192 protein-coding genes, 1 tRNA gene and 1 riboswitch (1 of these 194 only partly in view) are annotated in these 220004 nt (G+C 60.4%); of the genes, 79 read left to right on the forward strand and 114 right to left on the reverse strand.

Annotation, left to right across the window (positions count from 1 at the left end):
• The 4 genes in view from nagA to OOZ53_RS04360 are tightly spaced (at most 47 nt apart) and all read right to left on the reverse strand, a layout consistent with a single transcriptional unit that may run on beyond the window.
• A protein-coding gene (gene nagA / locus OOZ53_RS04345) for an N-acetylglucosamine-6-phosphate deacetylase (RefSeq protein WP_271088095.1) crosses the window boundary here: on the reverse strand, window positions 1-993 show its 5' portion. Its footprint begins 171 nt before the window's first position; only the first 993 of its 1164 coding nucleotides appear in the window; it begins with the start codon at window positions 991-993; its stop codon lies off the left edge, out of view.
• Entirely contained in the window at window positions 990-2000 is a 1011-nt protein-coding gene (locus OOZ53_RS04350; RefSeq protein WP_271088289.1) for an SIS domain-containing protein, read from the reverse strand. Before OOZ53_RS04350 ends, nagA begins: the two co-directional genes overlap by 4 nt.
• A 47-nt stretch (window positions 2001-2047) precedes the next feature.
• Entirely contained in the window at window positions 2048-2812 is a 765-nt protein-coding gene (locus tag OOZ53_RS04355) for a GntR family transcriptional regulator (RefSeq protein ID WP_271088096.1), read from the reverse strand.
• Complete coding sequence (locus OOZ53_RS04360; RefSeq protein ID WP_271088097.1) at window positions 2805-3689, reverse strand: glucosamine kinase nucleotide-binding domain-containing protein; 885 nt, start codon at window positions 3687-3689, stop codon at window positions 2805-2807. The genes OOZ53_RS04355 and OOZ53_RS04360 overlap by 8 nt, the downstream gene beginning before the upstream one ends.
• A gap of 193 nt (window positions 3690-3882) precedes the next feature.
• Here OOZ53_RS04360 and OOZ53_RS04365 point away from each other — a divergent pair, with 193 nt between their 5' ends.
• The 8 genes from OOZ53_RS04365 to OOZ53_RS04400 all read left to right on the forward strand — a co-directional run bounded on the left by OOZ53_RS04365 (window position 3883) and on the right by OOZ53_RS04400 (window position 10897).
• Entirely contained in the window at window positions 3883-4806 is a 924-nt protein-coding gene (locus tag OOZ53_RS04365) for an N-acetylmuramic acid 6-phosphate etherase (protein ID WP_271088098.1), read from the forward strand.
• 25 nt (window positions 4807-4831) lie between these two features.
• Window positions 4832-6091, forward strand: coding sequence for an ABC transporter substrate-binding protein (locus OOZ53_RS04370; RefSeq protein ID WP_271088099.1), 1260 nt, complete (start codon window positions 4832-4834; stop codon window positions 6089-6091).
• 60 nt (window positions 6092-6151) lie between these two features.
• Complete coding sequence (locus tag OOZ53_RS04375) at window positions 6152-7081, forward strand: carbohydrate ABC transporter permease (protein ID WP_271088100.1); 930 nt, start codon at window positions 6152-6154, stop codon at window positions 7079-7081.
• A gap of 7 nt (window positions 7082-7088) precedes the next feature.
• Window positions 7089-7928: a carbohydrate ABC transporter permease gene (locus OOZ53_RS04380; RefSeq protein WP_271088101.1), complete on the forward strand. Its 840-nt coding sequence runs from the start codon at window positions 7089-7091 to the stop codon at window positions 7926-7928.
• Entirely contained in the window at window positions 7925-8989 is a 1065-nt protein-coding gene (locus OOZ53_RS04385; RefSeq protein WP_271088102.1) for a Gfo/Idh/MocA family protein, read from the forward strand. Before OOZ53_RS04380 ends, OOZ53_RS04385 begins: the two co-directional genes overlap by 4 nt.
• 18 nt (window positions 8990-9007) lie before the next feature.
• Window positions 9008-10012 carry an ABC transporter ATP-binding protein gene (locus tag OOZ53_RS04390; RefSeq protein ID WP_271088103.1) on the forward strand — a complete coding sequence of 335 codons (1005 nt, stop codon included), beginning with the start codon at window positions 9008-9010 and terminating at the stop codon, window positions 10010-10012.
• A 76-nt stretch (window positions 10013-10088) separates the two neighbouring features.
• A complete protein-coding gene (locus OOZ53_RS04395) occupies window positions 10089-10676 on the forward strand; it encodes a hypothetical protein (protein ID WP_271088104.1) in 588 nt (195 codons plus the stop codon).
• A gap of 8 nt (window positions 10677-10684) precedes the next feature.
• Window positions 10685-10897 carry a helix-turn-helix domain-containing protein gene (locus OOZ53_RS04400; RefSeq protein WP_271088105.1) on the forward strand — a complete coding sequence of 71 codons (213 nt, stop codon included), beginning with the start codon at window positions 10685-10687 and terminating at the stop codon, window positions 10895-10897.
• Between the two features lie 23 nt (window positions 10898-10920).
• On the opposite strand, the gene iolG is transcribed toward OOZ53_RS04400, so the two are convergent.
• The 5 genes from iolG to OOZ53_RS04425 form a co-directional block, all read right to left on the reverse strand.
• Entirely contained in the window at window positions 10921-11913 is a 993-nt protein-coding gene (gene iolG, locus OOZ53_RS04405; protein ID WP_271088106.1) for an inositol 2-dehydrogenase, read from the reverse strand.
• A 108-nt stretch (window positions 11914-12021) separates the two neighbouring features.
• The gene (locus OOZ53_RS04410; RefSeq protein WP_271088107.1) at window positions 12022-12801 is read right to left on the reverse strand and encodes an ATP-binding cassette domain-containing protein; all 780 of its coding nucleotides are present in this window, start codon (window positions 12799-12801) and stop codon (window positions 12022-12024) included.
• Between the two features lies 1 nt (window position 12802).
• Window positions 12803-13942 (reverse strand): ABC transporter permease, encoded by a 1140-nt coding sequence (locus OOZ53_RS04415; RefSeq protein ID WP_271088108.1) that lies wholly within the window; start codon window positions 13940-13942, stop codon window positions 12803-12805.
• Window positions 13943-14111: 169 nt separating this feature from the next.
• On the reverse strand, window positions 14112-15062 hold the full coding sequence (locus tag OOZ53_RS04420; RefSeq protein ID WP_271088109.1) for a sugar ABC transporter substrate-binding protein: 951 nt from the start codon (window positions 15060-15062) through the stop codon (window positions 14112-14114).
• A gap of 200 nt (window positions 15063-15262) precedes the next feature.
• On the reverse strand, window positions 15263-16381 hold the full coding sequence (locus OOZ53_RS04425) for a Gfo/Idh/MocA family protein (RefSeq protein WP_271088110.1): 1119 nt from the start codon (window positions 16379-16381) through the stop codon (window positions 15263-15265).
• Between the two features lie 123 nt (window positions 16382-16504).
• On the opposite strand from OOZ53_RS04425, the gene OOZ53_RS04430 reads away from it, so the two are divergent.
• The 5 genes from OOZ53_RS04430 (at window position 16505) to iolB (ending at window position 22994) form a co-directional block, all read left to right on the forward strand.
• Window positions 16505-17350, forward strand: coding sequence for a MurR/RpiR family transcriptional regulator (locus OOZ53_RS04430; RefSeq protein WP_271088112.1), 846 nt, complete (start codon window positions 16505-16507; stop codon window positions 17348-17350).
• A gap of 111 nt (window positions 17351-17461) precedes the next feature.
• Window positions 17462-19414: a bifunctional 5-dehydro-2-deoxygluconokinase/5-dehydro-2-deoxyphosphogluconate aldolase gene (locus OOZ53_RS04435; protein ID WP_271088113.1), complete on the forward strand. Its 1953-nt coding sequence runs from the start codon at window positions 17462-17464 to the stop codon at window positions 19412-19414.
• Window positions 19415-19416: 2 nt separating this feature from the next.
• Window positions 19417-21258, forward strand: a complete 1842-nt coding sequence (gene iolD, locus OOZ53_RS04440; RefSeq protein WP_271088114.1) for a 3D-(3,5/4)-trihydroxycyclohexane-1,2-dione acylhydrolase (decyclizing) — start codon at window positions 19417-19419, stop codon at window positions 21256-21258.
• A 22-nt stretch (window positions 21259-21280) separates the two neighbouring features.
• A complete protein-coding gene (iolE, locus tag OOZ53_RS04445; protein ID WP_271088115.1) occupies window positions 21281-22177 on the forward strand; it encodes a myo-inosose-2 dehydratase in 897 nt (298 codons plus the stop codon).
• 16 nt (window positions 22178-22193) lie between these two features.
• Window positions 22194-22994, forward strand: a complete 801-nt coding sequence (gene iolB, locus OOZ53_RS04450; RefSeq protein WP_271088116.1) for a 5-deoxy-glucuronate isomerase — start codon at window positions 22194-22196, stop codon at window positions 22992-22994.
• Between the two features lies 1 nt (window position 22995).
• Here the strand turns inward: iolB and OOZ53_RS04455 are convergent, their stop codons facing one another.
• The 14 genes from OOZ53_RS04455 to OOZ53_RS04520 form a co-directional block, all read right to left on the reverse strand.
• The gene (locus OOZ53_RS04455) at window positions 22996-23391 is read right to left on the reverse strand and encodes a RidA family protein (protein WP_271088117.1); all 396 of its coding nucleotides are present in this window, start codon (window positions 23389-23391) and stop codon (window positions 22996-22998) included.
• A 50-nt stretch (window positions 23392-23441) separates the two neighbouring features.
• Window positions 23442-24128 (reverse strand): ABC transporter ATP-binding protein, encoded by a 687-nt coding sequence (locus OOZ53_RS04460; protein ID WP_271088290.1) that lies wholly within the window; start codon window positions 24126-24128, stop codon window positions 23442-23444.
• Complete coding sequence (locus tag OOZ53_RS04465) at window positions 24125-24880, reverse strand: ABC transporter ATP-binding protein (RefSeq protein ID WP_271088118.1); 756 nt, start codon at window positions 24878-24880, stop codon at window positions 24125-24127. Before OOZ53_RS04465 ends, OOZ53_RS04460 begins: the two co-directional genes overlap by 4 nt.
• Entirely contained in the window at window positions 24873-25853 is a 981-nt protein-coding gene (locus OOZ53_RS04470; protein WP_271088119.1) for a branched-chain amino acid ABC transporter permease, read from the reverse strand. The genes OOZ53_RS04465 and OOZ53_RS04470 overlap by 8 nt, the downstream gene beginning before the upstream one ends.
• Window positions 25850-26773, reverse strand: coding sequence for a branched-chain amino acid ABC transporter permease (locus OOZ53_RS04475; RefSeq protein ID WP_271088120.1), 924 nt, complete (start codon window positions 26771-26773; stop codon window positions 25850-25852). The genes OOZ53_RS04470 and OOZ53_RS04475 overlap by 4 nt, the downstream gene beginning before the upstream one ends.
• 72 nt (window positions 26774-26845) lie before the next feature.
• The gene (locus OOZ53_RS04480) at window positions 26846-27985 is read right to left on the reverse strand and encodes an ABC transporter substrate-binding protein (protein WP_271088121.1); all 1140 of its coding nucleotides are present in this window, start codon (window positions 27983-27985) and stop codon (window positions 26846-26848) included.
• A gap of 21 nt (window positions 27986-28006) precedes the next feature.
• On the reverse strand, window positions 28007-29632 hold the full coding sequence (locus OOZ53_RS04485; RefSeq protein ID WP_271088123.1) for an AMP-binding protein: 1626 nt from the start codon (window positions 29630-29632) through the stop codon (window positions 28007-28009).
• 2 nt (window positions 29633-29634) lie between these two features.
• Window positions 29635-30801 (reverse strand): acyl-CoA dehydrogenase family protein, encoded by a 1167-nt coding sequence (locus OOZ53_RS04490; RefSeq protein WP_271088125.1) that lies wholly within the window; start codon window positions 30799-30801, stop codon window positions 29635-29637.
• A gap of 2 nt (window positions 30802-30803) precedes the next feature.
• Entirely contained in the window at window positions 30804-31619 is an 816-nt protein-coding gene (locus tag OOZ53_RS04495) for an enoyl-CoA hydratase family protein (protein WP_271088126.1), read from the reverse strand.
• On the reverse strand, window positions 31616-32089 hold the full coding sequence (locus OOZ53_RS04500; protein WP_271088127.1) for a MarR family winged helix-turn-helix transcriptional regulator: 474 nt from the start codon (window positions 32087-32089) through the stop codon (window positions 31616-31618). Before OOZ53_RS04500 ends, OOZ53_RS04495 begins: the two co-directional genes overlap by 4 nt.
• A complete protein-coding gene (locus OOZ53_RS04505) occupies window positions 32086-32847 on the reverse strand; it encodes an SDR family NAD(P)-dependent oxidoreductase (RefSeq protein WP_271088128.1) in 762 nt (253 codons plus the stop codon). Before OOZ53_RS04505 ends, OOZ53_RS04500 begins: the two co-directional genes overlap by 4 nt.
• Before the next feature lie 4 nt (window positions 32848-32851).
• On the reverse strand, window positions 32852-35137 hold the full coding sequence (locus OOZ53_RS04510; RefSeq protein ID WP_271088129.1) for a bifunctional salicylyl-CoA 5-hydroxylase/oxidoreductase: 2286 nt from the start codon (window positions 35135-35137) through the stop codon (window positions 32852-32854).
• Between the two features lie 174 nt (window positions 35138-35311).
• Window positions 35312-36472, reverse strand: coding sequence for an NAD(P)/FAD-dependent oxidoreductase (locus OOZ53_RS04515; RefSeq protein WP_271088130.1), 1161 nt, complete (start codon window positions 36470-36472; stop codon window positions 35312-35314).
• 138 nt (window positions 36473-36610) lie between these two features.
• Window positions 36611-39082, reverse strand: coding sequence for a GcvT family protein (locus tag OOZ53_RS04520; protein ID WP_271088131.1), 2472 nt, complete (start codon window positions 39080-39082; stop codon window positions 36611-36613).
• Between the two features lie 329 nt (window positions 39083-39411).
• Here OOZ53_RS04520 and pdxR point away from each other — a divergent pair, with 329 nt between their 5' ends.
• Entirely contained in the window at window positions 39412-40890 is a 1479-nt protein-coding gene (pdxR, locus tag OOZ53_RS04525) for a MocR-like pyridoxine biosynthesis transcription factor PdxR (protein WP_271088132.1), read from the forward strand.
• 120 nt (window positions 40891-41010) lie between these two features.
• Window positions 41011-42786, forward strand: a complete 1776-nt coding sequence (gene xsc / locus OOZ53_RS04530) for a sulfoacetaldehyde acetyltransferase (RefSeq protein WP_271088133.1) — start codon at window positions 41011-41013, stop codon at window positions 42784-42786.
• A 77-nt stretch (window positions 42787-42863) separates the two neighbouring features.
• Here the strand turns inward: xsc and OOZ53_RS04535 are convergent, their stop codons facing one another.
• The 5 genes from OOZ53_RS04535 to OOZ53_RS04555 form a co-directional block, all read right to left on the reverse strand.
• The gene (locus tag OOZ53_RS04535) at window positions 42864-44438 is read right to left on the reverse strand and encodes a trimethylamine methyltransferase family protein (protein WP_271088134.1); all 1575 of its coding nucleotides are present in this window, start codon (window positions 44436-44438) and stop codon (window positions 42864-42866) included.
• Window positions 44439-44481: 43 nt separating this feature from the next.
• Window positions 44482-46917 carry a GcvT family protein gene (locus tag OOZ53_RS04540; RefSeq protein ID WP_271088135.1) on the reverse strand — a complete coding sequence of 812 codons (2436 nt, stop codon included), beginning with the start codon at window positions 46915-46917 and terminating at the stop codon, window positions 44482-44484.
• A gap of 17 nt (window positions 46918-46934) precedes the next feature.
• A complete protein-coding gene (locus OOZ53_RS04545; protein ID WP_271088136.1) occupies window positions 46935-47531 on the reverse strand; it encodes a helix-turn-helix domain-containing protein in 597 nt (198 codons plus the stop codon).
• A 120-nt stretch (window positions 47532-47651) separates the two neighbouring features.
• On the reverse strand, window positions 47652-48815 hold the full coding sequence (locus OOZ53_RS04550; RefSeq protein WP_271088137.1) for an NAD(P)/FAD-dependent oxidoreductase: 1164 nt from the start codon (window positions 48813-48815) through the stop codon (window positions 47652-47654).
• 21 nt (window positions 48816-48836) lie between these two features.
• Window positions 48837-49073, reverse strand: coding sequence for an Lrp/AsnC ligand binding domain-containing protein (locus OOZ53_RS04555; RefSeq protein ID WP_271088138.1), 237 nt, complete (start codon window positions 49071-49073; stop codon window positions 48837-48839).
• A 234-nt stretch (window positions 49074-49307) separates the two neighbouring features.
• On the opposite strand from OOZ53_RS04555, the gene speB reads away from it, so the two are divergent.
• Both speB and OOZ53_RS04565 read left to right on the forward strand, forming a co-directional pair.
• Window positions 49308-50288: an agmatinase gene (gene speB, locus OOZ53_RS04560; RefSeq protein WP_271088139.1), complete on the forward strand. Its 981-nt coding sequence runs from the start codon at window positions 49308-49310 to the stop codon at window positions 50286-50288.
• Window positions 50289-50384: 96 nt separating this feature from the next.
• On the forward strand, window positions 50385-51212 hold the full coding sequence (locus OOZ53_RS04565) for an alpha/beta hydrolase (RefSeq protein ID WP_271088140.1): 828 nt from the start codon (window positions 50385-50387) through the stop codon (window positions 51210-51212).
• On the opposite strand, the gene ccoS is transcribed toward OOZ53_RS04565, so the two are convergent.
• The 8 genes from ccoS to ccoN all read right to left on the reverse strand — a co-directional run bounded on the left by ccoS (window position 51151) and on the right by ccoN (window position 59360).
• Window positions 51151-51372 (reverse strand): cbb3-type cytochrome oxidase assembly protein CcoS, encoded by a 222-nt coding sequence (gene ccoS, locus OOZ53_RS04570; RefSeq protein WP_271088141.1) that lies wholly within the window; start codon window positions 51370-51372, stop codon window positions 51151-51153. The genes OOZ53_RS04565 and ccoS overlap by 62 nt on opposite strands.
• Window positions 51369-53669, reverse strand: coding sequence for a cation-translocating P-type ATPase (locus OOZ53_RS04575; RefSeq protein WP_271088142.1), 2301 nt, complete (start codon window positions 53667-53669; stop codon window positions 51369-51371). The genes ccoS and OOZ53_RS04575 overlap by 4 nt, the downstream gene beginning before the upstream one ends.
• Entirely contained in the window at window positions 53669-54172 is a 504-nt protein-coding gene (locus OOZ53_RS04580; protein ID WP_271088143.1) for a FixH family protein, read from the reverse strand. The genes OOZ53_RS04575 and OOZ53_RS04580 overlap by 1 nt, the downstream gene beginning before the upstream one ends.
• Window positions 54169-55737: a cytochrome c oxidase accessory protein CcoG gene (ccoG, locus tag OOZ53_RS04585; RefSeq protein ID WP_271088144.1), complete on the reverse strand. Its 1569-nt coding sequence runs from the start codon at window positions 55735-55737 to the stop codon at window positions 54169-54171. Before ccoG ends, OOZ53_RS04580 begins: the two co-directional genes overlap by 4 nt.
• Before the next feature lie 201 nt (window positions 55738-55938).
• Window positions 55939-56802 (reverse strand): cytochrome-c oxidase, cbb3-type subunit III, encoded by an 864-nt coding sequence (gene ccoP, locus OOZ53_RS04590; RefSeq protein ID WP_271088145.1) that lies wholly within the window; start codon window positions 56800-56802, stop codon window positions 55939-55941.
• Between the two features lie 3 nt (window positions 56803-56805).
• A complete protein-coding gene (locus OOZ53_RS04595) occupies window positions 56806-56982 on the reverse strand; it encodes a cbb3-type cytochrome oxidase subunit 3 (protein ID WP_271088146.1) in 177 nt (58 codons plus the stop codon).
• 11 nt (window positions 56983-56993) lie between these two features.
• A complete protein-coding gene (ccoO, locus tag OOZ53_RS04600; RefSeq protein WP_271088147.1) occupies window positions 56994-57725 on the reverse strand; it encodes a cytochrome-c oxidase, cbb3-type subunit II in 732 nt (243 codons plus the stop codon).
• Between the two features lie 12 nt (window positions 57726-57737).
• A complete protein-coding gene (gene ccoN, locus OOZ53_RS04605) occupies window positions 57738-59360 on the reverse strand; it encodes a cytochrome-c oxidase, cbb3-type subunit I (protein ID WP_271088148.1) in 1623 nt (540 codons plus the stop codon).
• Window positions 59361-59581: 221 nt separating this feature from the next.
• Between ccoN and OOZ53_RS04610 the strand changes: the two genes are divergently transcribed.
• The gene (locus OOZ53_RS04610; RefSeq protein WP_271088149.1) at window positions 59582-60106 is read left to right on the forward strand and encodes a hemerythrin domain-containing protein; all 525 of its coding nucleotides are present in this window, start codon (window positions 59582-59584) and stop codon (window positions 60104-60106) included.
• A gap of 40 nt (window positions 60107-60146) precedes the next feature.
• Here the strand turns inward: OOZ53_RS04610 and OOZ53_RS04615 are convergent, their stop codons facing one another.
• Together OOZ53_RS04615 and OOZ53_RS04620 are read right to left on the reverse strand one after the other, a co-directional pair.
• A complete protein-coding gene (locus OOZ53_RS04615; protein ID WP_333780583.1) occupies window positions 60147-61943 on the reverse strand; it encodes a DUF4153 domain-containing protein in 1797 nt (598 codons plus the stop codon).
• Window positions 61944-62077: 134 nt separating this feature from the next.
• On the reverse strand, window positions 62078-62806 hold the full coding sequence (locus OOZ53_RS04620) for a Crp/Fnr family transcriptional regulator (protein WP_271088151.1): 729 nt from the start codon (window positions 62804-62806) through the stop codon (window positions 62078-62080).
• Between the two features lie 290 nt (window positions 62807-63096).
• Between OOZ53_RS04620 and hemN the strand changes: the two genes are divergently transcribed.
• From hemN to OOZ53_RS04635, 3 genes are all read left to right on the forward strand, one after another.
• Window positions 63097-64449: an oxygen-independent coproporphyrinogen III oxidase gene (gene hemN / locus OOZ53_RS04625; RefSeq protein ID WP_271088152.1), complete on the forward strand. Its 1353-nt coding sequence runs from the start codon at window positions 63097-63099 to the stop codon at window positions 64447-64449.
• 210 nt (window positions 64450-64659) lie between these two features.
• On the forward strand, window positions 64660-66273 hold the full coding sequence (locus OOZ53_RS04630; protein WP_271088153.1) for a GMC family oxidoreductase: 1614 nt from the start codon (window positions 64660-64662) through the stop codon (window positions 66271-66273).
• Between the two features lie 367 nt (window positions 66274-66640).
• A complete protein-coding gene (locus OOZ53_RS04635; RefSeq protein WP_271088154.1) occupies window positions 66641-68839 on the forward strand; it encodes a HAMP domain-containing methyl-accepting chemotaxis protein in 2199 nt (732 codons plus the stop codon).
• An 88-nt stretch (window positions 68840-68927) separates the two neighbouring features.
• Here the strand turns inward: OOZ53_RS04635 and OOZ53_RS04640 are convergent, their stop codons facing one another.
• From OOZ53_RS04640 to aptA, 7 genes are read right to left on the reverse strand one after another with little or no spacing between them, the layout of a single operon-like run.
• Window positions 68928-69911, reverse strand: a complete 984-nt coding sequence (locus tag OOZ53_RS04640) for an ABC transporter substrate-binding protein (protein WP_425499107.1) — start codon at window positions 69909-69911, stop codon at window positions 68928-68930.
• 41 nt (window positions 69912-69952) lie between these two features.
• The gene (locus tag OOZ53_RS04645) at window positions 69953-70813 is read right to left on the reverse strand and encodes an ABC transporter permease (RefSeq protein WP_271088155.1); all 861 of its coding nucleotides are present in this window, start codon (window positions 70811-70813) and stop codon (window positions 69953-69955) included.
• A complete protein-coding gene (locus tag OOZ53_RS04650; RefSeq protein ID WP_271088156.1) occupies window positions 70810-71757 on the reverse strand; it encodes an ABC transporter permease in 948 nt (315 codons plus the stop codon). The genes OOZ53_RS04645 and OOZ53_RS04650 overlap by 4 nt, the downstream gene beginning before the upstream one ends.
• Window positions 71758-71793: 36 nt before the next feature.
• Complete coding sequence (locus tag OOZ53_RS04655; protein ID WP_271088157.1) at window positions 71794-72573, reverse strand: ABC transporter ATP-binding protein; 780 nt, start codon at window positions 72571-72573, stop codon at window positions 71794-71796.
• Between the two features lie 53 nt (window positions 72574-72626).
• Window positions 72627-74084 (reverse strand): dihydropyrimidinase, encoded by a 1458-nt coding sequence (hydA, locus tag OOZ53_RS04660; RefSeq protein WP_271088158.1) that lies wholly within the window; start codon window positions 74082-74084, stop codon window positions 72627-72629.
• A 14-nt stretch (window positions 74085-74098) separates the two neighbouring features.
• Window positions 74099-75346, reverse strand: a complete 1248-nt coding sequence (locus tag OOZ53_RS04665) for a Zn-dependent hydrolase (protein ID WP_271088159.1) — start codon at window positions 75344-75346, stop codon at window positions 74099-74101.
• A gap of 30 nt (window positions 75347-75376) precedes the next feature.
• Entirely contained in the window at window positions 75377-76699 is a 1323-nt protein-coding gene (gene aptA / locus OOZ53_RS04670; protein ID WP_271088160.1) for an omega-aminotransferase AptA, read from the reverse strand.
• A gap of 244 nt (window positions 76700-76943) precedes the next feature.
• Between aptA and OOZ53_RS04675 the strand changes: the two genes are divergently transcribed.
• The 7 genes from OOZ53_RS04675 to OOZ53_RS04705 all read left to right on the forward strand — a co-directional run bounded on the left by OOZ53_RS04675 (window position 76944) and on the right by OOZ53_RS04705 (window position 84119).
• Window positions 76944-77570 carry a TetR family transcriptional regulator C-terminal domain-containing protein gene (locus OOZ53_RS04675; RefSeq protein WP_271088161.1) on the forward strand — a complete coding sequence of 209 codons (627 nt, stop codon included), beginning with the start codon at window positions 76944-76946 and terminating at the stop codon, window positions 77568-77570.
• 236 nt (window positions 77571-77806) lie between these two features.
• The gene (locus OOZ53_RS04680) at window positions 77807-78817 is read left to right on the forward strand and encodes an ABC transporter substrate-binding protein (RefSeq protein WP_271088162.1); all 1011 of its coding nucleotides are present in this window, start codon (window positions 77807-77809) and stop codon (window positions 78815-78817) included.
• 37 nt (window positions 78818-78854) lie between these two features.
• A complete protein-coding gene (locus OOZ53_RS04685) occupies window positions 78855-79679 on the forward strand; it encodes an ABC transporter ATP-binding protein (protein WP_271088163.1) in 825 nt (274 codons plus the stop codon).
• Window positions 79680-79694: 15 nt separating this feature from the next.
• Entirely contained in the window at window positions 79695-80456 is a 762-nt protein-coding gene (locus tag OOZ53_RS04690; protein ID WP_271088164.1) for an ABC transporter permease, read from the forward strand.
• A gap of 186 nt (window positions 80457-80642) precedes the next feature.
• Window positions 80643-81569 (forward strand): TAXI family TRAP transporter solute-binding subunit, encoded by a 927-nt coding sequence (locus tag OOZ53_RS04695; RefSeq protein WP_271088165.1) that lies wholly within the window; start codon window positions 80643-80645, stop codon window positions 81567-81569.
• Window positions 81570-81638: 69 nt separating this feature from the next.
• Complete coding sequence (locus OOZ53_RS04700; protein ID WP_271088166.1) at window positions 81639-83534, forward strand: TRAP transporter permease; 1896 nt, start codon at window positions 81639-81641, stop codon at window positions 83532-83534.
• A gap of 9 nt (window positions 83535-83543) precedes the next feature.
• Window positions 83544-84119: a cupin domain-containing protein gene (locus OOZ53_RS04705; RefSeq protein WP_271088167.1), complete on the forward strand. Its 576-nt coding sequence runs from the start codon at window positions 83544-83546 to the stop codon at window positions 84117-84119.
• On the opposite strand, the gene OOZ53_RS04710 is transcribed toward OOZ53_RS04705, so the two are convergent.
• The 6 genes from OOZ53_RS04710 to OOZ53_RS04735 form a co-directional block, all read right to left on the reverse strand.
• Window positions 84116-85090 (reverse strand): DMT family transporter, encoded by a 975-nt coding sequence (locus tag OOZ53_RS04710; RefSeq protein WP_271088168.1) that lies wholly within the window; start codon window positions 85088-85090, stop codon window positions 84116-84118. The two genes, OOZ53_RS04705 and OOZ53_RS04710, sit on opposite strands and share 4 nt — an antisense overlap.
• A 77-nt stretch (window positions 85091-85167) precedes the next feature.
• Complete coding sequence (locus OOZ53_RS04715; protein ID WP_271088169.1) at window positions 85168-86754, reverse strand: FAD-dependent monooxygenase; 1587 nt, start codon at window positions 86752-86754, stop codon at window positions 85168-85170.
• Between the two features lie 56 nt (window positions 86755-86810).
• On the reverse strand, window positions 86811-88115 hold the full coding sequence (locus OOZ53_RS04720) for a TRAP transporter large permease (RefSeq protein ID WP_271088170.1): 1305 nt from the start codon (window positions 88113-88115) through the stop codon (window positions 86811-86813).
• Window positions 88115-88645 carry a TRAP transporter small permease gene (locus OOZ53_RS04725; RefSeq protein WP_271088171.1) on the reverse strand — a complete coding sequence of 177 codons (531 nt, stop codon included), beginning with the start codon at window positions 88643-88645 and terminating at the stop codon, window positions 88115-88117. The genes OOZ53_RS04720 and OOZ53_RS04725 overlap by 1 nt, the downstream gene beginning before the upstream one ends.
• Before the next feature lie 3 nt (window positions 88646-88648).
• Window positions 88649-89629, reverse strand: a complete 981-nt coding sequence (locus OOZ53_RS04730; RefSeq protein WP_271088172.1) for a TRAP transporter substrate-binding protein — start codon at window positions 89627-89629, stop codon at window positions 88649-88651.
• A 20-nt stretch (window positions 89630-89649) separates the two neighbouring features.
• Entirely contained in the window at window positions 89650-91140 is a 1491-nt protein-coding gene (locus OOZ53_RS04735) for an aldehyde dehydrogenase family protein (protein ID WP_271088173.1), read from the reverse strand.
• A 194-nt stretch (window positions 91141-91334) separates the two neighbouring features.
• Between OOZ53_RS04735 and OOZ53_RS04740 the strand changes: the two genes are divergently transcribed.
• From OOZ53_RS04740 to OOZ53_RS04750, 3 genes are read left to right on the forward strand one after another with little or no spacing between them, the layout of a single operon-like run.
• The gene (locus OOZ53_RS04740) at window positions 91335-92054 is read left to right on the forward strand and encodes a GntR family transcriptional regulator (RefSeq protein WP_271088174.1); all 720 of its coding nucleotides are present in this window, start codon (window positions 91335-91337) and stop codon (window positions 92052-92054) included.
• Between the two features lie 6 nt (window positions 92055-92060).
• A complete protein-coding gene (locus OOZ53_RS04745) occupies window positions 92061-93506 on the forward strand; it encodes an aldehyde dehydrogenase family protein (RefSeq protein WP_271088175.1) in 1446 nt (481 codons plus the stop codon).
• A gap of 3 nt (window positions 93507-93509) precedes the next feature.
• A complete protein-coding gene (locus tag OOZ53_RS04750; RefSeq protein ID WP_271088176.1) occupies window positions 93510-94253 on the forward strand; it encodes an SDR family NAD(P)-dependent oxidoreductase in 744 nt (247 codons plus the stop codon).
• 22 nt (window positions 94254-94275) lie between these two features.
• On the opposite strand, the gene preA is transcribed toward OOZ53_RS04750, so the two are convergent.
• The 3 genes from preA to OOZ53_RS04765 all read right to left on the reverse strand — a co-directional run bounded on the left by preA (window position 94276) and on the right by OOZ53_RS04765 (window position 98302).
• The gene (gene preA / locus OOZ53_RS04755; RefSeq protein WP_271088177.1) at window positions 94276-95586 is read right to left on the reverse strand and encodes an NAD-dependent dihydropyrimidine dehydrogenase subunit PreA; all 1311 of its coding nucleotides are present in this window, start codon (window positions 95584-95586) and stop codon (window positions 94276-94278) included.
• A gap of 14 nt (window positions 95587-95600) precedes the next feature.
• Window positions 95601-96950 (reverse strand): NAD(P)-dependent oxidoreductase, encoded by a 1350-nt coding sequence (locus tag OOZ53_RS04760; protein ID WP_271088178.1) that lies wholly within the window; start codon window positions 96948-96950, stop codon window positions 95601-95603.
• Window positions 96951-97177: 227 nt separating this feature from the next.
• Complete coding sequence (locus tag OOZ53_RS04765) at window positions 97178-98302, reverse strand: Mrp/NBP35 family ATP-binding protein (protein ID WP_271088179.1); 1125 nt, start codon at window positions 98300-98302, stop codon at window positions 97178-97180.
• A gap of 205 nt (window positions 98303-98507) precedes the next feature.
• Here OOZ53_RS04765 and OOZ53_RS04770 point away from each other — a divergent pair, with 205 nt between their 5' ends.
• From OOZ53_RS04770 to OOZ53_RS04795, 6 genes are read left to right on the forward strand one after another with little or no spacing between them, the layout of a single operon-like run.
• A complete protein-coding gene (locus OOZ53_RS04770; protein WP_271088180.1) occupies window positions 98508-98792 on the forward strand; it encodes an acyl carrier protein in 285 nt (94 codons plus the stop codon).
• A gap of 44 nt (window positions 98793-98836) precedes the next feature.
• Window positions 98837-99334, forward strand: coding sequence for a 3-hydroxyacyl-ACP dehydratase FabZ family protein (locus OOZ53_RS04775; RefSeq protein ID WP_271088181.1), 498 nt, complete (start codon window positions 98837-98839; stop codon window positions 99332-99334).
• 10 nt (window positions 99335-99344) lie between these two features.
• On the forward strand, window positions 99345-100544 hold the full coding sequence (locus OOZ53_RS04780) for a beta-ketoacyl-ACP synthase (RefSeq protein ID WP_271088182.1): 1200 nt from the start codon (window positions 99345-99347) through the stop codon (window positions 100542-100544).
• Between the two features lie 22 nt (window positions 100545-100566).
• Window positions 100567-101850: a beta-ketoacyl-ACP synthase gene (locus OOZ53_RS04785; protein ID WP_271088183.1), complete on the forward strand. Its 1284-nt coding sequence runs from the start codon at window positions 100567-100569 to the stop codon at window positions 101848-101850.
• A 57-nt stretch (window positions 101851-101907) separates the two neighbouring features.
• On the forward strand, window positions 101908-102936 hold the full coding sequence (locus tag OOZ53_RS04790) for a zinc-binding dehydrogenase (RefSeq protein ID WP_271088184.1): 1029 nt from the start codon (window positions 101908-101910) through the stop codon (window positions 102934-102936).
• Window positions 102933-103877 (forward strand): lipid A biosynthesis lauroyl acyltransferase, encoded by a 945-nt coding sequence (locus tag OOZ53_RS04795; RefSeq protein WP_425499111.1) that lies wholly within the window; start codon window positions 102933-102935, stop codon window positions 103875-103877. Before OOZ53_RS04790 ends, OOZ53_RS04795 begins: the two co-directional genes overlap by 4 nt.
• Window positions 103878-103880: 3 nt before the next feature.
• On the opposite strand, the gene OOZ53_RS04800 is transcribed toward OOZ53_RS04795, so the two are convergent.
• The 5 genes from OOZ53_RS04800 to cobA form a co-directional block, all read right to left on the reverse strand.
• Window positions 103881-104312, reverse strand: coding sequence for a L,D-transpeptidase (locus tag OOZ53_RS04800; protein ID WP_271088186.1), 432 nt, complete (start codon window positions 104310-104312; stop codon window positions 103881-103883).
• Window positions 104313-104497: 185 nt separating this feature from the next.
• Entirely contained in the window at window positions 104498-105463 is a 966-nt protein-coding gene (gene cbiB / locus OOZ53_RS04805; RefSeq protein WP_271088187.1) for an adenosylcobinamide-phosphate synthase CbiB, read from the reverse strand.
• A 15-nt stretch (window positions 105464-105478) separates the two neighbouring features.
• The gene (cobD, locus tag OOZ53_RS04810; protein WP_271088188.1) at window positions 105479-106495 is read right to left on the reverse strand and encodes a threonine-phosphate decarboxylase CobD; all 1017 of its coding nucleotides are present in this window, start codon (window positions 106493-106495) and stop codon (window positions 105479-105481) included.
• Window positions 106492-107799, reverse strand: a complete 1308-nt coding sequence (locus OOZ53_RS04815; RefSeq protein WP_271088189.1) for a cobyrinic acid a,c-diamide synthase CobB — start codon at window positions 107797-107799, stop codon at window positions 106492-106494. Before OOZ53_RS04815 ends, cobD begins: the two co-directional genes overlap by 4 nt.
• A complete protein-coding gene (gene cobA, locus OOZ53_RS04820; RefSeq protein WP_271088190.1) occupies window positions 107796-108590 on the reverse strand; it encodes a uroporphyrinogen-III C-methyltransferase in 795 nt (264 codons plus the stop codon). The genes OOZ53_RS04815 and cobA overlap by 4 nt, the downstream gene beginning before the upstream one ends.
• An 83-nt stretch (window positions 108591-108673) precedes the next feature.
• Between cobA and OOZ53_RS04825 the strand changes: the two genes are divergently transcribed.
• Both OOZ53_RS04825 and OOZ53_RS04830 read left to right on the forward strand, forming a co-directional pair.
• Window positions 108674-109777, forward strand: a complete 1104-nt coding sequence (locus OOZ53_RS04825) for a cobalt-precorrin-5B (C(1))-methyltransferase (RefSeq protein WP_271088191.1) — start codon at window positions 108674-108676, stop codon at window positions 109775-109777.
• Window positions 109761-110501, forward strand: a complete 741-nt coding sequence (locus OOZ53_RS04830; RefSeq protein WP_271088192.1) for a cobalt-precorrin-6A reductase — start codon at window positions 109761-109763, stop codon at window positions 110499-110501. Before OOZ53_RS04825 ends, OOZ53_RS04830 begins: the two co-directional genes overlap by 17 nt.
• On the opposite strand, the gene cobM is transcribed toward OOZ53_RS04830, so the two are convergent.
• The 9 genes from cobM to OOZ53_RS04875 form a co-directional block, all read right to left on the reverse strand.
• Window positions 110498-111280 (reverse strand): precorrin-4 C(11)-methyltransferase, encoded by a 783-nt coding sequence (gene cobM, locus OOZ53_RS04835; protein ID WP_271088193.1) that lies wholly within the window; start codon window positions 111278-111280, stop codon window positions 110498-110500. The genes OOZ53_RS04830 and cobM overlap by 4 nt on opposite strands.
• Window positions 111277-113118, reverse strand: a complete 1842-nt coding sequence (cobJ, locus tag OOZ53_RS04840; RefSeq protein WP_271088194.1) for a precorrin-3B C(17)-methyltransferase — start codon at window positions 113116-113118, stop codon at window positions 111277-111279. The genes cobM and cobJ overlap by 4 nt, the downstream gene beginning before the upstream one ends.
• Window positions 113115-113873 carry a precorrin-2 C(20)-methyltransferase gene (gene cobI, locus OOZ53_RS04845; RefSeq protein WP_271088195.1) on the reverse strand — a complete coding sequence of 253 codons (759 nt, stop codon included), beginning with the start codon at window positions 113871-113873 and terminating at the stop codon, window positions 113115-113117. Before cobI ends, cobJ begins: the two co-directional genes overlap by 4 nt.
• Window positions 113870-115132, reverse strand: a complete 1263-nt coding sequence (gene cbiE / locus OOZ53_RS04850) for a precorrin-6y C5,15-methyltransferase (decarboxylating) subunit CbiE (protein WP_271088196.1) — start codon at window positions 115130-115132, stop codon at window positions 113870-113872. Before cbiE ends, cobI begins: the two co-directional genes overlap by 4 nt.
• Window positions 115129-115764, reverse strand: coding sequence for a precorrin-8X methylmutase (locus OOZ53_RS04855; protein ID WP_271088197.1), 636 nt, complete (start codon window positions 115762-115764; stop codon window positions 115129-115131). Before OOZ53_RS04855 ends, cbiE begins: the two co-directional genes overlap by 4 nt.
• A 1-nt stretch (window position 115765) precedes the next feature.
• Entirely contained in the window at window positions 115766-116884 is a 1119-nt protein-coding gene (locus OOZ53_RS04860) for a sirohydrochlorin chelatase (protein WP_271088198.1), read from the reverse strand.
• A complete protein-coding gene (locus tag OOZ53_RS04865) occupies window positions 116881-117117 on the reverse strand; it encodes a DUF6732 family protein (RefSeq protein WP_271088199.1) in 237 nt (78 codons plus the stop codon). Before OOZ53_RS04865 ends, OOZ53_RS04860 begins: the two co-directional genes overlap by 4 nt.
• Window positions 117118-117494: 377 nt before the next feature.
• Window positions 117495-118145 (reverse strand): pyridoxamine 5'-phosphate oxidase family protein, encoded by a 651-nt coding sequence (locus tag OOZ53_RS04870; RefSeq protein ID WP_271088200.1) that lies wholly within the window; start codon window positions 118143-118145, stop codon window positions 117495-117497.
• A 199-nt stretch (window positions 118146-118344) separates the two neighbouring features.
• The gene (locus OOZ53_RS04875; protein ID WP_271088201.1) at window positions 118345-119076 is read right to left on the reverse strand and encodes a hypothetical protein; all 732 of its coding nucleotides are present in this window, start codon (window positions 119074-119076) and stop codon (window positions 118345-118347) included.
• A 200-nt stretch (window positions 119077-119276) separates the two neighbouring features.
• On the opposite strand from OOZ53_RS04875, the gene OOZ53_RS04880 reads away from it, so the two are divergent.
• From OOZ53_RS04880 to OOZ53_RS04890, 3 genes are all read left to right on the forward strand, one after another.
• Complete coding sequence (locus tag OOZ53_RS04880) at window positions 119277-120116, forward strand: SDR family NAD(P)-dependent oxidoreductase (RefSeq protein WP_271088202.1); 840 nt, start codon at window positions 119277-119279, stop codon at window positions 120114-120116.
• Between the two features lie 107 nt (window positions 120117-120223).
• On the forward strand, window positions 120224-121198 hold the full coding sequence (locus OOZ53_RS04885) for an NADPH:quinone reductase (RefSeq protein ID WP_271088203.1): 975 nt from the start codon (window positions 120224-120226) through the stop codon (window positions 121196-121198).
• Window positions 121199-121422: 224 nt separating this feature from the next.
• Window positions 121423-122103, forward strand: coding sequence for a hypothetical protein (locus OOZ53_RS04890; RefSeq protein WP_271088204.1), 681 nt, complete (start codon window positions 121423-121425; stop codon window positions 122101-122103).
• An 87-nt stretch (window positions 122104-122190) separates the two neighbouring features.
• On the opposite strand, the gene cobO is transcribed toward OOZ53_RS04890, so the two are convergent.
• The 6 genes from cobO to OOZ53_RS04920 form a co-directional block, all read right to left on the reverse strand.
• Complete coding sequence (gene cobO, locus OOZ53_RS04895) at window positions 122191-122829, reverse strand: cob(I)yrinic acid a,c-diamide adenosyltransferase (RefSeq protein ID WP_271088205.1); 639 nt, start codon at window positions 122827-122829, stop codon at window positions 122191-122193.
• Window positions 122822-126580: a cobaltochelatase subunit CobN gene (cobN, locus tag OOZ53_RS04900; protein ID WP_271088206.1), complete on the reverse strand. Its 3759-nt coding sequence runs from the start codon at window positions 126578-126580 to the stop codon at window positions 122822-122824. The genes cobO and cobN overlap by 8 nt, the downstream gene beginning before the upstream one ends.
• A gap of 8 nt (window positions 126581-126588) precedes the next feature.
• Window positions 126589-127668: a cobalamin biosynthesis protein CobW gene (gene cobW, locus OOZ53_RS04905; protein WP_271088207.1), complete on the reverse strand. Its 1080-nt coding sequence runs from the start codon at window positions 127666-127668 to the stop codon at window positions 126589-126591.
• 7 nt (window positions 127669-127675) lie between these two features.
• Window positions 127676-128203 (reverse strand): bifunctional adenosylcobinamide kinase/adenosylcobinamide-phosphate guanylyltransferase, encoded by a 528-nt coding sequence (gene cobU / locus OOZ53_RS04910; protein ID WP_271088208.1) that lies wholly within the window; start codon window positions 128201-128203, stop codon window positions 127676-127678.
• Window positions 128204-128439: 236 nt separating this feature from the next.
• Window positions 128440-128783, reverse strand: a riboswitch (cobalamin riboswitch).
• 80 nt (window positions 128784-128863) lie between these two features.
• Entirely contained in the window at window positions 128864-129649 is a 786-nt protein-coding gene (locus OOZ53_RS04915; RefSeq protein WP_271088209.1) for a GGDEF domain-containing protein, read from the reverse strand.
• A gap of 273 nt (window positions 129650-129922) precedes the next feature.
• On the reverse strand, window positions 129923-131380 hold the full coding sequence (locus tag OOZ53_RS04920; protein ID WP_271088210.1) for a cobyric acid synthase: 1458 nt from the start codon (window positions 131378-131380) through the stop codon (window positions 129923-129925).
• A gap of 209 nt (window positions 131381-131589) precedes the next feature.
• Between OOZ53_RS04920 and OOZ53_RS04925 the strand changes: the two genes are divergently transcribed.
• Window positions 131590-131730, forward strand: a complete 141-nt coding sequence (locus OOZ53_RS04925; RefSeq protein ID WP_271088211.1) for a hypothetical protein — start codon at window positions 131590-131592, stop codon at window positions 131728-131730.
• A 59-nt stretch (window positions 131731-131789) separates the two neighbouring features.
• Here the strand turns inward: OOZ53_RS04925 and OOZ53_RS04930 are convergent, their stop codons facing one another.
• The 3 genes from OOZ53_RS04930 to OOZ53_RS04940 all read right to left on the reverse strand — a co-directional run bounded on the left by OOZ53_RS04930 (window position 131790) and on the right by OOZ53_RS04940 (window position 135450).
• Complete coding sequence (locus OOZ53_RS04930; protein ID WP_271088212.1) at window positions 131790-132818, reverse strand: alpha/beta hydrolase; 1029 nt, start codon at window positions 132816-132818, stop codon at window positions 131790-131792.
• A 549-nt stretch (window positions 132819-133367) separates the two neighbouring features.
• Entirely contained in the window at window positions 133368-134255 is an 888-nt protein-coding gene (mmsB, locus tag OOZ53_RS04935) for a 3-hydroxyisobutyrate dehydrogenase (protein WP_271088213.1), read from the reverse strand.
• Window positions 134256-134286: 31 nt separating this feature from the next.
• Window positions 134287-135450, reverse strand: coding sequence for an isobutyryl-CoA dehydrogenase (locus OOZ53_RS04940; protein WP_271088214.1), 1164 nt, complete (start codon window positions 135448-135450; stop codon window positions 134287-134289).
• Window positions 135451-135722: 272 nt separating this feature from the next.
• Between OOZ53_RS04940 and OOZ53_RS04945 the strand changes: the two genes are divergently transcribed.
• Window positions 135723-136334 (forward strand): DUF922 domain-containing protein, encoded by a 612-nt coding sequence (locus OOZ53_RS04945; protein WP_271088215.1) that lies wholly within the window; start codon window positions 135723-135725, stop codon window positions 136332-136334.
• A 21-nt stretch (window positions 136335-136355) separates the two neighbouring features.
• Here the strand turns inward: OOZ53_RS04945 and fdhF are convergent, their stop codons facing one another.
• Complete coding sequence (fdhF, locus tag OOZ53_RS04950) at window positions 136356-139145, reverse strand: formate dehydrogenase subunit alpha (RefSeq protein ID WP_271088216.1); 2790 nt, start codon at window positions 139143-139145, stop codon at window positions 136356-136358.
• Window positions 139146-139254: 109 nt separating this feature from the next.
• Entirely contained in the window at window positions 139255-140931 is a 1677-nt protein-coding gene (locus tag OOZ53_RS04955) for an NAD(P)H-dependent oxidoreductase subunit E (protein ID WP_271088217.1), read from the reverse strand.
• A 486-nt stretch (window positions 140932-141417) separates the two neighbouring features.
• Here OOZ53_RS04955 and OOZ53_RS04960 point away from each other — a divergent pair, with 486 nt between their 5' ends.
• The 4 genes from OOZ53_RS04960 to bmt all read left to right on the forward strand — a co-directional run bounded on the left by OOZ53_RS04960 (window position 141418) and on the right by bmt (window position 145653).
• Window positions 141418-142425, forward strand: coding sequence for an ABC transporter substrate-binding protein (locus OOZ53_RS04960; RefSeq protein ID WP_271088218.1), 1008 nt, complete (start codon window positions 141418-141420; stop codon window positions 142423-142425).
• Between the two features lie 95 nt (window positions 142426-142520).
• On the forward strand, window positions 142521-143408 hold the full coding sequence (locus OOZ53_RS04965; RefSeq protein ID WP_271088219.1) for an ABC transporter permease: 888 nt from the start codon (window positions 142521-142523) through the stop codon (window positions 143406-143408).
• The gene (locus OOZ53_RS04970; protein WP_271088220.1) at window positions 143401-144462 is read left to right on the forward strand and encodes a quaternary amine ABC transporter ATP-binding protein; all 1062 of its coding nucleotides are present in this window, start codon (window positions 143401-143403) and stop codon (window positions 144460-144462) included. The genes OOZ53_RS04965 and OOZ53_RS04970 overlap by 8 nt, the downstream gene beginning before the upstream one ends.
• A gap of 162 nt (window positions 144463-144624) precedes the next feature.
• Window positions 144625-145653, forward strand: coding sequence for a betaine--homocysteine S-methyltransferase (bmt, locus tag OOZ53_RS04975; RefSeq protein WP_271088221.1), 1029 nt, complete (start codon window positions 144625-144627; stop codon window positions 145651-145653).
• A 6-nt stretch (window positions 145654-145659) separates the two neighbouring features.
• On the opposite strand, the gene OOZ53_RS04980 is transcribed toward bmt, so the two are convergent.
• Both OOZ53_RS04980 and OOZ53_RS04985 read right to left on the reverse strand, forming a co-directional pair.
• Entirely contained in the window at window positions 145660-146346 is a 687-nt protein-coding gene (locus OOZ53_RS04980) for a 4Fe-4S dicluster domain-containing protein (protein WP_271088222.1), read from the reverse strand.
• 80 nt (window positions 146347-146426) lie between these two features.
• Window positions 146427-147998, reverse strand: a complete 1572-nt coding sequence (locus OOZ53_RS04985; protein ID WP_271088223.1) for a trimethylamine methyltransferase family protein — start codon at window positions 147996-147998, stop codon at window positions 146427-146429.
• Between the two features lie 356 nt (window positions 147999-148354).
• Here OOZ53_RS04985 and OOZ53_RS04990 point away from each other — a divergent pair, with 356 nt between their 5' ends.
• The 7 genes from OOZ53_RS04990 (at window position 148355) to OOZ53_RS05020 (ending at window position 155326) form a co-directional block, all read left to right on the forward strand.
• Entirely contained in the window at window positions 148355-149056 is a 702-nt protein-coding gene (locus OOZ53_RS04990; protein ID WP_271088224.1) for a corrinoid protein, read from the forward strand.
• 76 nt (window positions 149057-149132) lie between these two features.
• A complete protein-coding gene (locus OOZ53_RS04995; protein WP_271088225.1) occupies window positions 149133-149744 on the forward strand; it encodes a DUF1638 domain-containing protein in 612 nt (203 codons plus the stop codon).
• 163 nt (window positions 149745-149907) lie between these two features.
• Complete coding sequence (locus OOZ53_RS05000; RefSeq protein ID WP_271088226.1) at window positions 149908-150552, forward strand: exopolysaccharide biosynthesis protein; 645 nt, start codon at window positions 149908-149910, stop codon at window positions 150550-150552.
• Window positions 150553-151016: 464 nt separating this feature from the next.
• Window positions 151017-151355, forward strand: a complete 339-nt coding sequence (locus OOZ53_RS05005) for a virulence factor (protein WP_271088227.1) — start codon at window positions 151017-151019, stop codon at window positions 151353-151355.
• Window positions 151318-152223 carry a methylenetetrahydrofolate reductase gene (locus OOZ53_RS05010; RefSeq protein ID WP_271088228.1) on the forward strand — a complete coding sequence of 302 codons (906 nt, stop codon included), beginning with the start codon at window positions 151318-151320 and terminating at the stop codon, window positions 152221-152223. Before OOZ53_RS05005 ends, OOZ53_RS05010 begins: the two co-directional genes overlap by 38 nt.
• A 10-nt stretch (window positions 152224-152233) precedes the next feature.
• The gene (locus tag OOZ53_RS05015) at window positions 152234-153184 is read left to right on the forward strand and encodes a methyltetrahydrofolate cobalamin methyltransferase (protein ID WP_271088229.1); all 951 of its coding nucleotides are present in this window, start codon (window positions 152234-152236) and stop codon (window positions 153182-153184) included.
• Window positions 153185-153274: 90 nt separating this feature from the next.
• On the forward strand, window positions 153275-155326 hold the full coding sequence (locus tag OOZ53_RS05020) for an ASKHA domain-containing protein (RefSeq protein ID WP_271088230.1): 2052 nt from the start codon (window positions 153275-153277) through the stop codon (window positions 155324-155326).
• Between the two features lie 47 nt (window positions 155327-155373).
• Here OOZ53_RS05020 and OOZ53_RS05025 read toward each other — a convergent pair whose 3' ends face one another.
• The 3 genes from OOZ53_RS05025 to OOZ53_RS05035 form a co-directional block, all read right to left on the reverse strand.
• Window positions 155374-156018 carry a hypothetical protein gene (locus OOZ53_RS05025; RefSeq protein ID WP_271088231.1) on the reverse strand — a complete coding sequence of 215 codons (645 nt, stop codon included), beginning with the start codon at window positions 156016-156018 and terminating at the stop codon, window positions 155374-155376.
• 3 nt (window positions 156019-156021) lie between these two features.
• Window positions 156022-156267, reverse strand: a complete 246-nt coding sequence (locus OOZ53_RS05030) for a DUF2188 domain-containing protein (protein ID WP_425499108.1) — start codon at window positions 156265-156267, stop codon at window positions 156022-156024.
• A gap of 62 nt (window positions 156268-156329) precedes the next feature.
• Entirely contained in the window at window positions 156330-157235 is a 906-nt protein-coding gene (locus OOZ53_RS05035) for a LysR substrate-binding domain-containing protein (protein WP_271088233.1), read from the reverse strand.
• A gap of 155 nt (window positions 157236-157390) precedes the next feature.
• Between OOZ53_RS05035 and OOZ53_RS05040 the strand changes: the two genes are divergently transcribed.
• The 3 genes from OOZ53_RS05040 to OOZ53_RS05050 all read left to right on the forward strand — a co-directional run bounded on the left by OOZ53_RS05040 (window position 157391) and on the right by OOZ53_RS05050 (window position 159551).
• Window positions 157391-157645 carry a YjiS-like domain-containing protein gene (locus OOZ53_RS05040; protein ID WP_271088234.1) on the forward strand — a complete coding sequence of 85 codons (255 nt, stop codon included), beginning with the start codon at window positions 157391-157393 and terminating at the stop codon, window positions 157643-157645.
• A 306-nt stretch (window positions 157646-157951) separates the two neighbouring features.
• Window positions 157952-158959, forward strand: coding sequence for a GlxA family transcriptional regulator (locus tag OOZ53_RS05045; RefSeq protein WP_271088235.1), 1008 nt, complete (start codon window positions 157952-157954; stop codon window positions 158957-158959).
• 208 nt (window positions 158960-159167) lie between these two features.
• The gene (locus OOZ53_RS05050) at window positions 159168-159551 is read left to right on the forward strand and encodes a hypothetical protein (protein WP_271088236.1); all 384 of its coding nucleotides are present in this window, start codon (window positions 159168-159170) and stop codon (window positions 159549-159551) included.
• A gap of 72 nt (window positions 159552-159623) precedes the next feature.
• On the opposite strand, the gene OOZ53_RS05055 is transcribed toward OOZ53_RS05050, so the two are convergent.
• The 8 genes from OOZ53_RS05055 to OOZ53_RS05090 form a co-directional block, all read right to left on the reverse strand.
• Window positions 159624-162134, reverse strand: a complete 2511-nt coding sequence (locus tag OOZ53_RS05055) for a GcvT family protein (RefSeq protein WP_271088237.1) — start codon at window positions 162132-162134, stop codon at window positions 159624-159626.
• A 310-nt stretch (window positions 162135-162444) separates the two neighbouring features.
• The gene (locus OOZ53_RS05060) at window positions 162445-163860 is read right to left on the reverse strand and encodes an aspartate aminotransferase family protein (RefSeq protein ID WP_271088238.1); all 1416 of its coding nucleotides are present in this window, start codon (window positions 163858-163860) and stop codon (window positions 162445-162447) included.
• Window positions 163861-163869: 9 nt separating this feature from the next.
• Window positions 163870-164889, reverse strand: coding sequence for an NAD-dependent epimerase/dehydratase family protein (locus tag OOZ53_RS05065; RefSeq protein WP_271088239.1), 1020 nt, complete (start codon window positions 164887-164889; stop codon window positions 163870-163872).
• On the reverse strand, window positions 164886-165323 hold the full coding sequence (locus tag OOZ53_RS05070) for an EamA family transporter (RefSeq protein WP_271088240.1): 438 nt from the start codon (window positions 165321-165323) through the stop codon (window positions 164886-164888). The genes OOZ53_RS05065 and OOZ53_RS05070 overlap by 4 nt, the downstream gene beginning before the upstream one ends.
• 97 nt (window positions 165324-165420) lie before the next feature.
• Complete coding sequence (locus tag OOZ53_RS05075) at window positions 165421-166764, reverse strand: FAD-binding oxidoreductase (RefSeq protein WP_271088241.1); 1344 nt, start codon at window positions 166762-166764, stop codon at window positions 165421-165423.
• Window positions 166761-168212 (reverse strand): UbiA family prenyltransferase, encoded by a 1452-nt coding sequence (locus tag OOZ53_RS05080; protein WP_333780584.1) that lies wholly within the window; start codon window positions 168210-168212, stop codon window positions 166761-166763. The genes OOZ53_RS05075 and OOZ53_RS05080 overlap by 4 nt, the downstream gene beginning before the upstream one ends.
• Window positions 168213-168350: 138 nt before the next feature.
• A complete protein-coding gene (locus OOZ53_RS05085; protein WP_271088243.1) occupies window positions 168351-170831 on the reverse strand; it encodes a mechanosensitive ion channel domain-containing protein in 2481 nt (826 codons plus the stop codon).
• Window positions 170832-170975: 144 nt separating this feature from the next.
• Entirely contained in the window at window positions 170976-171533 is a 558-nt protein-coding gene (locus OOZ53_RS05090) for a DUF924 family protein (RefSeq protein WP_271088244.1), read from the reverse strand.
• A gap of 598 nt (window positions 171534-172131) precedes the next feature.
• On the opposite strand from OOZ53_RS05090, the gene OOZ53_RS05095 reads away from it, so the two are divergent.
• Window positions 172132-173004, forward strand: a complete 873-nt coding sequence (locus OOZ53_RS05095; protein ID WP_271088245.1) for a lysophospholipid acyltransferase family protein — start codon at window positions 172132-172134, stop codon at window positions 173002-173004.
• Between the two features lie 3 nt (window positions 173005-173007).
• On the opposite strand, the gene OOZ53_RS05100 is transcribed toward OOZ53_RS05095, so the two are convergent.
• The 10 genes from OOZ53_RS05100 to OOZ53_RS05145 all read right to left on the reverse strand — a co-directional run bounded on the left by OOZ53_RS05100 (window position 173008) and on the right by OOZ53_RS05145 (window position 185796).
• Complete coding sequence (locus OOZ53_RS05100; RefSeq protein ID WP_271088246.1) at window positions 173008-175008, reverse strand: acetyl/propionyl/methylcrotonyl-CoA carboxylase subunit alpha; 2001 nt, start codon at window positions 175006-175008, stop codon at window positions 173008-173010.
• 8 nt (window positions 175009-175016) lie between these two features.
• Complete coding sequence (locus OOZ53_RS05105) at window positions 175017-176624, reverse strand: carboxyl transferase domain-containing protein (RefSeq protein WP_271088247.1); 1608 nt, start codon at window positions 176622-176624, stop codon at window positions 175017-175019.
• 12 nt (window positions 176625-176636) lie between these two features.
• Window positions 176637-177785, reverse strand: coding sequence for an isovaleryl-CoA dehydrogenase (locus tag OOZ53_RS05110; protein WP_271088292.1), 1149 nt, complete (start codon window positions 177783-177785; stop codon window positions 176637-176639).
• 17 nt (window positions 177786-177802) lie between these two features.
• A complete protein-coding gene (locus OOZ53_RS05115) occupies window positions 177803-178402 on the reverse strand; it encodes a TetR/AcrR family transcriptional regulator (protein WP_271088248.1) in 600 nt (199 codons plus the stop codon).
• A 202-nt stretch (window positions 178403-178604) separates the two neighbouring features.
• Window positions 178605-179447 carry an ABC transporter ATP-binding protein gene (locus OOZ53_RS05120; protein WP_271088249.1) on the reverse strand — a complete coding sequence of 281 codons (843 nt, stop codon included), beginning with the start codon at window positions 179445-179447 and terminating at the stop codon, window positions 178605-178607.
• A gap of 64 nt (window positions 179448-179511) precedes the next feature.
• A complete protein-coding gene (locus OOZ53_RS05125) occupies window positions 179512-180801 on the reverse strand; it encodes an ABC transporter substrate-binding protein (RefSeq protein WP_271088250.1) in 1290 nt (429 codons plus the stop codon).
• 69 nt (window positions 180802-180870) lie between these two features.
• A complete protein-coding gene (locus tag OOZ53_RS05130) occupies window positions 180871-181947 on the reverse strand; it encodes a branched-chain amino acid ABC transporter permease (protein WP_271088251.1) in 1077 nt (358 codons plus the stop codon).
• A 5-nt stretch (window positions 181948-181952) separates the two neighbouring features.
• Complete coding sequence (locus tag OOZ53_RS05135; protein ID WP_271088252.1) at window positions 181953-182981, reverse strand: branched-chain amino acid ABC transporter permease; 1029 nt, start codon at window positions 182979-182981, stop codon at window positions 181953-181955.
• A gap of 8 nt (window positions 182982-182989) precedes the next feature.
• Window positions 182990-183814, reverse strand: a complete 825-nt coding sequence (locus OOZ53_RS05140; protein ID WP_271088253.1) for an ABC transporter ATP-binding protein — start codon at window positions 183812-183814, stop codon at window positions 182990-182992.
• Window positions 183811-185796, reverse strand: a complete 1986-nt coding sequence (locus OOZ53_RS05145) for an AMP-binding protein (RefSeq protein ID WP_271088254.1) — start codon at window positions 185794-185796, stop codon at window positions 183811-183813. Before OOZ53_RS05145 ends, OOZ53_RS05140 begins: the two co-directional genes overlap by 4 nt.
• 396 nt (window positions 185797-186192) lie before the next feature.
• Between OOZ53_RS05145 and OOZ53_RS05150 the strand changes: the two genes are divergently transcribed.
• Window positions 186193-187323, forward strand: coding sequence for an enolase C-terminal domain-like protein (locus OOZ53_RS05150; RefSeq protein WP_271088255.1), 1131 nt, complete (start codon window positions 186193-186195; stop codon window positions 187321-187323).
• A gap of 34 nt (window positions 187324-187357) precedes the next feature.
• Entirely contained in the window at window positions 187358-188197 is an 840-nt protein-coding gene (locus OOZ53_RS05155; protein ID WP_271088256.1) for a dienelactone hydrolase family protein, read from the forward strand.
• Here the strand turns inward: OOZ53_RS05155 and OOZ53_RS05160 are convergent.
• From OOZ53_RS05160 to OOZ53_RS05170, 3 genes are all read right to left on the reverse strand, one after another.
• Window positions 188194-188928 carry a creatininase family protein gene (locus OOZ53_RS05160; protein ID WP_271088257.1) on the reverse strand — a complete coding sequence of 245 codons (735 nt, stop codon included), beginning with the start codon at window positions 188926-188928 and terminating at the stop codon, window positions 188194-188196. The genes OOZ53_RS05155 and OOZ53_RS05160 overlap by 4 nt on opposite strands.
• A complete protein-coding gene (locus OOZ53_RS05165; RefSeq protein WP_271088258.1) occupies window positions 188925-189581 on the reverse strand; it encodes a glutathione S-transferase family protein in 657 nt (218 codons plus the stop codon). The genes OOZ53_RS05160 and OOZ53_RS05165 overlap by 4 nt, the downstream gene beginning before the upstream one ends.
• Before the next feature lie 66 nt (window positions 189582-189647).
• Complete coding sequence (locus OOZ53_RS05170) at window positions 189648-190424, reverse strand: transporter substrate-binding domain-containing protein (protein WP_271088259.1); 777 nt, start codon at window positions 190422-190424, stop codon at window positions 189648-189650.
• A gap of 233 nt (window positions 190425-190657) precedes the next feature.
• On the opposite strand from OOZ53_RS05170, the gene OOZ53_RS05175 reads away from it, so the two are divergent.
• The 12 genes from OOZ53_RS05175 (at window position 190658) to OOZ53_RS05230 (ending at window position 199183) form a co-directional block, all read left to right on the forward strand.
• Window positions 190658-191440, forward strand: coding sequence for an amino acid ABC transporter ATP-binding protein (locus OOZ53_RS05175; RefSeq protein ID WP_425499109.1), 783 nt, complete (start codon window positions 190658-190660; stop codon window positions 191438-191440).
• Window positions 191441-191475: 35 nt separating this feature from the next.
• Window positions 191476-192237 carry an amino acid ABC transporter permease gene (locus OOZ53_RS05180; RefSeq protein WP_271088260.1) on the forward strand — a complete coding sequence of 254 codons (762 nt, stop codon included), beginning with the start codon at window positions 191476-191478 and terminating at the stop codon, window positions 192235-192237.
• A 27-nt stretch (window positions 192238-192264) separates the two neighbouring features.
• Window positions 192265-192852 carry a carboxymuconolactone decarboxylase family protein gene (locus OOZ53_RS05185; protein ID WP_271088261.1) on the forward strand — a complete coding sequence of 196 codons (588 nt, stop codon included), beginning with the start codon at window positions 192265-192267 and terminating at the stop codon, window positions 192850-192852.
• A gap of 61 nt (window positions 192853-192913) precedes the next feature.
• A complete protein-coding gene (locus OOZ53_RS05190; protein WP_271088262.1) occupies window positions 192914-193885 on the forward strand; it encodes an isopenicillin N synthase family dioxygenase in 972 nt (323 codons plus the stop codon).
• Between the two features lie 34 nt (window positions 193886-193919).
• On the forward strand, window positions 193920-194528 hold the full coding sequence (locus tag OOZ53_RS05195; protein ID WP_271088263.1) for a helix-turn-helix domain-containing protein: 609 nt from the start codon (window positions 193920-193922) through the stop codon (window positions 194526-194528).
• A gap of 12 nt (window positions 194529-194540) precedes the next feature.
• Window positions 194541-195626, forward strand: a complete 1086-nt coding sequence (locus OOZ53_RS05200; RefSeq protein ID WP_271088264.1) for a hypothetical protein — start codon at window positions 194541-194543, stop codon at window positions 195624-195626.
• Window positions 195627-195664: 38 nt separating this feature from the next.
• Window positions 195665-195964: an ArsR/SmtB family transcription factor gene (locus OOZ53_RS05205; RefSeq protein ID WP_333780585.1), complete on the forward strand. Its 300-nt coding sequence runs from the start codon at window positions 195665-195667 to the stop codon at window positions 195962-195964.
• The gene (locus tag OOZ53_RS05210; RefSeq protein ID WP_271088266.1) at window positions 195957-196424 is read left to right on the forward strand and encodes an SRPBCC family protein; all 468 of its coding nucleotides are present in this window, start codon (window positions 195957-195959) and stop codon (window positions 196422-196424) included. Before OOZ53_RS05205 ends, OOZ53_RS05210 begins: the two co-directional genes overlap by 8 nt.
• 267 nt (window positions 196425-196691) lie before the next feature.
• A complete protein-coding gene (locus OOZ53_RS05215) occupies window positions 196692-197417 on the forward strand; it encodes an outer membrane protein (RefSeq protein ID WP_271088267.1) in 726 nt (241 codons plus the stop codon).
• 200 nt (window positions 197418-197617) lie between these two features.
• Window positions 197618-198289 carry an invasion associated locus B family protein gene (locus tag OOZ53_RS05220; protein ID WP_271088268.1) on the forward strand — a complete coding sequence of 224 codons (672 nt, stop codon included), beginning with the start codon at window positions 197618-197620 and terminating at the stop codon, window positions 198287-198289.
• Between the two features lie 235 nt (window positions 198290-198524).
• Entirely contained in the window at window positions 198525-198773 is a 249-nt protein-coding gene (locus OOZ53_RS05225) for a hypothetical protein (RefSeq protein WP_271088269.1), read from the forward strand.
• A gap of 161 nt (window positions 198774-198934) precedes the next feature.
• The gene (locus OOZ53_RS05230) at window positions 198935-199183 is read left to right on the forward strand and encodes a hypothetical protein (RefSeq protein ID WP_271088270.1); all 249 of its coding nucleotides are present in this window, start codon (window positions 198935-198937) and stop codon (window positions 199181-199183) included.
• A gap of 67 nt (window positions 199184-199250) precedes the next feature.
• Here the strand turns inward: OOZ53_RS05230 and ppk2 are convergent, their stop codons facing one another.
• Window positions 199251-200168, reverse strand: coding sequence for a polyphosphate kinase 2 (ppk2, locus tag OOZ53_RS05235; RefSeq protein ID WP_271088271.1), 918 nt, complete (start codon window positions 200166-200168; stop codon window positions 199251-199253).
• A gap of 319 nt (window positions 200169-200487) precedes the next feature.
• Between ppk2 and OOZ53_RS05240 the strand changes: the two genes are divergently transcribed.
• Complete coding sequence (locus OOZ53_RS05240) at window positions 200488-202674, forward strand: hypothetical protein (protein ID WP_271088272.1); 2187 nt, start codon at window positions 200488-200490, stop codon at window positions 202672-202674.
• A gap of 74 nt (window positions 202675-202748) precedes the next feature.
• Entirely contained in the window at window positions 202749-208907 is a 6159-nt protein-coding gene (locus OOZ53_RS05245; protein WP_271088273.1) for an SIR2 family protein, read from the forward strand.
• Between the two features lie 125 nt (window positions 208908-209032).
• Here the strand turns inward: OOZ53_RS05245 and OOZ53_RS05250 are convergent, their stop codons facing one another.
• Window positions 209033-210475, reverse strand: coding sequence for a uracil-xanthine permease family protein (locus OOZ53_RS05250; protein ID WP_271088274.1), 1443 nt, complete (start codon window positions 210473-210475; stop codon window positions 209033-209035).
• A 432-nt stretch (window positions 210476-210907) separates the two neighbouring features.
• On the opposite strand from OOZ53_RS05250, the gene OOZ53_RS05255 reads away from it, so the two are divergent.
• Complete coding sequence (locus tag OOZ53_RS05255; protein ID WP_271088275.1) at window positions 210908-212683, forward strand: SLC13 family permease; 1776 nt, start codon at window positions 210908-210910, stop codon at window positions 212681-212683.
• A 78-nt stretch (window positions 212684-212761) separates the two neighbouring features.
• On the opposite strand, the gene OOZ53_RS05260 is transcribed toward OOZ53_RS05255, so the two are convergent.
• The 7 genes from OOZ53_RS05260 to OOZ53_RS05285 all read right to left on the reverse strand — a co-directional run bounded on the left by OOZ53_RS05260 (window position 212762) and on the right by OOZ53_RS05285 (window position 216601).
• Window positions 212762-213637, reverse strand: a complete 876-nt coding sequence (locus OOZ53_RS05260; RefSeq protein WP_271088276.1) for an amidohydrolase family protein — start codon at window positions 213635-213637, stop codon at window positions 212762-212764.
• 111 nt (window positions 213638-213748) lie between these two features.
• Window positions 213749-213824 (reverse strand) — tRNA-Lys (locus OOZ53_RS05265).
• A 175-nt stretch (window positions 213825-213999) separates the two neighbouring features.
• On the reverse strand, window positions 214000-214224 hold the full coding sequence (locus tag OOZ53_RS26490) for a tyrosine-type recombinase/integrase (protein WP_425499112.1): 225 nt from the start codon (window positions 214222-214224) through the stop codon (window positions 214000-214002).
• Window positions 214225-214370: 146 nt separating this feature from the next.
• Window positions 214371-214514 (reverse strand): hypothetical protein, encoded by a 144-nt coding sequence (locus OOZ53_RS05270; protein WP_271088277.1) that lies wholly within the window; start codon window positions 214512-214514, stop codon window positions 214371-214373.
• Between the two features lie 109 nt (window positions 214515-214623).
• Window positions 214624-215121 (reverse strand): hypothetical protein, encoded by a 498-nt coding sequence (locus OOZ53_RS05275; RefSeq protein ID WP_271088278.1) that lies wholly within the window; start codon window positions 215119-215121, stop codon window positions 214624-214626.
• 24 nt (window positions 215122-215145) lie between these two features.
• Window positions 215146-215817 (reverse strand): hypothetical protein, encoded by a 672-nt coding sequence (locus tag OOZ53_RS05280; RefSeq protein ID WP_271088279.1) that lies wholly within the window; start codon window positions 215815-215817, stop codon window positions 215146-215148.
• 151 nt (window positions 215818-215968) lie between these two features.
• Complete coding sequence (locus OOZ53_RS05285; RefSeq protein ID WP_271088280.1) at window positions 215969-216601, reverse strand: tyrosine-type recombinase/integrase; 633 nt, start codon at window positions 216599-216601, stop codon at window positions 215969-215971.
• A 272-nt stretch (window positions 216602-216873) separates the two neighbouring features.
• Here OOZ53_RS05285 and OOZ53_RS05290 point away from each other — a divergent pair, with 272 nt between their 5' ends.
• The 3 genes from OOZ53_RS05290 (at window position 216874) to OOZ53_RS26515 (ending at window position 219301) form a co-directional block, all read left to right on the forward strand.
• Entirely contained in the window at window positions 216874-218064 is a 1191-nt protein-coding gene (locus OOZ53_RS05290; RefSeq protein ID WP_271088281.1) for a porin, read from the forward strand.
• A gap of 302 nt (window positions 218065-218366) precedes the next feature.
• Window positions 218367-218693: a hypothetical protein gene (locus OOZ53_RS05295; protein WP_271088282.1), complete on the forward strand. Its 327-nt coding sequence runs from the start codon at window positions 218367-218369 to the stop codon at window positions 218691-218693.
• 389 nt (window positions 218694-219082) lie between these two features.
• Complete coding sequence (locus OOZ53_RS26515) at window positions 219083-219301, forward strand: AlpA family phage regulatory protein (RefSeq protein ID WP_425499110.1); 219 nt, start codon at window positions 219083-219085, stop codon at window positions 219299-219301.
• Window positions 219302-220004 lie beyond the last annotated feature (703 nt).

The following is a 220004-nucleotide window of genomic DNA, read 5'->3' on the forward strand; positions in this document are numbered from 1 at the left end:
GTCGATGCCAACCTGTTCGACGAGCACCCGCACCGATGCGATCATATCGATATCGGCCCCGGCCAGCGTTCCGTCCTTGAGGGTGAGGCGTCCATCGGACCGATAGACCGTTCGTCCGTTGAGGGTGAATTCGGTGCGCTCGCTGCCGATTGTCGACATGGCGTCGGTGACGAGGAAAATCCTGCCTGGCCCCTCCTTGCCGCGAATGGCGATACCCATCGAGGCCGGGTCGACATGGATACCGTCGGCAATCATCCCCGCCGATACACCCGGTTCCGACAAGGCCGCCCCGACCATGCCGGGCTCGCGGTGACCCAGCGGGCTCATGGCGTTGAAGAGGTGGGTAAAGAGTGACGCGCCGGCCGAAACCATGTCGGACGCCGTGCCTCTGTCCGCATCGCTGTGCCCGAGACTGACCTTGATGCCGGCATCTGACAACGCACGGACCTGCGCTGTCGTGACCGCCTCCGGCGCTGCGGTGACCAACAGATTGCCGATCGCCTTCCCGGCCGCAAGCAGACGTTCGATATCCGCGTCCCGCGCCGGGCGCACCAGTTCGGGATCATGCGCGCCGCGCCGCGCCTGCGACAAATGCGGGCCCTCGAGATGAAGCCCGAGACAACCGGGCACGGTACGCTGTAGCGCGGCAGTTGCGGCATCGATCGCCTGCGCCGTGCGCTCCGCGGTATCCGTAATCAGCGTCGGCAACAGCGCGGTCGTGCCGAAACGGCTGTGGGCCCGGCAGATCGTTTCGATGGTCTCGACGCTCGGATCGTCATTCATCAGGACACCGCCGCCGCCATTGACCTGCAGGTCGACAAAGCCCGGAACGAGCATGCCGGCTTGCAGGCGCGTTACCGGCAGGCTGTCCGGCAGGCGCGACGTCGGGACTATTCCGGTCACCCTGCCCGCGCCGAACAGCACGGCTGCATCCGAATGCCATTCGGAACCGTCGAAGATCGAAGGTGCGCAGATCGCGGACTGAGACGTCATGTGGTCTCCGTCACCTTTTTGAGCTTCTCGGGCCGATCCGGATCAAGGCCCATCCGGCGCGCCAGCGCTTCGACAAAACCGTAGAATGGAACGATGAGCGCCAGGGCGTCGGTCAGCGGATGGCCCGTATCGACGAACGGCAACACCTGCGCCTTGTCGGCCCGCACCGAGGTTATATGAACGGCGGCGCCATCGCCCGCCATCGCTTCGGCGGTCGAGACCATGGCCTCCTCCGCCTTGTCACGCGCGGCCAGCGCCAGCACCGGGAAACCGCGTCCGACCAGCGAAACCGGCCCATGCAGCACTTCTGCCGCGCTATACGCTTCGGCATGTAGGTTGCAGTTTTCCTTGAATTTCAGTGCCGCCTCATGGGCGATGGCAAGTGACGGACCGCGACCGAGTATAAACAGCGAACGTCCGTTTTCGATATCCGGACGGATGGACGACCAGTCGAGCGAAACAGCCTTCTCAAGCTGGCCCGGCAGCTTCTCCAGCGCCTTCATGAGTTCTTCGTCCCCCGTCCAGGCGGCCAGGAGCAGAAGGCCGGACAGCACCGAATTGACATAGGTCTTTGTCGCGGCAACGCCTTTTTCGGTTCCGGCGCGTATGTCCACGGCAAGGTCGCTCTGCACGGCAAGCGGCGCTTTCTCGTCATTGGTCAGCGAAACCGTGAGCGCGCCGCCCGCCGAGGCGGCCTTTTGCAGGGCAACGATGTCGGGGCTTTGCCCGGATTGCGATATCGAGATGCACAGCGCGTTGTCCAGCGACAAGCGTGCGCCATAGATCGATGCGACCGACGGGCCGACGGAGGCGACGGCAAGACCCGCCTTCAGTTCGATGGCATATTTCAGAAACGCGGCGGCATGATCGGACGAGCCGCGCGCAATCGTGGTGACAAAGGCCGGATTGCGCGCCCGCAAGGTGCTGCCGATGGCGGGCAACATCGGTGAGAGCCAGTCGACCAGCCGCTGCGCGGCAACCGGTATCTCTTCGATCTCCTTGCGCATGTTTGTCACGATTTGATGTCCTTTCCGAACCGTTTGCGTGTCGTTTTCTAGTTCTTGCCGATGGTCAGCTCGGCTACAAAATCATAGGCATCGCCGCGATAGAGCGAGCGCGTGAACTCTACCACCCGTCCAGATTCCAGATAGGATATCCGCTCGATCCTCAAGCCGGCGTCGCCCGCCTCGAGACCGAGCAGCCCGGCATCCTCGGCGCGCAGATTTGTCGCCGAGATACGCTGCAGCGCGCGAACCGGCCGAAAGCCGTAGACATCGAGCGCCGCGTAAAGTGATGTGTCGACCTTTTGAGGGTCGGGAAGCATCTGCGTTGAAATCGAGGCCCGCTCGATCGCCAGGGGCATTTCATCGGCAATGCGCAACCGGTCGATGCGCACCACCTCGTCTCCCGGCGCAAGACCGAGTGCCACCATCTCTTCCGGCGACGGTGCGAAAATACCCCTTTGCAGCCACTGCGAGCGGGCATTCCAGCCGCGGCGCGACATGTCCTCGGTAAAGGAGGTCAGGCGGGACAAAGGCTGCTCAACCCGGGCAACCGGTTTGGAAACGAAGGTGCCGGAGCCATGGCGCTGCACGAGCACGCCGTCGCGCACGAGATCCTGTACGGCCTTGCGGACGGTCACGCGCGACACATCGGCCAATTCGGCGATATCGCGTTCCGACGGAAGCGCATCGCCGTCACCGAGAAGTCCGTCGCTGATCGCCCGCTCGACCCGGTTTCGCAACCTGATGTAAAGCGGACCGCTTCCGGCAGCCAGCCCGTTCTCACCGGCGAAGATCCGTTCGAACCGATCAGGCATGTGCCCTGTCCTTCAAAGAGAACCGCTCTATCGCCAGCGAAACCGCACCATCCAGCGCATCGCCTTTCGCCGTCGTCACGCAAGCCCGGTGCTCCGGCCTCAGCCACGGCTCGAATGGAGCCGCGAGACCGCCGAGCAGGCACAGTCTCGGTTCGCTCATGGCCAGAACGACGCTGATCGCCTCGTCGACCTGCGCCGCCGCCTCGCACACGAGTTTCTCGGCAACAGGATCGCCTTTGTGGGCAAATTCGAAGACGATCGGCGCGTAGCGCGCAAAATCGCCGGGCGCGGCATCATGGGCAAACGCCACCAGCTTTCGCGGATCTTTATCAAACGCGTCCAGGAGCTTGCCGGTTACGGGTGACGCGGCCCGCACGCCGTCATGGGCAAGCAGGGCTTCCTGCATCAGTCGCCTTCCGAGCACCGCCCCGCTTCCCTGATCGCCGACAAGGAAACCCCAGCCGCCGATCGTACGCACGCGGTGGCCTTTCTTGGCACCGAAGACCGATCCGGTCCCGAGGATCGCAGCCGCGCCGTCCTGTGTTCCGAGCGCCCCGTGCACGGCGATCAGCGCATCGGATTCGACCGCGCAGTTACCGAAAGGAAGCCTCTTCCGCACCGTGGCAACCGTCTTTTCGACATTGGCGCCGGCAAGGCCGAGAACGACATGACAGGACCCGAACACAGTCGTTTCGAGACCCGCTTCCTCACAGGCCTTTTCCGCCGCCTCGATAATGTGCCGAAGGCCGCCTTCGGGATCGGTCAGGATATTGGCCGCACCGCTCTTTCCCCTTCCAAGAACGGTTCCGTCGCCCGCCGCCAACGCGGCCCGGCAACTGGTTCCACCACCATCGATCCCGATAAAATACGCGGTCATCAAAACCTCCCGCAGGCTATAATACCAATAAAATACCATTAACCAAGGGGTGGCCGCAAAAAAATTCAGTTTCAGCATATATCCATGTTTAAAAAGCCAAAAATACAAGGTGCGCATGAATATGGTTAATTTTTCTGAGTGCGTATCTGGACAATTGGTATTTTTTTGGCATTATTGCCCATGGGAGGACCATATGCGCAAAACCGTCACGGAGACGTCACACGAGCAAGCGGCCGGGCTGGATCTCAAACAGCCCGAGGCCATTCTCGCCTTGCTCATGGACGGCCAGACGGAAGCTGCGGCCAGCGTGCGCCCGGCAGCCGATGCCATCGCCTCCGCATCCCGAATAACAGCAAGGACGATCCGCTCTGGTGGCACCCTCGCCTATGCCGCGGCAGGCAGTTCCGGACTGATGGCCATGTCCGATGCATTGGAACTACCGGGAACCTTCGGCATCGACCGCAAGCAGATCAGCATCCTGTTTGCCGGCGGTCCGCCATGGCTGGATACATTTCGCGGCGGCCCCGAAGACGACTACGAGCTTGGCGTGCGCGATGTCGACAAGAGCAATCTCGGCGACAATGATTGCATGATCGCCGTTTCCGCCAGCGGATCGACGCCCTATGCGCTCGGCGCCATGACCCACGCGCATGAGCGCGGAACGGCAACCATCGGCATCGCCAACAATGCCGGCTCTCCCCTTCTGGAAATGGCCGGCACACCGATATTGCTTCCGACACCGCCGGAATTGATCGCAGGTTCGACACGCATGGGCGCAGGAACCGCGCAGAAGATCGCGCTCAATCTGATGTCCACCTTGATGGCGATCGAACTCGGCCACGTCGTCGACGGCCACATGGTCAATCTGAGCATCGAGAACGCCAAGCTTCGCTCGCGCGCCCTCAACATGATTTCCGACATCGCGGGCTGTACCGACGACACGGCGTCGCACTGTCTGGAACAGTCTGACGGCTCGGTTAAGATCGCTATCCTGCTTGCCTGCGGCGCCGCCAACATGGATGCCGCACGACACCTGCTCAACACACATAACGGTAATGTACGGTCCGCCCGGGCCGCACTGGATCAGGGCCAAGGTCCTGAAAAGCAACGCGCCTGAGCGGCGCAACATCAGGGAGAAAACCATGAAGAGCACATCACTCAAAGGGCTGCTTCTCGCATCGACGCTTCTGTGCAGCATCGGCTACGCGCAGGCGCAGGATGCCGAGCTGACCATCGAAAGCTGGCGCAATGACGACCTGGAAATCTGGCAGTCCAAGCTGATTCCGGCATTTGAGGCCAAGCACCCCGGCATCAAAGTCAAGTTCACCCCCTCGGCGCCTGCCGAATACAATGCGGTCCTGAACTCGAAGCTGGAAGCAGGTTCGGCCGGCGATCTGATCACCTGCCGCCCCTTCGACGCCTCGCTGGCGCTTTACGAGGACGGCCATCTGGCAGCCGTAACCGATCTGGAAGGCATGAAGAATTTCTCCGATGTCGCCAAATCCGGCTGGTCCACCGATGACGGATCGGTGCAGTTCTGCGTGCCCATGGCATCGGTGATCCACGGCTTCATCTACAACAAGGACGCCTTCGACGAGCTCGGACTTTCCGTGCCGCAGACCGAGGCGGAACTCTTTGCCGCGCTCGACAAGATCAAGGAAGACGGCAATTACGTGCCCATGGCCATGGGCACGAATGACCAGTGGGAAGCCGCGACGATGGGTTACCAGAACATCGGCCCGAACTACTGGAAGGGCGAGGAAGGACGGCTCGCGCTGATCAAGGGTGACCAGAAGCTCACGGACGACGTCTGGGTGCAGCCCTATGAGACCCTGGCCAAGTGGAAGGACTATCTGGGCGACGGCTTCGAAGCACAGACCTATCCGGACAGCCAGAACATGTTCACCCTCGGCCGCGCCGCCATCTATCCGGCCGGCTCCTGGGAAATCTCGGGCTTCAACAACCTGGCCGATTTCAAGATGGGCGCCTTCCCGCCGCCCGTCCGCAATGCCGGCGACGATTGCTACATCTCCGACCACACGGATATCGCGATCGGCATGAACCCGAAGACCGCCAATCCGGAAGCCGCCAAGGCGTTCCTCAACTGGGTGGGCTCGGAAGAATTTGCCACGCTCTACGCCAATTCGCTGCCGGGCTTCTTCTCGCTGTCGAATCATGACGTGAAAATGGACGATGCGCTGGCCCAGGAATTCGTCTCCTGGCGCGGCAAGTGCAACTCGACCATCCGCTCGACCTACCAGATTCTGTCGCGCGGCACGCCAAACCTCGAGAACGAGACCTGGAACGCATCGGCCAACGTCATCCGTGGAACGGAAGCGCCGCAGGATGCAGCCAAGCGACTGCAGGACGGCCTTGCAAGCTGGTACGAAAACCACAAGTAAGCGAGTTGTCCGGGCCGGTGGGATGCCGGCCCGGATCTTTGATTGCATCCGGGGACATCCATGAGCGCTTCAGAGCAAAAGAAAAAACCGGTGCGCTGGCACATCGCGGTTTTTCTCGCGCCGGCCGTGCTCATCTATACGGCGATCATGATCCTGCCGCTCTTCGGCACGTTGCAATTGTCGCTGTTCCGGGAAGTCGACCAGAGCCAGGTCTTTGTTGGCTTTGACAATTTCCGCATCCTGTTCGGCGATCCGCGCTGGTCGGAATCCTTCTGGAACGCGCTCTTCAACAACACCTGGTTCTTCATCATCCACATGCTGGTGCAGAACCCGCTCGGCATCCTCTTCGCGGCGCTTCTTTCCAGCCCGAAACTGCGTTTCTCGGTGTTCTATCGCACCGCCATTTTCGTGCCCACGATCTTGTCCTTCGTCATCGTCGGCTTCGCCTGGAAGCTGATCCTGAGCCCGCTCTGGGGCATTGCGCCGGACATGCTGGACGCCGTCGGCCTGAAAAGCCTTTTCGCGCCCTGGCTCGGCAAGACCGAATATGCGCTCACAACGCTCAGCCTGATTTCCGTGTGGCAGTTCATCGGAATTCCGATGATGCTGATTTACGCGGCGCTTCTGTCCATCCCGGACGAAGTGCTCGAAGCCGCCGAATGCGACGGCATAACCGGCATGAGCCAGTTCTGGAAGATCAAGCTGCCGCTGGTGCTGCCCTCGATCGGCATCATCTCGATCCTGACCTTCGTCGGAAACTTCAACGCCTTCGACCTGATCTACACGACGCAAGGGGCGCTCGCCGGGCCCGACTACGCGACGGACATCCTCGGCACGTTCCTCTACCGCACCTTCTTCGGCTTCCAGCTTCAGATCGGCGATCCGAATATGGGTTCGACCATCGCTTCCGTCATGTTCCTCATCATCCTTGCCGGCGTTTCGCTTTACCTCTTCGGCATCCAGACGCGGCTACGCCGCTATCAGTTCTGAGGCTGGCATGGCGAAGGCAACCCATTCCGTCACCCGGTCATTCGCAGCGCACGCCATTCTGGCGACCTACACGATCATTGCGCTGTTTCCGGTCGTCGTGATCATCATCAACTCCTTCAAGTCCCGCAAGGCGATCTTCCGCTCGCCGCTGTCCCTGCCCGACCAGGAAACGTTCAGCCTGATCGGCTACGAGACGGTGCTCGCGCAGGGCGATTTCTTCCTCTATTTCCAGAACAGCCTGATCGTCACCGTGGTGTCGCTGTTTTTCGTGCTGCTGTTCGGCGCCATGGCAGCCTTCGCGCTGTCGGAATACCGTTTCCGCGGCAATTCCCTGATGGGCCTTTACCTGGCCCTCGGCATCATGATCCCGATCCGGCTGGGCACGGTCGCAATCCTCAAGCTGATGGTGGCCAGCGGCCTGGTCAATACACTGACGGCGCTGATCCTCGTCTACACCGCGCAAGGCCTTCCGCTGGCGATCTTCATCCTGTCGGAATTCATGCGGCAGCTTTCAGCCGACCTGAAGGATGCCGGCCGCATCGACGGCCTGTCGGAGTACCGCATCTTCCTGCGGCTGGTATTGCCCCTGGTGCGTCCCGCCATGGCGACCGTCGCTGTCTTCACGATGATCCCGATCTGGAACGACCTCTGGTTCCCGCTGATCCTGGCGCCGGCCGAAGAAACCAAGACCATCACGCTGGGCGCCCAGGTCTTTATCGGCCAGTTCGTCACCAACTGGAACGCGGTCCTTTCGGCCCTTTCCCTGGCAATCCTGCCGGTCCTTGTCCTCTATGTCATCTTCTCGCGCCAGCTCATCCGCGGCATCACAGCAGGAGCAGTCAAATGACCGAAAAACCCTTGCGTGTCATGGTCGCCGGGCTCGGCAATATGGGCCGCAGCCACGCCCTCGCCTATCACCACAACCCCGGTTTCGAGATCGCCGGTCTCGTCAACCGGTCGATCGTCGAGCTGCCGGAAGCGCTTGCCGGCTACGGCATTCATCCCGCCTTCGAGGAGGCGCTCGACGAATTGAAACCAGATGCGGTTTCCATCAACACCTATTCAGACAGCCATGCGGATTTTGCCGTGCGTGCGCTTGAGGCAGGCTGCCATGTCTTCGTCGAAAAACCGCTGGCCACAACGGTGGCCGACGCGCGCCGGGTGGTCGACTGCGCCACGGCAAACGGCAGAAAGCTGGTCATCGGCTATATTCTTCGCCATCACCCGTCCTGGATCCGGCTGATCGAGGAAGCACGCAATCTGGGCGGTCCCTACGTTTTCCGGATGAACCTCAATCAGCAGTCAAGCGGAGCAACCTGGCGGACCCACAAGCAGCTGATGCAGACCACCTCGCCGATCGTCGATTGCGGCGTGCACTATGTCGACGTCATGTGCCAGATCGTCGATGCCAAACCGGTCGAGGTACGCGGCATGGGGCTGCGGCTCTCCGAGGAGGTCGAGGAGTGGATGTACAATTACGGCCACTTGCAGGTCCTGTTCGAAGACGGTTCCGTCGGCTGGTACGAGGCCGGCTGGGGGCCGATGATGTCGGAGACGGCCTTTTTCGTCAAAGACGTGATTTCCCCGAAAGGCTGCGTATCGATCGTCATGGACGAGAACGCCAAGTCGGATGACATCGACACCCATACGCAGACCCAGCGTATCCGCATCCACCGCGCGGAAACCGGCATCGACGGGGAATTTTCGACACCGGACGAACTCGTCTCCATGGAAGGCGAACCGGATCACCAGGCCCTGTGCGACCGCGAACAGGCGTTCTTCCTCAAGGCGATCCGCGAGGATCTGGATCTGTCGCGCCACATGGAAGATGCCGTCCAGTCCCTCAGCGTGTGCCTTGCGGCGGATGAGAGCGTGCGGACCGGACAGCCGGTACGGCTGGCGCAGTAGAAAAGGCAGGAGCAGACCTTGGGCTCGCTTGTATTAAAGAACATCCGCAAATCATTCGGCCAGGTCGAAGTGCTCAAGGGCATCGACCTTGAAGTCAGCGATGGCGAATTCGTTATCTTCGTCGGCCCGTCCGGTTGCGGCAAATCCACCCTGCTGCGGGTTATCGCCGGCCTCGAAGACGCAACATCCGGATCGGTCGGCATCGACGGCGAGGTCGTCGGTCATCTGCCGCCGTCCAAGCGCGGCATTGCCATGGTCTTCCAGACCTATGCGCTGTATCCGCATCTGACGGTCCGCAACAATATGGCGCTCGGCCTGAAACAGGCCGGCCAGCCGGCCGACCAGGTGGAGCAACGGGTCACCGCGGCCTCGACAATGCTGTCGCTGGACGAATATCTCGAGCGCTATCCGGCGGAACTGTCCGGCGGTCAGCGTCAGCGCGTTGCGATCGGCCGCGCCGTCGTGCGCGATCCGCAGCTGTTCCTGTTCGACGAGCCGCTGTCGAACCTCGACGCCGCGTTGCGCGTCAACACGCGCCTGGAGATCGCCCGCCTGCACCGCGAACTCGGCGCGACGATGATTTACGTCACCCACGACCAGGTCGAGGCCATGACGCTCGCCGACAAGATCGTCGTTCTCAACAGCGGCGTTGTCGAGCAGATCGGCTCGCCGATGGAACTCTACAACAATCCGGCGAACATGTTCGTTGCCGGCTTTATCGGCTCGCCGCAGATGAATTTCATAGACGCCGGACGCGTCGGCCGCGGCGATGCCGACAAGATCGGCATCAGGCCGGAGCATATCTCGGTGGACCCGGAAACTGGCACCTGGGCTGGCAATGTCCTGCATGCGGAACACCTCGGCGCAGACACGATCCTCTATATGGAGACGGAAGCTGCCGGCCTTCTGACCGTGCGCCTGTTCGGCGAGCACAAGTTCAACGCCGATGACAAGCTCTTCGCAACCCCGGACGAGAACCGCATGTTCGCCTTTGACAAGGACGGCAGGTCGATTGCCGCATAGCGGCTGCGCAAAACAATTGACATTCAGAATTTCATGTTTTACATGAATTTTCCATCTAAAAACATGGAAAACGGAAATGTCATTTTCACCACAATCCGGCAGCCCTGAGAGCCTGCCCGCCAAACGTATCTATACGCTCGCCCGGGTTCTCGCCGTCGCAACGACGGTCGGCATGGTTCTGCTGCCGCTATTGACCGCCCTCGTCTGGGGCGCGGCGCTGGTCGGCACCCTGCCGCAATGGCTGGCAATGGAGCACCTCGGCGATCCGGCCGGTACTGTCGATCTGACGACAACCAGCCCCTTCGCCAAACTCCTCGCGCTATCCGTCGAGATGATCGGCGTTCTTATCTTTGTCTACGGGCTTGCAGGGCTTCGGCGCACCTTCGTTGAGAGTGCGCGGGGACGCTGGTTTTCCTCAGTTTCGATCAGCGGCTTTCGCCGGTTCGCCTGGGTCAGCCTCGCCATGGTTTTCGTCGAGATCGTCCAGCAATCCGCCATGAGCGTCATCATGTCCGTCGGCACGCCCGGCCTGCAAAACCAGTTGAGCATTACGTTCGGCTCGCTTGAACTCGCGAAACTCTTTACCGCGCTGCTGTTCGTCTTCGTCGCGCAGGTCTTCGTGGCCGGCAAGGCCGTTGACGACGAAAACGCCGCCTTTATCTGAGCCGCGCCATGAAGATCATCGTCAATCTGGACGTCATGCTCGCCCGGCGAAAGATGAAGCTGAAAGACCTCGCCGCCGCGATATCCATCAGCGAGCAGAACGTGTCGCTTATCAAGACTGGCAAGGTGAAGGGCATCCGCTTCGAGACGCTTGCAAAAATCTGCGAGGTCCTGGATTGCCAGCCGGGCGACATTCTCGAATTTTCCAACGCGGCGGAGTAAGCGGCCCGGCCGCTTCGGCTTTGTCAGTCCAATTCGACGAAACGTCCCTCGGTTACGGATTTCAATGCCGCATCCGCCAGAATCAGCGACTTGAGGCCGTCATCGCCGTTCGGAGAAATCTCCGCACCGTCGCGCAGCGCGGCGATGAAGGCCGTGATCTCCGCCGCATAGGCGTCCACGTAACGCGTCATGAAGAAATCGTGCAATGGCGGGCGCCGGTGCCCCTGCTCCGTCGCAACCTCGATCATCACCGGCCGTTGGTTTTCCGCCGCGACCATGCCTTTCGAACCGTGCACCTCGATACGCTGGTCATAGCCGTAGCTGGCGCGGCGGGAATTGGTGATCACGCATTGCCGGCCGCTGGGTGTCTGAAGCAGAACGCTTGCGGTATCGAAATCGCCGAGCCGGCCGATCTCCTCGTCGACGAGAACAGACGCCACCGCGCTGACGCGGGCAATTTCCTCGCCGAGGAGAAATCGTGCCATGTCGAAATCATGGATGGTCATATCGCGGAAAATACCGCCCGATTTGGCGATATAGTCTGCCGGCGGCGGGCCCGGATCCCTTGAGGTGAGCTCGACCAGTTCCACATCACCGATCTGGCCCGCATCGATTGCCGCGCGCACCGCCTGGAAGGATGGATCGAAACGGCGGTTGAAACCGACCATCAGCCTGGCGCCGGTCTGCTGCACCGTGGCAAGGCAGTCGCGCACGCGCTCGACGCTCAGATCAATGGGCTTTTCGCAGAAGATCGCCTTTCCGGCGCGGGCAAAGCGCTCGATGAGATCCGCATGGGTGTCGGTCGGCGTGCAGATGACCACGGCATCGATGTCACCGGCAGCTTCGATCTCCTCCAGCGAGCGGACGTCGCAACCGAACGTGTCTGCAAGGCTCTGCGCCGCTTCGGGAACGGCGTCCATGACCGCGATCAGCCGGGCATCGCTGTTTCCGGTAACGGCGCGGGCATGCACCTTTCCAATGCGCCCTGCCCCGAGCAACGCGAAACGAACACTCATCTGTCTTGATCCTGTGATCGAAGTTTATCTGTCGAAACGGCTTACAGGCCACCGCCGCGCCGTTCAATAGGGATGTCGCCGGCCGGAGATTGCCGGCCGGCGATCAAGTCAGACGGTCCCGCCGAGCGATCCCTCAAGCTGCGCCAGTTCCTTGCCGCCAGCCATCATGTCCTGCAGCTCCTCGGCCTCGATTTCCCCGCGTTTGGCGGTGCCGAGCGTCTGGCCGCGATTGAGAACGGTGAACCGGTCACCCACGGCAAGCGCGTGGCGCACATTGTGGGAGATGAAGACAACACCGATTCCCTTCTTGCGCACCTTGTCGATGGTCGCCAGAACGTTGGACGTCTGGCGCACGCCGAGCGCCGAGGTGGGCTCGTCGAGGATCAGGATCTTGGCCCCGAAATAGACGGAACGGGCGATCGCCACCGTCTGCCGCTCGCCGCCGGACAACGTGCCGACGGCCTGGCTCGGCTCGCGCAGATGAATGCCCATGCGGTCCATCTCCTCCATCGTCACCCGGTTGGCCATTTCGAAATCGATGAATTTCAACGGCCCGACACTCCGCAGCGGCTCGCGCCCCATCCAGAAATTACGCGTCACCGACATCAGCGGAATCATCGCAAGATCCTGGTACACGGTGGCGATGCCGGCCTCGATGGCATCGCGTGCCGTGTTGAACACGACCTGCTGACCGTCCATGAAGATCTCGCCCCTGGTCGGCTGGTGCACGCCCGCCATCGTCTTGATGAAGGTCGACTTGCCGGCACCGTTGTCGCCGAGCAGGCAGTGGCACTCCCCCGGATAGACCGAAATGGAAACGCCGTTGAGCGCAATGACGGAGCCGAAATGCTTCTCGATGTTTTTCAGTTCGATCAGTGGCGTGCTCATATCAGCGCTCCCCTGTGATGCTGCGGCGGATATAGGTGTTGAGAATCACGGCAAGCAGCAGAATGACACCGAGGAACACGCGGAACAGCGAACTTTCGACGCCGGCGAAGAACAGGCCCTGCTGGACAACGCCGAAAATCAGCGCACCGAGTGCGGCGCCGATCACCGAACCGTAGCCGCCGGTCAGCAGCGCACCGCCGATGACCACCGAAATGATCGCCTCGAACTCCTTCAGCAGACCGCGGTCCGCTGCGGCCGAGCCGAATTCCATCACCTGGCAGGTTGCAAAGACCGTCGCGCAGAAGGCGGTGAACATGAACATCAGGATCTTCACGCGATTGACCGGAACACCCGAATAACGGGCCGCCTGCGCGTCCCCGCCCGAAGCGAAGATCCAGTTGCCGAAGCGGGTGCGGGTGAGCAGCACATGGCCGAAAATGATCAGCGCGACCGCCCATACGATCAGCATCGGAATACCGTCGACCACCGGATCGCCCGCACGGTTGCCGGCGACGAATGTCTGTATCCAGCCATTGTCGCCCATCCACTTGAAGAAACCGGTGAGGATCTTGCCGCCGAACAGCGATGCCAGCCAGTCGCCCTCCGCTGCATCGCGCACGCCGCCGATAATGGTCTTGTTGGTCGTCAGGATCGCCAGGAAGATGGTCAGTCCGCGCAGGATGTACAAAAACGCCAGCGTCACGATAAAGGACGGCAGCCCGGTGCGGATAACGAGAAAACCGTTGAGCCAGCCGATGCCCATGGCGATCAGGAAAGCGGCGATGATCGCAACCCACATGGGAAGGCCGTAGGTCACGGACAACAATGCGATAACGATGCCGGAAAACCCGATCATCGAGCCTACGGAAAGGTCGAATTCGCCGGCGATCATAAGCAGGCAGGCGCCGACGGCGATGATCGCGAACTGGGCGGAAACCACCGTCCAGTTGATAACGCCTTCCGGCGAGAACATGCCTGAATCGCGGGCGATCAGAAAGAAAAACACAAAGACGAGGATCACGCCGCAGATCGAACCGAGTTCGGGGCGAATGAGCGCCTTTCGCAGCGGGGAAATCTCTCGGATGCGCTCGTCATGCGCCTCCTCTTGCGGCGGTTCCGCCTTGGTTTCGGCTTCCGACATATCTGCCTCCAATCCGCACCTGGCATGCCAGGCGGGCCCATGCATTGAATTGTGTGTACGGCCTCGGCTGTTATTCAGCCCGGCAAAACAATCGGACCCTCAGGCGCAACGCTACGGGCGCGGTCCGTTACGAAAAACGGCCGCAGCATTGCCGCGACCGTCATCTTGACTAGCGGTATTCGCCCGCGTGCTCTTCAACCTTGGAAAGGGCGTCCTTGGTGACGAAACCCGGTCCGGAGTTGATGTTGTTGCCCGGCAGAACGCCGAAACGGTTGTAGTTGGCCAGGACGACCACCGGCAGATAGGCCTGCAGGAAGGGCTGCTGGTCAATCCCCCACTGGATGGTGCCGTCCTTGATGCCCTTGACGATTTCGGTGCCGAGGTCGAACGTGCCGAAATAGATCTGGCCGGCCATGCCGTTTTCCTTCAGCGCCTCGATCGTCGGATCGGCCGATGTCGGTCCCAGCGTCAGCACCGCTTCGGTATTGGGATTGGCTGAAAGGTAAGCCTTCACGCGGTTCTTGATTTCAGCCGGGTCCTGACCGGAATCGATCATCGAATCGCCGAGTTCCACGCCAAGACCATCGGCAAAGCCGCGGCAGCGCTCACCGACGACCGGGTTCGATACCACATGGTTCACGCACAGGAACGAACCGATGCCATCACGCTTTGCGCGCATTCCTGCGGCAAGGCCGGCATCGTATTCGGGCTGGCCGACATACATCAGCGCGCCGACTTCGGCAGCCTGCTCGGGCGTGCCCGAATTGATGATGATGACCGGGATGCCCTTGGCGACGGCGTTCTGGATCGGGCCGTTCAGGACGTCCGGGTCGGCCAGCGTCGTGATGATGCCGTCCGGATTGGACGCCGCTGCCTGCTCGATAATGCGCGCCATGTCGGCAATGTCACCGGTCGGCGGGTTGCGATATTCGACGTCGGCATTCACATGCTCGCCGGCCAGTGCCAGGCCGTTCTTGATCGTATTCCACCAGGAATCGGAATCAGGCGCATGGCTGATCAGGATGATCCGCTCGCCTTCGGCATTGGCCGATGTGGCGATGCCAAACATCGTGCCCACGGCGAACACACTCGCGACAAGACCGCGTATCAGTTTTTTCATTTCATAATCCTCCACCAGGGTGTCCGGCGGCACCCCCATTTTCCGGAAAGCCCCTTTTTGCAAAATGAGGCGAAAAACCGCTGCAAATCGAATTCGATGACGAACCGAAAAACGGAATGTATTCACCGAAAAACCGACCTAGCGGAATATTTATTCCATTGTTTACCCTCAAGGTCAAGTGCCAAGTGCAACCGATTGCACTATTCCTTGACCGAAACCCAGCGCCCTTCCTCGAAAGATCGCGCCATCGCGTGAACGGTGCGCTCGATGGCAAGCCCCTCGTTGAAATCGATCACATGCGCATCGTCACCGGACATCGCCGCAAGCAGCTGGCGGCATTCGATGATCTTCTGGTCGTTGAAGCCGAGCCCGTGCCCCGGTGCGGGCAGGAAGCGGTCATAGGGCGGATGATCGGGAGAGGCGAGAACCGTACAGAATCCCTGGTTGGCCGCGTGACCGGTGTTTCGGTAGATCTGGAACTCGTTCATCCGCTCCTGGTCGAACAGGATCGAGCCTTGCGAGCCGAATATCTGCATGGCGACCCGCCCCTTTCGGCCCCATGCCGAGCGGCTGACGCACAGTGTTCCAGCCGCGCCGCTTTCCAGCCGGATCAGGACGCTCGCGACATCGAAAGTCTCCACGGAACGGTGCCCGCCTTGCCTGAGCGGCCGCTGCTCGAAAGGCTTTGCCATGTCGGCCATGACCTGCGACACCGGTCCCAGCAATGAATGGATTAGCGACAGGGGGTGAACGGCAAAATCGTCCAGTGCGCCGTAGCCTGAGGACGCTTCGCTTTTCCAGAAGAAATGGGCTCCAGGATCGGCCATGAAATCCTCGTCCATCTCGAAACGGACGTGATGCACGGTTCCGATCTCTCCGGATTCCAACAGCGCCCCGATATGCCGCATGACGGGGTTCTGTATGTAATTGTAGCCGAGGATCGCCACCTTCCCGCTGGCATGCGCCGCCTCGCGCATGCGCTCGGCATCCTCGACGGCCGGCGCCATCGGCTTCTCGCACCACACATGTTTGCCGGCTTGCAGAGCGGCGATCGCCATCTCGGCGTGAAAGGCGTTCGGCGTCGTGATCGAAACCACGTCGACCTGCGGATCCTCGATGACGGCCCGCCATTGAGCGGTGCATTTGGCAAATCCAAGCTCCCGCGCTTTGGCCGCCGCCTGCTCATCCGTCAGGTCGGCAAGATGGACCAGATGGACGTCCGGACAATCGCCAAAAACCGGATTTACGGCGTTCCAGGCCAAGGCGTGACACTTGCCCATATAGCCTGTACCAATCAGGCCAACGCCAACAGATTCCATCGGATTCTCCAGAAAGACGAGTGGGGCGAATGATCGATTCTCAACGAAATGATCATTTCCATTGTGGAATATTTATTTCATTTGTGCCAAATTAGGTCAAGAACGTTTCAAAGGGGAAGCACATTGTCCGCAGACGAAGACACCCTTGCGCCACGCGATTTCGAGTCGCTCCGCAGCCTGATCATCGACCGCCGGAGCGTCCTGCCGAGGCGCCTGGCACAGGTCGCGAAATACGCGCTTGACCATCCCGATGAAGTCGCCTTCGGCACCGCCGCCAGCATTGCCGGTGCTGCCGATGTTCAGCCTTCGACGCTTGTGCGCTTTGCCCACCAGCTCGGCTATGACGGCTTCTCCGATCTGCAAAAGGTCTTCCAGGAGCGGCTTCGCGGGCGCAACTCGAGTTACGAGGAACGCATGGAGGCGTTGAAGACAGCCAAGGAAGATGAAAAGGGCGAAGCGGCGCTGGTGCGCGGCTTCCTCGCGGCTGCCCAGCGCTCCCTTGAGGATTTTTCGAGCCTGGTGGACCCGGCACTGCTGTCACGCGCCGTCAATATCCTTGCGGGCGCCGACACCATCTACCTGCTGGCGCGCCGCCGTTCCTATCCGCTTGTCGCACACATGGCCTACGCTTTCGGCAAGCTGCGCGTGAAAAACAACCTGATCGCGTCGCCCAACGGGATCGATCCGGAAATCGCCGCGATGGCCGGCCGCAATGATGCGGCGCTGGCGATCAGTTTCTCTCCCTATGCGGCCGACAGCATCAGCCAGGCGCGGGCGATGTCGGATGCCGGTGTCCCGGTGGTCGCCATCACCGACTCCGCCTTTTCGCCGCTTGCCGATTGCGCGACCGAGTGGCTGGAGGTTGCCGAGTCCGACTATGCCGGCTTCCGCTCGCTGTCCGCCAGCATGGCCCTGTGCATGGCGCTGCCGGTCGCCATCGCGGAGGCCCGCCTGCAAAAACAGCGATAAAACCAAAACAGAATTTTTATTCTGAATTGACATGTTTTTGGAATTAATGTTTCATTGACGTCAGTCCCAAAGCGCGCGCTTGCGGGACCTTATTCCATGCGGAGTTGAAAGATGGCGTCAGCGGCATCAAATGGCGGCGGTTCGCGGCCACTGGACGTGATCACGATAGGACGGTCATCGGTCGATCTTTACGGCCAGCAGATCGGTTCGCGGCTGGAGGATGTGACGAGTTTCGCCAAGTCCGTCGGCGGCTGCCCCTCCAACATTGCCATCGGTTCCGCGCGCCTCGGTCTGAAATCCGCTGTCGTCACCCGTGTCGGCGACGAACAGATGGGACGCTTCATCCGCGAACAGATGCTTCGCGAAGGCGTCGACGATCGGGGCATCGTCACCGATGCGGAGCGGCTGACGGCGCTGGTTCTGCTTTCGGTTCAGGATGACGCCACCTTCCCGTTGATCTTCTACCGCGAAAACTGCGCCGATATGGCGCTTTGCGAAGACGATATCGATCCAGCGTTCATCGCCTCCTCGCAGTCGGTACTGGTCTCCGGCACGCATTTTTCCAAACCCGGCCCCTATGTGGCGCAGAAGAAGGCGATGCAAATTGCCCGGCAGAACGGCGGCAAGGTGATCCTCGACATCGACTACCGCCCCAATCTGTGGGGACTTGCCGGTCATGCGGCGGGGGAAGAACGCTACATCGCCTCCAGCGCGGTTTCGGAAAAGATGAAAACCGTGCTGCCCGAATGCGACCTCATCGTCGGCACCGAGGAAGAGGTGCTGATCGCCTCCGGCGAAAGCACCCTGCCCGACGCCCTTCGCACGATCCGCAGCTGCAGCGACGCCACCATCGTCCTCAAGCGCGGTCCCATGGGCTGCATCGTCTATGACGGCGCCATCCCGGATGATCTCGAAGACGGCATCGTCGGTGATGGGTTTCCCATCGAGGTCTACAATGTGCTCGGCGCCGGCGACGCCTTCATGTCCGGTTTCCTGCGCGGCTGGCTGCGCGGTGAGGATCACCGAACCAGCGCCACCTGGGCAAATGCCTGCGGCGCATTCGCCGTATCGCGGCTGTTGTGCTCGCCGGAAATCCCGACCTGGCCGGAACTCAACAGCTTCCTTGAAAACGGGTCGCCGCACCGGGCACTGCGCAAGGACGAGCATATCAATCATGTTCACTGGGCCACGACGCGCGACAAGGACATTCCGCTGCTGATGGCACTCGCCATCGATCATCGCTCGCAGCTCACCGAAATCGCCGATGCCCTCAATGTGCCGCATGAGCGCATATCGCAGTTCAAACGCCTTGCCGTCGCCGCTGCGGCACAGGTGGCAAACGGGCGCGAGGGATACGGAATGCTCATCGACGAGCGCTTCGGCCGCGACGCCTTCTTCGATGCGGCGAAACAGAATTTCTCCTGGATCGGCAGGCCCGTCGAACGCCCGGGATCCCGGCCGCTGCGCTTCGAGTTCAGCCAGGATATCGGCTCGCAGTTGCCGGAATGGCCCAAGGATCACTGCATCAAGGCGCTGTGCTTCTATCACCCGGACGATGAAGCGGATCTCAAGTGGGAGCAGCAGGAGAAGCTGCTGGCGCTCTATCAGGCGGCCCGCAAGGTCGGCCGTGAACTGCTGATCGAGATTGTCGCCGGCAAGCACGGCCCCCTTGACGACAACACAATCGCGCGGGCGCTGGACGAAATTTACGCGCTTGGCATCAAGCCCGACTGGTGGAAACTCGAACCGCAGGGCTCCGAGGTCGCCTGGGCCAATACCGAATCCGTTATTCAACGCCACGATCCGCTTTGCCGCGGCATCGTAGTGCTGGGCCTCGAGGCCCCCATCGCGGAACTGGAAGAGACATTCCGCGCTTGTGCGAAGGTCGGTGCGGTGCGCGGCTTCGCCGTGGGGCGCACGATTTTCGCCGGTGCCGCCCGGAGCTGGCTTGCGGGCGAGATGACCGATGAACAGGCAATCAACGATATGGCGAGCCGTTTTGAGGTGCTGTGCGACCTTTGGCTCGAATGCAGAAACACAATGAACGCGGCGATCGGAGAATGAATATGAGTGCGACCGTCAGACTGACCATGGCCCAGGCCGTTGCGAAATTCCTGGCCAACCAGATGACCGAAATCGAAGGGGAAACACTTCCGCTTTTTGCCGGCGTATGGGCGATTTTCGGCCATGGAAACGTTGCCGGCCTCGGTGAAGCGCTTTACCAGCACCGGGAAGATCTTCCAACCTACCGCGCCCACAATGAGCAGGCCATGGTTCACTCGGCTGTCGCCTTTGCCAAGGCATCCGCCCGCCGCCGCATGATGGCCTGCACCACGTCCATTGGGCCTGGCGCCCTCAACCTTGTGACCGGCGCCGGCGTTGCCCATGTCAACCGCCTGCCGGTGCTGCTCCTGCCCGGCGACATCTTCGCCAACCGCAGACCGGAACCGGTCCTGCAGCAGGTCGAGGATTTCGGCGACGGCACCGTTTCGGCCAATGACTGCCTGAAACCCGTGTCACGCTACTATGACCGCATCAGCCGGCCCGAACAGATCATTCCGGCTCTGCGCCGCACGATGCAGGTCCTGACCGACCCGGCCGAGTGCGGACCGGTGACGCTGAGCATGTGCCAGGACGTGCAGGCCGAGGCCTATGACTATCCGGTCAGCTTTTTCGAGCGGACACTGTGGACGCCGAGGCGCATCCAGCCCGATCGGCGGGAGCTGGATATGGCCGCCGAGGCGCTGCGCAATGCCCGCAAGCCGGCCATCATTGCAGGAGGCGGCGTCTATTATTCCGAAGCGACATCGGATCTGCGCAAATTTGCCGAAGACCACGGAATTCCGGTCGCCATGACCCAGGCCGGAAAGTCGGTGATCCCGGACGATCATCCGATGGCCCTGGGTTCCATCGGCGTTACCGGAACCGCCGCCGCCAATGCGGTGGTCGAGGATGCCGACATCGTGCTCGCGGTCGGCACGCGGCTGCAGGATTTCACCACCGGTTCCTGGTCGCTCTTCAAGAATCCGGATGTCCGTATTGTCGGTCTGAACGTTCAGCCCTTCGACGCCGGCAAGCATGGTGCGCTGCCGCTCGTGTGCGATGCACGCGTCGGGCTGGAGGCGCTGTCCGCGAAGCTGGGCGACCGGAAAACGGATGCCGGATACGCTGAGGTCATCAGCGCCGCCAAAGCCGACTGGCAAAAGGACGTCACAGCGGTCACCGCATCCTCCAACGTGGCGCTTCCCTCGGATTCGCAGGTCATCGGAGCTGTGCAGCGCGCGGCTGCGCCGAACACAACGATCGTCGGCGCCGCAGGCAGCCTTCCGGGCGAGTTGCACAAGCTGTGGCAGGCGGAAAAACCAGGCTCCTTCCACCTCGAATACGGGTTTTCCTGCATGGGTTACGAGATCGCAGGCGGTATCGGCGTCAAGATGGCCCGGCCGCAAGACGATGTCGTGGTGATGCTTGGCGACGGGTCCTACCTGATGATGAATTCGGAGATCGCGACCTCGGTGATGCTCGGTCAGAAAATGACAATCGTCGTGCTCGACAATCGCGGCTTTGGCTGCATCAACCGCCTGCAGATGGGCACTGGCGGCGCAAACTTCAACAACCTGCTGAAGGACGCGAAACACGACGTGCTGCCGGACATCGATTTCCGCGCACACGCGGAAAGTCTGGGAGCAGAAGCACATCAGGTCGCTTCGCTTGCCGATCTCGAAAGCGCAGTCGCCGCGGCGCGCAACAGCGACCGGACCACCGTGATCGTCATCGACACCGATCCGCTGCCCTCGACCGAAGCCGGCGGTCACTGGTGGGACGTTGCCGTGCCGGAGGTCAGCGTGCGCGAGGAGGTGCGCGAAGCCCGCTCGGCCTACGAGGAAGGCCGGAAAGGACAGCGCTGACAACGATCCGAGGGCAAGAACAATGATAAGATACGGCACGAACCCCATTGCGTGGACCAATGATGACGACCGTACGATCGGCGCTCATATCAGCCTGGAACAATGCCTGAGCGATGCTGAAAAGATCGGCTTTGACGGCATTGAGAAAGGGCACCGGATGCCCGACGAAGCCGAGGCGCTGCGCCGTGTGTTGCAGCCGCACGGCCTTGCCTTCGTCTCGGGCTGGTATTCCCTCAACATGCTGGTCAACGATCTGGAAACCGAACGCGTGGCGCTGCGAAAACAGCTCGACCTGCTGAAGGCCCATGATTGCAAGGTATGCATCGCCTGCGAGACGTCCAACGCCATTCACGGACGCGACGATGTGCCCCTGTCACGGCGGCCGGTGATGGACGACACGCAATGGGAACGCTTTACCGAAATGCTCGAAAGCCTGGCGCAGACATGCGCCGATGACGGTATCGATCTCGTATACCACCACCACATGGGTACGGTTATTCAAAGCCGCGATGAAGTCGACCGGCTTATGCGGGACACCGGTCCCGCGACAAAGCTTCTCTTTGATACCGGCCATGCCTGTTTCGCCGGTATCGATCCGCTGGACCTCGCGCGCAGCCATTTCGGCCGCGTCCGCCATTTCCATGCAAAGAATGTGCGCGGCGCGGTGCTCAAGGAGGTCGAGGCTGAGGATACGAGCTTTCTTGAGGCGGTCAGGCGCGGTATCTTCACGGTGCCGGGCGACCCGGAAGGCGCGATTGCATTCGAGCCGATCCTGAAGGTCGCTGCCGAGAACAACTATAATGGGTGGCTTGTGATCGAGGCCGAACAGGATTCGGCCGTCCGCGATCCGTTCCACTATCAGAAGATGGGTCTCGAAGCCCTGAAATCGACGGCACGCACCGTCGGTCTTGACGCATAGGAGCGCAACAACCGCCATGTCGAAACTGCTGGTAAAACCCACAGACGGCCAAGGCCGGGTAACCCACATAACGCCGCAGAATGCGGGCTGGCAGTATGTCGGCTTCGATCTGCATCGCCTGCGGCCCGGAGACCGCGTCAGCGAGGAAACCGGGCACCGGGAAGTCTGCCTGGTCCTTGTGAGCGGCAAGGCGAGAATTGCCGCCGGCGGTGAGGAGTTCGGCCTGCTTGGCGAGCGCATGTCGCCTTTCGACGGCGTTCCGTCGGCGGTCTATGTGCCTGGCGGTTCGGACTGGACGGTGAGCGCCGAAACCGAAGTCGAACTCGCCGTGTGCTCGGCGCCCGATCCCGAAGGCAATCTGCCAGCCCGGGTGATCGCGCCATCGGATCTCAGCAAGGAAACGCGCGGAAGCGGAACCAATACGCGCTACGTGACAAACATCCTTCCCGAGGACCAGCCGGCACAGTCACTGCTTGTTGTGGAAGTAATCACGCCGGGCGGCCACACCTCGTCCTACCCGCCGCACAAGCACGATCAGGACAACCTGCCGCACGAATCGCTGCTCGAGGAAACCTACTATCACCGCCTCAACCCGCCGCAGGGCTTCGCTTTCCAGCGCGTCTACACCGACGACCGCTCGCTCGATGAGTCGATGGCCGTCGAAGACGGCGACGTCACGCTGGTGCCGAAGGGCTATCACCCCTGCGCCGCCTGCCACGGCTATGACCTGTATTACCTGAATGTCATGGCAGGTCCGCGACGCACGTGGAAATTCCACAACGCCGCCGAACATGAGTGGCTGTTGAACGCCGGTTAGATTACTTGTCGGGCAATACCGCCGTCGCCTCGATCTCCACCTTGGCGCGGTCTTCCATCAGTGCCGTCACCTGGACGACCGCCATGGCGGGGAAGTGGCGCCCGATCACGTTGCGGTAGGCGGCCCCCAGTTCCCGCTGGTTCGCGAGATATTCGGCCTTGTCCGTGACATACCAGGTCAGACGCACGAGATGTTCCGGCCCGGCTCCGGCTTCCCGCAGCACCGCCACGATGTTCCTGAAAGTCTGTTCGCACTGGCCGACGAAATCGTCTGTCTCGAAGACCTGGTCACCGTTCCAGCCGACCAGCCCGCCGGTCACGACGAGCTCGCCTTTCGCCTGAATGCCGTTCGCATAGCCCTTTGCCGGCTTCCAGCCTTCCGGTTGCAGAAATTTCATGACATCTCTTTCTTCGTTGTCCTGGCTCTTGTTTGCTTCATCGCGGCGGTTCAGACGCCCAGGAACCGGTCTTGAATGTCGCCATCAAGATCGGCCGGCGCACCGTCCCATACATTCGCTCCGCGCTCCAGAATGGTGCATCGGTCGGCGACCCGCATGAGTTCCTTCAGCGTCTTGTCGACGATCAGGATCGATTGCCCCTCGCCCTTCAATTCCCGCACCGCCGCCCAGATCTCCTGACGGATAACCGGCGCCAGCCCTTCCGTGGCCTCATCCAGGATCAGCAGTTTCGGATTGGTCATCAGCGCCCGTCCGATGGCCAGCATCTGCTGCTCACCGCCCGACAATGTGCGCGCCATCTGGTTCTGGCGCTCCCTGAGCCGCGGGAAAAGCAGACCCACACGCTCAAGCGACCAGGCGCCTGGCCGCGCCGCGACGACGAGGTTTTCGTGCACCGAAAGGTTGGGGAAGCACCGCCGGCCCTCCGGCACAAGGCCGATACCCAGCCGCGCCACCCTGTGGGGCCGCATGGCTGCGAGATCCCGGTCCAAGAAGCGGACGTTTCCATGGCGGTACGGCATGATGCGGCAGAGCGAGCGGATGGTCGTCGTCTTGCCCATCCCGTTGCGGCCCATCAGCGCCACGACTTGGCCTTCCTCCATGGAAAGATTGACATTGAACAAAGCCTGGGAACGGCCGTAGAACGATTGCAGGCCCTCGATCTGCAGGAGCATCAGTCCTCCTCCCCCAGATAGGCTTCGCGCACATCCCGGTTCGTGCGGATTTCATCGACACTGCCGCTGGCGATCACGCTGCCATAGACCAGGACGGAAATGCGGTCGGCGAGCGAGAAAACGGCCTCCATATCGTGTTCGACCAGCAGGATCGGCACCTCATGGCGCAGCGTGTCCAAAAAGCCGGTCAGGTTTTTCGAGCCCTCCGGTCCCATGCCGGCCATCGGCTCGTCCAGCAGCAGCAATTTCGGGTTCAAAGCCAGCGCCATGGCCATCTCGAGCTGCCGACGCTCGCCATGGGAGAGTTCGGCGGCGACCACATCGGCACGTTCCGCAAGGTCGACCAGAGACAGTTTTTCCATCGCGGCATCGACCAGCGACGCATCGTGCATGACCGGTTTGAAGAAACGGAAGCTGGAGCCCTGTGTGCTCTGCACGCTCAGCATGACATTGCGCAGCGCCGAGAATTCGGGCGCGACGGAGGACACCTGGAATGTACGCCCGAGCCCGAGGCGGACCCGCTGCGCCACGGTCAGACCGCTGATATCCTCGCCATTGAACCGGATCTCACCGCCATCCGGCGTCAGCGAGCCGGCCACCTGGTGGATCAGGGTCGACTTGCCGGCCCCGTTCGGCCCGATCAGCGCATGGATCTCGCCTGGCCGCACATCCAGCGACACGTCGTCCGTGGCCTTCAACGCACCGAAGCTCTTGCGCAGTTCGCGCAGTTCCAGGATGGGTGCGGTCTCAGCCATGAACCCGCCTCCCCGCCAGAATGCCGAGAATACCACCGCGCACAAAAAGCACGACGCAGAGCAGTATAATCCCGAGAAAGAACTGCCAGTGCTCGGTTATGCCGCCGAGATAGAACTCCATGACGATGAAAAGCGCCGCGCCCGCGAGCGGGCCGAACAGACGGCCGACGCCGCCGAGAATGACGAAGATCATGATTTCGCCGGACACGTGCCAGGACAGCATGGACGGGCTGACGAAGCGGTTGAGATCGGCGAAAAGCGCGCCGGCCAGCCCGGTCATCGCCGCCGAGATCACGAAAGCCACAAGCCGGATGTTGAAGGGCGCAATACCCGTCGCGGCCAGCCTTTCGGGATTCTGCCGCGCCACCTGCAGCGCCGCGCCGAAGCGCGAATCGCGCAGCCGCGCCGAAATGAACAGGCATGCCATCAACACCACGTAGCAGATGAGGAAGAACTGGATCGGATCGAGCGTATTGAGTTCAGGAAAGCCGTTGCGCACATAGATCGAAAGGCCGTCCTCACCGCCATAGGCGGGCCAGGAAATGGCGAAATAGTAGATCATCTGCGCGAAGGCGAGCGTGATCATGATGAAATAGACACCGGATGTGCGCAGCGCAATGAGACCGATCAGAAACGCGACGACAGCCGACAGCACGATCGCCACGAGCCAGATCAACAGCATGTCGTTGCTGCCTGAAACCATGAATGGCCAGGCAAAGAGCGGCTCCTGGTTGAAGGCGTGGGTTGCCAGGATACCGGCGGCATAACCGCCGAGACCGAAGAACGCCGCGTGGCCAAAGGATACCATGCCGCCAAGGCCCAGCGCCAGATTGAGACCGACGCCGGCCAGTGCCAGGATCGCGACCCGCGTAGCCAGCGTGATGTAGAAGGGCTCGCCCTGCATCAGCGCAAGAAACGGCACGGCCAGCAGGCCAAGTGCAAGCGCCCAGTTGATGACGGTTTCACGGCTCATTGCGAACCCGCCGCGAAGAGGCCCTGCGGTTTGACCGCAAGGATGATGGCCATGAGGATATAGATGGCCATGGAAGCCAGCGCCGATCCGACGGACGTCGCCTGCGAGGGACCCATGAAGAGTTCGAAGAAATTGGGCAAGAGAATGCGCCCGAGCGTGTCGACCACGCCGACCAGGATAGCGCCGATCAGTGCGCCCTTGATCGAGCCGATCCCGCCAATGACGATGACGACGAAAGCCAGGATCAGCACCGGTTCACCCATGCCCACCTGCACCGACTGGATGGCGCCGACAAGCGCGCCGGCAAGGCCGGCCAGCGCCGCCCCGAGCGCAAAGACAACCGTGTAGAGCGTGCGGATATCGACGCCCAGCGCACCGATCATCTCCCGGTCCGATTCACCGGCCCGGATGCGCATGCCGAGCCGGGTGCGCGAGATCAGCAGGTAGAGGCCGAATGCGATCAACACGCCGACGACGATGATCGAAAGCCGGTAGAGCGGATATTGCGCTCCGCCTGGCAGCGATACCGCCCCTTGCAGGGCGGCGGGAATATCGAGATAGAGCGGAAAGGAGCCGAAGACCCAGCGCGTGCCTTCCGAAAAGATCAGGATGAGGGCAAAGGTTGCCAGCACCTGGTCGAGATGGTCGCGGTCGTAAAGGCGTCGTATCACGACAATCTCCACGATCGCCCCCGCAGCCGCCGCGCCCGCGAGGCTGGCGACAAGCCCGAGCCAGAATGAGCCCGTCGCCAGCGCGACCGTCGCGCACAGGAACGCGCCGATCATGTAGAGCGACCCGTGCGCCAGGTTGATCAGCCCCATGACGCCGAAGACAAGCGTCAGCCCGGCAGCCATCAGAAACAGCATGACGCCGAACTGGATGCCGTTGAGCAATTGTTCGATAAAGAGGGCGAGTGTCATCCTGCGCTCGGCCTGTCGCTCGCGTTAGACGGAAAGGGCGCGCGGGAGCAACGGCCCCCGCGCGCGCATTCGTTACAGCTTGCAATCGCCGACATAGGCGCTGGAGCGGTCCTCCAGACCGACACCGATGATCTTGTTCGTCAGCACATCGCCTTCCTTGATCACTTCACGGACATAGATATCCTGGATCGGATGCTGGTTGCTGTCGAATTTGAAATCACCGCGCACGCTGTCGAAATCTGCCTCTTTCAGGGCCGCGCGGAAGGCGTCGGCATCCTTGACGTCGGCCTTCTGCATCGCTGACAGGATAAGGTTCGCCGTATCGAAACCCTGGCTGGCGTAAAGCGACGGCAGGCGGCCATACTCGGCCTGGAATGCCTCGACGAATGCCTTGTTGGCGGGATTGTCGATATCCTTCGACCACTGCGAGGAGTTCTTCACGCCCAGCGCCGCCTCACCGACGGCCCCGAGAATGCCCTGATCGAAGGAGAAAGCCGGTCCCATGACCGGAATGTCCACGCCGGACTGTGCGTATTGCTTCATGAAGGCAATACCCATGCCGCCCGGCAGAAAGAAAAACACGCTGTCCGCGCCCGAAGCCCTGATCTGCGCGATCTCTGCGGCATAGTCCGTCTGGCCGAGCTTGGTGTAGAGCTCGTCGGCGACATCGCCCTCATAGAAGCGCTTGAAACCGGTCAGCGCATCCTTGCCGGCCGGATAGTTCGGCGCCAGGATGAAGGTCTTCTTGAAACCGGCGCTGTTGGCGTGGCCGCCCATCGCCTCGTGCAGATTATCGTTCTGCCAGGCGACGTTAAAATAGTTCTCATGACAGCCCTTGCCGGCCAGCATGGACGGTCCGGCGTTGGGCGAAAGGTAGAACACGCCCTGCCCGACGGCGCTTGGCACCACGGCCATGGCGAGGTTCGACCAGATGATGCCGGTCAGCACATCGACCTTTTCCTTCTGGATCATCTTATCGGCGATCTGAACGGCAAGGTCCGGCTTGCGCGCATCGTCCTCCACGATGACTTCAAGATCCTTGTTGCCGGCCATCTTGGCGGCCAGCATGAACCCGTCGCGCACATCGACCCCGAGGCCGGAGCCGCCGCCCGAGAGCGTGGTGATCATGCCGACCTTGACCGGTTCGGCAAGCGCGCCGGCGCTGACCGTGAGGCCCAGGCCTAAAAGGCTTGCGGCAATAAGCTTCTTCATTTTGTTTCCTCCCTTGGTGTTTTAGTTTTTCAGTCGAAAGCGCTGAACCTTGCCCGTCTGCGTCTTGGGCAGGCTTTCGATAAATTTGATGGATCTTGGATATTTGTAGGGCGCGATCGTCGCCTTGACGTGATCCTGCAACCGCTTGATCGTGACCTCATCCGGTGAAACGCCCTCACTCAGTACGACATGCGCTTCCACGATCTGACCGCGCTCCTCATCCGGTGCCCCGACGACGCCGCACTCGGCGACATCCGCATGCGCCAGAAGCGCTGCCTCGACCTCAGGGCCGGCGATATTGTAGCCGGCTGATATTATCATGTCATCCGCGCGGGCGACGAAGTGGAAGACACCGTCTTCATCCTGCATGAAGGCATCGCCGGTCACGTTCCAGCCATCGCGCACATAATCGCCCTGGCGCGCATCGTTGAGATAGCGGCATCCGGTGGGGCCGCGTACCGCCAGTTTGCCGGTTTCGCCGCGCGGCACCTCGTTCATCTGATCGTCGACGACCTTCGCTTCATAGCCGGTCACCGGCGTTCCGGTCGCACCGGGCTGCGAGTGGCCGAGCCGGTTGGAAATGAAGATATGCAGAAGCTCCGTCGCGCCGATGCCGTCCAGGATCGGTTTGCCGGTCTTCTCCCGCCACATCTCGTAAACCGGAGGCGGCAATGTCTCGCCAGCCGAAACGGCGACCCTCAGGGACGAAAGATCGGCCCCTTCTTCCATGGCGGCGAGCATCGCCCGATAGGCCGTCGGTGCCGTAAAACAGATGGTCGCCTTAAAGGTGTGGATGATATCGATCATGTTCGGCGGGGTGGCGCTTTCCAGCAGCGTCGCGGCCGCGCCGAAACGCAACGGAAAGATCGCAAGCCCGCCAAGACCGAAGGTGAAGGCCAGCGGCGGCGAGCCGACGAAGACATCGTCGGGCGTGACACCGAGCACTTCCCTGGCATATCCGTCGGCGATCACCAGCAGGTCGCGGTGGAAATGCATTGTCGCCTTGGGTTCGCCCGTCGTGCCGGAGGTAAAGCCGAGCAGCGCGACATCGTCGCGGCCTGTTTCGACGGCATCGAAAAGTACCGGCTTGTTCAGTGCAACGCGGTCGAGCTCGGCATCATGATTGGCCGTGCCGTCAAAGCCGATCACCTTTTCAAGGAATTGGCTGTCCTTGGCGCAATGGGTCAGTTCATCCATCAGCCGCGTGTCGCACAGGGCCAGCGAGATTTCCGCCTTGTCGACGATCTTTGCAAGCTCGGCGGCGCGCAGCATCGGCATGGTGTTGACGACCACCGCGCCGGCTTTGGTGGCGGCGAGCCAGCAGGCAACCATCGCCGGGTTGTTTGCCGAACGTATGAGGATGCGATTGCCCGGCTTGACGCCGTAATCCTCGACCAACGCATTGGCAATGCGGTTTGTCCAGTCGGCGAGTTCCTTGTAGGTCCTGCGCCGTCCGTTGCCGATCAGCGCCGTGTGGTCGGCGAAACCCTTGTCCACCATGGCATCGGTCAGTTCCACCCCGGCATTGAGCCGCTCCGGATAGTTGAAACCGCCGAGGTCGAGAACCGGCCAGCTTTCATGCGGCGGAAGATTGTCGCGTGTAAACGTATCGGTATGGGCCGTCGGGCCGAGCGGTGCCCCAGTCATGACTAAGCTCCGGTCTGGGCGGTGGCTAGCGCCTGCCGCGCAATGACGATTTTCTGAACATCGGACGCACCCTCATAGATGCGCAGGGCGCGGATATCGCGGTAAAGGCTCTCGATGATGTGGCCCGAGCGCACGCCGTCGCCGCCATGGATCTGAACCGCCTTGTCAATCACCTCCTGCGCCTTGTCGGTGGCGTAGAGTTTTGCCATCGCCGCCTCACGCGTGACGCGCACAGCGCCCATGTCCTTGGTCCAGGCGGCGCGGTAGATAAGCAGAGCCGCAGCATCGACGTCGAGCGCCATGTCGGCGATATGGCCCTGCACCATCTGCAGGTCGAACAGCGGCGCGCCGAAGAGTTCGCGATTGGCGGCGCGGTTGACTGTCTCGTCCAGCGCCCGGCGCGCAAAACCGAGCGCCGCCGCCCCGACCGTGGAGCGGAAGACGTCCAGCACCGACATGGCGATGCGGAACCCGCTGCCCGCTTCGCCGATCAGGGCGCTTTCCGGAATTCGACAATTTTCAAAAGAAAGCCGCGCAAGTGGATGCGGTGCAATAACATTTATGCGTTCGGCAATTTCAAGTCCGGGCGTATCGGCGGGCACGACAAAGGCGCTGATGCCCTTCGCGCCCGGTGCCTCTCCCGTCCGGGCGAAGACCGTGTAGACATCGGCGATCCCGCCATTGGAAATCCAGGTCTTTTCGCCGTTCAGCACATAGTCGCCGCCCTCGCGCGCGGCGGTCATCTCCATATTGGCCACATCCGAACCCGAACGCGGTTCCGAAAGCGCAAATGCCGAAAGCGCCGCCCCCTTGCGGGTTTTCGCAAGCCATTGCCGTTGCTCGGGCGTTCCGAAGAAAGACAGCGCGCCGGTGCCGAGGCCCTGCATGGCAAAGGCGAAATCGGCTAGTCCGTCGTGACGCGCCAGGATCTCCCGCGAAAGGCAGAGTGTGCGCACATCCATGGTTGAACCGGCTTCGTCCGGATCGACGGCGCTGGCTTCCAGCCAGCCGGCCTCACCCAGCTTCCCGGCGATCCGCCGGCAGCTCTCATCGACATCGCCGTGGTCGATATCCGTCAGGTTCGCGCCGACCCAGGCGTCGAACCGCTCATAGTAATCGCGATGCGTGTCGTCGAAGAAGGGCCAGTTCAGGAAACTGCGGTCGGCCATGCTCAGTTGCCCTCGAAAACGGGTTTTTCCTTGGCGACGAAGGCATCATAGGCGCGCTTGAAGTCGCGCGTCTGCATGCAAATCGCCTGTGCCTGCGCCTCCGCCTCGATCGCCTCGTCGATCGACATTGCCCATTCCTGCTTGAGCATTGTTTTTGTCATCATGTGGCCGAAATTCGGACCTTTTGCGAGTTTCGTCGCGAAATCAACGGCCTCGCTTTCCAGCGCTTCGGCATCCACCAGGCGGTTGAAGAAGCCCCAGCGTTCGCCTTCCTCGGCCGACATGGTCCGGCCGGTGAAGAGAAGCTCGGATGCCCGACCCTGGCCGATGATGCGCGGCAGGATCGCGCATGCGCCCATGTCGCAAGCTGCCAGACCGACGCGGGTGAACAGAAACGCCGTTTTCGCCCCGGGCGTTCCGAAGCGGATGTCCGAGGCCATGGCGACAATCGCGCCGGCGCCGACGCACACGCCGTCCACCGCCGCGATAATGGGCTTGCCGCAGCCGACCATCGCCTTGACGAGATCGCCGGTCATGCGCGTGAACTCGAGAAGACCCTTCATGTCGCGGTCGAGCAGCGGGCCGATGATGTCATGCACATCGCCGCCCGAGCAGAAATTCCCGCCATTGGAACCGAAGACGACGGCATCGACATCATCCGCATAGACCATGTCGCGAAACGTGTCGCGCAGCTCCGCATAGCTGTCGAAGGTCAGCGGGTTCTTGCGATCCGGCCGGTCCAGCGTGATGACAGCGACCGTGCCTTCCATGCGCCAGTTAAAATGCTGAGGCACAAGGCCCGCCAGTTGTCTGCTCATCGCGGACGCACTCCCTTGATCTGCACATTGTCGAGAAGTTCGACGAGGACATCGGCATCCTCGTCACTGAGCATGTTGAGCATGCTCGCGATCCAGCCTTCGTGAACCCCGGCCATATGGGCGAATTCATCTCGGCCCTTGTCGGTGAGTTGCACGATCATGGCCCGCCGGTCGCCGCTGACCGGCACCCGCACGACCAGCCCGTCGGAGACCAGGCGTTCGACAATACCTGTCACATTGCCGTTCGAGACCATCAGCGCCGCCGAAAGCGCGCTCATCTTCATGCCCTCGCGCTCGCGATAGAGCGCCGCCAGCACGTCGAAACGCGGCAGTGTCGTCGCGAACTCGACCCGCAGACGCTCGCGTATCTCGGCCTCCATCTGCCGCGATATCTTCAGCAGCCGAAGCCAGATGCGCAGGCGCTGCTTGTCGCGTTCCTCATTGTCGGCGGTCTCGGCAATGTTGCTCATACCTCGCCTCCCGATACGGATACGGCCTGTCCGGTAATCGCACCGGAATTCGGACCGCACAGCCAAAGGACCGTCTGCGCGACTTCATCCGGCTGGATGAAACGCCCCATCGGGTTGGTCCGCAGAAGCGCCTTGGTCGCCTCGTCTCGATTCATACCCGTTTTGTCCATGACATTGTCCAGCGCCTCGGTCAGCATCGGCGTTTCCGTATAGCCGGGGCAGATCGCATTGACGGTGATTCCGCTGGTCGCAAGCTCCATCGCGACCGAACGGGTCAGGCCTATGGCGCCGTGCTTGGCGGCACAGTAATGGGCGACATAGGGATAGCCGCGCAGCCCGGCCACGGAGGCAATGGTGACGATGCGGCCCCAGTCCTTGTTCTCCATGGCGGCGACACCCGCATGGATCGTCAGGTAAACGCCGGTCAGGTTGACGTCGATCGTCTTGCGCCAGCTTGCAACGTCAAGCTTTGCAAAGGGAGACGCCTGCGCCGCGCCGGCATTGGCAACAACGATATCGGCGCCGCCGTGATCGTCGCTGACGGTCGCAAACAAAGAGGCAACGCTATCCGGATCGGTGACATCGCAGGTCCTGGCCGTGATGCCATCCTGCGATTTGGCCACCTCGTCCAGGGCCTCCCGCCGACGCCCGGATACGGTCACTGTCGCACCGGCCTTGGCGAGCTTGCGCGCGATCGCCGCGCCGACGCCCGAGCCGCCGCCGGTCACCACCGCATGTTTTCCGCTCAGTTTGCCCAATTGTTCACACCTTTATGGTTTGCGCCTCGGCACGCTCGGCAAGCCGCACGAGTTGATCGCGGCCGGCGAGATATGGCAGCGGCCATTCGGTCTGCGTATCGCCGAGACCCGCCGCAGTGTGCAGTGTCCAGTAGGGATTGGCCAGATGCGGCCGGGCAAGACACACAAGATCGGCACGACCGGCCATCAGTATCGAATTGGCGTGATCGGGCTCGTAGATATTGCCGACGGCCATGGTCGCCATGTCGGCCTCGTTGCGGATGCGGTCCGAGAACGGCGTCTGGAACATGCGCCCGTAGACCGGCTCGGCCCGGATCGAGGTCTGCCCGGCGGAAACGTCGCAGATGTCGACGCCAGCATCCTTCAACATGGCGGCAATCGCCACCGCATCGTCCGGCGTCACGCCCTCATCGCCGACCCAGTCACAGGCGGAAATGCGCACCGAGATCGGCTTCCCGTCGGGCCATGCGGCGCGGACCGCACGGTAGACTTCGAGCGGAAACCGCATCCGGTTCTCGAGCGAACCACCGTAATCGTCGTCGCGCCTGTTGGTCAGCGGCGTGATGAAGGACGACAGCAGGTAACCGTGGGCGGCGTGAATCTCCAGCATGTCGAAACCGCAGCGATCCGCCATCTGCGCCGAGGCGACGAACTGCTCGATGACGCGCTCCATATCCGCCCGGTCCATGGGTTTCGGCGCCTGGTTGTTCGGCGACCAGGCAATGTCCGAGGGCGCCAGAAGCGGCCAGTTGCCATCCTTGAGCGGCGCATCCATCTCCTCCCAGCCGAGCTGTGTGGAGCCCTTGGCGCCGGAATGGCCGATCTGCATGCAGATCTTTGCCGGCGTTTGGCTGTGCACGAAGTCGACGATGCGGCTCCAGGCCGCCTCATGCTCCGGTGCGTAGGTTCCGGGACATCCCGGCGTGATGCGCCCCTCCGGGCTGACACAGGTCATTTCCGTATAGACCAGTCCCGCGCCGCCCTTCGCCCGTTCGCCGTAGTGGACAAGATGCCAGTCGGTCGGACAACCATCGACGGCCTTGTACTGCGCCATCGGCGAGACCACGACACGGTTTGCCAGCGTCATGTCGCGCAACCGGTAGGGTGCGAACATCGGCGCACGATGGCCGTTGACGCCGGCACGCGCCTGGAACCAGCCCTCGGCGCGCTTCATCCAGTCCGGATCGCGCATGCGCAGGTTCTCATGGCTGATGCGCTGCGAACGCGTCAGCAGCGAATAGTTGAACTGCACCGGATCGAGATGCAGGTAGCGTTCGACATTCTCGAACCACTCCGTGGAATTGCGCGCGGCCGATTGCAGCCGCAATACCTCGACCCGCCGCTCCTCCTCGTAGCGGTCGAAAGCCGCCTGCATCGAAGGTTCGCTGTGCAGGTAGTCGGCCAGCGCGATGGCGCTTTCCATGGCAAGCTTGGAGCCCGAGCCGATGGAGAAATGCGCCGTCGCCGCGGCATCGCCCAGCAGGACGACATTTTCGTGCGACCAGCGCTCGCAAAGCACCCGCGGGAAATTCAGCCATGCCGAACCGCGAATATGCCTGGCATTCGACATCAGCGAATGGCCGCCGAGATATTTGGCGAAGATCTTCTCGCAGACGGCGATGGACTCTTCCTGGCTCATGTCGCCAAAGCCGAATTTTTCCCACGTCTCCTCGCGGCACTCGACGATGAACGTCGCCGTATCGTCGTCGAACTGGTAGGCATGCGCCCAGATCCAGCCGTGTTCCGTCTCCTCGAAGATGAATGTAAAGGCGTCGTCGAATTTCTGATGCGTGCCGAGCCACACGAACTTGCACTGGCGCACATCGATCTCCGGCCGGAAGGATTCCGAAAACTCGTTGCGCGTCTTCGAGTTCAGCCCGTCCGAAGCCACAACGAGATCGTAGTCGCGCGCATAGGCCGCGGCGCTTTCCATCTCCGTTTCGAAGCGCAATTCGACGCCCAGCGAACGGGCCCGTTCCTGCAGGAGCAGCAGAAGCTGCTTGCGTCCGATACCGCAAAAACCATGCCCGGTGGAAACTTCGGTGGTTCCGCGATAGTGAACGGCAATGTCGTCCCAATAGGCGAAGTGCTTGCGAATGGCCTCGGCACTGACCGGATCGTTTTCCTGGAGATTGTCCAGCGTCTCGTCGGACAAGACCACGCCCCAGCCGAAAGTATCGTCCGGTTTGTTGCGCTCGATCACCACGACCTCGTGGTTCGGATCGCGCAGCTTCATGGTGATGGCGAAATAGAGCCCGGCCGGCCCTCCTCCAAGGCATGCAATGCGCATCGGTACATCCCCGTTGGTCTGCAGCGGAACCGTTTATCTCAGGGTCCGCAATCCGTTTCATGGAGAAAGGTTGCCACTCTTCCAGAGATATTTCAAGCTTAAAATTTTTAGGTAGAAATGTTTTTAAACTTCAACAGAATGGCGTTGAACGGAAGCGGATTTTCCGGATGCCAGTCAACTTTCGCCGGCCTGCGATCGCCGCCGCAGACGAAGCGGCGAGACGTCTGTTGCCCTGAAACCGCGCTGTTCAAGGCCTTCGGGTACCGGTCTTCCGGTCACCAGCCGGGCCGCGAGCTGCGAGAGGCCGGGGGCGGTCTGGATGCCGTAGCCGCCCTGACCGGCCAGCCAGAACAATCCTTCGACGGACGGATCGTACCCGCAGACCGGCGCATGATCGCCGACGAATGTCCGCAAGCCCGCCCAACAGTTCTCCACGCGCTTTACATCAACGCTGAAGGCGCGCTGGATTCGGTCGATACAGATCGCGATATCCATCTCTTCCGGCTGCGCGTCGCATGGCGCGGACGGTGTTTCGTCGGCCGGCGAGATCAGCAGCCGGCCTGCATCCGGTTTGAGATAGAACTGTTCGTCCACGTCAACGGTAATCGCCCATCTGGACGGATCGGCGCCCTCCGGCGCGGCGATGACAAGCGCCGTGCGGCGTTTTGGAACAAGGCCCGCCGGATCTGCACCCATGATGGCCGCCAGCTCATCGGCCCAGGCGCCCGCCGCATTGACGACAACCGGCGTGACGATCGTGTCGTGACGCGTCGAAAGGACCCACGACCCGTTCTTGCGCTCGGCGGCCTTGACTTCCGATCCGACAACCACCTCGCCGCCACGCTGCCTCAGACCGCGCAGATAGCCATGGTGAAGCGCATTCACATCGATATCGCTTGCCTGTTCCTCGTAGAGCCCGCCGGCGACGTAGCCCGGCCGCAACAGTGGAGACAGGGCGCGGATTTCGTCTTCATCGAGCATCCGCAGGCCCGTGCTGCCCGACAGCCTGCACCGAAGCGCCTCGAGACTGTCCATCTGGTCGTCTCGTGCCGCGTAAAGAACGCCGCGCGGCGTAAGCAGTGGATGTTCGCCGAAGACCTCCGGCGGGTTTTCGTAGAACACCCGCGACTGGCTGGTCAGCACCCGGATCGGCGCCGGCCCGTAAAATTCGGAAAAGACGGCGGCGGAGCGCCCGGTTGTATGGTAGCCCGGGTGGCTTTCCATTTCGATGACGACGACACGCGCGTCGGCGGCCAGCTCATAGGCGACCGATGCGCCCGCGATGCCCGCGCCGACAATGGCGATATCAAACTTTCGATGGGAATTCTGACTCAATACCGGCTCCACTATCCCGAATGAGGGCCATCACGATTCGGCCCGCCGGGGGACAACCGGCAGTTTATTCAGCCGCGCACAAATTCAAATAAAAAAATTTACTCTCCGGTCAAACCATGTGGCGAGCGCATCAAACGATTATTGCCGGATCCGCTCGCTTTTCGGATCGTAAAGCGGTTTCAGGCTGGCGATCGCCTCAAACCGCTCACCGGCAACTTCGATCTCGAATTTCGACGCGAGCATGTCCTTGCCGCTCTCGCCGTCGCGCACCGGCACGTAGCCGAGCCCCACCGCGCCGCCGAGATGATGCCCGTAATTGCCGGATGTAAGGTAGCCCGCAATCTCGCCGTCGCGGACGATCGGCTCGGCATGGAAAAGCAACGGTTGCGGGTCGACAAGCTGGAACTGCACCAGCCGCTTGGTCAGCCCGTCGCGCTTGCGGTCGAGCACCGCCTCACGACCGATGAAAGGTCCGAAACGGCCGTCGGGCTTGTCCGTCTTCACCGCAAAACCGAGGCCGGCTTCCAGAACATGATCCTCATCGGTGATGTCGTGGCCGAAATGACGATAGGCCTTTTCCATGCGGCAACTGTCCAGCACATGCATGCCCGCCAGGCGCAGCCCCTCGCCCTCGCCGGCGGCCATCATCGTGTCGAAGACGTGCCGTGCCATGTCAGCTGACACATAGAGCTCCCAGCCGAGTTCGCCGACATAGGTAATGCGGTGCGCGCGCACCGTCGCCATGCCGAGCTCGATGGTCTGAAACGTTCCGAACGGGAAGGCTTCGCTAGAAAGGTCGGCCGGCGTTGCCTGCTGCAGGATCTTGCGGGCATTCGGGCCCATCACGCCAAGCACCGCCTCGCTGCTGGTGACATTGACGGCAATGCAGCGCGCCTCTTCGGGAATGTGACGCCTGAGCCAGGTGAAATCGCGATTGGCGACGGCCGCGCCGGTCACGACCATGAAGCGGTTCGCCGCAAGCCGCGATACCGTCAGATCGGCTTCGATGCCGCCGCGTGCGTTGAGCCACTGCGTGTAGACGATCCGCCCCGGCGCGACGTCGATATCATTGGCGCAGATACGCTGCAGCACGTCCATCGCGTCGGGGCCTTCGACGAGGAACTTGCCAAAGGCCGACAGGTCAAACGCCGCCGCGCTTTCGCGGACGGCCCTGTGTTCTCCGGCCGCATAGGCGAACCAGTTCTGCCGCTTCCAGCTATATTCATATTCGGGTTTGACGCCCTTTGCGCGATCCTCGGCCGGCACGAACCAGTGCGGTCGCTCCCAACCCGCCGTCTCGCCGAAGCAGGCGCCGCGCTCGGCCATCTTTTCGTGAAAGGGCGTGTGCCGGACATTGCGGGCCGTCTCGTATTGCCGGTACGGGAAGTGGTCGGCGTAGAGAAGGCCTAGGGTCTCCGTCACCCGGTTTTTCAGATAGGTGCGGTTGCCCTGGAAGGGCTCCATGCGGCGTATATCCACATCCCACAGATCGAAGGGCGGCTCGCCCTCGACAATCCACTCGGCAAGCGCCTTGCCAGCCCCGCCGGCCGACTGGATACCGACCGAGTTGAAGCCGGCAGCAACAAAGAAATTCTCGACCTCCGGCGATGGGCCGAGCAGATAGCGGTCGTCCGGCGTAAAGCTTTCCGGCCCATTGAAGAACGTATGGATCCCGGCGCTTTCAAGCAGCGGCAGGCGCTCGACGGCCTTTTCGAGAACCGGCTGGAAATGGTCGAAATCCTCCGGCAATTCATCGAAGCAGAAATCCTCCGGTATGCCGTCCATGCCCCAGGGTTTGGACACCGGCTCAAACGCGCCGAGGAGGATTTTCCCGGCATCCTCCTTGTAATAGGCGCACTCGTCCGGCACCCGCAGCACCGGCAGGTTGCCGGGAAGGCCGGTGACGGCTTCCGTCAGGATGTAGAAATGCTCGCATGCATGCAGCGGCACGTTGACGCCGGCCATCCGCCCGACTTCGTGGCCCCACATGCCGGCACAGTTGACGACGATATCGGCGGTGATTTCTCCCTTGTCGGTGCGCGCGCCCGTCGCCCGGCCGTCCTTGGTATGTATGGCTTCGACCTTCGTGTTCTCGAAGACCTTCACGCCCTTGTTGCGCGCACCCCGCACCAGCGCCATGGCGATGTTGGCAGGATCGCCCTGCCCGTCGAGCGGAATGTGCAACCCGCCGACGACGCCATCCGTGTTGAGATAGGGGTACATGTCGCCGCAATCCTTCGCGGTGACGACATTCACCTCCACCCCATGGGTCTTGGCCATCGAGGCATTGCGCAGGAATTCCTCCATCCGCTCATCGCTCAGCGCCACGGCAAGCGATCCATTGCGCTTGAAACCCGTCGCAATGCCGGTTTCCGCCTCCAGCCCGCCGTAAAGCTCCTGGCTGTATTTAGCGAGCCGTGTCATGTTCATCGTCGCCCGCAGTTGCGCGATCAGTCCGGCCGCATGCCAGGTGGTGCCGCAGGTCAGTTGTCTGCGCTCGACGAGCACGACATCGCTCCAGCCGAGATGGGCGAGATGATAGGCGACGGAGCAGCCGACGACGCCGCCGCCGATGATGAGAACGCGGGTATGCCGGGGAAATTCGGCCATGATGGACTCCCTGCGGTACAGGCGGAAAGCGCCGCTGGTGAAATTTTTCCTGATATTTTCACGAAACGTGTGAAAGGTCCAGCCCGTTCTGCGAGATACGCCTGCGACCGGCAAGGGCGCGACATGGCAGGCCGCTTCTGGCCCATTGTGGCACCACCGCACACCCCGATGGCAAGACCATTCTGGCAGCAAATATCCCACCACCAAACGGCCAGTTGAACAGAATCCGGAGCCAGGACTTGATTTACGTGATCAGTTTGGCCTCATAATAGGGCCAGTTAATCGGGACAGAAAGGCGATCCGAACGCCAAAGGGAGCGCGACCGGACCATGCGCAATTCACTTTTTCATGTCGAACGCATGGAGATGACCACCCTCCAGACGCAGATTCGCGAGATGCTGGTCTCGGCGATGCTTTCCGGCCAGTTGCCGGTCGGCGCGCCGATCCCTTCCACGCGGGCCATGGCCAAGCGTCTGAAAGTGTCGCGCAACACGGTCATGCTGGCCTATCAGGCGCTGGCATCCGACGGTTATCTCGTCGCGCGCGAGCGCTCGGGCTTCTATGTCTCCCCCGATATCCATGACGGGACTGTCGCGGAGATGGCCGCGCTGCCGGAAGCAACGGGAGACCGGCCGGAACCCGATTGGCACGGCCGTTTCCGGGTTCAGCCGAGCAGCCAGACGAATGTCGAAAAACCCGACAACTGGCACGACTATCCCTATCCCTTCATCTACGGGCAGGCCGATGCGGCACTGTTCCCGATCGCCGCCTGGCGCGACTGCATGCGCCAGTCCATGGGCCGCAAATGGCTCGAGGCCTGGACCAACGACCATTTTGCCGAAGACGACAGGATCCTGATCGAACAGATACGCCAGCGCATCCTGACACGCCGCGGCATTCTTGCCGGCCCCGACGAGGTCCTGATCACCCTCGGCGCGCAGAACGCGCTCTATCTGCTCTCCAGCCTGCTCGTGAAGCGCGACACGACGGTTGCGATCGAGGACCCCGGCTACCGCGATATTCGCAACATCTTCCAATTGCGGACAGACCACATTCGCAATGTTCCCGTGGATTCGGAAGGCATCACGCTAAGCGACGAACTAAAGGGCTCGGAACTGGTCTTTGTCACGCCCAGCCACCAGTATCCGACCAACGTCACGATGAGCCTGGAACGCCGCAAGGCGCTCCTTGAATGGGCAAACGAGAACAACGGCCTGATCATCGAGGACGATTACGAGTTCGAGACGAATTACGAGGGCGAGCCGACGCCGGCGCTCAAATCGCTCGATCAGGGCCAGCGCGTCCTTTATGTCGGCAGCCTGTCGAAATCGCTGATGCCGGGCCTGCGCATGGGTTTCATGGTCGCGCCCGCGGCGCTGATCCGCGAGGCGCGCGCGTTGCGCCGGCTGATGCTGCGCCACCCGCCGGGCAACAATCAGGGCGTCGTCGCTTTGTTTTTGGCGCTCGGGCATCACGACACGCTGATCGGGCGCCTGCACCGCAGCTACCGCGATCGCTGGATCACCATGGGCAAGGCGCTTGACGCACACTTCCCCGGCTGGGCCGAAACGCCCGGCTTCGGCGGAACGTCCTATTGGGTCAAGGGGCCGAAATGGCTCGATTGCAATGAACTTGCCAGCCGGGCGCTCGAAGAGGGAATCGTCATCGAACCGGGCGATATCTATTTCTCGGATCCCGAAAACCACCGCAATTATTTCCGGCTCGGCTTCTCCTCCATCGCCGAGGAGCGTATCGAGCCGGGGATCGAGCGTCTGGCGGGCATCGTCCGCACCATGGCGCCCGGCTGAGACTGGTTCAAACTACCGGCTGATCTGGCTCTACGACATGGTGCCAGTTTGCCCCTATCAAGCAGAAAACATCCGCCGTGCAAGGCGTGATCCATCCGCATCCTGAGAGGAATAGCCGTTATGAAAATGACCACCGAGGAAGCCTTCGTAAAGGTTCTGCAGATGCACGGCATCGAGCATGCTTTCGGCATCATCGGATCGGCCATGATGCCGATCTCGGACCTTTTCCCGAAGGCCGGCATAACGTTCTGGGACTGCGCCCACGAAACCAATGCCGGCATTATCTGCGACGGCTATACGCGTTCCACCGGCAAGATCGCCATGGCGGTCGCCCAGAACGGGCCGGGCATCACCAATTTCGTCACTCCGATCAAGACCGCCTACTGGAACCACACGCCCATGCTTCTGGTCACGCCGCAGGCGGCCAACAAGACCATCGGCCAGGGCGGTTTCCAGGAAGTGGAACAGATGGCGCTGTTCCGCGACATGGTCTGCTACCAGGAGGAAGTGCGCGATCCCTCGCGCATGGCGGAAGTCCTCAACCGGGTTATTGAAAAGGCCATCCGCGGCTCCGCGCCCGCGCAGATCAACGTGCCGCGCGATTTCTGGACCCAGGTCGTCGATATCGAACTGCCGCAGATCGTCCGGCTGGAACGCCCGGCCGGCGGTGCGGATGCGATCGACCGCGCGGCCGAGCTTCTGTCGAATGCACGCTTCCCGGTCATCTTGTCCGGCGCCGGCGTCGTCATCGGCGGTGCCATCGACGATTGCCGCAAGCTCGCCGAGCGCCTCGATGCGCCGGTGGCCAGCGGTTATCAGCACAATGACAGTTTCCCGGGAAGCCATCCGCTCGCCTGCGGCCCGCTCGGCTACAACGGCTCCAAGGCGGCGATGGAACTGATTGCCCAGGCCGACGTCGTGCTGGCGCTTGGCACCCGGCTCAACCCGTTCTCCACCCTGCCCGGCTACGGCATCGACTACTGGCCGAAGGATGCCAGCATCATCCAGGTCGACATCAATGCCGACCGCATCGGCCTGACCAAGAAGGTCACCGTCGGCATTTGCGGCGATGCCAGGCTCGTCGCGCAGCAGATCCTCGAAAAGCTCTCGCCGTCGGCCGGCGACACGGACCGCGACGAGCGCAAGGCACTGATCCACCGCACCAAGTCGGCCTGGCTGCAGACCCTTTCGAGCATGGACCATGAGGATGACGATCCGGGCACCACCTGGAACCAGGACGCCCGCACAGACCAGCCGAACCGCATGTCGCCGCGCAAGGCCTGGCGCGCCATCCAGGCGGGCCTGCCGAAGGAGGCGATCATATCCTCCGATATCGGCAACAACTGCGCGATCGGCAATGCCTACCCGACCTTCGAGCAGGGCCGCAAATATCTGGCGCCCGGCCTGTTCGGGCCGTGCGGCTACGGATTCCCCGCCATTCTCGGCGCCAAGATCGGTTGCCCGGATACGCCGGTCGTCGGCTTTGCCGGAGACGGCGCTTTCGGCATTTCGATGAACGAGATGACCTCGTGCGGCCGCGACGAATGGCCGGCCATCACCATGGTGGTCTTCCGCAACTACCAGTGGGGCGCGGAAAAGCGCAACACGACGCTCTGGTTCGACAACAATTTCGTCGGCACAGAGCTCGATCCGCATCTGAGCTACGCGAAGGTCGCCGAGGGCTGCGGGCTGAAGGGCGTGACGGTTACCAATCAGGACGATTTGACAACAGCGCTGCACGAGGCCTGCAATGCCCAGAAAGACGGCGTCACCACCTTTATCGAGGTCATCCTCAACCAGGAACTCGGCGAGCCGTTCCGCCGCGACGCCATGAAAAAACCGGTCGAGGTGGCGGGCATCAATCCGGACGATATGCGTCCGCAACAAGGCGCGTAGGGCAAAGCAAGGGGCCGGCGCGACCGGCCCTTCGACCAGCGTCGGCTTTACCTGCCGACGCTGGAGAGTTCATGGAATTACTCCGCTTCCAACTCGATATTGAACCGCTCGCGAATGCGCCTGTCGAGATCTGCGGAGATATGTTTCGGAAAGACCGTTGAAAGAATCCGGTTCTTCTCCGCGATCGCCGTCTCCACGATATCCGGCCTGCCTTTTTCAACCCACTCCTTGGGGCTCGTCCGGTCGCCGATCACCGGATAGATATATTCGGTCTGCATCAGCGCCAGTGTCTGCTCGTGGCCGAGATAATGTCCCGGCCCGTTGATGGACACATCCTCGATCGAGGCGAGCGAAAGCGATTCGTCATTGACCTCGATACCGCGAACGCAGCGCATGCACTGACCCAGCATGTCGTTGTCGATGATCAGGCTTTCCAGCGAGAAGCCGAGCAGAGAGGCATGCATGCCGGCCGATTCATAGACCATGTTGAGACCGGAAAGTCCGGCCATCACATTGGTGATGCCTTTCTCGTATCCGGCCTGAACGTCCGGCACTTTGGAATCGGCGATGCCGGCCGCCGCGCCGCCCGGAAGGTCATAGAAATGGGCCATCTGCGCGCAGGCCGCCGAAAGCAGCGCCTGCTCGCCCGATCCGCCCGACATGGCGCCGGTGCGCAGATCGGACACGAAGGGCCAGGTGCCGAATATCGCCGGATGTCCCTTTGAGATGGCATTCACATAGACCAGGCCGGCAAGCACCTCGGCAACCGCCTGCACCACCGCCCCGGCAATCGCCGCCGGCGCGGTCGCACCCGCCTGCCCCGCCGAAAGCAGCAGAACCGGCATGCCCGCGCGCACGCATTGCTCGAGCACATGACAGGCATCCTCGGCAAACCGCAGCGGCGGCACAACGAAACAGTTCGAGTTGGAAACGAAGGGGCGCGCCCTGAAAGCCGCTTCGCCACCGGCGATCATATGCAGCATTTCCAGCGATGGCTTCACGCTCTCGCCGACCGAAAAACTCGTTCCGATATGCTTGGTTGTTCCCAGAAGGCAGGCATAGAGCGTGTTGATGTCGAGTTGGACAGGATCGGGAATATCGCGTGCGACCACGGGCCGTTGGAAGAAATGCACATTGTCCAGTGTTTCGACGATACGGGCCGCGTCATAAAGATCGCGTAACTCGGATTCGCGGTATTCGCGCCTTTCCACGTCGACGATATGCACCGCCGCGCCGGCTGTCCCGAAATGCACCTTCTTGCCGGACAAAATCATATCGTGCGCGGGATCCTGGCCGCAAATCGTCAAGTTGCGGGCCGCGTTTCGCACCGTGTCCATGACCAGTTCGCGCGGAAACCGCAATCGTCCGTCCTCGCCATAGGTCGCGCCGGCGGCTGTGCACACATCTATGCAGCTCTCGATCGGCTGTCCCATCCCGACATCCTCAAGGACGGTGAGCGCCGCCTCGTGAATGCGTTCCAGATCGTTTTCCGAAAGCGGGCGATAACTGCCCGACGACATGCCCGGCCGGACCGGGCGCACCGATTTGTCCAGCGGCGCGGCGCGCATGGCCCGCCTTGCTTCGCGTCCTCCCGAACGGCGTCTTTCCCGTTCCACGCCCGGCACCTCCACCTCGTCAACAAGCTTCGACATCGGCGTCAATCCTCCAATATGCGGCCGCTCAACTCCTCCGGCACTATGCCCGCAAACGCTCGTTTTCCGGATCGTAGATGACTTCCGGAACGACCGTTGCGGGTCGTTTTTCGCCATAGATATCGACCAGGAGCCGCGTTCCTTCCGCTGTCTGCGCGGCATCCACATAGCCGAGCGCGATGGACTTTCCGGTACGGTGTCCGAAACCGCCCGACGTGATCAGTCCGACGCGCTGGTCGCCCGAGAAAACCGGGCTTCCGTAAGGCGCTTCGGTGCCGTCTCCCGGCTCGAGCTCCATGGCGACGAACCGCTCGGCGACGCCCTCCTGGCTTTGCTTCAACAGCGCCTCGCGACCGATAAACTGCGTCTTGTTCAGCTTGACGAAACGGTCGACGGCGGATGTCAGTGGCGTATATTCGGAAGACAGATCCTGTTTCCAGCCTCGATAGCCCTTTTCAAGGCGCATCGAATCCATCGCATACATGCCGAAATGGCCGATACCGTGCGCTTCGCCGGCTTCCAGCAATTGCTTGTGCACCGCCGCCATGGTCTCCATCGGCATGTGCAGCTCATAGCCGAGTTCGCCGACGAAATTGACCCGCAATACGAGCCCGTGCGCCATGCCGATCGTGATCGGCGCGGCACACAGCCAAGGCAAGGCCGCGTTCGAGGGGTCTTCATCGGCAATCGCTGAGAGGATTTCACGCGATTTCGGCCCTGCCAGCACCAGCGTGCCGTAGCGGGCGGTGATATCCTCCAGCGACACCGAACCATCATCCGGCATGTGCTGCTTGAGCCAGTCGCGGTCGTGCCAGTAGCCCGCCGCCGGCCCGATCAGCCAGAACCGATCATCGGCGAGCCGCGTGATCGTCAGCTCGGTCATCACCCGGCCGCTTTCGGCGCAGAAATAGGCCAGCGACACACGCCCCTGCCGCGGAAGCGATCCCGTGATCATGCCGTCGAGCCAGTCGGCTGCGCCCGGTCCTGAAAGCTCGAACCGTGTGAAGCCGGTCAGGTCGAGAATGCCGGCACGCTCGGTGACGGTCTTGACCTCGGCGGCGATCGCATCGTCGAAATGCGGCCGTCCATGGGTCAGGTCCGGCTCCGGCCGGTCGCCCTCGCGGGCAAACCAGAGCGGCCGCTCCCAGCCGCCGAAACTGCCGAACTGCGCACCGTGTTCCGCCATGGCATCGTAGAGCGGCGAGGCCTTTGCCGGACGTCCTGCCGGCCACGGCCGGTGCGGCAGATGCATCGCATATTCGTTCTGATAGACCTCGATGGCCTTGACCGTCGCGTATGTTTTCGTCGCGTAGTCGGTGAAACGCCGCGGATCGACCATCCAAAGATCGAGTTCCGTTTCGCCTTCGGTAATGAACTCGGCGATCACCTTGCCGGCCCCGCCTGCCTGGCATATGCCGAATGTGAAAACGCAGGCTTCGAAGAAGTTGGTCAGCCCGGGCGCCGGACCGATCAGCGGCAAGCCGTCCGGCGCGTAAGGGATCGGCCCGTTGATGACCTTCTGCACGCCGCCGGTCGCCAGCATCGGCACCCGCTCGCAGGCGGCGTTGATATACCATTCGAGCCGCTCCAGATCGTCCGGATAGAGCTGGAAGGCGAAATCCTCGGGTGTGCCTTCTTTCAGCCAGTGCGGCGTCGCCTGCCACTCATAGGGCCCGAGGATGAGCCCGTTGCCCTCCTGGCGCAGATAGTAGCTGTCGTCCGGATCGCGCAGCAGCGGCACTTTCTTGTCCAGCGCCTCCAATTCGCCGATCGCCTCGGTCACCAGGTACTGGTGCGACATGGTCACCATCGGAATGTCCCGCCCGACCATGCGGCCGATTTCATCGGCGTAGTAGCCAGCCGCATTGATGACGATCTCGGCATGGACGCTGCCCTTGTCCGTCGTCACGTCCCAGGTGCCGTCGGCCCGCTGGGACAGCCCCGTCACCTTGGTAAAGCGCGCCACCTTGGCACCCTTGTCGCGCGCGCCCTTGGCAAAAGCCTGGGTAAGCTGCGCCGGATCGATGTCGCCGTCTTCGGAGTCCCAGGCGCCACCCATGAGGTCGTGCGTCTCCAGCCAGGGATAGTATTTGCCCTTCAGTTCCTGTGCGGAGAGCACGTCCATGTCCATGCCGGCGGCATTGGCCATGGAAGCGACATGCTCGAACTCCTGCATGCGCTCTTTCGAGTGCGCCAGGCGCACGGCACCCGTCATGTGGCGGTTGATGGGATAGCCGACCTCGTCGCCGAGCCTGTTGTAGAGCCGCGAGCCGTAGTTCTGCAGCTTCATCAGGTTGAGATTGCCGGAGAAATTCGGCGTATTGCCGGCCGCGTGCCAGGTCGAACCGGATGTCAGCTCGTTCTTCTCGATCAGCAACACATCGGTCTCGCCGGCCATCGCCAGATGATAAAGACAGCTTGCGCCGACGGCGCCGCCACCGATGATGACAACACGGGCGTGGGAAGCGAGCTCGGCCATATGAACCTCACTATTGTTCAGTAGATGGGTGGGGAGACGACCCAGATCGCGACAGCCGGTTCGTCCGAGTTGTTCTCCCAGTCGAACTCTTCTTCCTTGAAGCGGAAACTGTCACCGGCATGGACCGTGAATTTCTTGTCGCCAATGCGGATATCGAGCATGCCGGACACCATATAGGCGGTCTCCTCCGTCATGCGCAGCGCTGGCCTGGAGCGCTTCGAACGGGGCGCGAAAATGCTGCGGATCACTTCGAAGGAACCGGACAGGTCCGGTGAAAGCAGTTCTTCGGCCAGCCCGCCTTCAGTATCGCCGCTCGTGCGCCTCAAGCCGGCCCGCGTGATATAACCGCGTTCCGCCTCCGACACGTCCGACAACACCAGAAACCAGCCCAGCGGCACACCGAACAGGTCGGCGACCTGCCGCAGTTCTTCGGTCGAAAGCTCCGATATGCCGCGCTCGACCTGGCTGAGATAGCCGATCGAGCGGCCGAGCTTGACCGCCATTTCGGTCAGCGTCATGCCCTTTGATTGCCGGATCGCCCTGATGTCCCGGCCGATATCAGCCGACACGTTACCCGGGTCGTATTTTTCCGCCTGCGCGCCGTCGCTTGCCATTGTGCCGTCCAAACCGTTTGCGTCACGCGCCAGCCCGCTGGCGAGACATGCCGGCGAGCTTCCATCAACGCTGATGAAAAATCAACAGTTATTTTCACGGGCGGCAAATGCGCCGGATTGCTAGTCCTGGCTCGCCAGTTCCCGGCGCGCCATCATGTGGGCACGCGGCATGTTGACGGCATCGACGCAAAGCAGCCGATCGCCGGCAAAGTAGCGCACGGCAAAGGCGTTCTCCGCCTCGTCTCCCTCGACTTCGGTGCGGTCGTAGCCCTGTGAGAGACCGGCAATCTGCAGCTTGATGTCATACTGGTCCGACCAGAACCAGGGCACAGGATCGTACAACTCGTCCGAACCGAGCATGGCCCCGGCCGCGTGCTTGCCCTGGTCGATGGCGTTCTGGACGCTTTCAAGCCGGATATGTCGCTGGTAGCGCCCCGAATAGAAGCTCGAGCAGTCGCCGGCCGCGTAGATATCCGGATCGGACGTGCGACACGTCCCGTCGGTCGAAACGCCATTCTCGATCGTCAGGCCCGCCTGCACGGCAAGTTCGCAGACCGGCTCGGCACCGACCGCCATGAGGATCATGTCGGCCTCGATTTCCTGCCCGTCGCGCAACCGGATCCGCTCGACCCGTCCAGCGCCCTCGATCGACTCCAGCACGGCATTGAGATGGATGGCCACGCCGTTCCTGCTGTGCGCACGGTGGAAATAGTCCGACATCTGCGGACAAACGACGCGCTGCAGGACCCGCTCCATGCCCTCGATCACCGTGACATCGTGCTTGAAGGAACGCAGCGCCGAAGCCACCTCCAGGCCGATATAGCCGCCGCCGATGATCGCTATTCGCGTCTCCGGCTTAAGCTCATTCGTGATCGCCTCGACATCGGCGATCGTGCGCATGTAGTGAACCCCTTCCAGGTCGAGGCCCGGCACCGGGATCTTGCGCGAACGCGTGCCGGTCGCCAGCAGCAGTTTCGAATAGGCAAGCGCATCGCCGCCCTGAAGCATCACCTTCCGGCTCCCCGGATCGATGCTTTCGACCCAAACGGAAAGCCGCGCATCGATATTGAACCGGTCGAAATAATCCGGCCCCTTGAGCATCAGGCGTTCCAGGCTCATCTCACCTTTCAGGAATGCCTTGGAAAGCGGCGGCCTCTGATAGGGCGCATGCGGCTCGTCGCCGATCAGGACAAGATCGCCATCATAACCCTGTTGGCGCAACGTTTCGGTCGCCTTCTGGCCGCACTGGCCGGCACCGATGATGATAATCGGATCATTCGCCATCGGATCGCTCCTGCAATGCCACTAAAATGCGGTGAAGGTCATCGTTGTCAGCGACCGGGCAATGCCGGGAATGTTCAACACATTGTCGTGGACATATTTACCGATATCCTCGCCCTTCGGAACGTAGATCTTCATCAGAAGATCGAACTCGCCGGACGTCGAATAGAGTTCCGACACGATCTCGCGGTCATAGAGCTTGTCGGCAACGGCATAGGCCTTGCCGGGCTGACACTGGAGTTGAACGAAAACGCAGGTCATGGCCTCCTCCAATCGCTGTTCACGCGCCCTGAACGCGGGTGCTGAAAGTCGCTGTACGTTACGCCGCCGAAAAGCCTTCATCCGGCCGGCAACCGGCGCATCTATTGCATCGATCGCGATCGCAGGCAATCATTATGCATACCGGTCCGGTTGCTATCGAAATCACGGCGCTGACAATGCGTGCCCGTCGCGTCAATGGCGTCGAAACCCAACGCTCCTTTACAGGAAAAATCAATGCCCGATCCCTTCTTCCAGCCCGTTTCGGGCATCGACTCGCCCCGCTTCGCCGGTGTCCCCACCTTCATGCGGCTTCCCCATGTCGAACTGGACGACAGCCGCATCGCCGATGTAGATGTCGGCCTTGTCGGCATTCCGTTCGACAGCGGAACGACCAACCGGCCGGGCGCGCGGCACGGCCCCCGTCAATTGCGCGATCAGTCAACCATGATCCGCATGAGCCACCCGGTGACACGCACCAATCCGTTTGAACTGGTCAATTGCGCCGATCTGGGTGACGTCAACCCGAACCCCGTCAGCATCGAGGACACATTCGAGCGCATCACGGCTTTCTACCGACGCCTGGCAAGCCAGGGCATCCGACCGCTTTCCTTTGGCGGCGATCATTCGCTGTCCTTTCCCGTGCTTCAGGGCATTGTCGACAAGGGCAACCCGGTCGGCATGATCCATTTCGACGCCCATACGGATCTCTTCGACGGCTATTTCGGCGATTTCAAGCTGACCCATGGCACACCGTTCCGTCGCGCCGTGGAGGCCGGGGTGCTCGACCCTGAACGCGTCGTGCAGATCGGCATCCGCGGCACGGCCTATGGCTTCGACGATATCGAATGGGCCGAAGAGCATGGGGTGCGTATCATTCGCATCGAGGAGTTCATGGACCGCGGCATCGAAGACGTCATGACCGAGGCGCGGCGGATCGTTGGGTCGGCCGAGACCTATATCAGCTTCGACATTGATTTCATCGACCCGGCCTTTGCCCCCGGCACCGGAACGCCCGAGATCGGCGGCCCCGACACCTACACGGCGCAGCGATGCGTGCGCCTTCTCGATGGCGTGAACATCATCGGCGCGGATGTGGTAGAGGTCTCGCCGCCGCTCGATCCGTCCGGCGCGACGGCCTGGGTCGGTGTCTCGATTGCCTTTGAAATCCTGTGCGTTCTCGCCCGCAGCCTGGAGGCCCGAAAGTCCGGCGCCTGAACCGGCATCGCATCCGGCTCATTCGCTGCCCACTTGCGCCAACGGTTTCTTTCAGGCCACAGTGTCGTACGGGATTGGAGAACTTGGAATTTCAGCATGCTGATGCACCAGATATCGGACTGGGACGACGCCTACGCCAACATGGCAAACATTCCCGGCGGCGAGGACTATCCGGCAAAATGGGCCGCTCAGGCAAAGCGGTTCCGGCAGGAATACCGCGCGACCGGGCGGGCCGAATTCGATGTCGAATATGGCGCCGGCGAGCGCAACACCTTCGATCTTTTTCATCCAGACGGTACGCCGAAAGGGCTGATCGTCTTCGTGCATGGCGGCTTCTGGCGGGCATTCGACAAATCGTCCTGGTCGCACCTTGCGGCCGGCCCGCTGGCTCACGGCTACAGCATCGCCCTGCCCTCCTACACACTTTGTCCCGATATCCGCATCGCCGGCATTACCGAGGAAGTCGGCGAGGCGGTGACGGCCGCTGCAGGCCGTGTGGGCGGCGCGATCCACCTGGCAGGCCATTCGGCCGGCGGCCATCTGGTGACGCGAATGGTTTGCCGCAATACGCCCCTGCCCCCGGATGTCATCGAGCGCATCCGGCTGACGGTCTCGATCAGCGGCGTTCACGATCTGCGTCCGCTGATGCGCACGGAGATGAACGACACGCTCAACATCGACCGCATGGAAGCGCTGACCGAAAGCCCGGCCTTGCTTGAGCCGGTCGGCGATACACGCCTGATCTGCTGGGTCGGCGGCGGGGAGCGTGCCGAGTTTCTTCGCCAGAATGCGCTGCTGGCCAGTATCTGGAAGGGTCTGGGTGCGGCGACGGTCGACGTCGAGGAGCCCGACCGTCACCATTTCAATGTGGTGGAGGGGCTCCAGGAGGCGGACCATCCGCTGACCTGCGCTTTGTGCGGCTAGCACCGTTGTCCGGAAGCGGCTCCTCGCTGTCATCCAATATGCGATGCGCCGCGCCTTCAAGATCCTCATATTGACCGGAACGGATGGACCACAGGAATGCGACCAGTCCGAGCGCGCCGAGAAACAGGGCCACCGGTATAAGGTAGAGCAGATTGTTCACTGCGCCGGTTCCGGTGCCTTCGCGCCAAGCCGATCATCCGGCTGAGACGCCGTCGCAAATTGCGCTGCCTTGCGCTTCCGGATCCTGAGGCGAAGCGCGTTCAATACAACGACGAGCGAGGAAGACGACATGGCCAGGGCCGCTACCAGCGGCGTGGCGTAGCCGAGGATGGCCGACGGAATGGCGATCATGTTGTAGACGATCGCAAGGCCGAAATTCTGGCGGATCAGGCTTCCGGCCTTCTTTGAGACGGCGATGGCATTGCTGACGGCTGAAAAGTTCTCGTGGAGGAACACGAAATCTGCGGCGTTGCGGCCGACATCGGCGGCGCTTGCCGGCGCCATCGATACATAGGCGCTGACCAGAGCCGGTGCGTCGTTGAGGCCGTCGCCGACCATCAGCACCTTCCTGCCCTCCTTGACCAGCCCCGATACATAGGCGGCCTTTTCGCCGGGCAGCACGCCGCTTCGATAGCGCGAGATGCCGAGTGTCTCCGCCAGCCGCGCGACAACGCCCGCCCTGTCGCCGGAGATAATTTCGACCGGATATCCCTCGGCCTTCAGTTCGGCGACGGTTGCCGCCGCGCCGCTGCGCAGGCGGTCTTCAAAAACGAAAGCCGCGAGGAACCGGCCGTCGGCACTGAGCACCGCCTGCCCCTTGTCCTCATTGTCGCCGCTTCCGCCGCCCGTAACGGCAAGAGCCCAGTCGGCGCGGCCGAGCCGGTAGGTCACCCCGTCGCGCCGTGCCTCGAGGCCTGCGCCCGGTACTTCCTCAATGGCTTCAAAATCAGCCGTTTGTGCACTGCCGGCCGCCTGGGCAAGCGCCCGCGACAGCGGATGCCGCGAATGGGTGCCGAGCTGCGCCGCCAGCTCCAGATATTCCGGCCGGATCGCATCGGCATTCAACAGGCGTGGCCGACCGAGAGTCAGCGTGCCGGTCTTGTCAAAGACGATCGTGTCGGCCTGTGCCAGGCGCTCCATTGCCACCCCGTCCTTGGCCATGATGCCGTCTTCGAAGAGACGCCCGGCAGCAACGACCTGAACGACCGGAACCGCCAGTGCCAGCGCGCAGGGGCAGGTTATGATCAGCACCGCGATCGCGATGTAGAGCGAATGGTGCCAGTCGCCGGATACGATCATCCAGCCGATGAAGGAAAACAGCGCCACCAGATGAACGACGGGCGCATAAAGCTCTGCCGCCCGGTCGGCGATACGCCGGTAACCGGCCTTACCGCTTTCGGCGCGTTCCATGAGCTGCATCATCTCGGCCAGGAAGGACTGGCTCGCGGGCGCCAGCGCTTCGATCGTCAATGGTCCGGTCAGGTTGAGCGTTCCGGCCCGCAGCACACTGCCTTGCGAGACGGTCTGCGGCGCGCTCTCGCCATTGACCAGCGAACAATCCAGGTCACTCGAGCCGGAAATGACCCGCGCATCGACCGGCACGCGGTCGCCGGCCGCCAGCAGGATTGTCATGCCCGCGCTGATATCGTCCACCGGCAGGAACACCTTGGAACCGTCGGATTTCAGGGTCATCGCCCCGCGTGGCGACAGTCGTGCCAGCCCCTTCACGGCCGAGCGCGCCTTTTCACGCATCATGTGATCGAGCGTGCGGCCGATCAAAAGGAAGAACAGCAGCGTGACCGAGGCGTCGAAATAGGCGTGTTCACCGGAATTGATCGTTTCATAAAGGCTCATGGCGAAGGCCAGGACCACCGCCAGCGATATCGGCACATCCATGTTGAGCCGCCCGTTCCGCAAGGCCGAAAAGGCGGAGCGGAAGAAGATCCGTCCGGAATAGGCTAATGCCGGAATGGCGATCAGCGCCGAGATCCAGTGAAACAGGTCGCGTGTCGCGGCCTCCGCCCCCGACCAGACCGAAACCGACAGGAGCATGATATTGGCGGCGGCGAAACCGGCCACCGCCAGCGAGCGCAGCATCATCGAAAGGGTCTTGTCTTCCGCTTCGCCGGCAAAGTCGAACAGATGCGCCTCATAGCCGAGCCGGTGCAGCGTCTGGATGATCGCGCCCGGATCGCCGGCGCCGTCCGACCAGGCGACACTGACCCGCTTTGTTGACATGTTGACGCGCGCATTATCAATGAATTCCAGCCGGTTAAGACCGTTTTCTATATTCCTGATGCAAGCGCCGCAATGAATACCCGGAACGCTGAGATCTGTCTGCCGCAGCCCGCTGCCGATATCGCGGCTGGCAAGCCGCATTTCCTCGCTGGACGGCCCGTCATGCAGCGCCTTCTCAAGCGCGACGGCCGATTCGGTTCCGGGCGCGCAGCAGCTCATTACTGGTTCCTGTCCGCTGAAATGATGACCCGCTGCACATCCGTATAGACGACGGCATCATCCTTTGAGGCGGTTGCCTTGACCAGCCACTGCCCGCTCGCAAGGCCGTGGCCAGCGGCGTAGCTGCCGTCTTCCCGTGCCTGCAACTCGATCAGCCGGTCCTGGTCCTCACGGACGGGGCGGCTGAAAGCGACGGTTACCCGATCCGCGGCGATGGGCGTGCCGAGCGCATTGGCCAGCGTGTAGCGCACGGTCTGCGTGTCCACCTCGATCGCGGACGTCCACCCCCGCGCCTTCATCGCCTCGACGCGCGCCACATCGGTGTCAAACTGCTGGCTCGCCACATACGTGTTCTTGACGATGAGACCGCTCCAGCTCGAACCGGCGAAATACGCCATCGTGGCGTTGACCGTTATGATCGTGCCGAAAAACAGAACCATCACGCCAAGCATGTGCCAGCCCGTGAAGGGACCGTGGAGTATGGAGCGGAATGTCTGCATCATTTATCCTCCGGGGCATCGAACGCCGCGTTGTAGACGTCCATTTCCGTGCTGGCCTTGTCTTCGGCAACGAGATTGAACTGGGTCTTGCCGGGCTGCACCAGATCGGATGGCTGTTTGATATAGACCTTGATCGTGCGCAGCCTATCAGGGTCGACCGGAATGGCAAAAGACCGGCCATCGGGTTGATCGATCCCGGTCACCGACATTGTGGCGCCGGGAAGTCCCTCGAGCGACAGGAAAATCACCCGCGGTTCGGGGATCATGTTGAGCAGCTTGACCGTGTATCCGTTGCGGATCGATCCGTCCGAAAGGGTGACGAATTGCGGATTGCGGTCATGCAGGACATTGAGTTCCAGCCGGTCGCGCGACAACAGCGCGAAGAGCAGGGCCAGGCCGACAAGTGCCCAGACGCCGAAATAGAGCATCGTCCGGAAACGGAAGATGATGCGCCAGTCGAAGTGCTGAATCTTGTCGATGAACGAGCCGTCCTTGTTGCGGATCAGGTCCGGACTGATCGGGCTCGTTCCGCCGGCCGTCGCCAGCTTCATGTTTTCCGTATATTCGTTGAGCGTCGCATAGGCGATCAGCCCGCGCGGCTTTCCGAGCTTGTCCATCACGCTGTCGCAGGCGTCGATGCAAAGCGCGCAGGTAATGCATTCGAGCTGCTGGCCATCGCGAATGTCGATACCCATCGGGCAGACCACCACACAGGCATTGCAATCGACACAGTCGCCGACGGCCTTGCCCTCGGCCTTCGCCCGCTTGGCGTGACGTGAGCGCGGCTCGCCCCGCCAGTCATTATAGGTGACCACCAGCGAGTTCTCGTCCAGCATCGCCGCCTGGATACGCGGCCACGGGCACATATAGGTGCAGACCTGCTCCCGCATCAGCCCGCCGAACACATAGGTCGTCGCCGTCAGCACCGCCACGGTGATATAGGCGACCGGTTCCGCCTGCCCCGTTACGGCGTTGACAAGCAGCGTCGGCGCATCGGCGAAATAGAAGATCCAGGCGCCGCCCGTCGCGACGGCAATCAGCAGCCATATCGCGTGTTTGGAGACCCGCTTGGCGAGCTTGTCGACCGACCATGACGCCTTGTCCAGCTTCATGCGCTGATTGCGTTCGCCCTCGATCGCCCGCTCAACGACCAGGAACAGATCGACCCAGACTGTCTGCGGACAGGTATAGCCGCACCAGGCCCGCCCGACGGCCGACGTGACCAGAAACAGGCCGAACCCGGCCATGACCAGAAGACCGGCAACGAAGAAGAATTCCTGCGGCCAGATTTCGATGAAGAAGAAATAGAAACGCCGGTTGGCGAGATCCACCAGCACCGCCTGATCCGGCGCGAACGGGCCGCGATCCCACCGGATCCACGGGGTCAGGTAATAGATACCCAGTGTGATGAACATGATCAGCCACTTGAAGCGGCGGAACTGGCCGCTGGCGCGCTTCGGGAAGATCTTCTTGCGCGCCTCGTAAAGCGGCTTGCGGGCCCAGGCGGCGTTGACGGCCTGGGCGTCGAACTGCTCGACATCGGTTGTTTGCGAACGAGTATCCGTCATTGGTGTCATCTTCGGTTGCGGTTGGTTGTACACGCTGCCTTGGTCTGCGGGACGATCGACGCCCTCCCCGATGGCCAAGTACGGCCTACACCAATCCGCCCCTTTATTGATCCGGCCGTCCTGCGACCGAACGATGCACTGCGGCGATTTGCCTGCCCCTCACGTGGGCGGCCCTTGGCCGCCGCAGTGCCATTTTAATGCCTACTGGCCGCCGCCCAAAGAGTGAACGAACACGGCGAGTTGCTTGATGACAGGCTCGCCGAGCCGGTCGACCCATGCGGGCATCACGCCGTGCTTGGGATTGGCGATCTGGCCGGCAATCTCGTCCTCGGTTTCACCGTAGAACCAGATCGCATCGGCAAGGTTCGGCGCGCCGAACTCGATATCGCCCGTGCCGTCATCACCGTGACATACCGCGCATTGCTCGGCATAGATCACGGAACCCGGCTCCACCAGCGACGCATCCGACGGATCGCCCGTCAGGCTGACCACATAGGCAGCCACCTGGCGAATTTCCTCCGGCTCCAGCAGGTCGGCAAATGCCGGCATGTCGGAGAAGCGCGAATCGTCCTCGGCTTCGTAGCGAACGCCATGCGCAATCGTCTGGTAGATGTTGTTGATGTCTCCGCCCCACAGCCAGCTGTCGTCATTGAGGTTCGGATAGCCGGGTGCGCCCTGCGCGCCGGAACCGTGACACTGAACGCAATTGACCTTGTAGGCGGCCGAACCGCCGGCGATCGCGAACTGCAGCAGGTCCGGATGCGAGGAAATCTCCTCGACCGGCATCTGCGCGATCCGGTCGACGAATTGTGACTGCACTTCCTCGGCCGCCGCCATTTCCTGTGCGACGCTGGCACGGCTTGAATAGCCGAGCAAACCCTTTGTCGCATCATTGATCAGCGGGATGGACGGATAGGCGATCATGTAACCGATACTCCACACGATGGTCGCGTAGAAGGTCCAGACCCACCAGCGCGGCATCGGCGTATTCAGCTCCTTGATGCCGTCCCACTCATGGCCGGTGGTCTCGGTACCGCTGATTTCGTCAATTTCTCTTTCAGACATCGTCTATTCCTTGTCATCCTTGTTCGGACCGTCTTCGTCCTTCAGCGGAATCCGGGCAATCTCGTCAGCTTCTTTCTTGCTGCCGGGCCGGAAGGTGTAGATCACCACCGCGACAAAGACGATCACCATGAACAGCAGGCCCCAGCTATCGGCAAAGGTCCGCATTGTCTGGTAATCCATGACCCGGTCTCCTAGCGGTAGCCCGAGGTCGGATCGTAGCTGGAGAAATCGACCAGCGTTCCGAGCATCTGGAGATATGCGACCAGCGCATCCATTTCGGTGAGCCTTGACGGATCGCCGTCGAAATCACCGAGAACGGCTTTCGGATAGCGCTCCTCGACCCCTGACCAGTCCGCGTCGGGATCGGCCTGGGCCTCGAGATCGGCTTTCGCATTCTCGATCATGGCCTCGTCATAGGGCACGCCCACGGTGACATTGGCTTTCAATTCAAGCGCGATGTTCTCGTAGTCCAGTTCCCGGTCGAGCAGGAATGCGTAGCTCGGCATAATCGATTCCGGGACCACCGAACGCGGCTCGACCAGATGCTGGACGTGCCATTCGTTGGAATAGCGGGCCCCGACCCGGGCCAGATCGGGCCCGGTGCGTTTCGAGCCCCACTGGAACGGATGATCGTACATCGATTCCGCGGCCAGCGAATACGGTCCGTAACGCTCCACTTCGTCGCGGAACGGCCGGATCATCTGGCTGTGGCAGACATAACAGCCTTCGCGGATATAGATGTTGCGCCCGGACAGCTCCAGCGGCGAGTACGGCCGCATGCCCTTCACCTTCTCGATGGTGTTCTCGAGATAAAAGAGCGGTGCGATCTCGACGATACCGCCGATACTGACGACCACCAGGGAGGTAACCAGCAGCAGGGTCGCGTTTTTTTCGAGTATTTTGTGCCTGTCAATCATTGCCATTTTGGTTATCTCCTATTCGGCCGGCTGCACGGCAGGCTGGCTGCCCGGTATGGGAGCTTCCTCCCGTTCCCGACCGAGGATGGTCATGATGATGTTGTAGCCCATGACGAGTCCGCCAACGAAGTACAGAGCACCACCGACGGTCCGCAGGATGTAGTAGGGCTTCATCGCGGCAACGCTCTCGGCGAATGAGTAGACCAGGAAGCCCTGATCATCATATTCGCGCCACATCAGGCCCTGCTGGATACCGGCCACCCACATCACCGCCGCATAGATGACGATGCCGAGCGTGGCGAGCCAGAAATGCCAGTTGACAAGCCGCAGCGAATAGAGCCGCTGGCGGTGCCAAAGCTTGGGCACCAGATAGTAGATGGCTCCGAAGGAGATCATTCCGACCCAGCCCAGCGCACCGGAGTGCACATGACCGATGGTCCAGTCGGTATAGTGGCTCAGGCTGTTCACCGCCTTGATCGACATGACCGGGCCTTCGAAGGTCGACATGCCGTAGAATGCGACGGCGATCACCATCATGCGCACGATCGGATCGGTCCGGATCTTGTCCCAGGCGCCCGACAGCGTCATCAGGCCGTTGATCATGCCGCCCCAGCTGGGCATCCACAGCATGACGGAAAAGACCATGCCGAGCGTCTGCGCCCAATCCGGCAGCGCCGTATAGTGCAGATGGTGCGGTCCGGCCCAGATGTAGAGGAAGATCAGCGACCAGAAGTGGATGATCGACAGGCGGTAGGAGTAAACCGGCCGGCCGACCTGCTTCGGGATGAAGTAGTACATCATGCCGAGGAAGCCTGCGGTCAGGAAGAAGCCGACCGCGTTATGGCCGTACCACCACTGCGTCAGCGCGTCCTGCACGCCGGCAAAAGCCGAAAAGCTCTTGGCGCCGAGGAAGGAAACCGGCACCGCCAGATTGTTGACGACATGCAGCATGGCGATCGTCACGATGAAGGCGAGGTAGAACCAGTTGGCCACATAGATATGCGGCTCCTTGCGCTTCATGAGCGTGCCGAGGAAGACCAGCAGATAGACGACCCAGACGACCGTCAGCCACAGATCGACATACCATTCCGGCTCGGCATATTCCCGGCCCTGGGTGATGCCCAGAAGATAACCGGTCGCCGCCATCACGATAAACAGCTGATAGCCCCAGAACACGAACCAGGCCGCATTGCCGCCCCACAGCCGCGCCCGCGTGGTGCGCTGCACGACATAAAAGGACGTCGCCAGAAGGGCGTTGCCGCCGAAGGCGAAGATCACCGCCGAGGTATGCAGCGGCCGCATGCGGCCGAAATTGAACCAGGGTTCTATGTTGAGATCCGGAAAGGCAAGCTGTGCGGCAACCACCACACCGACAAGAAAACCGACAATCCCCCAGAAGAGCGTCGCAACCGCCCCGTATTTGACCACTTCGTCACTGTAGCCGGATGTATCGGCCGGTGCGGAAGCGGCTTGCGCCGTGCTGAACTTGGCGTTGCGCAGCAGCACGACGACGGAGATCAGCAACACGAAAAACAGCACCCACATATGGGCTGCGAACATGTTGTCCCGTGCAAAGGCTGCACCAAGCAGAGCCAGAAAGGCTCCGATGCCGACAGCGACGGTCTCGACAGCGAATTTCATTGATTACCCCCAAATAGGCAGCATAACTAAGGTGGCGGGTCCCTTTCCCACCAAACAGGCCGCTTTATTTCAAAATATGCAAAGATCTTCATTGATCTCGATCAATGCAGCAATTGACCTTTTGACGCATATGTCACGGCTATGCTCAATGCCCTTGAATTGATACCGGATAGGATGGAACTTCGCCAGCGGTGCATAACGGCGAAGTCACGGAGGTTCTGATGCACCAGCCCGCGGCGTTGGAACTGATCGACGAATCGGCGCGGTTTTTCAGCGCACCGGACGGCGATCCGCTGGAGGCCCTTGAAAAAGCCCACCTGACGCAACTGGCGCTGTGCGACATGCTTGAGCAGATCGCCGATTCGATACCTGGCCAGATCAACAGGCAGACCTGCAGCCGTCTCGCCGACAAGCTGCTGCCGTTGATTCGCGACATCCACAGTTACGAGGAAGAGACCCTCTACCCGCGGGCCATGAAAAGCCTCGGCGGTGCGCCGGAGCTGGAAACGACAATCACGCGTCTGAAATTCGAACATTGTGAGGACGAGTGCTTCGCCGAGGAACTCGCGGACGCACTGCATGAGCTGGCAACAGCCAACGCACCGAAAAATCCCGAGGCGACCGGCTACATGCTCCGCGGCTTTTTCGAAGCCCTGCGCCGCCACATCGCCTTCGAGCACGAGCACCTTGTGCGCATGCTGCGCCACGCGGCAATGGAAGAACGAATCGGACTGGTGACCGGGTAGCCTTTCCGGCTTGCCTCAAACCGAATACCGATACGCACTGCTATTCGGACCACAGGACGATCGCATCCGCCATCTCGATCTCATACCACGCATCGGTGATCCGACCCCGAAACTCGAAAACGATGAGCTGGACATTGCCCCGCTCGCTCCGCAGATTGAAGACCAGCGGTCCGGATTCGGCCGGCGCGGCATCCGCCGCCCGTGCTCGCTCAAACATATCCTCCACGGCAACCTGCCATATATCGTCGCCCCTGGAGATAATGACCTTTGAGCCGCTGACAGCGATTGTCAGGCCTGAACTGTCGGTGTTGCTCCCGCTTGTCAAAGATTCTCCGAATCGGTGACCGCCGTAGAAAACCGCCCCTTCGGGCACGGCGAACTCCAAGGTCTCAGTCCAACCGGAATAGTAGACGTATTCGGAGCGGTCGCTGGAAGGCGAATCCATATTCAATTGGCGGATTATGTCCTGCGCATCCGCTTGCATGCCGTCTTTTTCGAAGGGATCGTCTGCCCGTCCCGCAAACAGGGGCGCCAGCAATTCGAGGTGTCCGGCCTCCGCAAGCAAATTCACAATCGAACGGCCGTCCTCGGACTGCCTGGAGCTGAGTTGACCTACGTCTCCAACCCCGCCGTCACGCAGAAGTCCCGCCTCCTGCAAGAGCACAATCAAACGCGCATACTGACTTCGGACGCTTACGGAATTGGCGCCCCACGGCCCGAAACTGGAAAGGAGGAGGAATACCGAAAGCAGGCCAATGATCAGGCGCGGGCCGATCTTGGACGACCGGGCCGCGCACCAGACGACCAGAACGATCGCCCACAATCCGACAACCGCCAGACCGTACCGCTCCGGTGTGACACCATATTCCGAGACCCGCCGGAAGAGGCCGACGAAGAGGAGGCCAAGCGGTACGATCAACAGCCAGAACCAGCTTTTTTGAAAGGTCCGTATCAGGACTGAACCATCCCGTTGCCACGGCTTTGCGATCAGCCATATGCCCGTCCCGCCAATGGCGAACAGCAGGACCATGAAGCCGATCTGTCCTCGCGGCAATTCCCAGTTCAGCAGTATTCGGCCGGCATAAAGATAGAGTATTGCGACATAGACAAGCGCGATCGGAATCAACAGATAGTTGAGAAGCAGAGACGAACCGGATATCAGCAATCCCGAATGCGCTCGCGGCTCGAAAGGCTCGGAAAGGTCGCGAGACACCATGGAAAGGCCGAATATCGGGCCGACAAGCATCGTTGCCGTGCACAATATATGTTCGGCACTGTCGGAACCCAATCGTATCGAGAACAGGTACTCGACACTCTCGACAATCGCCACCAGACCAAGGAAGAATATCAGCCCGACAACGCTTGCCAGAACGATCGCCAGCGCCAGCCGGGCATTGAAGATCCAGATCGCGTTGTCGTCACTGCCAGGGCGCAGATAGCCTGCCACCATGACAAGCAGCACCAGTCCCGGAAGCCAGAACATCGTCAAGACCTGGAACTCAAGCGCGGTGACGAACCAGAATGGCATCGTGGCGACGATCCCGGCGACAAGCGCAAGAACCACGCCTGTTATCCAATTGACTTGCCGCGTCTCGGCGAACAGATGAGCCGCGCCGGATGCCAGGAAAGCGGCACCAAGAGCGCCATACAATGATTCCGTTTTCAGCCAGATGCCCGCGTAAGGAGGATTGTAAATACTCGATAAGGTTATGATTTCAGCTATTTGCAGATTGCAAATGACCGCTGCCATCACGCTGACCGCAACAGGAATTGGAAACCTGATTACGGTCAGTGACAGATCGGGAAGCAAGAGCCCCAGGCGATTGGTTGTTGGCATTCAAAAACTCACCGATCGGTTATTTGAAGCTTGGTTCCGCTGCATATCAGACCAAAGCAATCACTGGTTGTAAAGCAGCGATCATGGCCAAATTGGGATCCGGACCGGAGTTTTCGAATTCGCCGCTCTTTGCGTCAGACGGCCGCCCGGTGCGCCAGCCGTTCCATGTCGGGCACTGTCACGTGGCGGTTGTTTTCGATCTGGATAACCCCGTCCTTGCGCAGTTTCGTCATCTGCCGGCTGACGGTTTCTATGGTCAGACCGAGGAAATCGGCGATATCGGCCCGCGTCAAAGGCAGTTCGAATACGATTCCGTCGGCGCCTTCCGACTCGGGATCGATATGGGTGGCGATCAGATAAAGGAAGCTGGCAACCTTCTCCGCCGCCGTCTTGCGACCCAGCGTGACCATCCAGCCGCGTGCCTCGTCAAGCTCATTGAGCGTCTGCTGCAGAAGCCTGTGTTCGAGATTCGGGCTCTCCTCGATCATGCGGTCGACCGCCTTGCGCGGAAAGGTGCAGATCCGGACGGTTGTCGCCGATTCCGCGTTGGTATCGCTGGAGGTCTTGAACGGACGGCCAAGGAAATCCGGCGCAAACTGCAGGCCGACGATCTGCTGCCGCCCGTCGGCCAGGATCTTCGTCAGCTTGACGACCCCCGACAGGATGTTCGAATAGTGTGTGACCGGCTCGCTGTCGGCCACCAGGGCTGTTCCTGCCTTGATCTCCCGCCGGCTGGCCACCTTGTTCAGATGCGTCAGCTCCTCAGGCGTCAAGGAGCCGCACATTCCGTGATGGCGCGCTTCGCAGGCCTGGCACAGGACCGGCATATCGGAGTTGTGAATATCCCTACGGTGTTCTGTCATTTTTTATCCGGTTATCTGCCGGTATCTTCCTTGTATTCATACACTTTCGATATGTGTGCGATCAATGGCCATTGACGCGCGAAAATCAACTTCAAGAACGGCCTGGCTGCCCGCAACATGTTGTAAATCCGTCCGTCTTGCCCTTTCCGGTATCGCATGCAGCCAATTGTCTCACCCTTTGACAAGGATCAATGAGCCCGGCCGGAGGCCACGCTAGGAATTCCCGCAACTTTGTTACGCCATTTGCGCGCACCGGCGGACAGCCGGAAAATTTGTATCGGAGCAGGTTGATGCACGAGATCCTGGTCGAGAAACTCAAGAAGCCGACGCCCCGCTATACCAGCTATCCCACCGCGCCGCATTTCAGTGAAGCGATCGGCGCCGCGCAATACGGGCAATGGCTGCGCGCCTTGCCCGCCGGCAGTTCGGTCTCGCTCTACGTCCATATCCCCTTTTGCGACCGCCTTTGCTGGTTCTGCGGCTGCACCACCAAACAAACCCGTCAATACAAGCCGATAGAGCGCTATCTTGAATCACTTTACAAGGAAATCGCGACGATCGGCGCGCTGACGAGCGATACGGCTGTGGTGACCGATCTGCATCTTGGCGGCGGATCGCCAACCATGCTCGCCCCTGCGGATTTCGCGGCTCTGCGGTCAGCCATCGAGACGCATTTCGTTCTTTCCGCCGATGCGGAAATCAGCACCGAAATGGATCCGAACGATCTCGACGAGGATAAATACGACGCCATGGCGGCATTCGGGGTCACCCGCGCCAGCCTCGGCGTCCAGGATTTCGATCCGAAGGTCCAGGCGGCGATCAACCGTCCGCAGACCTTCGCGCAGACCCGCGCCGTCGTGGACGCCATGCGCGCGCGCGGCGTTGCGTCCGTCAATCTGGACATGCTCTACGGCCTCCCGCACCAGAGCCTGGAAACGGTCGACGACACGGTCGCCAAGATCCTGTCGCTCGATCCGGACCGGATCGCCCTGTTCGGCTATGCACATGTCCCGTGGATGAAAAAGCACCAGACCATGATCAACGAAACCGTGCTGCCGGGCGTCGAAGAGCGATTTGCGCAGGCCGACCGGGCCGCAGCGCTGCTGACGGAAAACGGCTATCGCCGCATCGGCATGGATCACTTTGCACGCGAGCACGACACGCTCAGCCAGGCAGAGAGCGAAGGCGCGCTCAACCGCAACTTCCAGGGCTACACGACCGACAATGCCGACGCGCTGATCGGGCTCGGCGCCTCATCCATCGGCCGGCTGCCCCAGGGCTATGTTCAGAACACACCATCGACGCATGATTACCAGCGGCGCGTCGACGCCGAAGGCGGGCTGGCGACAGTGCGCGGTATCCAGCTGTCGCAGGACGACGCGATGCGCGGCTGGCTGATCGAGCGGCTGATGTGCGATTTCGCCTTCTCCTGCGATGAACTGAGAACTAGGTTCGGCGCGGCAGCCGATGCACTTTTGAAGGAGGCGGATGCGCTTGCGGAATTCGACGAACATGACCTGTTCGTCAAGGATGCCGCAACCTACCGGGTCACGGAATCCGGACGCCCCTATGTGCGCACCATCGCCGCAGAGTTCGACAGTTACCTGCGCAAGGGCAAGGCCCGGCACTCCGTTTCGGTTTGAATGAAATCGGTCTGACCTGCCTTCGCCTCAGGGCCTCCGGAGCGTAGGCGACCGTATTCGGCAGTCGTAGCCCATTCCGGGAACACGTTCGACAATTTTGTCAAATACCCACCATTCTTTTTTCAGCGATCGGGGTTGTGCTACACCTAGGCGCCCGCGCCAAGGCAACGCGTGCGCTGGGATTGTGAAGCGTTCAGGGAGGTGTTCACGATGTTTGACTATGTGATTGTCGGCGGTGGCTCGGCCGGTTCCGTTCTTGCGGCACGCCTGAGCGAAGATCCGGACATCTCGGTCTGTCTTCTTGAAGCCGGCGGTGACGGCAAGGGGCTGTTGGTCCGCATGCCGGTCGGAACCGCCGCGACCCTTTCCGGCTGGCCGCTCAAGATCAACAACTGGGCCTTTGAAACCGTTCCGCAGCCGGGTCTGAACGGGCGCCGGGGATATCAGCCGCGCGGCAAGGCGCTGGGCGGATCGAGCGCCATCAACGCCATGATCTATATACGCGGTCACCGTGCCGACTATGACGACTGGGCCGATCTTGGCTGCGACGGCTGGTCGTTCGACGAGGTCCTGCCCTATTTCCGGAAGGCGGAAAACAACGAACGGGGCAGCAACGAATTGCACGGTGCGGGCGGTCCGCTGCAGGTCTCCAACCAGCGCTCGCCGCGCCCCATCAGCCACGCCTTCATCGAGGCGTCCAGGCAATGCCAGCATGTCCACAACGAAAACTTCAACGGTCCGGACCAGGAAGGCGTCGGCCTTTATCAGGTCACCCAGTTTCACAGCGCCGAAAAGAATGGCGAACGCTGCTCGGCAGCGGCCGCCTATGTGCATCCGAACGAGAAGCGGCCCAACCTCACGATCATCACCAATGCCCATGCGACACGCATCGTCTTCGACGGAAAACGGGCCGTGGGTGTCGCTTACCGCGTCGGCCGCGAGGAAAAGCAGATACAGGCCGGGCGCGAAATCATTCTCAGCGGCGGTGCGTTCAATTCGCCGCAACTGCTTCAACTTTCGGGCGTCGGCCCGGCGGACGAATTGTCCGCGCACGGCATCGATACAGTCCATGAACTGCCGGGTGTCGGCAAGAATCTCCAAGATCATCTCGACTATGTCTTCGCCAGCAAGACGGGCACCTGGGACGTCCTTGGCATTACGCCGAAACGGTTTGACCGCCAGATCGCCGCGGCCTTGGAGTGGAGGCGCACCGGCACCGGAATGCTCGCCTCGCCCATCGCCGAGGCCGGCGCTTTCCTGAAAACGAACCCCTCCCTGGAACGCCCGGACGTCCAGTTGCACTTCGTCATCGGGATCGTCGACGATCACAACCGCAAAATGCACGTCGGTCATGGCTATTCGTGCCACGTCTGCATATTACGGCCCCATTCGCGCGGCGAAGTCGGGCTGATCGATTCCGATCCGCTGAAGCAACCGCGCATCGATCCGCAGTTTCTGGCTGATGCGCGCGACGAGGACACGCTCCTGGCCGGCGTCAAGATGACCCGCCAGATCCTGGAGGCCCCTGCCCTGCAGCCGTTCCGCAAGAAGGATGTTTATCCTTATTCCGGCCTCAGCGATGACGATTTGCGCGACGATATCCGCCAGCGCGCTGACACGGTCTATCACCCGGTCGGGACCTGCAAGATGGGCACCGACGATATGGCCGTCGTTGATCCTCGCCTCAAGGTCAGGGGGCTGGATGGGCTGCGGGTTGTCGACGCATCGGTGATGCCGAAACTGGTCGGCGGCAACACGAACGCGCCCACCATCATGATCGCCGAGAAAGCGGCTGACATGATCCGTCAGGACCGGGCAGCCTAGAGCGAGTTGCGATTAGCTTGAGGTCTTTCGGTTTCGCCGGCAAATTCCAGCGCCCTTGCGGGCGTTGAATACAGAACCCGACAAGCCGAATTTAATATTCACGTATTGCAACTATAAACATGCATCAATAACCAAAAATACATAAAGTTAGCCACCTAAAGTAGAGATCATTTACAAATTATTCGCCGTTCTTGTTTACCAATATAGGTCGCGGCCTCTACCAGTCCGAGTGAATTAGTCGCTTGTGTTCGCCGCCAGTGCCGACGTAGCGCGCCTCAACTCAATTGCTCATTCCATTTCGCTGTTTCCAGCATGTTTTACCCGTGCCGGATCGGACCGACTGGAATCGACTTCACAGGGTATCAAGATGGGAACCACCAGCACAAATTCACCCACGGGTCTGTTTGGGATCTTCAACAATCTCACCATTGCGAAGAAAATCGGCATCGGCACCGGTTTGATCCTCGTATTTCTTGTTGCCGTCTCGCTGATCGCCTATCTCGGCCTGACCGGCGCAGACCGGAATTTCAAGCAATACAGGTCATATGCCATACAGACCAACCAGTTGGGGCGCATTCAGGCCAACCTTCTTCTGGCCCGGCTCTACGCCAAAGACTACATCCTGAAAAACACCGATGAAGCGGCCGAGAAGGTCAGCGGCCGGATCGTGGCGACCTCGAACTTGATCGAAGAGGCGCAGGATATGTTCACGCGCCCCGAAGCGCTGGAACTCATGGCGACGGCAAAGAGGGACATTGCGCTGTACCAGTCCTCGTTCGACCGTGTGACGGAACTCGTCAAACAGCGCAACGAAATCGTCGACACGCTCAACACGCTCGGCCCGTCAGCCGAACGCAACCTCACCGAGATCATGCAAAGCGCCTTTGCGGACAACGATGCGACAGCCAGCTTCTATGCGGGTAAAGACCTCAGGAGCCTTCTGCTCGCACGCCTCTATGCCAACCGGTTTCTGATCGACAACGAACCGGCAAGCGCGGAACGGGCCAACAGCGAACTTGCGGACTTCAAGTCGTTGGCAGGCAGGATGCTCAGCGAGCTGCAGAACCCGAAGCGTCGCGAACTGGCCTCAAGCGTTCTGAAAGAAGCCGGAGAGTACGAGGCGGCGTTCAACAACGTTGTCGAAATCATCAACGAACGCAACGGCATTATTCGCGGCACGCTGGATGTAATCGGACCGAGGCTTGCCGAGCAGACGGAGCAGCTGAAGCTGGCCAACAAGGGACTGCAGGACACATTAGGCCCGCAGGCGACTCAGGAAGTCAGCGACGCCGTACTGGAGACGGAGATTGTTTCCCTCGTCGCTATCCTGGTCGGGATCCTGCTGATCTATGCGATCTCGCGCGCCATCTCACGCCCTGTCATCAACATGTCGAGCGCCATGCGCAACATAGCCTCGGGCAAACTCGACGAAACCATCCCGGCGCTTGGCCAGAAAGACGAGATCGGCCTGATTGCGGAAGCGCTGTCCAGCTTCAAGGATGCTGCGATAGAGAAGCAGGAAATTGAAAGAAGCGCGGAAGAGGAACGACAGGCCACGGAAAAGGAGCGGTCGGACCGGGAAGCCCAGAAGGCCGTGGAGAACGAACAGGTTCAGTTCGCGGTTTCTTCGATGGCCCAAGGGTTGAGCAAGTTTGCCGATGGCGACCTTGCATTCCGGCTGGAGGATCCTTTCGAGGGAAGCCTTGATGGCCTGCGCAACGATTTCAACAACTCGATCAGCAAGATCAACGAAACGTTGAGCCAGATTTCCTCCGACGCCCATTCGATCGACTCCAAGTCGGCCAGCATCAGAGACGCAGCCGACAACCTTTCCGGCAGGACGGAAAGGCAGGCTGCATCTCTGGAAGAGTCGTCGGCTGCGCTCGAGGAGATCACCAAGACGGTGGAACACTCCACGCAACAGGCCTCGGACGCCGCCAAGGCAGCCGATTCCGCCAAGAGCGACGCCGAACAGTCCAGAGAGGTCGTTGTCAACGCAATGTCCGCGATGGAACGCATCGAAAAGGCTTCCAACGAGATCTCCACAATCATCAACGTGATCGACGAAATCGCATTTCAGACAAACCTGCTCGCCCTCAATGCGGGCGTGGAAGCGGCACGGGCCGGCGAGGTCGGCAAGGGCTTCGCCGTCGTCGCGCAGGAGGTGCGTGATCTCGCCCAAAGGGCAACGACCGCAGCCGACGAGATCAAGGAGCTGATCACGAAATCGGGACAGGAAGTCACCAATGGCGGCGAAATGGTGAGAGCGGCCGGCCAGTCTCTCTCCCAGATCTCCGAGCACGTCACGAATATCAGCGAGCAGATCAAGTCCATCGCCGTGTCGGCCACCGAGCAGTTGTCCGGCATCCGGGAAGTCAGCCAGGCGGTTGCCCAGATGGATCAGACGACGCAGGAAAACGCCGCGATGGTCGAGGAATCAAATGCTGTAACGGCTGAGATGGCCGAGGAGATTCGCAGCCTGACCGGCAAGATCAACACGTTCAAACTGGAGCGTGACCGCGGCCTGGCACATATGCAGGAACCGCAACTGGCCGCTGCCGGATAAAAAACAAGCCCCTCGATGGACTGTCGAGGGGCCTGGACTGAATTTGAAGGGGGCCCAAGGGCCCCCTTTCTGTTTCGGGAATTCAGCGTCACATGCCGCTGGTGATCTTGTCCGTGTGGGAACCTTCCGGCTCCTTGGTGATCACCGGATCGGAACCGCCGGCCAGAAGCGACTGAACCGTGCGGTCGTGGTCGGCAGGATCGAGCGTTCCGTCGGAGCCGGCGACGAGCTTGTTGATCTCGCGCATCATCCGCTTCTGGTGCTTTTCGGTCTGGGCGCCGGTCGCATCGTTTTCAAGCACGATTTCAGCAGCCTCGTCCGGGTTTTCCTCGGCGAATTTCCAGCCCTTCATCGAGGCCGCGACGAAACGCTGGAACATGTCGACCTTCTTCGGATCGTCGAGATCGGCTTCCAGCACATAAATGCCGTCTTCAAGCGTCGCAACGCCCTGGTCCTCATACTGGAAGGTGATCAGGTCCTCTGCGGCGATGCCGGCATCGATGACCTGCCAATATTCGTTGTAGGTCATGGTCGAGATGCAGTCGGCCTGCTTCTGCAGCAGCGGATCCACATTGAAGCCCTGCTTGAGAACGGTCACGCCATTGTCCGATCCGTCGGTCGGAATGCCGAGCTGGCTCATCCAGGACAGGAACGGATATTCGTTGCCGAAGAACCAGACACCGAGCGTGCGGCCGCGGAAATCCTCGGGTTTGGTGATGCCGCTTTCCTTCAGACAGGTCAGCATCATGCCGGAACGCTTGAACGGCTGGGCGATGTTGACGAGCGGCACGCCTTTTTCGCGCGAGGCCAGTGCCGCCGGCATCCATTCGATGATCACATCGGCGCCTCCGCCGGCGATCACCTGCGGCGGCGCGATGTCCGGACCGCCGGGTTTGATTTCAACGTCGAGATCGACCTCGTCGTAAAAGCCCTTGTCCTTGGCAACGTAGTAGCCGGCGAACTGCGCCTGTGTCACCCATTTGAGCTGCAGGGTCAGCTTGTCCGCCGCCAGGGCGGTACTTGTCGCAAGGCCCATGGCAAGGCCGAGGCTGAGAGCCAGTAATTTCTTCATTTCAGTCACTCCTCTGGTTAGGGCTCCGTCTTTTTGTTTTGTCAGCTCCTGTAGGACGGATGCCAGAATGTAACGGCGCGTTCGATGAGGGCCAGCAATCCGTAGGACAACGAACCCGCAAGCGCCGCGACAAAGATTTCAGCCCAGACCATGTCGATATTCATGCGACCGACCTCGGTTGAAATGCGAAAGCCCATGCCGACGATCGGCGTGCCGAAAAACTCGGCGACGATCGCCCCGATCAGGGCCAAGGTGGAATTGATCTTAAGCGCGTTGAAGATGAACGGCATTGCGGCCGGAAGCCGCAGCTTGACCAGCGTCTGCCAGTATCCCGAAGCGTAGGTCCGCATCAGGTCCCGCTCCATTGCGCCGCTGGCGGCAAGCCCGGCCACCGTGTTCACCAGCATCGGGAAGAAGGTCATGACAACGACGACCGCCGCCTTTGAATGCCAGTCGAAACCGAACCACATCACCATGATGGGCGCGATACCGATGACCGGCAGCGCCGCGACAAGATTGCCGACCGGCAAGAGCCCCTTGCGCAGGAACGGCACGCGATCGACCACGACCGCCGCAATGAAGCCGGACGCGCAGCCGATGGCGTAACCCGCCAGCACAGCCTTCAGGAAGGTCTGGTAAAAGTCCGCCCACAGAATATCGACGGACGATGTGATCCGCGCCCAGATCATGCTCGGCGGCGGCAAAAGCACGCTCGGAATATTAAAGCCGACGGTGATGCCCTCCCACAGCGCGATCAGCGCCGCGCCGAAAAGCGCCGGTATGAGCAGATTGATGGACTGCGTCAGCGGCTGATGGGCCGGGCGCAACCGCACCAGCCACATATTGGCGAGCCAGGCCGCGACCCAGAAGAGCAACGCGGCTATCAGCACGCCGCTGTTCATCGCGCCATGCCCATGCGGTTCATCACGATGCGCGAGGAAAGATCGACCAGCATGACCAGCATGGCGGCAAGCACCGCCGCTGAAACAAGCGCCGACCAGATCTGGATCGTCTGCCCGTAATAGGAACCGGTCAGCAACCGCGCGCCCAGACCGGCAACCGCGCCGGTCGGCAGTTCGCCGACAATGGCGCCGACAAGGCTGATGGCCACGGCGACCTTCATGGAGGTGAAGAGAAACGGCACCGCCGACGGCCAGCGCAGCTTCCAGAAAACCTGCGAACGGCTGGAATTGTAGGTGCGCATGAGGTCCAGATGCATGACATCCGGCGAGCGCAATCCCTTCACCATGCCCACGGCGACCGGGAAGAACGACAGATAGGCCGAGATCAGAGCCTTGGGTAGTACATCCTTGACGATATACTCTACATGCGTACCCGCTAGCGCATCGGGCAGGAAGCGCGACAGATCGATCGCGTTCAAGACAACGATGAGCATCGGGGCGATCGCCAGGATGGGAATTGTCTGGCTGGTGATGATCCACGGCATCAGGCTCTTGTCGAGAATGTTGGAATGCACGATCAGCACAGCGAGCAGGATGCCAAGACCTGTCCCAAGGACAAATCCCATCAGGGTCGAATAGAGGGTGATCCAGCCATGATAGACGAGGCTGCGCTTGGACGTGATCTTCTTCAGCGCCGTCGTTTCCCAGATCTCGCTCGCCACCTGGTGCGGCGCCGGCAAAACCGGACGATCCTGCGCCATCGTGTTGCTGACGAGCTGCGATGTTGAAATCTCGGTTCCGGCCCGAGCCGCCTGATCGCGCTCGAACGGCGCATTCAAAAGCACGGCAAATGCGTACCAGGCAACGACAATGACGGCGACAACCGTCCCGACCGGAAGAACGCGGTCATAAAAGATGCCGGACAAACCGGTTCTCTCTCTCATCGACCTGCCTTCCCTGTTAGCGGTGTCGCCCCGCATTTAATCGTCATAGGAATGCCCCTGCCGCAGACCTTCGCGCACCTGATGCGCAATCGCAAGAAACTCCGGTGACTCGCGGATATCGAGCGACCGGTCGTCACCGAGATCGCAATCGATGATCTCGTGGATGCGCCCCGGACGCGGGCTCATGACCACAATACGCGTTGAAAGGAAAACCGCTTCGGGAATGGAGTGCGTGACGAACACAACGGTCTTTTTGGTCTGCGCCCATAATTTGAGGAGCTGCTCGTTGAGATGGTCCCGGACAATCTCGTCGAGCGCGCCGAACGGCTCGTCCATCAACAGCATATCCGGATCGAACGACAGCGCGCGCGCAATCGAGGCCCGCTGCTGCATGCCGCCGGAAAGCTGCCAGGGGAATTTCTTGTCGAAGCCGGTCAGGTTGACGAGTTCGAGGTTCTTGCGGATCAGCTCCGTCCGCTCGGCCTTGGCGATCCCCATCACCTCAAGCGGCAGCGAGATATTGCCGCCGATGGTGCGCCACGGATAAAGCGCAGCAGCCTGGAAGACATAGCCATAAGCCCGGGCGAGCCGCGCCTGTTCGGGCGTCACGCCATTGACCGAGATCGACCCGCCCGTCGGCTTTTCGAGATCGGCGATTACCCGCAGGAGGGTGGTCTTGCCGCAGCCCGACGGGCCGATGAACGACACGAACTCGCCGGTCTGGACCTGCAGGTTGATGTTGGACAGCGCATGCACCGGACCGTCATTGGTCTGGAAGGTCAGGTCCAGATCCTTGGCGTCAATGACCACGCTCATGCGGCGGTTCCGGTGCTGTCTTGCATTTCAGAGGCGCAGGCAAATGCCATTCATCAAACCCCGCTGGCCGGAATTCCGGTGCGCTGGACTTTCCGTGGAGCTGTGACTTCTTTCCATTTCGACAGCGCCTTGTTGACCGCGTGGAACGGCTCGCGCGCAACGAATTCGCCATGGCCTTCCCTGGTCTTGATTTCGCCGTCCTCGACCGAAACCAGCCCGCGCGTCAGGGTGAAACGCGGCAGACCCTTGATCTCCTTGCCTTCGAACACATTGTAGTCGATGGCCGATTGCTGGCTCTCGGCGGTGATCGTCTTTTCAAGCTTGGGATCCCAGACGACGATGTCGGCATCGGCGCCGACAAGGATCGCGCCTTTCTTCGGATAGACATTCAGGATCTTGGCGATATTGGTCGACGTCACGGCGACGAATTCGTTCATCGTCAGCCGGCCGGTGACGACGCCATAGGTCCACAGCATCGGCATGCGGTCCTCCAGACCACCCGTGCCGTTGGGAATCTTGGTGAAATCGCCGACGCCATAGCGCTTCTGTTCCGTGGTGAAGGCGCAGTGGTCCGTCGCCACCACCTGGAGCGAGCCGGCCGCAAGGCCGTGCCACAGCGAATCCTGGTGCTTCTTGTTGCGGAACGGCGGCGACATGACGCGCCGCGCCGCATGATCCCAGTCGTGATGCCCGTACTCGCTGTCATCCAGCGTCAGATGCTGGATCAGCGGTTCGCCATAGACACGCATGCCGTTCTGGCGCGCCCGGCGGATCGCCTCGTGCGCCTGTTCGGACGAAGTGTGCACCACATAGAGTGGAACGCCCGCCATGTCGGCGATCATGATCGCCCGGTTGGTCGCTTCGCCTTCAACCTTGGCCGGGCGCGAATAGGCATGGGCCTCGGGCCCGTTATTGCCTTCGGCCAGCAGCTGCGCCTGCAACTGCGCGACCACATCGCCATTCTCCGCATGGACCAACGGCAGGGCGCCGAGTTCCGCGCAGCGCTTGAACGACGAATACATCTCGTCATCGTCGACCATCAGCGCGCCCTTATAGGCCATGAAATGCTTGAACGTGTTGATGCCCTTGTCGCGCACAACCGTTTCCATCTCATTGAAGACCTGCTCGCCCCACCAGGTGATCGCCATGTGGAAGGAATAGTCGCAATTGGCCCGGGTCGACTTGTTGTCCCACATCTGGATCGCCTCGAGCAGCGACTGGCCAGGCGACGGCAGGGCGAAATCGACCACCATGGTCGTGCCGCCGGAAAGCGCCGCGCGCGTCCCGCTCTCAAAATCGTCGGTGGAGTAAGTGCCCATGAAGGGCATTTCCAGATGGGTATGCGGATCGATGCCGCCCGGCATCACGTAGCAGCCGGTCGCATCCAGCAGCGTGTCGCCGGTCAGGTTCGGCCCGATTTCCGTAATCACGCCGCCTTCCACCTTGACGTCCGCCGCGTAGGTCAGATCGGCGGTGACGACCGTTCCGCCCTTGATAACCGTGCTTGCCATGTCAGTCTCCCAACTTATTCAACAATCTCCGCCGTCTCGACGACGGCGTGAAACAATACATCCGCGCCGGCGCGCGCCCACTCGGGAGAAATCTCTTCATCCTCATTGTGGCTCAGCCCGTCGACGCAGGGGCACATCACCATCGCGGTCGGCGCGACGCGGTTGATCCAGCATGCATCATGCCCGGCGCCCGATACAAGGTTGCGGTGCGAATAGCCGAGCCGCTCGGCGGCGTTGCGCACGGCCGCAACACAGTTCTCGTCGAACGCGACCGGATCGAAGTGACCGGCCTCTTCGATCTCGATTTCCAGCCCGAGATCATGGGCGATCTTCGGCGCTTCCGCCTCGATGCGCGCCTTCATTCCGTCGAGCACATCCCTGTGCGGCGAGCGGATATCGATGGTGAACACCACCTTGCCCGGAATGACGTTGCGGGAATTGGGATGGAAATCGCAATGGCCGATGGCGCCGACTGCCTCGGGCTGATGGCTCATGGCGATGTCGTGTACGAGATCGGCGATGCGCGCCATGCCGAGCCCCGCATTGCGGCGCATGGGCATCGGGGTCGAGCCCGTATGCGCGTCCTTGCCGGTGAGCGTCACCTGCAGCCACCATAGCCCCTGCCCGTGCGTGACCACGCCGATGTCCTTTTCCTCAGCCTCCAGAATCGGGCCCTGTTCGATGTGCAGCTCGTAGAAGGCATGCATTTTGCGGTCGCCGACCTCTTCCTCGCCGCGCCAGCCGATGCGCTTCAGCTCGTCGCCGAATGTCTTGCCTTCCGCATCGACCCGGTCATAGGCCCAGTCCTGTGTGTGCATGCCGGCAAAAACGCCGGAAGCGAGCATGGCCGGCGCGAACCGCGTGCCTTCCTCGTTCGTCCAGTTGACGACGACGATCGGATGTTTGGTCTTGATGTTGAGATCGTTGAGCGTGCGGACGATTTCGAGACCGCCCAGAACACCGAGCACCCCGTCATATTTGCCGCCCGTCGGTTGGGTATCGAGATGGCTTCCCACATAGACCGGCAACGCGTCCGGATCGGTACCCTCGCGCCGAAAGAACATATTGCCCATCTGGTCGACGCCCATGCTCATGCCGGCGTCTTCGCACCATTTCTGGAACAGCGCCCTGCCCTCGGCGTCTTCGTCGGTCAGTGTCTGCCGGTTGTTGCCGCCGCGCACGCCGGGGCCGATCTTGGCCATTTCCATCAGGGCATCCCAAAGCCGGTCACCGTTGATCCTCATATTTCCGGTCAGTGTCATCGGTGTCCTCCTTGAGTATGCTTGTTTTTCTCAGTCCAGCGATTTAAGCACGCCGCCCAGCGTATCGACCAGGACATCGATGTCGCTCTTCTCAATGATCAGCGGCGGCGACAGGGCGATGATATCGCCCGTGGTGCGGATGAGGAGGCCCTTGTTGTAGGCATCCAGGAACGCCGAGAAAGCGCGCCGCGTCGGCTCGCCGGCAATCGGCTCAAGCTCGATCGCACCGATCAGGCCGATATTGCGGATGTCGATCACATGCGGCAGGCCCTTCAGCGAGTGCAGCGCCTCTTCCCAATACGGCGCCATCTCGGCGCCGCGCGTCAGCAGGCCCTCCTCCTGATAGGTCTCCAGGGTGCCGAGCGCCGCCGCCGATGCCATCGGATTGCCCGAATAGGTGTAGCCGTGGAAGAACTCGATCATGTGCTCCGGGCCGTTCATGAAGGCATCGTGGATCTCGTTCTTCACAAACACCGCGCCCATCGGCACGACGCCGTTGGTCAGGCCCTTGGCCGTCACCATGATGTCCGGGGTAACGTCGAAGTAATCGGCCGCGAATGGCGTTCCGAGACGGCCGAACCCGGTAATCACCTCATCAAAGATAAGCAGGATGCCGTGCTTGTCGCAGATCTCGCGCAGCCGCCTGAGATAGCCCTTGGGCGGCAGCAGCACGCCGGTCGAACCGGCCACAGGCTCGACGATGACGGCCGCAATGGTCGAGGCGTCATGCAGAGCGATAATGCGCTCCAGATCCTCCGCCAGTTCCACTCCGTGCTCTGGCTCCAGCCGCGTGAAAGCGTTGCGTTCCAGATCGTGGGTGTGGCGCAGATGATCGACGCCGGTCAGCAGCGTTCCGAACATCTTGCGGTTGGGCACGATGCCGCCGACGGAGATGCCGCCGAAATTGACGCCGTGGTAGCCGCGCTCGCGCCCGACCAGCCGGAACCGCGAGCCGTCGCCCTTGACCCGGTGATAGGCCAGCGCTGTCTTCAGCGCCGTTTCCACCGATTCCGATCCGGAATTGGTGTACATGACATGGTCGATCCCGGGCGGCGTCAACTGAACCAGTTTGGAAGCCAGTTCAAAGGCCTTGGGATGCCCCATCTGGAAAGCAGGCGCATAGTCCAGTTCGCCGGCCTGCTGGCGGATCGCCTCGACGATCTTCGGCCTGTTGTGGCCCGCATTGACGCACCAGAGCCCCGCCGTGCCGTCGAGCACCTTGTTGCCTTCCGCGGTGACGTAATGCATGCGGTCGGCGGAGACGAACATGCGCGGATTCTTCTTGAACTGGCGGTTGGCCGTAAACGGCATCCAGAAGGCATCAAGATTGTTCGTTGTGACCGGAGCATTCATGACCCTGACCTCCCAATTCGGCGGGCGTGGCCGCCCGGGCGCCCTTTAGCTTCCATTAACGGCAAGTCGAAAAACTTGACTGAATGGTCAAAATGTAGGCTAGAAGAGCACAGAGAGACGGTCAAGAGCTATTGTTATTCAAGACGAAAATAACAAGGGACTTGCACACCGGACAAAGCTGTTGCAAGCCTAAGAGCCCAATATAAAGGCAAACTGCCTAAGGAAAGAACGAAACCAGTCATTCATGGCAAGCTCCAGCAACAAGCGGACGCGCATACAAGGCATCAATCGCGGCATCATCCTGGAGGCCGCCCTCGAGGTCTTTTCCACCTACGGATTTCGCGGCTCAACGATTGATCAGATTGCCGAAAAAGCCGGCATGTCGAAGCCCAACCTGCTCTACTATTTTCCGCGCAAGGAAGACATCTACGTCACCGTTCTGGAAGACACGCTGGAGGACTGGCTGACGCCGTTCCGTCACATCGACCCGGAGGGCGACCCGGTCGAGGAGCTTCGCAAATATATCGCCCTGAAGATGGAGCTGTCGGCAAGCAAGCCGGAGAGCTCGCGGCTTTTCGCCAATGAGATCCTCCATGGCGCCCCGGCGATCCAGGATTTCCTGAAAACCAATCTCAAGCGGCTGGTGGACGAGAAGGCCGGCGTGATTCTCCGCTGGATCGATGAGGGCCGGCTGGCGCCGGTCGATCCATACCACCTGATCTTCATGATCTGGGCGACCACGCAGCACTATGCGGATTTCGACGTCCAGATCCGCGCCATCCTCCCGGAGCAGACGGTCCGACCGGCATTTTTCGACGACGCCACCGATTCCATCCTCTCCATCCTGCTGAACGGCATCAAGCCGCGCTAGACCTACCGGCGAGGCTACTGGAGCGCCCTGTCGGGCGGCAATGCAGACGCCTGATTGCATGGCGAACTTATTGCGCGCGCCGGTACGTGATAGCCGATGACAGGGCTGTGGAGGATGCGCGGTCGAACCGCGGTCCAATCATGACATCCACTTGACACGTGCCATGAGGCATGTCCCTATTTTGCGATGCACAAAATCAGAACAACAAGCATGAGTGACAACAGGGAACACCAAACATGATCAAAAGAACAGCGATCGCATTGCTGGCGATGTTTGCGCTTGCAGGCCACGGCAATGCACAGTCCACCAAGGTGCCGTTTGCCCTCGACTGGAAATTTGAAGGGCCGAGCGCGGCCTACTTCGCGGCGATCGACAACGGGCATTTCAATGCCGAGGGTCTCGACGTCGAGATAAGCCCCGGCAAGGGATCTCTGGACGCGATACCGAAAGTGGCGACCGGAGCGTTCCCGGTCGGTTTTGCGGACATCAACAGCCTGATCAAGTTTCTCGACCAGAACCCCGGCGCGCCGGTCAAGGCGGTTATGATGATCTACGACAAGCCGCCCTTCGCGGTGGTCGGCCGCAAATCGCAGGGTGTGAGCGCGCCGAAGGATCTTGAAGGCAAGACGCTGGGCGCACCGCCGCCCGATGGCGCATGGGCGCAATTCCCGGCTTTTGCCACCGCAAATGAGATCGATCCTGGCAAGGTGACGGTGGAGCCGGTCGGCTTCCCGACTCGCGAGCCGATGCTGGCCGAGGGCAAGGTCGACGCGATTACCGGATTTTCCTTCTCCAGCTTCCTGAATCTGGTTCGCCTTGGCGTGCCGGAGGAAGACATTTCCGTGATACTGATGGCAGACCACGGCCTGTCCCTCTATGGCAATGCGGTGATCGTCAACACGGACTTCGCGGCTGCCAATCCGGAACTGGTCAAAGGCTTTCTGCGTGCCGTCGCCAATGGCTGGCGCGATGCGATCGCTGACCCGAAAGGCAGCGTGGAAATGATTGCCAAGCGCAACCCGGCGCTCGATGTGGATCTGGAAACACGACGTCTGCAGCTTGCCATCAATGCCAATGTCGTCACCGACTATACCGAAAGCAACGGCATCGGCGACATCGATGCGGACCGGTTCGCGAAGGCACTCACGCAGCTTTCGCAAACCTACGCGTTCAAGAATGCGCCGGATGCGACGCTGTACTTTACAGACGAATATCTTCCGGACGCCTCGGATCGAACCGTAAAGTAAGGCAGGTTGCCGGCGGTGAAAGCCGCCGGCATGATCGATGAACGAACAGGTCACCCTCCCCGCCGACACGATTTCAGGCCCGCGCATCGAACTGCGTGCGGTCACGCATACCTATCAGACGGAATCCGGACCGCTTCCGGTTCTCGACGATCTGAGCTTCGCATGTGCGGACCGGAGTTTCACGGCGGTTGTCGGGCCTTCCGGATGCGGCAAGTCCACCCTGACCCGCCTGGTCGCGGGGCTGTTGAAACCGGACGAAGGCCAGGTGTTTCTCCACGGTGAAGAGGTCAGCGGCCCGCGCGCCACCGTCGGCATGGCGTTTCAGAATCCGGTGCTTCTGGAATGGCGCACGATCATCGAAAATGTCGTTCTTCCGCTGGAGATCGTGCCGAACAATCTCTCCAAGTCCGATAGGACCGCCCGCGCCCACGAGCTCCTGTCACTGGTTGGATTGGCGGGATTTGAAAACAAGCGCCCCTCGGAGCTTTCCGGCGGCATGCGCCAGCGCGCCTCGCTTTGCCGGGCCATCGTCCACCGTCCCGAGGTCCTGATACTGGACGAACCCTTCGGCGCTCTCGACGCCTTCACCCGCGAGGATTTGTGGCAGATCATGCAGGCGCTGCGCAAGGAAGAGAACGTTACGTGCATTCTGATCACGCACGATCTGCGGGAGTCGGTTTTTCTGGCCGAACGCGTCGTCGTCCTGTCCGGACGGCCGGCTCATGTCCAGTTCACGCTGGATGTGGATTTGCCCGAAAACCGCACGCTGGAGGATCTGTATTCGCCCGGCGCCACGGAGATGCTGCATGAGTTGCGCCACCAGATCGAAATCGCGCAGGGACGCGTCGATGCCAATGTCTGACGGGTTTCAGGGCCGATGAGCAAGATGCATCGTATAGGCGTGCCCGTGGCCGCCGTCCTGATTTTCCTGCTGTTGTGGGAGTGGCTCGTCTGGTTCAACGGCTGGCCCAATTACAAGATGGCCTCGCCCACCGATATCGGACCTGCCATGTGGCAGTATCGGTGGCTGTTCCTGGAATATGGCTGGGACACGCTGTGGAGGACGGTCGTCGGCCTCGCACTCTCGGTGATCGTCGGCACCTTGCTCGGCATGGTCATGGGCTTTTCGAAGCTGATGCGCGACGCGCTCTATCCGTTGCTTGTCGGCTTCAACGCCGTGCCCAAAGCAACCGTCGTTCCGGTGATTGCGCTGATCTTTGTCGGCATGCACGATACGAACACGATCCTGATCGCCTTCATGATCTCGTTCTTTCCGATCGCCGTTTCGATTTCCATCGGCCTTTCGACACTGGAGCCGGAATACAGGGACATTCTGCGGGCGCTGGGCGCCAGCCGTTTCACGATCTTCCGGAAGATAGCGCTGCCCAAAACGCTTCCCGAATTCTTCGGCGCGCTGAAGGTCTCGGTGACGCTCGCCTTCATCGGCACCAACCTCATGGAAATCGTCGAACCGCACGGCAAAGGTCTCGGACACCTCTTCGACAGCGGCAAGATCAATGCCGACTATCCCTTGATGTTCGCCGTCCTCATTGCTCTTGCGGCACTCGGCATATTGCTGTTCTACGTCGTCGTCATGCTGGAACGCATATTCGCGGGCTGGTCCGAGCGCGGGACCTAGCGCACCGACGCAAGTCTCGTCGCTGACAATCGGCTGCCGCATCCCTTGGCAGACACATCAGAACAAGTCGGTTGGACAATCACATTAGTTGATAACGTATATGTGAATTTTTTATCGATTTTTTCTCGCATATTACGATAAAATATATATATTGAGCCCGATCAGGAGATTTCGGGAGGAATAATCATGCGAAAATCCTTGCTTTCCATCTGCATGGCCGCGGCTTTTTTTGCCGGCACCGCCGCCGTTGCGGCTGAGGAACTGCGCATCGGCACGGCCAGCCTCGGCGGCGCCTTCTATCCGATCGGACAGGGCATTTCGAACCTGGTGAACAAATATGCCGGTGGCGATATGACCATGGTCCCGGTCGTCACGGGCGGCTCGGTACAGAACCCGCGCCTCGTCGGCGACGGCGAGGTCGACATCGCCATCACCAACAACAACCTGGCCGTTCTGGCCACAAAGGGCATCGGGCCCTACAAGAGCGGTGCCATCGACATCAAGGCCGTCGCCGCGCTGCATCCCAGCGTCCTGCACATGATCGTGCTCGACGGCTCGGACATCAAATCCTTCGAGGACATCAAGGGCAAACGCGTTGCGGTCGGGCCGGCCGGCGGCGGAACGCTCGGCTTCATGAATTTCCTGCTGCCGCTGCACGGCATGACGATGGATGACATTACGCCCAGCTTCCTGTCCTATTCGGACGGTTTCAGCCAGCTTTCCGACGGCAATGTCGATGCCGCCTTCGCGCTGTCCGGCTATCCTGCTTCGGCGGTGATGCAGGCCGGTGCCAGCAACAAGCTGCGCTTCATCGAATTCGCACCAGGCAAGCTCGACGAGGCGCTCGGCAAGAACGGCGCGTTCAAATCGGTGGAGATCCCGGCGGATGTCTACAGCACGGATGCACCCGGCACCGTCATCGGGGTCAACAATATGCTGATCGTCCCGTCCGACACGGATGCCGACAAGGTCTTCGCAATCACATCCGCCGTCTTCGAAAATCTCGACGAGTTCAAGGCCGAAAACGCCAATGCCCGTCAGATCGATCCGGACGATTCGAAGAACCTTGCCATTCCGCTGCACGAGGGTGCGGCGCGCTATTTCAACAAATAGACCGGCTGGAACACCGACGGCGGCACGGTCGTTCGCCGTGCCGCCTCTTTCCGGGGAAAGCGCCGCACCATGCCGTCTGTATCGGACCTTCGACGAGCGATAACCATTGAATCGGTGACCGGCGCGCTGGCGCTCGCCCTCGGCCTCTATCACCTCGCGATCGTCTCAGGGCTTTTCGCCATCTCCACCATGGAGATGCGCCTCACCCATCTGATGCTCGCCTTCTGCCTGCTGTTTCTGACGCGGCCGATACTGAACGCAACCAGGGGCACCACAGCCGACCGCATCGTCTCGTTGCTGCTGGTCGCCGCCACCGCCGGCGCCAGCCTTTGGCTGCTTTCGCGCTGGAAGGACATCGCCTTCAGCGGCGGCCTGACGGAACCGGGCGATTTCTATGCCGGCGCCGTTATCGTCATCCTCGTTTTCGAGGCGGCGCGCCGCGGAGTCGGCGCGATCCTTGCGGCGATCACGCTGGTCTTTTTCCTATACCCCTTCGTCAGCCCCTACCTGCCGGGCCTGCTCAACAGCCGCGGCTACAGTTTCGAGCGCATCGTCATCTTCCTGACGACGGATACGCAAGGCGTATACGGCATCCCCATCGGCGTTGCGGCAACCTACATCATCATCTTCACGATCTTCGGATCGCTCTTGTCGAAATTCGGCGCCGGCGACTTCTTTTTCGAACTGTCGCGCCGCCTCACCTACGGCATGCGCGCGGCCGGCGCCAAGACGGCGGTTCTGTTCTCGACGCTGATCGGTATGATTTCCGGCTCCGCCGCCGGCAACGTTGCCGTTACGGGCACCCTGACAATCCCGATGATGAAACGCGAAGGCTATGCGCCGCATCAGGCCGGCGCAATCGAGGCCGTCGTCTCGACGGGCGGCCAGATGATGCCGCCGGTCATGGGCGCCGCCGCTTTCCTCATGGCCGAGATCGTCGGCGTGCCTTACGTCACGATCATGGGTGTCGGCCTCCTGCCTGCCCTGCTCTTCTTTGGCTCCATCTTTTTCATCGTGCATCTGCAGGCGGTCAAAAGCGACATCAAGCCAAAGACGGAAGGCACGCAGGACGACCGCTCCACGTGGCAGGTCGTGCTCGACGGCTCGCGCTTCATCGCCACATTCGCACTGCTGCTTGGCCTGATGCTGACCGGCTATTCGCCCTTCAAGGCCTCGTTCTGGTCGATTATCTTCCTGGTCGTCAGCGAACTCCTGTGGACGCGGGACTTCAATTTTTCTTTCGTGCGCCGGCTCGCGGCGGGCATTGCCGATGGCGCCCGCAATGTCGCGCCGATCTCCGCCGCCTGTGCCGCCGCCGGCGTCATTTCCGGAACCCTGGCGATCAGCGGTCTCGGGCCGAAGATCGCTATCCTCATCGATCTTGCCTCGGGCGGCACGCTGTGGCTTGCCCTGCTCCTGACCATGGTGGCGGCCATCATCCTCGGCATGGGCCTGCCCACAACGGCCGCCTATCTCATCCTGGCAACGGTCGTCGCCCCCGCCCTTGTCAAGCTCGGCATGCCGACCCTGACAGCACATTTCTTTGTCTTCTATTACGGTTGCATTTCGACGATCACACCGCCCGTTGCGCTGGCCGCCTATGTGGCGGCGGGCATCGCCGGATCGGACATCAACAAGGTCGGCTGGACGGCAGCGAGCTATGGCCTCACCAGCTATCTGCTGCCCTTCGCCTTCTGCTTCGGCCCCGGCCTGCTGTTGCAGGGAACGTCGCTGGAGAACCTTGTCGCCGTGATCACAGCAACGGCCGGAACATTCGCCATCGCCATCGCGGTCGTCGGATGTTTCAACCGGCCTCTGACCTGGGCAATGCGGGCGCTTGCCCTTGCAGCCGGCGCGCTGCTGCTCTTCCAGGGCTTGGCAACCGCCGCGGCCGGCGCCGTTCTTCTCATCGCCCTGCTTGCCGCAGACCGCATGCGCTTGCGGCCCGGCACCAACCAGATCTGAGGATAATCCATGGCACAGACATTCAGGCGGGTCGTGACCGGCCACGATACGGACGGCAGGGCCGTCATCGTCTCCGATGAGGCCGCGACGCATATCCTTCAGCGTCCCAGCCGTCCCGGCGTCACGCTCACCAATTTCTGGATATCGGACGGAACACCGGCCGAATATGACGGCGCGGAAGAAACATGCACCGGCGATTTCGTGCTGCATCCGCCGCAGAACGGTTCCGTCTTCCGATGCGTCGAATTCGGCCCTGAGGATCCCGAGGTTATGGCCAAAATCGACGGCAAGACGGCCTTTGCCGAAATGGGCGCCGCGCACAATGTCGTCGAGGGCGCCCGCCACCCCTATATGCACCGCACCGATTCCGTCGACTACGCCGTTGTTCTGAAGGGCGAGATCGACATGCTGATGGATGAGACCGAAGTGCATCTGAAGGCCGGCGACATCGTCGTCCAGCGCGGCACCAACCACGCCTGGGCCAATCGCGGCACCGAGTCCTGCATTATCGCCTTCATCCTCGTCGACGGCGTGACGCAGCGTGATGCGGACCCGCAGGACGCGAAAGGTATTCCGAAGCGCTAAAGATCCGGCGCGAAGGCAACGACCACCAGACCCAGCACGATAACGACCGCCCCTGCCATCACGGCCAGGCTCGCCCAGCCATTGCCGAGCGCGCCCTCGTAAAGGATGACGAAGACCGGGATCAGATAGCCATAGGAAAAGACTTTCGAGGCCGGCAGGCGCATCGAGGCATATTGCACGAGGAAGAAGGTTCCGGCGGATATGAAAACGGCAAGATAGGCAATCGCGATCCAGACCACGGAGGGATGAGCGGTCCAGTCGGTCGAAGCGACCTCCCCGGCCCCATAGATCGCGACCGCGATGAACGTTCCGATGGTCGTCCAGAAGCTGGTCATCACCACCGGTTCGTTGCGGTTGAACTTCTTGACCAGCGGCGCCATCAGGGCGTGACACACGCAACCGAAGAAAAACAGTGTTTCGCCCGCACCGATATCGAAAGCGAGGATGGCATTGAGATCGCCCCGGAAGATGACCCAGATCGCACCGCAGCCGGCGATGAAGAGGCTGAGCAGCACGATCGGCCGCACCGTCTGCCCCAGGATCACGAATCCGAACCCGGCGCTCATCAACGGAATGAGCGTAAAGACGGCGCTCGTCGAAACGGGATGGGTGATCTTCAGCGCCATGAACATGGTGATGAAATAAACGCCCATCAGCAGGCCGAGCAGCCCGTAGCGCCATGGGGCCGTTTCCGGCCATGGTATGCGCCGGTACATCGCGAAGGTCACGGCACCCATTGCGAGCGTCGCGAGAAAGAACCGCATGGTGTTGAGCGCCGCCGGGCCGATATGCGGCATTGCCAGCGCGCCAAGCGAGAACGAGCCGGAAATGAGCGCCGCGAACAGCACCATCGCAAGATGGCCCTGCAGCTTTTCCCGCCCGCTGGCGAGTTCACCCGTCGTCAAAATCGACGTTTCCGTCCGTTCGCTCATTACACGTCCCGTATTGCCGGTCAGCTTGCCCGGTGGCATGGATCGGCTCCGGCCGGCACCCATACAGGAACGCGGATGCGCCCGCCAGACCTGTCATGGTCCTTGGAGAGCGGCGCTCACGAAACGTCTTTCCCGCTGACCATTGCCAACAGCTGCTCGGCGTCCCCAATCGTATCACCCGTCCACGCCACATAGCCGTCCGGCCGCACAAGGACGAGGCGACATCCGTAATCGCCATCAATGTCTGTGTTCGTGAATTCGACAACCGTTAGCGGCACGCCGGCGTGTTCAGCAGCGCCTTTCAGCGCTTGCGCCGCTTCGCCGGAACCGCCGAAATCCAGCAATGTGAAACCGTCGGAAAGACGATTGATCGTGGTGGAGCCATCCTTCATCGCGAGCGGCGGAAGATGGTGGCCGGGCCGGGCCGTAAGATCATGGATGCCGATGGCCGAGGTTTCAGCCCCCTCTTCACCGTCGACAATTGCGGAGCCGCCATATTGTGGGGCGAACGTCGAGATGCCGATATTCGCACCGGCACCGGCGCGCTCCGCCCACGCCTTCTCGAAGCCGGCGCGATGGCGCTGCGGGTCGAACGCGCGCACAAAGGCCCGGTCCTCGGTGATGAAGCGCGCGATGAAGTCCTTTGCCGTCGACTGGAACACCGGCCGCCTCTCATCGTCGTAGCTGTCGAGCAGTCGCGCCCCTCCCCAGCCCCGAACATCCGCCGCCAGCTTCCAGCCGAGATTGCGTGCATCCTCGAAGCCGGTATTGATGCCATAACCGCCATAGGGCGGATGGCTGTGCGCCGCGTCCCCGGCCAGGAAAATCCGCCCCTGCCGATAGGTCTCGGCCACGGAGATACGCAGATCCCAGAACCCGACATATTCGAGTTCCAGGTCGAAATCCGTGCCGACCGCCTGCCGGATCAGCGCGGCGAAATCGAAATTGTCCCGGTCGGTGTCGGCCAGAACCGGCGCATGGAAAAAGAACGACTGTTTCCATTCCACCATGCCGAAGAACATCCAGTAGCCGTCATTGTCCGGATGCAGGACGTTGTAAAACTGCTTGTCGCGGAAACCCTCGATCAGCTTGAAGAATGCCGGCGAACGGAACACCACAAGCGCCATCAGCCGGTCATGATCATCCAGGGCTTCGCCTATCCCCGCGGCTTGCCGGACCCCTGACCGGCTGCCGTCGCAGCCGACGAGATATTGGCCGCGCAATTCGCGGGTCTCGTTGCCCCTGCGCGCCGCCAGGGTCACGCCGTCCGGCCCGTCCGCGACCGTTTCGCACGCCCAGCCATAGAGCACGTCGACACTCTCCAGCGCCTCCAGACGCTCGCGCAGCACCCGCTCCGTCTCATATTGAGGCAACCGTTCATTGTCGGCGTTGTAATAGGGCCGCACGGCGGCGCGTTTGAACCAGTCATAATGGTAGCCGCTCAGAAGCGTCCCATAGGCCGTCAGCCCGCCGAGGCCGACATTGCTGGGGATCGTCTTGGCCGCGCGCATCGCATCCTCGACCCCCCAGGCCCGCATATGCTCCATCGTCCGCTGCGTCAGGTTCTGGCCCTTGGGGATACGCGGCGGCTCCAGGTTCCGCTCGACAACCCCGACCCGTATGCCGCGCTGCCCCAGCTCGATGGCAAGGCCGGCGCCGACAGGCCCGCATCCGGAGATCAAAACCTCATATTCGCCGGACATGGGCTACTCCTCTTCAGACAACGGTCTCGCCGCTACATCTGCTTCCGATCGTAATGCTATCCGAACATCGTATTCGGCAACAGCAGAGCCAGTTGCGGGAATGCGAGCACCAGGATGATGGCCGCGAGCATCGCGAACCAGAACGGCCATATGCCGCGGAAGATCGTGTTGAGCGAAACGTTCGGCGCAATGCCCTTGACGACAAACACATTGACGCCGACCGGCGGCGAGATCAGCCCCATCTCCAGCGCAATGACCATAAGGACCCCGAACCAGACCATGTTGATGCCGAGCGGTTCGATAATCGGCTGCACCAGCGGCACGGTCAGGACGAGGATCGCAAACCCGTCCATGAACATGCCAAGCACGATGAAAATGGCGAGGAACGCGATGACCACCTGAAAGCCGGTGAAGCCCTGTGCATCGACCCAGAGGGACAACGCATAGGTGATACCGGTAAAGCCGATGAAAGTCTTGAAGACAAAGGCCCCGAACAGGATCATGAAGACGGTGCCGGACGATTTGAGCGTGCTGGAGAACACTTCGACGATGTTTGCCCAGGTCAGCTTTCGGCGGATGGCCGTGACGATCAGCGCCAGGAACGCGCCGATGCCAGCCGCTTCGACGGCAGAGAACACGCCGGTGTAGATACCGCCGATCGTCAGCACGATGATGCCAACGATCCAGCCGGCGCGGCCCGCCGCGCGCAGCCGATCGCGAAGCGGTTCGGCAGCCGCACCGCCCGGCGCCTTTTCCGGATTGCGCGACACCACGATCCAGATCGCCAGGATGAACAGGGCGGTCAGCAAGAGGCCGGGAATGACGCCGGCCATGAACAGCCGGCCGATGCTTTCTTCGGTCAGGATAGCATAGATCACGAAGCCTGCGGACGGCGGAATGAGAATCCCGAGCGTGCCGCCGGCGGCAATCGAACCGGTCGCCAGCCCGTCATGATATTTGTAGCGCTGCATCTCCGGCAGCGATACGCGCCCCATGGTCAGTGCCGCGGCCAGCGAAGACCCCGACAGGGCCGAGAAACCCGCACAGCCAACCACGGTTGCGGACGCCAGACCGCCCTTCAAATGGCCCAGCCAGGAATGAGCGGCATCGTAGAGGTCGCGGCTCATCCCCGATACGCCGGCCAGATTGCCCATCAGCACGAAAAGCGGGATGATCGTCAGCGGATAATTCGATGCCTCATTGTAGATCTCGCCCGCCAGCTTGGGGATCGCCGCCTGCGGGCGGATAAAATAGATCCCGACCGTCCCGACGAGCATCATGGTGACCCCGACCGGCATGCGAATGAATAGAAGAATAAAGAGCGCCAGAAAGCCGAGAAAGGCGATCGCGGTATTGTCCATTAGTCACCGATCTCGTTGGGGTCTTCTCCTGAGAAATGCGAGAGGCCTATGGCAAGCCTAAGCAGGAGATGCAGCGTGTAGACGCCGAGCGTAACGCCAAGGAAGTAATAGAACGGGCGGTGCTCGATGCTGAAATTGTTGGTAATGCAGGCCTTTTCGATACCGCAGGCGGCGCCGAACAGCGCATAGGTGGAAAGGCCGGCGATCGCCGCCGCCAGGATCCGCATCACCGTGTCGGTGTAACGCGTTACGCGCCGGCCGAAGAAGTAGGAGATCACATCGACGCTGACATGGGCGTTGTGGCGCGCGCCATAGGCGACCGCCGCCCCGGCGACGAGCGTCAGGGTGACCACCGACAGGTCCTCGATCCCGAATATCGGATCATTCAGACCGTAGCGCCAGGTGACCGCCGCGATGGTGATCAGCATGAGGCCGACGATGGATACCGCCCCGATAATCGCCAGCAGCCCGGCCACGCGGCCGAGCTGCCTGTCCAACCAGACGAGCGTACTGGGTGTTTCGTCGGACAAGGACTATTCGCCCTTCATGATGGCCATGACTTCGCCGACGGTCTTTGACCCGGCCTTCTGCTGCATGATCTCGGCCAAAACCGGCTCGATCCTGGCGTTGAAGCGCGCCTTTTCCTCGTCGCTGAGATCGATCATCTCCAGCCCCGCATCGGTCGCCACCTTGATGCCGAACTGGGTTGCCTTCTGATACCCCTCGCCGCCGGATTTCGAAAGCCATTCGGCCGAGGCTTCGTCGACCCAGCCGCGTTCTTCCTCGCTCAAGCCGTTATAGACATCCTTGTTCATCAGCAGCACGAAGGCGGAGCCGGAACCCGGCATCCATGTCGTCACATAATTCCCCGGCTCATGAAGCTTGAAGGCGGCGATCGCCGAACTGTCGATGGCAATACCGTCAATGACGCCATTGGCCAGATTCTGGTTGATCACGGTCACCGGCTGGGCCACCGCGGAGGCACCCAATGCCTCCATGAACGGAACATCCTGTTTCGCGGTGACGCGGATCTTCATGCCTTCAAGGTCCTCCAGCTTACGGACCGGCTTGTCTTTTGTGATCAGCACGGGCGGCGCATTCGTCCAGACCGCCAGCAGCTTGGCGTCATATTCTTCTTCCAGCGTGCTGCGGGCCCGCAGGATCGCTTCCGTGCAGGCATTCGGGCTGTCGCAAACCCCCGGCAGCGTGACGACATTGGTCATCGGGAAGACATCGCCCGTATAGCCAGGCAGCGTGAAGACGATATCGGCGACACCGTCCAGCAAGATGGCGTATTGCTTCGGCGGCACGGAATTGAGCGCCCCGCCGGGAAACTGCTGCACGGTCAGCTTGCCGCCGGAAACCTCGGCCAGCTTCTCCGCGAACGGCGTGAAGACCGCCGCATTCATCGGATGTTTCGGCCCCATGAAATAGGCAAGGCTCAATTCCTTCGCCTCGGCGATCGATACCGACACGGCAAGTGCGGCGGCGGCAAGCATGGACACATGTTTCATTGTTTTCCTCCCTGTATTTCTCAAAACAACCAGCCGGCCGGCCCGCTGATCGAGTGGTATCCCTGAAACTGGATTATGCCCTCGTAACCGAGATTGCGTCCAATTCCGGATTTTTTGAAGCCCCCGAACGGACCGCGCCCATCCTGGGCGGCCGGCCCATGGGCATTGAGATAGGTAAAGCCGGCTTCGATCTGCCGGGCGATTGTCACGGCGCGATCGCGATCCTCCGTCCAGACCGATGAACACAGGCCGAACTCGCTGTCATTGGCCTTGGCCACGGCCTCGTCTTCCGTATCGAAAGGCATGATCGGGAGCGCCGGGCCGAACTGCTCTTCGCGCACGATATCCAGCGACGGATCCGGATCGTAGACAAGCGTCGGCTTCTGGAAATAGCCTTTCGCATAGAGATCCTCGTCCGGGACCTGTCCTAGCTCCTTCAGATCCGCCCCGGCAGCGCGCGCCTGATCGATCATGCCGGTGACGACGCCGAGCTGCTTGCGGTTGTTGACCGGCCCCATATTCGTCTCTTCCAGCAGACCGTCGCCGATGACCATGCGGTCGCACACCGCTGTCAGGCCGTCGACGACTTCATCGTAGCGGGACCTGTGCACGTAAAGGCGCTTGAGGGCCATGCAGATCTGCCCCGAGGACATGAAGGCGCCCATATACATGCGCATCAGCGCCGCATCGTCGATCTTGGCATCCGCGCACACGATCGCGGCATCATTGCCGCCGAGTTCCAGCGTCACCGGCGTGATGTTCCGTGCCGCGACCTGCATCACATGCCGGCCGACATCCACCGAGCCGGTAAAGTTCACGAACCGGACCAGCGGGTGCGACACCAGCGGATCACCGATCTCCGAAGCGCCGCCCGTCAGGATATTGACGACGCCCGGCGGCAGCATCTCCGCGATCTTTTTCAGCGTGAGCGACGGTGCCAGAGCCGAGTTGTGACTGGGTTTGACGACGACCGTATTGCCGGCCACCAGCGCCTGGGGCAGCTTGGCTCCGAGGATCGAAAGCGGCCAGTTCCACGGAACGATCAGAGCCGCGACCCCGCGCGGCTGGCGCGTGATGATCGTATCGAAGGGCGGTCCGTTGATTTGCTCGTCCGCAGCCAGGCGCTCCGCATAGGCGGCCGACTGGCGGAAACGGTCGCCGAGCCGCGAAAGCTCCAGCATCGTTTCCTTGATGATCTTCCCGTGCTCACGGCAGAAAAGGCGCGACCTATAAGCCACATCCGACTCGTCCGAAACCAGTGCATCGGCGACTTTGAGCAGCAGATCGGCGCGCTCGCCATAAGACAGTGCCGACCATGCGGGGAAAGCCGCGTGCGCCGCCTGCACGGCGGCATCCACGTCCGATGCATCCGCTGCCGCAGCATGGCCGACAAGCTCGTCCGGACGCGCGGGATTGAAGATCTCGTAGGTTCGTCCATGTGCCGCGCTGCGCGGCTCGCCATTGATGAACAGATCCGTCGTGACGGGTGCGTGCGCTGCAGCGGCGCTCATGGCTTGTTCCTCCCTGGACCGACAGGATTTCTTCTCACATCGACCGCCTGCATGCGCCGGAACGGTTTCCGATTCCTGTTCTTGCTAAAGAGATTTCAAACAGATTTTGTATCCAAAGTTAAGATCATTTTCCGGATTTCGCTGGAAATTTGCGAAAAAAATGCTCTTATGTATCCAATATGGAAGAAGAAACGATGTCATCCAGCTCGCAACGCGTTCTCGCGGTCGTCCGCCGACAGATCCTGAACGGCGAGCGCATGCCCGGTGAGAAGATCACCGAGGTCGGCATCGCCGCCGAGATGGATGTCTCGCGCACACCGACCCGAACGGCCCTGGCCACCCTGGCAGCGGAAGGCCTGATCGAGAAACGCAGCGGCCGCGGCTTTACCGTGCGGTCCATATCGAGCGCCGATGTTGAAAAATCGATTGCCGTACGCGCAGCGCTGGAGGCGCTCGCCGCTCGCACGATGGCGGAAAACGGCATGCCGAAATCGGCCGAGGACGCCTTGCTCCAGTCGATCGCGTACACGGAAAAGGTTCTCGATGCCGACGAGCCGGACCCCGATTACATGGACGGCTATCAGGAAGCCAATATCCTGTTTCACGAGACGATCATGTACCAGTGCGGCAATGACCTGATCGCCCATGCCTATGAACGCATCGCCATGCTTCCGCTCGCCGCGCTCGGCTCCCTCGCCTTCGACCGGACCAATCCGCGACGCGAACTGCAACGGCTCACCGTCGGCCACTCGCAGCACATCATCATCTTCGATGCGATCAAGAAGCGCGACGCGGCGCGGGCCGAGGCGATGATGCGCGAGCACAGCCATGCGACGCTCAACTACGCCGATCTGTTCGTCAAACGCATTTATGAAACCGGTGGCGCTGCCGCCGAAACAGCAGCCCTGAAGTAGGTCTTCATGACAGAACCCGCACGCCACTGGATCAACGGCACCTGGATCGAGGAGGGTCCGACTGAGACCACGGTCGATGTCTACCGGGGCACGGACAACGCCGCGTATCATATGGGCGGATCCGGCACAGCCGAGCAGGCGATCGATACCGCCCGGACCGCATTCGAACGCACGCAATGGCCGCATGCCCCGCGGCTGCGGGCGAAGGCCTTGCTGGAACTCGCCGACGCGATTGCGGCGCGCCGTGAAGAAATCGCGCATCAGATCGCCGTCGAGAACGGCAAGGTGCTGGCGCACTGCCTGCATGAGACCGACGCGGCCATCAGCGAGGCGCGTTACTATGCCGGCTTGGCAAGGGCGATTTTCGGCCGCGTGAGCGAAATCGACGAAGGCAAACAATCGATCTTCGCGCGCGAGCCGATCGGTGTGGCGGCAATCATCGTGCCCTGGAACGCGCCCTCGACGCTGCTCCTGCGCTCGCTCGGCCCGGCCCTGGCCGCCGGCTGCACCGTGGTGGTCAAGGGCGCGCACCAGACGAGCGGCGTCAACCGCATCTTCGCCGAGTGCCTGGCCGCCTGTGCCTCCCTGCCGGCCGGCGTGGTCAATATCGTTCACGGCGATCTGGAGGTTTCGACCCAGCTTTGCACCCATCCGCATGTGGATGCGGTCAGCTTCACCGGCTCGAGCGCCACGGGAAAGAAAATCATGGCCGGCGCGGCGCCGACACTGAAACGTCTTTCGCTCGAACTGGGCGGCAAGGCCCCTGCTCTGGTCTTTGCGGATGCCGATATGGACGTCGCAACCGCCGAGATCGTGCGCGGCGCAATCCCCCATGCCGGGCAGATGTGCACGGCCATTACCCGCGTCCTTGTCGAGGACCGCGCCTGGGACAGTTTCGCCGGCCGGCTTGCGGACGCGCTGGGTGCCGTGACGGTGGGGGACCCGATGGAAAGCGCCGTTCAGATGGGTCCGCTATTCGATCTGCAAAGCGCCGATCGCTATCGCGCAACGATCGAATCGGCGCGCCAGGCAGGCAGCACCCTGCTGGAAGGCGAGGTTCGCGACGGTCACCCGCGCGGCAACGTCGTAACGCCCGCACTCTACGAAATTTCCGACCCAGGCCACAGGCTGGTCCAGGACGAACTGTTCTGCCCCGTCGTTCTCGCCGAAAGGTTCTCGGACGAGGCGGGCGCGGTCGCCAGCGCCAACGCGACGCGCTATGGCCTCGCCGCAAGCGTGCACACATCCGATCACGGCCGGGCGCGACGCGTCGCCCGGGCGCTGAAAGCCGGCACAGTATGGATCAACTGCCACAACCGGCTGTTCGCGGAAGCCGAGACCGGTGGCTTCCGCGAAAGCGGCCTCGGCCGCCTGCACGGCCTGGAGGGGCTCGACGATTTCCTCGAGACCAAGCACATCTACGCCGAGTTCGGCCGTCTTTCCGGTGCGTAGCGCATGGGCCGGCTGAAGGGAAAGTCCTGCATCGTCACCGGCGGCGCCAAGGGTCTCGGGCTTGCCTTTTCAAAGGCGCTGTTGGGGGAAGGCGCCAACGTCCTCATCGCCGATGTCGCGGACGGATCGGAAGCGGCGGCACAAATCGGCGCCAGGTACAAGCGAACGGATGTATCGGACCCCACTGACGCTTCGGACGCCGCAGACGCCTGCATCGACGCGTTCGGCGGCATCGACATCCTCGTCAACAATGCGGCGGTCTACGCCACGCTTCCGCTCGCCCGCTACGACGAAATCGACCCGGAACTCTGGGACAAGGTCATGGCGGTCAATGTGCGCGGCGCCTTCAACATGGTTCGTGCCGCCGGACCGCATATGGAAAGGCAGAAATCGGGCAAGATCATCAATGTGACCTCAGGCACCGTCTACAAGGGCATGCCCGGCATGCTGCACTACATCGCATCGAAAGGCGCGCTCACCGCCATGACGCGGGCCCTGTCGCGGGAACTGGGACCGGCCGGGATCTGCGTCAACTCGCTGGCGCCAGGGCTGACACTCTCGAGCAGCATTCTTGAAAACGAGGAACATGTGGACGTCGCCCGCCCGAAAGTCATCGCCTCACGCGCCCTTGCACGCGATGCCTATCCCGACGACCTGCTCGGAGCGCTGATTTTCCTTGCCTCGTCCGACAGCGATTTCGTGACCGGTCAGACCGTCGCGGTGGACGGCGGCTCGATCAACACCTGACCGTCCGCCCGCTGCGCAATTCCTATTCGGCCGCTTCCTTCGCCGCCATCGGATTGTTCGGATGCGTCGTCCAGTTCGCGTAATCGGGATCGATCGGCTCCTGGGTGCGCGGATCGACACCGGCGATCTGCTCCATGGTGATGCAGCCATCGACCGGGCAGACATTGACGCAGAGATTGCAGCCGACGCATTCCTCGTCGATCACCTCGAACATGCGCTCGCCATTGACGATGCTGGTGATCGCCTGGTGGGACGTATCCTCGCAGGCAATGTGGCAGCGCCCGCATTTGATGCAGGAATCCTGGTCGATACGCGCCTTGGTGACGTAGTTGAGGTTGAGATACTGCCAGTCCGAGACGTTCGGAACGGCCATGCCCTGAAACTCGCCGATCGTGCGATAGCCCTTTTCGTCCATCCAGTCCGAAAGACCGTCGATCATTTCCTCGACGATCTTGAAGCCATAGGTCATTGCCGCCGTGCAGACCTGGACGGTGCCGCAGCCGAGCGCGATGAATTCAGCGGCGTCACGCCATGTGCTAATGCCGCCAATTCCGGAGATCGGCAGGCCTTTGGTCTCCGCGTCCCGCGCAATCTCGGCGACCATGTTCATGGCAATCGGCTTGACGGCCGGGCCGCAATAGCCGCCATGCGAGCCCTTGCCGTCGATGGTCGGCTCAGGAGCAAAATTGTCCAAGTCGACGGAAACGATGGAGTTGATCGTATTGATCAGGGAAACGGCATCCGCACCCCCGGCCTTGGCGGCCCGCGCCGGATAGCGCACATCGGTGATGTTGGGTGTCAGCTTCACGATCACCGGCAGGTTGGAATACTGCTTGCACCATTCGGTGACCATCTGAATATATTCCGGCACCTGGCCGACGGCCGAGCCCATACCGCGCTCGCTCATGCCGTGCGGACAGCCGAAATTCAGCTCGATACCGTCAGCGCCGGTATCGTTGACACGCTCGAGGATATTCTTCCAGCAATGCTCCTCGCACGGCACCATCAGCGATACGATCATCGCCCGGTCCGGCCAGCGCTTCTTGACCTCGATGATCTCCTTCAGGTTGACCTCGAGGTCACGGTCGGTGATCAGCTCGATATTGTTCAGGCCGAGCAACCTGCGGTCGGGACCGTGAATGGCGCCATAGCGCGGTCCATTCACATTGACGACGGGCGGTCCGGCCTCGCCGAGCGTCTTCCACACGACCCCGCCCCAGCCGGCTTCGAAGGCACGTTCGACATTGTAGGCCTTGTCGGTGGGCGGCGCCGAGGCGAGCCAGAAGGGATTGGGTGACTGGATGCCGAGAAAATTGCTTGAGATGTCTGCCATGTTTTCCTCCCGAGCTACGCCGTCAGCGTTGCATGAATGGATTCGGCGGCGATCTTGCCGTCCTCGACCGACACGACCGTCAGGTCCTCGCCGCTTCTGACGCAGTCTCCGCCAGCCCAGACATTCGCCAGATTGGTCTTGCGGTCGTCACCGGTGCGGATGCGTCCGCGGTCCATGTCGAGACCGCTGCCAGCCAGCGGATGGTCGTCGAAGCTCTGTCCGATCGCCTTGAAGATCTGATCGGCTGCTATCGTGGTTGTCTCGCCGGTACCGGAGAGCGTGCCGTTCGCCTGGCTGGTATATTCCAGCTCGATACCGGCCACCGCGCCGGCGTCGTCCTGCACAACCGCCTTGGGCTGCAGCCAGTGGCGGATCGTCACGCCGCTGGTCTGGGCGACCTCCTGTTCGTATGCGCTGGCATTCATGCCGTCCTGACCGCGACGATAGGCAATCGTCACCTCCTCGGCACCGAGCCGCTTGGCCTGCGTGGCGATGTCGATCGCGGTCATGCCGCCGCCGATCACGACCACGCGGCGACCGATCGGAAGTGTCGACAGGTCCGCGGCCTGGCGAAGCCCGGCAATATAGTCGACCGCATCCTCGCAACCGTCGGCATCCTCGCCCGCAACGCCGAGCGCATTGACATTGGCGAGACCGATTCCGAGGAAAACGGCATCATATTTCCCGGTCAGGTCTGCCAGGTTGAAATCTGCGCCCAGCTTCTTGCCGGTCTCGATCGTAATGCCGCCGATATCGAGGATGAACTGCAGTTCCTCCTGGGCGAAGTCGTTGACCGACTTGTAGGCCGCAATGCCGTATTCGCTGAGCCCCCCGCCCTTTTCGCGGGCTTCGAGCACGGTCACGTCATGGCCGTGCATGGCAAGCCGGTGCGCGCAGGAAAGGCCTGCCGGCCCCGCCCCGACAACCGCAATGCGCTTTCCGGTCGAGGGCGCGCGTTCGAACGGATGTTCACTCGCTTCCCGCATCAGTACATCGGTGGCATAACGCTGGAGCTGGCCGATCTTGACCGGCTTGCCTTCCGCCACCTCGCGCACGCAGGCCTCTTCGCACAGCGTTTCGGTCGGGCAGACCCTGGCGCACATGCCGCCGAGTATATTCTGCTCGAAGATGGTTTTCGCGGCGCCCTTGGCATTGTCGGCCGCGATCTGCCGGATGAACATCGGAACATCGATGCTGGTCGGGCAGGCCGTCATGCACGGCGCGTCGTAGCAGAAATAGCAACGGTCGGCTTCCACCGCAGCCTCATGGGCATTCAGCGGCGGATGAATATCGGAAAAATTCTCGGCATATTCGGATTGCTCGAGCCGACCGGCCTTGACGTCACGCATAACCTCGCTCGCCATGCACGCCTCCTTCCTCGATTTGCCGCTGCACCGCTTGTCGGTTTCAGGTGCGGCAGTGCTCCCTATCACTGAGGACAGAATGACCTGATTTTCTCACAAGGTCAAATTTTTTATCATATGGTCAATTTTGTAGGCAATTGAAGCGGTCGTCAGCGAATAGGCGCCCGCATACCAATCAGGCCAAATTTTCTTTTATTTTCAGCTTCTTGAAAGGGCGTTTCACATCGTCATTCGAAGACGATACGCGGCGCCGCAACCTCGGCCTGCGCACTTCCGTGAAGCTGATCGCGCACTTTTTCTGCGATCTCGCGGAATATCAGGGCATGCGGCCCGTCGGGCTGCGCCACTACAACGGGCGTCCCCGCGTCGGAATTTTCCCGGATACCCATATGCAGCGGCACCTCGCCCAGGAACGGAACGCCAATGCGCTCTGCCTCATCGCGGGCCCCGCCATGGCCGAAAATATTGGACCGCTCGCCGCAGGACGGACACTGGAAATAACTCATATTCTCGATGAGGCCGAGCAGCGGCACGTCGACCTTTTTGAACATGTTGAGTCCCTTGCGGGCATCGATCAGAGCAAGATCCTGCGGTGTCGAAACGATAACGGCCCCGGCAAGCGGCACTTTCTGCGCCATGGTCAGTTGCGCGTCGCCGGTACCCGGCGGCATATCGACGACGATGACATCGAGTTCACCCCAGTCTACCTCGCGCAACATCTGGGTCAGGGCGGATACGACCATCGGCCCGCGCCAGATCATCGGCGTTTCCTCGGCAACGAGAAAGCCCATGGACATAACCTTGAGGCCGTAAGCCTCCTTGGGCCTGAGCATACGCTCGCCGGTCTGCTCGGGCTGCCCGCCGACATTGAGCAGGCGCGGCATGGACGGCCCGTAAATGTCGGCGTCGAGAATGCCGACCCTCAGACCGATCGCCTGCAGGCCAAGCGCCAGGTTGACCGCCGTTGTCGATTTGCCGACCCCGCCTTTACCGGAAGCCACGGCGATAATCGCGCCAACGCCCGGCACGCCGGCCTTTTGCGGCGGCTGTTGCTGCTGTGCGGGCGATGGTCCTTTCGCAGGCGCGGGTGCGGCACCGGGCTTCTTCTCCGCCGTCAGGGCCACCATGGCGGCATCGACGCCATCCATGGACTTGACCGCGTTCTCCGCCGCAATGCGCAACGGCTCCAGTTTTTCTGCCAGATTGGCCGCCACCGTGATGGAAAAATAGACTTTGCCGTCAGCTATGAAGATGTCCGAAACCAGATTCTTTTCGACAATGCTGCCGCCGATCGCCGGGTGGCTCACGCCCTCCAGCGTTCTGAGAACATCTTCCTTGCTCACCTGTGACATCGGGAACCCGCTACCGAATAAAATTTCACCCGCAAATAGTGCACCACGCCGCCCCTTACAATGGAGGATGTGTCGCACTATCTCCACACCGATCCGGATGTTTGCAACACCGTGATGGTATTCGTTTACGAAACCGTATACACACCATTGGCTTTTGCAGCGGATTTTTCTATAGCTCACCGCGAAACGGACAAACCATAAGGATATGAGCGTGTCAGCCACATTCGACAAAGTTGCCGACATCATCGCCGAAACAAGCGAAATCGACCGCGACACGATTACACCCGACAGTCATACGATCGACGATCTTGGAATCGACAGCCTCGATTTTCTCGATATCGTCTTCGCCATTGACAAGGAGTTCGGGATCAAGATTCCGCTCGAGCAGTGGACGCAGGAAGTCAATGACGGCAAGGTCGCCACGGAAGAGTACTTCGTTCTGAAGAATCTGTGCGTGAAGATCGACGAATTGCGGGCCGCCAAATCCTGACGCGTTTGCCGCTATAACAGCCGCGAGCAGCACATGGGTGGCTGATGCTTCTTGAATATTTTCAGATGATCGACAGTGTCCGGGACATTGATCTTGAGGCCGGTCGAATCATGGCCGAGTCCACCGTGCCGAACAAAAGCCCGGTTTTCGAAGGCCATTTTCCGGGCCATCCCCTCGTTCCCGGCGTACTGCTGATCGAGACCATGGCGCAGGCCAGCGGTTTTCTGCTGCTTGCCGCCAACAGCTTCACTGCCATGCCTTTCCTGATGTCGGTGGACGGCGCCAAGCTGAGGACCTTCGTCGAGCCGGAAACGCGGATGGAAATCGAAGCCGATCTGGAGCATGAAGGCTCCGGCTTCGCCGTGACGAAAGCGCGCATTCGCAGCGACGGCAAAAAAGTCTGCGATGCGCAGCTCAAATTCCGCACAGTCGTGTTTGACGCAAATGTCGATCAAAAAACCGCCCAATTGGCGGACTTGATCAAGGCACGGGCGAAAGAGGTCGGATTGATGGCGGCCATGTCGCAAAACGCCGAGGCCTGAGGACCGAAGGATGGCTAAGAAACCGAATGATGTGGTGATCACCGGGATCGGCATCGTCAGTTGTCACGGTGTCGGCCGGCAGTCGCACGAAGCCCTGTTGAGCGGGCCGGAATCCCCGCAGCCGGTCATCGACAACGAGCGCTTCGCGCCCTACCCGGTTCATCCGGCGCCGGAGATCGACTGGTCCGAGCAGATTCCGCGCCGCGGCGATCAGCGCCAGATGGAGGCCTGGCAGCGCCTTGGCGTCTTCACCGCCGGTCTCGCCCTTGACGATGCCGGTCTGAAGGAAGATGCCGAGCTTTGCGGCTCCATGGACATGATCGTTGCCGCAGGCGGCGGTGAACGCGACGTCGCCGTCGATACGATGATCGTCAACAAGGCGATGAGCCGCAATGACCGCGACCATGTCCTCAACGAGGTCCTGACCACGGAACTGCGCCCGACGCTGTTCCTGGCCCAGCTTTCCAATCTGCTGGCAGGCAATATCTCCATCGTCCACAAGGTCACCGGCTCCTCCAAGACCTTCATGGGTGAAGAGACCGCCGGCGTTTCGGCTCTTGCGACCGCCTTCGAGCGCATAAGGGCGGGTCAGTCCACGCACGCGCTTGTCGGAGGCGCCTATAATGCGGAACGTCAGGACATGCTGCTGCTGCAGGAAGGTGTTCAGTCCCTTGCCCAAGGTGCCTGGCAACCGCTGTGGTCGCGCTCCAACCCGGGTGGCGGCATCGTCTCCGGTTCCGCGTCGGCATTTCTCGTGCTGGAATCGCGCGACCATGCCGAAGCGCGCGGGGCGCAGATCTACGCAGCGGTCGGCTTTGTCGACGGAGACAGGGGCAAACGCGCCGAAGGCGGACTGGAAAAACGGCTTGAGGGGCTGGCGGACCGGTCAAATGTCGCGGACAGTTCGGAAATACTGGTTCTCTCCGGCGCATCGGGCCTTTACGAGTTGCGCGACCGGGAAAAGCAATTCATCGCGGACCGCTGGCCAAGCGCGGCATTGCGGGGTTACACCGGGCTCACCGGCCACACATTGGAGGCGCAGTTCCCGATCGGCGTCGCGCTTGGCGCCCTGGCGTTGAAATCAGGCGCCGCCTTGCCTTGCTTTGACGCGGCGGCGGAAGCGGATATGGCCGGGCCGGCGAAATCGGCAATTGTAACGGCAGTTGGCTTCATGCACGGTGAGGGCCTGGCCGTGCTTGACGCCGAGTAACAACCCGGAGCACTGGACTGACATGACCAAGAGCGCCTATTCGGATCATCTCGGACGCCCGCTGATCGCGGTAACGGGCATGGGCATCATCACCTCGCTTGGCCAGGGCAAGGATGACAATTGGAACGCTCTGACCAGCGGTGTTTCCGGCATTCACGCCATTACGCGCTTTCCGACCGATGAGCTTTCGACCCGCATTTGCGGCACGGTCGATTTCATGGATACACCCGACATTGCAAGCGAATTGTCCTTTGCGCTGGCCGACGCGGCGACGCGCGAAGCCGTATCGCAAGCCGGAATCAATGGCGATTTCCAAGGCCCCCTCTTCGTCGCGGCCCCGCCCGTCGAGTGCGAATGGGTCGACCGTTTCGCCATTGCGGATGAAGCGGGCTTTGCCGGCGACCAGGACAATGCCTATGACGGATTGCTCGAGGTCATGCGAAAACGCCCGCATCCGGACTTTACCCGCCGGGCGCTGTTCGGCGGTGTCGCCGAACGCCTGTCGGACCGCTACGGCACACGGGGACTTCCGGTGACTCTGTCCACCGCCTGCGCGTCCGGCGCAACGGCGATCCAGCTCGGTGTCGATGCCATCCGCCAGGGCCGCACGGAACGCGCCCTGACCGTCGCGACGGATGGTTCCGTGAATGCCGAGGCGCTGATCCGCTTTTCTCTTTTGTCGGCCCTTTCGACCCAAAACGACCCGCCGGAAAAGGCCTCCAAACCGTTCAACAAGGACCGGGACGGCTTCGTCATCGCCGAGGGCGGCGCGGCTTTGGTGCTGGAATCGCTTGAAAGCGCGGTTGCCCGCGGCGCGACGGTATTGGGAATCCTGAAGGGTTACGGCGAAAAGGCAGACCATTTCCACCGCACCCGGTCTTCGCCCGATGGCGCGCCGGCGATTGCCACAGTCCAAGCGGCTCTGGACGATGCCGGGCTCGATGCTTCGGGCATCGGCTACATCAACGCACACGGCACCTCGACGCCCGAAAACGACAAGATGGAGTATCTGTCCCTGTCCACGGTTTTCGGCGAACACCTGCCGGCGATACCGGTCTCGTCGAACAAGTCGATGATCGGCCATACGCTGACGGCCGCCGGCGCGGTCGAAGCTGTTTTTTCGCTGCTGACGATCCGGACCGGAACCCTGCCGCCGACCATCAATTACGAGAATCCCGACCCGGCGATCGAGCTGGATGTCGTTCCCAACGTCAAGCGCGACCAGGCGGTCACCTCCGTGCTTTCCAACTCTTTCGGCTTCGGCGGACAGAACGCATGTCTTGTCATGACGGCTGAACCGGCCTAAACGGCTGCTTACAAGAATAACGGCAACGCCCGTAAAGACCGAGGACACCGCACGACGATGCGCGCATTGCAGCTCGTAGAAGACCGCAAGCTTGAGCTGGCGGACATTTCCCCGCCGCCCTCTCCCGAAGCCGGAGAAGTGACCCTGCGCATCAACGCCGTGGCGCTCAACCACATCGATGTCTGGGGTTGGCGCGGCATGGCGTTCGCCAAACGCAAGCTGCCGCTGGTCATCGGCGCGGAGGCCTCGGGCACGGTCGAGGAAATCGGACCCGGCGTGTCGAATGTTCTTCCCGGGCAACTCGTCTCCATCTACGGCGCCAGGACCTGCGGTCTTTGCCGCCACTGCCGCGAGGGCCGCGACAATCTGTGCGAAAATGTCAGCGGCGTGCATGGCTTTCACCTTGACGGTTTCGCCCAGGAGAAAATCAACCTGCCGGCGCGGCTGCTGGTGCCCGCCCCGCCCGGGGTCGATGCTGTCGGCGCGGCGCTCGCACCCGTTACCTTCGGTACGGTCGAGCACATGCTCTTCGACAATGCCCGTCTCGAACCCGGCGAGACAATTCTTGTCCAGGCCGGCGGCTCCGGCATCGGCACGGCGGCGATCCAGCTTGCCAGGAAACACGGCTGCACGGTGATCACGACCGTCGGATCCGATGACAAGATTGAAAAGGCCAAGGCGCTTGGCGCCGATCACGTCATCAACTACCGCGAGGACCGTTTTGAGGGCGTCGTGCGCAAGCTGACGAAGAAAAAGGGCGTCGATGTCGTCTTCGAGCATGTCGGCGCCGATACCTGGGCGGGCTCCATGCTGTGCATGAAGCGCGGCGGGCGTCTCGTCACCTGCGGCTCCACATCGGGTGTTTCGACCCAGATGAACCTGATGCAGCTGTTCCAGCAGCAATTGCGGCTGATCGGTTCCTTCGGGTGCCGCATGGAAAACATGGCCAACGCCATGCAGAAAATAGCCCGTGGTCTCGTCCATCCGGTGATCGACACGGAAGTTGGCCTCGATGATATCGACACCGCCCTCGCCCGCATGGAAGGCCGTCAGGTTTTCGGGAAGATCATCCTGAGAATGGACTGATCGGCGTGAAGCGTTTCCTTTCGAGATATGCCTTCAAACTGCGCAAGGCCAAGAACTGGCTGGTCGCGCAGATCATCTTCGTGATCCTGAGAATCCTGCGGCGGATACCGGCGCGCAAGGCAATCCGTTTCACCGAGAAAATGGCCTATCTGATCGGCCCCTGGACGGCGCGGCACAAGCTGGTGCTCTATAATCTCGAGCGCGCTTTTCCCGAAAAATCCGAGAAGGAACGCGAAGCGATCGCGCGCGACATGTGGGGCAACATGGCCCGCCTTGCCGCCGAATATGTCTTCGTCGAAGAACTCATCGACCACGATCTTGCCAATGGCGATGGCGGCAGGATCGAGGTCGAGGGTATCGAGCGCTTCCTTGACCTGCGCGACAATCCCCGCCCGTTCATCGTCTTTACCGCCCATACCGGCAATTTCGAACTGCTGCCCATCATCGCCGCGAAATACGGTCTTGATGTCACGGCGCTGTTCCGCCCGCCGAACAACCCGTATGTCGCCCAGAAACTGATGTCGGCGCGGCGCACCCATATGGGTCACCTCGTTCCCTCGCAGGTCGGCGCCGCCTGGAGCCTCGCAGGCGTGTTGGAAACCGGCAAGGGCGTCGGGCTTCTTGTGGATCAGAAGTTCCACAAGGGCGCCTTGACGAAATTCTTCGGCCTGAAGGTCCGGACCAATCCGCTGCTGGTAAAGCTGGCGCGCAATTACGACTGCGAGGTCTACCCCGCGCGCTCAATCCGCCTGCCCAACGGGCGCTTCCGTCTGGAGATCGAACCCGCCGTGGAACTGCCGCGCAACGAAAACGGCCAGATCGATGTCGCCGCGACGGCTCAGCTCCTGAATGACAAGGTCGAAAGCTGGGTGCGCGAATATCCCGGCCAGTGGCAATGGTTCCACGACCGCTGGAACATCAAGCACAAGCTCTACAAATAGACATCAGCGCCGGATGATGATCCGCGTGTTCTTGAAGCCCTCGCGCTGGACCAGCGAAAACAGCTTGGCGGCATTGTTCGGATCGAGCCGGACGCAGCCATGCGAAGCCGGACGGCCCAGCCGGCTGATTTCATTGGTGCCGTGCACCGCATAGCCGCCGCGGAAGAAGATCGCATAGGGCATCGGCGCATTGTTGTATTTGCGCGACCGGTGGTGCTTCGAGAGCCATTTCGGGCTGTAGCTGCCGGTCGGCGTGTAGTAACCGCGGCGCCCGGTGGAAACCTTCCAGCGATATTTGACCTTGCCGCGATGGGTCACCACCATCGTCTGGCTCGAAAGGTCGATGCGCGCGGTCAGCGTGACGGCACCTGCGGCCACCGGCTGAAACACGAGCATTGCAAACTCGAGTACAAGAACTGACAAGAACAAACGCATGATATCTCCCCCATCGGTGCAGTGCTTCGACCGGCAAGCGCACGCTTCTTCCCCATGCATCGGACAGATCGGTAAAATCTGGTCCGTGCACAAGTATTGGCATCAAGAGCCAAATGAAGAACCGCCCCGTGCGGAGCCGTTGTTTCAGTTTGGGAAAAATATGCGGGAAGCGGATGTAAGAAATATCACAATAACAGGAACAATACTGCGGAAAGGCCGGTCAAGACGGCACAGGCTGTATAAAACACCTTCACCGCCGTATCGATGTCAGCTGCTTCGGCCTGCCGCCGACCGGCGGCATTCAAAAACGGTTCGCGAACAATCTCGCCGCCATAGACGCGTGCACCGGCAAGCGCGAGATCGAGCGCCCCGGCCATGGCGCATTCCGGCCATCCCGCATTCGGCGAACGGTGCAGTGCCGCATCGCGCAAGGCAACGTCAACGGCCCGCTTCGCCGCACGCCAGCCCTTGACCGAAAAAGCCCCGCCAGCGATCAGCAAAGCCGACAGGCGCGCCGCGGGCCAGTTCGCCAGATCATCGAGCCGCGCGGATGCCCGCCCGAAATCCCGATACCGTTCGTTCTTGTGACCGATCATGGAATCGGCCGTATTGAGCATTTTGTAAAGAAGAATGCCCGGCAAGCCGAAGACCGCGTACCACAGAGCCGGCGCGACAACGCCATCGGAGAAGTTCTCCGCCAGGCTTTCGATCGCCGCGCGGCAGATTGCGTCCTCATCCAGACTGTCCGGATCACGGCCGACAATGCGAGAAACGGCATCGCGCCCGCCGGCAAGCCCTTCATTGCGCAGTGCTTCGGCAACACGAACGACGTGGTCGCCAAGGCTTTTCTGCGCCAGCAGGACGGTCACCACAGCGACTTCAAGAACGAATCCGACGGCACCGATATGCTCGAATATTCGCGAAAGAACCCATCCGATCGCGATAGCAAGCAGCAACAAAATCAGTATTGCAATCAGGCCATTGCGGCGCCGTATTGATTCGCTTTCGGAAGACCGGTTGCCAAGACGGTCGGCCAGGTCGATGGCGCTTCCGAACAGCACGACAGGGTGTCTGAACCGCTCCCACAGCCATTGCGGATCGCCCATGAAACGGTCCGCCAGCAGCGCCACGGTGAGTATGGCAAGATGCATCTCCACAGAGCCGCCTCATTCCCCGCCGGGGCCGTTGAATGCGGCGAGCGCCTCACGCAACCGCGCCTCTTCATCCCTGTCCCGGCACAGGCCGATCCGCAGCCAGTGCGGTTCGTAGTGGAATTTTCGTGTCAGGATCCGGTACCGGCAGAGATGGCTGTGAAGCGCTGTGGCGCGATCATCGTCGACCAGCATGAAAAGCGGCGTTCCGCCGGCGATCGTGAGATCGGCTTCTTCCAAAACCCCGTGAAGGGCCGCATGTCGCCTGCGAATTCGATCCTCGATGCGGTTTCGCAATTGTCTGTCCGGCAAGACGGACCCGGCGATGCCCAGTGCCGGCCCGGAAACCGCCCACGGCCCCTGCCCGTCGCGAATTGCGCCGCAGATGGAAGGTGCCGCCAGCACGAAACCCAGCCGCAGCCCGGCCAGTCCGAAGAATTTGCCAAATGAGCGGAACACAATGAGGTTGGATTGCCGGCCGGCATCGCCCGCAACGCTGCATTCGGGGCAAAGATCCGCAAAGGCTTCGTCCACCACAAGAAAGCCGCCCTGCTCCGCAAGCCGGTCGGCCAGTCGCAGAACCTCATCGCGCGGCACAATGCGCCCATCCGGATTGTTCGGATTGACCAAGATGACCAGCCGGTGGCTGTCATTGATGTCTTCAACGCGCGCGACCAGATCGACCGCACGTCCGGCCCGCTGGAACCGCGACCGGTATTCCTCATAGGTCGGTCCGAATATCGCGATATCGCCGTCAAAAAGCTGCGGCAGCAACTGGATCACGCTTTGCGTGCCGGCAACGGGAAGCGGGCGGATGTTTTCCGCGCTTCCATAGCCGATGGCCGCCGCACGGCTGGCCTGCTCGAACAGATCTTCATCCGGAAGACGCGACCAGAACTGCACCGGCAGGTCCGGCAAAGGCACCGGATTGGGGTTGATGCCGGTGGAGAGATCGATCCAGTCGCCGGGCTCGCCGCCATATTCAGCGATCGCCCGCGCAAGGGCGCCGCCATGTTCCACGGTGCCCGTCACTTTGTCGCCCCGGCAAGATCGATGAGATGAAGGAACGAGCCGGACACGGAACCGCACCGCAGGCCCGCATGGCCAAGATCGTTGCCACTGGCATCGCTGACGGCAAAAAGCGGCTCGGCGGCACCTTCATCGACGATTGTGGCATAGTGGAATTCATGGGCCGTCAGCGGCATGTTCCAGATGAATGGTTGCAGCGCCTTTGCGCGCCGATAGCCCAGATGCAGCTTCTTTTTCGCGAAGCTGGTCGTCAAAGGCAACAGGCCCAACACGGCGTGATTTTCGCCATCGGCATCGATCAGCGCATCGCCGAGAACCATATAGCCGCCACATTCCCCGTAAACCGGTTTGCCCTCTTCAGCGGCCTTGGCCATCGTTTCTCTGAAGTGGTTCGCAGCGGCAAGCTTGCCGGCATGAAGTTCCGGATATCCGCCAGGCAGACAGATCGCATCGCAATCGGCCCTGGGACCCTCATCGGCGAGCGGTGAAAAGAAGGAGATTTCCGCGCCGCGCCGCCGCCATCCGGCCAGGAGATGCTCATAGGAAAAGGCAAACGCGATGTCGCGCGCCACCGCCACATGTTGGCCGGGTGGAGCCAGCCTCTCGATATTCGAGACCGTATCCGCATCGCCAAGGGCCGTCGAAGCCGCCAGAATGGCGTCCAGATCGCATCCGGTTTCGATGCGCTCCGCCGCTTTTTCGATAAACGCCTCGAGCGCGCCATGTTCACCGGCCTGGACAAGGCCGAGATGCCGTTCCGGCAATGACAGGGCATCATCGCGGCGGATGATGCCGAACACATCCATGCCGATGCCGTCAAGCGCCGCGCGCAACATGGCCTCGTGCCGGTCGCTGGCGACATTGTTGAGGATAACGCCGGCGATCATGACATTCGGCCGGAACCGGCCGTAGCCCTGCACAAGCGCGGCGACCGAATGGGACATCTTCTCACAATTGACCACGAAGATGACGGGCAGCTTCAGAAGTTCGGCAAGATCGGCCGCGGCACCGGTACCGTCGGAGGCGGCATCGAAAAGTCCCATCATTGCTTCAACGACCAGGACACGTTCGCCGCGCGCGGCAAGGCTCGCATTTGCGAGCAGAAGATCGTTTCGCATCGCCCAGGGATCGAAATTCAGGCAAGCGCTTCCGCTGGCTGCCGCGTGGAAGGCCGGATCGATATAGTCCGGACCTGCCTTCGCCGGCGCTGTTGCCACCCCACGTCGGGAAAGCGCACGCAGCAGGCCGAGCGTGACCGTCGTCTTGCCCGATCCCGACATCGGCGATGCGATCAGCAGGCCGCTCATTCCTTGCCGTCCCGTCCGAGCCAGTCGAGCGTCCGGCGCATCGGGACCACGCCGCCCACGACAACGATTGCCGGCGGCGAGAGCCCGGCGACCGCCATATCTTCCTCGGCCTGTTCGAGCGTCGTTTCGAGAACCTGCTGCTGATCGGTGGTCGCGTTGCAGACAATGGCCACCGGCTCCAGCGGATCTCGGCCTGCCTCGACAAGGCGGGTGGTGATCGTCGCAATGTGCCGCATCGCCATATACATGACGATCACCGGCGATCCCTTCGCAACGCTGTTCCAGTCGATACGATCGGGCACGATGCCGCTGGAATCGTGACCGGTCAGGAAGGTAACGCTGTGATTGACGTCGCGATGGGTAACCGGAATGCCGGCATAGGCAAGCCCGCCGATCCCGGCGGTCACCCCAGGGACAACGCGGAACGGAACATTGTGATCGATCAATGTCAGCGCTTCCTCGCCGCCGCGACCGAAGACGAACGGATCGCCTCCCTTCAAGCGCAACACCCTTTTTCCCTCGCGCGCCAGCTCGACCAGCCGCAAGGAAATATCGCGTTGCTTGGCGGAGGGTTTGCCGCCGCGCTTGCCTGCATATTCGAGCACGGCATCGTCCCGCGCCAGATCGAGGCATGCCGCATTGACCAGCGCGTCATAGACGATCACATCAGCCGAACGGATGGCATTGGCGGCGTGCAGCGTCAGCAGTCCCGGATCGCCCGGCCCCGCCCCGACCAGCCAGACGCATCCGGGCTCCATGGCCGGAAATCCTTCCAGAAGCGCATCGGTCATGGCTGCACTCCTTCGCATGTGTGCCGCCCAAAGTCGGCGTTCAAATGATTCACCACGGCGGGCAAACCGTTTATAAAAGCTGCATGAGTGAAACACCCGCCGAATCTGTGCCCGAACCGACGCCGCTGCGCCGCGGCTGGACAACGGGCGCCTGCGCGACGGCCGCGACGAAGGCGGCGCTCTCGGCCCTGATAACGGGCGAATTTCCCGATCCCGTCTCCATCATCCTTCCGAAGGGCCAGGAACCGGCCTTTCCGCTGGCCTTCGAGACCCTTGGCGACGGCTATGCGTCCGCCGGCATCGTCAAGGATGCCGGTGACGATCCGGATGTGACCCATGGCGCAACCATCATTGCCAGCGTCCGCCCGCTGCCGCCCGGGTCCGGCATTCGCTTTTCGGCCGGCGACGGCGTCGGAACGGTTACCCTGCCCGGCCTTCCCTTGGATGTCGGCGAGCCGGCGATCAATCCGGTGCCGCGCCAGATGATGACGGACATCGTCGATGAAACCTGCGCCGACCACGGGCTGCCCGCCGATGTCGGCATCACCATCTCCGTACCGGGTGGCGAAGCCCTTGCTCAGAAAACCTGGAACCCGCGGCTCGGCATCGTCGGCGGCCTCTCCATTCTTGGAACGACGGGCATCGTCCAGCCCTTTTCCTGTTCCGCCTGGATCCACTCGATTCACCGCGGCATCGACGTGGCGCGCGCCGCCGGACTGACCCATGTTCTGGGCGCCACCGGTTCGACATCCGAGGCGGCCGCGCAGAAAATCTACGACCTGCCGGAAATCGCCCTCCTCGACATGGGCGACTTTGCCGGCGGTCTTCTGAAATATCTGCGCCGCCATCCGGTGGAGCGTCTGACCATAGCCGGCGGCTTCGCCAAACTGACCAAGCTCGCGCAAGGCGCCATGGACCTTCATTCCAGCCGCAGCCAAGTCGACATGGAATTCCTTGCCGGCCTTGTTCCCGACGATCGAACCGATGCGCGGCTCAAAGAGCGGATTCTTAATGCCAACACCGCACTTGAAGCTCTTGAAATAACGAGAGAAAGAGAAATCGACCTTGCGCATCCGGTCGCCCGCCTGGCATGCGAAAAAGCCACCGAAGTGCTGCGCGGAGCCGAGATTGCAGTCGATGTTGTCTTGACGGACAGGAAGGGAAATATTCTTGCCCGTTACCCCTGAATCAATCCTGATCCTCGGCGGGACAAAGGAGGCGGCGGAACTCGCCGGTCGGCTGACCGAACTCGGCGTATCGCGTGTCGTGACGTCCCTCGCCGGGCGCACGGCGGCGCCCGAAATGCCGGCGGGAGAAACGCGCATCGGCGGTTTCGGTGGTGCCCAGGGGCTGGCCGACTTCCTGCGCAGCGAAGCTTTCGAACTGCTCGTCGACGCAACCCACCCCTTTGCCGACACGATCTCGCACAACGCGGTCGAGGCAGCGGTCATATCCGGAATTCCGCTCATGACGCTGCGCCGCCCCGCATGGACCGCCGTCGATGGCGACCACTGGTTTCCGGTCGCGTCCGTTGACGAAGCATGCACGGCCATTCCCCCATCGGCCCGCGTGTTCCTTGCGCTCGGGCGCCAACACATCGATGGATTTGCGCAGCGCACCGATGTCCATTTCATCGCAAGAATGGTCGATCCGCCTGAAAGGCCCTTGCCCTTCCGGTCCTGCGATCTGGTGATCGGCAAGCCGTCCGCCGATCCTGGCACCGAGGCCGAATTGCTGCGCACATATGGTGTGACGCATATCGTCTGCCGAAACTCCGGCGGGCAAGGCGCATACGCCAAGCTGATCGCCGCCCGGGACCTTGGCCTGCCGGTCATCATGATCGAACGGCCCGATACGCCGGATGACCGGTCATATCCCACCGTCGATGCGCTACTGGCCGACATCACCTAAGCGTCCGCGCGGTTCTTCTTCTTTCCGGCATTGCGCAGCACATGCGCAAAACCGGCGTCGTAAAGGGCCGAATCGCGGAACTGCACCTCGCCGAGAACCGGCCCGACCATGATCAGCGCGGTGCGGGTCAGCTTGGCCTTGCGGGCCTCCGATTTCATCTCTCCAAGCGTCGTGCGCAGATAAAGTTCGTCCGGCCAGGTCGCGCGATAGGCAATCACAACCGGGCAGTCCTCGCCATAGTGCGGGGCCAGCGCTTCGCGGACATAATCGAGATTGCGGATCGAAAGATGGATCGCCAGCGTCGCCCCGGACTGCCCGAGGATTTCGAGCTGTTCGCCTTCCGGCATCGAGGACGCCTTCATGCCGGTTCGGGTCAGGATCACCGTCTGGGCGATTTCCGGCAGTGTCAGCTCCGTTTTCAGTTTCGCGGCAACGCCCGCAAATGCAGGAACGCCAGGCACCACCTCGTAATCGATCCCGAGCGCATCAAGGCGGCGCATCTGCTCGGCAATAGCGCCATAGATCGACGGATCGCCCGAATGCACCCGCGCAACGTCCTTGCCTTTGCCATGGGCTTTCCTGATCTCCTCGACAATCATGTCGAGATGCATCGGGGCCGTGTCCATGACCAGCGCGTCGGCGGGCGCGGAAGCGACGATCTCGGGCGGCACAAGCGATCCCGCATAAAGACAGACCGGACAACGCTCCACCAGCCTCTGGCCGCGCACCGTGATAAGATCGGACGCACCGGGGCCCGCACCGATGAAATAGACCGTCATTCGGCCGCCTCCTTGTCGCCCATGACACTGCCTTCCTTGGCTGCATAACCGCGGGGCGTATAGACCCAGGTCCGGCCGTCTCCGGTCTTGACCGTGCGGCTCTGGGACGAGCCGACAATGACCACCGTCAGCATGTCGACATCGTCGACCCGCAGTTCGCCAAGCGGAACGATCCGCACCGTCTCGCCCTCACGGCCAAGATTGGTCGCCAGGATCACGGGCGTATCCGGCGGACGGTGTTCGAGGAGCACGTCGCGCGCATGGGCAAGCTGGGTGCGCCGTCGTTTCGAGACAGGATTGTAGAAGGCAATGACGAAATCGCCCTCGCTCGCCGCCTTCACGCGTCGCTGGATATCCGGCCAGGGTGTCAGCAGGTCCGACAGCGAAATCGTGCAGAAATCATGCCCCAGCGGCGCACCGGCGCGCGCGGCGGCGGCCTGCAATGCCGAGATGCCGGGTGAGACGGCGATGTTGATGCGACGCGCCGCATCGCTCAGGCCCGGCGCATCACCATCCGCACCGCCCTTGTCGAGCAATTCGAAAGCCAGCGTCGCCATGGCGTAGATACCCGCATCGCCCGAACACACAAGGCAGACTGTCCGGCCCTCGCCGGCCAGTTCCATGGCATGGCGCACGCGCGCCTCTTCCTTGCCGAGATCGAAATCGTGGCGTGCCTTGCCTTCCGCCAGAGCACCGAGCAAATCGAGATAGAGCGAATAGCCGACGAGGTCGGTCGACCTCGCGACGAGATCGGTGACTTCCGGCGAACGCCATGCTTCGCTGCCCGGCCCGATGCCGACGATAAAGAGTGTGCCGCGCGCCCGGCCCGTGCTGCTCACTTCGACAGGTTCCGTGGCGCGGGCAACGGCACAGGTGGCGCGGCGCGATTTGCGTTTGGCGACGACGAGCTGGCCGGACTGACCAGCGGCCGCCAGCGCCGCGCCCTCGGCCACCCCGTGACATCCGACCTCGGCAAAGACCACATCGGACGGATTTTCAAGCCGGCCGGCCTCGGCTTCGAGCATTGCAGCATCGAAGAACAGAGCCGGCACGCCGAAATGATCGGCGACAGCGTGAATGGCCGCCTCGTCAGCCTTCAGATCGATCGAGAACACGCCGGCAACGGCCTGCGGTGCAAGACCGGCCTCGCGAAGAGCGCTTGCGGCAAGGGCAACCGCTTCTTCCGGCTCCGTTCCGCGCTCGCACCCCATGCCAAGACACAGGGTTCCGGGCGCATAGACCAGTTCCTTGTCCCCGGGCTGCTGGACCTGATCGGTCACGGTAAGCGTAACCGGACCGTTTTCGTCCAGCGGAATGCCGGATTGTTCGATCCACGCGGCGGAACCTTTCAGCCTGGCGGTTTCGCCTGCGACAAGATCGGCCATCACCGGTTTGGCAGCCTGCGGATTCAGGAGCACATAGCCCTCCGGCGGTGCATCCAGCGCCACGCCGAAGCGCAGGTCGCCGGCGGTGGTGATAGCCGCATGCGCGCCAAGCGCTTCGGCGATCGTCTGAGCAAGTGCATTGGCGCCGTGATGACCGCCAAGCAACGGCACGACGCTCTGCCCGTCTTCGGAAACCGCAAGCACCGGCGGCTCCGCATGCTTGTCGGATAGATGCGGCGCCAGCAGGCGGATCAACGCACCGCTTGCCATCAGGCCGACGATGGGACGACCGGCCTTGAACAGGGCGGCGATATGGGCGGAGGCGCTTTCAAACGGAACCGCGACGCCTTCCGCCCGCGCACGCGCGCCGTGGATCTCGCCATCGACCGCAGCGGCCACTTTTCGTGCGACGGGCAACGCGGATTTGCTCAATATGACGACGGCCGGTTTCATGATGCGCGCTCCGACACATTTGCGGCGATTTGGCTGCTTTCGACCGGCAGGTTGGTAATCCAGTTTTCCGCGCCCTTGTAGACCAGGATCATCGAAAAATAAGGAGCCGAACCCTCGGCCTCCGCGAGCGGCAGGATGCGTTCCTGCGCCAGCGAGATGCGCTCCAGATATCCAGCGCTCCCGGTCAGACCCTCGCGCTCCAGCAAGGTTCTGATACGCTTGAAGTGCCGGCCGATCTTGATGATGGCAACGGCATCCGCCGCCGCTAGCCGGTCGGAGATCTCCGAATCGGGCAAGGGACCGGGGATCACTGTCAGGACATCATTGCGCGCCGCCAGGGGCCGCCCCAGCGCCGCCGCGCCCGCCATGACCGAGGACACGCCGGGAACGATCTCGCAGGGGAACCGCCCGGCAAGCCGCTCATAAAGATACATGAACGAGCCGTAGAAGAACGGATCGCCCTCGCAAAGCACGGCAACGTCCTGCCCATCCTGAAGGACACGGGAAAGGTCCCGCGCCGCGACATCATAGATGTCCTGCGCCGGAAAACGCTCGATGCGCATCGGCACGACGATCGGATACTCCGTCTGTTCGGCGCTGAGATATCCGGACGCGATCGAGCGGGCGAAACTCTGCCCGGTGTCCGGGGCCGGATAGGCAACCACCGGGCAGGCCCGCAGAAGACGCAGTGCCTTCAGCGTCAGAAGTTCGGGATCGCCCGGTCCCACGCCAAGCCCGTAAAGCGTGCCCGTCATGGCTCCCCCCAGGCTTTCTGCACCGCCCATTGGGTGACCGGCATGAACGGCTTCCAGCCGCGATACCGGCCGATATCCTTTGCCCGAGAGACGGCGACGCGGGTCAGGCTCCCGCCATATTCGGCATGGAGCTGCGCCAGGCGCGCCTCGTTTTCCAGCGTCACCGTGTTGGCGACCAGACGTCCGCCCGGCTTGAGCGCCTGCCAGCAGGCTTCGAACACACCTTGTTCGGCCAGCCCGCCTCCGATGAAAACGGCATCGGGCGCGTCGAGATCTGCAAGTTCGTCCGGCGCGCGTCCCCAGACGATGTTGAGACGCGGCGTTCCAAGCCGGGTGGCGTTTTCGCCGATCATGGCACGGCGCTCGGACTCGGCCTCGATGGCCACCGCCTTTGCCCCGAGCGCGGCGCGCATCCATTCGATCGACACAGAACCGCAGCCGGCGCCGACATCCCATAGAACCCCATGCGGACAGGGTTGCAGGGCCGACAGCGTAATCGCGCGCACTTCCCGTTTGGTGAGTTGCCCATCATGGACGAACGCGTCGTCCGGCAAGCCGGGCACACACGGCAGGATCGAAACGCCCTCACCCGCCACGCATTCGATGGCCAAAACGTTGAAATCGGCAAATCGCGGATTGTCGGCATCGAAGGCGCCGGCCTCGTCCGCGGTCAGCGCGACGGTCCGTTCGGCTTTTCCGCCCATATGCTCAAGCACGGTCAGCCGCGAACCGCCATAGCCGCGCGAGACCAGCAATTGCGCGGCTTCGTGAATTGTCCGTCCGACAGAGGTCAGGGACAGGATGCGGTTTGCCGGCAGGATATGCGGCTGCAGGCCCGCCGCCGCGCGCCCGTGCAGGGAGATGCAGGCGACATCGGAAAGGCTCCAGCCCATGCGCGCCGCCGCCAGGGAAAAACCCGAGGGCGAGGGAATGACCAGCATCTCATCGGCATCGATGGTCCGCCGCATGGTGGCGCCGATGCCGAAATGCATGGGATCGCCCGTCGCAAGGATCGTCACCGGCGTGCCGCGCCGCGCCGCCAGGAATTCGAGCGTCGGCCCAACGCCCATCGTCCAGGGCACGATCTCGCTGTTCTCCAGGCCGAGCGACGACGGGTCCAAACTGTCCAGCACACGCTGCGGCGCAACGAGGGTTCTTGCTGACTTCATCAGGGCCAAGGCCGGTGGCGTAAGGGAATTCATCCCGTCATCGCCGATGCCCAGAATGGTCAGCCAGGCCCGTTCCGCGCCTTCACTCATGCGTCAAGTCCTCCGCCAATCGCATTGACCACAGCCGCCGCCATGGCACTGCCGCCGCGGCGCCCGCGCACCGTGACATAAGGAATTTTGGCATTTGCGATCAGCGCATCTTTCGATTCGGCGGCTCCGACAAAACCGACAGGGATGCCGACAATCAGCGCCGGCGGCTCGGCGCCACGCTCGATCATCTCAAGCAGGTGAAACAGCGCCGTCGGCGCATTGCCAACCGCGACGATCCCGCCCGCAATCTCTTCCGACAGCAGTTCGAAAGCAGCGGCAGAGCGCGTGGTCCCCAATTGCCGCGCAAGGTCCGGCGTCCGCGCGTCTGACAGGCCGCACAAAACCGGCAACCCTTCCGGAAGCAGGCGCCGCATGATGCCGTTGCGCACCATCTCGACATCGCAGACAATCGGCCGGCCCCTCCGCAACGCCGCCTTTCCGGCTTCGGCTGCATCGCTGCTCATGACGAGATCATCGACGATGTCGACCATCCCGCAGGCATGAATCAACCTTACAGCAACATCTTCCAATCCATTGGAAAAAGGCGACAAATCGGCCTCGCGGCGGATTGTCTCGAAGCTCAGGCGATAGATCTCCGCCGGATCGCGGATATGGTCCGGAACCGCCGCCATGTCATTTCGGCTTCTTCATCGACACCGGTCCGTGCGGATGATCCGCATGCGGATACGGGTGGTGATGATGATCGTGGCCATGGTGATGGTGGTGATGATCATGCTCGTGATGGTCATGATCGTGGCTGTGGTCGTGCAGCGGCGTCCACGGCAGGCCGTGCTCCCGGCAGAAGGCCTCGTCACGGCAGGAGGCGTCGCAATCGCCCTCGCAAGGGCAGTTTTCCAGCCCGCCGCCGATCCCTTCGACATGATGATGGTGGCTTTCCTGGGCAAGCCCGACCTCGGCTTCGAAGCCGAGCACCTGTTCGCGGTATTTGCACATCTGGCAGTTCATCAGCGCCTGGCCGACGCGTGTCTCCTCAACGCGGTCCTGGAACGTGTCGAGCACCAATTCATGATCGTTGAGGTAGCCCGCCTTGACGAATTCGATGTCCGGGAAATCCGCCGCAACCTGGTCGGTATAGCTGTAGATGCGCTTCACCAGAACGCCGGTGAACAGGAAATAGGGAAAGACGATAATACGGCGATAGCCGAGCTTTGCGGCGTGCCGCAGCCCGGGTTCGACCAGAGGAAAGGTAACACCCGAATAGCAGGTTTCCGCCCACCCGAAGCCCATGCCCTCCCAGAGCATGCGCATGACCTTGGAAACGTTGGAGTTGGCGTCCGGATCGGACGCACCGCGGCCGACGACCATGAGCAGCGTCTCCTGCAGCGCGACCTCGCCATTTGCCGCATTGGCGGCATCCACGGCCTCCTGAATGCGCGCGCCGGCAGCGCGGATCATCTTCAGATCGACACCAAGTTCACGGCCATATTCGATGCTCATGCCCGGATTTTGCGCCTGGTAGGTGTTGAGCACCGACGGAATATCGTTCTTCGCATGACCTGCGGCAAACAGCATGCCCGGAACCGCCAGAACGCGCGTCACACCCCGGTCGCGCAGCTTGTCGAGACCGGAATGAATCACCGGATTGCAGAATTCCAGATAACCGTATTCGACCGGAGTCTGCGGATAACGTTTCTTGAGCCCTTCGGCGACCTTGGCGAATTCACGCGCCGCGTTCTGGTTGCGGCTGCCGTGACCGCAGACCATGATGCCGAGTTTGTCCTGCACGCTCATGCCTGCACGCCTTCGGCCTGATCATCGGCCTCTTCGGCATCGGGCTCTTCTTCATCGGCCGGCTTCCTCTTTCCGGCCTTGGCCACCAGCGCCGCAAGCGCGGCCGCGCCCAGCACGGCTGCCAGCCCAACCCAGTGGGCGTGTCCGGCAAGTTCACCGACATGGCCGGCATGGGCATGGGCCGTGCCCGACGAAAAAATGAATGCTGCAAGAACACTGAATATGCGTGTCATCCCGATCACCCCGCTGGCATTTGTCGTGCACGAAACGCCGCGGAGGGCAAAGCCCGCCGGCCCGGTCTGGACAGCTCCGGAATGAGCCCCCTGTTTGGGTCGGCCGCACCGGAATTTCTCTCAGCCCGCATTTAATCGGGCGCCGTCACACGCTTAAATCTTTGTAGGCAAAGCACCAATCGGCGTCAAACATATTCGCGGCGGATTACGAGACGAAAGCGACACGATATCGCGAGCCTGGGTCGTTTGTTTGCCCACGGAAATCGAGTTACAGATCAAAAAGGAAAGCTATGCTGCGTTCCTTACCAAGGACCCAATGCCCGGACGTCATTCACAATCCGTGTCATCGCCACGCGCGCCGATGCTTTCACTGATTGTCAGTAAAGGGTCTTCTTGTACTGATCTTCCAGTTGGTCATCCAATTTTCGCATCTCATCGTCATCGCTTGGCGCACCCGTCGTTTGATCCAGAATGATTTTCACAAGCGACGGCATTTCGTCGCGATTTTGAAAATGATCCGGGTTCCACAATTGAGAGCGCCGAAATGCCTTGGCACAATGCATGAAAACGGTATCAACTTTTACCACGATTGCGATTTTGGGAATGCGGTCATTAACACGCATGCCTTCGAGGATTTCGGGATCGTTCACCAGGCTGGCCTGCCCGTTCACACGCAGCGTATCGTCAAATCCGGGAACGATGAACAATAGTCCAACGCTTGGGTTGGAAAGGATATTGACCATTGTATCGAGACGGTTATTGCCGGGCCGATCAGGGATCGCCAACGTGTGTTGATCAAGGACTTTGACAAAGCCAACCGGGTCTCCGCGAGGGCTGACATCCGCTTTCCCATCCGAATTCTGCGTGCCGATACATATAAATGGCGAGCGCCTGATAAAGGCCTGCGCATATTTGGCGAGCGCGCTCTGACACTTCTGAATGGCCAGGGTATGTTGCGCCTGAAACAGACTTCGAAGCCTTTGTTCATCTGTTATGGCAAATTCTGGATTGACCTTGAATTCCTTCATCGAATTGCCTTTCGAAGCTCGCTTGTCGGTTCGAGCAGCCTTTTCTGAATGGCCGGCTCCAAAATATCATCGCGTTCATTCGGTCGCGACAAATCAACGCCATAGGGAAATAGTCGCTGTTCAGCCTCGAGAAACAGACGGAACACGGAACCGGCATGCAACCGATAATCCACCCGCTCAGACCGTGCATCTCTTCGCTTCAACCGTATTTGTTCAGAGCGTCGGCGACCGACATTCGAGGCACCCGCATTGTGCCGTCGGTCCGCACCTCGGCCGCCTCCATGTCCAGGTTGAAAATCTCGTAGGAATGTTCTGTCCGATCGTCGAGGCCGGTCACGATGATGTCGAAAGTATGTGACGGCTCTTCGGCAATGAACCAATGCACATTGTCCTCGTCCTCGCCGATTGACGACAGGTCGCCCGCCGTGATCCTCCGCTCCACCGTCGGTCGCACGACAAGCGACTGCGTGTCGCGAGAGACCTGATCATATTGACGAAGCCTGAAAGCACCGGTCAACGGCAGGTGGGCCGAGACCATGTTCGCGTGTCCGTGCGGAATAATCGATCTGCCCGTGTCGACCGCAAACAGCTTCGGCACAAAGCTGAGGGTCCTGCCCTGACCGGCGCCGAACCTTATGCGCGCGGTTGAAACGCCAAGATCGGCAAATCCAATCCGCGATGCAAGCCGGTCAAAATCGATGGCTTGCATCAGCTCTGTCTCGGAAACCCTGGACGTCAGGTCATCGATGCCCGCGCGCCAGTCGGCCACGGAGATAAGCTCGCCACGCAGCGCTCCGGAAATCTCGTCGATCTTAACGACTAGACGCTCGATCTCGCGGCCGGCGGGGCCTGCAAGGACAGAGGTGCCATTGCACAGTCCGAGCAACGATGTAACCGCGCCCAAATAGGCAACAACAGAGCGTCTCGTCATCGGTGATGTCATGGCGACAGACTACGCGAGTCGGATAGTCGCCACAACGCAGACGATAGCGTCAGACGCATTCAAAGCTCCGTCGTCGAGAAATGGCCGGGCCGCTGCAATCCTGCGACCAAGCCCGGTGCTTTCAATCAGTTCCCTGTTGCCCTCCCCGCACCGGCCACTAGTTTAACTGCGAAAAAGGAGAAAGCGCGATGACCCACCCCGCATTCAACTCAGATTCCGTCGCCGTCATTACCGGAGGCGCATCGGGGATCGGCCTGGCTTCGGCAACGAAGTTCGCGGGCATGGGCATGTGCCTGGCGATCGTCGATCGTGCCGAAGACAAGCTGGCCGATGCCGAAAGCGCCCTGCGTGCAGCCGGTGCATCGGACGTGATGACGGCGGCAACCGACATCTCCGACCGCGCACAGGTCGAGGCGCTGGAAGCCGAGGTGACAAACCGCTTTGGCGGCACGGACATTCTTATGAACAATGCCGGGATCGGCATGCGCTCATCCTGCCTCGGCCCGCTTGAAGCCTGGCAGTCGACGCTCGACGTCAATCTCTGGGGCGCGGTCCACGGCACACAGGTCTTCGCGCCCGGCATGATCGCGCGCGGACGGCCCGGCGCGATCATCAACACCGGTTCCAAACAGGGCATCACCACGCCTCCCGGCAATCCGGCCTACAATGTCTCCAAGGCGGCGCTCAAGGCCTTCACCGAAGCGCTTGCCTATGAGTTTCGCAACACCGAGAACTGCCAGATCACCGCGCACCTTCTCATCCCGGGCTTCGTTCATACGGGAATGATCGGGCTTGCCGAAAAACCGCCCGCCGCATGGACGGCCGAGCAGACGGCGGATTTCTTCATCGACAGTGTGAACCGCGGCGATTTCTACATCCTTTGCCCCGACAATGACGTTCCGCGACCGCTCGATGAAAAACGCATTGCCTGGGCGATCGGCGACATCATCGAGAACCGCCCGCCGCTCAGCCGCTGGCATCCGGACTATGCCGACGCTTTCGCGGCCTACATTGAAGGCGATGAGTAGTGCGAACAGCATTTCGCCTTGACTTTCCCGCGCACGGCGTCAGCATCCGCTGCGCCAACTGACGACAGGACAAGCTCCACCGATCCCGCTCCAGAGGAGAAAACACAATGAAAGCCGTTCGATTCCATGAGTTTGGCGGGCCGGAAGTCCTTCGGTTGGAAGAGGTGGAGGATCCGGTGCCGGGTCCCGATGACGTGGTCTTTCGCGTCAGGGCCATCGGCATCAATCCGGCCGATACATATATGCGCACCGGCACCTATCGCATTCCGCCGGACCTGCCCTGCATCCCCGGAGGCGATGCGGCCGGCGACATCGTTGCGGTCGGCGACAATGTCACGGATTTCAAGCCGGGCGACCGGGTTTTCACCGGTGTCTCGGTTGGCCTTGATTTCACCGGATGCTATGCGGAACTGGCAAGACGCCCGTCCGCTCATGTGACGCGCATTCCCGATTCGGTCAGCTATGCGGCGGCGGCGACCTTCGGGGTCTCGTACCCGACGGCGCACTACGCCCTCTTCGAACGCGGCGGAGCGAAAGCCGGCGAGACCGTTTTCATACACGGGGCCAGCGGATCGGTGGGCACGTCCGCGATCCAGCTTGCAAAGCGCGCGGGCCTCAAAGTCATCGGCAGCGCCGGATCGAGCGCGGGCATGGACCTGGTCATGAGCCAGGGCGCGGACCACGCCGTCAATCATACGGACGACAATTATCTCGATGCCGTCATTGCGGCGAATGGCGGCAACGGGCCGGATCTCATTCTGGAAATGCTTGCCAATGTGAACCTCGCGGCGGACATGGAGATCGCCGCTCTGCACGGACGCATTATCGTCATCGGCAACCGGGGCGAGATCGAGATCAACCCGCGCATGGCGATGGCCAAGGAACTGGATATTCGCGGCATCATGCTCTGGAACGTGACGCAAGAGCAGTTGGCAGCGATCATGAAGGATATTCTGGCCGATGCTGCCGACGGCTCAATTCACCCCGTCGTGGGTCGCGAGCTGCCGCTGGCCGATGCCGCCAAGGCGCATGAACTGGTGCTTCAAAACGGCAATGCCGGTAAAATCGTCCTGATACCCTGATTTGGTGGGGCGCGTTGCAAATTGCAAATTTTATAAGCTGCCTGAACGACCGCGTGGTAAATTTCCGGTTCAGTCTGGGCAGTTCAATACGCATCTTTCATTTCACGCCCGCTTGTCCGATTAACAACACCAGAAAAATCTAATTCACTTCTTAGAAAAATCTAAACTTGAAAAATTCAGATTTTAGATTAATCTTAACTCTGAAGAAACTCACGGAGTGAATGATGGAACTAAGTGGACGCGTCCGGATACTCGATAATGCTGGATTTGGCGTATGGAAAGTTGAGGCCACCCCCAAAGACCTACAGTTTTTGGGAAAACCGCTTGCGCGTGCGCATGGGAGGTCCGTCATCTCATTGCAGAACTGGAAGCTTTCTGAAGACAAAAACTTCCTAACGTTCCCAATAGACAAAGCAAGTGTGCTTTTGCTTGGTGACAATGAAGACTGCATCGCCATTGATCGGGAAGCTTCAACTGACAAATTATCAAGTTCAAAAAAGAAGCCTGATAGCTTTGCGACTCAAAGAAGTGCTATGATCTCACAACAAAATCCCACTTTTGGAGATCAAGCATTTATAGCAGCCTGCGAAGCGGAGGCTCTGCCACCTAAAATCGTCGAACTTGGCAAGAAATTTCTTTCGCGCGTACGAGATTTTTCAAATGATAGACTTCGAGAAGGAAAGCACAGGAAGTGGGTAACTTACCCCAAAAACTTCCTTGCTCTAACGATTCAAAACCGTAACCAACAGTTTTGTGTTCATGTCAGAAAAACTAGCGTACTGGATTCTCTGACTGGCAGTTTGGATATTCGCGACGACAGACCTGGCTATGTTAGGTTCTGGTTACAGGACGAATCTCAACTGGAGGCGGCAGTGACCGCATCAAAAGGTTCTTTTGACGTGTAGCAACCAATTTTGATGAGCCGTCGATCAAGGCAAGTAAAGCATTCATCACATTTGCTTTTCTCGCTGCCCCGCTCAATGAGATCCAGCCTAAAACTCGATCCCGACCTGTGCTTTCACGCCCGACCGGAACGGGTGCTTGACCATTTCCATCTCGGTCACGAGGTCGGCGAAATCGATCAGTTCGTCCTTGGCGTTGCGGCCGGTGATGATGACATGCTTCATCTCCGGTTTCTGTTTCAGGGTCTCGATGATCTCGTCGACCGGCAGGTAGTCGTAGCGCAGCACGATGTTGAGCTCGTCGCACAGCACCATGTCGTGCACGTCGTCGAGGATCATTTCCCTGGCCTTTTCCCAGGCCTGGCGCGCCGCCTCGATGTCGCGCTGGCGGTCCTGGGTCTCCCAGGTGAAGCCCTCGCCCATTGTCGCCAGCGTCACCTGGTCCGGAAAGGCTTCCAGCACCTTGCGCTCGCCAGTGCCCCATTTGCCCTTCACGAACTGCACGACCCCGACTTTCATGTCGTTGCCGATCGCCCGGAAGATCATACCGAAGGCGGCGGTGGATTTGCCCTTGCCCTTGCCGGTATGGACGATCGTCAGGCCCTTCTCGATGGTCTTGGTGGCGATGATCTTGTCGCGTGCCGCCTTCTTCTTCTTCATCTTCTCGGCGTGGCGCGCATTGAGTTCCTCTTCCGATAGGTTTTTCAGTTTTTCCGATTTTTCAGCCATGTCCCGAAAGCCTTTCCTCCGTTTTGCCGGCCAGCGCCTGCAGTCCGAACCGCGCCGAATTCGAGCGCGGCGTCCACAGGCCACGCTCGATCGCCTCCTTGAGGCGCCCCGCCATTTCGCACAATGCCGGCGGATTGTGTTCCTCGATGAATTCGCGCACGGCATCGTCCATGATGAAGGCCTGATAGACAGCCTCGAAATGATGATCGCGCACCGCGCCCGTCGTTGCCGCGAAGGCAAAGAGATAATCGACCGTGGCGGCGATCTCGAAAGCGCCTTTGTAGCCGTGCCGCATGACGCCGGCAATCCATTTGGGATTGACAACCCGGCCGCGCACCACCCGGGCGATTTCCTCGTCCAGCGTCCGGATGACCGGCCTTTCGGGCCTTGAATGGTCATTGTGGTAGATGGATGGGCGCGCGCCGGAGAGCGTTTCGACCGCCGCCGTCATGCCGCCCTCGAACTGGTAGTAATCGTCGCTGTCGAGCAGGTCGTGCTCGCGGTTGTCCTGGTTCTGCACGACAGCTTCGACGGAGCGCAGCCGCGTTTCGAATTGCTGTCGTTCGGCCCTGCCCTCCGCATGGGCGCCATAGGCATAGCCGCCCCAGACCAGATAGGCCTCGGCGAGATCCGACTGCGTTTCCCAGCCCTTCTCGTCGATCAGCGCCTGCAGGCCGGCGCCATAGGCGCCGGGCTTCGATCCGAAGACGCGATAGCCGGCCCGTTCAATGGCGGCGGACTCGTTGGCGCCGGATGCAACAAGCGCATCCCTGTCGGATCGCATGCGCGCCGCGATCGGATTGTCCCCATCGTCTTCATCCAAAGCGCCGACCGCCCGCACGGCCTTGTCGAAAAGCGCGATCTGATCCGGAAACGCGTCACGGAAAAAACCCGATATGCGCAGCGTCACATCGACGCGCGGCCGCCCCAGAACCGCATTCGGAATGACCTCGTAGCCGGTCACGCGCCGCGATGCATGGTCCCAGACGGGCTTGACGCCGATCAGCGCCAGCGCCTGGGCGATATCGTCGCCGCCGGTGCGCATGTTCGATGTGCCCCAGGCGGTCAGCCCGAAGGAGGTCGGCCATTCGCCATTGTCCTGCGTATAACGGGCGATCAGCATCTCGGCGGACTTCCTGCCAAGTTCCCAGGCAGCCGGCGTCGGTACACTGCGGCTGTCGACCGAATAGAAATTGCGCCCTGTCGGCAGCACATCCGGGCGACCGCGCGTCGGCGCGCCCGAAGGGCCAGGCTCGACGAAACGGCCGGAAAGCCCCTCCATCAAGCCGTCGATCTCGGCCCTTCCGGAGCGCTCGACAGCGGGGCGCAGACGATCATCGATTTCGGCGAGCACGGCGGCTGTCGCCTTCCAGCTCTCGGGGCATGCAACCTCACCCGGTACGAGGCGCTGGGCGGCAAGCTCCACACGCTCGACCGTGTCGCCGGCCGTCCGCCACGGGTCCCCACTGAGATCGGCAAGTATGTCCGGTCGCGGCCCGGTCCATGGTTGTGCCATTTCGCAGTCGAGTGGATCGAAACCGAGACCGAGATCATCGGCTATGGCGCGCTGAAGGCTGGCATCGCCCCTTCCCCCAAGACCGCGCGGAACGCGCGCAAGGGCACAGACCAGATCGTCGAGCAGCCTTCCCTCGGGGGCTTTGCCGAAGATATGCAGGCCGTCGCGGATCTGCATTTCCTTCAGGTCGCACAGATAGGCATCGAGCTTTTCCAGCGCTGCCTCGTCACCGTCCTTTTCGGAGATGCCGGCATCCGTGTCGAGGCCGATATCCCTGACAAGATCGAGGATCTGCCCCTTCAGCAGGCGCAAGCGCCTGGGGTCTCCACCTGCCGCCTCGTAATATTCGTCGACCAGCGCCTCAAGGTCCTTGAGCGGCCCGTAGCTTTCGGCGCGCGTCAATGGCGGCGTCAGATGATCGATAATGACGGCCGCGCTGCGCCGTTTGGCCTGCGTGCCCTCGCCCGGATCATTGACGATAAACGGGTAGAGATGTGGCACGGCGCCGAGCAGCGCCTCCGGATAACAGGCGTCGGAGAGTGCCAGCGCCTTTCCGGGCAGCCATTCGAGATTGCCGTGCTTGCCCATGTGAACGAGCGCATCGGCGCCGAATTCTTCGCGCAGAAACGCGTAGAATGCGAAGTAGCCATGCGGCGGCACCAGATCCGGGCAGTGATAGCTCTCCTTCGGATCGATATTGTAGCCGCGCGCCGGCTGAATACCGACCATGACATTGCCGAAGCGGGAAAGCGGCAGCGCAAAAGCCGAGCGCCGGGCGAGGAAATAGGGATCGTCCTCCGGCTCGCCCCACCGCGCATGCACGGCTTCGCGAACGGCCTGCGGCAGGCCGGAAAAGAAAAGACGGTAAGCCTCGAGATTGAGCGTTTCCCGGATATCCCGTGCGTCGACCGCCGCATTGGTCGGGCCGGCCATCAGATGACGCATCAGCGCATCACCGTCACCGGGCACATTTTCGACAGCGTATCCCGCCCCGGCCATCGCGCGCAGCACTTCCACCGTTCCGGCCGGCGTATCGAGCCCGACACCGTTGCCGAGCCGCCCGTCGCGGTTGGGATAGTTCGCCATGATCAGCGCGACACGGCGCTCCTTGTCCGGCCGACGCCGCAGCCGGGCCCAGCCGGAGGCAAGCCGCGCGACAAAGGCGACACGGTCGGCGAGCGGTTCGTGAGTCACGATATTGGCCTGGACCGCTTCGTCGAAAAAGGCGGCCGACTTGAACGACACGGCACGGCTGAGCACGCGTCCGTCCACTTCCGGAAGCGCCACGTTCATGGCGAGATCGCGTGCCGTCAGCCCTTGTGCCGATGCCCGCCAGGTTTCATGCGTGGAGCCTGAAAAGATTGCCTGGAGCACCACCGCGCCCGTCGATTCCAGAACCGTTGGCTTGCGCGCGCCACCGGGGGACGACACGGCGAAACCGGTCGCATTGATAACGACATCCGGCGCATGCCGGGCAAAAAGCGTTTCGACCGTCGCGACCGACACCGGGTCCTTGAGGCTGGAAACGAAGATCGGCAAGGGCTGCATGCCCTGATCCTGCAAGGCCTTGATCAGCGCTTCGACAGGCTGGGTCTGCCCGCTCTGCACCAGCGCGCGATAGAAGCAGATCGGCACAACCGGCCGTCCATCGTCCTGCGGTACCACATCGTCGAATGACGGGTTTTCGCTGCCCGGCCACCACAATCCGGATTTCAAGAGCGGCACCGCCGCCGTGGGCCGTTCAGAGCCGTGTAGCAATGCCGCGCAATATTCGAGAAAGGAAACCGCATTGTGCGCGCCGCCTTCGACGAGATAGTGCCACAGCGCGTCGACATCCTTAGCCGGCAGCGTGTTGAAATTCGCCAGTCCAGGGTCCGGCTTGTCGTCACCCGGCAGAGCGGCGAACATTGCGCCCTGCCCGACGGCTGCCGCGTTCAGAGCTTCCAGCGCGTAGGAAAAATAGCTGGCCCCGCCAAGCGCCCGAACGATGATCAGCCTGGCGTGGCGGGCTGTCCGCTCGATATAGGTGTCGACGGACATGGGATGGCGCAATTCCATGAGATTTGCCAGCCGCACGGCTGGCGCCGCCTCGCCCAGTGTTGCGCGCGCCTTGGCAAGGCCGGCGAGTTCCGTGTCCGCCGCCGTCAGGAAGACGATGTCACCCGGCGTCTGGCCGAGGTCGACCGCCTCGTCGCCATCGGATATCGAACCTTTCTGGGCAAGCAGCAGGTGCATCGCTCACATCAGCCTTTTGCTGCGCGGCGGATCGCATCGGCGATCGCGGCCTGGTCGATATCGTGGAGTCCGATGACGACGAGGCGCGTCGCCCGGTCCTCCGCCGATCCCCAGGGCCGGTCGAAATAGCTGTCTATACGCGCACCCACCGCCTGGATCACCAGACGCATCGGCTTGCCAGGCAGATGCGCGAAGCCTTTCAGGCGAAGAATGTCGTGTTCGGCGATGACGCTCTTGAGCGCATCGACAAAGGCAACCTGATCGGCGATTGACCCGGCCTCCACAACGAAACTCTCGAATTCATCATGATCGTGATCATGGTGGTGATCCTCGCCCGCCTCGTGTGCGGCCTCATGCTCAAGCTCATGGTGCGATTTGCGGTTGCCGATATCGGCTTCGCTTTCCATGCCAAGACCGAGCAGGACATCGGAAGGCACCTGGCCCTGGCGCGCGGTCACCATTGACGGGCTGCGGCGCGAGCGGCCGGCAATATCCTCCCGCACCGCCTCCAGGCCGGTCGCATCCAGAAGGTCGGCCTTGTTGAGGATGATCAGATCGGCCGCCGTCAACTGATCCTCGAAGAGCTCCTCGAGCGGGCTTTCGTGGTCGAGCGCGTCGTCGGCCTGTCGCTGCGCGTCGAGGCGGTCATGGTCCTCGGCGAACCGGCCGTCTGCCACGGCAGCGCTGTCAACGACGGTGATGACCCCATCGACCGTCACACGCGTCTTGATATCCGGCCAGTTGAAGGCCGCGACCAGCGGCTGCGGCAATGCCAGACCGGATGTCTCGATGACGATATGATCGGGCCTCTCGTCGCGCTCCAGCAGCTTTTCCATGGTCGGAATGAAATCATCGGCGACCGTGCAGCAGATGCAGCCGTTGGTCAGTTCGACAATGTCGTCTTCCGTGCAGTTTTCGGCGCCGCAGCCCTTCAGCACCTCCCCGTCGACGCCAAGATCGCCGAATTCGTTGACGATGAGCGCGATTTTCCGCCCTCCGGCATTGCTTAGAAGATTGCGGATCATGGTGGTCTTGCCGGCTCCGAGGAAACCGGTGATCACGGTCGCGGGGATTTTCTGGCCCTGCATGATGGTTTCATCCCTTCATTTTCAGCGGCAGCCCGGCCGCCAGCAGATAGACTTCGTCGCTTTGCGCGGCGATCAATTGGTGCAAGCGCCCGGCGTGGTCGCGAAAAGCCCGCGCCATGGCGTTTTCCGGCACGATGCCAAGACCGACCTCGTTCGAAACCAGAACCACAGGGCCGGCACATTGCGTCAGGCATTCGGCGAGCGCCGCCGATTCAACATCGACGTCCCGTTCTTCCATCATCAGGTTCGTCACCCACAGTGTCAGGCAATCGATCAGGACGGCACGGTCCCGTGCACAGTGCTCGGTCAGTGTTTCGACAAGCGCCAATGGTTCCTCGACAGTGCGCCAATCGCTGCCGCGCCGCGCCTGATGATGGCGAATGCGCGCATCCATCTCGGCATCGAAAGACCGGCCTGTTGCGATATAGACCGCTTTCAGGCCGCTATTTTCGATATATGTCTCGGCAAAGGCGGACTTGCCCGACCGCGCGCCGCCGAGCACGAAGACCTTTTTCGCGTTCAGCTGTCCGGTCACGGCAGCGATCCACGAGGAACGGGCAGGAAATCCGCGCACATGCCCGGCATCGAGCCCGCCATCGCGTTGGCGGGTAGCATTCGGCTCGTCATTCGATCGTGTTCTCTAGGGACAGGATCGATTGCCGCGAATCGGCGTCGGAAAAGCCCCGCCTGAAATCGGTGCGCGCGGTAAATTCATTGAAGCCATAGCAACCTCCGTGTCTGGCCCGGGATCATCCCATTATGTGCGGGCATGTCTGCCCGTCGCGAATGGCAGGTCTCCTGGCTCGCGGATCGACCGGCCAAAGGCCGGTCCGGCGCACCCTCGCCTTCCCAAAGTGTCGCGGCGCAAAGGCGGACGATTCGCAGATTTCTAGAGGCGTCCAACCCGGTTCATTGCGCCGCCACTTCAGTGGCTTACCGCCGGACCATGATTCAATTCATCAACGAATTGTCACATGGGCCGCGGTCGGGATTGCCAATCCGCTCTACAGTCGCGGGGTCGGCTGCGATTAAGGCGCCCGGCTTGGGTCCGCCCGTCACATTCCCTTTTGATCCCTCTGGCTTGGCCATGCGGGACCATTCGCAAGTCTGAGTGATAGGATTGTTTGACGCGCACTGTCAATCGCGATTGCGTCATGCATCGTGCCGACAACGAAGCGCTCGCGGCGCCGGTGCCTCACGCGGCGGTGGGAAGCCCGAACTGCCCCTTTCCGCAACTGATGCGGTTGCGTCCGTCCTTCTTTGACTTGTAGGTCAGAAGATCGGCCTGGCGCAGGGCCGTCTCGAAATAGGCGCCGCCTTCGTAACGCACCAGCCCGATGCTCACCGTGAGGCGGATTTCGTGGCAGTCATAGAGAAAGACATTGCGTTCGACGGCATGGCGAAGCCGTTGCGCCACCTGCAGCGCCTCGTGCTCCGTTCCTCGGCTGAGCGCGACGGCAAATTCCTCGCCGCCCATGCGCGCGACCGCATCGTCGCTTCTAAGAGTGATGCGGAAAAGATCGGCAAGCTGAACGAGGATGGCATCGCCTGCATCGTGTCCGAACCGGTCATTGACCTGCTTGAAGTGATCGAGATCGATGACAAGCAGCGCCCTGCTGCCGGCCGCGTCGTCCGTATCGTCGATTTCCACCGACTTGTGCAGATCGACGAACGCGCGACGGTTGAGCAGCCCCGTGAGCGCATCGGTTCGCGAAAGCAGGCGGAAAAACTCCGCGGCAAGGTCCGCGCGGGCCTGCAACAAAACCACGTAAATGACGAACGGAACGGCGACGATCACCGTGATCTTCAGGCACAAGAGCACATTGGCCAAACGTTCGGCGCCCGTGAGATCAGGGTAGAAATATCCGTTAACAGCCTGGGCAAATACGATAATCGCGGCCATCAGCAGCAGCGACCGGACGACGATCGGGCGTGTCCGGTTTCTGAAGACGCAAAAAAATGACAAGTCCGGGTATGTCACCCCGCTCTCCCACACAAGCGTTACACATCCCGCCGGCGCAGATGCACCGACCCGGCCCCTGGACTGGTCCAAGCGTCACAACACTTGTGTAGCGGCGAGTGCCGGCCCAAGGGCAGTGCAACTGTCATTCGCCGGCCGGAGGCGCCAAGGCTCCCGGCATTCGCGTATCGCGCAAGCATACGCACCTGACCAAATTCATACTGGCCAGGCCCACATCCAGCACATTAGTGCCAATTCGCAAATATGCCTTTAGGAAACGCGGTTAGCGGGTGGTTAAAGAATATCTTCAAAGCCCGGAAATTGCGGGCTTAAAAGCTCCGACAGCCTGGCGGCAATCCCGTCCAGTGCACGGTCCACCTCGGCGCGATAGTTCATGCCGTTGCCCTCGATTCCAAGGTCCGCAAGGTACTGGCGGCGAAATGCATCACCCGAAAACAGACCGTGAAGATAGGTTCCGGCAACGCGCCCGTCCGCCGAAACCGCGCCATCGTCGCGCCCGTCGATGATGCTGAAAGGCCGCTGGCAATCCGGCCCCTCGGTCCTGCCGAGATGGATCTCGTATCCGGAAAGCGGAACATCGAAGACGGCGCTAACGGCGCTGACGTTCCGAACCGTCTTCTCCGGTTCCATTTCCGTGACCACATCGAGGAGCCCGAGCCCGTCCGCCTCGGTTTTGTCGCCCTCTATGCCCTGCGGATCGAAGACCTTGCGGCCGAGCATCTGGAAGCCGCCGCATATGCCAAGCACATGACCGCCGCGCCGCACATGCTGCTCGAGCTGCACGTCCCAACCGTTCCGCCGAAAGGCGGCCAGGTCCGAAATCGTCGACTTGGAGCCGGGAATGACGACCAGCCCGGCATCGCAGGGCAATTCGTCTCCCGGCCGTACCATCACGACCTCCACCTCTGTTTCTGCCGAGAGCGGATCGAAATCGTCGAAATTGGCGATGCGCTCCAGCATCGGCACAGCGATCTTGAGCGCGCCACCGGTGGCGCGTGTCATGCGCTCGAGCACGACCGAATCTTCAGCCGGCAACCGGCGGGCCTCTTCAAGCCACGGGATCACGCCGAAACACGGCCAGCCGGTGAATGCGCCAATCTGGTCAATGCCCTCGTCGAACAACGAAACGTCGCCGCGAAACTTGTTGATGAGATAGCCGCATATCTGCCGCCTGTCGTCCTCCGGCAATATCCGGTGCGTGCCAGCCAGCGAGGCGATCACACCGCCCCGATCGATATCGCCGACCAGAACCACCGGCACGTCGGCCCGCGTCGCAAAGCCCATATTGGCAATATCGTTGGCGCGCAGATTGATCTCGGCCGGCGAACCGGCGCCTTCCACGACAACAATATCGGCGCCGTCGCGCACCGCCTCCCAGCTTTCAAGGACCGCGCCGAGCAAGCCGCCCTTGAGCGCCTGGTAGTCGCGCCCTCCCGCCGTGCCCCAAACCTTGCCGCGCACGACGACCTGGGATCCGGTTGTCGTTTGCGGCTTCAACAGAACCGGGTTCATATGCACCGATGCCGGCACCCGGCAGGCTAACGCCTGCAGCCATTGCGCCCGCCCGATCTCACCGCCATCATCGGCCACCGCGGCATTGTTGGACATGTTCTGCGGTTTGAACGGGCGAACCTTCAAGCCCCGATTGGCGGCAAGGCGGCACAGCCCCGCAACGAGCACGGTCTTGCCGACATCGGAGCCGGTTCCCTGAAGCATGATGGCTTTGGTCATAGGTGATGATCTATCACCGCCGCGCATCTGTGAAAAGCAGCCAAACCTCTGACCCGTTTAGACGAATCCGCAAATGCGGCCGATCGCGCCGGCTTGTGCGCAATAAAGATAGCCGACGACGTTTTCAGGTCTTTTGCGGATCGATCCGCGCGACTATATCGGCGCCGGAAACAACGGGGCGTGTCACGCCCAATTCGAGGAACGAAGCGATGTTGTATATCTTTAACAAGAATGACGGCGTGCACATTGCATGGAACGGCGAGGCAGGAAACGGCGAAAAGAAAGAAACGCCGAACCGTGGGCCCGTTGCAAGAGCCGCAGCCTGGATCCGGACCTATTCCGCCGGCTGATCGACACAATCCGAAGACTGCAAGAGAGCCGCGGCATCGTTAACGTGCCGCGGCTCTCTTTATTCGTTTGTAGGAAAGTGAACAACGTTCTCCGCGAACCTGGCGCCGCTATCCGCCGCCTGCGCCTGCGGGTAGTCGCTACGATCCTGCCCGAGCATCGCGAGATTGAGCCCCTCATCCTGAATGATCCGGATCAGCGTCGGCGAGCTCGCATAGACGCCGTGCTTCGTCAGGCCGCCATCCGGTACATTCGACAAATCGACAACGGTTATTCCGAGCGATTGCCATGTCGCGATCTCCTCGCCTTCGCCGACTCTCGGGGTTCCGCGCCGCACCAGCTGCGAGGCCCTCAGTGCCTGGTCTTTTGAGGAGACGAACATGACGAAGGGATCGGGCAGCGGATCGATCTTGCCGACCTGCTCCTTGAACACATCGTTGTCGATGTCGGGTGCCGCCAGGACCAGCGCGCCGACCGATCGAAGCAGCTGTTTGTCTCCGCTGATGCTCGCTTGCCGCAGGGTTTCCATCGTAAGCAGCGTGCCCATGGAGTGTGCGACGATAAAAGTGCTGCGCGCCTTTGAACGCTGCAATAGTTTCAGGGTCCGGATGAGGCCGTCCCTGGCGTATTGGGCACTGTCCCGGTCGTAGAGATAACCTTGGAGTTTTCCGGCCGACGGCCAGGAATAAGTGACCGGCACCGCCCGGACATTGTAATCCTTCCGCAATTGAGCGTGACGATAGACCGATTCGCCGAACTTGGTGTTGTATCCGTGCACAAAAACGAAGGCGACACGTTCCTTCGGCGGGCGCTTGAGCATTTCCCTGTTGATGGCTTCTACAAAGGCGGTCTCGTCATCGAAGCTGTCCACGCGAACGGCACCGAACTCCCTCGACGGATCGGGTACATCCGTCGGCCCGATGAGTTTCCCGACCTTGCGTTGCTTCGGCACCGAGACATCGATATCTGCGAAATGCAGCCGGTCGGCCCGTTCGCTGGAGAAACGCATCTCGTTCCGGTTTGTCGGCGCGCGCATAGTCGCGACAAAGACACGTTCGATATCGGCTATCTGCGTGTTTGCGGCCACCACCGGAACGTTCCATTCCGAGGTCGTGCAGGCCGAGCCGCCAAGTGGAACAATGATGATGCAAATCAGGCGAAATACATAAAATTCACAAAAGCAATTTTTGACTGAGAACAGCGCTGGCACGTGATCCCCCCGCGTCAGAATATTCTCGCCCCCGGCCCGGCACGCTACGGCAAGGCTCCGGCCTCTGACAAATAAATTTTGTTTTCAGAAAGTGATGAAGTTGGCCGGCCGATTGGACCGCACTGAATCCGTTGGCGCAGTGGACGCGCGTGGCAGCATACCGGCAAATGGTCGCAAACCACGATGCAAATCGGAAATTGAACCCTGCGGTTTGATACGCGATGACCGCGCTACGGGACTTCCCGGGCGCGGTTTGACCACTTGGTTCGTGGCCCTTCGCAATTGGTCTGCGAAGATCGCTGGCACCCCGGTACGCAGTACCTGATCCGGAGCGGTCGACGGGTGACCCGCCGCAGATCTGTTCTAGGGGAATAACGTTACCGGACGGTTATTGAGACCTTAATCAAACCTAAATTCGGTGCTTTTGCGTCATTTTTTTTCCTGCCCGCGCAGGAAATTGATGATACCGGAAAAATCGGTGCCGCCCTCGCCGGCGGCGTTGAAGAGCGCATAGAGCTGCGCTGCGCTGGCACCGAGCGGCGTGACGGCCCCGGAACTTTGAGCCGCATCCTGGGCAAGTTTCAGGTCCTTGAGCATCAGCGCCGCCGCAAAGCCCGGCCTGTAGTCGTTGTTCGCCGGAGACGTCGGCACCGGCCCCGGCACCGGGCAATAGGTATTGATCGACCAGCACTGGCCCGACGATGTCGATGCGACGTCGAACAAGGCCTGATGCGACAGGCCGAGTTTCTCCGCCAAAACGAAGGCCTCTCCGGCGGCGATCATCGAAATGCCCAGGATCATGTTGTTGCAGATCTTGGCGGCCTGGCCGGCGCCGCCATCACCGCAGTGCACGATCCGCCCGGCCATGGGATCGAGGATGGGTTCGGCCAGTTTGAATGCCTCATCCGAGCCGCCGGCCATGAAGGTCAGTGTTCCGGCCTCCGCACCGCCGACACCGCCGGACACCGGCGCGTCGATGGAAAGCATGCCCTTCTCGGCGGCAAGCCCGTGCGCAAATCTCGCGCTGTCGACATCGATGGTCGAGCAGTCAATGAACAATGTCTGGGCCCGCGCCTTTTCAAGCACCTCGCCATAGACGGAAAGCACATGCTGGCCGGCGGGCAGCATCGTAATCACCACATCGGCATCCTCGACGGCAGCCAGCGCCGAATCGGCAATGGCAAGCCCGTTGGCGCTTGCTGTCTTGAGATTTTCAGCAACAAGATCGAAGCCGGTCACGTGCAGCCCCGCCCTGACCAGATTCGCGGCCATGGGATTTCCCATATTGCCGAGGCCGATAAACGCAATATTCGTCATGTCCGCTCCTGCCCTTTGCTTTCAGTCGGTCCTACCGCGTCAAATGCCGCGCGATGATGACCCGCATGATTTCGTTGGTGCCTTCCAGGATCTGGTGGACGCGCAGGTCGCGCACCAGCTTCTCGACACCATAATCGGCCAGATAGCCGTATCCGCCAAAGAGTTGCAATGCGTCGTTGGCAATCTTGAAGCCGGTATCGGTGACATAGCGCTTGGCCATGGCCGACCAGGTTCCGGCATCGAACGCCTTTTGATCCAGCCGGTCGGCCGCCGCGTAGAGCAGCAGACGCGATGCCTCCAGTTCCGTCGCCATATCGGCCATCTTGAATTGCAGACCCTGGAACTGGTTGATCGTCTTGCCGAAGGCCTTGCGTTCCGACGTATAGTCCAGCGCCTTGTCGAGCGCCGACTGGGCACCGCCAAGCGAGCAAGCGGCAATGTTCAGCCGTCCGCCATCGAGCCCCGCCATAGCGATCTTGAAACCCATGCCCTCGTGATTGATGCAGTTTTCCGCCGGTACGCGGCAATTGTCGAAATTCACCTGGGCGGTCGGCTGGATGTGCCAGCCCATTTTCGATTCCGGCGCGCCGAAGGAAAGACCGGGCGCATCTTTCGGAATGACGAGGGCCGAAACCCCGGAGGCACCCTCGTCGCCCGTCCTGACCATGGCGACATAGATGTCGTTGACGCCGGCGCCGGAAATAAACTGCTTCGATCCGTTGATCACATAGCTGTCGCCGTCCCTGACGGCACGTGTCTTGAGCGCCGCCGCATCCGAACCCGAACCGGGTTCCGTCAGACAGTAGCTGGCGATCTGCTCCATCGAGGTGAGCCCCGGAAGAAACCGCTCGCGCAACTCTTGCGAGCCGAACTCGTCGATCATCCAGGCCGCCATGTTGTGGATCGAAATGAAACTGGAGAAGGCCGGACAGGCCTTGGCCAGCGCCTCGAAGATCACGACCGCGTCGAGGCGTCCGAGGCCGGAGCCGCCGACATCGTCGCCCACATAGATCCCGCCGAGGCCAAGCGGCGCGGTCTCGCGGATCACATCGATCGGAAAATGCCTCGCCTGATCCCATTCCACCGCATTGGGCGCCACGCGGTCCGCCGCAAAAGCGGCGACCATTTCCTGGATGGCGCGTTGCTCGTCCGTCAGACCGAAACGGTCCTCGCGCGTTTCCACCGCTGCGTCCATCGTCTGCCTCCCGAATCTATGCCGCGAAGGGTTTCAAGGCACCCTGCGGCTCACGATTTGTCAGTGTAAACCGGTCGGCCACACAAAAACAAACAAACGACCGTTCATTTCCATCAAGCATTTTTGTTCAGCACGGTAAAGCCCGCACCGTGCTTTTTTGATCACACAAACCTCTGGACCGGTTTTATTGTTTGATCATATTGTACCCGACACTATTTGTCCGCAAACTTGACGCAGAGCTCGGTTGTACACAGTTGGAGAGCGAACGGTCCATGCGACGGAACCCGATGCACAATCGCGACAGGCGCCCTCTTGGAGCGGGACGAGCAATATTTCTTGTTCTCGCGCTTGTCGGCCTGTCGGCCTGCACGAGCACGAGTTCGGGTCTGACGACCGTCTACTACAAGGTTCCAGGCACCACGGCCAGCCAGATCAACGAGCAGATCGCCCGGCGCGGCCCGCAGAACGGCCACGCGATCGGCACGACGGAAACGCGCATGACGCCGCGCGTCAAGACGGTACGGGAGGGCGATACCTGCCGCATCGAAACCGCCGAGATTGACCTTGATCTGCTTGTCACATTGCCGGAATGGTCGGAACTCAACAGGGCCGACGGACGGACCCGTTCCGCTTTCGAGGCACTCAGCAAGCATGTCGAATGGCACGAACAGCAGCATGTCGACATATCGAAGAAGCACAAAAGCCTGATCGAGAACTCACTCGTCGCCATTCCGCCGCAGAAATCCTGCCGCCAGTTGATGACGAAGGCACGTGCCCTCTTCCGGGCGATGTTCGAGGAGCACAACCGCGAACAGCGCGCATTCGATGCATCCGAGCGCGAAGCCATCGAACGGCGCCTGCGTTCACTTGGCTATCTCAGCTGACCGGCCGCGACCGGAAAAAACTCACTCCGCGGCATCCGCCGCCGAGATCGCCTCGATTTTCGCAGCACAGTATTTGAACTCGGGAATTTTTCCGAAAGGGTCCAGCTTCGGATTGGTCAGCCGGTTGGCCGGGCTTTCATTGAAGCAGAACGGCATGAAGATCATGCCGTCGGCGACCTCCCGGTCCGACCGCAAGACCGCCTCGACGATACCCCGCCGCGTTTCGACGGCGACCATCTGCCCGGCCTCAAGCCCCTGGCGTTCGATCTCGTAAGGGTTCATCACGGCAATCCCCTGCGGCTCGATCTCGTCGAGGACGCCCGAGCGGCGGGTCATGGCGCCGGTATGCCAGTGCTCCAGCAGACGTCCGGTCGTCAGAACCAGCGGAAACTGCTCGTCCGGCACTTCGTCAGGCGGCAGCAAGTCGGCCGGAACGATCTTGCCCCGCCCGTCAGCAGTCGGGAAGCCTTCGCGGAAGATCACTTCATTGCCGGGCCGGTCGACGGCATCGGCCGGATAGGTGACCGAATCTTCCTGTTCGAGCCGCTCCCAGGGAATGTTGTTGAGGGACGGCATGACGGACGCCATTTCCGTGTAGACGTCGGAAATATGCCCGTAGTCCCAGCCCAGACCGATGCCCTTCGCCAGGGCCGCGATCAGTTCCCAGTCCTGACGCGCTTCGCCCGGCGGATCGAGCGCTGGCCGGCCGATCTGCACCTGTCGGTTCGTGTTCGTATAGGTTCCGAGCTTTTCGGCATGCGCCGACGCCGGCAGCACCACATCGGCGTGCCACGCCGTCTCCGTCAGGAAGATATCCTGCACCACGAGATGATCGAGCGCCGCCAGCGCCGCACGCGCGTGCTGTTGGTCCGGATCCGACATCGCCGGATTCTCGCCCATGATGTACATGCCCTTGATCTTGCCATCGAGGATCGCGTCGACGATCTCGACAACCGTCAGGCCCTTCACCGGATCGAGCGAACGTCCCCACAGATCCTCGTATCCGCTGCGTATGTCGACATTCTCGACAGATCTGTAATCCGGGAAGAACATCGGGATGAGCCCCGCATCCGATGCGCCCTGGACATTGTTCTGGCCGCGCAGCGGATGCAGACCTGTGCCGGGGCGCCCGACATGACCCGTGGTCAGCGCCAGCGCGATCAGGCAACGCGAATTATCGGTCCCGTGGGTGTGCTGGGAGATACCCATGCCCCAGAAGATGATCGAGCGCTCCGAGGTCGCGTAGGTGCGCGCCACGTCCCGCAGCGTTTCGGCGTCGATACCGCAGACCTCGGCCATGGCTTCGGGCGTGAAGTCCTTGACCTTCTCCTTCAACGCCTCGAAGCCCGAGACATTGGCCTGGATATACTGCTCGTCATAGAGCTGTTCGGTGACGATCACGTTGAGCATGGCGTTCAGCATCGCCACATCGCTGCCGGGCTTGAACTGCAGCGCATGCGTTGCATGGCGCATCAGCCCCTGGCGGCGCGGGTCCATGACGATGAGCTGCTTGCCCTGCTTGACCGCCTGTTTGAAATAGGTCGCCGCGACTGGATGGTTGGTTGCCGGCCGCGCGCCGATCACGACGATGCAGTCGGATTTCATGGCATCCGTGAACGGCGCGGAGACAGCGCCGGAGCCGACGCCTTCCAGCAATGCGGCAACCGAGGATGCGTGGCAGAGCCGCGTACAGTGGTCGACATTGTTGGTCCCGAAACCCTCGCGGATGAGCTTCTGGAAAAGATAGGCTTCCTCATTGGAGCCCTTGGCCGATCCGAAACCGGCCAGCGCGCTTCCGCCGTCGCGATCAAGGATGGTCTTCAGCCCGCTCGCGGCTTTTTCGAGGGCCTCTTCCCAGCTCGCCTCGCGGAAGATCGTCAGCGGATCGACCCCGCGCAGGTCCATGTCACCGGCCTTCGGTGCATCGTCACGGCGGATGAGCGGCTTGGTCAGCCGGTCGGGCGAATGCACATAATCGAAACCGAAACGTCCCTTGACGCACAGGCGATTCTCGTTCGCCGGACCGTCACGACCGTCGACCTGGACGATGCGGTTGTCCTTCACGGCAACGCTCGTCTGGCAGCCCACACCGCAGAACGGGCACACGCTATCGACCACCTTGTCGAAGGCCTGGACGTCCCTCCTGGTGTTGCTTTCATCCATCAGCGTTTTTTCATAGAGCGCACCGGTCGGACAGGCCTGCACGCATTCGCCGCAACTCACGCAGGTCGACAGTCCCATCGGGTCGTGGATGTCGAACACCGGCACGGAATGATTTCCGCGCCCGGCCATGCCGATCACGTCATTGACCTGAACTTCCCGGCAGGCGCGCACGCAGGCGCCGCAGGTGATGCAGGCATCCAGATTGACGGCGATCGCCGGGTTGGAGACATCGAAGCCGCGATCCATGCCGCCATCGGCAAATTTCGACGGAAACCGGTCCGATCCGTTGATGCCCATGGACGACGCCCAATCCCAGAACGCCGACTGGTTGTCCGGGCTTTCCTCCTGCGGCCGCATATCGCTGGCAAGCAGTTCGAACACCATGTGACGGGATTTTTCCGCCCGCTCCGTATCGGTGCGCACGACCATCCCGTCGGTCGGTTTGCGGATGCAGGAGGCGGCAAGCGTGCGCTCCCCCTCAATATCGACCATGCAGGCGCGGCAGTTCCCGTCGGGCCTGTATCCGGGCTGATCAAGGTGGCACAGATGCGGGATTCGGGTGCCTTCCCGCTTCGCCACGTCCCAGATACTCTCGTCCTCGGCCGCCGTTACGGTCTTGCCGTCAAGGCTGAACGTTACATCCGTCATCTGCACGCTTCCTCAGAAAACACCAAACCGTTTGGGCTCTTCTTAACATAGTGCTCGCCAGCACCGGTGACCGCTCCAGATACGAACAAACAGCTGGCCAACCCGGGCACTACAACTCATCCCTGAAATGGACCAGCAAATGGTTGACCGGGTTGGGCGCGGCCTGCCCGAGCCCGCAAATCGACGCATCCCGCATCACGGCCTCGAGGTCGCGGATCGCGGCTTCGTCGAGCGCCCCGTCACGTTCCAGGAGCGTCACCATCTTTTCCGTGCCGCCACGACAGGGCGTGCACTGTCCGCAGCTTTCATGCTTGAAGAACTTCAGAAGGTTCAGCGTTGCTTCCTTCACGCTGTCCTTGTCCGACAGGACGACCACCGCATGCGAGCCCACGAATGCGTCCGCATCGGCCAGTTCGCCGCCGAAATCGAGGGGAATCTTGTCCATGTTGGCCGGAAGAATGCCGCCTGACGCACCGCCCGGAAGGTAGGCTTTGAACGCGTGGCCCTCCGCCATTCCGCCGCAATAGTCGTCGATCAGTTCCCGGATGGTGATCCCGGCCGGAGCGAGTTTCACGCCCGGCTCCTTGACCCGGCCGGAAACCGACCAGGATCGCGGTCCGGGATGGCCGGGCTTGCCCTGATCGGCAAACCACTTTGCGCCGTTTTCGACAATGTCGCGGATCCACCAGAGCGTCTCGACATTGTGGTTCAGCGTCGGGCGGCCGAACAGTCCGACCTCGGCAATATAAGGCGGACGGTGACGCGGCAGGCCGCGCTTGCCCTCGATGCTTTCGATCATCGCGCTCTCTTCGCCGCAGATATAGGCGCCCGCACCCCGGCGAAGCTCGATGAAACCGGGCGCGATGATCCCCGCCTCCTCCAAGGCCGCAATTTCGGTCCGCAGGATTTCGAGCACCGCCGGATATTCGTCGCGCATATAGAAATAGATGCGTTCTGCCTCGACCGCATGGGCGGCGATGAGCGCACCTTCCAGTGTGCGGTGCGGATCGCTCTCAAGCAGGTAACGATCCTTGAAGGTTCCCGGCTCGCCCTCGTCGCCATTGACGGTCATCAGCCGGGGTCCGTCGTAGGAGCGTACAAAGCCCCATTTCTTTCCTGCCGGAAATCCCGCGCCGCCGAGGCCGCGCAGGCCGGCATCGGAGAGCGCGTCGATCAGCGCCTGCGCCCCGATCTCGCCCGATCTGACTTTCCCGTAGAGCGCGTAGCCGCCATATTCCTGATAGGCGAACAGATTGATGTATTCCGGCACCTCGGTGTCGAAACCGCCTTCACTGGCGAGCTGCAGCAGGCCGTCCGGCGTCGCATGATCCACTTCCCGATCACCGAGGCGGGCCGCGGGCGCCGTGTCGCAACGCCCCATGCAGGGCGCGCGCGCTATCCGGATCAGGGACGGATCGACACCCGTTTCGAGCGCCGCGATCAGCGTCTCGGAGCCAGCCATCATGCAGGACAGGGAATCGCAAACGCGAATGGTCAGCGGCGCGGGCGCATCCTCCCCTTCCCTGACCACATCGAAATGGTCGTAAAAGGATGCCACCTCGTAAATCTCCGCCTGTGGCAGCCCCATGAGTTCGGCCAGCGCTCTTATGTGCGCTGCGGAGAGACAACCATAGGTATCCTGGATCTTGTGGAGAAACTCGATAAGCAGATCGCGGCGCAGTTCCTGACCTTCGAAAAGGCCACGCATATCCTCAAGCGCCGCATCATCCAGCGGGCGCCCCTTGGGCCCGCGATCGCGTCGCTTGACACTGACATGCTTGTTCATTTCGCCATCCCTTTCCGGCTTCGAAACCTGACCGGTCCCGCAATTTGGAATGGGTATAGACTGCCCGTTGCCGAAAAGGCCAGCCCGAATGCGTCAGTCCGGCGTCGCATCATCGGCTGCATTCCCAGGCCGCCGAACTCCGGCATGTCGTTTTCAAGATACCGAAATATTTATGTCTGGATTAAATCGTGTAGAGCCTTTGGAGAAAAAATTTGCAATTTCGGGCGGAACATGGCCATTCGATTAAATTCAGCTGGTACTTTTCTCACACAGTGAAACGCCAGATGGTCAATTTATGTCGCAAAATGACCATTGTGTTACACTCTGTTACCGTTTTATGGATCGCAAGCGGCCGGGAAGCCGACAAAGGGGAATGGCAAGTCGGAACCATCATCCGCGCTGCGCCACGGAATACGACTTGTTGCTTTGCAGTGAAGCAGTAAGGCGTTTGAATCAAGTCACTGCAAAACTGGGAGAATTTACGTCATGAAGAAGCTTATCGCTTCATCGTTGCTCGCCACAGGTCTCGTGTTCTTCGCCAATTCCGCATCCGCGGAAGACTGCGGCAAGGTTACCGTTGCCCAGATGAACTGGCAGTCGGCCGAAGTGCTGGCCAATATTGATCAGATCATCCTTTCCGAAGGCTATGGTTGCGATGTCGAGCTGGTCGCCGGCGACACGATGCCGACTTTCGCCTCCATGAACGAAAAGGGACAGCCGGACGTCGCGCCGGAATTGTGGATCAACGCGTTCCGCGACGCGGTTGACGCCGCCGTTGCCGAAGGCCGCCTTCATATTGCAGCCGAGTCCCTCGCCGATGGCGGCGTTGAGGGCTGGTGGATTCCGAATTACATCGCCGAGGCCTATCCGGACATCAAGACGATCGACGATGCGCTCAAGCATCCGGAGCTTTTCCCGGATCCCGAAGACTCCTCCAAGGGCGGTGTCTACAACTGTCCGTCGGGCTGGAACTGCCAGATTTCCACCGGCAATCTTTTCAAGGCCTATGGCGGCGAAGAAGCCGGCTTCAGCCTGATCGACACGGGCTCCGCGGCTGGCCTCGACGGATCCATCGCCAAGGCGTTTGAACGCAACCAGGGCTGGCTCGGCTACTACTGGGCGCCGACCGCCATCCTCGGCAAATATGAAATGGTCCGCCTGGGCTTCGGCGTGCCGCACGACAAGAAGCAGTGGGACGAGTGCACATCTCAGTCCGAGTGCGAGAACCCGCAGAAAAACGCCTGGCCGAAATCCGAGGTCTACACGGTCGTGACCGACGAGTTCCAGAAGCGCGGCGGCGTCGCCTATGACTATCTTGCCACCCGCAAATGGGGCAACAAGACCGTCAACAGCCTGCTTGCCTGGATGGTCGACAACCAGGCCACCGGTGAAGACGGCGCCCGTTACTTCCTGGAGAACAATGAAGATCTCTGGACAACCTGGGTGAGCCCGGAAGTTGCCGACAAGGTCAAGAATTACCTGGCAAACTCCTAAAATCTTGAAACCCGGCGGGTCGCCCCCGCCGGGTTTTTGCCGGACACAACAAGCATAAAAATAAGTCCAGATACGGGGCCGGAAGGGGCAATACAATGGAATGGCTGTACGAGTTTCCGAGCATGAACGGAGCGAGCCTGCGCGCGCTGAAGAAAGCGATCGACGAGGGTTTCCGCTCGTTCACGCGGGCTTACGGGGAATATTTCGAACTGTTTTTTGAACCGCTGAAGCATTTTCTGATCTACTCGGAGGACTTCATGACGGACACGCCGTGGCCGATCATTCTGATCATCATCGCCGCCATCGCGTGGTTGGCCAGCCGCGATATCCGCATCGTCATCGGCTCGATCGTCACATTGCTGCTGATCGGCTATTTCGACATGTGGGAAGACACGATGAAGACCATCTCGATGATCTTCGTCTGCACGGTGCTTGCCATCGTGATCGGCATTCCTATCGGCATCATCATGTCACGCTCGGATCGAGTACAGGCGGTCATCAACCCGATCCTCGATGTCATGCAGACCATGCCGAGCTTCGTCTACCTGATCCCGGTGGTGATGCTTCTGGGCATCGGCAAGGTTCCTGGCCTGATCGCCGTCGTGATCTATGCCATTCCGCCCATCATCCGGCTGACCAATCTCGGCATCCGCCTTGTCGACAAGGATGTGCTCGAAGCGGCCGACGCCTTTGGATCGTCCAACTGGCAGCGGCTCAAGAATGTCCAGATGCCGCTGGCGCTACCGACCATCATGGCCGGCATCAACCAGACCATCATGATGGCGCTGGCCATGGTTGTGGTCGCATCCATGATCGGGGTCCAGGGCCTCGGACAACCGGTGCTGCGGGCTATCACCAACCAGTATTTCACGCTGGGCGTTTTCAACGGCCTTGCCATCGTCGGCATCGCCATCATCTTCGACCGGACGAGCCAGGCCTTCGGCAAGCGTCTGCAGAAGCATCAGGAGGTGGTCCATGGCTGATGCGAAGACGAGTCCGGGCATATCGGTCCGAAATCTCTACAAGATCTTCGGAAAGAATCCCGAGCAATATGTGGACATGGTCAAGGGGGGCATGACCAAGGCCGAATTGAACGAGCAATACGGTCATGTCCTGGGCCTGAAAGACATCAATATCGAAATGCCGGCAGGCGGCATTCAGGTGGTGATGGGCCTTTCGGGGTCCGGAAAATCGACGCTGATCCGCCACATCAACCGGCTGATCGACCCCACCGCCGGCGAGGTTGTCGTCGGCGGCGACGATGTGTGCAAGATGAGTCCCGGCCAGTTGCGGGAATTCCGCCGCCACGAAACGGCGATGGTGTTCCAGAAATTCGCCCTGCTGCCGCACCGCACCGTCATGGACAACACCGTTTACGGTCTTGAGGTGCAGGGAATCTCGCGCGCCGAGCAGGTCGAGCGTGCTCAGCGCTGGATCGACCGTGTCGGCCTGACGGGCTTCGAAAAGAGCTATCCCAATCAGCTTTCCGGTGGCATGCAGCAGCGCGTCGGCCTCGCCCGGGCGCTGACCAACGATGCGCCCATCCTGCTGATGGACGAGGCCTTCTCGGCGCTCGATCCGCTGATCCGAATGGATATGCAATCCGTGCTGCTGGATCTTCAGAAGGAGATCCGCAAGACCGTCGTCTTCATCACCCATGATCTCGACGAGGCTTTGCGCCTCGGCGACAAGATCGCCATCCTGCGCGACGGCAAGATCGTGCAGCAGGGCACCGGCCAGGAGATCGTGCTCAATCCGGCGGACGATTACATCTCCAACTTCGTCAAGGAGGTCAATCGGGGACGCGTGATCCTGGTGGAAACGATCATGAAGCCGCTGTCGGGAGATCCGGAGGGAATGGGCATCGCCACCGGCACGACCCTGGAAGAGGCGGCCAAGACCATGACCGACGGCAATGTGGCGATGGCCCATGTCATCGACGCCGCCGGCAAGCCGGTCGGTTCGCTCGACATCCACGACGTCATTGCGGCAATGGTGACGCCAGTCGCCCATGAGAAAGCGATGGCCGCTGAATAGCACGCGACCGGACAAAACATCGGAACAGGCGGCCGTTTCGGCCGCCTTTTTCGTTCCGCTCATGCAATTGAGCAAATTCCGGCCGATTAACGATTTTCACATTGCCACGATATAAAGACATGTTTATATCGTTACGCAATTCAGTCACACTTGGAATATGCAATGTCCTCTCCCGATATTTCGACCAACCCGCTTTCCGAACTGCTCGCCAAAAAAGGCGTTCTCCTCGCCGACGGCGCGACCGGAACCAACCTCTTCGCCATGGGACTGGAATCGGGTGAAGCCCCGGAGCTGTGGAACGAGGACGCGCCGGAAAAAATCGTCAAACTGCATCAGGATTTCGTCGATGCGGGGTCCGACATCATCCTGACCAACAGTTTCGGCGGCACGCGTCATCGGTTGAAGCTGCACCATGCGCAGGACCGTGCCTTCGCGCTGAACAAGCGGGCGGCCGAAATTGCCAGACAGGTCGCCGACAATGCCGGTCGACCGGTCATTGTCGCCGGCTCCGTCGGCCCGACCGGCGAATTGCTCGTGCCGTTGGGCGCCCTCACCTACGAAGACGCGGTCGATGCTTTCGTTGAGCAGATCGAAGGTCTGAAGGCAGGCGGCGCCGATGTCGCCTGGATCGAGACCATGTCGGCGCCGGACGAGATTCGCGCCGCGGCCGAGGCCGCCGCGAAGTGCGGCATGCCCTATACATACACCGGTTCGTTCGACACCGCCGGCAAGACAATGATGGGGCTGCATCCGAAGGACATTCACAACGTCACAAACGAGATGGAGCAAGCTCCGCTGGCGGTCGGCGCCAATTGCGGCGTGGGCGCCTCCGATATTCTGGCGTCCTTGCTTGACATGAAAGAAGCCAATCCGGACGGAACCATTATCGTCAAGGGCAATTGCGGAATCCCGGAGTTCCGGGGCTCCGAGATCCACTACTCCGGCACGCCGCCGTTAATGGCCGAATATGTGCGCCTGGCCATGGACGCCGGCGCGACAATCATCGGCGGCTGTTGCGGAACGTCCTGCGATCACCTGCGCGCCATGCGGGAAGCGATCGACACGCACCAGAAAACCGAAAAGCCGAGCCTGGATGACATCCGGGAAAAGATCGGACCTTTGCGCAACAAGACGGCCGGCGACGGTACGGAAGCACCCAAGCGCGAACGCCGTGGCCGCCGGCGCGCATAACGCCACTCAGGTCGGGACCGGCTCCAGCGCATCCATGTGGAAACGAAGCTGCGCCTGCGTATAGCGGTATTTCGGTCCGACCGGGCAGGCATTGCGCGCAAAACACCCTGAAACCATGCAGCCGGAACGGCCCCGATCGCTGGCAAGATGCGACCGGCAAGCGGGTATATCGAATGCATCCTCTGCCACCGCCCCAACCGGACAATCCGAAACGCACGGCTTGTCCTGGCAGGTGTCGCAAGCATGGTCGAGCGCCACCGGCGCCGGCAGCGCGAGTGCTTCCTTGAATCCGAACGCCGCCCGGTATCCGTGCCAGAGCCCGAACTCCGGATGGATCAGGATACCCAGCGGGGACGGTTTCAACCCTTCCGTACGCTTGATCCAGCTCTGGAACGGCCACCAGGGTTTATCGAACGGATACAGGGCCTTGCAACCGAATTCCGATTCAATTTCTTCACCGATGGATCGCGACCAGGCATCCAGCGGATGCGCACCGTCATGGGCCTTGCGAAATGGCTCGAATTGCCGCCAGAACGAAGAACCGGCATGGCCGGCAAGCACAATGCTGCGATATCCGTATTCGCGCACGGCCAGATCCGCGTCTTCTGTCATGTGCAGCCCGCCACGCGCCATCAGGCCATGGCCTTTCAGCGCCGCGTCCAGCCGGCCATAGACATCATCCACGCCCGTCATTCGTCATCCCTGAACGCTGAGCGCCAGACGTCCTTGTGAATGAGATTGGCCACTTTAGCCCGGCCGTCCTCGGGCTTCTTTCACGTGAAGGCGTCGGGCATCGCCTCTTTCTTGTGGCGGATGAAATCCCTGAGCCCGTCATTGATGCCCTCGTCGAGCGGCGGTGCCTGATAGGATTCCAGCCAGTTCCGGCACAGTTCGTTGGCCCGCGCTTCGATCCGTTTTTCACCCTCAAGCTGCCATTGCTCGAAGGAATTGTTGTCGGCAAGGGGCGAGCGGTAGAAGGCCGTCTGGAAATGCGCCTGCGTATGGGCGCAACCGAGATAATGGCTTCCGGGACCCACTTCGCGAATTGCGTCCATGGCCTGCGCGTCCTCGGACAGATCGACGCCTTCGGCGAATTTCTGCATCATGCCGAGCTGGTCCACGTCGATCATGAACTTCTCGTAGGACGACACCAGCCCGCCCTCCAGCCAGCCGGCCGAATGCAGCGCGAAATTGGTGCCGGCGAGCAGCGTCATGTTCAACGTGGCGCCGCTTTCATGCGCGGCCTGGGCATCGGGAACCTTGGAGCCGCAGAGCGAGCCGCCCGTGCGGAACGGAAGTCCCAGCCGCCGTGCGAGTTGCGCCGCCCCGTAGGAGACCAGCGACGGCTCCGGCGTTCCGAAGGTCGGGGCACCGGACTGCATTGAAATCGACGCTGCGAAGGTGCCGAACAGTACCGGCGCACCGGGACGCACAAGCTGTGTAAAGGAAGCACCGGCAAGCACTTCCGCCAGGATCTGCGTCAGCGTGCCGACCACCGTCACCGGGCTCATCGCACCGGACAGGATGAATGGCGAAACAATGCAGGCCTGATTGTTGCGCGCATAGACTTTTGCGGCGCCGAGCATGGTGTCATCGAACACCATGGGCGAATTGGCGTTTATCAGGTTGATGACGACGCAGTTCTGATCGACATAGTCCTCACCGAAGAGGATCTTGCACATGTCCACCGTGTCCTGCGCCCGTTCCGGCGCGGTGACGGAGCCCATGAACGGCTTGTCGGAAAGCCGCATATGGGCATAGACCATGTCGAGGTGCCGCTTGTTGACCGGAATATCCACCGGCTCGCACACGGTTCCGCCCGAATGGTGCATCGAGGGCGCCATATAGGCCAGTTTCACGAAGTTCTCGAAGTCCTGGATCGTCGCATAGCGCCGCTCGCCATTGAGGTCGCGCACGAAGGGCGGCCCATAGACCGGTGCGAACACGGTCGCCTTGCCGCCGATCTGGACGGAGCGTTCCGGATTGCGCGCGTTCTGGGTAAAGACCTGCGGCGCGCTCTTCAGGAGCGACCGGCAAAGGCCTTTCGGAAAATGCACGCGCTCGCCCTTCACCTCGGCACCGGCTTCACGCCACAGAGCCAGCGCTTCCGCGTCATCGCGGAATTCGATACCGATTTCCTCGAGCACCGTATCGGCATTGGCCTCGATCAGCGCCAGCGCTTCTTCGTCGAGTACTTCGTATTCGCGGACCTTGCGCCGGATATAAAACTGCTGCTCACCCGGACCGCCGCCGCTCCGTGATGCGCGCCTTGCGGCCGCACCGCCTGCACCGCCGCGTCCCCGTCGGCCCCCGCCACGGCCGGAACTCGTTTTTTCAGCTTCCATTTCGGTCACCTTTCCTGCCGCCTTTCGCGCTGTCTGCGATACCACCTATTTGCGGCATCAGTGCGCCGGCCGGCGGCCCATCCTGTTTCTGCGTTGGCCTGCAAGCCTTTCGTTGCCGTTTAGCCTAGTGTCCAGCCCGGCCACCGCCTTTCTCTATGCGCCAAGCCGTGACGCTTAGGCGACAGGCCACCGCCCCCTGCGTTGGCAAAGCAACGCCTTGAAACAACGGGTCGCTTTTCAGATTGAAGCGCGTCGTTTTTGAGAACTCCATATTCACTTCTTTCCCGCATAAGACTTTCAGGATAAAGACTTTACTGATTCATAAGGCGACAGTCGCCAGCATCGAGGGAACGCCGATGTCCGAAGACGAAATCATTCTGTCCGAACTGTCTGACGATGAACTCGTGCAGCAGATGCATGACGACCTTTATGACGGCCTGAAGGAAGAGATCGAGGAAGGCACGACCATCCTGCTCGACCGTGGCTGGGCGCCCTACGATGTGCTGACGAAGGCGCTCGTGGAAGGCATGCGTATCGTCGGCGAGGATTTCCGCGACGGCATCCTGTTCGTGCCCGAGGTGCTTTTGTCGGCCAATGCCATGAAGGCGGGCATGGCCATCCTTAGGCCGCTGCTTGCCGAAACCGGCGCTCCGAAGCTCGGAAAGATGGTCATCGGCACGGTCAAGGGCGACATTCACGACATCGGCAAGAATCTCGTCGGCATGATGATGGAAGGCGCCGGTTTCGACGTCGTCGACATCGGCATCAACAACCCGGTCGAGAACTATCTCGAGGCGATCGATGAGCACGAGCCCGATATCATCGGCATGTCGGCGCTGCTGACCACGACGATGCCCTATATGAAAGTCGTGATCGACACGATGAAGGAAAAGGGCATCCGCGACGACTATGTCGTACTGGTCGGCGGAGCGCCGCTCAATGAGGAGTTCGGAATGGCTGTCGGCGCCGATGCCTATTGCCGCGATGCCGCCGTCGCCGTGGAAACCGCCAAGGAATTCATGAAGCGCAAGCACAATTCGATGGCCAGCGCCGGATAAAGCCGCATGAACGTTTTGACTTGACGAATGGCGGCCCGATTGGCCGCCATTTTGTTTTGACGCTATATAGGCCGCCATGAGCGAACGGGACAACAATGCGTCGCAGACAAAGCCGGTACGCGTGATCGGCTGCGGCGCCATTGCGCGCGAAATCCTCGCCATATGCGAAGCCAACGGCCTTTCGCATATCGATCTGGCCTGCCTTCCCGCACAATGGCATCTTTATCCCGATCGCATCGCACCGGGCGTAAAGGAAGCGATCGAAAAGGCGCGCGAAGAGGGATTTGAGCGCATCTACGTCGCCTATGCCGATTGCGGCACCGGCGGCATGCTCGACCGGGTCTGCGAGGAAGAAGGTGTCGAACGCATCGCCGGGCCGCACTGCTATTCGTTTTTCGCCGGAAACGATCTGTTCGACGAATGGGATGACGATATCGATGCGTTCTTCCTGACGGATTTTCTGGCCCGCCAGTTCGAGAGCTTCATCATCGAGCCGCTCGGTCTCGACCGGCACCCGGAACTGCGCGACATGTATTTCGGCAACTACCGAAAGCTTGTCTACCTGTCCCAGAAACAGGACCCGGAACTACAGGAAAAAGCCCGGCTCGCGGCGCAACGCCTCGGGCTTGAATATGAGTACCGGTTTACCGGTTATGGCGACCTGACATCATCGCTCCTGTCCGCCTGAGCGTGCGGTTGGCGCGCTAACCTCTTGCCTATCGGCGCAAAAAGTCCCACATGTGGTGCCCGCAATCCGGGAGAGCACTGATTGACGTATTGCCTTGATGATCGGCTGATACGCGTTGGGCAAAGTGAACACAGATTTGTACTGAGGCCGAAGAGAGACTGTATTGAGCGACACCTCCGCAGATGGTTCTGTTCCCGGCATTTCGGCAGAGCAGCAAAACCAGCCGCAGAGCCTTTCGGACCTGCTGAAGCAGATCTCGGAAACCATGGGGCCGAGCATCACCCTGCGTGAGATCGCGGAGGCCATGGACGAACGCTCCTTCGGCGCCTTCCTGCTGGTTTTCTCGATTCCCAACCTCATACCCCTCCCGCCGGGCGCGACGCTGATACTGGGCCTGCCTTTGATCTTTATTTCATGGCAGATCGTGGCCGGCCGCGACAAAATCTGGCTCCCGCAACGCCTTGCCAACTATACGCTCGACAAGAAGACGCTTCAGAAGATCGTCCGGCGCTCAGAGCCGTGGCTGAAATGGATGGAAGCATGGGTGCGCCCGCGCAACTGGCCGCTGACGAGCCCGATGTCGGAACGGGTTTTCGGCATCTACACCCTGTTCATGTCCATTATCGTCGTTATTCCGATCCCGTTCGGAAACTGGCTGCCGGCCTTTGCGATTGCGACGATCGGCCTCGCCCATACCGAACATGACGGCAACTGCCTGGCCGTCGGCTCGATTATCGGCCTGGTTGCGGCGCTGATATTCGCCTTCGTCCTGTTCCTGACGACGGCGCTGTTCAGTTCGGTCGTTTAGAGCAATTCTGAGCTAGATTGGATCATTTGACCGTGGCGATTTTGGTCACTGGCCAGGCGGATTGCGCGCCGTGGTGCCAACCCACCACAAGCGCGAGCCAACGACGCCAGGGGCCAAAATCGCCCGGCCCATTCATCTTTGAGTTTCAATACAATAATCCTTTCGAGGGTGGCGAAAATCGGCCCATCGGCGTTGTTGCGCCGCTTGCCCGATGCACCACATCGCGCTGCGCGACGCGCCTTGCCGAGTGAACCGATTTTCCTCCATCAAATGTTCCAATCTAGCTCAGAATTGCTCTAGTCGAACACCGCCGTTTACCAATGGTATCCGCAAGGCTTTCTTCCCGGTTTGCCGGGCCTTATATTATGTTGCGGTGCACGCGTCGTTTTTAAGCGCATTGCACGTCGTCGCGCAGCAAGCCAGTCCGGCGGTTTTTACATATTTACGCGCCAAGGAGACCACTCATGGCTGATCTGATTACCGTTTTCTGGCGGGATATTCCGGCACAGGTTATTGTCAAGAAAGGCCGCAAGAGTGCCAAACGCGAATTGTCGCTGCGCTTTACCGAAGCCATCGACATGTGTGCCATGCGTTCCGGCGCTCATGAAACCGATGAGTACCTCGCCGAATGGAGGCGCGGCACCCCGGAACCGGTTTCCGACGATCTGGAGGCGGAGGCCGACAAGGCCGCCGCCCGTCTGGAAGAGGAATTCACCAAGGAACGCCTGATTGAACTGGTCAAATCAGGAGGGAGAGCCGGCAACAATGACGACAGTGGTGGAAATGAAGCCGCAACGGCCTGAAAAGATCGCGGCCTCGATTGAAGTCGCCCCGCGCCAGGCGGTCGAATCGGCCGACCTGCCAGACCTTTTTCCCAAAGGCACGCATGTCTATGTCACCGATATAGGCACCGACACCACCGATACGCTGGTGAGTGCCGTGCGCCGCCTGCGTGACCTCGGTTTCGAGCCGGTGCCGCACTTTGCTTCGCGGCGGCTTTCCACCCGCAGTGCGTTTGAAGAGCGGATCAGGCGCATGAGCGAGGAAGCCGGCGTCAGCAATGTGCTCGTCATCGGCGGCGGCCTCGAAAAACAGGCCGGCGATTTTTCCTCCACCATGGAAGTCCTGGAAACCGGCTATTTCGACAAATACGGAGTCAAGGCCATCGGTGTGGCGGGCCACCCGGAAGGCAGCCCGGATTTCTCCGAAGAGGTCGCCGTCCAGGCATTGCGGCTGAAGAAGTCCTTCGCGGAACGCAGCGACGCCAAGCTGCGCATTGTCACCCAGTTCGGTTTCGATGCCCGCAAATTCATTGGCTGGGCCGACGGGCTGAAGGAACACGGCATCGACCTGCCGGTTCATCTCGGCGTTGCCGGTCCGGCAAAGATCACCACGCTGATCAAATTCGCGGCCATGTGCGGCGTCGGCAATTCCATCTCGTTTTTGAAGAAGAACGCCCTGTCCCTGACAACCCTGGCCACATCCCATTCGCCGGAAACGGTCGTCGGACCGATCGAGCAGCATGCTCTGAACAGTGCCGACACGCCAATCCGGCAGATTCACGTATTCGCATTCGGCGGGCTGAAAAAAACGTCCGAGTGGCTTGAAGAACGCGGCTCATGGGATATAAAGACATCTTTATATCCTTCTACGACCGCAGCACAGAATTGAGGACTGCCTAATGGCCCGCACAATCGTTGCTTCAGCAACCAAGGAAATCGTCATCGGTTTCGACCAGCCCTTCTGCGTGATCGGCGAGCGCATCAACCCGACGGGGCGCAAGAGGCTGGCCGCCGAGATGCAGGAAGGCAATTTCGAGACGGTCAAGTCCGACGCCCTGGCCCAGGTTGCCGCAGGCGCCACCATGCTTGACGTCAATGCCGGCGTCACGGCCGTCGATCCCAACGCCACCGAGCCGGCGCTGCTGGTCAAGACCCTCGAAATCGTCCAGGGCCTGGTCGACGTGCCGCTCTCGATCGATTCTTCCGTCACCGGCGCCATCGAGGCCGGCCTGGAAGTTGCCAAGGGCCGTCCGCTGGTCAATTCCGTGACCGGCGAAGCCGAAAAGCTCGAAGCCATCCTGCCGCTGATCAAGAAATACGATGTTCCGGTCGTCGCGATCTCCAATGACGAGACCGGCATCTCGGAAGACCCTGATGTGCGTTTCGCCGTCGCCAAGAAGATCGTCGAACACGCCGCCGATTATGGCATCAAGGCCGAAGACATTGTTGTCGATCCGCTGGTCATGCCCATCGGCGCCATGGGAACTGCCGGGCAGCAGGTGTTCAAGCTGGTGCGTCGCCTGCGCGATGAACTCGGCGTCAACACCACATGCGGCCTGTCCAACATCTCCTTCGGCCTGCCGCACCGTCACGCCATCAATGCCGCCTTCATCCCCATGGTGATTGCATCGGGCATGACGTCGGCAATCATGAATCCCTGCCGTCCGCAGGAGATGGAGATGGTTCACGGCGCCAATGTGCTGAATTCCACCGACCCGAACTGCCAGAACTGGATCATGACCTATCGCGATCATGCACCGGCCAATGGCGCAGCGCCGGTCGCCGATGGAGCCGTTGCCGCGGCAGCTTCCGGTGGACGCCGGCGGGGCGGACGCCGCGCCCGCGCCTAGGTTCGGGCTGCCATCTCCGGGCTTGCCCCGGCGGGCGTCCTGCCGCAACGTTTGAAGCGTTGATTCGCGCAGACCGGAAAGGACAGTTTCATGGACCAGAAGGCGAGCGAAAAAGACCCGCTGGTCCTGTTCATGCCCTCCGGTCGCCGCGGCCGTTTCGAAAAAGGCACCAATATCCTGGAGGCCGCGCGGCAGCTCGGCGTTTATGTCGAGAGCGTCTGCGGCGGGCGCGGCATCTGCGGCCGTTGCCAGATCGAGATCCAGGAAGGCAGCTTCGCCAAGCATGGCATCACATCGGCCAACGAGCACGTTTCCGCCTTCGGGGCCAAGGAGAAACGCTACGCTGAAAAACGCGAGTTGAAGGATGGGCGACGTCTGTCCTGCTCGGCGACGATCGAGGGCGACCTCGTCGTCGATGTGCCGCAGGATGTCCAGGTCAATGCCCAGATCGTCCGCAAGGCCGCCGACACGAGACTCATCGAGCGCAATCCCGCCATCCAGATGTGTTATGTCGAGGTCGACGAACCCGACATGCACAAGCCGCTCGGCGATCTCGACCGGTTGAAACTGGCGCTGGAGCGCGATTGGGGTTTTTCCGACATTATCGTCGACCAGCATCTGCTGCCCCGCGTCCAGAAGATCCTGCGCGAGGGCGAATGGGCGGTTACAGCTGCCATTCACCAGGATATGGAAACGGCCCGCCCTGCCCTGATCGCGCTCTATCCGGGCCTCAAGAACGAGGCTTACGGGATCGCCTGCGATATCGGCTCGACCACGATTGCCATGCATCTTTCATCGCTGTTGTCCGGTCTGACGATCGCCTCGGCAGGCGTGTCCAACCCGCAGATCCGTTTCGGCGAAGACCTGATGAGCCGGGTTTCCTACGTGATGATGCATCCCGACGGTCAGGAGGCGATGACCAATGCGGTCCACAATGCGTTGAACGGGCTGATCGAGGAGGTGTGCGCCGAATCCGGTGTTGATCCCACCGACATTCTCGACGCCGTCTTCGTCGGCAATCCCATCATGCATCACCTTTTCCTCGGCATCGATCCGACCGAGCTCGGCGGTGCGCCCTTCGCGCTCGCCGTATCCGGCGCCGTCCATAGCTGGGCGTCGGACCTCAATCTCGCCTTGAACCACGGAACGCGTGTCTACATGCTGCCGTGCATCGCCGGCCATGTCGGCGCAGATGCCGCGGCCGCGACCTTGTGCGAGGGCCCGCACCGGCAGGACGAAATCATGCTGCTGGTCGATGTCGGCACGAATGCGGAAATCGTGCTCGGCAACCGGGAGCGCGTCGTCGCCGCTTCCTCACCCACCGGCCCGGCCTTCGAGGGCGCGGAAATTTCCTGCGGCCAGCGCGCGGCGAGCGGTGCCATCGAACGGGTGCGCATCGATCCGCAGACCCTTGAGCCGCGCATGCGCGTCATCGGCGTCGATGCCTGGTCGGACGAACCCGGCTTTGCGGCACAGGCCGAGAAAACAGGCGTCACGGGTGTTTGCGGTTCCGGCATCATCGAGGTCATCGCCGAGATGTTCCTGGCGGGCATCATTTCCGAGGACGGTGTTATCGACGGATCGCTTGCCGACCGCTCCGGGCGCATCATCAAAGACGGACGCACCTTCTCCTACGTCCTGTGGGACGGTGATACCCGGCTGACCATCACGCAGAACGACGTGCGTGCCATCCAGCTTGCCAAGGCGGCTCTCTATGCCGGCATCAAGCTGCTCATGGACAAGCAGGACATCGCCCATGTCGACCGGATCGGCCTTGCCGGCGCATTCGGCTCCTTCATCGATCCGAAATACGCCATGGTCCTGGGGCTCGTGCCGGATTGTGACCTCGACAAGGTCAAATCCGTCGGCAACGCCGCCGGAACCGGCGCGCGTATGGCGCTGCTCAATCGCGGCTATCGCCGTGAGATCGAAGAGACAGTGACGGCGATCGAGAAGATCGAAACGGCACTGGAACCGAAGTTCCAGGAGCATTTCGTCAACGCCATGGCCCTGCCCAACAAGGTCGACGCCTTTCCGGAACTTGCCAGGGCCGTCAAGCTGCCGGCCAAAGCCGAACCCGCTGCGGCCGATGCGGCCGCCGGCGGACGCCGCCGCCGCGAAGGCCGCAGAAGAAGAACTTAAACTAGGCAGTTAGTTTTGAGTTTGAAATCTACAATTCAAGCTTGGTCTCAGTTACCTTGAAATTCAGCGGGTTTACCTCTGTCAAGCCATTCTATCATTTCGTCCAGCCGTTCCCGTGTGGGTAAATTGAAGGCCTGTTGATTGGAGTGTCCTTCAGAGATTTTCTTCTCCGTCATCCAGCCCAAAAAGGTTGTATATTCGGCTTCTAGTTTCGCAGGGCCTGGCGCTGCCACATTTGCTTCAACGCGGAAGAAATCCCTGACCCTGCTTATAACAATTTCATGATTGTCTCGGTGGAATTCCACATCTTGACCAGCTGTGTCTGACAAGGCTCGTTTCAGGTCATACGGATTCTTCTCAAACACAAGAAACTTCTTCTCACCAAACGGCTCCACTCCGCTCCGGCGCAACCCAACGTCCATGCCGAATTCAAACGGCATATTCATTCTTAGAAATTCACCTTCTTTTTGGGCTTGACTGCGAGATAGATCGTGGATGGAGTATTTTGAACTTCGGATCATGTCAAAAATCTTATCAAGGCGGTTTTCACCGGCCTCTAAACGTTCATTCGCCAATCTCGGCATAAAGCCCAAATAAGCCACACAAAATAATGCAGCCTCCAGTAAGGGCGCAAAGGCATCATCAAAAGGGCAGTTTATGAATACCGACTTCTCAAAGTCATCTGCTGTCAATCGCTACCCCTTAGGAGGGTGAGGGTCTCTTCCGTAGGAATCGCGTGCACGAATTCTTCCATCACGACCGTGGATATACAACTCTGTGCCCTGATTACGCGCCTTTTTGCGAGCGTCATCAATGGCCTCTTGCTGAGTATTATATGTGCGGCTTGCGCGTTGCGAACCCGCACTTCGTACACTCCATTTCCCTCCGTTGGGTACAACGTGCTGACCCCTCTTTGACATCAAGTGCCTCCGTGTATCCATGACGTAACCAAATATATAGCACCTCTGAAATGCTCTCGCTATGGCGTAAATAGCAAGTTGCTTCAGCCATTAAACTCCCCGGTTTCCGTCAGCATCGCAAAAGTCGCCCGGATATGATCGGCGGCGGCGCAGACCGGCGGTTCAACATCGGACCGGACAATCATGCCGATCGAGTAGGTGCCGATGGGCGGCAATCCGTCTTCCTCGCCCAGCACGACCAGATCGTCACCGACAAAGGATTCAGGAAGCGGCGCCACTGCGAGATCCGACAGGATGGCCGCTCTCTGACCGGCCGTGTGGGCGCTCATATAGGCGATGCGGTACGAGATACCGCGTTCGTTCAGGCCCTCGACAGCACCGGCGCGCCAGGCGCAGCCCTCCTCCCACATGGATACCGGTATCGGAGAACAGAGATGGGCGCAGCCGCCCTTGGCGCCGGCCCAGACCAGGCGTTCCGTCAGCAGAACCTCTCCACCCTCGGGCACGGAGCCGCTCTGGCAGGTCAGCAGCGTGATGTCCAGCCGGCGCTCCTCGACACGCTTGATCAGGTTGGAACTCATGTCGATCACCACATCGACGGCGATGGACGGATGCGTCTTGGCGAAACGCTTGAGCACGGTCGGCAAAAGCCGCTCGCCGACATCGTCGGGTGCGCCGAGCCGTACGACGCCGGAGATATCCGGTGAAACGAATTGCGAGACCGCCTCCCGATTGAGCGACAGCAGGCGCCGCGCATAGCCGAGAAGCACGACGCCGTCATTGGTCAGCGTCACGGACCGCGCATCGCGTGCGAAGACCGGCCTGCCGAGCATCTCCTCGAGCTTCTTGATCTGCATGGAAACCGCCGAGGGCGTGCGGAAGACGATAGAACCGGCCGCTGTGAAACTGCCCGTGTCGGCAATGGCGACAAAGGTGCGCAAGATATCGAGTTCAAGCAGCGGTGCCGGATGATTGATCGGTGCGTTCATGACCTTCGTTCAATTTTTTTGAATGAAAAGATAATATTTATTCGTTTGATTGAAGCAAATGGAAGCGCCATAGTCAAGATCAAGGGTCGCGACCTTCTTTGAATTCACCGGTCTCTTGAAATCCCAAGCACCGGCAATCAGGAAGGAGCCTGAACATGTTGAACAATGCACGAATGGAATTCCGAAACACATCCGGACTCACCGTTGTGCCGGCGAAGCATGCCGTCAGAACGCCACTTGTTTCCCGTCTCGTGGAAGAAATCCGCACGCGCTGGAAGCGCTACCAGTGTGCCCGGCTGCATAGGCAGACGGAAAAGGAAATCGCCAAGCTCAGCGATCACATGCTGCACGATATCGGCTGGCCGGCGCGCTATGACAAGCGCGAATCCTGCCGCCGCGTGGGCCTTTGACAACAGCGGGCGCGCCCATTGGCGCGCCCGTGCTTTACTGCCTCTTGGTACCCTCTCCCAGCACCGCAAATCTCCCCGCTTTCTCACGAAAAATTTCGCTTCACAGAAATGGCCGACTGTGTAAAGGTCGCAGCCGCTAAGGCGTTATTGCTCAGCGGGTGGAGAGACTTTTCTGAAAACATTCCGGAATCTCAGCGCCGCGGCGGCAAGGACGCCAGGGAGTAATTTTGCAATGCGGCCGCCCTGCGACCCGCCGGAGATCCGGCAAGGAAAGCTGCAAGGCGCTATGTTCAGGGATTGATGGCGATGGATAACAACACGCCGACGGTAAAACGATCCTTCGTTTTCTATCTGGTTCCGGATTTTTCTCTGATTGCGTTTGCAACGGCAATCGAGCCACTGCGGCTCGCCAACCGCATGCTCGGCTACAAGGCCTATAGCTGGCGTATTGCATCCTTCGACGGATCGCCTGTCATGGCGTCAAACGGCATCGAGGTATCGGCGACCACGACGCTGGAAGAAGAACGGCGCAACCTCGCCGGCGAGAAGCGCCCGTCCATGGTGTTTGTCTGCTCCGGCGTCAATGTCGAAACCCATGCGCAGAAATCCGTTCATGCCTGGCTTCGTGAAGTGCACAACCGCAATATTTCCGTCGGCGGCCTGTGCACCGGCGCTTATGTGCTCGCCGCGGCCGGCCTTCTTTCCGGTCGACGCTGCGCCATCCACTGGGAGGACCTGCCGGGCTTTTCGGAGAAATTTCCGCTCGCCGAGGTCTATGCCGACCTCTACGAGACCGACGACAATATCTACACCTGCGCCGGCGGCACCGCTTCACTCGACATGATGCTGAACCTGATCGGCGAGGATCATGACGACAATCTGGTCAACCGCGTGTGCGAACAGGCGCTGACCGACCGGGTCCGCAATCCGCACGACCGGCAGCGGCTGCCGCTGCGGGCGCGTCTCGGCGTGCAGAACTCCAAGGTGCTTTCGATCATCGAACTGATGGAAAGCAACCTGTCGGAGCCGCTGTCCCTGCTGGAAATCGCCGATTATGCCGGCCTGTCGCGGCGCCAGATCGAGCGCCTCTTCCGTCAGGAAATGGGGCGCTCCCCTGCCCGCTACTATCTGGAGATCCGGCTCGACCGGGCCCGCCACCTGCTGATCCAGTCTTCCATGCCGGTGGTCGAAGTGGCTGTGGCCTGCGGTTTCGTTTCCGCCTCGCACTTCTCCAAGTGCTATCGCGAACTCTACGGCCGCTCGCCCCAGCAAGAGCGCGCCGACCGCAAACAGCTCCTCACATCGGCGGCGTGAGAATTCAAGCCGAATTGTAGCAACCGCCTGCTGTAAACACCTGTTGCAACCATGCAACGGGTGCCGCGGCAGCGAAGGTTCCGTTCAAAACGGTCTAGACCGCAAAAACAACTTTGAGTAGATCATGTTTGGCTGTACCGGGCGATATCTTCTCGCATCGATTGCAGGCGCATATCTTGTATCTGAATGTTACATAATTGGGGGATTTATGTCTCGAACCACCACTGCACTCATCGCCTGTATAGGCCTGGTACTGACCGCATGCACGACCTCAACGCCACCACCTCCCGGTGAATCGCTTTCCGGATGGGCCGGCAAGGTTCGCCGTGCATTGCCGCTTTCCAACACCGTAGCCAAAGGCGACTGCCCGAGCGCCGCCAGAGCTTACATCAATGCCAGTGGTCATTCCGCCTATGCCTCCACTGACATCACGGCGGCAGCTTACCAGGGATTGGGTGGCGTATGCGGGGTCGCCCTCAACAAGAAGAGTGTCGAAGAAGCCGAAGCGCTGGCGATCAGACACTGCCAGGCAGGAACACAAAAATGGTCGCGTTCATTTGCCGGAAAATGTGAAATCCACGCGTCAAAGTAAGGCGCCCGCACCGCTGAATGGATGGCGCGTGACGCTATCCATTCAGTTTCTCTGCCCGGAAAACCAATTAATCTAGGCCCTCAGCGCCTCGTTGTCGGCATCGAACGGGCTTTCCTCGATCACCGTCGCGCGGTGCATTTTGCCGAGGATCTTGATCTCAAGTTCCGTGCCCGTCTCGCTGAGGTCCGGCCGCACCATGGCGAGCGCCAGAGACTTGCCAAGCCGCCAGCCATAGCTTCCGTGCGTTGCCCGGCCGATGAGATCGCCGTTCCGGTAGATTGCCTCGCTGCCGCGCGCATCGGCATCGGTCACGTCATGCACCTCGAGGGTGACGAAATTCCATTTCAGCCCCTCTTCGCGGGCGCGCACAACGGCATCGCGGCCGATGAAATCGCCCTTGTTCGGTTTGACGAACCGGTCGAGGCCCGATTCATAGGCGTTGTATTCGATCGACAGTTCGCGGGGAATCAGGCGATAGGATTTCTCCACCGCCATGGCGGTCATGGCGCGAATGCCGAACGGCTTGATGCCGAATTCTTCACCGGCTTCCATCAGCAGATCGAAGATCGTGTTCTGTTGCTCCATCGGATGGTGCAGTTCCCAGCCGAGCTCGCCGACAAAGTTCACCCGCAGCGCGTGGGCGCTTGCCGGGCCGACATTGATCTGCTTGCCGGAAAGCCAGGAAAAATCGGCATTGTCGAGGCTGGCGCGGGTGAGCTTCTGCAAGACCTCCCGCGACCGCGGGCCGGCCAGGACGAGCACGCCGAGCCGTTCGGTGATCGCGTTGAGGCGAACCGAGCCGTCGGTCGGCGCGAGTTTGCGCAAATAGTCATGGTCGTGCGCCTCGAAAGCCCCCGCTGAAACCAGATAAAACCGGTCGGGCGCCCATTCGTAGACGGTGAATTCGGACCGGACGCCGCCATTCTTGGTCAAAAGATGCGCAAGGGCGATACGGCCACGTTTCTTCGGAATTGAATTGGCCAGGATCGAATCCAGCCATGCCCGGGCGCCCGGCCCGCTTACTTCCATCTTGGCAAAGGCCGACATGTCGAGCAGGCCGACATTCTCATGCACGTTTTTGACCTCGTTGCCGACATGCTCGAAATAATTCGAGCGGCGGAACGACCAGATTTCCGCGACCTTGTTGTCCGCGTCCGGAACCGGGTGATTGTGATTGGTGAGCACATCCGGCTTGTCGATGCTGTCCACATCGATGCCGTAACCCTGCGGCGCGAACCAGTTGGGCCGCTCCCAGCCATAAACGGAGCCGAAGACGGCGCCGAGGTCCTTCATGCGGTCGTAGCACGGCGTGCGCTTCAGGGGCCGTGCCGCGACACGCTCTTCATCCGGATAGTGAACGGTGAAGACATTGGCATAGGCTTCCTCGTTCTTCTCGCGCAGATAACCCTCGGTCGCGTAGGGTCCGAACCGGCGCGGATCGACGCCCATCATGTCGATGGTCGGTTCGCCCTCGACGATCCACTCCGCGAGCTGCCATCCGGCACCGCCGGCGGCCGTCACACCGAAGGAGTGGCCCTCATTGAGCCAGAAATTCTTTCGTCCCGGCGCCGGGCCGATAATCGGCGAACCGTCGGGCGTGTAGGCGATGGCGCCATTGTAGACCTTCTTGATCCCGGCCTCGCCGAAATAGGGAACGCGCGTAATCGCCGTTTCTATGTGTGGCATCAGCCGCTCCAGGTCCTCCTGGAAAAGCTCGTATTCGGAATCGTCGGAAGGTCCGTCCACATAGCAGCACGGCGCACCTTTCTCGTAAGGTCCGAGCAGCAGGCCGCCGGCCTCCTCGCGCATGTACCAGGAGGAATCGGATTCGCGCAGCACGCACAGCTCGGCGCCGCCATCGGCCCGGAACTTCTGGATCTCCGGATGCGCCTCGGTAACGATATACTGGTGCTCGACCGGGATGACCGGAATATCGAGGCCGACCATGGCCCCGGTCTTGCGAGCGAAATTGCCGCTGCAGGAAATGACGTGCTCGCAGGTCACATCGCCCTTGTCGGTTTTCACAAGCCACTGGCCGTCTTCAAGCTGCTCGATACCCTCGACCGTCGTATTGCGGTAGATGGTGGCGCCGCGATCGCGCGCGCCCTTGGCAAGCGCCTGGGTCAGGTCCGCCGGCTGAATGTAGCCGTCTTCGGGATGGCAGATCGCGCCGATCAGCCCGTCCGTATTCACATAGGGCCATTTTTCCTTGATCTCTTCCGGTGTCATCCGGTTGACATCGATACCGATCGTCTCGGCGACGCCCATATAGTATTCGTATTCGTCGAGACGGTCTTGCGTGCGCGCCAGCCGCACATTGGTCACCTTGCGGAAGCCGGTATCCATGCCGGTTTCCTCGGCAAGCTCCTGATAAAAGCGGACGGAGTATTTGTGGATCTGCCCAACCGAATAACTCATGTTGAACAGCGGCAGGAGGCCGGCGGCATGCCAGGTGGAACCGGATGTCAGCTCCTTGCGCTCGATAAGGATGACATCGTCCCAGCCTTTCTTCGCCAGGTGATAGAGGGTCGAGACGCCGACGACGCCCCCGCCAATCACAACCGCACGTGCGCTGTTCTTCATTGTCCTGCCCTTTCCGCGACCCGTTGTCCGGGATCCGTTTCCTCATGGATTGCAAATGCGATTTCCGGTCCGGTCCGGCACGCGGCGGATCGGCATTTGCGCTCGCACTTATAGTTCAATGACGCTGAATTGGCCCGCAAATACGCGAGCACCGTCAAACCGTGCGGCAAATATGGACGTCACACGGAACAACGTATCGCCTGTTTGCGACATGCGAAAAACGCCGGACGACAGGCACCACGGAAGGCGCCTGCAGTTCCGAGCGAATGGTTTGATTGTGTGGAAGCGGCGGGACCGCCTGCCCCGCGACCTATTTGACCTGGCTTGCCACGAAATCCCTGACAATGCCGACAATGCCGCGGCCCAGCAGATTGTCCAGCGCATCGACGAAAGCGTCGACATGCTCGCCCTGGCAGATCAGCGGCGGCTCCAGCCGGATGACATTGCGGTTGTATTCGGTGAATGCCACCAGCGTGTCGTAATCGCGCAGGAGCAGCGCGCCGATGAAGCCGGACAGCGACCCCTTCAGCTTGTCGTCCAGAACCGATACGACCGGACGCAACACCATTGGCAGCGTCTGGCTGAAATCCTGGAACTCCAGCCCGATCATGAGGCCCTGGCCACGCACGTCCTTGATGATTTTCGGATATTCCTGCTGCAGTTCGGAAAGGCGCCGCAGAAGATAATCGCCCTGTGCGGCCGCGTTTTCGATCAGGCCCTCATCGTAGAGAAGATTAAGGCCTTCAATGGAGGTAATGCACGCCTCGCCGATGCCGCCGAAAGTCGCCGGCCCATGGATCAGTGCCGTGTTCGGCTTGCCATAGGCTTTCATATAGACATCGCGCCGCGCGATCATCGCGGCCATGGCGCACTTGCCGGCGCCGAGCGACTTGGCAAGCGCGGTGACATCCGGGACAACGCCGGCATGTTCGAACGCGTAGAACCGTCCGGAACGGCCCATGCCGCACTGCACTTCGTCGGCGACCCACAGCACGTCGTGCTTGTCACAAAGCGCACGCAGTTCCTGCCAGAATGTGTCGGGCGCCGAAATGATGCCGCCGCCGCCCTGGATCGTTTCCAGGACGATGACGCCGATCTGCGGATCGGCCTCGAAGGCGTTGCGGATCGCATCGATATCGCCGAACGGCACGCGAACCGTCTCATCCACCAGTTTGAACTGACCCCGGTATAACGGCGAATCCGTCAGCGACAGCACGCCCTTCGTCTTGCCGTGAAAGGCGTTTTCCGCATAGACGATGCGGCTGCGCTCAGGACCGGCCGCACGCTCGGCCACCTTGACGGCCGCTTCCATGGCTTCCGAACCCGAGGAACCCAGGAACACCATGTCGAGATCGCCCGGGGAAATCTCGGCCAGGTTCCGCGCCAGCGCTGCCGCATATTGCGACAGGAACGCCATGGCGATTTCGTGGCGCTTTTCCTCTTGGAACTTGATGCGCGCTCCGAGCACCTTCGGATGGTTGTGACCAAAGGCGAGCGAACCGAAACCACCGAAGAAATCGAGGATCTTGCGGCCTTTCTGGTCGATGTAATACATACCCTCGGCGCGCTCGATCTTGACCTTGTTGAAGCCGAGCAGCTTCATGAAATGGAGCTGGCCCGGATTCAGGTGGTCCTTGAAATATTCGGTCATTGTCGGCAGGTCGAGCGCCTTGGCATCCTCGACCGTCAGAAGATGCGGCTTGGTGATCCTGGGTACGATATTCATGATCCTGCCTCAGATTGTGGCGTTGGGTTTCGGCGTCGCGTGCGATCCGCTTTCGCCGGCTTTCAGACCTTCGCGATATTCGTCATAGGCCGCGATCAGCATGTCCTCGTCGCGGTAGTCGGCGCTCCAGCCAAGCTGCTGCTTGGCCTTGGTGCAGTCGAGAATGCACATTTCGTCGGCGATCAGATACTGCTCCGGATCCATGATCGGCAGATTGACGAGGTCGAAGAGGTCCAGTGTCCGCTTGACCGCCCAGCCGGGCGTCGGCAGCAGGAAGGAACGCGAACCGGCATGCCGGAGCAGGTCGCCCAGCAGCTTGCGCACCGGCGGCGGATTGTCCGAGCCGAGATTGTAGGCCTCGTTCGGAACACCCGCCTTCCAGGCAAGGCGCGCCGCCTCCGCGCAGTCGAAAACGGAAATGAACTGATAGGGATTGCGCCCCGCCCCGATCATCGGCACCGGCAGGTTGTAGTCGACCAGCTTGAACAGTTTGGACAGGATGCCCAGCCGGCCGGGCCCGATGATCAATCGCGGACGGAACAGCGAGATGCGCATGCCCCTCTCGCGCCAGCGTTCCGCAAGATGCTCGGTCGCCAGCTTGGAAAGGCCGTATTCCCCGAGTGGATTGGCGGGATGCTCTTCCGTCTGCGGATAGGTGAAGGTATGGCCGTAGATCATGTCTGTCGTGTAGTGGACAAGACGATGCGCATCGCTCCCGGCCATCTTGTCGATAATGTTCTCGGTGCCGTAGTAATTCACCGGCCAGAAGAAATCGTGGCGCTTTGCGCGGATCTGCAGCGGCGACAGCATCTTGGCCGATAGATTGTAAACCATGTCGTCGGCAGCGATATCGACCTTGGAGAATTGCGCCCTGTCGGTCACGTCAAGCTGGATGAAACGGCAATTGGCGTAGTGCGGCACGTCGCCCTTTGCAATGTCGCAGACGACCACGTCCTCGCCGTCCTTGACCAGGCGCGCGGCCAGTACCCGCCCGACGAATCCGTCGCCGCCGAAAAGAACATGTTTCATGTGTCAAACTCGCTGATGGTGTGGGGTTTGTTGCCGGTATGGGAGGCAATCTCGCGCGGATCCGTGCGCCCGGACTGCGCGATCAGCACCGTCCCGACGCAAATGAACGCGATGCCGGCGATGCGCCAGGCGTTGAGATCTTCCTTGAAGACGAGATAGGCGAAGACCGCCACCGCCACATAGGCAAGGCTCAAAAACGGATAGGCGAAGGAAAGCTCCACCTTTGACAGGACGTACAGATGCGAGGCCATCGAAATCACAAAGGTCACCAGGCCGGCAAAGACCCAGGGATGAAAGACGATCTGCAACACCTTCAGAACGGCGTTTTCGCCCGCGAATTCAAGCGGACCGAGGCTCAGCATGCCCTGCTTGAGCATCAGCTGTGCCGCCGCGTTGGTCAGCACCGTAAAAAGGATAAACGGTATGTAATTCATACTGGCTCCCCACTTCTCGTCCTTGGTAGCCGATATTCCCGTATATTCCGTGAATTCAAAGGGTTAAGGGGCGATTGCGGTATTGCTTAAAATTGAATCAAACCGCAGCCCCGACGAGCCTTTCATCGACCAATCGCTGCGGCAGGGCCAAGGCGGTACGCCTCCAGAAATCCGACATCATGGCCGGATCGCGATAGGCCTCGAGCGCGCGCCAGTTCGGAAACGACGCCTCGAATGTGGCGGGGCTCATGCGTGCGTCCTTGTAAGGGTTCACCGCTCCGCCGGCGGAAATGACGATGTCATCGAGCGCATCCAGCAGCTTGACCGTATCGGCGCCCTGGTTGGCGAAATCCAGGGTCAGCGTGAATCCGCGCCGCGGAAAGGAAAACAGACCCGGCGACAACTGCCCGCCGAAGCGCTTGAGCACGGTCAGAAAGGATGCGTGGCCATGCAACTGCGCGCATTCCATCAGCCGCACCGTCGTATCGTGGCCGTTCATCTCCGGATAGACGCTTTGATGCTGCATCAGCCCGCGCGGGCCATAAAACCGGTTCCAGTGCCCGATGGAATCGAGCGGATAGAAATAGCTCTGCCAGGACACCGTACGCCAGTGCTCGCCGGCCTTTTCCTTGCGAAAGAACAGCTCGTTGAAGACTTTCAACGTCGTGCGGTTCACCAGATTGACCGGCGGCACCAACGGCACCGACAACAGCGGCTTCGAGGCCGGTGCCGATGCGCGCATTTTTTCCGACGGATGGTCGGCCCCAAGCAGCAGCCCTCGCCCCAGCCGGCGCCCCTTCGCCAGCTGGTCGATCCAGGCAACCGCATATTCATGCATGTCGTCGAACTCGGCACAGCGCGTGAAATAATCATCGATCCCGCCGAAACGCAGGGTGCGCTGGCGCACATCGGCGGATCCCACCCGCATCAGCCTTATCTTTGCCCGGGTGATCAGCCCGGTCAGTCCCATGCCACCGATCGTCGCGGCGAAAAGGTCGCTGTTCTCGCTCTGCGAGCAGGTCAGAAGCCCCCGATCGCTGCGCAGGAGATGGAGGCTTTCGACATGGGCGCCGAACGTGCCGCGTACATGGTGGTTCTTGCCATGCACGTCATTGGCAATCGCGCCGCCCACCGTGACATAGCGTGTGCCGGGCGTGACGGGCAGGAAAAAGCCGCGCGGTATGGCATGGGCGAGGACATCGCTGAGCAGCGTCCCGGCCTCGCAGGTCATGAGACCGCTGACATCATCGAAGGACAATATGCGGTTGGAGTCGCGCATGTCTATGAGACGGCCGCCAGTGTTGTGGCAACTGTCTCCGTAGGATCGGCCATTGCCGTAGGCAAGGAAACTGCCGTTTGCCAGAATGTCGGGAGTCAGGCGGTCGGGCGTACGCGCCTCGCGCACAACGCTGTCGTTTCGGCCCCAGCTCTCATAGCTCATAGCGGATTGACCGCCGCTGCCAGCACGAGGATCGCACCGACGGCCGTCACCAGCTGGCTGCGCCAGTCGCTGATGATGAAGACGACGGGATCGTCATGCATCTCGCCGCGCCGCGCCAGCATCCAGATCCGCAGGAGCATATAGGCGATCATCGGGCAAAGCGGCCACAGCAGAAGCGGCATGGCGTACATCTGCTGGACTTCCTCGCTGTTCACATAAAGTGCCAGGACCAGTGCCGCGCCGAATGCGGATGAAATGCCTGCCTGGCCGATCATCTCGAAATCGATGGCATAGTAACCGCGGCCGAGCTTCTTCGAGCCTTCCTCGGAGGAGAGTTCGGACAGTTCCACGTAACGCTTGACCAGAGCCAGCGACAGGAAAAAGAAAATCGAGAAGGCCAGCAGCCAGAAGGACAGATCCGAGGCGATCGCCGCGCCGCCGGCAATGATACGCAGTGTAAAGAGCCCGGCCAGCGTAAAGACATCCACCAGCAGCTTGCGCTTCAGAATATAGGAGTAGGCCGTCGTTGCCGCGATGTAGACGAACAGGACCCCGAGAAAGATCGGCGGCAACGGCAATGCCAGGACCAGCGAGGCGACCAGCAGCACGCAAGCGAGCCTGATGCCGCTCGGGATCGACAACCGCCCGCTGGCGAGCGGGCGCTCCTTCTTGCGATGATGCAGCCGGTCGTTTTCCAGATCCGAAAGATCGTTCAGGATGTAGACGAAGGATGCGGCGAACGAGAACGAGAAGAACGCCAGTACGACATTGGCCAGCAAATCGAGATTCAACAGCTCATGGTGCAGCACAAGCGGCACGGCAATCAGTGAATTCTTCAGCCACTGGTGCACGCGCATGGCCTTCAGCAGCAATCGTGCATTGACCGCCTGTTCGACCAGCACCTCGGCGCCGTGACTGGCGGCCCAGCGACCGGCCGCGCGATCGGGCGCGACAACGAATGCCCGTCGAGCGGCCTCGAATACGGCGATGTCGTCGCGGCTGTCGCCGATATAGTCGAACCCGGCCTCGCCGAATCTCTCGACAAGCGCCCGCTCCTTTCGGCTGGCGGTCAGGTTTGTATCATCCGTCGTATGGAAAACCTCGTCGAACAGCCCAAGCTGGCGCGCAACACCCTGGGCGACCGTTTCGGGCGCTCCGGTCGCCAGGACGATGCGCCTGCCGTTCCGCTTCTCGCGCTTCAGAAGATCGACGATTTCCTGTCGATAGGGCCAGGTGGCCGGATCCCGGTTCGTGCGCGCCGCCACCTCGATTTTCAAAGCCGCCTTGCCGCGCAGCACCCATGCGATGATTGCAAATATCTGCAGGGGATTGCGCATAAGCAAACCGATCAGACTCTCCCAGAGCGAGTCGGTTTTCAGCAGCGTTCCATCGAGGTCGACGCACAGCGGAACGTCCTGCTGGTCGCTGTGTGCCCTGTTGTCTTCCACCCGGATATCCATGGGCGCGACGCTAGAACATCAAACTTCAGGACAGGTGAACGATCCCGGCAAAACCGGCACCAAACGCATTCATTTTGGAGAAAAGGTTAATAAAGCCATAAGCGGTTGACGCAAAATATCCAACCGCTATTCGTCCGGATCGATCCGCGACGCCGGCGGTTTTGCGGGCCCCGGCGACGCGCCCGGCTCCAATGTTGCACTTGTCGCGCCCGCCTGCGAACCGCCATCGGCTTGCGGCACCTTGATGTGCACATCGGTCTGCGGGAAGGGTATTTCGATCCCCTCTTCCCTGAACCGTTCGAAGATCTTGGTGCGCAGATCGGTCGCCACGGACAGACCGGACAGGACATCGCTGAGATAAACGCGCAACTCGAAATCGAGCGACGAGGCGCCGAACCCGGTAAACACGACGAACGGCGCCGGATTGCGCAGGACGATATCGTTGGTCGGCGCGATCTCCTCCAGGATTTCGATGACCCGGCGCGGATCGGAATCGTAGGACACGCCGACCGCGATCTGAACGCGGCCGAGATGGTTTCGGTGAGTCCAGTTGCCCACTGGCGTATTGATGAACTCGGAATTGGGCACGATGACCGACTGCCGGTCGAAGGTTTCGATTTCCGTGGCGCGGACCGAGATGTGGCGCACGAAACCCTGTGTCGAACCTGTCACGACCCAGTCCCCGACCTTGAAGGGCCGCTCGGCCAAAAGGATCAGCCCCGAGACGAAATTGTTGACGATGTTCTGCAGACCGAATCCGATGCCCAGCGACAGCGCGCCCGCGACCAGCGCCAGGTTTGAAAGATTGAGCCCGGCGACAGACGCGCCGATGACGCCGGCAATGATGATGCCGGCATAGCCGACCGCCGTGCGGATGGAATTGCGCAGGCCGTCTTCCATGCGGCTGCGGCGCATCACATTGTCGTCAAGCCAGCGCTGGAACCAGCGCGTAATGAAATAGCCGACGGCAAAGACCACGAGGCCGATCAGGATGCCCGACAGTGAAATCGTCACACTGCCGATCGTCACCTGGCTGAAACTGTCGGCGACCCAGCCCTGAATATCCCGGATCTGGAAACCCCAGACCAGGAAGATGATCGGCACACCCACCACGATCACGAAGACATAGATCAGTATGCCGCACAAAAGGCCGATCTGTTCGACGGCCACCTGTCCCAGCCCGTAACGCCCTGACAGGATTTTGCCCAAAGCCGAGGCGGAAAAGTCCGCCGGCTCCGATACCGCCTTTGCCGACAGAAAACCCAGATACATCGTAACGATCAGGGCACCGAGCACGACAACCTGTGTTGCCACGAAGCGCGCCAGGCCGACATAGCCGAACAGCGGCATGACGATCAGCGCAATGCCGAGGATCGTCAGCGGTATCGAAATCGAGCGCGGCCATGCGCTGCTGCGATCTTCGCTTTCGCGCATCGGCCGGATCCGCGAAAGAATAACCAGCAGCACCCCGATGATGATCGCGGCAAGGATACTGCGCGCGATGGTCAGGATGACGGGCGATTCGAGAACTTCGGCAATACTGCCCGCCAGATAATCAGCGGCATTGACGAAGGTCGCCGCCATGATCAGCCACCACAGAACGCGCGAACCGCGGTCCGACACCGGCACCATGCGCCAGTCCGGATATCGCGGCGACAAGACGGCTCCGGCCAGTCGGCCGACAAAAAACAGAACGACGAGAAACTGGAAGAACGGCGCGAGCATTTGTGAAATGTCGCCGCGCAAGACATTGAAATTGTTCAGGAAGAACCAAGTCAATGTACAGAATATCGCCAGGCCCAGCGTCGGCAGGAATGTCAGCCAGAAAGCGGATGTGTATTTGCTGAATTCGGACGGATCGCTTTCGCTGCGGTCATGCTCGGTATACCGCGAAAACAGGCGATATTCGCCGTAGACAAAAAGCGCGCCGAACAGAAAGGATAAAAACAGCGCGGACAGGAAGGCACCGCGTTCATGTCTCCAGGTGAACGTCAGCCAGCTGGAGACACGCGAACGGAACTCCTCGACCTCCTCGGCCAGCGCCTCATTCAGCACATCGAAGTTTTCGGTCGAAAGATCAGCGCGGCCAAGCAGGGACTGACGAAACAATATCCGCCGGTAGCTCGCAACGGAATCGGCAAGCTTGCGTGCATCCTGTTGGACAGCCTGCACCAATCCAATCTCCGCATTGATGCTGGCCCGGTCCTTCGCCAACTGGCTGCGTTCGTCGACCAGAGACTGCGGTTCCTCCGGTTCATCCTCGCCGGGCGGCTCCCCGATTTCCGTTTCTCTGGCCTTGATGGTCTCCAGACGCGGTTGCAGATCCTCGTAGATGGTCTGCATCGAGGCGGCGATATCCTCCAGCCGCTGCTGCAGATCGACCAGCTGCGCATCGTCATAGCGTGCCGCTTCATCATTCTTCTTGAGGTCCTGGAGTTCCTCACCGGCCTTGTCGATCGCCTTGCGCGCCGACTTCACATTATCCGACGTGGAAGCCTCGAGACCGGTTGCGGTATCAACCTGCGCCGGGGCAAGGCCGCCAGCGGACAGCAGCGCCCCAAGGCAAAGGACGCCCATCAGAACCACACGCAACAGGAATGATGTCACCTGAATTCCCCGCACCGATTCGACCTCTGGTATACGACGAATTCAGGCGCGATAACAGACCGTACCATGGCGCCAATCCACAACCGACCGCCCGGCGGAAATTGCATGAACGCGTCGGAAAATCCGCTGCCGGCGCAAGATTACTTAAAACCCGGAACCGGGCTGCGCCAGATAGGCTGTTTCCTCCGCCGTGTTCTCCCGACCCAGAATCGCGTTGCGGTGCGGGAACCGCCCGAAACGAATAATGACGTCGCGATGGGCATGCGCATAGCGCGTGAATTCCTCGTCATCGAGCCTGGAAATCAATTCGACAGCCCGATCCTGATCTGCGAGCACTTCCGAATGCTCGAACGGCATATAGAAAAAAATGCGCCGTTTCGCATCCACAAGCTGGTCCAGTTCCGCATCGATCGCCGATCTGGCTTCCTTGAGCGCAAGGCAATCCGTGGCGAAAGCCAAGGGCGTGCCCCGGTAGATATTACGCGGGAACTGGTCGAAAACGATGATCAGCGCCAGAACCGCTTCGGCCGACGACCACCATTCCTGCGGAATGCTGCCGGCGAGGGCCAGGTGCGTGGCGCCGAAACGCTTCGCGATATCGCGGTCAAGCGCATCATTCTTTTTGTACCAGTCTTCCGGCGTCAGTTCCTCGAACCAGAAGGAAATCACCGCGTCGGGCCCCGCAATCTGCACCTTGCTCATTCCGTCTCCCGGTTGTTGCTAGAGTCGCCACGGCTGCGCCAGAACCGCGCCTTCCCGACAATGATGGCTGGTATCGGAACCCTGCCCTGTTCGCACCGGTTTGTCACTCACCAAATTGCGTCTTTAGAATGGCGCGACCAGCGAGGAAACGGTCGCTTGAGCGAATCGGTTGCCGTACAGCCTATTATTTTCGCCTTATGCGCGAAATTATCCGGATTCGAAGCCGTTATTTTCGGATTTTTCGCCGTCCACCACGAATCACCAGATCCGGCATGACGGCCTCAAGCGCCAGATATCAATCTTATTTTTTCGTTTAAATCTTTGATTTTAAACAAAAAAGAAGGCTGCCTGTTAAGCAGCCCGAGTCTAGGGAGGAAATAAAATTCTGTATACAAACGATATATTACAAAGCTTACGCAAAACTTACGATATTGCAACCAGTGACAACTTTTACATGTGAGAAACGTGAAATTTGTCGCCCTTTTTGCGCGTTTGTGGCGTTAGGGGCACGGTTTCGCAAATTTGCGGCCCGGCCACTTGCAATGTTCGCTGCATCCTGCATTTGTGCCGAGGAGGCAAAGGGAAATCGTTTGCGGGCATGGCTTTGAATTCGTCTACTTACGTAACCTATTCGGCGCCAGAACAGCCCTGGCTTCAGCGAACGACAATCCGCGCTATTGAAACCTTGACCGGAAGGCTGAAACTGCAAAGGCTCTACCGGCAATATCGCGATGAAAAAGACCGGCCAGACCATGCCGGCGAAAGCTTCTTCGACGCCGCACTCCGGCTTCTGGACATCAATGTCCGCTATGAACGGGAAGCGCTGACGCGCATACCGGTCGACCGTCCCGTCCTTTTCATCGCCAACCATCCCTACGGGGTCGTCGACGGCATCATCCTTTGCTGGCTGGCCCTGAAGGTGCGCCCGGACGTCAAGGTCATGGCCAACAGCGTGCTGTGCCGCGCACCCGAAGCCAAGCCGCACGTCCTGCCGATCGAGTTTTCCGGCACGGCCGAGGGCAATGCCGTTACGATCGATTCAAGGCGGCGGGCGCTGGAAATTCTGCTGGCGGGTGGCTCGATTGCGATTTTTCCAGCCGGAGGCGTCGCCACCGCAACGTCCCTCTTGAGGGGGCCGGCCTATGATCTTCCCTGGATTTCATACACGGCGCGCCTGGTGAGTGCGGCACGGCCGGTCATCATTCCGATCCATTTTTCGGGCCAGAACAGCCGGCTCTTCCAGATCGCCAGCCACCTCAGCCCGACGCTGCGGCTGTCGCTCTATTGCCGCGAAACCGTGCGAAGGATCGGCAGGCCGGTGGATGTGACCATTGGCGATCCCATAAGCCATGAGAAGGTTGCCGATCTGAAGCCGCGCGAGAATCTCGTCGCCGAATTGCGGTCGCGCACATTTGCGCTGTCCGGCAGACCCGAAATCAACTGGATGCAAAGCGTCACACTACCGAAATAGCCGTCAATCGCCTTGCGGCTCGAGCGCCAGCAAAAGCGCGCCATCGGAGACCTGTTCGCCTTCGGCAACGGTAATTTCGGCCACGATACCGTCTCTCGGGGCCGACAGGGTCAGCTCCATCTTCATGGCTTCCATGACGATAAGAGGCGCATTTGTTTCGACGCGGTCCCCGGCCGCCACCTTGACCATTTTGACCACGCCCGGCATCGGCGCGACCAGCCTGTCTCCGCCCTCGGCGGTTTCGACGTCGCCGACCAGCGCGTCGGGCAACCGGAAGCCGTAAGCCGTTCCGTTGCTGATGAGGGTCAGCCTGTCCGCATCGCGAATACAGCGCACCGTCGAGACCACCTCGCCCGAAGCAACACGAAGCGAGCCGTCCCTGTTGGAGATCAGTTCAATCGTCTGCGTCTCGAAACCGCTGTCGCCGTGATAGGCGGAAATCCGCCACGTATCGCCGGCAAGCCGCGCGACCGCCAGTTCGTGTTCATCCTCGCCGCTAATGAGGTGAACGACCCGCTTCGGAGACGTCCAGTGCGACCATAGGCCGAGGGCGTCGAAGGGATCGGGCGCGCCGGCATCAGAACCCGGTCCAAGACATGCAAGGGCAGCCACGGCGATGACGCCATCCGGAACCGGATCGACCGTGTTGAGATCATCGAGTTCGCGCTCGATCAGACCGGTATCGACATTGCCGGCCGCAAAGTCCGCCTGCCGGCAAAGCGCCGCCAGGAAGGCCGTGTTTGTCGTGGTGCCAACGGCCTCGGTCCGCATGAGCGCAGTTTCCATTCGATTGAGCGCCGTGTCGCGATCCGGGCCATGCACGATCAGCTTGGCGATCATCGGATCGTAGAACGGTGTAATCGTATCGCCCGCGCGCACGCCCGAATCGACGCGTGCGATGTCTTCGGGAAACAACAAATGGGAAAGCGTGCCCGTCGCCGGCAGAAACCCTTTTTGCGCGTCCTCGGCATAAATGCGGGCTTCGAACGCCCAGCCATCGATCGTAAGATCGTCCTGCTGAAGCGGCAGGGGCTCGCCTGCCGCAACACGCAGCTGCCATTCGACAAGGTCGAGCCCCGTGATCATTTCCGTTACCGGATGCTCGACCTGCAGCCGGGTGTTCATCTCCATGAAATAGAACCGGTCGGGCCGCAGACCGTCGGTCCCGTCGACGATGAATTCCACGGTTCCCGCGCCGCTGTATCCGATCGCCTTGGCCGCCTTGACGGCCGCCTCGCCCATGGCCTGTCGCATTTCCTCGGTCATGCCGGGGGCCGGCGCCTCCTCGATCACCTTCTGGTGGCGCCGCTGCAGCGAGCAATCCCGTTCGAACAGATACACCGCATTGCCGAAACCGTCACCGAAGACCTGGATCTCGATATGGCGCGGTGAGGCCACGAACTTCTCGACCAATACACGGTCATCTCCGAAAGAGGCCTTGCCCTCGCGCTTGGCGGCCGAAAGCGCCTCGCCGAAATCCTTCGGATCCTCAACCAGCCGCATGCCCTTGCCGCCGCCGCCGGCGCGGGCCTTGATCAGCACCGGAAATCCGATTTCGTTGGCCTTGCCGGCAAGGACCACGAGTTCCTGGGCCTCGCCATGATAGCCAGGGACGACCGGAACATCCGCCTTTTCCATCAATGCCTTGGCTGCGTCCTTTAAACCCATTGCCCGGATTGCGGAGGCGGACGGACCGATGAATGTCAGGCCGGCTTTCTCGACAGCCTCCACAAAGTCGGGATTCTCTGAAAGGAACCCGTAGCCGGGATGGATGGCTTCGGCGCCGGTCGTCAGTGCCGCCGCGATGATGCGCTTGCCATCGAGATAGCTCTCGGCCGCTGCCGCGCCGCCGATATGCACGGCTTCATCGGCCATCTCGACGTGCAGCGCGCTCTTGTCCGCATCCGAGAACACCGCTACGGTCGAAATGCCCAGGCGACGCGTCGTCCGCATGACCCTGCAGGCGATTTCCCCGCGATTGGCAATCAGTATTTTCCTGAACATGACGCCCCCTACATCCTGAACAGGCCGAACCTGGTGTCGGCGACCGGCGTCTTGAGCGCCACCGCCAGCGACAGGGCCAGAACATCCCGGGTCTTGCGCGGATCGACGATGCCGTCGTCCCACAGCCGCGCCGAAGCGTAAAGCGGATGACCCTGAGCCTCGAACTGTTCGAGGATCGGTCGTTTGAAATCCGCCTCTTCTCCTTCGCTCCAGCCGCCGCCCTTGCGCTCGATCCCCTCGCGCTTGACGGTCGCCAGCACGCCCGCCGCCTGCTCGCCGCCCATCACCGAGACACGGCTGTTCGGCCATGTCCACAGGAAGCGCGGGCTGTAGGCCCTTCCGCACATGCCGTAATTGCCGGCGCCGAAGGAGCCGCCGATAATGAATGTGATCTTCGGTACCGCCGTGGTGGCGACCGCCGTGACCAGCTTGGCGCCATCCTTGGCAATGCCGCCGGCCTCGTATTTCTGCCCGACCATGAAGCCGGTGATGTTCTGCAGGAAGACGAGCGGCACCTTACGCTGCGAACAGAGTTCGACGAAATGCGCGCCTTTGACCGAACTTTCGGAAAACAGCACGCCATTATTGGCGATGATGCCGACCGGCATGCCGTGCACATGGGCAAAACCGCACACCAGCGTGTTGCCGTAGCGCGCCTTGAATTCGTCAAAGCGCGAACCATCAACTATGCGGGCAATCACCTCCCGGATGTCATAGGGGGTCCGAAGATCGGTCGGGATGGCACCGATGATTTCCTCCGGATCGTAAAGCGGCTCTTCGGGCGCCTGCAGGTCGGCATGCAACACGCTGCGGTCATTCAGATTGGCCACGGCACGCCGCGCCAGCGCCAGTGCGTGCGCATCGTCATTGGCGAGATGATCGGCCACGCCGGAAAGGCGTGTATGTACATCGCCACCGCCCAGATCCTCGGCGCTGACCACTTCGCCGGTGGCCGCCTTGACCAGCGGCGGGCCGGCCAGGAAGATCGTGCCCTGATCGCGCACGATAATCGTCTCGTCCGACATCGCCGGCACGTAGGCGCCGCCCGCCGTGCAAGAGCCCATGACGACGGCGATCTGCGACAGGCCCTTTGCGGACATGTTGGCCTGGTTGAAGAAGATGCGCCCGAAATGTTCGCGGTCCGGGAAGACCTCGTCCTGGTTCGGCAGATTGGCACCGCCGCTGTCGACCAGATAGATGCACGGCAGGTTGTTCTGCCGGGCGATTTCCTGGGCGCGCAGATGCTTCTTGACGGTCATCGGATAATAGGTGCCGCCTTTGACCGTCGCATCGTTGCAGACGATCATCACGTCGCGCCCGGAAACCCGCCCGATGCCGGTAATCACCCCGGCGCTGGCAATGTCGCCGCCATACATGTCATGGGCGGCGAACTGCCCGATCTCCAGGAAGGGTGAATTGTTGTCGAGCAGTCGCCGCACCCGTTCGCGCGGCAACAGCTTTCCGCGCGACAGATGCCGCTCGCGCGCATGCTCCGGGCCGCCAAGCTCCACCGAGGCGGCGACATCGCCGATCCGGTCGATGAGGCCGCGCATATGATCGGCATTGTCCTTGAAGGACTGTGACGACGGTGCGATCTGGGATGAAAGGACAGCCATGGAATGTTCGCCTCAAGCAGTTTCGGCGAAGATTTCGCGACCGATCAGCATGCGCCTGATTTCGGATGTACCCGCGCCGATCTCGTAGAGTTTGGCATCGCGCAGCAGACGGCCCGTCGCGTATTCATTGATGTAGCCGTTGCCGCCCAGCGCCTGGATCGATTCCAGCGCCACCTGCGTGGCCTTCTCGGCAGCGTAGAGGATGCAGCCGGCCGCGTCTTTGCGCGTCGTCTCACCCCGGTCGCAGGCCGCCGCGACCGAATAGACGTAAGACCGGCAGGCATTCATCGTTGTATACATGTCCGCCAGCTTGCCCTGCATGAGCTGGAATTCGCCGATGGGCGTGTCGAACTGCTTGCGCTCATGCACATAGGGCACGACGATATCCATGGCCGCGGCCATGATGCCGACAGGCCCGGCCGCCAGCACGACCCGCTCATAGTCGAGACCGGACATCAGGATGCGCACGCCCTGCCCCTCCTCGCCGAGAACATTCTCGTACGGAACTTCGCAATCCTCGAAAACCAGCTCGCATGTGTTGGAGCCGCGCATCCCGAGCTTGTCGAGCTTCTGGGCGGTGGAGAATCCAGCCATATCCTTTTCGATCAGGAAGGCCGTGATGCCCTTCGGTCCGGCATCCATATCCGTCTTGGCATAGACCACGAGCGTGTCGGCATCGGGACCGTTGGTGATCCACATCTTGTTGCCGTTGAGCACAAAGCGGTCGTTGCGCTTCTCGGCGCGCAGCTTCATGGACACGACGTCCGACCCGGACCCCGGCTCGGACATGGCAAGCGCGCCGACATTCTCGCCGCTGCACAGTTTCGGCAGGTACTTCTGCTTCTGCTCAGGTGAACCCCAGCGGTTGATCTGGTTGACGCACAGATTGGAGTGCGCGCCGTAGGAAAGGCCGACCGAGGCGGACGCGCGGGAGATTTCCTCCATGGCGACGGCATGCGCAAGATAACCGAAACCGGTACCGCCGAAGTCCGGATCGGCGGTCATTCCAAGCAGGCCGAGGGCGCCCATCTCCTGCCACAGATGCATCGGGAACTGGTTGGTCTCGTCGATCTCCCCGGCAAGCGGCGCGATCTTGTCCTGGGCAAAACGGTTCACCGTCTCGCGCAGTTGCTCGATCTCGTCGCCCAGCCCGAAATTCATGCCGGTGGTAAACACGGTCAGTTCTCCTTCATACCGACGGCACCCGATATCATGCCGACATAAAGCTCTTCGATCTTTTCCAGGGAAAGGCGCCCGTCGGGCCTGTACCAGCTGGTAACACCGGTCAGCATGGCAATGACGGCCATCGTCGCCACGCGCGGATCGCTGACCGTGAAGACCTTCTCCCTGGCGCCGGCTTCCAGTATCCGCCCGAGGCTCTGTTCATAACGACGGCGCAGCTCTTCGATTTCCGAGAAATTCTCTTCCTCGAGATTGCGCAGTTCCATATAGGAGATGAAGACCTCGTCGCCGCATTTGACGTGATAGCGGATGTGAAACCGGACGAAAGCGACAAGAGCCTCTCGCGGTGGAAGGCTGTCATCGCGTTCCGCATCCCAGGCGTTGAGCAGCCGCTCCATATGCTCGACCATGAGACCGCGCAGCAAATGCTGCTTGGTCGGAAAGTGATTGTAGATGGCGCCGGCCTGAAGACCGATCTCCCTGCCGATCTGGCGCATGGATACGGCGGCATAGCCATAGCGCGCAAACAGCGACAGGGCCGCAAGGCGCACCTTGTCCGCCGTTTCCGCGCCGATCGATCCTACCTTGCGTGCCATCCTTCACCCACAGTTCCGGCGCTGCCGGTCGCCTCTCCCTTTTTGACTCGCATCCGTCTGCGGCCGCTCTCCATTGGTCAAAAAAGAAATGAACGTTTGTTTAATTAACAGGCGCTGCGAACACCGTCAAGCACGGTGTGTTTGTGTCGCCTCCAATACATCATCCCTCATGCCGGCAACGCCGCCGATGTGGCGCCGTCCGTCAGGCAAGCCAGCGCTTGCGCCGTTTGTAGTGTTTTACGTCGCGGAACGATTTGCGGCCTTCTCCCCCGACACCGAGGTAGAATTCCTTCACGTCCTCATTCTCGCGCAGTTCCGAAGCCTCGCCATCCAGGACGATACGGCCAGACTCGAGAATGTAACCGTAGGTCGCGTAACGCAGGGCGATGTTGGTGTTCTGTTCGGCAAGCAGGAAGGACACACCCTCCTGTTCGTTCAGTTTGCGGACGATCTCGAAAATCTCTTCCTGCAATTGCGGCGCCAGTCCCATGGACGGCTCGTCGAGGAGGATCATCTTCGGCTTCGACATCAGCGCCCGGCCGATGGCGGTCATCTGCTGCTCGCCGCCCGATGTGTAGCCAGCCTGGCTGGCGCGCCGTTCGCGCAGCCGGGGAAAGTAGTCGTAGACCATATCAAGGTCGCGCTTGATTGCCGCATTGCCGTCGCGGCGGGTAAAGGCACCGGTCAGCAGGTTTTCCTGAATAGTGAGATGGCCAAAACAATGGCGGCCTTCCATGACCTGGATGCAGCCCTGGCGGACCAGTTCGTTGGGCGTCAGCGACTCCACCTGTTTGCCTTCAAAGACGATCGAGCCCTTGGTGACTTCGCCGCGTTCCGCGTGCAACAGGTTGGATACGGCTTTCAGGGTGGTCGTCTTGCCGGCCCCGTTTGCACCGAGCAATGCAACAATCCCGCCACGCGGCACCGTCAGGGAGACACCCTTGAGTACCAGGATCACGTGATTGTAGATCACCTCGATGTTGTTCACCGACAGGATCGTATCCTGTGCAACGTCCGTCTGCTGGTTGTTTTCAGCAATGCTCATCGGGTCTTGGTCCTGCTTTTCGGCCGATAAGACCGCGCCCCGAGGGGCGCGGTCGGGAACTGCATCAGCTGCAGCGTTCCGGAATGTTGTTTTCAGCGGCAAAGGCCGTGGAGTCTTCCATGATCAACGGGTCGATGATCTCACGATCGGCCGGTCCGAATTCATTGATCAGTGACCAGGTGCCGTCCGTCGCGTTCCACTGGGCAATGGCACCCAGACCCGGGCCGCCATGGTTTTCGCAGGACACGTTGATCTCCGGGCCGAAGCCACCAAGACCCAGCTCTTCGAGACGGGCGCTGTCGATTTTCAGCGCTTCCATGCCATCACGCATCTGAGCCGGGGTGATTTCCTTGGTATTGTGGATCTCCTGTGCCGCACGGGCCGCTTCTGCTGCGAGCATGGCCGCATACAGGCCGCGGTTGTACAGAACAGTACCGATCTGGTCGCCAGCACCGGCGGCCTTGCCCTTGTCGACGACATGTTTCTGGATGTCTTCGAAGATCGGGAAATCGGAACCGACACCATGGAAGGTCACGGCCTTGTAGCCGTTTGCACCCTCACCGGCCGGCACCACATCGTTCTCGGAACCGGACCACCATACGCCGATGAAGTTCTCCATCGGGAAGCGGATGTTCGCGGCTTCCTTGACGGCCACCTGGTTCATCACGCCCCAGCCCCACATCAGGACATAGTCGGGACGATCACGGCGGATCTGCAGCCACTGCGACTTCTGCTCCTGTCCGGGATGGTCGACCGGAACCAGAGACAGCTCATAGCCGTGCTTCTTGGACAGCTCTTCCAGCGTGCGGATGGGTTCCTTGCCATAGGCGGAGTTGTGATAGACCAGCGCGATCTTCTTGCCGTTGATATCGCCGCCATTCTCTTCAAGAATGTGATTGACGATGATCGAGGCAGCATCCCAGTAGGTGCCGGGATAGTTGAAGACGTGGCTGAACACCTTGCCGTTTGCGGCGGATGTACGGCCGTAGCCCATGGAATGGACAGGTATGCCGTCAGCGGTTGCCTTGGGGATCAGCTGATAGGTGATGCCCGTCGACAGCGGCTGATAGACCAGAGAGCCTTCACCCTTGGTCGACTCGTAGCACTCGACACCCTTCTGGGTATTGTAGGCCGTTTCGCATTCCAGTACGCGGGCCTGGACACCGTTGATGCCTCCGTCCCGCTCGTTGAGCAGCGTGAAGTAGTCGGCATAGCCGTCAGCAAACGGGATGCCGCCCGCTGCATAGGGACCGGTCCGGTAGCTCAGCGACGGAAACACCAGATCGGCCAAGGCCGAAGTGGTTCCGACCGTCGCAGCCATTGCGGTCACGATTGCCAGTTTTGTCAATTTCATGTCTTTCCTCCCTGGGTAAAACAGACACGCATGATCGCTCCATCTGGAGCACGAACCTCCTGCCCTTCCCTAGTAGGGGAATGGCCAAAGGCGCAACTTTTCCTTCACCAAGCGCCAGAGCTGAGCCAGCCCGTGCGGTTCGACGATAAGGAAAAAGACGATGAGACCGCCCACGAGCATGATCTCGAAATGGGCAGCCAGGTCGGTTGGCCATCCAAGACCGCCAACCATTACGTTTTTCAGAAGCACCGGCATCAGTGTCAAAAATGCGGCGCCCAGAAACGATCCGAGGATCGAGCCCAGCCCGCCGATGATGACCATGAACAGGACCAGGAACGAGACGTTGATGCCGAAGGCTTCCGTCGGCTCCACCGCACCCAGCCAGACCGAGAAATAGAGCGCCCCTGCAACACCGATGTAAAAGGAGCTCACGGCAAAGGCCGAAATCTTGGCCTTCAGCGGCTGCACACCGATGATTTCGGCCGCGATGTCCATATCCCGTATCGCCATCCAGGACCGGCCCAGCGTGCCGCGCGTCAGGTTGCGTGCCATCCACGCAAACAGGAACACCAGTGTCAGGCAGAACAGGTAAGTGGCCCAGGGCGGCGCGCTGGCGCCGGTCACGGCAATCCCGAAGATGGTGCGTTCGGGAGCGGTGATCTGGCCGGAGGCCGAATAGTTGTAGAACCACGGCACCTTGTTGAAGAGCCATACGAGGAAGAACTGGGCCGCCAGCGTCGCCACCGCCAGATAAAAACCCTTGATGCGCAAAGACGGCAATCCGAACAGCATGCCCACAAATGCCGTCACGCCACCGGACAGGATGACAACGAAGAAGATGTTCAGGTCAGGGAACGCGGTCATCAGCTTGTAGCAGGCATAGGCGCCCACGGCCATGAATCCGCCGGTGCCCAGGCTCACCTGGCCGCAATAGCCGGTCAGAATATTGAGCCCCAGTGCCGCCATCGACCAGACGAGCAACGGAACGAGGACTGATTTTTCCCAGTAGTCATTGATGAAAAACGGCACCACCAGGAAGGCAATGACCATCGCGCCCCAGAACAGGTAGCGCTCCGACCTGATCGGAAAGGTCTGCTGGTCGGTGGCATAGCTGGATTTGAAATCACCGGTTTCGCGATACAGCATCTCGGTTATATCCTCTCGATGATTTTTTCGCCGTACAGTCCCTGCGGCCGGAACAGCAGGAACGCCAGCGCCACCATGTAGGCAAACCAGTTTTCAACGGCGCCCCCGACGATCGGTCCGACATAGGCTTCGGCGAGTTTCTCGCCGACACCGATGATCAGTCCGCCGACAATGGCGCCCGGGATGGATGTGAAACCGCCCAGAATGAGCACCGGCAGGGCTTTCAGCGCGATCAGCGACAGCGAGAACTGCACGCCCGATTTGGCGCCCCACATGATCCCCGCCACAAGCGCCACGAAACCCGCGATCGACCATACGATCACCCAGATGCTGCGCAGCGAGATACCAACCGAAAGGGCTGCCTGATGGTCATCGGCGACAGCGCGCAGGGCACGGCCGGTGGCCGTGTATTGCGAAAACAGCGTCAGCGCGACCACCAGGACGACGGCGATGATGGCGGCCGATACATCCAGCGTGTCGATATACATGCCGAAATAATCCGCGCCTTCCGGCGCCCAGGCCCGGGTCACATCCTCCCACCAGAAGGAACCGCCGCTCGGCAATCCGACATCAAGCGCCTTGACGTCGGCGCCCCACATCAGATCGCCCATGCCTTCCAGGAAGTAGGCAAGGCCGATGGTCGCCATGAACAGGATGATCGGTTCCTGATTGACCAGATGTTTGAGCACCACCTTCTCAATCAGGAAGGCCAGCGCGATCATCACCAGCATCGTGACCAGAATGGCCAGCACCGTGGGCAGACCGGGCCCCCAATGGTGTATATCGGTGCCGAGAATGGCATTAATCAGATGGGCAAAGGGCACCTGTCCGGTCTGCAGCCCCACCAGGGTCAGAGCCGCGAACAGCGCCATCACGCCCTGCGCGAAATTGAAGATGCCGGATGCCTTGAAAATCAGCACGAAGCCGAGCGCCACCAGCGAGTACATCACGCCGGACATCAGCCCGTTCAGCACCGTTTCGATGAAGTTCAGAAAATCAGGACTCACGCCGTGCCCCCTTGCCTGCAGAACCATGACGACATTTATTCATGGCTCACCCCTAGATAGGCGTCGATAACAGCCTGATTGTTGCGTACCTCGTCCGGTGTGCCGTCGCCGATCTTGCGGCCATAGTCGAGCACCACAACGCGGTCTGACAGGTCCATGACCACACCCATATCGTGCTCGATCAACGCGATCGTCGTTCCGAACTGCTGATTGACGTCGAGCACGAACCGGCTCATGTCCTCTTTTTCTTCCAGGTTCATGCCGGCCATCGGTTCGTCGAGCAGCAGCAGCGCCGGATCGGCCGCCAGGGCCCGTCCCAGTTCCACCCGCTTCTGCAATCCGTAAGGCAGCCGCCCGACGGGCGTCTTCCGGATGTGCTCGATCTCCAGGAAGTCGATGATTTTCTCGACCGTCTCGCGATGTGCAATCTCCTCGCGATGTGCGGGGCCCCACCACATGGCCTGCGACAGCATGCTGCTCTTCATCAGCGTCATGCGGCCGGTCATGATATTGTCGAGCGTCGTCATGCCCTTGAACAAGGCGATGTTCTGGAAGGTCCGGGCGATGCCCTGGCTGGCCGCACGGTGCGGCCGCATGCGGCGGCGCTTCTCGCCGCGAAAGGTGATGGTGCCTTCCTGCGGGTGGTAAAAGCCGTTGATCACGTTGAGCATCGATGTCTTGCCGGCGCCATTGGGGCCGATAATCGCGCGGATTTCCCCCTTCTTCACGTCGAAGGAAACATCCGTAATGGCCTTCACGCCGCCAAAGGACAGGGAGATATTGTCGACATGCAGCAGCATGCCCCCCCGCTCGATGCCATCATCGGCGCGCAGGGTGCCGGGATCGATATGCTGGTTCATTCGGCAGCCTCCTGTCTCGCGCCCGCTGCCGGTTGCGTCTCCATGTCCATGATCTTCACGGTCGCCGATATACTGCCCTTGCGCCCGTCTTCGAAGGTCACTTCCGTTTCGACGAATTTTTCGGAAGAGCCGTCATAAAGCGCTTCGATCAGCGGCGCGTAGCGGTCGGCGATGAAACTGCGGCGCACCTTCTGCGTGCGCGTCAGCTCGCCGTCATCGGCATCCAGTTCCTTGTGCAGCACCAGGAACCGGGTGATCTGCGATCCGGCCATCAGTTCCTCGCCCGCCAGGTCACGATTCACCTGATCCACATGCTCGCGCATCATTTCGTAGACTTCCGGAAGACCGGCCAGTTCCTGGTAGGAGGCATAGGAAATATTGTTGCGCTCGGCCCAGTTTCCGACAGCGGCAAGGTCGATGTTCATCATGACGGTGCACATGTCCCGTTGATCGCCGAAGGCCACCGCCTCCTTGACGTTGGGGAAGAACTTGAGCTTGTTTTCGATATATTTCGGCGCAAACAGCGAGCCGTTTTTCAGTTTGCCGACATCCTTGGCCCGGTCGATGATCTTCAGGTCGCCATGGGCATCGAAAATGCCGGCATCGCCAGTCTTGATAAATCCGTCCTCGGTAAATGTTTCCTTGGTCTTCTGCTCGTCGGCATAATATTCCACGAACATGCCGGGCGACTTGAAAAGCACCTCGCCTTCGTCGGAAATCCGGATTTCCACATCGGGAACCGCCTTGCCCACCGTTTCGGGGTGGATCTCGCCATCCTTCTGCGCCGTCACGTAAAGGAAAGCTTCCGTCTGGCCGTAAAGCTGCTTGAGATTGATGCCGAGCGCGCGGAAGAACGAAAACAGATCCGGTCCGATGGCCTCGCCTGCCGTGTAGGCGGTGCGGATGTTGGAGAATCCAAGCGTATTCTTGAGCGGTCCAAAGACCAGCTTATCGCCCAGCCAGTAGGAGAGCCGTGCTCCGAGGGGGACGCTTCGGCCTTCGAGGATCGCCTCGCCGTGTTTCTTGGCCACGCCCAGGAAATGATGGAAAATCCGCTTCTTGATGGCGCCCGCATCCTCCATGCGGATCATGACGCTCGTCAGCAATTGTTCGAACACCCGCGGCGGAGCGAAATAGAATGTCGGTCCGATCTCGCGCAGGTCATGGGCCACGGTTTCGGGACTTTCGGGGCAGGCCATGCACAAGGCCGAAACATAACCCTGCGCATAATTGAGATAATGGTCCCCCGCCCAGGCCAGCGGCAGATAGGCAAGCACGTTGTCGTTTTCGGTCAGATTGTCGAAACCAGCCGTGTCGCAGGCCGCCTTCACCGAGGTATGCGCCTTCAGGACCACACCCTTGGAGCGGCCGGTCGTGCCGGATGTGTAGAGAAATACGGAGACTTCCTCGCCGTCGGACGCGTTGATGGCATCTTCCCAGGCCTGTACCCGGCCGGCATCCGCTTCCATCGCCGCCTTGCCGATATCCTGAACATCGGCAAAAGACTTCAGATGCGTGTGATCATAATCGCGCAAGCCGCGCGGCTCGTCGTAGATGATGTCCTTGAGCGAAGAAATCTCATCGGAGAATGACAGAATTTTATCGACCTGCTCCTGATCCTGTACCACGGCAAGACGGACACCGGCGTGGTTCAGCACATAGGCCATTTCTTCGGCCACCGCATCGGCATAGACCGGAACCGGAATGGCCTTGAGGGCCTGCACGGCGCAGAATGTCCAGTAAAGCCGCGGTCTGTTCGTACCGGCAATGGCAATCTTGTCGCCCTCGCCGACGCCCATTTCCTGCAAACCGACCGAAAACGCACGAATTTCTTCGTATTGCTGTTTCCACGTCCAGCTCTGCCAGATACCGAGATCCTTGTGGCGCGTGGCCGTTCGGTTGGCAAACCGTTTGGCGTTCAACAGAAGATATTGCGGAAAAGTCACCGGCTCACGGCCGGCATTGCTGCCCGTCGATGGCATTCCCCAGATTCTCCTCCCAAGCCCGGCGGAGCCTCCATCCGCCGGCGAGGCGCAAACGCCTCTTCATTTTTCGCCCAATAAAGAAATGAACGTATGTTCTTTTAATCAAAAGATTCAGCACCGCGCAAGCGACTTTAGTAGAACCTATTCAAATTCATGCATTTTTCAAACGGTTTATTCTCCCGCCAGGCCGATCCGGGAAACAAATTTGCTTACGGTCAAGCCGTTCATTTATCACGCAATATCGCCGCCGCCTTCATCGCGAGGCCGGATGCGACATTTTTTCCGCTCCGACGGGCCGTGATCCCTGTTTCCCGCTCGACATTGCCTGAAATCGAGGCGACTATTCACCGTTCGTGGCCACGCCATTGCACCCAAAATCATCGGAAGACACCTATGCGTCACATCACCATCACGGACATGCGCGTCCGCATCATCAACGTTCCCGTTCAGGCCACCCATTCGCATGGCAGCGGCGATGTCAGCGCGATTTGCAGCGTCGTGCTCGAACTGACCGCCGACAGCGGCGTAACCGGTTGGGGCGAGGCTTCGCCTTGGCCCGTCTTCACCGGGACCGCCGAAGCCAGCGCGGCGGCGCTCAACACCCATTTGCGGCCGCACATCATTGGAGCGAATGCACTGCGGCGCGAGCAGATCATGGCGATGGCGGACAAGGTCGTCGTGCGGTGTAGCGAGGCGAAAGCCGCCCTTGAAATGGCGCTTCTTGACGTGGCCGGCAAGACGCTCGACCTCTCCGTCGGACAGCTCATCGGCGGGCGCCGCCGCGACAGCGTGCCGGTCAGCTTTACCGTCGCCAATCCGGTCTTCGAGGAAGACATGGAGATCATCGCCCATCTCTATGGCGACGGCGTGCGCATCTTCAAACTGAAGACCGGATTTCACGACCATGCGTTCGATCTCATGCGCCTTGAAAAGATCCGCGAGACCTATGGCGACGGCGTCGATCTGCGCATCGACTACAATCAGGGCCTGAAGGCCGTTGACGCGATCCGCACCCTTCGCGACATGGAGCCCTTCCGGCTCGGCTTTATAGAACAGCCGACACCGCGCGACAATCTGGAGGCTATGGCGGCCATTTCGGCTGCGATCGACACGCCGCTGATGGCCGACGAATCGGTCTTCAATCCGCGCGAAGCGCTGGTGGCAACGCAGATGCGGCTCGCCGACATCTATTCGCTCAAGGTGATGAAGAGCGGAGGCATCGCGCGTGCCCAGGAAATCGCGGCGATTGCCGGCGCGGCCGGCGTCGGCGTCTATGGCGGCTGCATGTTCGAGACGGGACTTGCCCATCTCGCCGGCGCCCACCTGGTCTCGACACTGCCGGAGATCGACCTCGGCTGCGAGTTCTACATGCCCTCATTCTACGCCAAGGACGATATCCTCGCCGAGCCATTCCCGATCAGGAACGGATCGGTCCACATTCCGGACGAACCCGGCCTCGGTATTGAAATCGACAGGGACAAGCTCGAGAAATACACGGTGGAAACGCTGCCTGCTGCAGGATGAGGGCTTCGGCGGAAAACTGGGGAGTGCCAATTTCATGAGATGGTTTGGGGCAACGCTCCTTGGATTGTTTGTTGCGCTCGGGCTCCATGGAACTGTCGCCGCAACGGAAGTCGTGCATTTCAACAGCGCGGTTCTGGATGCGGCAAACCGGCAAAACAACGACGCGGTAGAGGCCGGGTTCCCGATCTGGGGTCATCTGAGCCGGCCTGAAGGAGACGGCCCGTTCCCCGCCATTGTGCTGATGCATGGCTGCGGCGGGCTGCAGCAGGCGCATTTCGATTGGGCGTCAATGCTGGACGAACTGGGCTATGCGACACTCGTTCTGGACAGCTTCCGGCCAAGGAGCGTGATACGGGTGTGCACATCCGACCACCGCCCCACCTCTCCGGCGCAAAGAGCACTGGACGCCTACGGCGCGCTGGCGTTCCTGCAACAACTGCCCGATATCGACCAGGACCGCATCGGCCTCATCGGTTGGTCGCATGGAGGCATAGCCGCGCTGGAGGCGGTCAACAAAAAGGGCATCTCGCGGCAGTTCACCAACGGATTTCGCGCCGCCGCCACCTTTTATCCGTATTGCATTCCCGATCGGGATTTCGAGATACCCGTTCTGATTCTGATCGGAGAATCAGACGACTGGACGCCGCCCGACCTGTGCCGGCAACTGGCCGAACGCGATCAGCAATCAGATTTTCTCGAGCTGGTTACCTATCCGGGCGCCTTTCACGGCTTTGACAACACGGATTTCAGCACCGGTTTTTTCGTGAGCGGCGCATCGGGAGGCAGGCACTGGCTGCAATATGACCAGGCTGCACACCGGGATTCAGCCGAACGCATCACGGATTTCCTGGCGCGGCACCTTGGAGGCCGCTAGCCACGCTTCCCGGCAAAGATTGCGTAGTCCTCGGCGACCGCCGCGCACGCCGCATCGAACAGCGCCCTTCCCTGCTCCGGGCTCGCCAGTGCCGAGTGGGAGCCCACCCGTCCGTCCGGAAAGCGGGCGCGGTGTTCGTCGGGCGGGCCGTGCCGGTCGCCGGCATGGTCCTTGATAAATTGCGGCGTCAGCTTTTCCGGCGGTCCGAGGTCCTCGGCCAGGACAACACGGTGGCGGTGCTGGGTGATGGCGATCTCCGAGGGCGTCGCATGCATGCCTTCCCAGTCGCCATAATATTCGCGCCGCAGCACATTGACCGGCTCGAAATCCCACCAGTTCCTGATTCTGATCGCGGCGGATTTCGATCCGGCGACGGCGCGCAGCGGCTCCAGATTGGCGCCATGGCCGTTGAGGATGTAGATGTGCCCGAAGCCGTGATGAACAAGGGCGTCGAGCACCTCCCCGACCAGCACGGAATAGGTCTCGGGCGAAACGGACAATGTGCCCGGAAACGACATGTTGAACGGTGCCGGCGTGTAGCCGATGACCGGCGCCACCAGGGCGCCGGCGATCTCGGCCGCCCCCTCGGCGATGTCCTGCGCGCAAAGGCTGTCGGTGCCGATCAGCCCGATCGGGCCGTGCTGCTCCGTCGAACCGGTCGGCAGGATGATTCCGTCACTGCCCCGCAGATAGGTTTCGACCTCGGGCCATGTGCTCAGGTCCAGCCTCATGCCGTCGGCCCGGCCACGGATTCGACCCAGGCGGCAAGCGCCGGCCGGTAGGAATCAAGCTCCCGTGCAATGCTCGGCTCGCGCTTCAGCGCTTCGAAATAGGCGGCAATCTTGTCCGGCAGGACTATTTCGAGCTTCATTGGCCCATTGAGCATTTCGAGAAAAAGCAGCGTAATGGGATAGCCGCAATCGGCAAGGCTGAGGGTTTCGCCGGTGAGCAGCGGGGACGGATCCGCGATGCGATCGAACTGCGCCAACCGTTCGACAATGAGCTTTGCCTGCCCCGCGACAAAATCCGTATCGCGCTTTTCCGGATCGACATGGGCGAAGAGCGACCGCACGGCCGGCTCCAACCTGGTATCGTGAAACCGTGAAAGCGCCCGCGCCTGCGCCCGTTCGCGAATGTCTTCCGGCCACAGCGCCGGCTCCGGCACCAGCTCGTTCAGATATTCGTTGATCGCTTCGGAATCGACCAACAGGAAACCGTCATGCTCGATGGCCGGCAGCGTTCCGGACGGAACGATCTCCTTGTAGGCATCGCTGCCGTAACCGCCCGGCGGCGGAACATCCTCGAAGTCCAGTCCCTTGGCCCGCAGCACGATGCGCACCTTGGCGCTGTAGAGACTGGGCGGAATGGAATAGAGTCTGATCATGACCGCCTCAAACGAAAGGACCGCCTTACCGGCGGTCCCGCATTATGCCCAGTCTCGCGTCGCGCGCTAGTTGGAAAGCTGCCACTTCTTTGCAAGTCCATCAAAGAAGCCGCGCTCTTCCTTGAGCTTGATCCATGTGTTGACATAGTTGATCCAGACCTGGTCGGCCTGCGGCATCAGCATGGCGATCGGGGTCGGCGCCTTGGGTGCGGAAACCGTGACGACCGCCATCTGCGGGTATTTCGCCACCAGTTTGTAGGCCTCCACATTGGACGTGATATGCGCATCGGCCCGCCCTGCGAGCACTTCCTGGAAGTCGCGCGCCGGGGCTTCCACGATCTGGTGCTTGGCATCCGGGAAGAACTGCTTGACCTGCTTTTCCTGGGTGGTGCCGAGCGTCGCGGCAACCGTCACGTCAGGCTTGTTCAGGTCGTCCCAATCCTTGAACTTGCCGGCATTCTCCGCCAGAACCAGCGGCACCGTCGCGAGGGAGAAATAGCTGTCGGAATAACCCGCCGCCTTGGCGCGGGCCGGCGAGATCGATGCCGAGCCGGTGATGTGATACTTGCCGGAAACAACACCGTTGACCAGCGTCTTCCAGTCGGTCGGAACGAATTCCACTTCAACGCCCAGATCCTTGGCCAGTTCGTTCATGACGTCGATATCGTAGCCCGTATAGCTGTTGGTCGCCGGATCGCGCATCGTCATCGGGTTCCAGTCGCCGGTGGTGCCGACCTTCAGAACGCCGTCGCTGAGGATTTCCTGCAGCGCCGATTGGGCCTGCACGGCCGCCGTGCCGGCGACGAGCATGACCGCCACAAGGCATGTCTTCACGAGTCTCATGGGTATTCTCCCTTTGATGTGTCCCTCAATTATGTGCCTTTCGCGGTGTCCGGGAACAGCGCAAAAATTGCAATCTAATAAATTTGTTGCACGACAATAAACTCAATGATACTCAACGGAGTCAACAAAAATAACGCAAAACACTATCCCCGATTGGGCCTTTCCGGCCGCCTCGCGGATAGCGGGAACGCAGCGCGGCACACCGGCCGCCATAATGGCCGCATGGACCGCCCATGAGGGAGAAGGCCATCGTGACGCAAGTTGACGATGCAGCCGCAGCCGCTCCGATCATCGAGATGAGCGGCGTCTGCAAGTGGTTCGGGGAATTCCAGGTCCTCAAGGACATTAATATCAGTGTTGCGACCGGCGAGAAGATGGTCGTCTGCGGCCCGTCCGGCTCCGGCAAATCCACCATGATCCGCTGTATCAACCGGCTGGAAACCCACCAGAAGGGACGGATCGTCGTCGACGGGACGGAACTCACCGACGATGCGCGCAACATCGGTGCCGTCCGCGGCGAAGTCGGCATGGTGTTCCAGCAGTTCAACCTGTTTCCGCACCTGACGGCCATCGAGAACCTGATGCTGGGCCCGGTCCGCGCACGCAAGATGTCCCGCAAGGACGCGCGCGAACGGGCCGAGTTCTACCTGGAGCGCGTCCACATCCCCGAGCAGGCGGACAAATATCCCGGCCAGTTGTCCGGCGGACAGCAGCAACGCGTGGCCATTGCCCGCTCGCTGTGCATGGAACCGCGCATCATGCTGTTCGACGAGCCGACATCGGCGCTCGATCCGGAGATGATATCCGAAGTGCTCGATGTGATGACCGAGCTGGCCGACAGCGGCATGACCATGATCTGCGTCACCCACGAGATGGGCTTCGCCAAACGCGTTGCCGATACCATGGTGTTCATGGACGCCGGCGAGATCGTCGAAACCGCCGATCCCGGAACCTTCTTCGGCAGCCCGCGCAGCGACAGGTGCAAGCGGTTCCTGCAGCAGATTCTCGGACATTGACCAGTGCCGGTTACAGCGAACGGAAGGACAGGCCCATGGCGCTCTTGAAACCCGGTACGGTCAGGATCCTTTGCATATGCACGCTGGCGCTGTTCGTCACCGGATGCTCCGCCAACTGGGGCTGGTATGTCGTCGACCCGACCACCAAAACCGGCATGAGCAACCTGATGTTCCTGCTGGGCGGCTTGCGCTACACGATCCTGCTGTCGGTCACCGCCATTCTGATTTCGATCGTCGTCGGCCTGCTGGTGGCGCTTCCGGGGCTTTCGAACAACCGCTACCTGAAGCTCTTCAACCGGACCTATGTCGAGTTTATCCGCGCCATACCCATCCTTGTGATGATCCTGTGGGTCTATTATGGCCTGCCGCAGCTCGGAAACATCCAGATCGGCGTCTTCTGGGCCGGCGTCATCGCGCTTGCGCTGTCCGACAGCGCTTTCCAGGCGGAGATCTTCCGCGCCGGCATTCAGTCGATCCACCGCGGACAATATGAGGCTGCGCAGTCGATATCGCTCAACTATACCGACACGATGCGCTTCGTTATCCTGCCGCAGGCGATCAAGCGCATCCTTCCGGCCCTTGGAAACCAGCTCGTCTATATGCTCAAGATGTCGTCGCTCGTCTCGGTGATCGGCATGCAGGAACTGACGCGCCGCGCCAACGAGCTGGTTGTCACCGAGTACCGTTCGCTGGAGATCTACACGATCCTGGTGCTGGAATATCTGGTGTTGATTCTCATCGTCTCCGCCGGTGTGCGCTGGCTCGAGCGCCGCATGCGGGCCGATGAGCGTGGCTGAACCAAAACAAAAGACCGGGAGAAAAACATGTCGGCCTGGATAAGGATGATCGACGACGACGAAGCCGGAGATGACCTGAAGGACGCTCTGAAGCTGGCGCGCACGCCGCACGGCACGGTCGACAATGTGATGCGGGTGCACTCGCTGCGCCCGAGCACCATGCGCGGCCATGTGATCCTCTACCGGGCGGCCCTGCATGACGACGGCAACACACTGGCTCCCTGGCTTCAGGAGGCCGTTTCCTCCTATGTCTCGCTGCTCAATGGCTGCGCCTATTCCTTCGCAAATCACTGGGCCAACGCCCGTCACCTGATTGATGACGATGAACGCGCCGACACGATCGAGAAGGCGCTGCGCGCCGGCCGGCCGGGCGACGCATTCAGCGGCGCCGAACTCGCTTTGCTGGCCTATGCGCGCAAGCTCACGCTCGAACCCGGCGCCATGGTCGAGGACGATGTCCGGCACTTGCGTGCGGCCGGATTTGACGACGGACAGATCCTCGAAGCCAACCAGATCATCGGCTATTTCAACTATGTCAATCGCAGCCTCAACGGCCTCGGTGTAACCACCGAGGGCGATGTCGTTGGCTATTACGCAGAAAATTCGACCGCCTGATATTGCATGAGAGTAAACTTATTGCGTATAATGCATCGAACGAGATGATGGAGGAATGCGCATGTCCGACCCGGCACCAAAACACATCGAACGCGAACTGATCCCGGTCATCGATATCGGCCCGTTGCGTGACGGTTCGGATCCGGTCAGTGTCGCGCGGGAATTGCACCGCGCAAGCCGCGAGGTCGGCTTCATCTATGTTACCAATCACGGCATTCCCGAAGAGACCATTGAGGCCGCCCGGTCCACGGCCATGGAGTTCTTTCGGCAGCCGCCCGAGGAAAAGAACCGGGTCGCGGTCAGCGGCGCCCACCGCGGCTTCCTGTCCGTCGGCGGCGCGAAAATGCAGGACGATGCCAAGGCCGACCTGAAGGAAAGCTTCATCTGGGGCTACGAGGATTCGCATGGCGTAACGCCCGATGACCACCGCCTGCGCGGCGACAATCGCTGGCCCGGTTTCATGCCGCAAATGCAGGCGGTTTCCATGGACTACTTCAACAGGGTGCATGAGGTTGCGCATCATCTCATGCGCGGCTTCGCGCTCGGTCTGGACTTGCCGGAAGATACGTTCCTCAAGACGAATGATACGCCGCTCAGCCGTGCCTCCTACGTCTATTACCCGCCGCAGGAAAGCGCCAGTTCCGGACAGTTCGGCGTCGGGCCGCATACCGATTTCGGCGTCCTGACGGTGCTGTGCCAGGATTCCGTCGGCGGCCTCCAGGTCGAGACGCTGGACGGCGAATGGATCGCCGCACCGCCCATTCCAGGCACCCTTGTCGTCAATGTCGGGGACCTTCTGGCACGCTGGACCAACGGCGAATACCGCTCGACGCCGCACCGCGTCATCAACACATCCGGCAAGGAGCGCCTTTCGCTCGTTCTCGCCTACGATCCGGAACCGCGAACCATGATCGACCCACGCGATATCTTCGGTCCGGACTGCGAGATGAAGGAAGAGCCGATCTCCTGCGGCGATTATCTCCTTTGGCGCTTCGCGAAGGCCTTTTCCTACCGCGACAAGGATGGCAAATAGGTCACGGGTGAACAGAATGCGGAACCGCATCTGAATGACAGACCAGGTCGTAAACAAGAAACCGCTGTCCGAATTCGGCGTCGATGAGGCCGTCGGCAAAGCCCTGCGGGCACTGCGCGAGGCCAACAACCTCACCGCACGGGACCTGGCATCGAGTTCCAATGTTTCGGCGGCGATGATCTCGCGCATCGAGAACGGTCAGGTCTCCCCTTCCCTTTCAACCCTCGAAGCGCTGGCCCGCGCACTGGAAGTGCCGATCGTCAGCCTGCTGCGCGAGACGGGCACGGCAACGGCCGACATCACCCACGTCAAGGCCGGCAAGGGCCTGGAGTCGACCCGCGTTGCTGGACGCCATTCCCACGATTTTGTCGCGCTCGGCTTCCATCGCCGGCCGGGGCTCGAATTCGAAGCGCTGATGGTCACGCTCGACCGACGGGACGACTCGCGCCCGCCCATCTACAACGGACACGGATGCCTCTTCGTCTACGCGCTCGAAGGCGAAGCCATCTATCTCTACGGCGAACGGGAGATCCACCTGCAGGCGGGCGACTCACTGAGCCTCGATGCAGAACTCCGCTACGGCATCAAGGAAGTTCTCACGCCGGTCTTCCGGTTCCTCTCCGTTCAGGCGTCCGGGCGTTAGGGCAAAGCGACAATGGTGGCAGATTCACTTCCCGATGCGGCCCGCAATCTCCTGATCAATTGCGCCGGTGCTGCCCCGGGCGATTCCATTCTCATTCTTCACGAAGATCCCATGTTGGGCTGGTACGACCTGCAGGCGCCGAAGGCGGTGGCAATCGAGGCGGAACGGCAGGGCATGAAGCCGACGCTTCGCATGGTGGGCGGCCCGGATCAAAGCGGTGAACTCTCCAAAGACGTTCTGGCAGCGATGGCTGGGCACGACCAGACGGTGTTCTTTGCCAGGATCGGCGACCAGGGCCGCTTCTCGATCCGCCAGTCCGGAAGGCCGGCGGTCATGTCCTATGCGATCAACGAGACCATGCTGGCCTCACCGTTCGGCTGCTTCGACTACGGCGCGTTCCTCGATCTGAAGGACGCGCTCAACCGGACGCTCGACAGAGCCGCAGAGATCCGCATCACCTGCGCAAGCGGCACGAATCTTCGCGGACGCTCGATCGTCGATCCGGACGAGGCCGACGACGTTTCGGTCAAGCGCTTCCCGATGGGCATCTACAAGCCGATACGCATGCAGGGGTTTTCCGGCAAGGTCGCGGTCACGCACTACCTCACGCCAACCGGCTCCCGCCCCTATATGCCGGCATGGCTCGGTCTCGACGATACCGTCATCGCGACCGTGGACGGCAATCGTATTACAGGCTTTGAGGGTGCACCGCAGACGGTCGGCGCCGTCGAGAACCATTACCGGCATGTCGCGGAGACATTCGGCATCAAGCCGATGTTCGCACATTCCTGGCATTCGGGCATGCATCCGGCCTGCGCCTACACCATGCCGGCAGCGGACAATCCCGACCGATGGTCGAACACGGCATTTCCCAATCCGCGGATCCTGCATGTCCACACCTGTGGCGCCTATCCGCCGGGCGAGATCTGCTGGATGGTGTTTGACCCGCTCGTCACCGTCGACGGCGCTCCCTTGTGGAACCGCGGGCAATTGAACAGGCAAATCAACGACGATATCGCCGCCGTCTTTTCCCGCTGGCCCGGACTCGCTGCACTGTTCGACAATCCGTCTCGTGACATCGGTCTTGACAATACGTAAGTAGAGACTTACGGTAAGCTGTGACTTACGAAACAGCCTTGACAGCGCTTGCCGACCCGTCGCGCCGGCGCATTTTTGAAACGCTGCGGGATCGGCCGCGCACGGTATCTGACATTGCCCAACGGCAACCGATCAGCCGCCCGGCGGTTTCCCAGCATCTGAAGGCACTGCAGGAAGCCGGCCTTGTCGTCGCCCGGCCGCAGGGAACCGCGCGTTACTACCGCATTCGCCGCGAAGGGCTCGCCGAACTGCGCGCCTATCTGGACGGCTTCTGGGATGATGTTCTCGCCGCCTATGCGCAAGAAGTAAGCAAGACACTGGGAGAAGAGAATGGTTGAGCCGATCCGGAAACTGATTGTCGTTCCCTGCGACCCGCAGACCGCCTTTTCGGTTTTTGCCGAGCGCACCGCCGACTGGTGGCCGCTCGACAAGCATTCGCTGACCGCGGGCCGCACCGGCAATGCGGCGAAATCCGTGACGATTGAGCCGGGCGTCGGTGGCCGCATCATCGAAACCTCCCCGGACGGCGAGGAACTGCACTGGGGTTCAATCAAGGTTTACGAGCCGGGAAAGGTGCTCTGCTTTTCGTGGCATGTGGCCGAGCCGGTCGACCGGGCGACCGAGGTTGAAATCCGTTTCGAGGAACTGTCCCCCGAACAGACGCAGGTTACGCTCGAACATCGCAACTGGGATGTGCTTGGCGAAGCCGGCGAAGAAACGCGCGGTCACTACAACAATGGCTGGGTGCACGTTTTCGAGGACTGCTTCGGCGGCGCCTGCAAAATGCCGGCATCTTGAATCCGGCGCAGTAGATCCGCCATGCATCAAGGGACGGCATAGCTGTCGTTGCTAACCGAAAATATTGCCGACCGTACCGCCAGAACAGACTCGGCAAACGCCGAAAAACGCCGCTTCTCAAGATCTTAAGCAGGTTAAGTATATGTGATATATTAACCACAGATGGTATGCATCTTGCCCTCATGTCAATTCTCATCGTTTCAATAAGATTAACTTTCTATTAATAATTGTTTCTGTTGAACGATTTATTGGGGCAGGATCATCGTTATGAGTATTCGCACAGTTTTCGGCGCAGCCGCAGCCTCGCTTATGCTGTTGGTTAGTGCACAGGCAGCAGACGTTATCGTGGAAGAGGTGGTTGTCGCACCGGCGCCGCCGCCGCCAAGCAACTGGACCGGTTTCTATGCGGGCCTTCACGCTGGTTATGGATGGGGTAACAGCGACTGGAGCTTCCAGCCCGGTTCATTCTGGAGCAATCCGCCTGTTACGGGCGGCTCGACGTCACCCGATGGATTCATCGGCGGTGGACAGGTCGGCTACCTGCATCAGAATGGTGACCTCGTGTTCGGTGTCGACATCTCGGCATCATATGCCGATCTGGATGACACCATCGCATCACCCGCATTTCCGGCATTTGATACCTGGCAGACGGAAATCGATTTCCTTGCCCTCGCGCAACTGCGGGCCGGCTATGCCTACGACAAATGGCTGATTTTTGCACAAGGCGGTTACGCCGGTGCACATGCCGAAGCGACGGGCACCGCCCTGTTCGGCTTCGGCGCCAGCGACTCGAACTGGCACAATGGCTGGACTGTCGGCGGCGGTGTTCTCTACAAGCCGGGCCAGAACTGGTCGTTCGGCGCCGAGTACAACTACATCGACCTGCAGTCGCAAAACTACAACATGTCGGTTTTCGGTGGCAACGACCCGGCAAGCATCAGTCACGACATCCACGCGGTCAAGGCGACGCTGAATTTCCATTTCGGCAACTGATCGCCGCAAACATCCGATAGGAAGGCGGGCTCCGCGGGGCCCGCCTTTTTGTTGCCCGGACCCCGCGCACAGGAAAAACGCTCTCCGCGATCACTTAATGTAACGCCGGCTTAACAACCGGTCACAAGCGGCGCGGCGGCCATCAAATTGCCGCCGTTCATTTCGACGCTGCGGTTTTTGACCGAGCCCGAAGAATTGCCATGCGCCTTCCGATCATCATTTTTATCGTCGCGGTCGCCTTGGGCGCCGCTGTCACCGCATATATCGCGCCCAACGACAGGCTGAACAGCCTGGTCGAGCAAATGCCGGAAGGCCTTCGCGCCGCCTGGGCAAAAACCGAGGTGATCGAGGATCTGTTCACCCATCGGGCCGTCACCTTCCCGTCCGCCGAGGGCGACAAGCCCCAATCGAAACCGCGCCGCCAGAGCCCGATTCCGCCGGCCTCCGGCATCACCATCGGCCACTGGCGCTACAATTGCGACGAGGAAGCGCGCAAACGGTCCGACTGCTCGATCACCCATCAGGTGGCCGAGGGCGACGGCAATGTGCGCTTTTCCTGGCAGATTGCCATGGAGCCCGGCGGCGGGTTCCGCTCGACCTGGCAAACCGCCACCGGCGTGCGTGTCGACCGGGGCATCGTGTTCGAGGCGGGCGACGAAAAACCGCTAACCCTGCCCTATTCGTCCTGCGTGGACCGCTATTGTGAATCGGCAACCGAACTTGACGACAAATTCGTCGAGGCGCTTTTGCAGGCCGACCGCGCCAGCGCAACCGTGCATGACCCGCTGGACCGGCCCGTCAAATACACGATCAGCGTCGACGGACTTGCGGCGAGCCTCCGCATGCTCGGAGACGAGAGCAATCGAATTTGACGCCCGACCAGTCAATACTGTCCACAGTTTAATCGACCCTACTGTGTTATTGTGACACAAGTCGTTGGCAATACTCTTCTTTGTATCGTCTTGACGACTTGACCTTGGGAACGGGAGTTTCGATACTGCCTGCGCGGCGCCGTTGTGAACACAAGAACGGCAACTGGCAAAGCGGTAACAACACGCCGGTGCGAAAGCAACGGACTTTGGGGACGGCAAACACAGGAGTAATTCGATGAGGGCTTTGGTAATTGCGGTTCTGGCAGCCGCGACGTTGACGGCTTGCACAACCGCCGAGAAGACGGCAAGCGGTGCGGGCATTGGTGCCGCCGTGGGTGGCGCAGTCTCCGGCAGCGCCGGCGGCGCGGTTGTAGGCGCACTGATTGGCGGCTTCGGCACCTATCTCGCCGAAACCGGCGACGGAATGTGCCAGTACCGCAACTCCAGGGGACAGGTCTACACGGCCCGCTGCCACTGGCTCTAGAAAAAGATCCGAGAGCGGCCTGTACACGCGACAGGCCGTTCCCGACGATCGTGACTTTTTCCGGTCTCTCCAAGAGACCGCAGCCCGAGTTTCGGTGCAAAGCCGGTTGCGCACCACGGCAACGGGACAGCGTGAATATCCGGCATCAGAAGGATGAAAAGATGAGAGCTTTGGTCATTGCGGTTCTTGCTGCCGCAACACTGACGGCGTGCACGACCACTGAAAAGACCGCGACCGGTGCTGGAGTGGGCGCTGTCGTCGGCGGCGCGGTCACGCGCAGCGCCGGCGGTGCAGTCGTCGGCGCACTGATCGGCGGCTTCGGAACCTATCTCGCGGAAACCGCGGACGGCCGCTGCCAGTACCGCAACTCTCGTGGGCAGGTCTACACCACGCGCTGCCACTACCGTTAGCGCATGCTCCGGAAGGCGCCCAGCGTCTTCCGGGTGCTTAACCGGCCGGTATCCGGCGAATTTCCGCTCAGTATTTCTGCGGCACGTATAGCTCGTGCGGTAGCACCTTTCGCTCGTAGTCGGGATTGAAAACCCGATCCGGGAGCGAAACGTCCTCATGGTCGACATCCGTGTAGGGAATCTGCTGCAGGAAGTGGTCCATGCAGTTCAGCCGTGCCCGCTTCTTGTCGTTGCCCTCGACGATGTACCAGGGGGCTTCGGGAATGTTCGTACGCGCGAACATCTCCTCCTTTGCCTTGGTGTAGTCCTCCCAGCGCACCCGTGACTGCAGGTCCATGGGGCTGAGCTTCCACTGTTTGAGCGGGTCGTGGATGCGCATGAGGAAGCGAAGCTGCTGCTCCTCATCCGTGATCGAGAACCAGTATTTGATGAGGATGATGCCGGACCGCACGAGCATGCGTTCGAATTCCGGAACGTCACGGAAGAACTGCTCGACCTGATCTTCCGTGGAGAAACCCATCACCCGTTCGACACCGGCGCGGTTGTACCAGGAACGGTCGAACAGAACGATCTCGCCGCCGGCCGGCAAATGCGGCACATAGCGCTGGAAATACCATTGCGTCTTTTCACGGTCGTTCGGCGCCGGCAGGGCCACGACACGCGCGATACGCGGGTTGAGACGCTGCGTTATACGCTTGATGACACCGCCCTTCCCGGCCGAATCGCGCCCCTCGAAGATGACAACGATTTTCGACTTCGTGTGCTCGACCCAGTCCTGCAGCTTGATGAGCTCCGATTGCAGCGTCAGAAGCTGGCGGAAATACTGGGCGCGCGGAATGGTCGGCGGATGCATCTGCCTGTAAATGCGGCGAATTTCCAGCGACAGAGCCGGTTCCGACATTTCCAGCTCATAGTCCTCGTCCAGTGTGTCGGCGAGTTCTGCCTCCAGCCAGTCCATATTCTCTTCGTCGCGCTCCGGCGCCATATTTGTCTCCCTTGACCCGCTGACGAAAGCGTCGTGCCATTTCAGCCGCATGGCTCGTCACATCCAGCAGCCCTAACCCAGTAGCATCACAAAAATGCAACGGAATTGCATCGGTTTCAACGCCGTGGTGCCTGTCTGTGAAAACTCCATCTGCGGGAAAATACTACGTACGAGAAGAGCGCCATTGTTTCCGGCCTTTGCAACCCAAACATCGGAAATCGGCCCTTGTTATTGCTGAAGGCCTAATAGCAATGGTTCAGTCGATTTCTAAAGTGCACCCTTATGTTGTATTCAGGGTGCGAGTGGAGGTTTTTTTTCTATGGTGGGACGAAAAGTACTGCTTCTGGGTGATACGAGTATTGACTGCTTCATTCTGCACGATGCACCGAAACCGCCAAACAAGAAGAACGCGGAGCGGCCCGATTGGCAACGGCACAGGCAATGGCGAAGCTGGATGCTGCCCGGCGGCGTGCACATGGCGCAAAGTTTCCTCGATGATCTTGGCATTGAGGCCGACATCTGCGGACCGACGCGGATAAGCACGGGGAAAAAGGCCGTCACGCGTCTGGCGTCCCTTGCAACCCTCCGATACGTGGAAAGCAAAGACGGCAGGATCGTCAAGACTGACGAACCCATCGGGCCCCGGCAGAACAAGGTCCGCATTGCAAGTCTGGACGGATATCAGGACATTGTGACCTTTGCCGCAGCCAAAGGAAGCGCACCAAATAGAGGTTTCGGCCTCCTGCCGGAGGGCATTCCCAAACAGTTCGAGCTTGATGGCAAATTTGATGATCTGGCCGATTATGATGCGGTGATTATCAACGATGCGGGAGACCAGTTGCGGAAGGAATGTGCTGCGCTTGTAAAAAAAGCGCTCTCCCGCGCGGCAAAACGCCCTGAAAAACCTGTGATCATAAAGATGCACCAGCCCCTGCTGAGCGGCGCGGTCTGGAAAGAAATGGACAAGCTGCGCCCGGCAAACGCGGTTCTGATACTCGGCGCCCAGGATTTGAGGGAATACGGTATCGAACTGAACCACTGCCTCTCATGGGATGCGGTCGTGGACGACATCGACAGTGCAATCAACGGCAATCCGGGTATTCAGTCCATACTGGATACAGGTTGCCAACTTGTCGTCCAGTTCGATGTGGAAGGAGCAATCTGCATTGGATCCTATAAAACTGGTGTTCGCAGGACGCTGATTTTCGATCCGACATTGCATGAGGGCGCGGTCGAACAGCGCAATGAGGGAACACTGATCGGCAAGATGAACTGTTTTCTCGCCCACATGACATCCGCCCTGATCGCCGAAAAAGTGTCTGGTCACGAACAGGTGGCGAATGCCTGCCTTAACGCCCTTCGCGGTGCGCGCAGCTATGCCGAAAAGACGATGACCCTCAAAATGGCAGGAAAAAGCAAGGATGCCACGGCTGGAGAACTGAAAGGTCCCAAGCTCGAGAGACAGCCAAAAAAGGGCAACTATCGAAGTATTGTGCTCGAACCACTCCTGAAGGAGAGCCGTTGCTACGACAAGCGGGCGTTGATCCACCAGATGACCGCGGAATTGGGTATTCCACAATTAGCAAAACGCGTCGTCCTGGAGGGAAAGAAGATACTTGATCGATATCCTGTGGGTCGCTTCGGAGATCTTATCGTGGTCGACAGGTCGGAAGTGGAGGCCTATCGCGCCATCAGCCGTCTGATCAGCCAATATCTGGACAATGCGAAGGACACGAAACCCCTGTCCATCGCCGTTTTTGGTGCACCGGGATCCGGCAAGTCCTTCGGTGTCAAGCAACTGGTGGACAAGCACGAAGTTCCCATCCGCGAATTCAACCTGTCCGAAGCCCAGCAGTCTGACCTGCCAGGGTACTTTCATGAAATCAGGGACTACAACCTGGCCGGGGAAACACCGCTCTGTTTCTTTGACGAATTCGACAGCCAGGGAAAATCGCTTGTCGCAAGTTTTCTAGCGCCCATGCAGGACGGGAAATTCAGGCAGGGCGCACGGGTACACCCGATCGGCAGAGGCATATTCGTATTCGCCGGCGGCACCTCAAGAAATTACGCCGAATTCTACTCACCGAGCAAACATGACAGAGACAACGATGCCGGTTCGTCGTTAACGTCCGGCCCGTCGGACGAAGACCTCAAGATTCCGGATTTCAGCTCACGGCTCAGAGGATATATCGATATCGGAACCCTTGACGCAGCCGGAGACCTGTACCCTTTGCGAAGAGCCATCTTGTTGCGAACCTTCATTGAAGAGCTGATGCCGGGCATCATCGGGCCGGATGGTGAAGCCGCGATCGCCGACAATCTCCTGCACGCATTTCTGACGTGCGAAGAATATGTTCACAGCGCCCGTTCGATCGAGCAGATCGTGCGAATGTCCTCGAAGGGCAAATGGACGGTTCGGTTTTCGGTTTCAGATTTACCGGAGCCAAATCAATTGCGGCTGCACACTGATCCGAAACGCTTCAAGCAACTAACGCACATGCATTAGTCAAAGTAGTTCACAGTTGTAACAATTTTCGGTTGCGTATACCCTGAACTCAATACTCTGGGGAGGGGTAACAGTTGGATAGAACCTGGAGAAACGCGCATGAACTGCGCGAGTACGAGTTGCAGCAGTGGCCGTATTCTGTTCATTCCATAGACGAAACTTTGGACGTCGAGCGGATCGAGGGACGTGCCAAACAGCTTCTCTTTCAAGCCTTGAACAGACGCAACCTGGTCGCCTTTGTCGGATCAGGCGTGCCCATCGCCTACGGGCGGCTGTCCTGGTCGGAATGGCTGGCGAAGCAATCAAAGAATATCAAGAAACTCAGCAAAGCATACAAAACATGTGCCAAAGCATCTGAATTATTTATTGAACGGCACTTAAATATAATAAAACTGGAAAATTCTAGAGATATTTTTGACAAAAGTGAATTAAAAATAATTGAAAACTATATAAATACACGCTGCTGGGAAATAAATTACTTCAGAAAAGAGCTGAACAGGATCAGCTATACAATGGATCGCATGTCGGGTGAGGAAGATCCATTTCTGCAGACTGAAATGCAAGTGGTATTCGAAGTCGCGTCAAAATTGCAAGAGATGCTTCTTGATGCATCCGAATTGTTTATCGAGAAAGGCAAGGATGGAAACTGGAAACTTGCGGAGGGTGATTGGCACCTATGCGGTTTCAATCCACGTCTGCCTCACGCAAGGGCACCGATAGATATCTCCAGAATTTTGGATCGAGTGAGCGAAAATGCAAGAACAATTGTAAGGGGCATGTCGGCCAGACGACGCAAAAATTACCTGCGCCTAAAAAGGAAATACAAGCGCGCGCTAAGGGACTTGGTCTCCGCGATCGATGATCCTGCAACCAGCCTGTCAGTGGAAGACTTCGCAAAACGTTTGCTCGTGGACGAATGCGCCCACGCTGAGGGAATATTGGAAGTGGGCCTCACAAGGGCTGATGGCAAACACCCTCCGGAGATAGCCGATTTCCTGCAATATATTCGAGAGTACGGAGCGGGTAACAGTGGTTCAAACCTTAGGCGGAATATCAGGGGAATAAGGGAAGATCCGAGCCGATTTTGGTCCCTCGCCTACTTCAGAACCAACTATTTCCTGAAGAGACTTCAGTTAAACGAGAAAGCCACTCTAGACGAGTTTTTTGCAGGCCCTTGGCGAACCGCAATTGAAATCATCGGAAATTCCGCCAAGGAAAACAAAACGAAAACGGCTGGCGGCCTCGAGCGCAGGTTCATTTCTCCCACGCACCGGTTTACCCTTGCGCTCATATTGAAACTGATGAGCGGCACCGACAAAGGTGAGAAATTCATCAAAGACGAGTTCAGCAAATCGCCACTACCCGACGAGCAAGACGAGGGCGCGGGCTTGGACGAGCGCGAAGACGAACACAGCATCAAACAACAAGAGTTTGAATCGCGGAGGAGTCTGATTGACGATGAGCTCGACCCTCTCGCGAAATGTGCGCTGACGCTCGGCATCCGGCACTACCTGACCACAAACTACGATCTGGAAATCGAGCGCTATTTTCGCGACCGCGGGTACCAGCATTTTTCAGATAAGAAGCGTGACACCAGCGTCGAGCCACAGGAAATCCGACGCCAGAACCAGAAAAACTACCCGACCGACCAACTGGGCGGTTTTTTGAAGGACGACGCTTTCGAACCCAGGCAGGCAAGCGAACTTGTCGCCTTTTCCGTGGACCAGGACAATGCCGATGCCGCTGTTTTTCATTTGCATGGCAGGGCGACAAGGGATTCGAATCTGGTCATCACCGAACGCAACTACATGGACCTGTACCTGCGCAACGACAAAAACCGGGACACGGTCAATGAGAGCATTCGGGTCGCATTCTCGGCCAACCCTCTGCTCTTCATCGGCCTCGGCATGAATGAGGCCGATTTGATGCGCCCCTTCCGGGAATTCATGTCCAATCGTGACCGTCAGTTGGGCCGGACCGCAATCGCGCTGTCGCCTGGCATGGACAGCAAGGAGAAGCGCGCGCAGCACGCATCCCTCAGATACGTTCGCTATGGCGCGCATACAATTTTCTATGGAGATGCATGGGTCAAAGACGGAGAAAAATATAAAAAAATCGATTGGCTGCACCGCATAATGAAATTGCTGAAAGCTATTTCAGACGTCAACAAAGAAACCAAAAGAAGGCGCTTAAGCAGCAATGAAATATTCAATCGCATTGATAAATCAGTTGGAAAATGTGAAATTCGAAATGAAAATGGTGAAACATCTTATCAAAATGCGCTTGATTTAATATTCGATGGACTAGATCGCAAAAAGAAAAACGCGCAATACATAGTAAAAAACACCAAGTTTACTAAATGTGCCTTTATTTGCGAGCAGCTAAAATCCAAAAAGGATGTATCAAACGAATTATTCGAAACGCATGCTGAACGCCACCGAGAATCAATCGATTTTGAACTCGAATTCATACCCGAGTTGCTGAGGATAGCGATCCGCGGAACCTCCGGTAAAAGCGTCGAGGACAAAAAACGCGATATCGAAGCAATGAAAATCGCGATTGACGGGGTAACGTCATCAATCCTGACCGCATCCATGTGCATTTCCCTTGAGGAACTGGAACGCGAGCGGAAGGACTGGTGGCACCTGTGGCAGGCCGGTCCGCCGGTTCGCGTTCCGCAGTTCAGAATGAAGGAGGATCATCCGCGACCGATTTTGCCGACTCACAGCCAACGCGGTGACATACACCTGCCAAACCGCTTCATTCGGCACGAGCTCGATAACACCATAACGAGACACAAAGATCAGGACGGTACCGTAGAACCGAGCGAGAGAAGCGCCTACAGCAACTTGCCGGTAACCGGCGTTCTGCCGTTTGACACGTTCATAAACGCCACCTGGAGCCGGATGCGTCAAGACCAGGATGCGGTTCTGAGCGGAAAGGATAGGGCTCGACGGTTGCATGTCATTGCAGCGCATCGAGGATCCGGCAAGGGAATATTCCAGTCGACGCTTTCGACCAACAGGGGAATGCAGGCCTATATCGAAGCGAACTGGCCCGGTGCGGTCACCGGTGGCAACTCCCCGATCTATGCAACGGCAAGCTTCATTAATCTCAGCTTTTCCAGCGAAGTCGCCTCGACCTTCGACATGCTCGAAGGCTCGGTCTGGTATGCTGCGATGCTAGCGGAGAAAGATGCGTGGGCAATCTCAGGTGCCAGGCCGGGACAAGATCTTGACGAGGACATAACGAGAAGGGTCAAGGAAAAGCAGGTCGCGCAGGAAGGCATTTCTCGTATTCGACGCCTGGAAGCCGCGTTTCGCCTGTTCGCCGAGCGCGCGGGAAAGCATCGGCGGAATGTTCGCCTACTCGTTTGCATAAGCGCAACCGAACTTCTTCATTATCCCGGCGGGCTTGTAAAAAACCGTGAAATCGAACAGGTGCTGAATTTGCTGGTCGGCGAGAAAAGCCGGGACTGGCCGATCGATGTTGTGCTGGTAACGGGCGAACGAACGGTTTCCGAAACTCTGGCGCCATCCACACCCTTTCTTGAAAAATACAGAGCTGCGGTCAACGAAAATTCAAATGAAGGTCCAGAGCAGGGTCATCCCCTGCTGTTCGTCCCAACGATGCGCCCCGACATCAATCCGCGGGGCCTGCAGAACATCTGCCGCCGCATGGATCGGATAAACCTCGATTTCGCCGGCATGATGCCGGAGCCTCAGCCTGAAAGTGCAAGAGGCGCCCTGGAGCAACAAATTCCCGAGACAAAGCCCGGAACATCTCCGCAGCGGCCCCATCATGCGGGAGAAATCGCCTATGTGCACTTTATGCGCACGGTCAAGCCGGAGCGCCTTCTGGTGGACAACTTTTTTCCGCTCGCGGTCGTTTTGTTCTTCGGATTCGTGAAAGAGAACGCGGTCGAAGAAGAGCCGATGATCGAGGACGTTCTCAAAAAGGGCATAGGCGCGTTTCGTTTCGATAAAACAGATCGGGAGGATGTGTTTAAGACGCCAGACCCCGCGGAAAGCTACAGGCAATTGTCTTCTAGAAAGGACGACGAAATTGCCGAACAGTTCTGGAAATGGCAGGACGATTGCAAATCGGATCTTGGACAGGATTACACGGATTTATTTGCCGCTGGAGTTCAGCATGATCTGAAATCTGCGCGAGAGCTTTTGCTCAAGCGATATCGGGTTGAGAACAAAGTCAGCCAGAAGCCAAGTCGGGCGCTTCGCGAATGGCGCGATATCCGCGCATTGCTTGCCAACAATCGTTATTGCCTGACAATATTGCTGGCCTGTGCCCAGCGCATAGCCTTGAGCCAGGATACTCTCGGCGAGGCTTGTGAGGCAGCGGAAGCGTTTATCCGCAATACCGTCGACCATGTCAAAACGGTCAGCGCCGAGAAACGCGAAGAAGTCGTCTTGTCCGATGTTCTGGACGCCTATGAAGCGTTTGACCGTGTTGGCCATCCGTCGGACGACATCAGGCTGCACCTGTGCCTCTTGCGTCATCTCGGTGTCATGGTGGGGCCGTGCAGCGCCGACGTGCTGGCACAGGTGCCGGAGATACGCCACTATTTCGAGAATATCTATGTCGGCAACGATCGGCTTCGCATCGAGCGCATCAACGAAGCGCTGACGGAACTGGCCGAGCGCGGCCTTGTTTTTCGGCTCAGGCCGCATCCCCGGCTGATAAACCGGTACAATATGCTGAAGCGAAGGGGGAAACATCGCAAAAAGGAACAGTATTACGGCCCCGAAAACAATCCCGAAACAACCTACCGTTACGCACTTCACCGACTCATGCAGGCCCACGTGACACGAAAAATGGGCAGCGGTCCGCGGGATGCCGCTCACTTCAACAGCTATGCACCATCGCTGTTCGCCTCCATGCCCAGCGACCTACCGCGTCTCAACCATGAGGCTTATACGTTCCTTGGCTCCTTGCTCGCCAACCTGTCGCAATATCCCGATCACCGTGCCGCAATGCCTGGCCCTGAAAACTGGCACTACGCAAAAACGCCGCTCAACACACAGATACAGGCACTGAGAGCGGCGCTGGGCGTTGTGCGCAGCTCGTTTTCCATTGCCGTGGTTTCCAGGTTTGAAGACTACAGCTATCTTGGCGAGCATGATGTTTCGCGTCGCGGTTACTTCGAAGAATACCGCGTTCAGGTTCGTTGGCTCATCCGCAAAGCCTACGAACTTCTTGATCGGAGTTCCGACAAGCCGCTGAGGGATTATGACCCGTACAGCACCGAGTTCGCACACATCAATGCATTCTACGCTGATGAAGTCGTCTGGCTCTACAATGAATGCGGTGTGGTCAATCTCGTACAGGGCAATTTGTCGGATGCGGTATCCCTGCTCCGCCAGGCGATTACCATCAACCGCCGCATCGAGGGCCAAATGGATGGCGGTGCGCAGCACAACCGCATTTCGCTGAATCTCGCAATCGCGCAGCTCGAGCGCGGCAGGCTGACGGCCGCACGCTCGCGGCTGACCGCGATTTGCGGCAGCGAAGAGCAAAAATCACAGCGCAAAGGCAGGGTCTGGCACATCGCTCATGGATATCTGGGGCTGGTGGATCATCTGATGGGCAATATCGACAGCGCCCGTCGGCACTACGAAAGGGCAATCCGTGTCCTGGATATTTATGGAGATACGCGCGCCTGCGCCATCTTCTATCGCCATGCCGGCGACATCGAGCGCGCGCAAGGCGATTTCGACAAGGCCAAGAGCAACTTCCGCAGCGCGTTGGCATTTGCTGAAGCCGGCGGACATGAGGATGTTCACAAACGCGTACGTCTTTCAATGATCCGGGCGGACATAGCTGCGTCTGTCGCCGATGGCAGGCGACCCGAAGTCACGCAGGTAATGGTGGAGTTGAAGATGGTCGGTGACTATGCCGACATAATGGAGATGCCGTCATTGCGGGTCGATGTCGATCACGTGCGCGCCGAGCTGCTCCTAGCGGATGGCGAAACGACATTGGCCGGCGAATTGCTGTCGCGAAATCTCACAATAACCAAACGCAATGAAATGTATCTGCGCATGAACGGCACCCTTACACGATACGCGGAAGCGCTCCATCTGCGCGGACTCAGCGATCAGGCGAATTCAATCCTGTTCTCCTCTCTGGAGATCGCCAAGCGGACGAGTAGCCAGGCCGAGATCAATGCTGTGGAGTCGGTATTCGAGAAACTGAATCCGACCGGCGCAAATTAGATTGCCAGTCATCAGAAACCCGGATTGCAAGGGTATCGGACCGTGACGGCGCACAACCGCTGAACAAACAGCGATGAGCGCTTTGTGGAACGAGCCCCGCCGGCAACGGCGGGGCCCTTGTTTTGTCAGCTTTCGTCCGGCTTGGGGATCGATCCCTGCATATGGCCGGACAGGCCGCCAGAGACTTCCTCGACCGATTCATCGGCCAGTTCCTCCGGCAGGATCAGGTTGAGAACGATGGCGATCAGCGCCGCCGGCAGCAGGCCGGACGTCAGCAGTATGCGCACGGTCTCATGCGTGTACTGGACGGCCATCGGATCGAGCTGAAGCCCGAGGCCGATCGACAATGAAATGGCGAAGATCACCATGTTGCGGCGGTTCCAGTGCACGTCGGACAGCATCGAGATGCCAGCCGCGACCACCATGCCAAACATGACGATGACACCGCCGCCGAGAACCTCGATGGGCACCGTGCGGATGACCGCGCCGACCTTCGGTATCAGGCCGCAGACGATCAGGAAGATCGCGCCGAAGGTCACCACATGACGGCTCATCACGCCCGTCATGGCGATCAGCCCGACATTCTGGCTGAAGGATGTGTTGGGCAGGCCGCCGAAGATGCCGGCAACGGCGGATCCGACACCATCGGCATAGGTGGCGCCGCGGATCTCATGGTCGGTCGCCTCGCGCCCCGCACCACCCTTGGTGATGCCCGAAACATCGCCGACGGTCTCGACAGCCGATACGAACGCCATAAGGCAGAAGCCGATGACGGCGGCGATGGAAAACTCGAACCCGTATTTGAACGGCTGCGGCAGGGCAAAGGCCGCCGCATTGCTCCAGCTGGCCGCGATGGCGTCGGTGGAGATGATGCCGACCAGCAGCGCGTAGACATAGCCGGCGATGATGCCGAGCAGCACTGCCGAAACGGCGAGCATGCCGCGCGCGTAGAATTTCAGCCCAAGCGTCACGACGACAACGACAAGCGCCGCGGACCAGTTGAGCAGGCTGCCATATTCCGGCTGGCTGATCGCCGGAACGCCGCCCGCGGCATACTGGATGCCGACCTTGACCAGCGCCAGCCCGATCATCATGACCACAAGCCCGGTCACGAGCGGCGGCAGCGCAAAACGGACCTTGCCGATCACCGTGCCCAGAAGCGCATGGAACAGGCCGCCGATCAGGACGCCGCCGAACAGCGCGGCAAGGCCGTCAACGCCCTTGCCGGCGACGATCGGGATCATGATGGGCAGGAAGGCAAAGCTCGTGCCCTGCACCACCGGCAGGGCCGCCCCGATCGGTCCGATGGTGATGGTCTGCAGCAAGGTCGCGAGACCGGCAAACAGCATCGACATCTGGATCAGGTAAAGCAGTTCCGGGAAATCCGGCGAGTTCGAGCCGAAGCCGAAGCCGGCGGCACCGGCAACAATGATCGCCGGCGTCACATTGGAGACGAACATCGCCAGCACGTGTTGAATGCCGAGCGGGATCGCCTTGAAAAGCGGCGGCGTGTAGTTCGGGTCTCGAAGCTGTTCCGGGGTCCCCAGTCCCGTGTGGGCATCAGCCATGGCAATTCCTCCCATTGTTGGCCAGATACAAAGATCCCTGCGGGCAGTGCGAAACGGTGCTGCGCGCTGCATGCGTCCAATGGCTGAAAATGCGTATCAGGACTGCCGAACCAACTCCCCTCGGTCCCGACGCCCCGCGCAAATGGGCATAAAACAAACAGCCGGCCCGGCCGGCGCCCGCGCGTTCACAGCTATTCGACTGTGCAAGAATCACTCCCGGGAACACCTTACCGGATGCACACAGTGCGATTTTCAAATTCCCGTTGAAGTACTTTCACACGCGGCGCAAACGATACTGCGATGTTTCAAACGGGCCGCCGGACCGCCTGGTGAAGGATCTGCTCAACCTCATCACCGCGCTTGTTTCCGCTCCCGAAGCTGCTAACGATGAGGCACAGCCATCTGGCGATAGAGGGATGCGGGGGCCGGCATATGAGCATTGCACAAATCGAGCTGTTCGTGCTCTTCGCCGCCGTGTTCGTCATGCTCTTCTGGGGCCGCTGGCGCTACGACCTGGTGGCCTTCAGCGCCCTGCTGGTCGCGCTGGTGCTCGGGCTCGTTCCCACCGATCAGGCCTTTTCGGGCTTCGGCCATCCGGCGACGATCATTGTCGCGCTGGTGCTTGTCGTCTCGCGCGGGCTGCTCAATTCCGGCGCCATCGACATCATCACCCGACGCCTGATCGATGCCGGCCGGCGCACGGCCTCCCATATCGCGGTGATGAGCGGCGTCGGCGCCGTTCTGTCGGCCTTCATGAACAATGTCGCGGCGATGGCGCTCTTGATGCCCGTCGACCTGCAGGCCGCCAGGAAAGCCGGCCGGCCGATCCGCCGCACGCTGATGCCGCTTTCCTTCGCGACGATCCTCGGCGGCATGGTCACGCTGATCGGAACGCCGCCCAACATCATCATCGCCTCCTTTCGCGAACGCGCGCTTGGCGAACCCTTCGGCATGTTCGATTTCTCGCCCGTCGGCGGCACGGTCGCCATTGTCGGCATTGCCTTTGTCGCCCTGATCGGCTGGCGGCTGATCCCCAAGGGAGACGGCGACGACGCGCCGGCGGAAAATCTGCAGACGCTCGAGGGCTACCTTGCCGAACTCGTTGTTCCGGAAGGCTCCAAGGCGATCGGCCAGGAGGTGCGCGATCTCTACCCCGTCGGCGACGAGGACGATGTCGCCATTCTCGGCGTGATCAGGAACGGCAAGCGGCTGGGCGGTTTCTCATCGACCGTCGTGCTGCGTGCCAAGGACATGCTGATCGTCGAGGCCAATGCCGAGGACATCGACGGCTTCCGCGGATCGCTCGGCCTTGAGTTCTTCGGTGAGAAGCCCTCGAGGTCGGAGGCCGCCGGCGACCTGTCGCTGATGGAAGTGGTGGTGCCGCGCGAGGCGCGCATTGCGGGCCGCTCGGCCATTTCCATGCGCCTGCGCGCCCGCCGCGGCATTACCCTGCTCGGCATTTCAAGGACCGGCAAGCGCTTCGCCAAGCGCGTGCGCCACGAGACGGTGCGCGCCGGCGATATCCTGCTGCTACTCGGCCCTGAAGACCGGCTGCAGGATGTCGTCAGCTGGCTGGGCGTCCTGCCGCTCGCCGAACGCGGCCTCAATGTCACGCAGCACCGCAAGGCATGGCTGGCGGTCGGTGTGTTCGCGGCGGCCATCGCCATATCCGCCTTCGGCCTGCTTTACCTCGCGACGGCGCTGGCCATTGTCGTCGCCCTTTATGTCATTCTCGACATCGTGCCGATCCGCAGCGTCTACGACCATATCGAATGGCCGGTCGTGGTGCTGCTCGGCAGCATGATCCCGCTGGGCGTGGCGCTGGAAAACGCCGGCGGCACCGAACTGATCGCCGCCGCCATCGTCGATCTTTCGGCGGGCCTGCCCGCCTGGGTCGTGCTGACCATACTGATGGTGGTCGTCATGACCCTGTCCGACATACTGAACAATACGGCAACCGCCATTATCGGCGCGCCCATCGCCGTCGACATCGCGTCACGGCTCAACGCCAATCCCGACGGCTTCCTGATGGCTGTTGCAGTCGCCGCCTCCTGCGCTTTCCTCACCCCGATCGGCCACAAGAACAACACGCTCATCATGGGCCCCGGCGGCTACAAGTTCGGCGACTACTGGCGCACCGGCCTGCCGCTGGAGGTCGTGGTGGTGGCCGTCTCCGTGCCGGTTATACTGGTGGTGTTTCCGTTGTAAGGCAGATTGCGAAGATAATTCTCCAGAGTAGAACTTATTCCGGATCGGCAAACTGCCACTGTCATTACCAATCGTTATCTAAAGGCGATACACGCGCTCGGCCGTGTCGTTGAAGATGGCCTTTTGCCTGGCTTCCGAAAGACCGGCCGCCCCCTCCCGGAACGCCTTGAAAAGCGCGTGGTAGTCGGTCCAGATTTTTTCAATCGGAAAGTTGGATCCGAACAGGCAGCGCTCGGCGCCGAAGAGTGTCTCGGTCTCGACGATCATCTTCTCGATGAAGTCGTGGTCGTTTCGGTGAATGAACGTACCGAACGCCGACAGTTTGGTGACCACATTCGAACAGGTCGCGAGCCGCTTCATCCCTGTGCGCCAGCGGCTCCAGCCGGCCTCGCTCATATCTTCCAGCATGCCGGCGTGCTGCAGGATGAAGGTCACATCGGGACAGGCTTCGGCAAGTTGCGCCGCATCGGCCATCTGCCCGCTGAACACCTGAAGATCAAAACTCCATCCGTAGTCGGCAAGCCGCGCAACATTGCGCTGCACGACAGAATCGGCCGGCAGGTCGGCGCGCGCGGCAAACCGGTAGAGCGGATTTTCATGCCAGTGCAATTGCTGGCGGATGCCCCGCATGAGCGGATAATCCGTCAGCCGATCAAGCTGGGGCCGCACATCCTCGACCGTGAAATCCGCAAAGCCGACGATGGCGTGCGGCCAGCCGTGTTCATCGGCGACGGACTGTACCCACGCCACCTCGTCGGCAAACCGGTCAGGCGCCCAATTGGCCTGCACATAGACCGATTTCTTGATGCCCGTTCCGCTCAGATCGGCGCGATATTCGTCGATCGGATAGTCGCGCCTGATCGCCGCATAGGGACCGAAAATGCGCGGCTGCTCCGGCCCCATAAGCCAGGGCAAATCTTCTTGCCGCCAGATGTGATGATGTGCATCGATCATGCTGCCCCCGCATGGTTTGCGCAAACGCTCAGGCCGGTTCGGCAACGCCGCCGGCCCCGCAAAATAGCCTCTGCAACCATTATGCAGGAAAAACGCATATCTTGGAAAATCTGGTGGGTGAGCGGGGGCTCGAACCCCGGACCCGCTGATTAAGAGTCAGCTGCTCTACCAACTGAGCTACACACCCAACCTATTGATTTAAGTGACTTTGTTGGCTTATGTGATTTTTCTTAGTCACTTTTTAGTCTCTCCAATGCCCCAATCGGCGCAAGGAGGCTGGCAGGTAGCACAGTCGAGACAGCTTTTCAACAACGGAAGCTATGGACGCATCAACACACAGCTACCACAAACGTCGACATACGCTACTCCTGAAGTGACTGACCAGCACGCCACCCCTCACCCCACATCCTCCCGGCGATCTCCAACTCCTCCGAGCCAACAGCGTTGCCGTAGATAGCGGTGGTAGCGATAGATGCGTGGCCCATCCACTTGGATAGCATATTGAGCGGTATGCCCATGCGCAGCGCATGGACACCATACCCGTGGCGCAATCTCTTGGGGCTGGCCTGAGCGCCTTGAAATATTATTTAATTTCGGAATCGCTAGAACCAATATTTGCATGAACCACGAGAGGCGATGGGAGAATCTGATAGCTGTTTTTTGCTAGCAAAATGGCACAAAAACGGAAAAGGCCCTTGCATTTGCAGAGGGCCTTCTGATTGACTTTGTAAGCTTACCTCAAAGACCAAATAGCAAATATGACACCTATGATAACGCCAGTACCAAGTGCGTTCACGCCAAAGATGTAACCACTGGCCCCGCAGAGCGCCATTGTGCCATAAAATATCTTCTCGCCTTTATCCAAATGGTCAAACATGGATGACTCCTTCCCATCTACCGGAGCGCGCTCAGGCTGAGCGCGCTCCGGAGAATGGCAAGGAGTCTAATGATGATTACTTATCAAACCCTCAATAAAAAAATTTTCTTTATGTAATTTTTCTCTTATCGAAAGTTTGAAAGAAAGGATCAGCAACTCGAATTATATAATATATAATAATAGATGTATAAATTAGATAAACACCAATAGTTAACAAAAATATATGATAAAGAGATTCGCCAATAAATATAGCAAAATCTAAGGGAATATCTCCAAATGTCGAAAACGTGCCGTTTTCTATATCAAATTTAATATTAAAAACTATTGCAACAACTAACAAAACACCAGAACATGGTATAAAGTAAAATTTTCGCAAAGATGTTGGAAGTTTTTCAATTGTCTCTCGCGCTTGTTGCGCTTTATCACTATCATGTATAAATTGCTCTTGTAATACTACGTTTCCATCCAAATCTATTGGAACGGTTTTGATTTCTTTTTCAAATAGCTCATCTGCCATTTGTCGTGTGCATGTGAACGCTGCCACGGTGAGAATGCTTATAGCCGTCGCAAGCGCAATTAGCGCCGCAACCCCAAAAATCGCAGTCACTTAAGTCCCCCCCCTAGTAAGCTATCATGCTACGTTGCGTAGTACATCGATTGAATCGGTTGCATCAACTCGAAGTGGAGCAACAATTCTTTTTGCATACTCCAAGTACTCTTTGAATTTCGTATGCATATCCAGGTCACCATCCGCTAGCTTTCCGGGCGGCACAAATCGGTTGTTGTATGCATGGCACGAATGACGAGGATGATATTTTTCCAACCACATTCCTTGTCCTAAATCCGTGGATATTAGGACAGGGTGCATAGTAAAAAACAGATCAGCTATTTTTCCTATTTTCTCATCAGCATGAGTTTTGCGGAGTTCATAAACCAAAAACTTGTCACCATACTCTGCCATCAAAGGATGCAGTGCACTTAGCGCAGCTTTGTCAGCCTCAATAAGTATGTAACTGATTGAAATACCTCTCGATAACCAACCCCTTAGGCATTTCATCCAGATTTTCTCGTTGGTGGAGTACGCATAATATCCATCGCCGACGATATCAATCTTCGTACCATCGGAGATGTATTTTTCAAATAGTGGCCCTAGGTCTTTTGCAATTGTTGCAACCGGCACATCAATTGGATCAGTAATATTTTTGTACCGTTTAATTTTATCTTTCTTTTTCTGCTTCGCGCTTATTGTGTTTATGGTCAATAAAACGACCAGACCGATCAAAATACCGGCAAAAAAGGCCATCGATTTGCTCCTCCCAGTCCGTTTATTTGATCCCTGTAATTTTGTTTTCTTTGGCAACGGACGGCCTGATGATAGAATTGAAGACCTCTGTGTGCAACAATTTTACGTAGGCATTTGTTTTATTTACAATTTTAACCTGCATATTAAAAAATCATCCCCACATCCTCCCGGCGATCTCCAACTCCTCCGAGCCAACAGCGTTGCCGTAGATAGCGGTGGTGGCGATAGATGCGTGGCCCATCCACTTGGATAGCATATTGAGCGGTATGCCCATGCGCAGCGCATGGACACCATACCCGTGGCGCAGACCCTTGGGGCTGGCTTGCGCCCCATGGATGTCCGCCTTGTCCATAACGCGCTTCACCCACCGATAGCCGGTAATGCGGTTAAGCGGCTGGCCTTGTTTGTACGTCCACAAAGGTATTGGGTAGAAGTTTTCCCGCTCTTTCATGGGAACACGCAGCTCTTTGAGACTGGCGAGGACAACAGACAGCTCCGGCGGTATCGGAACTTCCCTGATGTGGTGCCGGTTGCGTTTCTTGAGTGTCCGGAAAGACAGCAGATCACTCGCAGGATCAATGGAGGTAGTGGTCAATTCAAGTGCTTCAGAGAGCCGACAGCCCGTATAAAGTAACGTCAAGCAAAAAGCCCGCACCGGTAGTCTGGCTTTATTGGCCGCAACCAAGAAGCGTTGGCGTTCGGGTGCATTTATATACAGCCTTTGGTTGCGCTCATCATAAATACGCATCCGTGAATTCATGGAAGCGGTCGTGTTTTGCAACATTATTCTTTCTTTGACTGGCTTTATACTGACCGATATACCACCCTTAGCAGCCGTTGTGGCCAAGGCGCAACACTATTATTCAATAGTGTGTCCCCCTAGAAATATGGAGATTTTTCAGACAGATAGCCAACCGATGACCATGTGATAACACGGGGTTCCGACCTTGCCAAGCAAACAAAGGGCTAAGCAGAGCCGTTTGTGCAAAATTGAATAATATTGTTGCAATTTCGACGGCTCGCCAACTGTCACTTTCATCAGTTGGAGATCAGTTCATGCACCTTAAATCCCTGTTGTTCGCCACTGCCGCCGTGGTTGTGGCTTCACCGGCTCTCTCGGCCGACGCCATCGTGACGGCGGAACCGGAACCCGTTGAATACGTCCGGGTATGCGATGCTTTCGGAGAGGGCTATTTCTATATCCCCGGTTCCGAAACCTGCCTCAAGCTAAGCGGTGAAGTGCGGTTACGTGTCATTGCCGCCGGTGAAAAGACCACGCTCGAATATGACGACGCCACAAGCACCTTCAGCCTTTCCAATGCGGGCGGTGACAGCTACAGCACCAAAGTCCGTGCCCGCCTGACGGTGGACGCCAAAAACGATACCGAGTTCGGCGTTCTGCACAGCAAACTGCGTATTCAGGCGGAAAACGACGGTACGCCCGGCACCGATGCCACCTACGGCATGGATCAGGGCTATCTGCAATTGGGCGGTCTGTTTGCCGGATACAGCGAGTCGGCCTGGGTCTACTCCACCAATGGCGGTGACACCGGTTTTGGCGGCAAGGGTATCTACGACGGCAGCTACGGCTACCAGCAGCGTAACATGCTGCAGTACCAGTTCACCGGAGCCAACTGGTTCGCCGCCGTCTCGCTTGAGGACGACGCCGACAGCACCAGTTGGATGCCGGATGTGGTCGGGCGCCTCGGCGGTGTCGTCGGTGGCTTCACGGTCTTTGGCGTGGTTGGTTATGATCAGGACAATGGCGTTGACGATGATGTCTGGAACGCCATTGGTGGTGCGGCTGCTGGCGCTGGCTCCAGTGAAGTCGGCGTCAAGCTCGGCCTCAATGCCGATATTGGTGCGGCTGGCAACCTGATCGTGCAGGGCTTCTACGCCACCGGCAACACGGCCTATGGCGCAACGCTCGGCTATGCCGGTCAGACTTGGACGCCGGAATGGTCTGTACTCGCCGCCTATGGCCACAAGTTCACGCCGGAAGTGACCGGTTACGTCAACGGTCAATACTTCGCCGACCTTTACACCCCCACGAACGCCAGCGGGTCGGTCGATGCCTGGGCCGTATCCGGCGGGTTTAAGTGGACGCCGGTTGATCAGTTCTCGCTCACCGCGGATGCTCAGTACACCAAGGTTGACGTTGGCTCCTCTGGCATCGCCACTGTCGGTGGCGATCCGCTGATTGATGACGAATGGACGTTCGTGATGCAGCTGGCTCGCAGCTTCTAACCACTACACAGCTTTGGTGCCGGGATTGACCTCCAGTCACCAAATCGGCCCGGCAATTAGCTACCAATCTAGCTGCCGGGCCATCTTTTTTTTTACAATGGTCTGTTCCTTCCAAGGGGCGCACGTACCCGCGCAAACGGAGCAGGGTTAGCGGAGGCGATCGACGGCCTTGCTGACCTTGCAACTCATCCAAATACAGTTACAAATTTATAGTTGCAATATCGAGGCTCTTAACACTTATCCGATAAGGCCGACCGGTAGTTTCAATTGATCGTTTGAGTACGAGAGAAAGGAGGTCGACTATGAGGATTGCTCTGGCTGCAATAGGCGCGACAGCGATTCTTTCCGGTTGCGGGGATAACGCTCCCTATTCGTGTGATAATCGCTACATCAATTCCATGGCGGTCGTGAAAATCCAAGATCTGGTCAAAATGAACCTCAAAGCGCCGTCCACGGCCAAATTTCCGGGTATGAAGGTTGAACGAATAGGTGATTGTGTATGGGGGGCTACTTCCTATGTCGATTCACAAAATGGCTTCGGCGCTACAATCCGAACTGGCTTCTTTGCAACGGTGATCATGGATGAAGAAAATCAGAAATGGGTGCCGGGTAAAGTGGTGTGGCGGTGAGTGTGCGGAAGTTCAAGAAGGCTGGTGTTGTGGTGCTGCCGATTGCCAACATCACTTTCCGCTAGTCTCTTGAATGGAAATGAATGAATGGTGATCAGGCCGCCTGTGCAGAAACCAACCTGGCAAAAATTGTCTGACACGATGTTCTTCAGTTGCAGTCAAAAGTGATTTGGCCTCAGTTAGGCCGGTTGATTGAGCACCAGACGACTTTGACGACCTCGACTGCATCTCACTCAAAAGATGCATCTGACTCAGCCTCAACCATGTTAAGTTGCCAAACTCCCTGGGGCCGATTGTCGAACTCATGGACATCGGCATGCTCTTCATTTCATGGACGCATCGTGATGAGGATACTTTAGAAACGTCAGCTTAAGGAGTTAGTTCTCTTCTTGGCCCAGCACATCGCCAGACTGGAGGCGGTCGGGCAATTTCCCAAACGGGTACCACTCGGCCCCAACAGAGTGGCGTGGATTGAGGGAGAAGTTTTGGAATCGATCCAGGAAGACTGGATCGCAGAGGAGGCCCCAAAACCGCTCCTTAAATGGAGCGTGGATGGCCGGGTGGGCGGGCCCGGTCATCCTTTTCGGCATCGAAAACCAGTCCGTTAACAACCCGAGCCACTGTTGCGACGCACGACCATTCGCCGGACGCATGCGGTGTGAGCCAACCTAGAGAACGACCAATATTTCGCGGACACATATACCCCTGCGAACACAACATCTCCCATAGATAGCTGGTCAGTTTTTGCCGGTTTTCCGCTAGGCCGTACCCCCATGTGATCTAGTGAGTGTAAGCGCCTCACGCATGAAAAGACTGACAACAGGCCACAATTCAAAGACTCTCTCAGTCGAAATCCTACGCGAGCATTCCGAGCACGCTTCCGGCGTGAACCTAGTTATTCCGGGTCTGGCGTTCCTTCATTGGTCAAACATATCGCATGGCTGAAGTCGGGAAGTTGCCTTGATTAGGAACGCATCAGAACGGATCCGAAAAGCCAATTTACCGAAACAAATGCTTCAATTCGATTTTATTGGCCGCACACAACTTCAGGGTACGGAACGAAAGATTTGATTAACCATTAATTGCAAAAGTATCGGTTGTACAAAATAGTGAATACAACTTTTCACAGATGAATTTTTAGATGTGAATATTTCACACAAGGCGCATCCGATGAATTCGACTGGCTTAAAGACCAAGTTTGGCAATCTCATCTTTGCACTGATTCTGAGCATCACGCTCATACGTTCTCCCGGTAGTGGTGCCAGAGCCGATATCATTGTCGATTCCAACAATTCCGAAGGCCAGTCACAG

The organism is Allohoeflea poritis (assembly GCF_027889715.1).
In the GTDB taxonomy this organism is placed as follows: Bacteria; Pseudomonadota; Alphaproteobacteria; order Rhizobiales; family Rhizobiaceae; genus Hoeflea_A; species Hoeflea_A poritis.

Coding starts and splice junctions, on each gene's coding strand:
- OOZ53_RS04885 (WP_271088203.1), top strand. CDS start 120,224: ATGAAAGCCGTTCGATTCCATGAGTTTGGCGGGCCGGAAGTCCTTCGG.
- OOZ53_RS05135 (WP_271088252.1), bottom strand. CDS start 182,981: ATGGTTCTGCAGGCAAGGGGGCACGGCGTGAGTCCTGATTTTCTGAAC.
- OOZ53_RS05150 (WP_271088255.1), top strand. CDS start 186,193: ATGCGTCACATCACCATCACGGACATGCGCGTCCGCATCATCAACGTT.
- OOZ53_RS04770 (WP_271088180.1), top strand. CDS start 98,508: ATGAGCGTGTCAGCCACATTCGACAAAGTTGCCGACATCATCGCCGAA.
- OOZ53_RS04865 (WP_271088199.1), bottom strand. CDS start 117,117: ATGACACGCATATTCAGTGTTCTTGCAGCATTCATTTTTTCGTCGGGC.
- ccoP (WP_271088145.1), bottom strand. CDS start 56,802: ATGTCTGAAAGAGAAATTGACGAAATCAGCGGTACCGAGACCACCGGC.
- OOZ53_RS05285 (WP_271088280.1), bottom strand. CDS start 216,601: ATGTTGCAAAACACGACCGCTTCCATGAATTCACGGATGCGTATTTAT.
- OOZ53_RS05240 (WP_271088272.1), top strand. CDS start 200,488: ATGGTGGGACGAAAAGTACTGCTTCTGGGTGATACGAGTATTGACTGC.
- OOZ53_RS04985 (WP_271088223.1), bottom strand. CDS start 147,998: ATGGAAGCTGAAAAAACGAGTTCCGGCCGTGGCGGGGGCCGACGGGGA.
- cobJ (WP_271088194.1), bottom strand. CDS start 113,118: ATGAAACCGGCCGTCGTCATATTGAGCAAATCCGCGTTGCCCGTCGCA.
- OOZ53_RS05110 (WP_271088292.1), bottom strand. CDS start 177,785: ATGAATTTCGGGCTGGGCGACGAGATCGAGCAACTGCGCGAGACGGTG.
- iolB (WP_271088116.1), top strand. CDS start 22,194: ATGTCGAAACTGCTGGTAAAACCCACAGACGGCCAAGGCCGGGTAACC.
- OOZ53_RS05290 (WP_271088281.1), top strand. CDS start 216,874: ATGCACCTTAAATCCCTGTTGTTCGCCACTGCCGCCGTGGTTGTGGCT.
- OOZ53_RS04780 (WP_271088182.1), top strand. CDS start 99,345: ATGGCTAAGAAACCGAATGATGTGGTGATCACCGGGATCGGCATCGTC.
- OOZ53_RS04485 (WP_271088123.1), bottom strand. CDS start 29,632: ATGACTGGGGCACCGCTCGGCCCGACGGCCCATACCGATACGTTTACA.
- OOZ53_RS04825 (WP_271088191.1), top strand. CDS start 108,674: ATGAGTGAAACACCCGCCGAATCTGTGCCCGAACCGACGCCGCTGCGC.
- OOZ53_RS04720 (WP_271088170.1), bottom strand. CDS start 88,115: ATGGACAATACCGCGATCGCCTTTCTCGGCTTTCTGGCGCTCTTTATT.
- OOZ53_RS05160 (WP_271088257.1), bottom strand. CDS start 188,928: ATGAGGCTGGACCTGAGCACATGGCCCGAGGTCGAAACCTATCTGCGG.
- OOZ53_RS04880 (WP_271088202.1), top strand. CDS start 119,277: ATGACCCACCCCGCATTCAACTCAGATTCCGTCGCCGTCATTACCGGA.
- ccoG (WP_271088144.1), bottom strand. CDS start 55,737: ATGACGGATACTCGTTCGCAAACAACCGATGTCGAGCAGTTCGACGCC.
- OOZ53_RS04870 (WP_271088200.1), bottom strand. CDS start 118,145: ATGAAGGAATTCAAGGTCAATCCAGAATTTGCCATAACAGATGAACAA.
- OOZ53_RS04395 (WP_271088104.1), top strand. CDS start 10,089: ATGTCATTTTCACCACAATCCGGCAGCCCTGAGAGCCTGCCCGCCAAA.
- OOZ53_RS04785 (WP_271088183.1), top strand. CDS start 100,567: ATGACCAAGAGCGCCTATTCGGATCATCTCGGACGCCCGCTGATCGCG.
- OOZ53_RS04545 (WP_271088136.1), bottom strand. CDS start 47,531: ATGGCAAGCGACGGCGCGCAGGCGGAAAAATACGACCCGGGTAACGTG.
- OOZ53_RS04875 (WP_271088201.1), bottom strand. CDS start 119,076: ATGACGAGACGCTCTGTTGTTGCCTATTTGGGCGCGGTTACATCGTTG.
- OOZ53_RS04750 (WP_271088176.1), top strand. CDS start 93,510: ATGGGCCGGCTGAAGGGAAAGTCCTGCATCGTCACCGGCGGCGCCAAG.
- hydA (WP_271088158.1), bottom strand. CDS start 74,084: ATGGCAAGCACGGTTATCAAGGGCGGAACGGTCGTCACCGCCGATCTG.
- OOZ53_RS04695 (WP_271088165.1), top strand. CDS start 80,643: ATGCGAAAATCCTTGCTTTCCATCTGCATGGCCGCGGCTTTTTTTGCC.
- OOZ53_RS04400 (WP_271088105.1), top strand. CDS start 10,685: ATGAAGATCATCGTCAATCTGGACGTCATGCTCGCCCGGCGAAAGATG.
- OOZ53_RS05005 (WP_271088227.1), top strand. CDS start 151,017: ATGGCTGATCTGATTACCGTTTTCTGGCGGGATATTCCGGCACAGGTT.
- OOZ53_RS04705 (WP_271088167.1), top strand. CDS start 83,544: ATGGCACAGACATTCAGGCGGGTCGTGACCGGCCACGATACGGACGGC.
- OOZ53_RS05155 (WP_271088256.1), top strand. CDS start 187,358: ATGAGATGGTTTGGGGCAACGCTCCTTGGATTGTTTGTTGCGCTCGGG.
- preA (WP_271088177.1), bottom strand. CDS start 95,586: ATGGCAGACATCTCAAGCAATTTTCTCGGCATCCAGTCACCCAATCCC.
- speB (WP_271088139.1), top strand. CDS start 49,308: ATGCCCGATCCCTTCTTCCAGCCCGTTTCGGGCATCGACTCGCCCCGC.
- OOZ53_RS04790 (WP_271088184.1), top strand. CDS start 101,908: ATGCGCGCATTGCAGCTCGTAGAAGACCGCAAGCTTGAGCTGGCGGAC.
- OOZ53_RS05215 (WP_271088267.1), top strand. CDS start 196,692: ATGAGTATTCGCACAGTTTTCGGCGCAGCCGCAGCCTCGCTTATGCTG.
- OOZ53_RS04665 (WP_271088159.1), bottom strand. CDS start 75,346: ATGACACTGACCGGAAATATGAGGATCAACGGTGACCGGCTTTGGGAT.
- OOZ53_RS04410 (WP_271088107.1), bottom strand. CDS start 12,801: ATGAGCACGCCACTGATCGAACTGAAAAACATCGAGAAGCATTTCGGC.
- OOZ53_RS04940 (WP_271088214.1), bottom strand. CDS start 135,450: ATGGACGCAGCGGTGGAAACGCGCGAGGACCGTTTCGGTCTGACGGAC.
- OOZ53_RS04495 (WP_271088126.1), bottom strand. CDS start 31,619: ATGAGCAGACAACTGGCGGGCCTTGTGCCTCAGCATTTTAACTGGCGC.
- OOZ53_RS05100 (WP_271088246.1), bottom strand. CDS start 175,008: ATGTTCAGGAAAATACTGATTGCCAATCGCGGGGAAATCGCCTGCAGG.
- OOZ53_RS04690 (WP_271088164.1), top strand. CDS start 79,695: ATGAGCAAGATGCATCGTATAGGCGTGCCCGTGGCCGCCGTCCTGATT.
- OOZ53_RS04990 (WP_271088224.1), top strand. CDS start 148,355: ATGTCCGAAGACGAAATCATTCTGTCCGAACTGTCTGACGATGAACTC.
- OOZ53_RS05105 (WP_271088247.1), bottom strand. CDS start 176,624: ATGGCTGTCCTTTCATCCCAGATCGCACCGTCGTCACAGTCCTTCAAG.
- OOZ53_RS05220 (WP_271088268.1), top strand. CDS start 197,618: ATGCGCCTTCCGATCATCATTTTTATCGTCGCGGTCGCCTTGGGCGCC.
- cbiE (WP_271088196.1), bottom strand. CDS start 115,132: ATGAGTGAAGGCGCGGAACGGGCCTGGCTGACCATTCTGGGCATCGGC.
- aptA (WP_271088160.1), bottom strand. CDS start 76,699: ATGAATGCTCCGGTCACAACGAACAATCTTGATGCCTTCTGGATGCCG.
- OOZ53_RS05280 (WP_271088279.1), bottom strand. CDS start 215,817: ATGGCCTTTTTTGCCGGTATTTTGATCGGTCTGGTCGTTTTATTGACC.
- pdxR (WP_271088132.1), top strand. CDS start 39,412: ATGCGCAATTCACTTTTTCATGTCGAACGCATGGAGATGACCACCCTC.
- OOZ53_RS05225 (WP_271088269.1), top strand. CDS start 198,525: ATGAGGGCTTTGGTAATTGCGGTTCTGGCAGCCGCGACGTTGACGGCT.
- OOZ53_RS04355 (WP_271088096.1), bottom strand. CDS start 2,812: ATGCCTGATCGGTTCGAACGGATCTTCGCCGGTGAGAACGGGCTGGCT.
- OOZ53_RS05210 (WP_271088266.1), top strand. CDS start 195,957: ATGGTTGAGCCGATCCGGAAACTGATTGTCGTTCCCTGCGACCCGCAG.
- OOZ53_RS05065 (WP_271088239.1), bottom strand. CDS start 164,889: ATGAAACATGTTCTTTTCGGCGGCGACGGATTCGTCGGGCGGGTACTG.
- OOZ53_RS05020 (WP_271088230.1), top strand. CDS start 153,275: ATGGACCAGAAGGCGAGCGAAAAAGACCCGCTGGTCCTGTTCATGCCC.
- OOZ53_RS04815 (WP_271088189.1), bottom strand. CDS start 107,799: ATGAGCGGCCTGCTGATCGCATCGCCGATGTCGGGATCGGGCAAGACG.
- OOZ53_RS05070 (WP_271088240.1), bottom strand. CDS start 165,323: ATGAATTACATACCGTTTATCCTTTTTACGGTGCTGACCAACGCGGCG.
- OOZ53_RS04465 (WP_271088118.1), bottom strand. CDS start 24,880: ATGGCTGAGACCGCACCCATCCTGGAACTGCGCGAACTGCGCAAGAGC.
- OOZ53_RS04685 (WP_271088163.1), top strand. CDS start 78,855: ATGAACGAACAGGTCACCCTCCCCGCCGACACGATTTCAGGCCCGCGC.
- OOZ53_RS04920 (WP_271088210.1), bottom strand. CDS start 131,380: ATGACCAAAGCCATCATGCTTCAGGGAACCGGCTCCGATGTCGGCAAG.
- OOZ53_RS04635 (WP_271088154.1), top strand. CDS start 66,641: ATGGGAACCACCAGCACAAATTCACCCACGGGTCTGTTTGGGATCTTC.
- iolG (WP_271088106.1), bottom strand. CDS start 11,913: ATGAGTGTTCGTTTCGCGTTGCTCGGGGCAGGGCGCATTGGAAAGGTG.
- OOZ53_RS04965 (WP_271088219.1), top strand. CDS start 142,521: ATGGAATGGCTGTACGAGTTTCCGAGCATGAACGGAGCGAGCCTGCGC.
- iolD (WP_271088114.1), top strand. CDS start 19,417: ATGAGTGCGACCGTCAGACTGACCATGGCCCAGGCCGTTGCGAAATTC.
- OOZ53_RS04800 (WP_271088186.1), bottom strand. CDS start 104,312: ATGCGTTTGTTCTTGTCAGTTCTTGTACTCGAGTTTGCAATGCTCGTG.
- OOZ53_RS05270 (WP_271088277.1), bottom strand. CDS start 214,514: ATGTTTGACCATTTGGATAAAGGCGAGAAGATATTTTATGGCACAATG.
- OOZ53_RS04925 (WP_271088211.1), top strand. CDS start 131,590: ATGTTGTATATCTTTAACAAGAATGACGGCGTGCACATTGCATGGAAC.
- OOZ53_RS04615 (WP_333780583.1), bottom strand. CDS start 61,943: ATGCCAACAACCAATCGCCTGGGGCTCTTGCTTCCCGATCTGTCACTG.
- OOZ53_RS04470 (WP_271088119.1), bottom strand. CDS start 25,853: ATGAGCCGTGAAACCGTCATCAACTGGGCGCTTGCACTTGGCCTGCTG.
- OOZ53_RS04360 (WP_271088097.1), bottom strand. CDS start 3,689: ATGACCGCGTATTTTATCGGGATCGATGGTGGTGGAACCAGTTGCCGG.
- cobA (WP_271088190.1), bottom strand. CDS start 108,590: ATGACCGATGCGCTTCTGGAAGGATTTCCGGCCATGGAGCCCGGATGC.
- OOZ53_RS05175 (WP_425499109.1), top strand. CDS start 190,658: ATGAGGGAGAAGGCCATCGTGACGCAAGTTGACGATGCAGCCGCAGCC.
- OOZ53_RS04855 (WP_271088197.1), bottom strand. CDS start 115,764: ATGGCGGCGGTTCCGGACCATATCCGCGATCCGGCGGAGATCTATCGC.
- OOZ53_RS05145 (WP_271088254.1), bottom strand. CDS start 185,796: ATGCCATCGACGGGCAGCAATGCCGGCCGTGAGCCGGTGACTTTTCCG.
- iolE (WP_271088115.1), top strand. CDS start 21,281: ATGATAAGATACGGCACGAACCCCATTGCGTGGACCAATGATGACGAC.
- OOZ53_RS04640 (WP_425499107.1), bottom strand. CDS start 69,911: ATGAAGAAATTACTGGCTCTCAGCCTCGGCCTTGCCATGGGCCTTGCG.
- OOZ53_RS04960 (WP_271088218.1), top strand. CDS start 141,418: ATGAAGAAGCTTATCGCTTCATCGTTGCTCGCCACAGGTCTCGTGTTC.
- OOZ53_RS04420 (WP_271088109.1), bottom strand. CDS start 15,062: ATGAAAAAACTGATACGCGGTCTTGTCGCGAGTGTGTTCGCCGTGGGC.
- OOZ53_RS04970 (WP_271088220.1), top strand. CDS start 143,401: ATGGCTGATGCGAAGACGAGTCCGGGCATATCGGTCCGAAATCTCTAC.
- bmt (WP_271088221.1), top strand. CDS start 144,625: ATGTCCTCTCCCGATATTTCGACCAACCCGCTTTCCGAACTGCTCGCC.
- OOZ53_RS04425 (WP_271088110.1), bottom strand. CDS start 16,381: ATGGAATCTGTTGGCGTTGGCCTGATTGGTACAGGCTATATGGGCAAG.
- OOZ53_RS05130 (WP_271088251.1), bottom strand. CDS start 181,947: ATGCTGTATCGCGAAACCGGTGATTTCAAATCCAGCTATGCCACCGAC.
- cbiB (WP_271088187.1), bottom strand. CDS start 105,463: ATGCATCTTGCCATACTCACCGTGGCGCTGCTGGCGGACCGTTTCATG.
- OOZ53_RS04455 (WP_271088117.1), bottom strand. CDS start 23,391: ATGAAATTTCTGCAACCGGAAGGCTGGAAGCCGGCAAAGGGCTATGCG.
- cobN (WP_271088206.1), bottom strand. CDS start 126,580: ATGCACCTGCTGCTTGCCCAGAAAGGTTCGATATCCGATGGCGACGAG.
- OOZ53_RS05195 (WP_271088263.1), top strand. CDS start 193,920: ATGACAGACCAGGTCGTAAACAAGAAACCGCTGTCCGAATTCGGCGTC.
- OOZ53_RS04650 (WP_271088156.1), bottom strand. CDS start 71,757: ATGAGAGAGAGAACCGGTTTGTCCGGCATCTTTTATGACCGCGTTCTT.
- OOZ53_RS05165 (WP_271088258.1), bottom strand. CDS start 189,581: ATGATCAGACTCTATTCCATTCCGCCCAGTCTCTACAGCGCCAAGGTG.
- OOZ53_RS04890 (WP_271088204.1), top strand. CDS start 121,423: ATGGAACTAAGTGGACGCGTCCGGATACTCGATAATGCTGGATTTGGC.
- OOZ53_RS04370 (WP_271088099.1), top strand. CDS start 4,832: ATGAAGAGCACATCACTCAAAGGGCTGCTTCTCGCATCGACGCTTCTG.
- OOZ53_RS04995 (WP_271088225.1), top strand. CDS start 149,133: ATGAGCGAACGGGACAACAATGCGTCGCAGACAAAGCCGGTACGCGTG.
- xsc (WP_271088133.1), top strand. CDS start 41,011: ATGAAAATGACCACCGAGGAAGCCTTCGTAAAGGTTCTGCAGATGCAC.
- OOZ53_RS04365 (WP_271088098.1), top strand. CDS start 3,883: ATGCGCAAAACCGTCACGGAGACGTCACACGAGCAAGCGGCCGGGCTG.
- hemN (WP_271088152.1), top strand. CDS start 63,097: ATGCACGAGATCCTGGTCGAGAAACTCAAGAAGCCGACGCCCCGCTAT.
- OOZ53_RS04710 (WP_271088168.1), bottom strand. CDS start 85,090: ATGCCACCGGGCAAGCTGACCGGCAATACGGGACGTGTAATGAGCGAA.
- OOZ53_RS05055 (WP_271088237.1), bottom strand. CDS start 162,134: ATGAAGAACAGCGCACGTGCGGTTGTGATTGGCGGGGGCGTCGTCGGC.
- OOZ53_RS04945 (WP_271088215.1), top strand. CDS start 135,723: ATGCGACGGAACCCGATGCACAATCGCGACAGGCGCCCTCTTGGAGCG.
- OOZ53_RS04510 (WP_271088129.1), bottom strand. CDS start 35,137: ATGCGCATTGCATGCCTTGGAGGAGGGCCGGCCGGGCTCTATTTCGCC.
- OOZ53_RS04980 (WP_271088222.1), bottom strand. CDS start 146,346: ATGACGGGCGTGGATGATGTCTATGGCCGGCTGGACGCGGCGCTGAAA.
- OOZ53_RS04760 (WP_271088178.1), bottom strand. CDS start 96,950: ATGGCGAGCGAGGTTATGCGTGACGTCAAGGCCGGTCGGCTCGAGCAA.
- cobW (WP_271088207.1), bottom strand. CDS start 127,668: ATGCAGGGCCAGAAAATCCCCGCGACCGTGATCACCGGTTTCCTCGGA.
- cobM (WP_271088193.1), bottom strand. CDS start 111,280: ATGACGGTCTATTTCATCGGTGCGGGCCCCGGTGCGTCCGATCTTATC.
- OOZ53_RS05035 (WP_271088233.1), bottom strand. CDS start 157,235: ATGAACGCACCGATCAATCATCCGGCACCGCTGCTTGAACTCGATATC.
- OOZ53_RS04565 (WP_271088140.1), top strand. CDS start 50,385: ATGCTGATGCACCAGATATCGGACTGGGACGACGCCTACGCCAACATG.
- cobI (WP_271088195.1), bottom strand. CDS start 113,873: ATGACGGGCACGCTTTACGGGCTTGGCGTGGGACCGGGCGATCCCGAA.
- OOZ53_RS04955 (WP_271088217.1), bottom strand. CDS start 140,931: ATGAACAAGCATGTCAGTGTCAAGCGACGCGATCGCGGGCCCAAGGGG.
- OOZ53_RS04535 (WP_271088134.1), bottom strand. CDS start 44,438: ATGTCGAAGCTTGTTGACGAGGTGGAGGTGCCGGGCGTGGAACGGGAA.
- OOZ53_RS05010 (WP_271088228.1), top strand. CDS start 151,318: ATGACGACAGTGGTGGAAATGAAGCCGCAACGGCCTGAAAAGATCGCG.
- OOZ53_RS05250 (WP_271088274.1), bottom strand. CDS start 210,475: ATGGCTGATGCCCACACGGGACTGGGGACCCCGGAACAGCTTCGAGAC.
- OOZ53_RS04490 (WP_271088125.1), bottom strand. CDS start 30,801: ATGGCCGACCGCAGTTTCCTGAACTGGCCCTTCTTCGACGACACGCAT.
- OOZ53_RS04375 (WP_271088100.1), top strand. CDS start 6,152: ATGAGCGCTTCAGAGCAAAAGAAAAAACCGGTGCGCTGGCACATCGCG.
- OOZ53_RS04350 (WP_271088289.1), bottom strand. CDS start 2,000: ATGCGCAAGGAGATCGAAGAGATACCGGTTGCCGCGCAGCGGCTGGTC.
- OOZ53_RS04385 (WP_271088102.1), top strand. CDS start 7,925: ATGACCGAAAAACCCTTGCGTGTCATGGTCGCCGGGCTCGGCAATATG.
- OOZ53_RS05255 (WP_271088275.1), top strand. CDS start 210,908: ATGAGCATTGCACAAATCGAGCTGTTCGTGCTCTTCGCCGCCGTGTTC.
- OOZ53_RS05120 (WP_271088249.1), bottom strand. CDS start 179,447: ATGAGCATTGCTGAAAACAACCAGCAGACGGACGTTGCACAGGATACG.
- OOZ53_RS04715 (WP_271088169.1), bottom strand. CDS start 86,754: ATGTCCGGCGAATATGAGGTTTTGATCTCCGGATGCGGGCCTGTCGGC.
- OOZ53_RS04700 (WP_271088166.1), top strand. CDS start 81,639: ATGCCGTCTGTATCGGACCTTCGACGAGCGATAACCATTGAATCGGTG.
- OOZ53_RS04500 (WP_271088127.1), bottom strand. CDS start 32,089: ATGAGCAACATTGCCGAGACCGCCGACAATGAGGAACGCGACAAGCAG.
- OOZ53_RS05040 (WP_271088234.1), top strand. CDS start 157,391: ATGTTGAACAATGCACGAATGGAATTCCGAAACACATCCGGACTCACC.
- OOZ53_RS04550 (WP_271088137.1), bottom strand. CDS start 48,815: ATGGCGAATGATCCGATTATCATCATCGGTGCCGGCCAGTGCGGCCAG.
- OOZ53_RS05095 (WP_271088245.1), top strand. CDS start 172,132: ATGGCTTTGAATTCGTCTACTTACGTAACCTATTCGGCGCCAGAACAG.
- OOZ53_RS04675 (WP_271088161.1), top strand. CDS start 76,944: ATGGCAAGCTCCAGCAACAAGCGGACGCGCATACAAGGCATCAATCGC.
- ccoO (WP_271088147.1), bottom strand. CDS start 57,725: ATGGCAATGATTGACAGGCACAAAATACTCGAAAAAAACGCGACCCTG.
- OOZ53_RS04610 (WP_271088149.1), top strand. CDS start 59,582: ATGCACCAGCCCGCGGCGTTGGAACTGATCGACGAATCGGCGCGGTTT.
- OOZ53_RS05140 (WP_271088253.1), bottom strand. CDS start 183,814: ATGAACCAGCATATCGATCCCGGCACCCTGCGCGCCGATGATGGCATC.
- OOZ53_RS05200 (WP_271088264.1), top strand. CDS start 194,541: ATGGTGGCAGATTCACTTCCCGATGCGGCCCGCAATCTCCTGATCAAT.
- OOZ53_RS05190 (WP_271088262.1), top strand. CDS start 192,914: ATGTCCGACCCGGCACCAAAACACATCGAACGCGAACTGATCCCGGTC.
- OOZ53_RS04775 (WP_271088181.1), top strand. CDS start 98,837: ATGCTTCTTGAATATTTTCAGATGATCGACAGTGTCCGGGACATTGAT.
- OOZ53_RS05295 (WP_271088282.1), top strand. CDS start 218,367: ATGAGGATTGCTCTGGCTGCAATAGGCGCGACAGCGATTCTTTCCGGT.
- OOZ53_RS04645 (WP_271088155.1), bottom strand. CDS start 70,813: ATGAACAGCGGCGTGCTGATAGCCGCGTTGCTCTTCTGGGTCGCGGCC.
- OOZ53_RS04435 (WP_271088113.1), top strand. CDS start 17,462: ATGGCGTCAGCGGCATCAAATGGCGGCGGTTCGCGGCCACTGGACGTG.
- ccoN (WP_271088148.1), bottom strand. CDS start 59,360: ATGAAATTCGCTGTCGAGACCGTCGCTGTCGGCATCGGAGCCTTTCTG.
- OOZ53_RS04745 (WP_271088175.1), top strand. CDS start 92,061: ATGACAGAACCCGCACGCCACTGGATCAACGGCACCTGGATCGAGGAG.
- OOZ53_RS05045 (WP_271088235.1), top strand. CDS start 157,952: ATGGATAACAACACGCCGACGGTAAAACGATCCTTCGTTTTCTATCTG.
- OOZ53_RS05125 (WP_271088250.1), bottom strand. CDS start 180,801: ATGAAATTGACAAAACTGGCAATCGTGACCGCAATGGCTGCGACGGTC.
- OOZ53_RS04540 (WP_271088135.1), bottom strand. CDS start 46,917: ATGGCCGAGCTCGCTTCCCACGCCCGTGTTGTCATCATCGGTGGCGGC.
- OOZ53_RS05230 (WP_271088270.1), top strand. CDS start 198,935: ATGAGAGCTTTGGTCATTGCGGTTCTTGCTGCCGCAACACTGACGGCG.
- OOZ53_RS05075 (WP_271088241.1), bottom strand. CDS start 166,764: ATGAGCTATGAGAGCTGGGGCCGAAACGACAGCGTTGTGCGCGAGGCG.
- OOZ53_RS04380 (WP_271088101.1), top strand. CDS start 7,089: ATGGCGAAGGCAACCCATTCCGTCACCCGGTCATTCGCAGCGCACGCC.
- OOZ53_RS04520 (WP_271088131.1), bottom strand. CDS start 39,082: ATGGCCGAATTTCCCCGGCATACCCGCGTTCTCATCATCGGCGGCGGC.
- OOZ53_RS05060 (WP_271088238.1), bottom strand. CDS start 163,860: ATGAATATCGTACCCAGGATCACCAAGCCGCATCTTCTGACGGTCGAG.
- OOZ53_RS05115 (WP_271088248.1), bottom strand. CDS start 178,402: ATGGCACGCAAGGTAGGATCGATCGGCGCGGAAACGGCGGACAAGGTG.
- fdhF (WP_271088216.1), bottom strand. CDS start 139,145: ATGACGGATGTAACGTTCAGCCTTGACGGCAAGACCGTAACGGCGGCC.
- OOZ53_RS04765 (WP_271088179.1), bottom strand. CDS start 98,302: ATGTCACAGGTGAGCAAGGAAGATGTTCTCAGAACGCTGGAGGGCGTG.
- OOZ53_RS04595 (WP_271088146.1), bottom strand. CDS start 56,982: ATGGATTACCAGACAATGCGGACCTTTGCCGATAGCTGGGGCCTGCTG.
- OOZ53_RS05180 (WP_271088260.1), top strand. CDS start 191,476: ATGGCGCTCTTGAAACCCGGTACGGTCAGGATCCTTTGCATATGCACG.
- OOZ53_RS05170 (WP_271088259.1), bottom strand. CDS start 190,424: ATGAGACTCGTGAAGACATGCCTTGTGGCGGTCATGCTCGTCGCCGGC.
- OOZ53_RS04415 (WP_271088108.1), bottom strand. CDS start 13,942: ATGTCGGAAGCCGAAACCAAGGCGGAACCGCCGCAAGAGGAGGCGCAT.
- cobO (WP_271088205.1), bottom strand. CDS start 122,829: ATGGCTGAAAAATCGGAAAAACTGAAAAACCTATCGGAAGAGGAACTC.
- OOZ53_RS04730 (WP_271088172.1), bottom strand. CDS start 89,629: ATGAAACATGTGTCCATGCTTGCCGCCGCCGCACTTGCCGTGTCGGTA.
- OOZ53_RS04740 (WP_271088174.1), top strand. CDS start 91,335: ATGTCATCCAGCTCGCAACGCGTTCTCGCGGTCGTCCGCCGACAGATC.
- OOZ53_RS05090 (WP_271088244.1), bottom strand. CDS start 171,533: ATGAGCAAGGTGCAGATTGCGGGGCCCGACGCGGTGATTTCCTTCTGG.
- OOZ53_RS04620 (WP_271088151.1), bottom strand. CDS start 62,806: ATGACAGAACACCGTAGGGATATTCACAACTCCGATATGCCGGTCCTG.
- OOZ53_RS04655 (WP_271088157.1), bottom strand. CDS start 72,573: ATGAGCGTGGTCATTGACGCCAAGGATCTGGACCTGACCTTCCAGACC.
- OOZ53_RS04580 (WP_271088143.1), bottom strand. CDS start 54,172: ATGATGCAGACATTCCGCTCCATACTCCACGGTCCCTTCACGGGCTGG.
- OOZ53_RS05015 (WP_271088229.1), top strand. CDS start 152,234: ATGGCCCGCACAATCGTTGCTTCAGCAACCAAGGAAATCGTCATCGGT.
- OOZ53_RS04575 (WP_271088142.1), bottom strand. CDS start 53,669: ATGAGCTGCTGCGCGCCCGGAACCGAATCGGCCGTCGCGCTTGAGAAG.
- OOZ53_RS05185 (WP_271088261.1), top strand. CDS start 192,265: ATGTCGGCCTGGATAAGGATGATCGACGACGACGAAGCCGGAGATGAC.
- OOZ53_RS05050 (WP_271088236.1), top strand. CDS start 159,168: ATGTCTCGAACCACCACTGCACTCATCGCCTGTATAGGCCTGGTACTG.
- mmsB (WP_271088213.1), bottom strand. CDS start 134,255: ATGACGAATATTGCGTTTATCGGCCTCGGCAATATGGGAAATCCCATG.
- OOZ53_RS04555 (WP_271088138.1), bottom strand. CDS start 49,073: ATGACCTGCGTTTTCGTTCAACTCCAGTGTCAGCCCGGCAAGGCCTAT.
- OOZ53_RS05030 (WP_425499108.1), bottom strand. CDS start 156,267: ATGGATACACGGAGGCACTTGATGTCAAAGAGGGGTCAGCACGTTGTA.
- OOZ53_RS04480 (WP_271088121.1), bottom strand. CDS start 27,985: ATGAAGAAGCTTATTGCCGCAAGCCTTTTAGGCCTGGGCCTCACGGTC.
- OOZ53_RS05260 (WP_271088276.1), bottom strand. CDS start 213,637: ATGATCGATGCACATCATCACATCTGGCGGCAAGAAGATTTGCCCTGG.
- OOZ53_RS04680 (WP_271088162.1), top strand. CDS start 77,807: ATGATCAAAAGAACAGCGATCGCATTGCTGGCGATGTTTGCGCTTGCA.
- ppk2 (WP_271088271.1), bottom strand. CDS start 200,168: ATGGCGCCGGAGCGCGACGAAGAGAATATGGACTGGCTGGAGGCAGAA.
- OOZ53_RS04475 (WP_271088120.1), bottom strand. CDS start 26,773: ATGACACTCGCCCTCTTTATCGAACAATTGCTCAACGGCATCCAGTTC.
- OOZ53_RS04735 (WP_271088173.1), bottom strand. CDS start 91,140: ATGAGCGCCGCTGCAGCGCACGCACCCGTCACGACGGATCTGTTCATC.
- OOZ53_RS04630 (WP_271088153.1), top strand. CDS start 64,660: ATGTTTGACTATGTGATTGTCGGCGGTGGCTCGGCCGGTTCCGTTCTT.
- OOZ53_RS04860 (WP_271088198.1), bottom strand. CDS start 116,884: ATGAGCGTGCAGGACAAACTCGGCATCATGGTCTGCGGTCACGGCAGC.